Consider the following 187,654-nt stretch of genomic DNA (forward strand, 5'->3'; position numbering starts at 1 on the left):
TTCGCCCTTGACACCACACCCGTAAACCATTGTCGTGTTTGTCAAGAGCGATGGCGGTAAGATTTCCACCATCAAAAGTGTGGGTATTTTATTTTTATGGGCTTTTCATAGAACTTTTTACACTACCCATCATCTTCATTAAATCTGTTTCACTAATCCGTAATTTCTTGGCTTCTTCCTTCAATGGTAAAATGAAGTTCTCGTAAAATGTTTGCTTCCGCTTCTCAATCAAAATATCCTTCGCATTCTCTGTTACAAACATTCCTACACCCCTTCGTTTATATAAAATGTCCTCCGTAACAAGCTCATTTATTCCCTTAGCTGCAGTGGCTGGATTGATTTTATAGAAAGCCGCAAATTCATTAGTTGATGGTACTCGTTCGCCTGCTTTTATCGTGTCATTTATGATTGAATCTTCTAGTTGTTCCTTAATTTGAAGGAATATTGGCTTGTTATCATCCAAATGGTTCTTCATCTTTAGGCTCCTTCGTTAAGTGGTTAATTACTTATGTAACTAACCATATAACACAATATTTTATATGTCAACATAATTTGTAATTATTTTTAAAAAATAATAAAAAAGGCCAGTTTCTCGGCATGCTCATCTAAGCAAGTGAGAAACAGACCTCTTCTATTTTTAACTTTCTAAGAGCCCATGAAGTGGTGTCTTTTGTGGATAGATAAGATAGTGCTCGCCCTCTGTATGCACCACTAAATCTCCATAAACTGCTGTAGAAAATATATTTGTTTCTAAATCAAATAACTTCTTAATGACACGGTTAACTGGATGGCCATAATCATTGTATTTGCTATACGTAATAATTGCCACATCCGGGTCAACCATCTCTAGAAATTCTTCTGAGCTACTTGTTTTTGAACCATGGTGTGCAATTTTTATTATTTCTGCACGAACATCATATTTCTTCGCAACTTTTTCTTCTTGCTCATCTTCAATATCCCCTAAAAACAAGAAATCGATATCATTATAGCTAAGTTTTAAGGCAATTGATGACTGGTTATTGTTCTTCCTTTTGGCATATGCGTTTAAAATTCTAAAATCTAATAACGAGTCAATCGATATGTTTTCTCCTTCTCTTGCAACAACCAGTGGAATTTCCCGTTTTCGTACTTCATTCATGTAATTTGCATATGCCCTAGTAATATGAAGTTTACCTGAGTCCAAAATTTTTGTAACCTTGAATTCCTGCATGACCGCAGGTAACCCTCCTATATGATCTCTGTCTGGATGTGTAGCTATCAACAGATCAATCTTTTCAACTCCCAATTCTTTCAAATAAGAAACGACTTTATTACCAGCTTTTGGTGGACCACCATCAATTAAAATGGTTTTCCCGTTAGGAGTTTTCACAAATATACTGTCTCCTTGCCCAACGTTAATAAAATGCACTTCCATCTTTTTGACAGGTTGACTATGGGCAGGTGTACTGTCTAACGCCGCAAAAATCAGGAAAAATGCAATCAAAAAAGGAATAATTCTTCTGTATTGCAGCATGACGGATACATCCTTTATTAAAGAAACTTAGTGTTCCTTATTATCTTTTCACGTTCTGGTAGAAATATGATGTGAAACCTTTTTATTTTTAGTTCGTAAAAGTAAGTAAACTAAAAATAGGGGATGTTTTCATTGTTTAGGGGGCTCACATTAGTTGGAAAAGTAAGTTTTGGGATTGGGATTGTTGCTATAGTTTTAGGTATCATTCTTTTTGTCGAGAATAATGTACCAATAAAAGAGCAGTATTTATCATTTAGTTTTATATTTTTGGGTATTGCGTCTTTTTTAGCTTGTTATTTAAACAAAAAGGAGTAAGTTCCTCATTATTTAAAGGGATTTTTGTCCTACATGTCGAATTATATATTACCGTAGATTAAGGGGGAATTGATATGAGTACGAAACTTCATTCTTTAGAGGAATTAGCCAATTAGAATAGTAGTTAAAGGTGGAGATTTTAATTAACGTAGCAATGGTAGATATTACAGTATCTAAAGAAAATCATGATTTAACAGAACGTGAATTAAAAATTTTGGAAGTATTACTCTTAAATCTAGCAGCAAGTGCCAATATGTTAGTAACCAAAGAAAATATGATGTTTAATCCATTGGAGAAACAGGATAAAGATTTATTTTCTTTCCAGTTCGCTTGGCAAAAGTCTCTTCCAGAAGAATCGTATATCGAGTTCGCAGAGACTGTGGAGAAACGTTATCAAACGGCTCTTATGATGTCTGAAATTGATGATGTTTCGATTCGTCTTCAGGAGAATTCTTATCTAATAAAGAATTAGGTTTGATACTTACTGGAATATAAGAAAAAACGCATTGGATTCTTTGAACCAATGCGTTTTTACTATTTTCATGGCTATGCTCTAGTTACTACTACTTCACCATTCTTCACAGATACATGAACCTTATCCACATTTTCTTCTTCCAATAGAAGGTCTGTTAATGGATCTTCGATTTTATCTTGGATGACACGGCGAAGTGGACGTGCACCAAATTTAGGGTCATATCCAAGTTTTACAAGTGCTTTTTTCGCGTCATTTGTAATGGTAATTTCAATATTATTTTCTTTAATTGTGTCAGTAAGTTCAGCTAACATTAAATCAATAATGCTCATTAAGCTTTCTTCTGTTAATTCATTGAAGTTAATAATCGCGTCAAAACGGTTTAAGAACTCCGGTTTGAAGTAAGCACTTAAGTTCTCTAATACGGATACAGACTCATGTTTTTCTTTATTAAAACCGACAGTAATCGGTTTTAAACCAGTTCCAGCATTGCTTGTCATGATAATTACTGTATCCTTAAAGCTTACCCTTCTACCTTGTGAGTCTGTTAAATGGCCATCTTCCATGATTTGCAAGAACATATTTTGCACATCTGGATGTGCTTTTTCAATCTCGTCTAATAAAACAATGGAATATGGGTTACGACGAACACGTTCTGTTAATTGGCCAGCCTCGTCATGACCGATATATCCTGGAGGAGATCCGATAAGTTTAGACACGGAATGCTTCTCCATATATTCACTCATGTCAAGACGAATCATTGCTTCACGAGTACCAAATAATTCTTCAGCAAGTGCTTTCGTTAGCTCGGTTTTACCGACACCAGTTGGACCAACAAAAAGAAATGATCCTATTGGACGATGCTTCGATTTTAATCCTGCACGGCTACGGCGGATTGCTTTTGCTACCTTATCAACGGCTTCTCCTTGACCAATTACTTTTTTACGAAGATTATCACCGATGTTTTTCATTTTTTCTTGTTCATCTGCTTGTAGTTTTGTCACAGGAATACCTGTTTTTTCTTCTACAATTAGTTGAATATCTGACACATCTACATCGATAACTTGTTCTTCACCTATTGCTTTCTCCAGTTGTTTCTGCAGTTGAATCTCTTGGTAGCGTAAGTTAGCCGCTCTCTCGTAGTCTTCTTGTTCTGCAGCTGCTTCTTTTTCTTTTATTATCTCATCTAGTCTATTTTGGATAGAGTTTGAATCTTTTTGTGCGTTAGCTAAATTCAAACGAGAACCAACCTCATCCATTAGATCAATCGCTTTATCTGGTAAGAAACGATCTTGAATGTAACGATCTGATAATGTTACAAACGCTTGGATTGCTTCATCAGAATAGCGCACTTCATGGAATTTTTCGTATTTATCTTTAATACCATTTAATATTTGTACTGCTTCTTCAGTAGATGGTTCCTTAACAATTATTGGTTGGAAACGACGTTCAAGTGCCGCATCTTTTTCAATTTGACGATACTCTTTTAATGTGGTTGCACCAATAATTTGAAGCTCTCCACGAGCTAAAGCTGGTTTTAGAATATTACCTGCATCCATTTGCGAGCCTTCTGCAGTACCAGCCCCAACTAGTAAGTGCACCTCATCGATGAACAGAATTGTCTCTTGACGTTGTTGCAACTCTTTGATTAGTTGTTTCATTCTCTCTTCGAATTGACCACGTACCCCAGTATTTGCAACAAGGGATGCAACGTCTAATATATATACTTCCTTATTCATTAATTTTGCAGGAACTTGGCCTTCTGTTATTTTTAAAGCTAATCCTTCCGCAATAGCTGTTTTACCAACACCTGGTTCCCCAATTAGAACAGGATTATTTTTTGTTCTTCTATTTAAGGTTTCAATGACACGCTTCACTTCTTGGTCACGCCCAATTACTGGGTCGATATTACCAGAACGCGCAGCATCGGTTAAGTTTCTACCTAATTGATCTAATAGACCATTTCGTTTTGCTTGTTTTTGTTTCGTTTTTGTTGTTGTATGTGAATTCATTTGACCATTATTTTGGAAAAAGTTTGACGCAAAATCATTTTCATGACTATCTGAAAATGGATTCTGGAAAAGTCCATTTGCATTCATCATATTATCTTGGATTTCACGGAAACATGAATTGCATAGGTGCATTTGCATCTTCTCATGATTCATTTGCATAGCCATATTGATATTTGCTTCATTGACACCACATTGTTGACACTTCATATATCCATTCCTCCTAATTAAGTAAGTATAAAGATCAAATTTGACTTTGACTATCTTTGACCTTATGACTTTATTATACTCTGACCTTTTTTGACTTTCAAGTGTTTTGTTCAAAAAACATATTCTTCCATCTTATTTCATAACTATCTATGATGAGAATTAATCTATTTAATTAAAACCGAAAGTTGGTGTTAATAATGACTGTTAAGAATACAGTCTTTATTAGTTTGGTAATTATACTTTTTATAGCCGGTTGTTCAGGTATGAATACTACTACAAATCCAAAAGAATCTACTTTAACAGAGGATGAAAAATTGGAACAACGAATTCAGACGTTCTTGGATGAAGTTACTAAAGTAGTCATGGATAAAGACTTCGAGACTTTCTACCAGATGTGGATTCCGCCAGAAGCCCAATTCGATGTTGATAAGGAAGAAATACGTAAATTATTTGATAATTGGTTTATAAAATATGATGAATATAGTTTTGATTTTATTGAAATCTCAGAGATTCTGGAATCAGATGGTTATACAGTGATAATAGTTTTTGTAAACGCTAAAACGACCTTTAACGGAAAGGAAGAAAACGGAAAAGCTAGCGTAACCATTTTGGAAGTAGACAATGATTGGGGATATACTTTTGATTTTGACGGTGTTCGTTTTGTACGTGAAGACTGAAAACTGCTATTAAATTAGAATTGGAAGACTTTGAACCAACTGAATAAGAATATGAAATAAAACAAGCTCCCCTATCATCTTAGATAGAGGAGCTTTTCACATAATTATGCATCAATTAGTACCCATAAATAGGTTGTGGCATTTTTTTCTTTATTACAAAATCATCTAAACTCTTGAAAGTGTATCCTTCTTTTTTCAAATCTTGAATGATTTTCTCCAGTGCTTTTGCATTATCCTCCGATACTGCGTGAAGTAAGATAATGGCTCCTGGATGTACCTGCTTCATTACTTGATCATAAGCGTACTGCCAACCTTTTTGAGCATTTGTATTCCAATCAATGATTGCTATGGACCAGAATACGTGAATATATCCTAGTTCATTTGCCCACTCTAGTGTTTGTTGATTAAACATTCCTTTAGGTGGCCTCACATATTTAATATCTTTTTGATTAGAAGCCTTTGACACAGCCTGCTCTAATGTTTCTAATTCGCGCTTCATTACTTCTTTATTCACTGTTGTAAAATCTGGATGATGATAAGAATGGTTTCCTATTATATGACCTTCATCAACCATTCGTTTTATTAAATCGGTCGCAGAATTGACGTAGTGCCCTGTTACAAAGAAAGTTGCTGGAACCTTCTCTTTCTTTAATACATCTAATATCTCATCTGTATAGCCTTGTTCATAGCCATTATCAAATGTTAAGTATAGTGTTTTTTCACCGGAATCGTCTACATAATATGCACCGTGTTCCCGTAGGATTTCACTATATTTTCCAACATCCGGAATTTCGTTATTTGAATTCTTTTTATATCCCCAACCATAACCCCGAGCTTCTACCTCATTGAATTGAATACAAAAAAAGGCAAGAAAAAATATCAGGGTGGTTACCATAAGTTTACGCATAGATACCCCACCTATTTTTTTCTTACCTTTTGCAAAAACCTCGATATTTATTCTACAAAAATAGTGATGCTGCCCATCCAAAAATGAACAATGGAATATTAAAGTGGATAAACGTAGGAACACAAGTATCCCAAATGTGGTTGTGTTTGCCGTCTGCATTTAATCCTGATGTCGGTCCTAATGTACTGTCGGAAGCTGGAGAACCAGCATCCCCAAGGGCACCTGCTGTTCCAATTAATGCAGCAGTTGCTAGCGGTGAAAAACCAGCTGCTAAGCAAATCGGTACAAATAACGCCGCGATAATTGGAATCGTACCAAAGGACGAGCCAATTCCTATTGTAACCACTAATCCCACTAGTAAAAGTACAAAAGAGATTAATATCTTATTATCCCCTAAGAAACCTGATGACACCTCGACTAACGCATCAACTGCACCTGTTTCTTTTAGAATTGTCCCGTAACCAGATGCAACAAGCATCACAAATGCAATCGTACTCATCATACTGACACCATCAGCGACAATCTTGTCACTCTTAGAGAATGGAACAACGAAGAAGGCAACCATCAAGATAAGTCCGGTTAATGCCCCTAATACTAGGTTTCCTGTAATAATTTGTACGATAAGTGCACCTAAAATGGCAACTATCGTAAGTAAATGTTTTGTATTAAATGTCACTTTTTCTTCTATCGGCTTAACGATATTAGCCATACCTTCTACATCAGGCAGGGCCTCTTTATCTTTACGATATGTGAAGAATACACCAATTAATAATCCCACTATCATCCCTAAGCCAGGGATTATCATTGCAAGTGATACTTCACTTAACGTAATATCTGCACCGTTTTGTGTCATGCCATCTAGAATAATACCATGGAAAATGAGTCCAAACCCCGCAGGTATCATGATATATGGAGCCTTCAGTCCAAATGTTAGTGCAAGAGCAACTCCCCGTCGGTCAATACGCATCTGATCAAATAGCTTTAATAACGGTGGTATCAGAATAGGGATGAATGCAATATGAACTGGTACTACGTTTTGTGATAAGGAAGCTACACCTGCAATAGCAAGTAATAACATCGTCTTCTTTCCTGTTAAGATTCTGATTAAGAAATTTACTAATAAGGTTGTAATTCCTGTATAGCTAATGGCTACAGCAAAAGCACCTAACAACACATAACTTAATGCAGTGTTGGCTTGCCCTCCCATTCCACTAATTAGCATTTCAATAGATTCAATTATATTTAACCCAGACATTAATCCAGCTACAACTGCTGAAATGATAATGGCTACTATAACATTTACTCGGAACAAACTTAAAGTTGTCATTAATAATACCGAAATAACTACTACCCATTCCATTTTTCTTCCCCCTAAGAAACTATCACTTTATTACTTTATCATACTAAAGCAATAAAGCATAAAAATCAACCCCTATTATAGAAAAAATAAGTAGACTCCATTTTCCGAAAAGACAGTTTTCTTTTTTGATTTATAATTTGATTTATAAAGAGATCTTATGTATCATTTCAACACCATAACACCATCAATAAGATTCATCATAAAAAGAATGCATTGTAAAAAGCCCTGCATGTACAGAGCCTTTTAGAATTTCAGTAGTTACTTTATCTCAACCGAAAATGATACATGGTCTTGAATTGGAATCCATGCACCAATTCCTTGTTTTGTTACATTTTTAATAACCAATGATTTCTTGGTGCCTTTTAATTGAATATATACTTCTCCAAATGTTACCTTCCCTTTCTCGTTTACAGCTGGAGCAAATGCGTGTAGATATCCGTACTTTTGTGATGGAACACTATAAGAATTGCCTTTTTTTGTTCCTGCTCCAATTGTTGTTGCATAGGAAAGGGGTAATTTTGTTTCTTGTTTGGCTTTTATAATCATCATTTGTTTCACATCATCTGGGTTAGCGATTTTATTTGTTAAAGCACCTTTAATTTCCTTTTGTGCTTGCTGGTTATAACTTAATTTCTGAGCATCCTTACCACCAATATTATTCAGTTCATTAACATTTATGTTTTGATACTCCCAATTAATATTGGTATCATCAGATTCGTAGTTAAGTGGCCAACGTCCTAGAAATACCATTCCGCGGTAGCCAAAGCCAATTGGCGATGGATCAATTGAGGACTCATTTAGCATTTTAATTAAATTGGGGTTACTTATCGGAACCTCCGTACTATCCATTAATTCTTGTGTTAATTCACTTGGCTCAATTACTTCTTCATCTTCAGTAGAATTGGGAAATGTATTTTCTTTTGAAATATCCACGACATGACTTGGAATTTCGAATTGATTCTTTGTTTCTTCCTTTTTTTCCGCTGCAGAGATCAAAATTGGAGCTTGGAGCACTAGTAGAAATGTAATTAATGCTATGATATATTTATTCTTCATCTGTCCATTCCTCTCTTTTTTGCAGTATGGAAATTGTAATTTCCTGTTCTGCATAAGTAAGTGTATCTAAGGTATTCGCCCAATGCTATTACCTTAGATTTCTTACCTTAGTTTTTTCGAGGGTTTACATTTTATACATAGTTATCATCTTTAGGGGGAACAAAATGGTATTAAATCGATTTCGCTTTTGGATTCTTATTGCACTTGTTATGATATCTGGGTTATCTCAAGGGATGCTTTTACCACTTCTAGCAATTATTCTAGAGCAAGGTGGGGTATCTTCCTCCCTAAATGGATTACATGCGACCGGACTTTATATCGGTGTCCTATTAGCATCACCTTTTATGGAGAAACCCATGCAAAAATATGGATTTAAACCCATTATCATTGTCGGAGGATTACTCGTTATCATTTCTTTGGCATTATTTCCTGTTTGGCAATCTCTATGGTTCTGGTTTATCTTGCGGGTTGCGATTGGAATTGGTGATAATATGCTTCACTTCGGCACACAAACATGGATAACATCTACAGCAGATAAACAGACCCGTGGAAGAAGCATCTCACTTTATGGGATGTCATTTTCTTTTGGATTTGCGATTGGACCTTTATTAACGAGACTAATGGAAGTAAATGAAGCACTGCCATTTATTGCCTCTGCACTGCTAAGTACGATTGTTTGGGCACTCATGTTATTTGTAAGGAACAATTGGCCAAATGCAGATGAAGATACGGGTGTAACCGCTACAAAGGAAAGTTCACTTAAACGGTTTATTCAAACAACGAAAATAGCATGGATTGCCCTGCTTCCACCACTAGCATATGGGTTCTTAGAAGCGACATTACACGCAACATTTCCTATATATGGATTACGTATTGGACATGATGTACAGATACTCTCCCTGATCATTCCTTGTTTTGCAGCTGGGAGTTTGATTACCCAGTTACCACTTGGGATCTTAAGTGACCGTATTGGTAGACGAAAAATACTACTGATTATCTTAACACTTGGTCTTGCTTGCTTTATCGGAGCAGCATTCTTAGAGGATTCAGCTGTAGCGTTATTTACATTCTTTACACTAGCAGGAATGTTCGTAGGATCAACTTACTCGATGGGTATCTCCTATATGACAGACCTTCTTCCACCTAATTTATTACCTGCTGGGAACTTACTGTGTAGTATTGCTTTTAGTATTGGTAGTCTTGGGGGGCCATATTTTGGTGGATTATTTATTCAATTATTACCAGGGGTATCTTTCTTCTATATGATTGCCATTGTGTTGGGATTCATTATCGTAGCGATGGTGTTAAAAAGGAATAATGTTGTAGAAACGATAGTTGATGCTAGTTAAACACTTTCCATAAAAAACAGGAGGTCCAACTATTATTGGATCTCCTGTTTTATATATTTCCCATATCGAATCTCCAGGCGATTTTGTAGGAAGGATATTGCAATACCAATTGGCCAGTAGATTAATGCTACTAATATATACATGGTCATCGCATCAAAGGTACGTCCTGCAACTATTTGAGATTTTTGAAAAAGCTCTGGGACGGTGATGATAGCAGCTAATGATGTACCAAGCATAATACTTAAAAACACGTTGGCTAATGGAGGGATTGCAATTCGAATAGCTTGCGGTAAAATAATTACTCTCATTGCATTCCAATATCCAATATTTAATGCTTTCGCTGCTTCCCACTGTCCTTTATCAACACTGGATAAAGCAGCCCGATAAATCTCTGCGATATAAGCAGCACTATTTAAACCAAAAGCAATTGCCGCAGCAACAAATGCAGTTAGTTCAATTCCTATAATCGGAAGACCGTAATATATTAAAAATAAAAAAACAATTATAGGAGTACTTCTCATGAAAGATATGTAGATTCTAGAAGGCAACCTAAGAAAAATCGCATTTGAACTCCTACCTAACGAAATAAAGAAACCTAGGAGTAAACCGATCACCATTCCAAGAATAGCTAAGGAAATGGTCATTGGAACACCTTCTAGTAGAAAAGGTAGACTCTCCCAAGCTAATTGGAAATCAAACAAGTTCTTTAGTTGTACATGATCAATTTCGAACATGATATCACCTTATTCAATGCCTTCGATTTCAATAACTTCCTCTTCTGGTTCCTTAGAAACATCAAGTCCACCGAAAAACTCTGCTGAAATCTCGGTTAACGTGCCATCCTCTTTCATATCAGCAATAATTTCGTTTACTTTTTCCATTAACACCGTCGCTTCTTTTTGCATGACAACATTATTCGTTGTTGGGTGGAACTTCAAATCAGGATGTAACGTAATATTGAATTCTGGAAATGCTTGGATTGCAAGACTTTGCAAGTAATAATCATTAATTACTGTATCCGTTCTACCATTGTGTACATCTCGTAAATATGCATCATTTGTTACATTACCATATGTAACTACTTCAGCACCATATTTTTCGGCAATTGCACTATATACGGTTGTCGCAGCTCCTCCTGCTTTTTTCCCCTTTAAATCCTCTAGTGTATAAATACCAGATAAATCATCTTTCCGAACAATCATCGTAGCAAAAGAATACTTAACAGGTTCTGAGAATGCAAATTTCTCACGGCTTTCTTCCCTTGGTCCTGCTTGTATCATATCTACTCTGCCACTTTGTAATGCAGAAAGCATCGCATCAAATGCCATCGTTTCAAACTTAATCTCTACCCCTAATCGATCTGCAATTTCACGAAAAACTTCAACATTGTACCCCGTTAATTCATCCGAACCTTCTGGATAATAAGAAGCAGGATATAATGTACCGGCAGTACCTACGACAATCTCACCTGATTCTTCAATAGAAGCCCATATTTTATCCTCAACTTCTGCTTCCTTATCTTCATTACTTCCACATGCGCCTAAAATAAGAAGTGCAATAAATATTATCGAAAAAACACCAAGCTTTTTCATTTAAATATTCCTCCTCGGATAACTGTTATATTATTTCAACAATTTTGATTGTAACAGTGAAAATTAGTTAAATCAACTTCTAGGTTTATCGGAAAATTCTGTTCACTTTGTTTCTCTTTAACAATGAAACAACAGGATAACTCAAATACCATTTGACAATATCTACAATGGTGATATTATAGTAATTAATACTAAATAATAATAATTCTAATCTAGTTGAAAACGATTATTAATTTCATTTATGGAGGGGATAAGTTGGAAGCTAATAATAGTATGTCACCAGTACTTCACTCAAAACGGAATAATATAAATTTTATTAGTAAAATTCAGCCACATATAGAGCTAATTGCCGCACTATTTAGTGGGCTAATCATTCTATTAACTTGGATATCAGAAAAACATATGTCAGAAACTACCTTTGTATTGTTACATGTTCTTGCATTTGTGATTGGTGGTTATGCAAAAGCAAAAGAAGGAATAACAGAAACCATTCATAATAAAGAATTAAATGTGGAGTTGCTAATGATTTTTGCAGCAATTGGTTCTGCAATTATAGGGTATTGGACAGAGGGCGCTATTTTAATTTTTATTTTTGCATTATCAGGGGCTCTTGAAACCTATACGATGAACAAGAGTAAAAAAGAGATATCATCTCTACTGAAACTACAACCAGAAGAAGCAACTAAAATTTCAAATGGAAAAGAAGAGGTAGTCTCTGTCAACCAATTATCTATCGGGGATGTAATTTTGGTGCGTGCAGGAGAAAGAATTCCGGCAGATGGGATTATTACGAAAGGTTTAACCGCGATTGATGAGAGTGCGATCACCGGTGAATCCTTACCTGTAACCAAAAATATAGCGGATGAGGTCTTAGCTGGTACCGTTTCGCTTGATGGGACGATTACGGTAAAAATCACAAAAGATGCTCATGAAACCATGTTTCAAAAGATTATTAATATGGTTCAATCCGCGCAAGATGAAAAGTCCCCTTCCCAATTATTCATTGAACGTTTTGAAGGGACCTATGTAAAAGTTGTTCTAATTGCTTTTGGAGTCATGATGTTTTTACCCTATTTATTGTTTGATTGGACATTGGAAACTAGTATATATCGAGCTATCATTCTACTTGTTGTCGCTTCACCATGTGCACTTGTTGCATCAATTATGCCTGCGACTCTTTCCGCCATTTCAAATAGCGCGCGTAAAGGTGTTTTATTTAAGGGTGGCGTTCATCTAGAGAATCTAAGTCAAATTAAAGCGATCGGCTTTGATAAAACCGGTACATTAACCAATGGAAAATTAATTGTGACAAATGCTTATTTTTCTTCAGATCGTGATGTAGATAAGGTTATTGCAATTACTGGTGCCATCGAGAATGAATCAACCCATCCTCTTGCAAAAGCAATCACTGCTTATAGTCAGGAAAAGGTTAATATAAAAGAAATTCAGGTTAATCACATGAAAACGGTACATGGTAATGGCGTTGAGGCAGAGATTGATGGTAAGCTTTGGCAGATTGGTAAGCCTGATTATGTTGGTATAGAACTAGCTGAATCATTCCATGATGGAATCTTATCAAAATTAGCAACGGAAGGTAAAACCGTGGTATTTGTTAAAACAGATAATAAAATTGTTGGGGTCTTTGCATTGAAGGATACTATTCGGAGGGAAGCAAAGATAGCCATTAGAAACCTAAACAAACAAGGAATTAAAACCATCATGTTGACTGGGGATAATGATCTTACTGCTAAAGCAATTGCGGAAGAAGCTGGTATTGATGCGTATATTGCTAACTGTCTTCCAGAAGAAAAGGTAAACCATCTTAAACAGTTAAAAGACAGATACCATAATGTTGCCATGGTTGGTGATGGGATTAATGATGCACCTGCATTAGCAACTGCGAACTTAGGTGTTGCTATGGGTGAAGGTACAGATGTTGCGCTTGAAACTGCAGATGTTGTGTTAATGAAGAATGATTTGTCTAAAATTACAAATGCGTTTAGGCTTTCTGGTCGGATGAATAGGATTGTGAAACAGAATGTTGTTTTTTCAATTGGTGTTATTGCTATATTGATTCTATCTAATTATTTTGAGGTGTTGGATCTTCCTCTGGGGGTTATTGGTCATGAGGGGAGTACGATTTTGGTTATTTTGAATGGATTACGGTTGTTGAAATAAATTATTGTTAATTATAAAAAAAATACTAAAACAAAAACGGAGAATTGACTTGAGTCAGTCTCCGTTTTTGAATTTGCTTAGTGTTGCGTTGAGAATGCCGCCTACAATGACGATGAAGGCGGAGATGTAGAACCAGATCATGAGTGTGATGACTGCTCCTAGGCTGCCGTATGTTGCGGAGTAGTGACCTAGGTTCGAAACGTAATATGAGAAAGCGTAGGAAGTTAATTGCCAGGCTACTGTTGCAAACAGTGCGCCCCAAAATGCTTCTCGGAAAAGTACTTTAACGTTTGGTGCAATTTTATATAGAAATAGAAATACGATAAAGAATACAATTGATGTAAGTACCCAGCGTAACATTTCCCATACTGATAGAAAGTCATCTGATAATCCAAAAAAGGAAAATAAATAAATTCCAATCATCCTACCAAGCACTGGGAGTAAGATGGCAAGAACGAGCACACCAATCATTGCAAACGTTAGCCCAATTGCAATTAGTCGATTTACAATAAAAAAACGATCCTCTTCTACCTCATATGCACTATTCAGCACCCGCATAATCGCATTAATTCCATTAGATGCAGCCCATAGTGTCCCTATAATCCCTATTGATAATAGTTGTCCATTTTGTTGCGATACTAAATTCATCACATTTTCCTCAATTATTTGCATGGAGTCGGGAGGGGCAACAGATGAAAGCATACGAATTAGAATATTTGCATCAACTGGTAGATAACCGACTAAGGTAATGACAACTACTAGTAAGGGAAAAAGTGATAATAGAAAGAAATAAGCTAATTGTGCGGACAAACCAAAACTTTCTTCCTCTAATATTCGCCCAATTAGCTTTTTCATAAATGTAATGATTTGCTTCAAACTCCAACCTCCTATATAAGGTTCATGTTCAGCCTTCTAATCTTTTTGGTTTTGAAGTGACTCGAGCAATTGAGTTCTCTACTGTCTGTAGCGCATTAGCAGCGTTTTCTGTTTGATACACTAGGCTTTCACTAAACTCTTCCATTGCAATTCTTGCATTGTGGATTGATAATGCAGGATTCCTGATAATATCCGTAGATTTGTTCTTTGCTACTTGAAGTTTATGCTTGGTATATTTTCTTGTTTCCCAATCAAATAATGCTGCTGCACCACCTAAAGCTGCTCCTATAGCAATGCTTGAAATCAATCTTCTTTTACCCATGATGACCTCTCCTTTTTGTTATATGTTATGCTTTTCCCTAATATACGAAAGAAGTTTAGAGCATCCTTCCATCACTAGTTCATATGTGTAATCAAATTTCCCAGTATAGTATGGGTCGGGAACCTCACGCTCTTTAGCATCTTCCACAAAGTCCATTAATTTCGCTACCACAATATCGGTATTTTGCGAGTTAATATTCTGTAGGTCTTTTATATTTTGGTCATCCATCGCAATAATATAATTAAAATCGTCCCAATCTTTTTTAGAAACTTGTCTAGCTTTCATTCCTATGTAGGAAATATTTTGTTGATCTAATATATCCCTTGTGCCCTGGTGAGGTATTTTTCCAACATGCCACCCACCAATACCACCAGAATCTACCTCAATTAGTTTTGTTAAATTTGCTTTTACAAGCATATCTCGGAATACAGCTTCAGCCATTGGAGAACGGCAAATATTACCAAGACAAACAAATAATACACGAATCATTATTCATAACCACCCTTCAAACCTATTATAATCAAACTAGTTCACAGAATTAAGTGAAATGATTAAATAGTTTGTAATTTATATTGAATGTTCTAAATATTATATCTATAATAGGACAAAAGGGAGGGAGAAATATGCAAGAGATAATCAACAATATTAGTAGTTTTGTCTGGGGGCCACCAACATTAATCTTAATTGTTGGGACAGGGATTTACTTAACTCTTCGATTAGGCTTTTTGCAATTCCGTACACTTCCATATGCTTTACGACTCGCATTTAGCCCTAAAAGACAAGACAAAGCTTCAAAAGGAGACATAAGCCATTATGAAGCCTTAACAACCGCCATGGCGGCCACTATTGGGACAGGGAATATCGTCGGGGTAGCAACTGCGGTTGTACTCGGTGGACCTGGGGCAGTCTTCTGGATGTGGATTACCGCATTATTTGGGATGGCGACAAAGTATGCCGAAGCAATTCTAGCGGTAAAATACCGTGTGGAAAACAGTAAAGGAGAAATGTCTGGTGGACCGATGTACTACTTAGAAAAAGGATTAAACGCAAAATGGTTGGGCATACTTTTTGCTATTTTTGGTGCTATAGCTGCATTTGGTATTGGAAATATGGTTCAATCCAACTCAGTATCAGATGCTTTAGAGAGTTCCTTTAACATCCCAACTTGGGCGACTGGTGTTGCATTAACATTGTTTGCTGGTTTAGTTATTATTGGTGGTATTAAATCGATCGGAAAAGTAACCGCTTTCTTTGTTCCGATTATGGCTTTATTTTATGTTCTTGGTGGACTTGTCATTATTGTAATGAATTTTGATATTGTACCTGCAGCAATTGGCTTGATCTTTACAGATGCTTTTTCAGCTAGTGCGGTTGGAGGAGGTATCTTAGGTACCGTAATTCGCTACGGGGTTGCACGTGGTGTATTCTCCAACGAAGCAGGACTTGGTTCTGCACCAATTGCAGCTGCTGCAGCTAAAACGGACTATCCAGGACGTCAAGCGCTTGTATCTATGACTCAAGTATTTATAGATACGATTATTGTGTGTTCTATCACAGGAATTACAATTGTTATGGCGGGATTAGCTGGTGGTGGATTAGAAGGTGGACCACTTACACAAGCATCGTTTGCACATTTCTTAGGTGACTGGGGTGGCTACATCGTAACTATTGGTATTGTTCTATTCGCCTTCTCTACACTGGTTGGTTGGTCTTACTATGGTGAAAAATGTTTTGCGTACTTATTTAACGATAAAGTAGTTCCAATTTATCGTGTTGCATTTGTTATCGCCATTTTCTGGGGTGCCGTACAAACTCTAGATCTAGTATGGGGTATTTCAGATGTCATGAACGCTTTAATGGCAGTCCCTAACTTAATTGGTCTACTCGGACTTTCCGGTGTAGTTGTTTACGAAACTAAGAAATTCTTAGAAGTAGCTAAGCAGGAAAAAGAACAAGAAAGACTTGCTAAGGCTTCTGGGGAATAAGAACAAGATATTTTGAAGATAAATAAAGGGCAGTTTTTCTCTAATTGGGGGAGTGTAATATAAACTGTGTAAGTAAGAGAGCGTACGGCTCTTACTTCGCAGTTTATTTTTTTATTGTTACACTATAACTATAAATGATTGGGGAGTTGTTTATAATGGCGAAATCTAAGCGTGATCCAAAGGCAGTAGAGTTAGCTAATAGAATTATAGAACAATATCAACCAGAATCCGTACAAGACATGCAGAATGCACTAAAAGATATATTTGGCCCTATGTTTGAAACGATGTTAAAAGGAGAAATGAATCATCATTTGGGCTTCAACTCCAATGATAAAGGGGAAAAGAACACAGATAATAGAAGAAACGGTTATGGAAAGAAAACCCTAAATACTAGTGCTGGTGAAGTAAAAATAGAAGTGCCACGAGATCGTGATGGCTCTTTTGAGCCTAAAATTATTCCTAAGCGTAAAAAGGATGTTTCCGAAATAGAGGATAAGGTAATTGCCATGTATGCACGCGGAATGTCTCAAAGAGATATTTCTTCAACAATAGAAGACATTTATGGCTTTTCAGTCTCTCATGAGATGGTTTCTGATATCACTGATACCGTGCTGCCCGACTTAGAAGAATGGCAAACTCGTCCGTTAAATGACTGTTATCCATTTGTATTTGTGGACTGCATGTACACAACCATTCGCAATCAATATGAAACAAAGAAGTATGCCGTGTATACTATTTTAGGTTATACCATGGAAGGAAAAAAGGACATTCTTGGTCTATGGCTAAATGAAACGGAAAGCAAGCATAAATGGATGCAAATCTTCGATGAAATAAAGGCTAGAGGGGTCGAAGATATCTTCTTTATTTCTATGGATGGCGTATCTGGATTAGAGGAAGGTGCCCGCTCCATATTCCCTGATGTCATCGTTCAACGATGCATTGTACATTTAATTCGGAATTCCATTAGATACGTCCCAAGTAAAGATTACAAAGCATTTACCTCCTCTTTACGAAAGGTTTATGGAGCTCAGAGTCTAAAGGCTTGTCAAAGTACATTTGAAACCTTTAAACAACAATGGTCTGCTTACCCAGGAGCTATTGACGTCTGGGAACGTAATTTTGAGCACGTTGAACAACTATATGATTTTGGTAGTGCGGTCCGCAGAATTATGTATACCACTAATGCGGTGGAAAGTATCCACTCTAGCTTTAGAAAAGCAACCAAAAAAGGAGCATTCCCAAACGAGAATGCCCTACTAAAAGTTCTTTATTTACGAGTTAAAGAATTAGAAAATAAATGGGAAGGTGGTCATATCCAAAACTGGTCCATAGCCATGAACCAGCTATTAATGGATGACCGATTAAAGGATAGGGTTCTCAAATATATCTAGGTGTGTGATTAACACTTACACACTTTATTTGACAAACCCCTAATTGGGGAGAAAAAATGTCCTTTTTCTTCTTGATGAACATGATTATTCCTCCAACAAATAACCTGCTTGCCTCAATGCTTCACAAGCCTCATCCAATTGCGTCTCACTATCCGCTTCAATCGTATGTAAATGAACCCCTTCAGTTAAGTTGGATAATAGAGAAGCGCCTGTTTTTCTTAATTCTGCTAAGAAAACATCTACTTCCCGTCTGTTTTTTACCATTAAGGAACCCGTGATGTCCCCGTATATTGGATGTTCTACCATGACATTTCGAATAGTAACTCCATAATCAACTAATGTATATAACTCATCAGCAGTTTGTTCCGGTGTATGTTGAACCACAATTACTCTTGATATTTTCTGTTCATTGTTGTTCTCTTTTAAATACACATAACCTCTTGCAGTTGCAATAATCGGTTCTCCTGTCGCCTTAAGTAAAGAAATATCTTGCACAATCACTTGCCGACTAACATTCGTGCGAGTAGATAATTCCTTCCCTGTAATTGGATCGGCCTCTTCTTTTAACCAGGACAAGATTAATTTCCTTCGTTTTTCCCCAAGAATCTTATTGGTTTCTCTGCTCATCTTCAAAACCCCCGTATAATATTTAAACAATTATCGAATGAATAACATATCTACTATTATATCCTATCACTCTTTACCCGCAACAAACTATAAAACAAAATTAATGATTGATTTTTATCTCACGTTGTGTAAATATATGTGTAAAGACACATGTAAAATCAAATTGTATTTTACTATCAATCTACTAAAGGAGACAAACGAAATGAGTGGAAAACTTTCCAAGCGCTTATGGGGGTTTGTGATTATTGTAACAATCCTCCTAGCTTACATTATCCCATATACTGTTTTATCAGACGTGCATGCATGGTATGGGAGTTTTTTATTTTGGGGAATAGCTGGCCTTATCATCATATTGGCAAACATTGTGCTTACTAGGGATTGGAGAGAGTAAATTGAATACAAGCTTAATTATCTGGGGAATTATTGTTTACATTATTATTGCATCCGCTATTGCATTGTTATCCCGAAAAGGAAATCTTCCGGGAATGTCAGGTTACTTTATTGGTAACAGGAAAATGAACGGGATATTATCCGCTCTAAGCTATAGCGCAACAACCTATAGTGCTTTTATGATGGTTGGTCTAGCAGGGCTTACCTATCAAGGTGGTGTAGGTGCATTAGGCTTTGAAATAATTTATTTTATAGGGGTTTCATTAATATTAATCTTCGGACCAAGATTTTGGTTAGCTGGGAAAAAGAATGGTTATGTGACACCCTCTGAAATGCTTGGAGATCGTTACCAGAGTAAAACGGCCGCTGCTGTTATTGCACTAATGAGTTGTTTATTTTTGATTCCTTATAGCGCCGTACAATTAGCTGGAGTTGGTTATCTATTACAAGGAATGACCGATAATGCCATTCCATTTTCAGTTGGGGTCATTATTGCAGTTGTTCTTGCAGTATTCTTTTCATACACGGCAGGGATTCGTTCAGTTGTATGGACGGACTCCCTACAAGCAATATTCATGATCATTACGTCGACTATTGTTGTTGTCATCATTGTCAATTCACTCGGAGGCTTTGGTCAGTTTTTCGAAAATCTGCGAGTAGAACAACCAGAGTCACTAACTGTTCCAGGCAATGGATACTTTAGTTTCCTAACTTTTCTAGGATTAACGATTCCATGGTTCTTCTTTAGTATCTCGAATCCTCAAGTGAGTCAACGATTATTTATGCCGAATTCTTTTAAAGGATTACGACAAATGTTAATCGGATTTCTTGTTTTTGGATTTATCTATACGTTTGTTTCTGTTATGTGGGGATTCTCTGCATTACAGCTATTCCCAGATTTAGAAAAAGCAGATTTAGCAACACCTTCATTACTATCTTCTGATGTCGTTCCACCGCTATTAGGTGTTATAGTAATGGTTGGAATCTTGGCAGCCGCTGTATCTACAATTGATTCTATTATGCTGACTTTATCTTCCATGTTTGCACGAGATGTTTACGGAAACATAAAGAGTCGTCCAGATGATAAAAAGCAGTTGAAGGTAGGTAAGATTGTAATTCCTATCATTGCAATATTAGCTTATGCTTTTGCAGAATTGGAATTAAACCTAATAGCTGTACTATCAGTTGCTGCTTCTTCCGGTTTAATAGTAGGGGTACCAGCCATTGTAGGTACATTTTTCTGGAAACGTGGAACCGCTTCTGGTGTTATTGTCAGTGTAATTGTTAGTGCATTAATTGTATTAATTCTTGAAGCAACTGGAGCAAAGCCACTTGGATTAGGTTCAGGTATTTGGGGGCTAATACTATCAACAGTGTTATTTGTAGGCGTTAGTTTGGTGACTCAGGCACCTAAGGAGAAAGCTGAAGAATTCTTGAACTTAATGAAGGAACATCGTAACAAAACGGTTTAACTATAAAAAGTCCGTGATTATTAGGTATCACGGACTTTTTTCTATTTCTTGGGGTTAATATGTCGATGAGAGGCTCTATCAACTCTTTTTTCTTGATTGCCACTAAGAAATATACATGACCACCTCAAGCTATTCTGCTAATGGAACAATACATGATTCATCATTATTCTTTGCGGCATTGACATAGCTGGAAACATTATAAGCTGTTAGTTCTTCCGGTTCTACTTGAAATAAAAACTCTCTTGCTTCAACCGGTTCCAACCGTTCGGGTGTAATCCACTCATCTTCCATAGCCTTTGGTAAAATAATGGGCTCACGATGATGGATTTCTTTCATAAATAGATTAGAGTCACGTGTTAGAATCGTACAAGTAAATAAATCCTTATCATGCTGACTCCACTTATCCCATAAACCGGCAAAGGCAAATAATTTTCGATTCGCAACATGGATACGTTTTGGTTGCTTGCTGCCATCTTCATTTCTTTTCCATTCATAAAAACTATCCGCTATCACTAAGCAACGTTTGCGGGACATAAGATTTTTAAAGCTTGGCTTTTCGTGTGCGGATTCACTTCTAGCATTGATCATCTTGTAGCCAATTTTCTCATCCTTTGCCCATGAAGGTACAAGACCCCAGCGCAGATAACCCGCTCGTTTTCTTTTTCCGTCATGGATTATGGCAAGTACATTTTGTCCTGGTGCAACATTATAACTTGGATGATAGTCCCTTATTTCTTGTTCGAGTCCAAATTCCTCCAGAATCTCTAGTTCATCAGCTAGCATGGTATATCTTCCGCACATATAACAAATCCTCCAATCAAAAAATACTTAAATCCCATTGTGATGCGATATGCTTTAATAATTTCATTCCTGCAACACTATTACCTCTTTCCTCAAGTGCAGGGCCATAAACCCCAATCCCGCATCCTTCTATAAAAGGAAATTGTGCGTTTCTCACCCTTGGCGGCGCTAGGGCAACAATCCCACCTGACACACCACTTTTCGCTGGAATACCAACATAAGTTGCAAATTTTCCCGATGCATCATACATCCCACATGTTAGCATGATTGCTTTGGTAATTCGAGCGATTTGTCGGGGTATTATTTCCTCCTCACTATCTGGATCTTCTCCATCATTAGCTAGAATTAGCCCAATCTTAGCTAAATCGGTAACTGTCGTTTCGATGGAACACTGTTTAAAGTAGGTTTCTAATGTAACATCAAGTGGTGACTCAAGAGATTCTGTTTCTAATAAATAATAACCAATAGCACGATTCCTTGCAGATGTCTCATCTTCTGATGCAAAGACTTGTTGATTAATGATTGGTCGATATCCAATCATCTTTTCCAACAGTTCGAAGACAGGCTCTAATTTCTCTTGTGAATTTTTCCCCTCAAGAAGGGAAGTTACCGTAATTGCCCCAGCGTTTACGAACGGATTAAAGGGTTTATTTGGACTTTTCATCTCTAAATGCATAATGGAGTTAAATGCCTCACCAGTAGGTTCAACATCCACCCGGTCCAACACATAACTTACCCCTCTTTCCATACAGGCAACAATAAAGGTAAGGATTTTTGAGATACTTTGGATCGTAAATGTAACATCCGTATCACCGGAAGTGATGTTCATCCCGTTTTTCCCATAAATGGCAATCCCAAGATGATCTGGATTAGCTTCTGCCAGTACTGGAATATAGGATGCCACTTTTCCTTCTTCTGTTGTCTTCTGGTAAAAGGCCACCCAATCATCCACATAATTTTGCAACCATTCTTTATCTATTTGTGTATTTAAATTCATAGTTCCTTGAACCATAATACTCACCTCAACTTCTAAGCATTACAACATACTATCTCTAGTATGCATCGTTACGATATGGATAATGATTTTATTTGTACAAAAAAACAGTGGGAGAATCAACCTCCCCACTGTTTGTATATTCCCAGATGTATTTTATCGTGTAGTAATGGCGTAATCCTCTTTGATTTCTTCCTGATTAATTGTTTGAGGCAGACCTGACTGAACAATATCTTGAAGCTTATTAGCAAGCTCGGCGCTTTTTAGCGTTTGATAGGACTCAGGAAAAATCGGTTCATGAATGGTCATCTCTACCGTTGCACCTTTAACTCGCCCACCATTTTCCTCTAGCATTTTATAAGTTCCATTGATTGTCACCGGAACGATTGGAACATTTGCTTTTGTAGCTAAACGGAGACTGCCTGGTTTAAATTCACTAAGTGCAGCTCCTTTACTTCTCGTGCCTTCTGGAAAAATCACAAGGGAATATCCGTTTTTCAGATTTTCAATCCCTTGGTTAATCGCCTTCATGGACTGACGACGATCTGTACGGTCAATAAATACACAATTTAATAGTCCCATCCAAGTTCTAATAATGGGCAACTTATTAATTTCTTTCTTCGCAATAAAGCCGATTGGTTTACCAAGATGTCCTAAGAAGGATAGAATATCAAATAAACCTTGATGGTTTGCAACGTATAACACGGCACCTTCTGGTATTTTTTCTCTCCCTGTAACTTGAACATTCGTGCCAGTAGCTTTCATCACTTTTGCCGAGACATTTTTCGGTGTTTCGAATATTTCTTTTCTTATTTCATTTGAAGTCGGTTGTAGATACAATTTCTTTGCTCTTTGTAGTTTAAAAATACTTCCTATAACTAATAAAACTGCGTACGTATAAATCTTGAAAGTAAATAGCATAATGTTCCCCCCAAGACTCTATTATACTGCTTAGTCGATGATGTTCAAGGTACATTTGCTATCCGTTAATAATCCTCATTAATCCGTTGCTCTATTTTCTTAGTAATCTCATCACTAAGTTCTCTATCATGAAAGAGGTCGTACCAAGAGTTGTCTCTTCCAGCTAGCCCTTCCAGGTCCAATAATATAAACCATATTACTTCTAAACTTTTCTTTATAGATGATTCTTCCTCTTCTGTAATGGACCCCTTCTTCAACGCTTCATCTAGGATGAGTTGAACTTCTCTCAGCATATGTCCTATTTCATGAATATTGTTGGAATGAGTATAGAACCTCATTTGTTTTTCCCACAATTCTCTTTTATAGTTTGATAACAATTGTTTCCCGTGTTCCGTCTCGAGTGCCTCTTCAATATTCATCTCTTTCATATCTCTTATTAAATATCGTGTATCACTAACTAAATGATAATAGTCCATGCCAGCTTCATTTTTCATATTTCGTATGTCTTTATATAATGATGAACTTAAGAGCATTAGCAGAAAACAACTTAAACCTAATAACCCAATCACCAAATTCTTTTTCATTATATCCCCACCAATGTTCTAGTATCTCATTAATATTAACATAAAATTCTGAATAAAATAAGCAAGAAAAAGGACGATATACTCTTTATACCGTCCCATCACTACTTTCCAATAAATTGTTGGGTCCATACAATATCTTCTTTCACAAAACCCACGCCAATATGCGTATAATTGGCATTTAGAATATTCGCACGGTGGCCTTCACTATTCATCCAGGCTTGCACCACCTCTTCAGGTGTAAATTGACCTCTTGCTATATTTTCACCTGCAGAATAGTAGGTTACACCAAACTGGTCCATCATATCAAAGGGGGATCCGTATGTTGGACTTGTGTGATCGAAATAATCGTGTTCAGCCATATCAACTGACTTTGCACGGGCTGTTTCTGCGAGTTTTTCGTCCAACTTTAACGGTGCTAGACCTTGTTTTACTCGTTCAATATTCGTTAGTTCAATAACTTGTTTTTCAAATACCTCTTGGTTTACATCGTGATCCAGTCGTTTAATAAACTGCTGTGTCCAATGAAATCCATCATCGGAAAATCCAATCCCAATATGGGTGAATTCCGGATGCAGGATATTTTCCTTATGACCAACACTTGCCATCCAAGCCTGAACTACTTCTTGTGGTGAAGTTTGACCTCTTGCTATATTTTCACCTGCCGAGTAATACTTCACGCCAAAACTAGTCATCATATCAAATGGAGAACCATATGTTGGACTAACATGAGAAAAATAGTCATTGACTGCCATATCAACTGATTTTTCCCGTGCAACTTTTGCTAATTTCTTATCTAGTTTCAACGGCTTTAAATCCTGCTTTTTTCTCTCTACATTGGTAAGCCTAAGTACTTCTTGTTCAAACTCCTCTTGGTCAACAATGACTTTTTTGGGTGAGTTTTCTTTCTGTTGATTCTGTTTTTCTTTAATTTGTTTTTGCTTGGTTTTAGATTTTTTCTTTAAAATCTCTTGTGTCGCTTTTTCTTGAACTCTAACCTTATGTTCTGTTTCTTTTATGTCTTTTTCGTTCCTTATAGCTAGTACTTGTTTATTTAATCTCTTCCAATCGACCTGTGCTAATAGATTTTTATCCATATCTCCCGGTATGTGAAAATATTCATCTATAGTAGAAGCAATATATTTATAATAAGTACCATCCTTGAAAATATATCGTTCAAATCCTTTATTTTCTGCTGATACGAATCCTGGCATTACAAAAATTGTAATAAATATAAAGAGTAATCCTTCTCGTATGTATTTATACTCCATGTTGCTTACACCCCTTTACACCAATTCTCTACAAGGATTCGACAATTCTTATGTTCATTATCGCATGTTTTTTCAAGAATGAATTTTCCAGTTTTATTACAATTGAATAAAACTGTAAAGCAATTGAAACTTGAGTTCGCAGTAAATATGGCTTATTTTATATAGTAGCGTCACATTTTTAGACTTAACCCAATTATTGCTAATAATGTTAACTAGATTGCAGATAATAATAATATATTGTCTTTAACACCCATAAATTTTTTGTCGAACTAGAATGTTATATCGAAATACTATTCGTCATCATTGGAGGAACTCATTATGTTTTCTAATGCAGAAATCGGAATCGATTTAGGAACTGCAAATATACTAATTTATTCAAAGAATAAAGGAATCATCTTAAACGAACCATCGGTTGTAGCAATCGATATTAATACAAAGCAAGTTGTTGCTGTCGGACAAGAAGCAAAAGAAATGATTGGTAAAACACCAAGGAACATCGTACCTATTCGTCCATTACGAGATGGCGTTATTGCGGACTATGATATTACGGCACAAATGCTAAAAGCTTTCTTGAAAAAAGTAAGCAAAAAACTCGGCATGTCGATGCGTAAGCCAAATGTAGTTGTTTGTACACCTTCTGGTAGCACAACAGTTGAAAGAAGAGCAATTCATAATGCAGTAACTAGCTACGGTGCTAAGACCGTTCATTTAATTGAAGAACCTGTAGCTGCAGCAATTGGTGCTGATTTACCAGTTGATGAGCCAATTGCTAATGTAATTGTTGATATTGGTGGAGGTACTGCTGAGATTGGAATTATTTCCCTTGGTGGCGTCGTTTCTTCTAGCTCAGTTCGAGTTGGTGGAGACAAAATGGATGACGAAATTATCCAGTACATCCGCAAGAAATATAATATCTTAATCGGTGAACGCACTGCTGAAAATGTAAAAATGGAAATTGGCTATGCTCACCCAAACCACAAAGAAGAGTTTGTCGATATCCGTGGTCGTGATATGGTGACAGGGTTACCGAAAACCATCTCTATCTCTTCACATGAGGTGTATGAAGCAATCAAAGAATCTCTAGAGCGCATTTTACATGCAATCCGTGTCACACTAGAAAATTGTCCACCAGAACTAAGTGGTGACATCGTGGATCACGGAATCGTCATTACCGGTGGTGGCTCTTTATTAAAAGGTATGCAAGAGTGGCTTGCAAATGAACTATCTGTACCAGTTCATTTAGCACCAAATCCTTTAGAGTCCGTAGCAATCGGTACAGGTAAAGCAATTAAGATGATCTCTAAGCTTGAAAAAGCTGCAAAATAGTACTGTAACGGGGGTTTAGACTCCCGTTTTTTTGTTGCCTTTTGAGTTGGGGGCATGATTTATGGGATTGGGCGCATGGTACTGGGATTTGGGCGCATGCTTGAGGGGCGCGGGTACATGGTACTGGGATTTGGGCGCATACTTGAGGGGCGCGGGCGCATGGTATTGAGATTTGGGCACATGCTCGGGGGGCGCGGGCGCATCGTACTGAGATTTGGGCGCATGCTCGAGGATAGCGAGTATATGGTACTGAGATTTGGGCGCATGCTCGAGGAGCGCGGGCGCATCGTACTGAGATTTGGGCACATGCTCGAGGGGCGCGGGCGCATGGTGCTGAGATTTGGGCACATGCTCGAGGGGCGCGGGCTCATGGTGCTGAGATTTAGGCACATGCTCGAGGGGCGCGGGGACATGGTGCTGGGATTTGGGCGCATGCTCAAGGATAGCGGGTACATGGTACTGAGAATCGGGCGCATACTCAAGAAGTCCAGGTGCATGATTCATAAAATTGGGCACATATTCGAGGGACGCAGGCTCATGATTCTTGGGTTTGAGCTCAGGTCCGTAGGCTAAATCTTCACAACCTCCCTCCCTTACCAAAATAACCTCACAAATTAAACAATAACTGTTTACAAATTTTTCAGAATACATTAAACTATATTCAAGAGTCATGTTTAAAACGCTTATACCGTTCATCCACATGGCCTATCCTAAAAGTTATTTTATGTATAATTTACTGCCTAGCTTGTTCACAGCTCAGCAACCTGATCTGTTTCAACAAGCCTTAAGCCAGTTCATAATGATTGCAGCATTTAGCTGTGTTCATTTTGAATTGGCTTTTTTTATTGAAATTAGAAAGGAGTGAAGCCGTGTCAGGAGCTTTAGAGAAAATAAGAGTTCTTGATTTAACTCGGGTTCTTGCAGGTCCATATTGTACGATGATTCTAGGAGACTTAGGTGCTGAGGTAATTAAAGTAGAAGCACCTGGCGGAAGTGATGAGACGAGAAAATGGGGACCGCCATTTCAGAATGACGTTAGTGCCTATTATCTTTGTGCAAACCGTAATAAAAAAAGTATCACGCTCAACCTAAAAACAGAAGAAGGTATCCAAACGATTAAAGAACTTATAAAGGAATCCGATGTTATTATTCATAATTTCAAAACGGGTACCATGGATAGATTCGGAATTGATTATGAACAACTAGCGGAGATAAATCCGGGAATAGTTTATTGCTCAATCACTGGGTTTGGGGAAACCGGTCCATATAAGGACTTACCCGGCTATGATTTTATCATTCAAGGGATGAGTGGATTGATGTCTATAACAGGAGATGATCAATCTGGACCGCAAAAAGTAGGTGTAGCTATTACGGATATTCTAACTGGCTTATATGCAGCAATTGGCATTCAGGCTGCACTTTTAGAACGCGAAAAGTCTGGAAAAGGACAAAAGCTTGATCTCTCACTTTATGATACAGCTGTTAGTGCACTGATTAACATCGGAAGTAATTACCTCATGTCCGGAAAAATTCCATCTCGACTTGGAAACCATCATGCAAACATCGTGCCATACCAAACCTTTCAGACAATGGACGGTGAAATAGTAGTTGCGGTTGGAAATGATAATCAGTTCAAAGCTTTTTGTACTATTTTAGGAAAAGATCAATATAGTGAAGATGAGCGTTTTAAGACCAATCCAGCGCGTGTGGAGAACCGAGATATCATTGTTCCGTTAATCCAGGAAATCCTTGTGACAAAGCCTACTAGTTATTGGCTAGATAAATGCCATGAGAATAATATTCCATGTGGACCTATTCAAAACTTACAGGAGGTCACAGAAGACCCACAGTTACAAGCAAGGGACATGTTCCTGGAAACGGAACATCCTACTGCTGGTCTTATCAAAATGATTGGTAGCCCATTAAAACTATCACGGACACCTGTGTCACTGCGACATCACCCTCCAAATGCGGGTGAGCATAATAATGAAATTTTACATTCTATCAATAAATCTAATATTAACCAATAGGAGAGATGAAAAATGAATTTTAATTTTACAGAAGAACAAAATATGTTACGCGAAACAGTGAGAAGCTTTGTAGATAAGGAGATCATGCCTTATATTGCGGAATGGGATCGTGAAGGACAATTTGACCAAAATATATACAACAAATTAGCTGACCTTGGCTTAATGGGTGTATGTATACCAGAGGAATATGGTGGAAGTGGTATGGATTACAATGCACTAGCTATTGTGTGCGAGGAACTTGAGCGTGGTGATACGGCATTCCGTACAGCTGTTTCTGTTCATACAGGTCTTAACTCTATGACTCTATTACAATGGGGTAATGAAGAACAAAAACAAAAGTATTTAACACCTCAAGCGAAAGGTGATAAAATCGGTGCCTTTGGACTAACTGAGCCTGGTGCTGGATCTGATGTTGCTGCCCTCCAATCTACTGCAATAAGAGATGGTGATCATTACATCTTAAATGGACAAAAAACATGGATTTCTCTTTGTGATGTTGCAGATCATTTCTTAGTATTTGCTTACACAGATAAATCGAAGAAGCACCATGGTATTTCTGCTTTTATCGTAGAGCGTACTTGGGATGGGTTTTCTTCTAAAGCAATTAAAGGAAAACACGGAATTCGTTCTGGTAATACTGGTGAACTTTTCTTTGATAATGTGAAAGTCCCTGCAGAAAACTTGCTTGGTGAAGAAGGAGAAGGATTCAAAATTGCGATGTCTGCACTTGATAACGGACGCTTTACGGTTGCAGCTGGCGCGGTTGGTCAAATCATGGCATGTATAGAATCTAGTGTGAAATACTGTCATGAACGTGAGACATTTGGAAAGCCAATTGGTCGCCACCAATTAGTACAACAAATGATTGCAAAAATGGAAGCTGGTTTACAAATGAGTCGCCTCCTAGTATATCGTGCTGGAGAGCTGAAGAACGAAGGGAAGCGTAATACTCGAGAAACTTCTCTTGCAAAATGGCAAGCATGTGATTTTGCTAATAAAGCAGCAGACGATGCAATGCAAATTCATGGTGCTTATGGTTATTCTGATGAATATCCAGTTGAGCGTTACCTACGTAACTCGAAAGCTCCAGTTATTTACGAAGGAACACGCGAAATTCATACGGTTATGCAAGCAGAATATGTCCTTGGATACCGTACCGATAAGCCATTAAATCAAATGCTACCAGCTTGGAATCCAGATAAAGAATTAGTCTAATTAAACCTATAAAAATCGCACCTGCAAATTGATAGAATAATGCAGGTGCGTTATGCTTACTTATAGAATAAAAGAATAATTGGGGAGGATGGAATATGATTTCTACATTAACGAAAAGTATTTACATTAATGGAGAATGGCGTGAAGTTGACCAATCAAAAACACAAACCGTTTATAACCCAGCAACCCTTGAGCCCATTACAGATGTAGCTAACGGAGGACAAGAAGAAACGCGTGATGCTATTGAAGCAGCAACTAATGCTTTCCCAGCTTGGAGTGAAATGACTGGAAGACAGCGTTCCCGTATATTATATAAAGCGGCAGAACTCATGCGTAAAGATGCAAAACGCCTGGGCGAGATTTTGACTAGAGAGCAAGGAAAACCACTTAATGAGGGAATTGGTGAAGTAAAAGGTGCGGCAGGGTTTTTACTTTGGTATGCAGAGGAAGCTTCTCGTGGTTATGGTGAGTGGATTCCTTCATCAGTAAAATCGAAGCGTATGTTAGTAATTCCTAAACCAATTGGTGTAGTAGGAGCAATCACACCATGGAACTTCCCTTCTTCTATGATTACTAGAAAATTAGGCCCAGCACTTGCTGCGGGTTGTACAGTTGTATTAAAGCCATCACCAGAGACTCCTCTATCGGCGATTGAGATTGTTAAAATATTCGAAGAAGCAGGCATGCCTCCAGGTGTTGTTAACCTAGTTACAGGTGATGCACAGGCTATCGGAAAAGAAATGCTTACTAATAAAGATGTTAAGCTTATTACCTTCACTGGTTCCACTGCGGTTGGAAAGTATTTAATGCGTGAGGCTGCAGATCAAGTGAAGAAGGTATCCCTCGAACTTGGAGGACACGCACCCATTATAGCCTTTGAAGATGCAGACTTAGATAAAGCAACGACATTGTCTATTGCAAGTAAATTCCGTAACAATGGTCAAACATGTATTTGTGCAAATCGACTCTACGTACATGAATCTATTGCAGATGAGTTTACGTCTTTATTAAAAGAAAAGCTGGAGAAGATGAAAGTCGGTTATGGAATGGATGAAGGAGTAGAGCTTGGTCCACTAATTAGTGAACAAGCTCGTGAAAAGGTTGAAGCTCATCTTGCAGATGCCCTTGAGAAAGGCGCTGAGATTGTTTCTGGTGGTAACAAATGGGACGGTGAGTTGCAAGGATATTTCTGCCCTCCGACTATAGTTAAAAATGCTACCGATGATATGGTGGTCATGAATCAAGAAACATTTGGACCACTATTCCCAATTCAAACCTTTAAAGACGAAGCTGATGTCATTAAGAAGGCGAATAATACGGATTATGGATTAGCAGCCTATATTTTCACACAAAACACCGCCCGCACATTACGTGTTGCGGAGAGGTTAGATTATGGTATGGTTGGCGTTAATGATGTCTTCCCTTCCGTTCCAGAAGCACCATTTGGTGGTATTAAGCAATCCGGTAGTGGTAGCAAAGAAGGCGGCCATCATGGAATGGATGAATTTTTAGAGATGAAGTTAGTGTCGATTGCAATTGATTAATGTACAAATTAAAGGTGCTAGAGTTGCTCTAGCACCTATTTACGTATTATTCTGGTTAATATTATTCCACTTGTATCTCTGATTTTCCACTACTTTTATCTGAAAGTACATAATAGATATATACTTTTCCGTCCTTTTGATTCTGAAATAATACTGAAAATGCATTTAAATTTTCTTCTTTGTCCCAATAGAGAAGAACTTGGGCTTGCAATTCGCCATTCATTAACGCTTTAGTATCCCCTATTTCACCATCGTCATTTGGGTATTGATAATCTTTATTTCCAAAATCATACCTCCAATATTCACGACCATCCATGTTTGATATGCCCTCATGATAATTTTTTCCGAGGAGACTCTCGACTTGTTCCTTTCTTAAACCCAGAGTAACATTTTCCTGAACCATTGCTGCTATTTCATTTTCTTTCTTATGAATGGTTGTATTAATTGTTTCCTTTTTCTTATTGGATTCAATTGATATGTCAGGTTCTACACTTTGCAGATACACATTCGATTTAGGACTTCCATTTATTTCAAAGACATATTCCTTGTCTTCTGTAACAGTCAGAGTAATCATTTCCGAAGAAAATAAAGCCCTTCCTTTATTTGGTATAGGATCTATAATAACCGCTTCTAATGATGTAACTCCCGTGAGCTCTTCCTTTGTAAAAGTGAATTCAAAATAATCGCCTATTTCTACCGGAGAGCCGTCCGCGTTCATACTACCTTGTGTTGCTTTTAATTCCCCATTTTGATAGACATTTAATTCTAATTGAGGGATATCAACATCTGTATTGTTAATTATTTTTACAACTAGATATTCTTCCTTAGCATCTGACACTACTAAATTAGAATCTGAAGAACTATTAGATGGATTTTGGTCATTTATTCCAAGGAAGTCCTTGCCACTATTAGTTAATATCGGTATTACCGTAACCACCAATAACAATGTAACAGCTACCGATGCTAAAAGATATTTCCATTGAACAGTATTTTTAGTTGGTTTAGGAGGCATATCATTCATTCTTTTCTTTATCTCACCGAATACCTCATTCTTTTCTATTTCAGTAAGCTTTACCTTGTGATTAATCGAAACAAACGTTTGATTTAATTCATCTAATTGATCAAACTGTTTCATGTCGATAAGCCCCCTTCTCTAATTCTTTTCGTAATGCCTTGATTCCTCTGAACAAATTTACCTTCACTTTATTTTCTGTCCACCCCAAAATATCTGCAGTCTCGCTAATTGAAAACTCTTTAATCTTTCTCAGAATGATGACATCTCGATAAGCCCTCTTTAATTTACTAAGTCCCATATATAATTCCTGTTCCGCTTCATTAAGCATTGCAATTTGTTCTGGATTTGGTTCTGTTGCATGTATAATTGGAAACGAATCTACTAAAAATAAAAGTGGTTTTTTCTTCCGTATATAGTCAATTGTTAAATTTCTTGCAATACGAAATAGCCATCCTCTGACATTATCCCCTTGGAATGATTCAAAATTGCTATAGGCACGTAGAAAAGTATCTTGCAATACATCTTTTGCAAGCTCATGATCACCAATCAAAAAGTAAATATAATTATAAATATCATTGTTGTATGCATTGTACCATTCGCCAATCTGCTCTTTCCTGTAGTGTTGGTCCATGACCTCATTTCCTCTCAATCTATAATTTGCTTTTCACTATATCAACGGATGAACAACACAAAAGTTACACTAAATAAAAAATACGCTCTATGACGAGCGTATGAAGGTTGGAAAGACTCCTAGTCTATCTGTTACAGATTCTATTGAAAAGTCATTGTCTAATTTGTCTTCAAGGAGAAATATACTTCGACAGAGGTCTTTATATTTTCCAAGCATGTCCTCTTATTAATTTGCTGTTTGTCTAACAAATTCTAGAAATTCTTCTTCTTCCTCTGAAGCCGGATGGTGATTACTCTCCTCGAATATTGTCAAAGAAGCATTAGGAATTAATTCAGCAATCTCGACTCCAAACTTCATTGGACATTGTGCATCATATTTTCCTGTGTAAATATAACTTGGTACATTTACTCTTCTAAGTTCCTCTCGAATATCATACGTTGGATACTCTACTTTTCTAAAATAATCTAATCTTGGTCCCACTGTCTTACCACTATTAGGCTTCTTCATTGATTCTTGAAGTTTCTCCTCAGAATAATAAGACATTAATGCCCATTCATATCCTACTTCTCTCCGTTTTTCAAGCGGAGTAGTTGGGTCTTCTAATAGATTCATGATTTCTACGATTCTATTAAAGTTTGGATTTTTACTACAGTAGATGGAGTCAGGATCTGCCCCATATTCATAACTTGCAGCAGCCCCGCCAGCAATAATCTTTGTTAATGATTTAGGGCTTTGAATTGCATATTTTAATGCAAGCATACCTCCCGTTGAGTGGCCAGCAAATCCCCATGTTTCTAGACCTAATGCTTCTCGAATCGCTTCTAAATCTAAAACAGTATTATCCATGCTATATTCACTCTGATCATTTGCCCCGGCAGAATTCCCAGCACCTCTCAAATTAATAAGGTATACGTGATAATGTGCAGTAAATGGATTAGCAAATGAATTACCTTTTTCGTTGTATTCACTATAATGATGGGTTACAGCAAGAGGCTCTCCTTCACCCTTTTCAAATAGTTCAAATACCCCTCTTTTTGTTTCAATTAATCTTTGTTTCCACATAATACATCCCCCTTGTTTTTAATTACCCAAATAAAGTCCTATATAATTTTTTATGTATTCACGAATGATCGGCATATCAGGAGGACTTAAATTATTTGGAAGATTATTTATGCTAAAGAAATTCAACTCTTGCACTTCACTTTCTTCCTTTTTCAACTCACCCTCGAATTTTCTACATATATAAGTTGCAACTACATTATAAACCTGGTCACCGTGAGGGTATTTGTAATAGAATTCCTCACCAGAATACACATTAACTAGCGTCATACTTTTTGCAACAAGTCCTGTTTCTTCAAGTAATTCTCTTTGGGCAACTTCCTGCAAAGATTCTCCCAAATCCATGGAGCCACCGGGTAATCCCCAACAATTATTGTCTGTTCTCAATTGTAGTAAAAGCCTTTCATTCTGATCCACCACCAAAACACAAGCCCCCACCATGATTAGTGGACGAGTCCCAACTATTTTTCTCAATTTCTTTATGTATCCCATAAAACTCCCCTTTATATTTTCTCGAATATATCTGCTGCTTCTTCTGCAAATCTAAGTTGCAATAAAACTATTTGCGTGTATTTATCAATTTCATCACCATATCTAGCTGGAGAATTTTGAGCTATTATCTTTGTCAATTTAGGGACTTCCCATATACTTCGAAAAGCAACTGCTACGCAAAAGCCATACCGTACCAGGAGTGGATTACCATTCCACCCTACCTGTTTTAGTCCATTTAAATAGCTATTGAATAATTGCTCTTGGTATTCCCAAGCCTTTGTAATAGGAATATCATCCTGACTGATTGCTAGTCCAAATAATCTTCCTATGTCTTCCCCTAATCCAGATATACTTAGAAACTGCCAATCTATTAGGATTAACCTTTGACTTTTATTGCTTATGTACATATTTTGTTTACTTAAATCTTGATGTGAGAGAACTCGCGGTAGGTTATTTAATTTATTAAGATATTTCTTCTCGTTTTGTCTTAAGTCAAGATAAGTTTTCAAGATGGTATCAATTGTCTTGCTAGGTTCTGTGATTTTTGGATAATATTTACTTGGTCTTGGTGCGTAAAGGTCACATCCATCAATCCAAGATTTTAGCCAATTTCGAGAAATCCATTCTTCTTGCGGCAAAGGAAATTTCCCACTAGCAAAAGTTCCATGAAATAATCCCATTTGTTTTGCAATAAAAAAGAACTCCGCTAAGGAAAATTCTCTGCTATTGTTCTCCTTTATTTCTTCCATCCACAACCATATTTCCGTGTCTGATTTCACTTCTATCTTATAACAATCTGGTGTTTGAATAACTTTGGGTAATTCGTTTAATAAACCTGATTTAAAAACTAAGGCCTCACGCTTCCAATAGTTAAAATGATTTGGATTATTCTTTTCTTCTGCTTCCTGCTCAACAACCTTTATTATCAGCGACCACGTTGTATCAGCACCCTCTACTCTAGCTAATCCACACAAACGATAAATTCCAGAAGTCGTGAAATTTTGAGTTCTGCTTTTGATAGGATTAACTCGCCAATTCAAGATTAGAAAATCCTCTTTCTTCAGTATCTTCTTTACACACATATGAAGTATGTCTAAATCAATGGTTATTTCTGATGCTTTTACTGATTTCACGATAACTATCTCCTAGTTTTCTGAGAGGTATTAAGCTCCTGAATTTCTGTATTAATATAATTCTTATAAATATGAAGCTCCTCTGAATCGTACCTGCCTGTTTCTGTTTTACCAGAATAATCATCAACAACTTTTCGAATGGTAGTTTTCAATTCAATAGGCAATATTTCTAGTCCCCGTTTCCCTGCTTCCTGTTTAGAAGAAATTACTCCTTCCTTTAAATATAAGAGAACTCGAAGTAAATTCAACGAACAATAAATTGGGTCATTTACTATATTTTTCAAGCAGTCTTCATAGTCTTCCATAATAGAAGACACGTAGTCTTTTTTAGAAACTGAAGGAAACACTTCATCAATTGGTTCCCCATCTAGACATATTCCCCGATGATTCATAATCGTGATATGGGCCGCCAAATCTGGGTCCACATTAATTGCGTCATTAATAATTTCAGTCGTCCCTTTCCTTAGTTCGTCCACATACCTTTCTCTCCAATGCTCACTATAGTGGAAATCATATGGACATGGGTGTTGCCAATTATGTAATACACTCATATTTAAAAAGCTAATTTCAATGGGAAAAGGAGAGTTGGAACTGGCCAAAAAAAGTTGTGCTAATCTCCTTTTAGTTTTTTCAAATACTGGTTTCTTAATTACAACTAAAATATCTATATCACTTTTATTCGGATTAAAGCCTCCCATAGCCAGCGAACCATGAAGATAAATACCAATAATATTACGGTTACAAACCTCTTTAATCTCTGCCTGCAAAGTTAAAACAAATTCTTTAATTTCTGGAGTACAATTTTCCCATGAATAAGACATTTAGATTCCTCAATCTATTTAATATTTTGGTCCAACCAATCTTCCACAATCTGAAAGAAATTATCTTCCTTCCACAAAAGTAATGTATTGAGTTCGCCAATCTCTTTTTCAAAATCCCGAAACATACAATCCGCTACAAAATAACCTAGCCTTGTATAACCAAAATTTTCTCCTCCATTGATGGAAAACCACTCCTTAAAAATCTCTTTATTCGATCTACCACTACGTAAATCCTTCGTAAATTCATTTAAAATTACCTGCCTCTTACCTCTTGCAAATTCGAGCCACTCGTCTTCATTATCATTAAATGAAAAATAGATGGAATCGTTTAACCCCGTAACGATTTGCTTTGAAAAATGAGTTGCTGTTCCTTCCTGTAACAACCATGTATATGGATGGTCCCACTGAACTGATTTCCAGTTCATGTGATGGTTATTGGAAATGATATTATGGGCAGCATGGCCAAATTCGTGTGCAATCAATACTTTTAAGGGATCTTCTTTATAAGATAATCTTTCCATTGCCAATGTGATATCCGGTATTATTTGATGATTCGTGTAGCCGTTAGAACCATATGCACCCACAATTAGGTTAACCGTTATAGGAAAATCAAGTTGATAGTCTAATAGATATCGTTGAACAATGCCCTCTATCAGCTCACCAATACGCTCATGAACCTTTTCTATAGATTCCCAATCAGTTGGATATTTTTGAAGCGCTTGATTTAGCCTCCTATCAGTATTCTTACAATGAAATTGAAAATAGAACTTGAAAATATCAGAGTGTCTTTCATAGTACTGTCTTAAACTACTAATAGCAGGATTATCTGGAAAGGAACCAAATGTATCATTAATTTTCATTTTCATTACAGCCTTTCTACTTTTTTACTATAATGTAAGGCTAATTACATAGAACAACAGTGGAAATTAGAAAAAAACAAGATGTTTGTCCAATTGCACCCTCAAATTCAGAATAAACTATTACGTAAGAAAACTTATATAAGGAGGGATAGAAATGAAATTATACCTTGATCCCGGTCATGGTGGTTCTGACCCCGGTGCACAAGGAAATGGCTTAAAGGAAAAGGATATTAACCTTGATATCGCATTAAACATTCAAAGTCTCCTAACAACCCAGTATGAGAATGTATCCGTTAAGATGAGTAGAACTAGCGATATAACTAAAAGCCTAGTTCAGCGAACAAATGAAGCTAATTCATGGGGTGCGGATTATTATCTATCCATTCATTGCAATGCTTTTAATGGATCTGCACAGGGCTATGAAGATTATATTCATAACGCTCTACCTAACTCCTCCCAGACTGCTAAATACCGTGATATACTTCATGCTGAAATTACTAGTGTAAATCAGTTACAAAATCGTGGGAAGAAGAAGGCTAATTTTCATGTCCTACGAGAGTCTACTATGCCAGCTTTTTTATCTGAGAATGGGTTTATTGATAATAGTCATGATGCTGCTTTAATGCGAGATCCTTCATGGCGAATGAAAGTTGCCCAAGGACATGTAAATGGCATTGCTCGTGCATTCAATCTAAAACGAAAGATTCAAGATCCAGGACCTTCTGTTTTGTATCGTATTATTGCTGGTTCCTTCCAATCAAGAGACAATGCAGAAGAACGTATTGCAACTCTCAACCAAAACCAAATTGAAGCCTTTATTTCCTCTGTAACGGTTTCCGGAAAGCGCTGGTATCGAGTGCAAGCAGGCGCATTTACAAAAAGGACAAACGCAGAGGAACATCTAGCAACTGTAAAACGTATTGTTCCAGACGCTTATATTGTACAGGAGTAGCGGTAATAACAAAAAGTCTAGTCAACAATTGTCCACTTGAGATAACTAAGTAGTCTGTACTAGTTGAGATGACATTAGCCCGATTCATTATGAGATTGGGCTGTTTCTTTTTTCACTTCGCGGATAGCCTTACCACATTCAACCTTTCCTCTTGGCGGAATAACCCCTTTAAAACTATCTTGTTACCAATCTAGTAGTAGAACCTTATTTATTATGAGATTGAATCACGCTTCCCTTATCTGACAAATTTGTTTATTATCTTTATTCTAACAAAAATTCGGCGCTCAACCATTTGTTTTTAGAAATTTTTATCATGAATCATACGAACTTAATAATACTAATGAGTTTTCTATAATACATTGATATGAAGGTCTAGAACAATCAAGAAGTAAAAGGGGGAAAATCCATGTCAGAGAATCAAGATGTATTATTTGAAAAAGATGAGAAAGATAAAATTCAAAAAGTTGAAGGAGAACCTACCGCAGCATTTAAAGGTGCCTCATGGGCCGCTTTATTAATTGGTGTTTCGGCATACTTTATTGGATTATATAATGCAACAATGGAACTAAATGAAAAAGGGTATTATTTTGCTGTTTTAGTCTTTGGTTTATATGCTGCAGTATCCTTGCAAAAAGCTGTTAGGGACAAAGAAGAAGGAGTGCCAGTTACTAATATTTATTACGGTATTAGTTGGTTTGCATTAATCATAGCTATATCATTAATAGCTATTGGCTTGTATAACGCCGGCAGTATTACATCAAGTGAAAAAGGATTTTATGGAATGTCATTTGTTCTAAGTATATTTGCTGCCATTACCGTTCAGAAAAATATTCGAGATACACAAAAAGCTAGGGATAATAATAACTTATAGCTTACATACACATTGCCATTGGTATTAAAAAGAAACAGTAACAATCACTTGAGATAGATTGTTGCTGTTTCTTTTAACGATTTCCCTTATAAAGTTGAGGCACCCTTCTTCTTCTCCAAATATACCCCATACTGCTTATGCAGATCCTTCAGTGCAGAAACAATCGCATTACCAGCTTTTCCCATGTAATGTCTCTTAACCGATTTAACAGGATCCTCTATGCCATCTTGTAAACTATATCCTCTTAATAAATGCTGAACAAAGTCTCGACCGTGTTCGGTTGCTAAGGTGCAACTAGCAGCGACAATCACTCCGTATTTCTGATCAATTTCAGCTGTGATGGTCAAGGTTTCATACATATTCTGTGCTGCCATTCCAGATGGCAATCTAGCATGTCCTGCAATAAAAACTGTATTCATTAGTCTACCACTCCTTGAACAAAGCCACGAAATCCTAGTTTTCTAGAAATAACTTCAGCGGCTTCCTCTGACTTTGCCTTGATTGATCTCAGATTATCACCTTCGAAGTACGTAGACAAGCCACTAATGGTTAGGGCAGCGATAACACGATTACGATAATCATAGATTGGATACGATATTCCAGTTGTATTTTCATCTTGCTCGCTTATGCTATATGAATAGCCTTCGATACGAATCCGTTGAAGTTCTTCTTCAAATTTCAAGCGATTTATTTTCCCCTTCGTCTCAGCCTGACTGATGATTACTTCTTGCTTTTCTTTCGGGAGATTTGCCAATAAAAGCTTTGGTCCTGAACCGACATATAAGGGGGAGCTCTTACCAATCCTCGTGTATAAGCGTATAGCCTTTGAGCTTTCCACTTTTTCAATATAGATTGCTTCATTATGATTGATGACTACGAGATGGACTGCTTCTTGAATCTCATTTGCCAATGTCTCCATATAGGGAAATGCAATACGTCTAACTTCTAATTGATCGGAGACCAGTTTCCCTAACTCTAAAAGCTTTAGACCCAGACGATATCGACTGTCATGCTCATTCTCTTTTAACTTATAAACATAGTTCATCGATTCAAGTGTCGTGAGTAAACGATAAGCTGTTGGTTTAGGAAGTTTGGAGCGTTCGGATATTTCCTTAAGAGATAGCTCATAAGTTTTTTCATCGAATAAATTTAATAGACTGAGTGCTTTTTTTACACTTTGATTCATTTCAATTCTCCTTGCGTTCGCAATTAGAAAAAGGTCCCTCCGCTTACGCAGGAGGGATAATCTTTACAATTTTACTTTAGAATTAGAAGTCACTACAGACTCACTTATGTGAACTCCTCGTTTGGCCATCTCATTAATGTAGATATCACCAGGAACACTTTGTTCTGGTGGAAATACACCTTTCTTAGCAATGGTTCCATTACCAATCATTTGAGCCACAACGGAGATCGTATTTGCTGTTGCTCTAGCCATTGCCGTTACGTTATGCTCACGATCTTTGAATGTCGCCATTTCATATTGATACGTAGTTTCCTCTCCATCCTTCACTCCAGAAACAACTACACGTAGAAGTACCGCATCATCGCGATCTCCTAATTCAACTATTGGGTCAAGTACCTTCAAGAAAACTTCTCTAGGATTAATCTTTTGACCTCGTAATTCAATTTCATAATCATTGCGAGTAAGATTTAAATCAACTAGTAATTGAAACTTCTCCGCATGACCTGGGTAACGAATCGTCTTATACTCTAGCGTTTCAATGTCCGGATAAGAGATGGATAGTGTTGATGTTCCACCTGAAGTATGGAATGCCTCTAATGGACCAAACTTTTCAAAATGAAGACGCTCCACTTCGGATAATGATGGGACTTCCTGTTTTATACCGTTTCGAATAATTAATGATGGATCTGTGTAATGGTCAAATAGTCCTTCCATCGAAAACACATGAAAATACTCTAGTGGTGGTTCTGGTTTTACTGGAATTCCACCAACATATAGTTTAATAGATTTTAATTCATCTAGTTTACTTGCTCCATAGCCTGATAGAATGTTAATCATTCCTGGTGCTACTCCAAGGTCAGGAATCAGGGTTACGTTTGCAACTTCAGCATCTTCGTGCATAGCTAGAACTTTATCGGTTATATGTCCGATATGACCACCTAAGTCGACAGAACTTACTCCGACTTGAATGGCTGTTTTCGCTACAATTTCATTAAAGGAGTAGAATAGAGCGTTTATGATTACGTCATATTGACGCATGAAGTTTGCTAGTTCTTGTTCGTCTGATGCGTTTACCTGGAATGCTGTTAGTTTTGGTGAGTTTAGTTGGTCTACTACTTGTTGTGCGCGTTGTAGGTCGATGTCTGCTAGGCCTATTGCTGTTACTCCTTCGCTTTGTGTTAGGTCTCGTGCTGCTTCTTTTCCCATTAATCCTGATCCTAATACTCCGACTTTCATCGAATCACTCCTTTTGTGAATTATCATGATAATTGTTAATAACTTTCTTGCCAGGTCCGCGTCCCGAATACACTACGCTTTCCACGGGCGGCTGGTGAGCCTCCTCGCTCGTTCCGAGCTGCGGGGTCTCACCTATGCCTATCCTCCCGTAGGAGTCTCCGTGTATTCGGGCCGCTCAGTGTTATTATTATGAATTCTACTTCTTTTAAAAAATCCTCAAACCACTAAATTCTTTTACTTACTCCACGTCTATCTGTGCACGTTGTAGTTTGCCGCTGTAGTCTACGTAGACGGATTTCCATTCGGTGTAGACGTCTAGGGCTTGGATGCCGGAGTCGCGGTGGCCGTTTCCGGTGCCTTTTGTTCCTCCGAATGGTAGGTGGATTTCGGCTCCTGTTGTTCCGGCGTTTACATAGACAATTCCTGTGTCTAGGTCGCGTTGTGCTTTGAATACGCGGTTTACGTCTTTGGTGAAGATAGAGCTGGATAGACCGTAAGTTACGCTGTTGTTTACTTCGATTGCTTCTTCAAAGCTTTTTACTGGTACAAGTGAAACTACTGGTCCAAAGATTTCCTCTAGTGCGATGCGCATGGTGCTTGTAACATCTGTGAACAATGTCGGTGCAAAGTAATTTCCATTTGCATGGTCACCTTCTGTTAGCTCATATCCACCAGCAAGAAGTTTTGCTCCCTCTTCTTTTCCAATTTCAATATACTGCTTAATTTTCTCGATACCAGCTTTATTAATGATTGGACCTACTTTGTTATTAGAATCTAATCCATTTCCAATCGTTAGCTTTTCCATTTCAACTAGTAAGCGTTCTTCCAATGCTTCTTTTACATCTTCATGAACGATGACACGGCTACATGCTGTACAACGTTGTCCACTTGTTCCAAAGGCGCTCCAAAGAATTCCTTCTACTGCTAAATCAAGATCTGCATCATCCATTACGATAACAGCATTCTTTCCTCCCATTTCAAGCGATACCTTCTTCAACTGACGGCCACATTCCGCAGCAATATTACGACCAACATCATTAGAGCCTGTAAAGGAAATGACACGAATATCATCATGGTGAACCATCGCATCTCCAACTTCTGAGCCACTACCAAATACAACGTTTAAAACACCCTTCGGTAAGCCAGCTTCTTCAAATATTTTAGCAAGCTCATAAGCCATAATTGGAGTTTCTGTTGCTGGTTTCCATACCACGGCATTACCTGCAACAATTGCCGGGAAGGACTTCCAAGTCGCAATCGCAATTGGGAAGTTCCAAGGGGTTATAATCCCTACTACTCCAATTGGGGAACGAACACTCATAGCAAATTTATCCTTCAGTTCAGCAGGTGTTGTTTGACCGAATAGACGTCTACCTTCTCCTGCCATGTAGAATGCCATGTCGATTCCTTCCTGAACTTCTCCACGAGCTTCTTCAATCACTTTCCCATTTTCCATTGTTAGAAGCTGAGATAATTCTTCTTTTCTTTCCTTTAATAGATAACCAACACGATATAACACTTCTGCACGTTGTGGTGCAGGTACTAATGCCCATTCTTTTTGTGCTTTTTTAGCCGCTTCAACCGCAGCATTTACACTCGCTGCACCTGATAACGGAACATCTAGAATTGTTTCGCCAGTTGCAGGGTTTATGACAGGGTTTGTTTTTTCAACTTCAACCCATTCTCCATTAATAAAGTTTGCTAGTTTCTTAGTTTTTACTTCTACCATTTTGTAATAACCTCCTAATATTATTTGCTACATGTATAGTTATAGGGACTTTCCCCTCAATGATGATATGGTTGATGTGACTGATATATTCTCTACATCCGTCATGATTTCTATTACGGTAGGTAAGCCACTTATTAATGCTTGCTTTAGCGCATTTCGGAATTCTTCGATGGTAAATACCGTGAAGCCTTCTGCTCCAACTCCTTTTGCCAAAGCTTGGAAGGATACAATTCCTAAATCTGTTCCTATCACTCTTTCTGGATAGTGGATTTCCTGATGCATACGAATGGTTCCATAACTATTATTATTGAAAACTAGTGCAATAACTGGTGCACTCTCCCTTACCGCAGTCTCCAGTTCTTGGAAGGTCATCATAAACCCGCCATCACCGGAGAGAGAAACAACCGTTTGATTTGGTACAGCTAGCTTAGCGCCAATTGCGGCTGGTAAACCATAACCCATTGCACCAGAAGTTGGTCCGACATACGTATTCTTCTCTCTAAAAGGATAGAATCCATGTAACCATCCTGCAAAGTTCCCAGCATCATTCGTGATTAACGTATCTTGCGGCAACATATCTACAAGTGCTTTTATAATATGCTTGTTGATGACATCTTTTTCGGATGCTTCTACATTACTTACCCCTAGATAACGTAGTCGACTTTCCTCTGCCCATGATGGCCACGAGCTAGTAAAGTTTATATCAGTTAGTGCTATTAACGCCTGTTTCATATCTGCAATGACACCTAAGTCAGGAGGATACACTTTTCCGATAACATCCTGCTCAATATCAATATGGATAAGCTTCTGTTCTCTCGACAACAAGGAATAATCCTGAGTGGTTACTTCAGATAATCTAGTGCCAAAAGCTAATATCACATCTGCTTCTTTTACCGTCTCTATAATTGTCTTAGGGGTCCCCAGACCTAAATGCCCAGCATATAGTTCATGATTATTTGGAAATGCATCATGACGACGAAATGCTGCCATTACCGGAATTTGTAGTTTTTCAGCAAAATGGACTAGCTCTTCTTCAGCTTGTGAAAGCTTCACGCCACCTCCAGCAATAATAAGTGGTTTTTTTGCTTCACGTAGCATACCTTCTACTAAATTGATTTCTTCTTTAGATGGAGAAGGCTTGGGTATTGTTATTTCCGGACCGAAGTGCATTTCCGCTTCGACTGGCAGTACATCCTCAGGGAGTGAGACAACTACGGGCCCAGGTCTTCCTGAACGAGCAATCCGAAATGCTCTTCCAACAATCTCCGGCATTCTCTCCGGGTCCTTTACCTCCACAGCCCATTTTGAAATTGGTTTAAAAAATTGATCCAGGTCTACTTCTTGGAATCCTTCCCGGCCACGGAATTTGCTATGTACTTGCCCTAGGAAGACAACCATTGGGGTGGAATCCTGATATGCGGTATGAACTCCAATCGTTAAATTTGCAGCCCCAACCCCTCTTGTGGCAAGTACTACACCTGGTTTATGAGAAGCTTTAGCATATCCTTCCGCCATAAATGATGCTCCACCCTCATGCCTTGCAGATACTAAATCAATGGATGGCTCATCATAAAGTGCATCTAATAGGGGTAAGTAACTTTCCCCTGGCACACAGAATACCTTATCAATACTCTCTCTTTTCACACATTCTACAATCGCTTGAGCAGCGGTCATTTTCGTTTTTACTTGTGTACTCATGACGATTTCACGCCCTTACTTGTAAATTCCTTCAATCTTCTAATTACCTCATCAATGCGGTTAAGCTCAACAGATAAAGAAATACGAATATATCCTTCACCAGAAGGACCGAAAGCAGTGCCTGGTGTAACAATGACACCCGCTTCTTCTAAAAGTCTTTCTGCAAATTCAGCCGAAGTATATCCAGTAGGAATTCTTGACCAAATAAAGATGGAGCCACGTGGCTTTTCAACTTGAAAACCCACTTCCATTAAACCTTGATACATACGTTCCATTCGTTCTTTAAATATTTGATTATGTTTTCTCACATCTGACAAATCACTTCTTAAAGCAAGTGCTGCTGCCTGTTGAATTGCTAGGAATTGACTTGTATCAATATTACTTTTGTAAGTATGAAGTGCCTTAATCAACTCTTTATTCCCTACTACATACCCAATCCGCCATCCCGTCATATTAAAACTCTTGGAAAGCGAACCAAACTCAACAGCTACTTCCTTTGCATTTGGTGCTTGAAGAATACTTGGTGACGTATATCCATCAAATGTAACCAAGTCATAAGCTGCATCATGAATAACTGCGATATTATTCTCCTTACCAAATGTAATCGCTTCCAAAAAGGTGTTTAATTCGACAGTTGCTGCTGTTGGATTTCCTGGATAATTTAAAAACATAAGCTTCGCGTCCTGTTTATCCTGTTCAGAAATACGGTCATACATTGGTACATAGCCATTTTGCGAATCCAACGGAAGATACGTACTATTACCACCAGCTAAATGTACCGCCGTCTTGTAAACGGGATAACCTGGATCAGGAATAAGAACCGTGTCACCAGGATTAATAGCAGCTTGTATAAGATTGGCAATTCCCTCTTTAGAACCGATTAATGTTAGCACTTCTGTCTCTGGATCTAACTCTACCCCGTAGTGGCTTTGATAAAAATAGGCCACTGCTTCTCTAAATTCTTTACTGCCATCATAGGGAGAATATCGATGATTCGTAGGATTTTGTACTTCCTCACAAAGCTTATCAATAATAAACTTTGGAGTTGGTAGGTCTGGTGCACCGATTCCTAAATCAATCACATCTACACCAACAGCCTTCAGTTCCTCTTTCCTTTTTTGAAACTTTGAAAAAAGATACGGCGGTAAGTCCTTTACCTTATTTGACACGTACATGGTTCTACCCATCCTTCCGTTTCAATATACGAAATGCCATTTCATATATCTGACATCAGTATAAAGGTATTAATTAAAATTTTCAATTATTATTAAAAAACTAAATATTTTTGTTACAATGAATATAGAAAGCGCTTACTTATTTTAAACAGAGGTGACCATTATGAATACTAGTAGGGAATACGCTTGTAGCTTGGATAGAAATGATTCTTTGAAAGGGTTTCGAGAAGAATTTTATATTTCCAATGAAAAAATTTATTTAGATGGAAATTCTTTAGGACTTCTTTCGAAAAGATCGGAGAAGGCTGTATTAGATATCCTGAACTCATGGAAAACATTAGCAATCGATGGTTGGACAGATGGAGTTCACCCTTGGTTTTATTTATCTGAAAAAATTGGTGAGAATTTTGCTACCCTTGTCGGGGGAATTTCTAAGGAACTCATTGCAACAGGCTCTACTACCACTAATCTACATCAATTACTGGCAAGTTTTTATCAACCAGATGGTAAAAAAACTAAAATCCTTGCCGATGAATTAAACTTCCCATCCGATATTTACTCAATGAAGAGTCAACTTAAGCTAAAAGGCTATGACCCTCAAGAGCATCTAGTAAAAGTGAAAAGCAAAGATAGTCATTTGCTAGAAACGTCGGATATCGTGAATGCCATGACTGATGATATTGCATTAATAGTTCTTCCTAGTGTTCTGTACCGTAGTGGACAAATTCTGGATATGCAGGCTATTACCCATGCAGCACATGAACGAGGTATCCTAATTGGCTTTGACTTATGTCACTCAATTGGCTCCATTCCACATGAGTTATCCAAATGGGGTGTTGACTTCGCCTTTTGGTGTACATATAAGCATCTAAATGGAGGCCCAGGTAGTGTCGGTGGGATTTATGTGAATGAAAGGCATCTTGGTAAGGAGCCAGGACTATCTGGGTGGTTTAGTTCTGCTAAAGAAAAACAATTTGACTTAGAGCATGACTTAACTCCAGCATCCACGGCTGGTGCTTTTCAGATAGGGACACCACATGTATTAAGCCTTGCACCACTTATTGGCTCACTTTCGATATTTCAAGAAGCTGGTATCGAAGCTATTCGTAAAAAATCATTACAATTAACGGATTATCTTATCCATCTAATAGAAATTGAGTTAGAAGATTTCCAATTTGAGTTAGCCTCCCCTAGAGAACATCAGGCTCGTGGTGGACATATTTATTTAACACACCCACATGCAGCGAGTATTTGTAAGGCTCTAAAATATGAAGGGATAGTTCCGGACTATAGGATCCCTAACGGTATAAGACTGGCTCCTGTTGCCTTATATAATACGTTTGAAGAAGTCTGGCAAACGGTTCAAACTCTAAAAAGAATTATGTTAGAAGAACATTATCGAAAATTTGAAAATACAAGAGGAGTAATCGCCTAATGACAAAATGGATCGATATTACACAACCTTTAACAAATGACATGGCACACTGGCCTGGTGATAGACCTTTTACGTATGAGGTAGCTGCTACAAAAGAACAAACTGGTTCTGCTAATGTAGGAAAGATTACTACTAGTGTCCATATGGGAACCCATGTTGACGCTCCATTTCACTTTGATAATAACGGAGAAACAATGGAACAAATCCCTATTGATGTTTATATAGGAAAAGCACTTGTCATTGATGTTAGTGAAAATAAGACCATAACACCTGAGGTACTGGATAACTTTAATTTAGAAAGTGTGAAGCGACTATTAATTCGTACTTCGCTTCCTAACAATCCAAAATTCTTTCCTGAAGACTTACCTGTATTAGCCCCTACTATAGGGAACTATCTTGCAGAAAAGGGAGTTCGCCTATTAGGGGTAGATATGCCTTCTGTCGATCCCATAACTAGTAAAACACTAGACACTCATCATGCTCTTTATCGAAATGGGATCCATATTTTAGAGAACATCATGCTTGATGGTGTAGAGCCCGGAGAATATGAGTTAATCGCCCTTCCCTTAAAAATTGTTGGTGGAGATGGTAGCCCTGTCAGAGCAGTACTTAGACCCCTTAAGGAGGAAATTTAACATGCGAGATGATTACAATTGGGAGCTACATTCCGACGATATTGGTGCCCATACAGATTTTAAAGAAAAGATGACCTATGGTGACTATTTACAACTTGAGTTACTACTAGATAGCCAGAAACGGCTCTCTACCCATCATGATGAAATGTTATTTATCGTCATTCATCAAGTAAGTGAGCTATGGTTAAAGCTCATGATCCATGAAATTGAAGCAGCAACCGATGCGATCCAAAAAGAAGAATATCAATCGGCTTTCAAGATGCTTGCCCGTGTAACTAAGATCCAATCACAAATTATTCAGTCATGGGATGTACTATCTACCCTCACACCAGCTGAATACATGGAATTTCGTAACTTCTTAGGTAATGCATCTGGCTTTCAATCCTATCAATATCGATTGGTTGAATTTGTATTGGGATACAAAACACCTCATATTGTAAAAATCTATGAAAAAAACCAACTGTTACATAAACGGTTAAAAGCAGCATTTGAGGCACCCGGACTTTATGATGTTTCCATTCAAGCACTGAGTAAACAAGGATTCGATATTAACGATCACATTCTGAATCGGGATTTTTCTAATAAATATGAGCAAGATCCGACAGTAGCGAATGCATGGTTAGAGGTTTATCGTAATAAAGACACATACTGGGATCTATATCAATTAGCAGAAAAACTCGTTGATATTGAGGATTGGTTTCAGCAATGGAGATTCCGTCATATGAAAACAGTTGAACGGATTATTGGTCATAAAACTGGAACTGGTGGTACTTCAGGTGTTGGGTATCTAAAAAGTGTATTGGAGCATTACTTCTTTCCAGAATTATGGGAAATTCGAACAAAATTATAATAAAGCGCTTAGAGGATCTATAGACCTCTAAGCGCTTCTTTATTAATTAGTTATTACCGTTTCCTTTATTCCCATTTCCATTGCCATTATTACCATTACCATGATTGCCGTTGTTACCTTTGCCGTTACTTCCATTTCCATTATTTCCTTTGTTTGCTTTCTTCTCTGCTTTCTCTAATGCCTTTTCAGCTTTCTTTTCAGCCTTTTCTTGTGCTTTCTCTGCTTTCTTTTCGGCTTTTTCTAGAGCTTTTTCGGATTTCTTTTGGGCTTTTTCTAGTTCTTTTTCGGCTTTTTTATTGTCTGGTTTTGCAACTTCTACAACTTCTAGATTTTCTGACTCTTTTGAGATTGCCTTTTTCTTATCTGTTTCTGGTGCCTCTACAGTTAATGTTGATTTTTCCTTAGAGTCTTCCATTTTATTTGTTTCTTCTACTGTTTCTACTTCTTCATCTAATTCAACTTCATCTTTTGTCGCTACTTTACTAGCTCTCTTCTCGATTTTCTCAGCTAATTTAGCAAATGACTTTTCGATATTTTTCATAATTGCAGCTTGTGCTTTTGGATTATCAATTTTAGCAAGAACTGCCGATAGAGCATTGATATTGTTAGCAATTTTCACTTTAACTTGCGCAACTCCTTCATCCTCAACTACTACTTCTTCTCCGTCTGTTACTTCCTCTTCTTTGACTACTTCTTCATCTGTAGTTTTATCTACTTCTTCCGTTTCAGTTGAACCTTCACTATCTTCAGTAGATTTTTCTTCAACAGATTCTTCTGCAGTACCTTCTTCTACTGTTTCTTCTTTTGGCTCTTCTGTGTTATCTCCAAGAGTTAACTGTGCTTTTTCATTATTTTCTAGAGCTTTTTGAAGCAATTCACCAGCTTCTTCATACTTACCATCTTGGATAAGTGCATTTGCTTCAGCGATACGTTCAGAAGCAATCTCTGCTAATAATTGACTCTTTTTATAATCATTGAAAGTTAAGGCTAATTGAATTTTTTCTTGCATGACTTCAACAAAGTAGAAAAAGTCTCCAGGGATTAAGCCAGCATCCGCATCCTTTTCCGTTGTACCGTCTTCAACTGTCCCTTCTTCTGTAACTACTTCATCCGTCTTTGTTTCTTCTACTTTAGTATCTTCATTCGAAGTAGTATCTTGAGATTCCGTGAAAGTTATTATTCCCTGATCACTTTCTTCAGCTAGTACAGTAGTTGCTCCAGATGTTACAACTACAGATGCTAGCACCGTACTCGTTACTAAACTTGATAGTTTTCGTGAAAATTTCATGCACACATTTCCTCCCTAGAATTTTTCAGATAATTGCATTCAGAAGATTCGTCGTCTTGGACAAATATATGTCTTATTTTGATGAAACAAATTAAAATGTTACTATTTTCCTATTTACCTAAAATGGTAAAAATAAAAAAAAGCCCCCTAAATTGGGAGCTTCTAGATCAAAGATCTTCAAGGATACGGAAGACTACTTTGTATTTTTCTTCATCCATTAAGTCTGTAATGTGGACTTGTTTTCCATGGCCGAAAATCACTTCTGTGTCGGTCATTGCAATGACCATTGTTTTAGTGTTATTTTCCACGTCTAAGAAGACATCACCAACAACTGGTTTGACTATATCCTCATCACTATCAGTTAAGTAGGTAATAGACTCGTCTTGAATTTGTTGTTCTTCTGGGACAAGACTTTTATCGTAATAGGCGATTTCTTGACTTGCTTCTTGCCTTCCTGGAACCATTACGACATATTCATGATGTTTTACCCCATTATCTCTTGTTGTAACTACATTTCCATCTTCAATACTGGCTACTTTTTCAATCGAATTTAAAGAATAATGATCAAGAAAATCTGGTGCTGGCTTTGTGATTAATATGTAATCACCAGGATTCGGTTTCACATTCTCATTGATCGTATATCGTTTACCATAAAATATGAATGTATCATTATGTTTCGGCTTATAAAAGGAGATATCATTGGCACTTGTTAACACTTGTTTCATATCTTTCAATCGATATAGATGGACCGATTTTTTAAACATTGGCTTAACAGCATAAACTTTGTGTAACTCATTTTGATAAAAAACAAATTGACCTTTACGAACTTGAAATAACTTCACAGGAATTCCTCCTAGGAAAGAATTTGAATAACGAATAAAAAAAGACTAACCTTATCATTTGTAACAATTCCAGAATTAAACATACTATCTTCCATCATCGTACATTCTTATCCATATGTACAAACGGGAGATCGGTATTCACTGTTCCTAATATTTTCTTGAGCTGTATTTTCTCACCTGCTAGCCATTTTCTAAAATCAAGAACAATCGGTTCCCTGTCACCACCAAGTACAAACCATACTTTTAACTCTTTAGGAAAATAAGCAGAGGTGTGTATAGTACCAGCCCAATTTTTATACTGGTCAGAGAATATCCCTTTATCCGAATCATTCATCATTCGGAAAGCCTGGTATGCGTCTGTAACATGTTGCCTCTGTTTCTCGATTGCCTCCATTCGCCGATAAGAGTCATCTAAATGGTACCGGTTTTCATGAGTCAATTCCTCAAAATGATTCGTACAAACGTTTGATTGACGTACGTGAGTCCCTCGTGGAGTTGCTTCTACAATATAGGTCTCTCCAGTTTTATCTAACACAACATAGCTAAAGGAATGGCGATGTGGGACTTCTTTGAGCATCTGAACAGCTTCCGTGACATTAGCACAATTTTCTAATACCATTCTACCAATCATATTGCATATAAAACCATCCCCAGGCTTCTTCCGATGCATAAAGTTATACCCCATCGTCAGACCTTTCTCATTCATCCCATCCATTCTTCCAGTAATTCTTTGAGAAGGACCAATGACAGCATATCCTTGATCCGTCGGGGAAAAGAGAGTATACCGTCCCTCATATGTTTTTGGATGATAGTCATAATTTCGAACCATATAATCCGAATCAGTAAAAATAGAACAACCACTTCGCATATAGTGAAGACGATAGCCACCAAACTCACGAAGAACTTCCCCAATGTCCCATTTTAATGCATCTTGTAATCCTAAAAGTTCTTCCCAAATTCCAGGGGCAAACGGTAGTATTGCATTTTTCACTTCTTCCTCGTCAATAATGAAGTGTTGTTTTCTGATTTTCCATATTCGTTTTCTATTTTCAATTGTTAAGGAATCCTTTAACAATTCCCCTTGCATCAATCCAAATTCATAGTGAGACCCTCGAAATTGTATGACATCACTGTAGATTTGCTTCACATTGTCACCTCATACTTAAACAATAAGGATAGAACCCATGATTCTATCCTAATGTTGATTTTCTAGTTCTTCAATTAGTAAAGAAAGTTCTTCCCAGCGTTCCATTTTAGTATCTAACTCTTCTTGTACCCGTTGTTGTTCAGCAAATAACTTTTGAACTTTCTCCGAATCACTTCCAGCCTCCACAATTCCTGCTTCAAGCTCAACTATTTTTTCTTCTAAGGAAGCGATTTGGTCCTCAATTTCATTCCATTCCTTCTGTTCCATATAGGAAAGTTTCTTTTTTTGTTTAGGCTTTGGTTCCTCTTTTGTTATCTTAGGGACTTTCTTTTCTGCCGGTTGTTCCTGTTCTTGATACTCACTATAATTCCCATAAAACGGGCTTATTTTACCATTCCCCTGAAATACTAGTAACTTCTCCACCACACGGTCTAAGAAGTATCGATCATGGGAAACTGTAATAACTACGCCAGGGAAATGATCTAAGTATTCCTCTAAAACACCAAGTGTTTGAGTGTCCAGGTCATTAGTAGGCTCATCCAGAAATAGTACATTTGGTTCAGTCATTAGTATTTTTAAGAGATATAGCCGCCTACGTTCTCCACCGGACAATTTGCGAATATAATTATATTGCTCCGAACGCGGAAATAAGAACCGCTCTAACATTTGTTCTGCTGAAATGGCATCCCCGTCTTTCGTGTATACTACTTCCGCAATTTCCTTGATATAATCAATTACACGCATTTCACCATCTAGTTCTTCATCGCCTTGTGTGTAGTAACCTATTTTAACTGTTTCTCCAATGATTACTACTCCCTGATCTGGCTTAATACGTTGTGCCATAATATTTAATAAGGTTGTTTTTCCAGAACCATTTGGACCGATAATACCAACTCTATCTCCAGGAATAATTAACTGACTGAAGTCACTTATTAGCTTACGTCCTTCAAAAGACTTTTCAATTGATTCTAGTTCAATAACTTTTTTCCCAAGGCGGGTAGAGCCCACTTGAAATTCAACATGGTTATTATCTGTATGGAAAGTCTTTTCCTTCATGTCATGAACTCGTTCTATTCTAGCCTTCTGCTTTGTTCCTCTAGCTTTAACACCAGCTTTTAACCATGCAAGCTCTCTTCTTAATGTATTAGCATGCTTCTGTTGGTTACTACGTTCTAATTCTTCTCTTTCTGCCTTCTTCTCCAGGAATATCTCGTAATTTCCTTCGTACACATATAAATTCCCTCTATCCAGCTCAAATATCTTATTTGTTACTCGATTTAAGAAATACCTATCATGTGTAACTAGTAATAGTGCTCCCTTAAAATTTTGCAAATATTTCTCTAACCATTCTACAGTCTCATTATCTAAATGGTTTGTAGGCTCATCTAATATGAGTAGATCCGCAGGTTGAATTAGCGCTTTAGCGATAGCAATCCGTTTGCGCTGTCCACCAGAAAGCTGCGTTACACTTTTATTAAAATCTGTTATTCCAAGCTTTGTTAGAATTGTCTTTGCAGTAGTATTAGCTTCCCAAGCTTCGTGCTCATCCATCTTTTGTTGAGCTCTCATTAAAGCTTCTTGAACCTTCTCGTCATTTGGTGATTCTGCTAGCTTTTGCAGTGTCGATTCATATTCGCGCATGACTTTCATAATCATTGCATCACCATAGTAGATTTGCTCAATTACAGACAAGTTAGGATCTAATGATACTTCCTGTGGTAAATACTCAATCCGATAGTCTTTTGGAGCTTGGATGCTTCCTGATTCAGATGAATCTAGACCAGCAATAACTTTTAAAAAGCTCGATTTCCCTGTACCATTTACTCCAATTAAGCCAATACGATCCTGTTCTGTAATGGTACATGTTAAATCTTTAAATAATATCTTATCTCCATAAGACTTTTGTAGGTTTTCAATTGTTAGCATAGTAGCCCTTCCTTATAAGAATGCATAATGCCTAGTTCCAGACATGACCTGCATTCTCTCTTTAATTATTCATTAGAATTCTTTTTACTTCGAATGACTTCTTTCACCAATAGCACTATTAATAATAGTAGCCAAGACGAGACAATATAGAAAATCATTTTACTTAATTGATTCATTTCATCTAAGAAAAATAGCATGCCTATCCAAACAGCAGCCATGATTAAGATTTGATATAGTAGTGGTTTCATACTAATCCCCCCTTAGATTCTAAATAATAGTTTACATGACACATTCATATTTTACCATTTGTTAAAAAAAACCGGGGATAACAACTAATTGTTGCCATCCCCGTTTCGTAAAAATTGGTTTATTATATTTGCCATCTCGATAGCTGATATAGCGGATTCTGATCCTTTATTACCAGCTTTAGTCCCAGCACGCTCTACGGCTTGCTCAATCGTTTCGGTAGTAAGCACCCCAAAGATTACTGGCTTCTCAGTATCTAATGATACGCGGGAAACACCTTTTGCCACTTCACTACTTACAAAGTCAAAATGTGGTGTTGCCCCACGAATAATCGTTCCTAAGGTAATTACTGCATCATATTTATCATTTTGAGCCATCTTTTTAGCTACTAATGATATTTCAAATGCACCTGGAACCCAGGCAACATCAATGTTTTCCTCTTGTACATCATGTCTTTTCAATGTATCAATCGCACCATCTAATAACTTACTTGTAATAAATTCATTAAATCTTCCAACTACGATTCCAATTTTTAAATTACTACCGACTAACTTTCCTTCAAATGTTTTTCCCATTTTTGTTCTCTCCTTTTTTTATTTCTCTTATTGTTTCACCTGTTCTATTTGATTTTGTCGATATGCGACCAGATCTTCAATGGATATTAGTTTCAAATCGAGTTTCTCGGCCATTTCCAAAAGATCAGGTAATCGAGCCATTGTCCCATCTTCTTTAATAATTTCACAAATGACACCAGATGGCGATGCACCACTTAGAATCGCTAAGTCAATAGCTGCCTCTGTATGTCCTCGTCGAACAAGAACGCCACCTTCCTTCGCAATTAGCGGGAACATATGGCCAGGCTTTTTAAAATCCGTACTATTGGCATTAGGGTTTACAATTTCCTTAATTGTTTTTGAACGCTCTTCTGCACTAATTCCTGTTGTTGTACTTTTATGGTCAACACTAAGTGTAAAAGCTGTTCCTAATGGATCTGTGCTTTGTTCGACCATCATCGTAAAACCTAGCTTCTTTGCAAGCTCTTGTTGGATAGGGACACAAACTAGCCCTTTTCCATGTGTAATCATAAAGTTTATAACAGCCGGAGTTACCCTATCTGACAAGGCTATAAAGTCTCCTTCATTTTCTCGGTTTTCATCATCAACGACGATAATTGGTTTTCCTGCTTTTAAATCTTCCACTGCTTCTTCAATTTTATTAAACATACTTGTCATCCTTTACATAAAACCATTTTGTCTTAATAAATCTGTCGATATCCCCGATTTTTGTGATAGCTTATCTTGTTGATTAAATAATTGATGAACATATTTTGCGAGCATATCACATTCAATATTTACTACATCACCTTGCTTCTTTTCTCCTATAACCGTTTCTTGAACTGTAAGAGGAATCAATGAAATAGTAATGATATTCTTATTTACGTTAAAGATTGTTAGACTTGTCCCATCAACCGTTATCGACCCTTTAAGCATTAAATATTTTCCTAATTCTTCTGGAACTCTTATATCATAATAAATAGCATTTTCTTTTCTTTGTTTACGTGTAATTTCACCAGTTCCATCAACATGACCTGAGACAAAGTGACCACCAAATCGACCATTAGCTGCCATTGCTCTTTCTAAGTTTACCGATGACCCACTATTCAAATCCCTCAATGAGGTAGATTTAATTGTTTCAGGCATAACATCTACTTGAAATTCCTTCATTGTGAAATTCGTAACTGTAAGACAAACCCCATTAACGGATATACTATCTCCAAGCTTTACATCACCCAATATCTTCTGGGCTCCAATTGTCATTTCGATTGAGTTCTCGGATACTTTTTGAATGCTACTCACGATACCCTTTTCCTCAATGATTCCTGTAAACACTTCTATCACCCTTTCTCTGTAAAATAAAAAACCCCTGATTTCACTTCAGGGGCATAAGGGCAGAATTTTACGCAAACATAACAAGCTCAGGAATAAACAAATGCTAAAAGCATAAGAATTCCAAGCCTACTTGTTTCCTACAAAATTCCTTCTCCCATCCAGACTATACTGTCGGCTCTGGAATTGCACCAGATCCACCGTAAGAACTTAACAGTTCTCACGGGTCACGGACTTAGAAGTTTTAGCTTCATCACCGCCGGTTGGGACTTTCACCCTCCCCCGAAGGAATACATAAAAATATTCAATTTTGTTAAGTATAAATCCTTTTTTATTCAGATTCAACTTTATTTCATAGGTTACTCACCTATAGGTTTCCTATTTTTACGTAAAGGTGTCTAGTAACCACGTGATTATCCAGTCATTATCGTACATAATATAGATATAAAAATAATGCATGGGGGAATTTATATGGGATTAGATAAAGGCAAAAAGAATTGTATTACGGACGTCGAGGGTGTGCAAGTTGGCCATAAAACTTTATACGAAAAGTTAAATGAGGAAGAAACTATTTGCACAGGAGTAACAGCAATCCTTCCACATTCAGGTAATCTTTTCTATGACAAAGTAAGGGCAGCAAGCTATGTTATAAATGGGTATGGAAAAACTAGCGGACTCGTTCAAGTGGAAGAGTTAGGTTTAATTGAATCACCAATTATGCTGACAAACACCCTAAGTGTAGGTCCTGTCATGGAAGGAACTATCACCCATATGTTAGAACAAAATAAAGAACTAGGAAGCTCTGCAGGAACATTAAACGTAGTGGTTGGAGAATGCAATGATGGCTTCTTAAATTCAATGCGACGACAAGCAGTAAGACCGGAACATGCAATCGAAGCCATTCAAAACGCTAAAAGTAGCGCATCAGAACAAGGCGCAGTTGGTGCTGGAAAAGGCATGATTTGTTTTGGTTATAAAGGCGGAATCGGAACCGCTTCCCGAATCGTTACAGCAGCAGGGGGAAAATATACGGTTGGTTGTTTAGTACTTAGTAATTTCGGAGAAGGTGATGATGCATTATTTGCAGATTTCCCTAAAAAGAAAAATCCGAATAGTACAGATGGATCCATTATGATGATTGTTGCAACTGATGCTCCACTGTACGATAGACAACTAAAGCGACTGGCAAAACGCACTGCTGCAGGGCTTGGCCGAGTTGGGAGCCATATGAACAATGGCAGTGGTGATATTGCCATTGCATTCTCTACTAGTAATACATACCCACATAACGCTAATGAACATCTAGATTCTATTTCTTATCTGAGGGATGACCATAAAGCAATGAACCAATTATTCCAAGCAGTCACCGAGGCGACTGAAGAAGCAATTATTAATTCACTTAAATATGCAGAAACCACAGTTGGACAGCGCGGGAGAATAATTGAAAAGGCACCACTATAATGTGGTGCCTTTGATTTGGAAATATGAACTAGTCTCATGCTTCAGGGTCTTGGGTGGATGGTAAACGATTTCGGGTGCATGCTTTACAATACCGGGGCATCCTCCATACTCATGGGCACATGATTCGCAATGTGGGGACCATCCTACTCACTACCGGACGCATGTTTCGCGATAATGGGGACATGCTCTTCTCCATCGGGCGCATACTCCAGGATTTCGGGGACATGCTCTTCTCCATCAGGCACATACTCCGGGATTACGGGAGCATGTTACTCTCCATCGGGCACATACTCCGAGATTACGGGAACATGCTACTCTCCATCGGGCGCATACTCCGGGATTACGGGAACATGCTCCAAGATATCAGAGACATACTACCCACTCCCGGGACCACCCACTACCTACTCTTCGCCATAAACGACTTCGGCTCATCCGCTCTAAATAACATTAATTTATCTGTAACAGGATGATTGAATGATAGTACTTTTGCATGTAGACCTAATCTTCCAATTTCATTTGTTTTTGCACCATATTTTTTATCCCCTACAACAGGGTGACCCATGTCACTCATATGTACGCGGATTTGATTTTTACGTCCTGTTTCTAGTTTTGTCTCTAATAGAGTGAATTGTTTATTTCCTTGGATACGTCGGTAATGTGTGATGGCGAGTTGACCACCTTTATCTTGTGCCGAGTACATTTTATGAGTTTTACTTTCCTTTAACCATGATTTTATGGTTCCTTCTGGCTTCTTTACTTCCCCTTCAACCAATGCTAAGTAAGTGCGCTCTTTGACAATTTCTTTCCAATTATCTTGGAGCTTTCGTTTCACTTTTTCACTTTTGGCAAACATCATGACTCCAGAAGTTTCCTTATCCAGTCGGTGAACAACAAATACACGATTAGCAGGATTTTTTCTTCGTACATGTTCCATTAACTGATGTAAAACAGTCCTATTTTTCTCTTTCTCAGTTGCAATTGAAAGGATACCTGCATCTTTATTGATAACAATAATCGAATTATCTTCAAATAAGATTTCAAGTCCAATCAATGTACTTTCCTTAACTGCAACTTTGTTCTTTAACACACTAACTTGCTGGCCAGGCTTTAGTAAATAATTGTGCTTTGTCTCAATATGATCATCAATTTTCACCTGTCCACGAGTTAGTATGGATTTAACAGAGTTTCTACTTCGATTAGACATCTGTTCTAATAAAAATGGCAACAATTCTACCTGTTTCTTAACTTCAAAATTCATTGTCCCGTTTCTTTGTTGCTCTTGTTTTCGAAATGACATGTTTATAGTCTCCTAATCTTCATCTTTTACATCAATGTCTTCAGGAATTGGTTCATGTAAGTATTCCTGAATCATTAATTTGTACTTTTCTACTTGCTCAAAATGAGTGGTAAACTGTTCTTTATTGATAAGATACTGTTCCCCATCATGTATGGCTCTAATTTTCCCTTGCAATATTAGCGACTTCACTCTAATCTCATTCATGGATAAATAATCTGCTAGTTCTGGTATTGTTACGTACATTAAGAACACATCCTTTTCCCCTGAAATTATCATGAAAGTGAATAACCAATCCTAACTTTACTAAATTATTCAATAGTAAAATTGTCCTATATATACTATAATCACCTTATAAATAATTTACAGCAACTAACAGGAGAATTATACACGAATGCATTTAAAATTAGAAAACATAACTATTAATTATACTTTATATAATTCCCCAAAAAAGAATACGGATTATATTGTTTTGATTCATGGTCTGGGTTTAGACTCCTCAATGTGGGAACCGTTAATCCCTTGCTTACAAGACCATTATCATATTCTAACGTTTGATATGAGAGGTCACGGCGAAACAGTTGGACAAACCGATCATATCACTTGGGATCTATTAATAGAAGATTTCTATTCTTTAACATCTAAACTTCAGCTAAACGAATTTCATTTGGCAGGTTTAGGATTTGGTGGGAACCTTGCAGTTAAATTCAATGAGAAATATCCGGAAAAAGTCAAGAAGATCATTTTAACTTCTACTTACATGTATTTCCCTGAGAATATTACAAAAAAGGAATTACAAAAGCGACAGAAACTCGTCACCGATGGGAATATGTCGGAGCTTTCTAAGAATATGATACATCAGATTGTTCATAACCTTACACCGGAGATAGAACTGCTATTATGGAAGGCATATGGAAAGGTTGATCAAAAAACTTACTTCAACCTATTAAAAATGCTTGCAGAAACGGTTTCACTTGAAGACTTAAGAAATATTGATAAGGAAGTACTTCTTATCCAAGGTGATAAAGACCCCCTCTTCCCTATCCAGCAGACTAATCTTTATCAAAGTTATTTAAAGGACGCCGTTAGCTATACTGTACCGAATTCCTCTAATCTTGTTCCATTAGATAACCCTTCTAGTTTCTCCACATTAGTTGGTAATTTTATCAAAGAAGGAAATAACGGTAACTTTACTACGATTATGGAACAAGAGTTTACCAATAACATTGAAGACCTATTTTCCAATTCATTTGAGACCCTGGAAATCAACATCATTAATGGATTCTCTGTAAAGTACCAAGGTGTTGAAGTAGAGGGAAAGTGGAATCAACGTAAGGCAAAAAACTTATTAGCTTATCTTGCTTATCACAATCCTTCTACAAGAGAAGATCTGATAGAAGAGTTTTGGGGAGAGAATGACCTAAGTAGTGCACAAAATAATTTGCGAGTCTCTTTAAATCATCTTAAACGGATTTTACGCGAACAGCAGTTAGAATCCCATTTACAAATCGAACGCGATCATATTAGTTTATCTGGAGACATATCTTTCGACCTATCCAACTATATGCATCTTCTTCAAGTGTGTAGTGCAGAAATAAATCCATTAAGAAAGAAAGCATTATATGATGAACTTAAACACCTATATCAGGAAAGAATGTTTCTTGATATGTATGATGAGTGGCTACTATCCATCCAACAGGAAATTGATGCAAGAATATACGCACTTACTAGGTCTATAGAACCATAAAAGAATTTCAGTTTATACAAAGAAGCTTGGGGCTATTAGTACCCCAAGCCTTTTTAAACTGCAAGTTTGTTTCCTCTATAAGTCTAATTATTTACCTCACGTTGTCTATATTCTAAAAACTCGACCTTAGGTACATCTAACGCACTACAAAGGGAATCAATTGGATATTGGTTCTCCAAAGTTTCGATGGCCTTATACTTTTCCTCATCCCCTTGAAGAAGAATTTGCAAATATGATTTCAAGGCCTCTACTTCAATTTTTAATTCTTCTATCTGTTTTTCAACCGACTTGTTATTCATTACTTTTTCTATATGATGGATAGATCGCTCAAAGGCATTTGGACCTTCTTTTTTATATTTTTTGATCCATTCATAAACGTTGTCACGATGTCTAATGCCCAAGTCTTGGACGACTTCTTGAACAGGTTGTTCTTCGTCTAGTACACGTCGAATCGCTTCTAATTTTATCTGTTTACTGTATCGGCTGTATGGCTGTCTTTTATTTTTCAACCCCATCACCCCTATTACTAAAAGATAACCGTTTTTTCTTATTTAGATACTATTTATTATACTGAATTCACCATTACACATTCATTACATAATCGTAAAGGTGAGTTGTTATTAGTCCTTATGTCATGGTCGAAGGATGGAAGATTGGGTAAACTATTTCTATCAGGATGGTTAGCAATCCGGTCTACTGGTACAAATCAATAAATATCATCTTCACTGTCGATGGCGTAATACCATTCTTTTGTGATTCTAATAAAAAAAGCTTACAATGTGTTGGAGGAAAGGAGATACATCTATGAATATAAACTACCAATTACCCAATGAAATTACTGAAATTTTAAATCAAAAGAGAAACAATACCGATACATTTCAAGAGTTAATTCGACCTGGTGGTTATATGCCACCAACTACTGATTTACTAATGGATGCCATAACAGCTTTAAGCATGGGGAAAAATATTTTACTAAAAGGCCCCACAGGTGCTGGTAAAACAAAATTTGCTGAAACTCTATCCAACCTATTTAACCAACCTATGTTTAGTGTGAACTGCTCTGTCGATTTAGATGCAGAAAGCTTACTTGGTTTTAAAACATTGACCTATCAAGGGGAAAAACAAGTTATCGAATTTGTTCCTGGTCCCGTCATTAATGCTATGACACATGGTACATTTTTATATATTGATGAGGTAAATATGGCAAAGCCAGAGACCTTACCTTTAATAAATGGTGTACTTGATTACCGAAGAACCATTACAAATCCATTCACAAATGAAGTGATCACAGCAAACGATGGCTTCGGTGTTATTGCAGCAATAAACGAAGGCTATATTGGGACTGTCCCATTAAATGAAGCCTTGAAAAATCGCTTTATCGTATTGGAGATTCCGTATATTGAGGGAGAACAATTGAAACAACTAATTCAATCTAATACGAAGTTGGAAGATGAAACGATGGTTAACTTATTTGTGAAATTATCATCGGACTTAATCCAAGCGGTCATACAAGGAAAGCTTTCTGAGGATGCTGCATCCATTCGCGCTTTACTTGATGCTTGTGATTTGAGTGAACTGATTCCTCCAAAACGTGCCATCCTTCGTTCTATTGTGGACAAGCTGGACGAAGAACGCGAAAGGGAATTTGTGAAGAACTTAGCAGAAACTTATTTTTAGTTAGGAGAAATAGCATGCATGTCTTTAATGATGCGAGGGTCGATACCAATCTATTCTTACAGCTTCAAGACCTTTCCACCGTTTTATCTGGTGATGTAGATCTCAAATTTGATTACAATTATGGATCACTGATTGATCTAGTCGATTATAAACTCACAGCAAGCAGCTTTTGGGACAATACCAATCCATCCATTAAAGAGCCAGGTCTTAAAACTGATGTCTATTTACGTGCACTAGGTACACTGAGACATTCCACTATACCAGAGATGAAGAATTTTGTAGATTCCATCGCTGAATTTGATTTGCCTAAATTTGCTAATCAGTTATTTGCTCTCCTGGAAGACCTCCGTTTAGAGGAAATTATTAAACATGACCGACCTGGAACTGTACGAGCATTTTCTGTTAGAAGAAAAGCATACCAGCATTATTTTGGAACACAATTAGTCGTTAATGCAAATCGAAATTTCCCATTAGATGAACTCTTTTGTTTAATTTACTTACAACTTGCAGCAGACAATCCAGATCCATCTTTCCCAAAGGCAACAACAAGTCAAATTCAACAGCTGGATGAACTTAAACCTCTTCTTTTTCAAGTGTTTGAAGCAAGAAGCACTTTAGACACTACAAGAATTGCGGAACAAATTGTATTTCGTTTAACGGGATATAAGGATACATTAAATGAGTACTTTGTCTTCCCTGTCAGTCATATTGAGAGATACGAGAAAAATACATTATTTGATGAGTTGACTCGTACAGACCCTCTGACAAATTGTGATTTTGAGGAAGTAGACCAGGATGAAAGTGAATACTTTGATCAAGAGTTTTCCACTTGGCACCGTGAAAATAAAAATGAAAATCGCAAACAGAATTTCCTTCAATTTGAATTAGAGCAGGGTACAAAGACTAGTATCTTAGGTGGTGGTGCTCGCGAAACTGAAGACGGTGACCAAGCAATGGCCTCTATTCAAAGCGCATCCGGTCAAAGTAAGCAAAATGACTACTCTGAAATGGAAGCATTGGAAAAAGAAGAGACATCTCGTAACGGTGGCCAGTCTGATGAATTTGGCGAAGAAAATAAACATGCTGTAAAAATTGACAAACCGGCAACAGATCCTACTAAAGATGATATGGAGACTTATCAGAATTTCGTTTCAGAAATAGAACCATATAAACGAAAGCTAGCGAAAACGATTGAAAAGACGATTGAACATAAGAAAAATCAACCTAGGCAAGACCTTGTTTTCGGAAGGCTATCTAAGAAACTACTACCAATCGTATTAGATGAAAATCCTAGAGTCTTTTATAAAAAGAATGAGGATTCTAAGGAATTTGATGCGGTATTTACCTTACTAGTGGATTGTTCTGCCTCCATGCATAACAAAATGAATGAAACTAAGCGTGGAATTGTACTTTTCCATGAGGTTTTGAAGTACTTAAAAATCCCCCATTCTATTGTCGGATTCTGGGAGGACGCAAATGAGGTTAAGAAAGATTATCAACCTAATTACCTACATCGAATTCACTCATTTTCCGATTCATTCTATGAACAAAATGGACCAAAAATTATGCAATTGGAACCGGAAGAAGATAACCGCGACGGATTTAGCATAAGGGTTATGACAAAAGAACTCATAGAAAGAAGAGAAAAGAATAAGTTTTTACTCGTATTTTCTGATGGGGAGCCCGCTGCTGCTAATTACGATCAAAACGGTGTTGTAGATACTAACCTCGCAGTTACAGAAGCAAGAAAAAAAGGAATTAGTGTTATAGGTATGTTCCTAGCCAATGGAGAAATTCAAGAACGCGAAGACCTAACCATGCAAAACATATATGGAAAAGAACGCATTATGGTCCCAAGCGTCCAAGAACTCCCCGAACACTTTGCCCCCTTACTAAAGAAACTCTTACTGAAATTGGTATAGAGGAAGGAAAAGGTGCCAGTGGGCTGGAGGAGGTGCCTGTCACTTCCCGAAGTTTGTCGAAGCCCTTTTGTGGTGTAGTAGTTTTTTAGAGAGTGTTTTTCCATAGGGAACTCACCTATCTTAAGACTTTCACCTAACCCCCTATCCCCGAATAGCATATAACATATGTATGTTAATGGGGAGTGAAGAGAAAGGGGATATTTCAGGCACCATATTATTCAGCCTGGTGATAATTACTATGCTTTAGCACAGTTGTATCATACAAATGCCTATCGAATCATTGCAGCAAATCCACAGGTGAATCCATATTATTTACCGATTGGGCAACCAATTAGGATACCTGTAACAACACCAGTAGATCAGATGCAACAGCCAAGTCATTGTATTACCCAGGCAGAATTAGATTATAGAAACGATAACCGAAGTCTATGGGAAGAACATGTGGCTTGGACTAGAATGGCGATTATTAGCCTGATTTTTGATTTACCAGATATTGATGAGGTACTGGCTCGACTATTGAAAAACGCTACTGATATGGGCAATATGATCCGTAGACTTTATGGCGATACAGTTGCTTCTACGTATAGTAATTTAATTAAAGAACATCTATTAATTGCAGCTGATCTAGTCAAGGCGGCTTTAGCAGGGAATACGGCAGAAGCTGAAGAGGCAGAGAGAAAGTGGTATCAAAATGCTGATGAAATTGCCGTATTCTTAAATAGTGTAAACCCTTATTTAACCGAAAGCGCTGTTCGCGAAATGTTTTATGAACATCTGGATTTAACGAAGCAAGAGGCAGTTTACATGATGAACAAAGAATATGAGAAAGACATACAAGTCTATGATGAAATAGAAAAACTAGCTCGTGTTATGGCAGATGCTATTTCTGATGCAATGATTAAGCATTACCCAAACATGTTTTAAAGAAAAACCTGTCACTCCTTCGACAAATTTCGGGGAGTGACAGGCACCATGATATTCCAGCTTTTTAGTAGTGATGTTATTGCTTCTTCGAGTTTTGTTTCTGGTATTCCTGCGAATCCTAGGATGATGTTTGGTTGGGTGTTGTTTTGTTTGTCCATTGTGTAGGTGGATAGTGGGTATATTTTGATTCCTTCTTGTTTGGCCCTTTTAACTAATTCCTCTTCATCCATACCGTTATTTACTTCTAATACAACATGAAAACCTGATATATCTCCTGCTACTTTTATTTTATTATCATATGTTTTAAGTAATTCTACGGTAGTCTCCATTTTCCTCCGATAGACTTTCCGCATCCGGTTGAGGTGTTTTTCAAAATCTCCTTGTTTCATAAACTGTGCTAATATATGCTGATCAATTCTAGATACGGTGCATTGAAAGAATGATAATTCCTTTTGATAGCGCTCCATTAGTCCTTTTGGAAGTACCATATAACTGATCCGAATCGATGGAATCAATGATTTGGAAAAAGTCCCTAAGTAAATCACTTTTCCAGCTTGGTCCATACTTTGTAAGGACGGAATCGATTTTCCGCTATAACGAAATTCACTGTCATAATCGTCTTCAATAACAAAGCGATTACTCCGATCAGCTGCCCAGTTCAACAATTTTATTCTTCTATTTGCCGAAAGCACAGAACCATATGGAAAATGGTGGGACGGTGTTACATATAGAACATCTATCTTTAAGTGCTCAAGAGAATCTACTTGTACCCCACTTTCATCAACTTTAAGTGAACATACTTCATTGGGATAGTTTTTAAGAATACTAGATATTACATGATAGCCAGGGTCCTCAACACCGTAAGCCACCTTAGGCCCTAATAATAAAATCAATTGCTGTAGTAATGTCTCCACCCCAGCACCTAGAATAATATCGTCTGGTGAGCAATGAACCCCTCTAGCTTGATAGAGATAGTTTGCAATCTCCTCTCTTAGTACATATTCCCCTTGCCTATCTCCCATTAAAAGCAGGGATTGATGCTCTTGGTTCATTATGTTTTTGGTGTACTTTCTCCATTTTGCAAAGGGAAAGTTCTCTGTATCGATCTTACTTGGATGGAAATCATAGCGAATTTCTTGTTCCTCTTCCTTGGGAGTTTTTTGCTCTCTATTAGCCGTTTGGACATACTCCAAATCTTCGTAGGTCAAAACGAAAAAACCCTTCCTCGCTATTCCCTCCACATACCCTTCCGCCACTAGTTGCTCATAGGTTGTTTCCACTGTATTTTGACTAACTTTTAGAAATTCAGCGAGCTTCCGCTTCGACGGTAACTTTGTCCCATATGGGATTCTCCCTTCCAAAATTTCCGTTTTTATAAACCCATACAACTGTTCATAAAGTGGTATCTCGTTTTCACGGTTCAAATCACACGATAACATTTCCATTTTTACTAATCTCCTTCACTGGCATCATTAAAATCTATTAATCTGACACTTTTAACAATGCCAACTACCTACTATAATAAGATAAAATTTTAAATTTAATCAACTAAATGAATTGACTGGAGTGTTTGAATTGGAAAGACAACTAGGAACTGAGATTGTAAAAAGAGGTATGGCTCAAATGCAAAAAGGTGGCGTTATTATGGACGTTGTCAATGCAGAGCAAGCAAGGATAGCTGAAGCAAGTGGCGCTGTTGCTGTAATGGCATTGGAACGAGTACCTTCTGATATTCGTGCAGCTGGTGGAGTTGCTAGAATGGCAGATCCCCGTATAGTCGAAGAAGTAATGAACGCTGTAACTATTCCAGTAATGGCAAAAGCCCGTATCGGACATATTGTAGAGGCACGTGTGCTGGAAGCAATGGGTGTAGATTATATTGATGAAAGTGAAGTATTAACACCTGCCGATGAGGAATTTCACCTTCTAAAGAGTGATTTTACCGTACCATTTGTTTGTGGTTGTCGTGATTTAGGTGAGGCAGCTAGACGTATTGGTGAAGGTGCCTCTATGCTTCGTACAAAAGGGGAACCTGGAACAGGAAACATTGTAGAGGCAGTACGACATATGCGCAAAGTTCAAGCACAAGTGCGTAAAGTTACCTTGATGAGCGATGATGAATTAATGACAGAAGCTAAAAATTTAGGTGCACCATATGAAATCTTAAAGCAAATTAAAGCGGCCGGAAAATTACCAGTAGTAAACTTCGCTGCAGGCGGTGTTGCAACACCGGCAGATGCCGCACTAATGATGGAGTTAGGCGCGGATGGGGTCTTCGTTGGCTCAGGTATTTTCAAATCCGAAAGCCCAGAAAAATTCGCAAGTGCCATTGTTCAAGCAACTACATACTACAACGACTACGAACTAATCGGAAAACTATCCAAAGAACTCGGCACACCAATGAAAGGCATCGAAATATCCAAACTAAATCAAGAAGAAAGAATGCAAGAACGCGGCTGGTAGGAGAAAGGTGCCTGTCACTCCCCGAAATTTGTCGAACAAATGGATACTGGTCACTAGTTGACTTTTTCCAGAAAGGCTGTGAGTATGTGAAGAAGATTAAGATTGGTGTTCTCGGACTACAAGGAGCCATTCAAGAACATATTAATCAAATTGAGATGCTAGGCTGTTTTGGAGTTATAATTAAAAATCCAGAGCAACTAGAGGAAGTAGACGGATTGATCCTACCTGGTGGGGAGAGTACTGCAATTAGGAAGCTTATCGATCGATATGGATTCTTTGACCCATTAAAACAGTTCAGTTCCAATCATAAACCTATCTTCGGAACCTGTGCTGGTATGGTATTGGTCGCCAAGGAATTATCCGAATCACAAGATAGTCATCTCGGTTTAATAGATATTTGCGTCAAGCGCAATGCCTTTGGTAGACAGAAAGAAAGCTTTGAAGCAGAGCTTACTGTAAAAGGTATAAAAACATCATATCCGGCAGTCTTTATCCGCGCACCGTATATAGAGAGAGCGAATGAAAATATAGAGATACTAGCAACTTACGACAATCAAATTGTTGCCGCTAAACAGAATCATATTTTAGTAAGTTCATTCCATCCCGAACTTACTGGTGATACTAGATTTCTTCAGTTATTTGTTGATATGGTTAAAGAATCTCTAAAGACAACGGTAAATTAAAAGCCAAACAAACCAAAAGGAATAATCCTATTGGTTTGTTTTTTTATCCTGATTATATTTTTTATGTGTACATAAAACTAACATATAATATAAAATTAGGTCATTACCATGATACTTATCTAAAGGAGAATGATTCCATGCCCGTATCACCTGATATGATAATAATTGGAAATAATGTCTTTACAGGAACCGATGACCACCCAATATCAGCTGCTATTTTAATAAAAGAAAACAAAATAACAAACATCATAGATAAAGCAAAGATAAACGATTATATCTCAGAAGACACCCAGTTACTTGATTTTGGCAACAATCTAATCATGCCTGGATTTCATGACTTCCATATTCACCTATTACTAGGCAGCATGCTGACCAATAGTGTTCAGCTACAAGATGCTACATCTGCAATGGAAGCAGCCAATTTAGTGAAACAATTTGCACTCGAAAATCCTGACCTTCCCATCATCATTGGTAGTGGTTGGGATAACAATGCCTGGGTAGATAGCAAGGTAGTAGACAAGCGCTATTTAGATGAAGCTGTGTCTGACCGTCCAGTTATACTATATCAAGCGGAATTCCATAGTGTTTGGGTAAACTCTATCATGCTAGAGGTGGCAGGGATTAACAACCAAACGCCTAATCCTGAATTTGGAGAGGTAGTTAAAAACGAGAACGGCGAGCCAACAGGGCTATTATTAGAACATGCTGTCGGATTAGTCACGAAAGCCATGCCCATGGATCTAAATCGTAAAGAACAGCTGTTAGAACAGTTTTTACAAGAAGCTGCACAATATGGTGTAACTGCCGTTCATGATCTGCTTAGGCTACCCGAAATGAGCACAGAAGAAGCTACTATTTATGCAGACTTTGAGAAAAAGGGAAAACTAACTGCCCGGATCCATTTTGTAGCTCCTTTGAATGGCGATATATCCGAGGCAAAAAGGCTTCGAGACGAACATCATACCGATATGGTGCAGTTTACTGGTTTTAAGCAATTCATTGATGGTGTAATCACTAGCTATACTGCATACTTAGATGAGCCATATACTAATAGACCAGAAACGTCAGGTGGAACTGTTTTTCCAGAGGACTTGATTAAAAAATGGACAATTGAAGCAGACATGGAGAATTTTTGTGTTCGTTTCCATTGCGTTGGCGATAAAGCAGTAAAATTAGCATTAGATACTTTTGAAGAAGCACAACAACAAAATGGGACACGAGACAGTAGACATGCGATTGAACATATCGAAATGATTCAACAAGATGATATTCCGAGGTTTGGGGAATTAGGAGTATTAGCTTCTATCCAACCAGAACATATAAATGGCTCCTCCTATGAAGTCTTCCAAGATTTAATTGGTGAGGAACGGATGAAACTATATATGCTCCAGAAAACATTACAGGATGCTGGTGCTACATTAGTTTATGGCAGTGATTATCCGGTTGTTGGACTTAATCCATTATCAGCTATTTATCGTGCCGTAACTCGACTTGATGATGCTGATGTTTGTTGGAATGGTGCTGAAAAGGTAACACTAGCAAATGCCTTAAGAGCTTATACTCTTGGATCAGCTTATGGAGCATTCCGAGAACAAGAACTAGGAACATTAGAGGTTGGCAAGCTCGCTGATTTGATTGTTTTAGACCGTGATCTGTTCAATGTTCCCCCTGAAGAGATTAAGACTGCTAAAGTTATTTTTACTATGGTAGATGGACAAGTAGTTTATGAAAATTCAATAGTTTAACTTCTTAGAGCCAGTTCATTCCTGAGCTGGCTTTACAAAACATTCTCCACAAACACTTGCAAAATAATCGCAATGGTAACAATCCTTAATATTGGCTTTACATATGCGGGTTTTAACCTTTCTGCCAGACGCACCCCTATTTGCGCACCTATAACTGAACCACATAGTAATGATAATGTTACTCCCCAAATAATTACTCCTGAAGAAATGTACATTACGGCAGCACCGATACAACTCGAAAAAGTAGCTAGCCTTGCATAGCCAACTGCTCGTATATAATCTACTTTTAAATATGCGAATAGATAAAGCATCAAAGTCCCCTGTCCCGGTCCGAATATGCCATCATAAATTCCAATACCATAAAGTCCGGGAACACTTAACCTAGTTGGCTTCAGGATATTTCCTCCAGTAAAATTCCGCTTCCCAACCATGGAGGTAATGAAAGCAAAAACCAAAAGAATAATAGCGATAATATATAGGTGTTCAGCAGAAATTAAGCTAGCAACCCAACCACCACTAATCCCACCTAATACACTAATTGGAATTATCCAATAGCACTCCTTCATTGCAATTTTCTTTTGCCTAAACAAATGAAAAAAGCTAGAAAAAGCACTAACCGTGTTGGAGACTTTATTCGCACCAATGCTGGAATGAATAGGGATACCTAATAATAGCATCATTGGTAAACTAATCAGTCCCCCACCACCAGCAATTGTACCTAATGTAGTGGAAACAATACCGGTAAAAAAGATAATCAAATACTCCATTTTCCCACCCCCTGTATTAAGTATAATCCCCTTAACGTATAAGTAAAAATACTATATTCAAATCAATATGTATAACAAATACTTATGGAAACAAAAAAATAAAAATACGCTTAGCTATTGGTAAAGCTTGATAGCCAAACGTATTTTTTACTTCTATTATATTTTCACAGTTTCATTCTCTCTATAATCTATTCCAATGACGATGCATTGCCACCGCTTCCACAAATCGTTTTGCAAAATCGCCACCATCTGAAATAACACCTGGTTGGTTAGTAAACTTATTTACCTGTAACCATTGCACTCCCTCACCAGTAGCCCCAATCGTCTTTTTATGACGAAAAGCCTCATCTAGGAAATGTGCAACCTTCTGATTATACCTCATATCGCTACTGCTTCCACGGACCATATAAACAGCATCATATAATACTGAATCAGCAGTATAAACATTTTGTGTTGCTTCCAGGTTTACACCATTCGTTCCCATTACCATTCCTTGATCTTCACTGATTATGTCTAGCACTAATCCTTCCGCTTTCCAAAACTCCAGTACCGAATTTACTAAAGGACCATTAAAACCATTTGATAGTATCACTGCAACTTTTCTTGTTTTAGCTGACATCGGCGTATTTAATTGACTAAGGGCTGGCGACGACTTTGTAACGCTGGATCCCCCACTATTTGGTGGTGTAACCCCAACATTTCGTGCTACTGTTTGTGCTAACTCAAGGTCTACATTAGCAAATAAATCCACGTTTTGTTGTCGAACTGATTTGTTTTTAACCTTACCGAGTTCAAAGCTAAAAGCATCAATGATATGTTTTTTCTCTGGTTCACTCATACTATTCCAAAATAATGTAGCCTGGGAAAAGAAATCGGTAAAGCTCTTACTTCTTGCACGAACTTTCCGGCCATCTACCTTTTCTTCATAATGTTTATAACCACCTTCCTCAGGTGGTGCCGGAGTAGGTGTGTTTCCAGCCAAGGAATTTCGATGATAGTTTACTCTACCAACATTGATTGTTTGTCTATGGTAACCATCACGCTGATTATTGTGAAATGGACATATCGGGCGATTTATCGGTATTTCATGAAAATTAGGACCGCCTAAACGTATTAATTGTGTATCAACATAAGAAAACAGCCTCGCTTGTAATAATGGATCATTTGTAAAATCTATACCTGGTACAACATTTGCAGGGTGAAATGCCACCTGTTCCGTTTCAGCAAAGAAGTTATCAACATTTCTAGTTAACGTCATCTTCCCAATGATCTTCACTGGAACTTCTTCCTCTGGTATTAGCTTCGTTGCATCCAATAGGTCAAAATCAAATTTAAATTCATCTTCTTGTCTAACAATTTGGACACCTAATTCATATTCCGGGTAATCCCCTCTTTCAATCGCCTCCCATAAATCATTGCGATGAAAATCTGGATCAACTCCCATCAACTTTTGTGCTTCCTCCCAAACGAGTGAATGTGCACCTAGTTTTGGCTTCCAGTGAAATTTTACAAAGAATGCCTCCCCATTAGCATTTACAAAGCGAAAACTATTCACACCAAAGCCCTCCATCATTCGAAAGCTTCTTGGTATGGCACGGTCAGACATAATCCACATGACCATATGTGCATTTTCCGGATTATTAGCAACAAAATCCCAAAAATTATCATGTGCGGTGGACGCTTGAGGAATATCATTGTGTGGTTCAGGTTTAAAGGAATGGACAACATCTGGGAATTTAATGCCATCCTGTATAAAAAAGACTGGTATGTTATTCGCAACGAGGTCATAATTACCTTCGTCTGTGTAGAACTTAGTTGCAAATCCACGGGCATCCCTTGCCGTATCTGCAGAGCCCCTTGCACCATTTACAGTAGAGAATCGAACAAATACTGGTGTTTTTTTGGAAGTATCCGTGAAAATCTTTGCCTTCGTATACCGTTCCATGTTTTCATATAATTGAAATTCACCATGTGCTGCGAACCCTCTAGCATGTACTACCCTCTCCGGAATTCTCTCATGATCAAAATGCGTCATTTTTTCCCGGAAATGAAAATCCTCCATGATGGTTGGACCACGGACTCCAGCTGTTAAGGAAAGCTCATCCTCAGAAACCTTCAACCCTTGGTTCGTCGTCATAAACTTATCCTTATCGTTCACACGAAAAATCTCCAGTTGCTCATCTTTAGGATCATTTTTCCGCTTATCTGCCATTGAATCTACCTCCTCATTCAAAGATATGATTCAGAAGGCAATTTTATCCATGTGAATTGAACAAGACAAGTATGAGAAATACTAAGTCATATAACTTGTAGAGGAGAATGGTCAAAATGGGTGCAATAGAACGTAGTGGTTATCGATTTGAACCGGAATTTAGTGTGATTGAACAGAATGGGGCAATTCATGTATATCGAGATGGTGAATTTCTGGAGGAGATTACCTTTACGTTTTCAGGAAAATATCCACTTGTTGATAAGATTGAGGAACTAGTGGATGAGTATTGTTTGGAGCGAGGATTGTAAAAAGCGGATAGGGTAAAGGGGACAGAGTTTTTAATCTTGGGCATATGCTTGGATATTTACGGTAGAAGGTCGTCTTTAAGAGTACAAGCTTTTAAACTATTGGAGCATATTTACGATTTAAGAGAGCATGATTATCCCAAAAGGGAACATATTTTGGTATTTTAATCCTAACGTTTTCACTTTCTCAACATAAAAAGCCCACTTCATGAGGTGGGCTTTTCATTCCGAACTATACTAAATTATAATTCTTATGGTTAATCACAGTCTTTATTGGTTCGTCGCGTACCTTATTATGACCGATTTCTACTATCACAGAATTATCTCTGACTATCAGAACTTTACCTTTTTTACCTTTATGATCTCCAGTCTTAATTTCAATCATATCGCCTTCATTAGCTTTAACTTGTTCTGTCATGACATTACTCCTTCATTACTTCATTTACATTGTTACTAGTATGACTCATGACATCCGTTCAGATTCACAAAAAGTTATAATAAATACATTCCTGTATACCACATAGTATTCCTACAACAATCACAACTTAAGCAACAAATAATAGTACCTTTACTAGTATAATTATATCATTTTATTACCCTTCGATTATAGAATAAGGCTCGACTAGATAAACAAATCCAAAATCGCTTCAATCGTATCACTTTCTAGCAACACCTTTATTCCAATCCCAATGAAAACAAGTGGAATAATAAACCGTTGAAATCGTTTTACAAATTGATAGATATTTTTCCTAGACCCTACCATATGGCAAATTGCGCACCAGATAGGAACCATGATGATAAAAGTTATGATTGCAAGGGTGACTTCATCCCAAGTTAGCGAAGAAAAATAGGGAACATAAATTGCCAGTTCCTCTGCACCACCTACAATAGCTATAATCGCTACCCTTATGGAAAGGTTGCTGAACATCGATATTTTATTCAGAATTCCAGCACTTTCATCATCATCATCATCATCATCATCTTCCACGAGTTCCATAATCCCTATAAGGATTGGAAGTAGTCCAAGTAAGCCTGTCCATTTTCCAGCAAATGAAATTATACCAGAAGCTACGATAATCACTAACAGGAGAATGAAGGTCATACCAATCTGTTGACCAATATATACTTGCCGTATTTGCTTTTGGTTCTTTGCATGGGCAAATAAGAGAATTAATACAAGCATCTCATCAATACCAGTAGCAATAAATGTTATGATGATGGTTATGATTGTTGCCATTAAACGTTCCCCCTCGAATACAAGCTTGTACTAGAATTATAAGCTTGATTGTGGAGTAATAGACCATGAGTTAGAGCATATGGTTTTTATTCTATAAAAAAGTGCTTATCCATATGGATAAGCACCCCAATAATTTATTGAACAAATTCATTTGTTAATCGAATAAACTCTTCTGTATCTTTTACCATTAATTGAATTCCAGCTGCCCAGAAATCTTCTTTTTTGATATCTACTCCAAGATGTTTCTCTGCAAGGTCTTCCACTTTCATGGAACCTGTATCTTGTAATAACGAAATATACTTATCCTCAAAGCCCTCAGGATTCTTCAGATACTCTGCATAAATTCCTAAGCTAAATAAGAAGCCAAACGTGTACGGGAAGTTATAGAATGGCACACTATCAATAAAGAAGTGTAACTTGCTACACCAGAAGTGTGGGTGGTAACTAGCTAAGCTATCCACATAAGCTTCTTTTTGTGCTTCAACCATTAATTCATTTAATCTTTTCTCAGATACTATTCCTTTAGCACGTTCCTTATAGAAGGCATCTTCAAATAAGAATCGAGCATGTATATTCATAAACATAGCTGTTGCATTTTCTAATTTAGAGTTTAATAATGCAATCTTTTCTTCATTTGTTTTTGCATTCGCAACAGTGGCATTGCCAATGATCGTTTCTGCAAAAGTTGAAGCAGTTTCTGCAACATTCATCGCATAGCGACGGTTCAATGTTGGTAAGTCCTTCATGACATGGCTATGGAAAGCATGACCTAGCTCATGTGCTAATGTACTTGTGTCAGATGGTGAACCTGTGAAAGTCATAAAGATTCTTGATTCACCGAACTCCGGTAGACCAGTGCAATACCCACCTGGGCGTTTATTTGGTCTATCTTCAGCTTCTACCCAACGATTTTCCAATGCATGTTTAGAAAATCCTGCAAGTTTATCACCAAATGATGCAAAGTTTTCAATAACAAAATCACAAGCTTCATCATAAGTGAAACGAGTTGGTTTTGTATTGCCGATTGCTATAGGTGCATCCACATCTTGCCAACCCAATTTTTCCATACCTAATAATTTTGCCTTCTGGCCTAAGAAATCTAGGAAAGGTTGTTTATTATTTGATACCGCAGACCACATCGCATGGAGTGTCTCCTCAGACATACGATTATATTCCAAAGGCTCTTCCAAATGATTCTTATAATCGTGACTCTTTTGAAGAGTAATTCGATAACCATCTAGATGATTAATCGTATCAGCAAAGATAGGACCAAACTTCGTCCAAGCTGCTTCCCAGTTTTCAAAAAGTTGTTTACGAACTTCAGGATCTGGGTCTGCGTACATTCTGTTCATTGCTTGCCCAACAGAAAGTTCCGTCGTTTTGCCTTCTTTATCTGTAAATGGGATAGTCATAATGGAAACAGTCGTATCATAAAGACTGCTCCAAGCTGATAATCCGTCTTTATTTAACTCGGCAATGAGCTTCTCTTCTTCTTCTGATAATAAACGCTTACCATCATTACGGATTTCATTTAATGAGAAGGAAACTTCCTGTAGATCCTTGTCTTCTAATAGTGAGTTCCAATCTTCATCTGAGATTGCAACTAATCTCTTAGTAAATGTATTGGACAGTTTCTGAACTTCACTATATAAGTTCATAATCTGACCCATTACTACACTCGCATTCTCATCATTTGTATAAGCATCATGCCACATTTGGACAAAAGTTCTGGACTGGCCAAGACCCTTGCCAATCTTTTCCTGGCTCTGCAAAATAGCTTTAAAAGCATCAACAGAACTAGTATCCCAATCCTTTAATAACTTACCATATACCTCAATATCTTCCTGAACCGACTTCAATTTAACCTGCAATTCCTCAGACTTAGTTCCCCCAGGAAATATAGTATCCAAATCCCAAGTATCAACGTATCTCATCTTACCCTCTCCCTTTTTTTCGGTGCCTGTCACTCCCCGAATATTGTCATAATTTGCCGACATGTCACTCCAGCTTTATTACTTGGCTAATTCATAAATAGCTTGTGCATAAATTGCTGAAGCTTTAAATAGGTCTTCGACGATTGCATATTCATCCTTCTGATGCATAACATCTTCACGACCTGGGAACATCGCTCCGAATGCAACCCCTTTGTCCAAGGCACGTGAATATGTTCCGCCCCCGATTGCAAGAAGATCTGCTTTTTCACCAGTTTGTTCTTCATACACCTTTTGTAGTGTCTTAATCAGCGGATCGTCCTTTTTTACATATGTAGGCTTAGAATCCGTAAAGTTTTCCAATTGAAGCCCTTTTTCATCTAATACTGCTTCAATCTTCTTCTTTCCTTCTTCTATACCAAATGTAACAGGATAACGCATATTAAGTCCAATACGGCCACCATCTTCCTTACTAAAACTCATCACACCGACATTTATAGTTAATTCTCCTGATTCTTCATCCGCATATTCAATTCCAAATACTTCCCCACGAGACTTCTCATGCAATTCCGATACTGTATTCACATATTTTCCACCAGCATCATCTAATTCCAATGTTTTTAAGTATTCTGCCATGAAGGTTCCAGCGTTTTTCCCATTTCGTGGTTCAGCGCCATGAGCACTTTTTCCAGCTAATGTTAATACTAGTTCACTATCTATAAAATTGGCATCACCTTCTAATTTCATTTCACTTAGATATGCTAAGTATTTCTGAATTTCTGCAGTATCTGCTTCCTCCACTTTAAGATGAACCTCTGCATAATCAGGTACCATGTTATAGCGACGTCCGGATTGGAATGACACCAGTTCATATTTCGCTTTTGCTTGTCCTTCTGAAGGAGGCTGGACCAAGTCATAATCGGAAATTCCTTTTTCTGCAAAAATGATAGGAAAATCTGCATCCGGAACGAAACCTGTAGTTGGCATCTCCTCATGTTCAAAATAATGTTCAACACAACGCCAGTCACTTTCCTCATCAGTACCAATAATGAGACGTACTCGCTTGCTAAGAGGTAAACCTAGTTCTTTCACAATCTTCATACCGTAATAAGCTGCTATCGTTGGTCCTTTGTCGTCACTAGAACCACGAGCATATATTTTCCCGTCTTTTACTTCGCCACCATATGGTTCAACGCTCCAGCCGTCTCCCTCAGGTACAACATCTACATGACCAAGAATACCAACTAACTCATTACCTTCTCCCATTTCAACATGTCCTGCAAGATTTCCAACGTTTTTACTTGTAAAACCGTCCTTTTCACCTAAGTCAAGCATATATTGAAGTGCATCTTTTATTCCTTGTCCAAGTGGGGCATCCTCTTTCGCATTTTCTTCATCTAGTACACTTTTAATTCTTAATAGACCTTGTAAATCATTAATGAAATCATCTTTTCTTTTTAATACCTCTTCTAGCCAATTAACTGAACTCATGATGTGTACGCTCCTTTTCCGTTTCAAACAAACGTTTGATTAATGACTTTTACCTCTTTACCTTATCTATTTTACCCCTTTCATTTTTATTTACATAATGCAATGTATTGTTGCATTGTACCAGCCCAAATTCTTAGCATTAAAGCCTCGGATCGACCGGATCTGATTCCATGGCAAGTGTACCTAGAACACATTCATGGATTCTTTCTATTGATTCACCATGAACAAACCGCTCAATACCTTCTACTCCAAGCGCAAATTCTTTAAGTGCCAATTTTTGTTTCTTTGAAGTGTTTCTCTCCTTCAATCTTGTTAGGTTCTCAGGCCTTAGATAATCCATCCCATAAATGATGTTTAAATACTTTCTTCCTCTTACTTTAATAGCAGGTTGGATTATCTTTCCTTTATGTTTTGATATAAAGAACTCAGGTTTTATCACAATACCTTCATGACCATCCTTCGTGATTGTTTCCCACCACCTAATAACTTCTTCCTCACTTGATTGATCATCTATCAGTCGATACTCTGTTTCTACAAAAATATCAACCATCTTGGCAAACTCCACATTCATCTCCATATGCCATGTATGGGCTTTATGGAAAAAGGTTTCCTTACTATGAGCTAACACATGGAAAGGTGCGATTTGAATCCGATCTACCCCTTCAACATCCCAGCAATATTTCTGAAAGACCTCATGAAAGACTCGTGCATTATCTAGTTTGCCTTCATATTCATGTAGCCAATTTCCTACATCAGGATTTAGCCTTGCAGCCTCTTTCAACTTATCAGTTAATAATGTTCTGTCTAAGATAGCATTCTCTGCTACATGTGCATATTGGTTACTTATTAGTTCTTTCGCTTTTAAATTCCAAGGCATAATCTCGGCATCCAATAATACATACTCGGTATCATACTTGGTAAAATAATCATTTGAGCACAGGCCTTCATTAATTCTAAGTAGAACTTCCTCTTCTATTTCTTCCTTAAAAAATCTTCTACCTGTTCTCGTATAAATGACACCCAATGTTTCTCTTCCAATATATTTCATTCCTGCTTTTTTATCTCTAAATAGTAAGAGTACACCCCTACTACCCATATGCTTCTTTTCTGCCACCATACGTTCAATGCCCATGCTACGAATATAATCTATTGCCTCTTTAGGATGCTCGAGATAATCTTCTAAAACAGATGGGTTTGGTGTTGGACTCATGGTTGGCGGAATATAAACAAGCTCCTCCAAAGGAACTGTGTAATGAGATACGGTATCAATTGCCGGTACAACCTGATTTTTAGGAATACGGACCTCTCCCAAGGTATCCGTTAAAACAGAATACCCATTTACAAACTTAGCAATGTTAGGTGGATTCAACCGATTCTTTTCCAACTCTAATAATGGGTTATTACTTACACCTGAGTAATCTCTTAATGCTTTTACCGCGATAAATTCCTTCTCCGGATACCGGTATGCAGTAAGTTCCCCACCAAAAACAACCCCTTGATCAATATTAATTGTATTATTAATAATAAGTGGCTTAAGATTTGGAACATGACCCCAAATTATTAAACTGCTAGACTTATGATGTATAGTCCAATCTTTTCTTATTGGCTTACCACTTTCATCAAAACCATCCGTATCCCCATACCGACAGAAATCACTAATCTCATAAGATTGCTTCCCAATAAATTCATCCCTTATTCCTGCATGGGCACATACCGCTGTAGGAACTGAGTTCTTGGTTAGAATATAGTGAGATGGAGCCTTTAGAAGTAATTGTTTTAATTGTTGTTTTAATTCCATTGTCCGTTCTTCACCATATTGTTCCAAGTAATACTCGAATTCCTCTTCAACAAGTTCATCACCATGATTCAAGTTGACATTTCTACCATCTAACCATCTAGCAATTTTCCAACCATGATTACTATCAATCATGTAAGCGAACCCCGCATTTACATGTTTCAAGAAGAATTCCATCGTAGCCAGTGATTTTGGCCCTCGACTCATAATATCTCCGAGTGATAAAAACCTTCTACCCTCAGGATGAACATAATATTCCTCACTATTTTTCTCATAGCCTAGTTTTTGTAAAAGTTGAATCATTTCATCGTAGCAGCCATGTATATCACCGATAATATCTATACCTTTATCTACATCTATTTCAATAGGATTAGTAATTTTTCTGACCAATGTAATGTCTTCCATGCCAGAGAGAAAGTAAGTAGCGAGATAACCTTCTTTTTTGATAAACCGCTTCTCTCTTTTAAATGTTTGATATTGTTGTTTAATCCTTCGTTTCCCACGAGGATTATCCCGCATTTCATCTCTAGCAAGTAGCGTATTCTGATCAATATCTAATACAAGAGCCGTAATTGGAACATGCAATCTTCTCGCTATCTCAATATATCGTTTACGATCATCACTGTGTAAGTGGGTTGCATCGACAAAAGTCAATTTGTTTAACCGACACCTCTTCTCAATCAGAGAGTCCATCAAGGAAAAGGCTTCTTTCGAAATAGATTGGTACTGATCGAAGATTCCATCTGCCTCATCCTTGGGGCGGTTTTTCCAATCCACAAATTCTATATCACTTACAAGTACCCGGAAATCATCTGAACTAATAACCTCGGAAGGAAGAATCTGCTTGTTATTTATTAAACTCTGTAGGAACGTAGATTTACCACTATTTGAAGGTCCTACTAGTAATACAATTCCGGAATATGGCAATCTGATCTCCATCAATGACTCTCCTTTCGTGTGAACACAACCATTTGGGTTGGATGTCCATATAACGGGTGTTCTTCCCCAATACCATCGAATGTTAACTCATAATTACCAGGGTTCACTATCTTACACCAATCCTGAAATTCAACTCTTGTCCATTCAAATCGATGATCGGTATGCCTATATTCTTTGCCCATATCATAAACACAGTTATATTCCTGATTCGGTGTTGTAATGATTAACGTCTTTGGCCTATAATTCTTTAACATATTATCCATAATGCGAGGTAAACGATATTCATCAATATGTTCAATCACTTCACATAACACCATCACATCTTTGGAACGCAATCTATCATCATAGTAAAAGAGAGATCCCATTACAGTAGTTGGCGGGAGAAAGTTCTCTTTATCCCTTACTTCTTCAAAGCGTTTTAAAGCTTTCAGAGTAGCAACCTCTGATGGCTCCACAGCCAATATCTCTTTTACTCCATTCAAAAATCCTAAACGCACGGAAAGTTTTCCTTCTCCAGAGCCAAAATCTACAATACTCTCTTTATTAGATAGGTTTTGGATGTGTTCAATTATTTTCTCATACCTAAGATCATTCAACCGTACCTTTCTCTCCGCCACTTCTTTTCCAACAGGTTCATTTTTAGCATCTATTTCTACTGTATCTATTAACTCTTTAAAACGAAGTGCACGTCTTAAGATAAACTCCCTTTGTGGATGAGTGTCTAGCCACCCTTCACCATATCTGTCTATCTTTTCTATCTCTTTTTCGTCAATGTAGTAGTGCTTATAATTATCTAATACAGGAATTAGTACAAAAAGTTGCCTTAATCCGTTCTGTAAAGTGGTTAGTCCGTTTAAGGTAATATATCTAGCAGTACTTTTACTTTTTATATCAACTTGGTAATCTACTTTCCCATACGTAATATCCACTTCGAATCCTAGAGGTTCAAACAAACTTATAATCTGTTTATCTGACAAATCCGACGCCAATGGACCAAAACCAAAACGAAATTCGAAATCATGATTCACCCATGATGCAAATTCTTCTTTAGGTTTTCCGTTTAGAGCAGTACCAAGAGCAGACCTTAAGAAAGAGCAAAAGATACTGCTAACAACAAACTCTCTATCATTTATGTAAGAAGTAATGTCATAGTTTTCCGAACTTTTTCTTGATAAGTTGATTGGGTCAGGTGTTACAAAGAATGTCGCTTCTACTTCATTTCTAAGAAACTTACTGTAAAACATTCTAACTAAATGGCCATTCGTGCTTCTTTCATATAAATTATTAGGGTTTTTAGAAAGTAAATAGGAGATTACTTCCGCGTTACTGCCCTTTGCATGAATCGTTAACTGCATCGTAACACCTCATTTTTTGTTCCAATTTTATACAAATATACCATAATTAATAGAAGGGTACATCTCCCAATTTGGTATATGAATATTTCTATAATAATTAAAGGACTGAGACACATTTCACGTGTCTCAATCCTCTATTTCACCATTTCTACGTGCAGCCATCTCTTGTTCCATTTCCTGTTCCATGGCGGCAATAGACTGTTTTCTTCTCTCGTTTTTATTTTTTATAAACTCTTGTTCCTCAGGACTTGCAAATTCCAAACTAGTTTCCGCATCTTTTAATTTTGCCTGTGTGTTTTCAATCATGTCATGCAGGCGTTCCACATTATTTTTTCTATTATCAGGATTGGTTTGTTTATGATTAGACAATTTTGTACCTCCAATTATTTCAAGGGCTTTTTTATAGTTTGGTTCTTTTTAATCTTTGTATACAAGTAACTTCATCATCGTCGTTGTCTTGTAAAAATTAAATTCAAACAGTATAATTAGCTAAAATAGCTATTTTAGCTAATTGGGAGGTATCGCCCTTGATTATTAATTCAACAGAATTACAAAATAACTTTGGCAAATACCTAATGCTTGCAGCACAAGAAGATATTATTATTACAAGAAATGGAACAGAAATTGCTAAGCTAACTGCCGTTAAGGAAGCCACTGCCGATCAATCACTCCTATTAGAGAATGTCAGAGAGAAAGTTCCGGAATATAGCACCCATGGCAAAAAGGCAACATATAAGGAGTTCCTCCAATTAAGCAAAGTATCTGAGGAACGATATGAATATATCGATGGAGAGATTTATTGGATTGCTTCACCTAAAACAGCACACCAACGTGCTATTACTGAATTATTTGGAACCTTTTATAATTCCTTCCAGGGAACTCGATGTACACCAATGGTTGCGCCATATGATATTGAACTGAGACGAACTGAAGAAAACATTAATGTAGTTCAACCAGACCTGATGGTTATTTGTGATCTGGAAGAAAATATAAATGAACAGGATTACTATAAAGGTGTGCCATCCCTTGTTGTGGAAGTACTTTCAAAAAGCACACAAAGAAAAGACCTCATTCAAAAGCTAGATTTATATATGTCCACTGGTGTTCATGAATATTGGATTGTTAATCCAGAGAACAAAGAAGTCACGGTTTATCTATTTGAGGATAAGAACATTGGTAGGATTTCAACTTATAAAAAGGATGAGACTGTATATTCGTTTAAGTTTGATAATTTGAATGTAGAATTAAAAAAAATCTTTAAAATATAATCTCAACATAATTTAGGATTAAAAAACAACAGGGTGGTATCAATTCCTAATAGATACCACCCTGTTGTATTATGGATTAGACCATATTATTATATTTGCTCATTCGTTTTTAAAGTTAGTAATGCCACACACTCTACATGAACCGTATGCGGGAATAAGTCAACTGGTTGAACTTCAATCAGTTCATACCCAAAAGGTTCAAGCTCCTTAATATCTTCAGCAAAGGTATCCGGATTACAAGAAACATACACTACACGTTCCGGTTGTGCTCGACCAATACGGCGCATTACCTTACCACCTGCACCAGAGCGAGGTGGATCAAGAAGTAACAACTCTGGTATTCCAAAACTTTCTAATACTTCATCAATCCCACGTCTTGCATCTTTTGCTAAGAAATACGTATTATCAATTCCATTATCTTTCGCATTTCGCTTGGCAGATTCAATAGAAGTTTCCACAATTTCAATTCCAGCAAGCTTACCAACTTGGCTAGCGAATGGAAGGGAGAACGTACCTACCCCACAGAATAAATCAATCATTTTCTCAGTTTCTTTAGGTTTACCCATTTCAAGAGCCAATTCTACTAGCTTCTGTGCTTGAATAGGATTTGTTTGAAAGAACGTATCGAACCAAATTCGATAACGATAGCCTAGCATCTCATCGTAAATGAAATCCCGTCCTGCTAGTGTATGAGTCTCTTCCGCTTGCGTACGGTCAGCCCAATCTGTATTTTTAAACCACATTAGACTTTTTACTTTTGGAAATTTCTTGGATATTCTTTCTTCTAAATCTTTAACTGCAGATTCCAGTTCACCATTAGGAGATTCTGTTGCAAAAAGACCTAGCATAATTTCTCCCGTTGCAAATGACTGACGTACCATTAGGTGGCGCAATAGCCCTTCATGCGCATCCTTATCATATCCTGAAAGTTCATGGTCCTTAGCCCAATCGGCAACTTCCATTGTAGCCTCTACCATTTCCTTACCAGCGATTAAGCAAGTCTCTAAAGATATTATTTTTCTCCAATTTCCAAGTTCATGAAGTCCTAAAGAACCATCTTTAGCAAAGGTAAATTCCATCTTATTCCGATAATGCCACGGGTTATCCATTCCAATTGTGTCATGTACTAAATTGGAATCAAAGCCTTGCTCTTCCAAAACCCTCTTTACATGGTCCGTTTTGTGGTTTAATTGTCCAGTATATGCCCAGTGTTGCCATACACAACCACCACATCGATCAAAATGCGGACAAGGAGCTTCTACTCGTTCTGCATGAGCTTCCACTATTTCTTCTGGTATGACTCTTGTTCTCTTTTTCTCAGGTTGTCCAACTGTAACTTGAACCTTTTCCCCAGGTAATGTTTGCGGGATGGTGAGCTTTAACTTTCTAGGATTAACCTCACCAATATCACGCCAAACAACGGCACGGCCAGAACCTTTTTTATCTAAATCATTAATTTCTGTGATATATGTTTCACTTTTTGTAGTTGTCAAGATTTGCTCCTCCTCTCAACTCTTCCTTATCTATGAAATGTCTCTAGCATTCAATCTTAACATATTAGCATTTTTGCATACTAACCTATTATAGCGGAACAAGACTTAATTGAAAATGACAATCCATACATAAACGGCAATTCTAGTAGGATATTAGAAATAGTAAACTTAAAGGAGGTTCTCACAATGTTCCGGGTACTTACAATAAGCCTTGTGATATTACTGCTGTTCCCTATGGTTACTTTTGCGAATACTGATAACATAAAAGCCGCTTTTATTCGAGATTGGAACCTTTGGACGCTTATTGGCGATAAAGAAACACAAATTACTAAAGAAAATAAGAAAGTATTTAGCCCTAAGTGGTCATCAGATGGAGAATGGATTCTATATCAAGTTGCATCTACTACTGAATTTGGGGAAGAAAATGAAGTTTGGGCATATAACCTTGAGACTAAGGAATTTAAGCGAATTGCTAGAAATGGGAATTCACCCGCCTGGGCTCCAAATAAAAACGTAATTGCCTATAATGACAGTGGAATTTTAGATATATCTGATTTAGATCAGTTTTATAATATTGCTACGGGTGTTAGTGATTTCACTTGGCTTCCGGATGGAAATGGGTTCCTTCTCTCCTCCTCCGGTGTTCTTAGGCCGGATGGGTGGACTAGTGCAATCTTGTATACAAAAGAGGTTACGGATAATTATGAAGATGTACCATTATTTGGAGGAGCGGATCACTTTTTTACATTACCCAAGGAAATAGAACATGACAACGAAAGAATCATTGCTGTGAATGCAGGTGATTTTGCCTATTCACCGAGTAGCGTATGGATTTCCTTCATCGTATCTCCAACCGCTTCTTGGGCGATGGATAGTAATATGCTTTGTGTAATAGACAGGAACGGAGAGAACTTTGAAGTAATAGATGAGATTACGACCTTTAGTGTGGGAAGTCCAAAATGGGCACCATCTACTGATACGATTGCCTTTATTGCTGGGGGTGGAAGGCTTACATTTGGTTTTAAAAATAAGAAATTGAAGATACATGAAATGCCTACATCCATTCAGTACACACCGGATAACTATGTAGATATAGACTTTGATTGGGTCTCTAATGAATTTATTATTACATCTAGGACGACAGAGGGAGAATGGTCCGAACAACCATTACCGATATTGTATTCCATTCATATAAAACATAACAAGCAAGTAGCAATAACAAATCCCCCCAATGGGTATGGAGATTATAATCCACAGTATATTGAATCACTTGAAAAGATTATTTGGTTGCGTGGAAAATCAATTACGGATGAAGAACCTACGCTTTGGAAAGCAAACTCTGATGGTACCGAGGCAGAAGCTTGGATTACGAATGTTGATTCTATTGAATTTTACGGAAAGTAAAAACTCTGATATTGGTTTAATATCAGAGTTTCTCAGACAGAATTAGTATTTAGTACTTATTTAGATACTTACATCTCTTTTCTTAAAGAACAAGAAAGAGAGGAATAAGAATAGAATCAGATAAACAATTAACACCACAATGGAAAAACCAAGTGTCATGCCTTCAATCATTGGTCCATCTGTAAAGTATAATTCTAAATTGGTATTGGCAAACACGGAATACTTAGCCCAATCTGTAAACATTGCCAAGATACCTGTTGCAGTACTTCCAATAAATAACAGCATAACAGATAGTGCAATTGCAATTGTTTCACTTCTAAATATAGTGGAAATCATAAACGCCATTGCAGTTAACATTAGAATGGAAACAGAACTTGCCAAATAACTCAAACCTAAGAATAGGATTCTAGAACGCTCTGTAACTTCACCATCAATGGCAGATAAGTGTACGGATGATCCATCAAATCCGAATAAAATACTACCAATAATAAACGATAGTATAAAAGTTACCACTAAAAGAAAAATCCCAAACAATAACGTCGTAATAAACTTAGACGCAAGTATTTGATTTCTTGATGCTGAACGTACCAATAGCAATTTAATGGTACCCTTGTTAAATTCGTGCGCAACTATTGAAGATCCAACAATAATGACAAATACCCCTATTAATTGCACTAATAAAATATTAGTATCCATATAGCTCCAAACATTAGTTTCTTCGTACGGGGAAATATCATTTTCAATACGGTAATTATTGATTGCTTGCTGATTGATGGCATAGGTTTCGGTAAAGTAATTAAAAGCTTCTTCCTCTTGTTGTTTATACGATTCATTTTCTACTGCTAAATTTTGCTTCCAATCCCCTTTGCCAGGCAAGTCACTACTATCCGTTTGGTTAAAAAAGATGATTACAGCTGTAAGTACAATACCTAATAGTAAAATGCCAAGCATCACATATGTACTAACACGATTAAATAACTTCATCCATTCATTTTGTACTAATCTAAATAATAGCATTAGGAGACCTCCCCATTTGTAGCCTGTAAGAATCTATCTTCTAGTGTTTGCTTTTCTTTAATTACTTGGTAGACAATAATTTCATTGCTTGTTAAGTATGTAATAATACTTCCAATTTGTTCTTTTGTAGCCTTAACTCTGATAATACTATCCTGAATTTCAATCGTTAAATCTGGATATTCGTTCTGCAAGAGGTTTTTTGCTTTCTCTACATCATTAACCTCTATCATATGAGGGTTAGCTAGATCAACTTGATCCTCATTCGATACGTCCTCTACCTGAACAAGTTCTCCTTTTTGAATGATTGCAAACCGATCACACATTAATTCCATCTCAGAAAGAACATGACTAGAGACAAGAATAGCAATTCCCTCTTCTTTGGCAACTTTACGTAAATAATCACGCATTTGTCTAATGCCTGCTGGATCCAATCCATTGGTTGGTTCATCCAAAATAAGAATTTTAGGATTATGAAGCATGGCTTGAGCAATTCCTAAACGTTGTTTCATCCCAAGCGAAAAGCGAGATACCTTTTCATCCTTGACATGCTCTAAATTCACTAATTCTAGTCGATGTTGAATATCCTCCTTGGTCACATTGTTACTCATACGGGCAAAGTGGATTAAGTTCTTCCTTGCTGACAAATAAGGGTATAACTCTGGGTTCTCAACGATTGCACCAATATTCTCAATTGCTTTCTTATAGTTTTTACTGATGCTATTACCATTAACTAATATTTCACCAGATGTAATATTAGTTAGACCAACAATCATACGAATAGTCGTTGTCTTACCTGCACCATTAGGTCCTAGAAATCCAAATACTTCCCCCGGATACACATCAAATGAAAGGTCCTTGATAATATGCTTTTTTCCAATTTTCTTATTTACTTTTTTAAGTGATAAAATAGGTTCACTCAATATTAGCACTCCTTCTTAACAATTAATCATCCTGAAATAAAATAATCCCCCTGCAATCTTTCAACCATTACATTCACACTATAAAAATAGATATTTTTTTGTGGCATCTTTCTATACGATTATCTCCTACATTTGGTTTCATAGAGATTTATTTTATTTATGCCAGTCCTGTAACCTATTACAGAACTGGCACGTCAATTAGCTTATTAATCTAGTAATACTAATTTATTATTTTCAAATGCAAATACCATATCCGCTACATGACTTATAAAAGTCTGGTCGTGAGACACCAATAGTACAGTCCCTTCATAGCCCTTGATAAATTGTTCTAACGCTTCCAAACAAAATACATCTAAGAAATTAGTTGGTTCATCTAGAACTAAGACATTATACCGTCCCAAAAATAGACTACATAAAACTAATCGTATTGCCTCACCTCCACTTAAATCTCGAACATTCTTATTAATATCATTTCCAGTAAAACTCATAGAATGTAGGACAGCACGGATCTTACTATCATTATAGTCACTTCTCTCCTTCATATAGGCCATAACAGTTTGATCTTGATTAAATTGATAATTCATTTGTTCATACGTTCCAAATACTACTTTTGGTGATATTGTTATCCCATCACCTTGTTGTAAGATATGATGGATTAATGTTGATTTACCTGCACCATTTTTCCCAGTGATCGCAATAGTTTTCCCTAATGGAAACTGGAAACTTGCTTCCTCGAGAAGTAGCTTATCGCCTACTTTTAAAGAAAGGCGATCTGCCATAATCGGAAACTTATTGTGTAATGTTAGGGCGTCTGATTGATGGAACCGAATGAGCTGCTCATTCTTAGGGGCATCGACTGCCTCCAGTTGTTCTACTCTTTGTTCTATTGCTTTTGCAGCACGTTGTACTGACTTTTGGCTAGTTCCTTTTGATTTTGTCATGAACGTCTTATTGGGTATATCTTTCACTTCTCTTTTGGACATTTGTCTATTTGCTTGCGTAATTTTATCCGCCTTTTTCATCTTTTCCTCAGCAGCCTTCATAAGACGAGATTTTTCTTTCATATATTTTTCATGCATCTCAAGTTGTTGTTTTTTTTGTAATTCCTTTTGTGCTGCATAATCGGAATAATTCCCTGTATATTCGGTTACCTTACCATTCTCCACTTCCCATATCTTTGTAACGAGTTGATCTAATACATATCGATCATGGCTAACAAGTACAAGTGCACCATAATAATACCTTAATTCTTCAATGAAAAATTTAATTGCTTCCTGATCTAAGTGTGTTGTTGGTTCATCAATTAATAATCCCTCATGATAGGTTGAGAAGAGTTGGGCTAACTTTAATCTCGTTTTTTCCCCACCACTGAACTTGTCAATATTTGTCTTTGGAATAGATAACTTACCTAATAAATCATGCTCTACCTCACCTTCTTCAGGTGAAGATAATTGGTCAAAGTAAGCAAAATCCGCGAATTGTTTTATGTGACCTTTTTCCGGACGGATTTGACCATTCATTAACTTTAATAACGTACTTTTACCTGCGCCATTTTTTCCAACAATGCCAATACGATCAAACTGATGTACTGCAAGTCTCGGAATACGTAACACTATTTCATCTAAAAATGATAGCTCTAAATTTTCAATTTCTAAACATACTTTTTCCATTTTTACTACCTCCAAATAAAAAAATCACAAGCATCTGCTTGTGATTTAGAGTAAAGGGAAATAGTCCCATCCTTATGTTGGATAGGGCAGATAAGCTTGCCGCAAATTACCCTCCTTCTTTGAATAGAGGAGAAAATTTATAAGAAAAATTCGCATTCCCTTATCCTTAGAGAATGTGATAGTTTATCTATACATGCAGAAAGCGTTTATACTTTCTTACCTAATAAAAAAAGAAAGGCAGAATAATCCTACCTTTCTTAACATGCCATATAGTATATGAAATGAAGATTATTAAAAAAGGACAGACTAATCCCGTTTACTCTGTATGCACAAACAGAGCCTTTGAACGTATTTAATTACGAGTTCAAAGTTGGGATTCGTAGTCTCATAGCGTGTGTCACCTTTCAATAATCCTCCTTAACGTTTATCATTTACAGTGCTCATTATAAAAAGTATTACTTAATAAGTCAACACCATATTATACAAATTGTCGAAGTAACATGTCTGTTTCTGAAATTAGGTCTTGAAGAAGCACTACTACTTCCCTCATTCCTTTGTCAGTAGAAATCCTCTATTACTTTTCATTTAGTTCCATTGCTGCTTGAATAAGAGAAGTAAATAATTCTGGCTTAATATCTTCCTTCTTGGTTAGTCGAATATGTCTCATTGTTTTTCCTGAACCTTTTAACAAATTATGAGTATCTTTGTCTTCCAGTTCATTTCCTTTTTGAAAACCAAGATTCACATGCTTCTTACTAGCTTGCAGATAACAAGCTAAACCTTTGTAAGAATAATTTGGCATAGACCATTTATACTCCTCTTTAAGTTCTGGCGAAGTATTAAGAATTATTTCCCTTAAAGAATTTGTAATCTCTTGAAATTCCTCTGGCAAATTTGATATGTACTGATTAACCTCTTCTATTTTTCTTCCTTCAATACTCATAATATAACTCCTTTCATTTTGAAACAGTCACTTGGATTTCCGGTTAGCTTTAGTTTAACAGTTTTTCCACCCTGTCTTTTACTTCAAGTGGTAAGGGTTGTGTTAGTGCTTTTTCTAAAATGCTAGAATGTTTTACACCGTTCATTTTGAAAAAATCTTCAATAAGAATTGCCTTTTCTTGCTTGCCCGGAATTAACCAATAAAGAATATACCAATCTTCCAGTGAACACAAAGGTATATCTATCTCATTTATTTTTTTATAGGATACAATTGATTTTTTGTTTAAAGATAATTTATAGATCCCTTCACTATGTTGTATGGCGAACCCACCCATAATATCGATATCGGTTGCATTAATAAGATATTTAGTGAAATATTCTGTACGAAAAGGGTCAGAATGAATTACCTTTTTTAACTCTCCCATTGGAGCAATAATTTCATTTAGTTGATTAGTATGATTCTCATCCACTAATATGTCTATATCATTGGGATCATCAATGATTTGATAAAAGCTCAGAAGAAGTGAACCTCCTACTCCCCAGGTAATACCTTTATTATTTAATTGTTCACCGATAATAGTTAATGATTCTAACACTTTAACTCTCCTAATATTTACTTTTCAATAAAGTATGTAGTCGTTCCAGAACCATTATACAATACTGCAAAAAAAATCCACTAACACCCTTGACATAAACACATATAACTATTATGGTTATATACATAACTATATAACCATATTGGACTTATAACAATATAGGATAGCGGGTGACATAGTGAGTAAGTTATTTGAAGAAGACAAACCAATATACATCCAAATAAGAGAAAAGATTGAGGATCAAATCATCAATAAACAATTGAAGGAAGGACACCAGGCTCCTTCCACAAATCAGTTAGTGAATTTCTATAAGATTAACCATGTTACTGTATCAAAAGGAGTTAATCAGTTAGTTGATGAAGGGATTCTATATAAGAAAAGAGGTATTGGTATGTTTGTGGCTGAAGGAGCAAGAGAATTACTTATTCAGAAACGAAAAGAATCTTTTATAGAAGATTACGTCCTCAAGCTAATACAAGAAGCAAATAAGCTAGACATTTCAGAGAATGAAATCATTGGTTATATTAAAAAGATTAAAGGAAGTGATACCATATGAATCTTATAGTTAACGAGTTAAGCCTGAACTACGGAAATTATACAGCGCTAAGTGATGTACAATTTGAAATAAATCGTCCTAGAATTTATGGACTTTTAGGTAGAAACGGGGCAGGCAAAACTTCACTATTATCAATTCTAGCTTCATTCCGAAAAGCGACTTCTGGCTCAGTCAAAATAAATGGCGAATCACCATTTGAAAATGCGGATATCATGCAACAGGTTGCCTTTCTGTATAACAAAGACTATAAAGATGAATCAAATAATTTAAAAAGTATATTGCAAGATACCGAACGATACCGACCAAATTTTGATATGGAATATGCAAACTACCTAGTGAATCGATTTAAGTTAGATCAGAAAAAACCAGTTAAAAAGTTTTCTAAAGGAATGCAATCCGCTCTAAATGTCATCATAGGTTTAGCTGGTAGAGCACCAATAACAATCTTTGATGAGGTCTACTTAGGCATGGATGCACCATCACGTGATATTTTTTATCAGGAACTTCTGGAGGAACAACAAAAACATCCTAGAATCTTCATATTATCAACCCACCTGGTTTCAGAAATGGATTATTTATTTGATGAGGTGATCATGTTAGATGAGGGAAAAATAATTCTTCATGAAGACTATGATTCCTTGATGACTAAAGGGGCAAAGATTACCGGAAATGTTGAGTTAGTGGATGAGTTTGTACAAACAAAAAAACAAATCCATGTAGAACAATTAGGTAGTACAAAAGCAGTTACAATTTATGGAGAGCTTACTAAAATAGATAAGACGACAGCTCGAGAGCTCGGGCTAGAAATAGGACCAATTACACTTCATGAACTATTTGTTCACTTAACAAAGGAGGAGGACTAATGAAAAAGAGCACCATCTATCTTAAAGTAACAGGTGATATGTTCATGGTACAGTCATTATGGATCCTTGGGTTCTTAGGCGTAATGATCGTTGTTCATATTTTTAGAATCATCACAGCTATGTTTGGGGACTATGGAGTAGATTCATATTTTGATAGTGTGTTTATTGCTGCCAATATAGCTATGTTTGTCATTGGAATATTGTGTATTTATTTCCTCCCTCACTTTGTAGGAAATGGTGTGACAAGAAAGGATTACTTTAGAGGAGCAATGTTAGCAGCAATTGGATTATCAATTGCTCTACCAATTATTACAATGGTGGTTTCTACTCTAGGACAATTTATTATCAATCAAATTGACCAAATAACGTATAATAATCCGGATATTAATTCTGCAGTTCAAGAAATCGATACCAACGGAAACATTATTGGGAATATTATCAGTAGTACTGTACAATCTATCATTATCCCACCTTATGTTAATCCAACTAGTAATTGGATATTAGCCATTGCTATCACTAGTATAAATACTTTTATTTATTATTTAATTGGTTGGATGATTAGTTCAGGATTTTATAGATTAGGTACAATACCAGGGTTAGGTTTCATTATTATTGGGATGATTACTTTAATTGCTAAAGATTCACTCTTACGAATAACCCTAAATCTTCCATTAGCAGAACAGCTAACATTTCTAGATTTTCTACCTAGATCTATTGCAGCAAGCACCATTTTATTAATGGTAATTATGGTTATAGGTGTAATTCGCCTACTAACTAAACAGGTAACTGTAAAACTTTAATATGAAACATATTGAGGCTATAGCCATATCTAACAGAAACAAATCTATTTTAACCTTTTTAAGATGATTTGGCGTATTAGATAGGCAATAGCCTTTACTTTTAGCATGAAAATGGAGGGACTGTTTGATGAGAAAAATTCGTTTTTCTGAAAAAGTACTACTAATCGGTTACTGCTTTATATTACTTTTTATGATCGTCCAAGACTGGGTTCCACTAGGATCACTTAATGATATCGATGCAATAAAGCAAGTGAAAACAACGAACGAGTTACTCCTTGTTACTTTAATTGGGGTATTACAAGTAACCTTCCTCATCTTTCTAATTCTACTTTTTATAGGAAAAAGATACCCATTATTTTTAAAGCTATGGCTTATCATTCATCCATCATGTATTTTTGCAGGGGTATTGATGAGTTGGTGGATTCCTTATCTTACAGGTATAGGTGCAGCTGAGAAAGTTGCAAGCTATACATCCATGTTTGGTAATACCCATACTTTCCTACCAGTAATGAACGGAATTGTACCAAATACATTACATACCCTATTTCACGCTAGTTTATTTTGCTGTATTCTTGTCTCGATTTATATTTTTGTTACTGATTCCTATCAGACTACTCCACAATCAAATGGTAAAGTAGGATAATATTTCTTTCCTAGCCCGTCCAATCATATTTTTGAAAGAAATCAACTTGCACCTGAAATCAACACAAAATGAGGCTGGGACAAAAGAGTTTTAGTTGATTAAAATCCGAACGAACATGAAAAGCGCATAGACCCGCTCCGGAAATATACTACGCTTTCCACGGGCGGCTGGTGAGCCTCCTCAGAGCTAAAGCTCTTCCGGGGTCTGTTCGAGAGTACCTCACAGTGTCTACCTTGCCACGGGCGGCTGGTGAGCCTCCTCAGAGCTAAAGCTCTTCCGGGGTCTCACCGATGCCTATCCTCCCGTAGGAGTCTCCGTATATTTCCGGAGCTGATGTGGTGTATCGTTCAGGTTCTCAACTTATACTTTTATTTATGTCCCAGCCTCTTTTGTATATCAATATATATGCAATTTATAGGACAACTATTCAGTTAGTTTTGTTAGCGGGTGCCCTGGTAGAAAATCACACATGACGTTGCACTACTCGAATCCACTCTTTTCCATTTTAATTACAGGATTCCCTACTCATCGTCAACATAATAATTTTTCTCCCCTAGTTGAATATCTGTAACGTCACCATCATGAAGAAAAAATAATCGATTCTCAACCGTGCCATTATTACTAGTCAGTACAATCGTATTCTTCTCCACCTTATATGTGCCAAAAACAGTATCCTCCGTAAAACTACCTGATGTTGAAGTTCCACTTGAACCGCCAACACTTCCAATTGACACTCCATCAATTTCAAATGTACCATCTGCATTAAGCGATAAATATCGAGTTTTAGAAGATGCTGCTCCTGTAACTCCAATGAGTCCAGAGTAGGATATATTTTTATATTGGTTATTAAATACCGTTCCATCTGGTACTGGTTCAACCCGAGATAATTTTACATGATTAATACTCAAGGTTTCATTGACTATTTCTATTGGCAGAGCATCTACCCCACTAATTGTTAGTTGTCCATTGTTAATCGTGTACTCCTGACACTGATCGATTAGACAATCAATCATCTCCGGTCCACCATTTGCAGGTGGGCCGATAACTACTTTATTTCCATCGAGAAATGTATAGATATCCCAACAGATTCCACCACATTCATCCCCACCAAAATCATCTCGAAAACCATAGAACATACCGCTTAAATTTTCTAGACTTAACGGTGCATTTATATCTACCTGATCTTCCACAACGGTTTCGGTATCTTCTTCAGAACATCCTATCAGAATAAGAACTCCCATAAGCATAATGATGAAACATACTATTCGATTCCCCATAACTGTCTCCTTTTCTTATCGTTGCAAAATACCTGATGTCATTCTATGCAGTTAGGAAATCTTTAGTACTTTTTAATCAACTATTCTGTACTCTAAATTAACTATTACAACTAATCTCCCGGGTGTTCATTCAGGACCCAAGGGATTCGTGCTTCAAAATCTAATTGTAAAACGGGTCTTGGGTAATCATCTTGTACAAACATTAACTCTTTATTAAAACCTAAAGTAAAATTACCTATTTTAGCTGTATTCGTTTCATTCCAATCAGAATCCGTACAGTACTCCCCTTCTATTAACACTCCAACTATATGATAACACCCCATATATAAATGAACTTTCTCTTCAACCTCTCCAAACTCTGATAAATGGATCGGCTTTAATGGATTAATTCCAAGCGAGGTAATAAATTCCAATATGGAAGAATCCATAACTTTACATGCTTCCATATAATTTTCACAGTAGGAACAATGACACAACTCAATATCCTTGTTATAGTATTCCTTTGTTTTATTTATATCCACTTCTAAATCCCAATTCATAAGCCTTATTCGCTTCACTTAAATTGCTCCCTATTTTTTCATCAGTATTTTGTTAATTTTATCTAATACGTATTAATCAAAAAAGGTTTTCAATTAATATACTAGGACAATTTATACTGAATAAGATTAGCATTAAAAAGACCCGGGATTCGAGAATATATTTTTTCACGAAACCCGGGACCAAAATTAAAATGATATTATTCTTTTTAAAAGATTGTCTTCTACCACACAGTATCTATCTACGATTTGTTAGAATAAACATCGGTATAGCACCAATCAATAATAAAACTGCCCATTGTCATGAAACAACTTCATTAACCATTATTTTTCACTTTCAAAGTCATCAAGCATTGCACGTACCTCATCTGTTGAATCGGTGCTCATTAATTGATTTCTTAATTCACTCGCACCACGAAATCCCTTTACATATATCTTAAAAAAGCGACGAAGTGGTCCAAATGGACGCGGTTCTATATTAGAATACTTGTCAAAAAGGTCTAGATGCACTCTTAAGAGATTAAGCAATTCCTCACTACTATGATCTTTTGATTCTTTTTCAAATGCAAATGGATTCTTAAATATCCCACGACCAATCATCACCCCATCAACACCATATTGTTGAACAAGTTCTAAGCCGGTCTGACGATCCGGAATATCTCCGTTTATGGTTAAGAGCGTATCTGGTGCTACTTCATCACGAAGTTTTTTAATTTCCGGAATCAATTCCCAATGGGCATCGACCATGCTCATTTCCTTTCTTGTACGTAGATGAATAGAAAGATTGGCGATATCTTGTTTCAATATATGCGTCAACCAGTCACGCCATTCTTCTACATCCGTGTAACCAAGTCTAGTCTTCACACTGACAGGTAATCCACCAGCTTTTGCAGCTTGTATCAGTTCAGATGCAACATCCGGGTGTCGGATAAGCCCCGCCCCTTTACCCTTTGCTGCAACATTTGGTACAGGGCAACCCATATTTATATCGATGCCTCGAAACCCTTGTTCAGCCATACCGATACTCATTTGTCGAAAGTATTCTGGCTTATCTCCCCAAATATGAGCAACAATTGGCTGTTCATCTTCTGTAAAGGTTAATCGCCCGCGAACACTGGCTCTTCCCTCAGGGTGACAATAACTCTCTGTATTCGTAAACTCTGTAAAAAACACATCCGGTCTGGCAGCTGTGCTCACTACATGGCGAAACACAACATCCGTCACATCTTCCATTGGTGCTAGTATAAAAAATGGCTTTGGTAAATCGAGCCAAAAATTATTTTCCATAATATAAATTCATTCCTTTCATTAGAAGGGTGGCGCACTTCGCTAAAATTCTTAAAGTGAGATTCACCTCAACCAAAAAAGTCAAGATTGTGCTCGATTATTATAACAGAAATTCACCTGTTTACAAGGGTTTGAAATACTTCTAATGGTTTTCCACTATCTCTCTTCAGTAGAACTATCCCCTTTACCAAGGGCAACATACATAAAAAATTAATCCCTCGAACAAACTAGTTTTAAAAAAGGAGGATTCACGTGCAAAATCAACAAATGAATCAACAAAACCAGCAACCTGCCATGCAACAACCACCCCATGTCATAACAACAAAGGATTTTTCCTATATTAATGACATGCTGGCATGGAATCTACTAGCGATGAAAAAGGCGCATCATGCTGCATCTCATTGCCAGGATCAACAAATTTTATCTATGCTTGAAGCATGCGGACAAATGCATCAGAGACACTATAGTAAGCTATTAGCACACTTAGAAGAAAAGCAAACCAATAATTCGATAACACAATAGAGAAAGGAGAGAAAAATCATGCAAAATACTAATACACAAAACCAAAATCAAACTAAAATTCAAAATCCAAGTACCCAAGTTCCTAAATCACCACAAATGAATGAACGCGATTTTGTTAATGACATTCTTTCGACGGAAAAATACATGACTAATTCGTATTCAACTGCTTTAAATGAAGCGAGTCATCAACACCTGTATGATGATTTACTTACTATCTTTACCGAGACACAAAATATGCAGCATGATTTATTTAACCTTATGTTCCAAAAAGGTTGGTACAAGCTTGAAGCTGAAGATACACAAAAAATTCAACAATCCTTTCAACAACACCAGGGCTATATGAATCAATTTCCATACCAGGGAACTATACAATAATAGTGTATTGTCGAACATAAACAACAAAAAACTGGACCTAGTGTGGTCCAGTTTTTAATTTGGTTAAATTAAAACAACATTATCTACGAAGTACAATAAGTAGAACTTCCGACCCTTATCCGGTACTAATATCCATCTAGTACATCCCTTTTAATATTCTTTTTTGAAACTCCATTATTTTTTAAGAACCCTGAAACAGATTCTACCATTGACTTAGGTCCAGCAATTAAAAATGTTCCATTAGTAGTATGAATAGTAGTAAATTTATTGATTTCCTCAAATAAATGTTCTCTGGAATCCAGATAAGTCACAGTTACTGAAGTATTGTTAGCCATCTCATCCAGTTCATCTTTATATACAAATAAATTTTCACTATCCATATAAAGTAGTTTAATTTGTTTAGCCTCTGTACTACGGTCAGCTTCCAGTTGCTTTAACATGGACCTAAATGGAGTAATTCCAATACCACCCGCGATCAATAGTGAAGGACTGTTATCGCTTATTTGGAACGATCCAACGGGTCCGCTCATTGTCATATTCATCCCTTTTTCTAGCTCTAACAACGCTTTTTTGAAATCACTTGGCTGATCACTTATTTTTGTTGTGATTCTAATGACGTCCTCTGTAGGTGCGGATGAAATACTAAATGGCTTTGTAGAAGGTTTCACTTTCTTATGAGTGATCGTAAATAAGCCATGTTGTCCAGCTTTCCAGGTCAAATCCTTTTCTTTTTCAAATAGAAAACTATATACACCTTCTGTTTCTTTAAAGCTTTCTAAGAACACTAACTCTTTCTTAACAAATACCGACTTCATATCTTGAAAAAATCCCATATCACTAACTCCTTTTAGTTTCCCTTAGACTTATGCATTTTCTACTACGTATAGTAAACTTTCTTTAATTTCTTCTATAATACTTTCTTAAGAACTTCAATTTTATCCGCCCAACCATGTTTCGCACCTTTGAATGCGTAATCTTCCTGATTAAATCCTGTATGGTCAAGATGTAAGTGAGTTGTATCTCCCACTTGTTTAAGCGTCCATGTAACTACCGTATCAATTGGTCCACCAACCCATGTGTAAGACAACGTATGAGGTTCGTCTACAACCAACACTTCACTATTAACAATTAAATCAATGTCATTGTTCCGGAATTGACATTTATACCCAACAATTGGTTTAAAGTTATTTTCCATTACCCATTGTGCTAGTGTATCTGAATTTGTTAATGCTTCCCATACTTTATGGATGGGACTCTTAAATTGAAAATCTAATGAAATGTCTGCCATATCTATTCCTCCAATATATTCTTTAGTAATATTGCTCTTTCATTCCAAAACTTCTCGTAAAAGGCTAACCAATCTTTAATTTCTTGTAAGGGCGCTGGATTAAGACGAAATCTTGTTTCTCTGCCAATCTTCCGGTTCGTTACTAATTCTGCTTCTTTTAAGATAGTTAAATGTTTAGAAACCGCAGTACGCCCCATTTGAAATTGATTAGTTAATTCGTGAAGAGGTAATTCCTCTCCCTCTGCCAACAAGCGTATTAATTTGCGCCTAGTTGGATCGGCAATAGCTACAAAAACATCTCGCTTTTGGTCAGTGCTATTCAAATCCCTACCTCCCTTAAATCGGACACTAAATGGTGTCATTATTATACGACACCTTTTAGTGTCCAGTCAATATAAATTTACCCTTGGATATAACGGAATATTACCACTTACTATCAATTTCTTTATCAAACAATATACATCTATCCCCTTACAAGTTTTAAGTACACAGAATGTAAAAGAATAGAAATCGAAAAAAAGACTGAACCACCAATGGATTCAGCCTGAATAAAATTATTGTAATCCTTTTTATCCTATATTTTTTAATCCCTCTTATTCCAGTCGATTAAAGTTATATGAATTAAAATATCGTTCCTAATCCCTCTCCTCATTCAATAACTCATAAATATTTTGTGTATATTTAGAAATGGCTTTATCATAATCCGGGTATGTACATCCAATGCTCTCTGCAACATATTTAGAGTATTTTCTAAATAACTCATAACAAGTGAATAAAGACCGCCATATATTTTGGTAACTACTTTCTTCATAAGTAGTAAGTAAAGAATCCCAATCTTCATTAGGTAGATAATGATGAATAAATTTATAATTCTTCCCGAGGCTAAAGTTAAAGCCTTTTTTTAATCCTATATGCCATGACATCATTCTTAACAAATTATTCCTAACAATCTCATGTAAATGGTCCACTGCAAAAAGGAATTCCCTTCTTGCCAATCCCTTTACTACATATGTAGAAACCCACCAAAATTCATTACAACAATCATCAAACTCTCCTGCAGTGGGCTTTTTAATCCAATACCTTTGATCGTTTGCAACCACTTCACTTTTTACAAGCTCATCCTTATCAAGTAAGACTTTAACTAAACCATCACTTTTATTAAAGTATTCCTTCACTTCATTAATCGGTATCAGTGTCAAATCTAATCGATTCCCATCTTCGAACAGCATAAGATAAGAAAACCAATTCCCTAACTCTGGAGGAAAAAGCTCCATATCTTCAGGTTTTTGCATAATCAATCGTTCCCCAAAGACATCCAGCCAATGATCATTTTCTTTGAAAGAATCAATGTCTGTTACAAAATAAGAAATATCATAATCTTGGAAGGAATCACGAGGAATGTTTTTATTAGTTCGAGAGCCTTCCAGCGTTACAAGTTTGATTCTTGCATCATGTTTAGCGTAATCCAAAATCATATTCATCATCTGTTGTTCGGTTCTCATTTGAGTAACTCCTCCAATTTTAAACAAATCCAGATGCGTATTCAGGCTTCTGATCATATTATTACTATAATGAAGGAGAAGAAGATATTGCAATGAATAAACAAGACAAAAAAACGGATTCTCATCGAAGAAAATCCGAGTAATTAGTGGGCATAGTTGCCACCGACATTCACTACATCAGCCGGTAACTGATGTCCAATATTTGGTATCGACTCTATCTCTCTACATCTTGCAATAGGTTCTTTGCACGGGCGGCGGCTCGTTTGGAATTATGCATAGGACTTTTTTCACCTAAAAGGAGGAGTGTTGGTATCTTTACCAATTGAAGTTCTTCATCACTAACATATAGTGGTGGAATGCGTTGCATCGTATAATCACGCATCGCTGCTATTACTACGTGAATCTGGCCACTGTTTCATAGCTTCATCATTTTTTTCCAAAGAATTCCTTCTCTGATTTGCTGTTAATAAACAAGTCCTACTCGTTGTATTTCCCTAATAGCTTTCATTCAATATTATACTCCCTTCATACCCCTCTCTACTTGAAACCTTTGATTAGCTATAAAAAACGAATTATCGCCATCTCTATTTACCACTGCTAGATGAACTGGATGTTTTCATAGAATAAAGAATTAAAATTCCGCCAATAGCAATCAGTAATATGTCTATGATAATTTCCCAACCTTGAAATACATCAATATAATTCACTAAAAACCAACTTTTCGCTCCATTTGTCAAATGATTGATCAAACCTCCAACTCCTTGTATTAGTAAAAGTAAACTAAGTCCACTTATTATTTCTTTCATATCTAAACACCTCATTCATATTTTTATTATTAAATTCCTCAAAATAGACTGCACCTACTAACAGTAAAGAAATAAGTGCTTTTTTAGTTTTGACCTATTAAATCTGTACTAAAAAAAATCGAATAGATTTACATCTATTGATGAAGTAGGCAACACTAGTTCCATAATCTCGAACAAATAATTAGTCCCCCCTTTAAATAGTGTGATATTATTAAAATAACACGACGTGTTAAAAAGATAATAACACACTGTATTATAAAAAGGAAGTGTTTTTCTGTGCCCAAAATAGTTAATCATGAGCAAAAACGCAAAATAATCGCTGAGGCTGCATGGAAGATAATTAAGAATGACGGATTTGAAAAAGCATCTATACGAAGAGTTGCTGCTGAGGCAGGGATGTCTTCTGGAGCTTTAAGGCATTACTTTTCTACTCAAGATGAAATGCTCCTGTTTATTATGGACTACTTCTTTGATGCAGGAAAAGAACGTTCTAATCATAAAGAATGGTCAAAAGATCCCTTAAAGGCAGTTGAGGAGGTTTTGTTAGAGCTTGTACCAATTGACGAAGAAAAGAAAATTGAAACGAATGTTTGGTGGATTTTTGCACTCCGTTCCCTCACAAGTGAGGCATTAATAGAAAAGAAAGTCGAATTGACTAATGGTACATTTGAATTAGCAAATTCAATGATTGAGATACTAACTCTAAAAGGAATATTAATGGATTCGATTAATGTAGATTTAGAAAAGTATCGATTATCTGCATTGATTGAGGGGCTGTCACTTCATGCTTTGTTAAGACCTGATGAGTATACTCCCGAAAAGGTGCAGGAAATAATTGGTTATCATTTAGAATTACTTACTAAATAATAGATATCATGTATTTTACGCAATTCTACTACCTTTGATTACAGCTACTGAATTGATCATTTAAATACAGTAGCTGTAATATTATTTATTGTATTCTTCTCTGTAGTAAAAGCAATATAACTATCAGTATGCTTAGATAGTTATATTCATTTGTTGATAATTTCATCAAACCCATCTTGTGATGTTAACTTCTCCAAGTTATTAAAAATCTTTTCTTCGTCCCAGTTCCACCACTGAATCTTTAATAAAGACTCAATCTTTTCATCACTAAATCTTTTCTTGATAAATACGGCGGGATTCCCACCGTATATTGTATATGGTTCGACGTTTTTAACTACTGTTGAGTTAGCAGCAATAATCGCACCATCACCAATTTTTACACCTGGCATAATTGTTACATACTCACCTATCCATACATCATTGCCAATCACGGTATCTCCCTTAAATGGTAGTTGGTCTACTGTTGGTGTAACCTTTTCCCAACCAGAACCAAAAATATTAAAGGGATAGGTTGTTATGCCATCCATTCTATGATTTGCTCCGTTCATAATAAACTTAACACCCTCAGCAATCGCACAAAACTTACCAATCACAAGTCTATCTCCTAGAAATTCATAATGATGCTCTATATTCTCATAAAATTTCTCTGGGGACTTTTTATTATCACTATAATAAGTGTATTCACCAATATCTACATTGGGTCTATTGGGGAGATTACTTATATAACAAACCGTTCTGATATTTTCATTTGGATAGAGCCTATTCTTGTCTGGTCCTTTCATGATAATTCCTCTCCTTTCAACTGACAAAAAATCTATTCGTTAAATTCCCAAGCTGGATTCCAAACTACCTCCCATAAATGCCCGTCAGGATCTTGGAAGTAACCAGCGTATCCTCCCCAAAAGGTATCGTGTGCTGGAACTGTTATAACTGCACCAGCTTTATCTGCCTGTTCCATCACCATATCCACCTCTTCTTTACTCCAAACATTATGACCGATTGTAAATTCAGTAGGGCTTTTTGGTGTCTGATTTATGCCTGCGTCATGAGCAATATCCTTACGGTTCCAAATGGCAAGTTTTAATCCTGACTGTAAATCAAAAAACGCAACTGCACCATGCTCATATTCTTTACCTACAATTCCTTCTGTCGATAATCCGAGTCCTTCCTGGTAGAACTTCAATGATCTTTCCAAATCATCTACACCCAATGTTATAACTGATATTCGTGGTTTCATCTAATGCCTCCTAACCGCATACTATACGTTATATAATGTAATATAGTTCAATTATTAATAGAATACACCTGTTTCATTAGCACAACAAATTCCATAGTTGAATTTAAAAAGTGTTTAGGAATAAAAAGACCCCGAATTCGCTAAAGTATTTTTAACGAAATCAGGGTCTGAATATCAAATATTTATTTAAATTAGTAAGAGAACCTTTTAGTTATTCACTTTCTTCTCCAACCAAGTAACACTCTCTATATGCATACTCTGAGGAAACATATCAACAGGCTGCACTTCCTTTGTCTCATACCCACCATCTTCTAGAATTCGTAAATCACGAGCTAGTGTTGATGGATTACAGGACACATATACAATCCGCTTCGGCCCCATCTCAAGCATTGCATTTAAGAGCCCTTCATCACAGCCTTTACGGGGTGGATCGACCACGATAACGTCTGGTCTTAACCCATCTTCCTTCCACCTTGGCATGACTTCTTCAGCAGTACCTACTTCAAATTCCACATTAGTCATCCCATTTAATTTCGCATTCACTCGTGCATCTTCTATCGCCTCTGGAACCACTTCCACTCCATAAACTTTCTTCGCCTTCTGAGCTAAGAAAAGAGAGATCGTTCCAATTCCACAATAAGCATCAATAACGATGTCACTCTCATCAATAGCAGCATATTCCAACGCTTTGTCATAGAGCCGTTTTGTTTGTGTAGGATTGACTTGATAAAACGATTTAGCAGAGATGGCAAAACGAATAGAACCAATGGAATCATAAATATATTCCTGACCCCAAAGTACCTTGGTACTATCTCCAAGAATAACATTGGTTTTAGCTGGGTTTATATTTTGGATAATGGATTTGACATTCGGGTAAGTCTCCGTTAACTCACGGATAAATTCTTTTACACGCGGTAGTTCTTTCGTCCGTGTGATGAGCACTATCATGGTTTCTTTCGTTTCTCTCCCAGTCCGAACCATAATATGACGCAGGACACCGGAATGACTCTTTTCATCATAAGCTTCTATCCCTAGTCGGCTAGCAATCCGGCGAACTGCTTCTACCATCCGGTCATTTAAATCCTCTTGTACCACACAAGTATCCATGTCTTCAATAATGTTATGACTACGCATTTGATAAAACCCTGTAATGAGTTCCCCGTCTTTTTCACTGACTGGTATAGCTACCTTATTACGGTATCTCCAAGGGTCTTCCATTCCAATTGTTGGATGAACAGGTACATGTTCAAGATGAGCAACTTTTCGCATGACATTCTTCACTTGTTGTTGCTTCATTGATAACTGTAGATTGTAGCTCATATGTTGAATTTGACATCCACCGCATTTATAAAATACATCACACGGAGGTTCTACACGTTCTGGGCTTGGATTTTTTACTTCCAATAGTTTTCCAAAGCCAAAGTTTTTATTTACCTTTACTACTTTAACCATTGCTTCCTCACCCGGTAAGCCATAGGGCACAAATAGCGGATAGCCATTTATCTTACCTACACCATTTCCTTCATGAGTAAGGTCCTCAAATCGTATTGTTACGGTTTCATTCTTTTTTACTGGGGCAGATTGTTTTGCCATTTATGTATCTTCCTTTACGTACTATTTGCTATTCTTTATCTTATCATGAACAAAGGAGACTACCAATTATTCAGTAGTCTCCCTATTTAGATAGGATTCTGGAACAAAAATATCAATATGTTGTTGTAGATTACGGAATTCTCCCGGTAATAGTCCACCATATTCCCCATCTATATTTAATTGCATCTTTTCATCTGGTGTCACTTTAATATGTTTCGCCTTCGAATAGATGACGTGTTTATCTTCTAAATGTGCTCCCCTTAATGCCAAACTAGCAATTCGGATGAATTCTGCTAAGTTCGTTTTACGCAAGATCAATAGATCAAAGTAACCATCATCAAGACAAGCATCTGGAGCGAGCTTTTCAAAACCACCAACTGAGTTTGTATTGGAAATTAAAAAAAGCATGATATCCTCTTCGATAACATTTCCATCATATTCAATTTTTACACGCGCTGGTTTTAACGATGGCAACATTTCAATACCTTTGAAATAATAAGCCATTTGACCAATCATTGTTTTCAATTTGCTTGGTACTTCATACGTTAGTTCGGTAAGCTTCCCGCCACCCGCTATATTTATAAAGTATTGGTCATTTACTTTACCAATATCTAAAAGCATAGACTGATCCTCAATAATGACATCGACAGCTTTTTGAATACTATCTCGTGGAATTGTTAGTGCTCTAGCGAAATCATTTGTTGTTCCTACTGGAATAACCCCTAACTTAGGGCGATATTCCTGTTCTGCAAGACCATTGACTACTTCATTAATCGTACCGTCACCACCTGCAGCAATAACGATATCATACTTTCGTTCCACCGCTATCCGAGCTGCCTTGACCGCGTCACCTTCACCAGTTGTGGCATGTGCAGACGCCTCATAGCCAGCTTTTTCTAGTTTTTCTAGTACCGCTGGTAGTTCCTTTTTAAATGCCTCACGACCAGAAGTTGGATTATATATAATACGGGCTCTTTTCATCTTACATGTCCCCTCTCCAATGCTACATTATGCTTTACTAATGTATTATATTATCTCTTTCATTAATTGGATATTTTTACATGCATATCTATTCTAGCCATAATTTAAGAGTTTGAAAAGTTTTTGGACTAAATCAATAAGATTTTATTAAAGTGGATTGATAGATTAGATATGAGGAGTTGGTGAGAGTTGGGGCTTGTGCCCGGTTTTGCTTTACTTGTGACCGTTCATTTTCAGCTTGTGTCCGATTTCGTGTTCCTTGTGACCAATCAGTTTCACCTTGTGCCTGATTTCGTGTTCCTTGTGACCAATCAGTTTCACCTTGTGCCTGGTTTCACGTTCCTTGTGACCAATCTGTTTCACCTTGTGCCCGGGTTCATGTTCCTTGTGACCAATCTGCTTCACCTTGTGCCCGGGTTCACGTACCTTGTGACCAATCTGCTTCACCTTGTGCCCGGGTTCGCGTTTCTTGTGACCAATCTGCTTCACCTTGCGCCCGCTTTCGCATTCCTTGTGACCAATCACCTTCAGCTTGTGCCCGGTTTCGTGTTCCTTGTGACCAATCACCTTCAGCTTGCACCCAGTTTCGCATTCCTTGTGACCTTCAGGAATCACCTTGTGCCCGTTAAGAAGGAACTTATATATCCCCCACAGCTTTTATTATAGTTATCCTCAAAAAAAGCCTCTACGGGGGAGAATCCCCCATAGAAGGCAACCTTATCTTTTATTCATTTCCTCAATCAAAATCTTGTTCACCATTGGTGGGTTTGCTTGACCTTTGGTAGCTTTCATCACTTGTCCTACTAAGAAGCCTAATGCTCGGTCTTTACCATTCTTAAAGTCGATAATAGACTGTTCATTTTCATTTAGTATACCTGTGATAATCTCACGTAGCTGGCCTTCATCGGAGATTTGAACCATGCCTTTATCTTTTACGATTTTTTCAGGGTCTCCGCCTTTTTCAACTAATTCAGCAAATACTTTCTTTGCAATTTTAGATGAAATCGTACCGTCCTCAATCAATTTAATCATTTTCCCTAATGATTCCGGTGTTAATGCCAGGTCATGAAGTTCTTTATAATGCTTATTCATATATCCTGTAACTTCACCCATTAACCAGTTAGAGGCTTGTTTAATGTCTGCTCCATGGTTCACTGTCTCTTCAAAGAAATCTGCCATTTCTTTAGAGCTAGTTATATTCGCAGCATCATATTCAGATAGGCCAAATTCATCGATATAGCGTTGTTTACGCGCATCTGGAAGTTCTGGAATCTCACTACGAACTCGTTCTTTCCAAGCATCATCAATATAAAGTGGTACTAGATCTGGCTCTGGGAAGTAACGATAATCATCAGAACCTTCCTTAACACGCATTAAAATAGTTTCTTTTGTTTTCTCATCATAACGACGTGTTTCTTGAAGGATTTCTCCACCTGACAATAACACTTTTTCTTGACGTTTCTCTTCAAATTCTAGTCCTTTTTGAACAAACGTAAATGAGTTTAAGTTTTTAAGCTCTGCTTTAGTTCCAAACTTCTCTTGTCCATATGGACGAAGTGAGATGTTTGCATCACATCGCAGGGAGCCTTCTTGCATTTTAACATCAGAAACACCTGTATACTGGATGATTGTTTTTAGCTTCTCTAAGTATGCATAAGCTTCCTCTGGAGTACGCATATCAGGCTCAGAAACAATTTCAATTAATGGTGTACCTTGACGGTTAAAGTCAACATAGGAATATCCATCATCACCATGGGTTAATTTACCAGCATCTTCTTCTAGATGAACACGAGTAATTCCGATTTTCTTTTTCTTACCAGCAACTTCAATTTCAATCCAACCATGCTCACCAATCGGTTGATCAAATTGAGAGATTTGATATGCCTTAGGATTATCTGGGTAAAAATAATTCTTACGGTCGAATTTAGTGTTTGTTGCAATTTCACAATTAAGTGCCATAGCAGCTTTCATGGCAAAGTTAACCGCTTCTTCATTTAATACCGGAAGTACTCCCGGATATCCTAAATCAATTGGGTTAACATTTGTATTTGGTTCAGAACCAAATGCATTTGGGCTAGGACTAAAGATTTTAGATTTTGTTTTTAATTCTACGTGTACTTCAAGACCAATGATTGTTTCGAAATTCATTAGTTAGCACCTCCGATTTGAGGTCGTTTCGTATGATGGTCAGTAGCTTGTTCATAAGCATGTGCCGCACGATAAACAGTACTTTCATCAAAATGCTTCCCGATAATTTGCAATCCAATTGGAAGACCTTCAGGAGAGAATCCACATGGGATTGAGATTCCCGGTACTCCAGCTAGGTTTACAGGTATGGTTAAAATATCATTTGCATACATGGTTAGTGGATCAGCCATTTTTTCGCCAACTTTAAATGCTGGAGTTGGTGTAGTAGGGCCGATTACAACATCATAGTCCTCAAATATTTTATCAAAGTCATTCTTAATTAACTTACGTACTTTTTGTGCTTTTTTATAATAAGCATCATAGTAACCAGAACTTAATGCAAAAGTTCCGAGCATGATACGTCGCTTAACCTCTTCACCGAATCCTTCACTACGAGATTTCTTGAACATATCAATCATGTTCTCTGCATTTTCAGAGCGAACTCCGTAGCGTACACCATCAAAACGGGCAAGGTTAGCAGATGCTTCAGAAGAAGAAAGTAAGTAATATGTCGCAACTGCATATTTGGAATGCGGTAAGGAAACCTCTTCCCAAGTAGCACCTAGTGATTCATATACTTTCAATGCCTCTAATATGGCTTCTTTTACCTCTGGGTTAACCCCTTCAGCTAAGTATTCCTTTGGCACGGCAATCTTAAGACCTTTAACATCGCCAGTTAATGCTTCGGTATAAGACGGAATCTCCACATTTGCACTTGTTGAATCCATTTTGTCATGTCCAGCAATTACTTCTAATACACGGGCATTATCTTCTACTGAACGTGTTAATGGACCAATTTGGTCAAGAGAAGAAGCAAATGCTACTAATCCAAAACGAGAAACAAGTCCATATGTAGGCTTTAATCCCACTACACCACAGAATGCGGCTGGTTGACGAATCGAACCACCAGTATCCGAACCTAGAGAGAACAGAACTTCCCCCGCAGCAACTGCAGCTGCAGAGCCACCACTAGATCCACCTGGAACATGATTCGTATTCCATGGATTTCGGGTTGGAGTGAAGCTTGAGTTTTCATTCGATGAACCCATGGCAAACTCGTCCATATTTAACTTCCCGATATTCACGATTTTTTCTGCATATAACTTTTCTACCACTGTTGCATCATATAGTGGATCATCGAAGTTTCTTAGGAACTGACTTGCACAAGTGGTACGCAGACCTTTCGTGACAATATTATCTTTAATCCCAGCAGGAATACCAAACAACTTCGCTTCTGTATCTTCAGTAGCATCAAGTTCTTTCGCTTTTCTCCGTGCATTTTCTTCATCTAGTGTTAAAAATGCATGGACCTCATCTTCAACTTCATGAATACGTTTATAAGATTCATCAACGAGGTCACTTACTGTAATTTCTTTATTATGTAATTTTGCTTCAATCTCTTTTATACTATGGTCAAATAGTGACATATAATGTTCCCTCCTTATTCAAGTATTGATGGTACACGGAATTGCCCATCTTTATGATCAGGAGCATTCTTTAATGCTTCTTCTCTTGTAGTCCACTGCCTAGGCTCGTCCTTGCGCATTACATTTTTCAAATCTAATACATGGGTAGTCGGCTCAATACCCTCCGTATCTATCTCATTAAGCTGTTCCGCAAATTTAATAATAGAACTTAATTGATTCGTGAACATTTCCGCCTCTTCATCTGATACCTCAAGACGAGCTAAATTCGCAACATGCTTCACTTGTTCTTTTGTAATTTCTGCCATTTTTCGCACCTCCACCAATCTATAAATTATTATCCATTTTTTCGGGTTAAAAAAGCTTTAACAATACTATTGATAATAGCAGAAATCATTAGTACTAGGCAACTTATCCAGTATAATGAAGATTTATTTTAATAACAATTAGTCCCTGAATTATCTCAGAGAAAAATTTTTAACTACTCAAAACAAAAAAAGACCTGAAGTAGTTTCCACACTACCTCAGGCAAAAGTCTATCATATAGTAATAGGGTAAAAAACATAGATTACTGACAAGCTTAAGTAAATTGATGCAATTAGTACAGACTTACTCCGGTAATACTAGCCTTAAAGATGCTTGGCTCTAACTCACCAGTAGTAGCTAAATCTGTTGGCTGATTGTCCTGAGCGAAAAGAAAACCGCCCATTAAAAGTGTGCCAAGTGCTAAAGAAGCGATAACTTTCTTCATGAATACTCCCCCCCTTTACAAATTAACTACTTCCTCATAAGCGAGGTTAGCGAGTTTATAATATTTCACAGAATCCTTATACCTACCTACTGTTTCAAAATGCTTTGCAACCATATTGGAATAAACAATTAGGTTAGCATAGTCTTTTTGCTTTCTGAGATAAGGTATAAATTCTTCTGTTACTAATAAAGTAAATTTATCATGCTGATCATTGATTGCATAAGTGTAAGTATGGATTATGTAGTAGTATAATTTATAGTAAACATCATTTTTAGCTAATTCTAAGACCCTTTCGGCTTCGATAATCATTTCCTGAGCCTTTTCATAATTCTGGATTCTATAATACTCTTTAATCAAATTTGTAAGGGCCATTAATCTACCACTGACCTGAACCTCTTCATCTTTAATAACTTCAATGAAGAACTTAATAGCTTCCTTTGTGTCACCGATAGTTGAATACAAATATCCCAGATTTTGATTAGTTAATTGAATTACTTGCTTACTCTTATTCAATTCTCCTAAATGTTTAGCTAAATTATAATGTTTAATCGCTTTTTCATACATCTTAATTCTACGATATGAAATTCCGAGAACAATATGACACTGTGCACATCTTACAAAGTTATATTCTTTTTGGAATATATCAATTGCTTTCTCTGCATATTCTATTGTCTCCAAGGTGTTTCTAAGCTTACTATGCGTAATTGCCATTGTATATTGAAGATCAGCTTGCTGCACATCTGGCAAGTCAACATGCTTGAATTTCTCTTCTGCAAGTTTGTACATTCGCATCGCCTGAACAAACTCACCCTTATAGGAATTATAATTGCCTTTATACTTAAACCAGTAAAATGAATGCAAGCTATCAAAGTTTCCTGACACTTCATTTAAACTATTAATCTGTTCTAAAGCATTATCTGCTTCTCCCATAATTAGATAGTACCGTATCTTATGAATCTCAAATAGCATCAAACTATCAGAACGAACTAATGTCATCAGTTCATTCAGTTCATTAAATCTTTCGATGATTTCCTCTTTGTCATTCACTTCAAAGAGCATATCGAACCATTGTTCACACTTTTCCTTGATCGTAATGTTTGTCTCGCTGTCTAGTTCAATACCTAAACGTGTGCATAGCATGCTAATTACTTCAGGACTTGCTTCTGTACGAAGGTTTTCAATCTTGGACAAATAGCTCATAGAAACAATTCCTTCTGCTAGTTCTTCTTGAGTCATTCCTTTTTTGACACGTTGCAATTTTATAAAGGAGCCTATTTCCATGCTACTTTCCTCCTATAATTTGCTTCTACTTCTATTTGTTAACTATATGATAGCATAATTTTTATACTTGTATATTGGGAAAGTTGGGGGCAAAAAGGACTAATAAAGCCCAAAAAACTTTCCTACTTTCCTAAAATGAGGAAAGTAGGAAAGTTTTGATAGAAAATTAACCTAGACTTTGTAAAAAGCTGTCGAATTATGACGAAATTATATCGCTTTTTGGTCGGATTTTTCCTATCTTTCATAAAGATGTAAAAAGCCTCTTTCCAATAATTGAAAAGAGGCATAAAATTTATTTTATAGCATTTCAGATGTTGTTTTACCTTGCATATGTTGGACTAGATAATCAGGTCCACCAGCTTTAGAGTCTGTACCTGACATATTGAATCCACCAAATGGTTGGTATCCAACGATTGCAGCAGTACATCCACGGTTGAAGTATAAGTTTCCAACATGGAAGTCTCTACGTGCTTGTTCTAAGTGCTCACGATTATTTGTGATTACTGCACCAGTTAAACCATATTCAGTGTTGTTCGCGATTTCAATCGCTTCATTGAAATCTTTTGCTTTTGTTAAACCAACAACTGGTCCAAAGATTTCCTCTTGCATGATACGAGCTTTTGGATCAAGGTCTGCGATTACTGTTGGATTAACGAACCAACCTTTAGAGTCATCACCTGTACCACCAACTAGAAGATTACCTTCTTCTTTACCAATTTCGATATACTTCATAATCTTATCATAAGAACCTTGGTCAATAACTGGTCCCATGTATAAGTTCTCAGAAGGATCCCCAACTGTTAATTCTTTTGTTAATTCAACAATACGATCTTTAACTTGATCATACACATCCTCATGGATTACTGCTCTTGAACAAGCAGAACATTTTTGTCCTGAGAAACCAAATGCAGAATGAACGATTGATTGTGCCGCTAATTCAAGATCTGCATCTTTATCGACAACAATAGTATCTTTACCACCCATTTCTAAGATGGTACGTTTCAACCAGATTTGACCAGGTTGAATTTTTGCCGCACGTTCAAAGATGTTTAATCCAACTTCACGTGAACCAGTAAAGCTGATGAATCGAGTACGTGGGTGGTTAACTAGATAATCTCCAACCTCTGCACCAGGACCAGGAATGTAGTTAATAATACCAGCTGGCATTCCTGCTTCTTCAAGTACTTCCATGAATTTATAAGCAACAACCGGTGTTACACTTGCAGGCTTTAATAATACGGTATTACCAGTTACCATAGCCGCAACTGCTGTTCCTGCCATAATTGCAAAAGAGAAGTTCCATGGAGAAATTACAAGACCTACTCCTAATGGAATATAATCAAATCGATTATCTTCAATTGGACGACTATTAATTTCCATACCATCTTTCAATTTAAGCATTTGGCGACCATAAAACTCTAGGAAATCAATCGCTTCAGCAGTCTCCCCATCTGCTTCCTTCCATGGTTTACCTGCTTCTTTTACAAGATGTGCATTAAATTCGTGCTTACGGCGGCGTACTATCGCAGCTGCACGGAATAAGATACCTGCACGGAATTTAGGATCAGACATTCTCCAATAGTTTTGGAACTTTTCATCTGCTACTTTCATTGCTTTTTCTGCTAATTCTTTGTTAGCTTTAGAAACATATCCGATTACCTCTTCTTTGTTTGAAGGATTTACGGATACTATTTTATCTTCTGTAAAGATGCGTTCACCATTGATGATTAGTGGATATTCTTTTCCAAGGTCTGCTTCAACCTTCTTTAGTGCATCAAGTATCTGCTGTTTGTTTTCCTCTACTGTAAAATCAGTAAAAGGCTCATGTGTGTACGGTACTACCATAAAATAAAACCTCCTTATTTAATATGCAATATATTACATATGGCTCCGCTTACATAAAGTTCTAAAAATTAAGTCAAACTACAATGAAGTATACAATTTTAAAAAAACGGAGTGGAATATATCCACTCCTTATTCTAACGTAAGATAGAAAACTCTTCAAACATTCTACAATGTTTAATCAAAAAGATGAACTACCGGGTTTTCTTTCCCAGCTTCCCGATAGATATAAGCCTCTAGCTTTTCACTAGAAGTGATTTGAATTTCAATATCATAATTATTAGGGAATTTGTCTTTTACCAAACCATACGTATACTGGGCAAAACCAACAATTTCAGCCTTTCCATTAAACTCTATTGGTACTTCAATAGTTAGTTTTTGAAGTTGTTCATTCACATAGAAACCTTCCCCAATGAATCCCACATAATTTGGGAAAAATTCAGCAACTTCTACCCCAAAGGTATTGACGATTTGAGCATCATCAAAATACTTTTCTTCTGCTTCATTCGAAGGAAATAGAATATAATCTTCTTCAATTCCTTCCCAATCATCAATACTCATTTCACCTTGTTCGATAAATGTTTTCGCAACAAAGTTACCAGGAACAGCCGATCCACGCTCTTCCTCTCGATATATCGCAATCATGATTGGAATATTTTGTAGGCCTTCCATTTGTCGAACTCTTTCTAGTACTGTTTGAGCTACTTCTCTTCCTTTTTCTAGCATATCTGCTTTGGGAATATTTTTATAATAATATGTTCCACCAATTTCAGTCTGAAAACGATATTGTGATTTTAAAGCTAAACCAATAGAAAGCCCAACTAACTCAACTGAATCTTCATTTCGTTTAATGAAGTTCTGTTCTAAGATATGTGATAGGTATCTCGGGTTATCCTCATATACTTCCTTCTCAGAACCTTCTTCTACTTTTGGGTTTAATTCATTAATCCACGAATATACTGTATCCAGATCTAAGTATTGTCCTTCTTCAAAATACACTTCATTAGGATCAAAGTACTCCTTGGAATGACGCATTAGCCCTTGCTCCACCTCATCGATATCGAGACGGTTAGCTATCTGGTTCGTAGTGGCACCTCTTGCCTTACTTGTACGATAGGGCAAAACGACACGATAGTCATCTTCCGATAGTTTATATGTTGGAACAATGGAAGGTTGGCCAGTTGGTTCTTCTTCTTTTTGTACTACTTTATCCTCATCATCTTGTACACTAGGTGTGCAGCTGGCAAGTAAGAAGAGTGTACAAAGTAATGCAATATTAAATTTCTTCAAATGCAACCTCTCCTTTAACCTTCAAGCATTTTCAAGAATTGTTCTTCGTCCCAAATGGTGATTCCAAGTTCTACAGCTTTATCATACTTAGAACCAGCATCAGCCCCTGCAACTAGAAGATCTGTTTTCTTGCTAACACTTCCTGTTACTTTACCGCCTAAAGCTTCAATACGTTCTTTTGCTTCCGGACGGGACATTTGTTCCATTTTACCGGTTAATACTACCGTCTTCCCTACGAATGGATTATCATCATTACTTACCTCAACACGCTTTGGACCTTTATATTTCATATTTAGATTTAGGTCTCTTAATTCGTTTAGTAAATCTGAGACCTTTTCCTCAGCAAAATATTGCACAACGGAATCCGCCATCTTATCACCAATTTCATCAATAGCGATTAAATCTTCGTAAGTTGCCTTTTGCAGGTTATCCATTGTTTCAAATTCCGTTGCAAGTGTTTTCGCTGCTTTTGCTCCAATAAAGCGAATACCTAGACCAAATAATAATCGCTCTAAGGAATTTTCCCTTGAAACTTCAATTGCTTGAAGCAAGTTATCGACTGACTTTTCACCCATACGTTCTAATTGCAATAGTTCATCTCGTTCTAAACGGTAAATATCAGCGATGGTATGAATTAATCCCTCATTAAATAACTGATTAATAACCTTTTCTCCAAGACCATCAATATTCATAGCATTTCTAGATACAAAGTGAATAAGTCCTTCTTGGAGCTGTGCAGGACAATTTGGATTGATGCAGCGTAATGCCACTTCCTCTTCTAATCGGACTAGCTCACTACCACACGCCGGACAATGATCAGGCATATGGTATGGTTCTTCTACCCCAGTACGCTGCTCAGTAATTACTCGTACAACCTCTGGAATGATATCTCCAGCTTTTTTAATGACAACTGTATCGCCAATTCGAATATCCTTTGCACGGATTAGATCTTCATTATGAAGTGATGCACGTTGAACGGTTGTACCGGCTACTCTCACCGGGTCAAGAATGGCTGTAGGTGTAATAACACCGGTACGGCCAACACTTAATTCGATATCTTTAAGTTTCGTCACCACTTCTTCTGCTGGGAATTTATAGGCGATTGCCCAACGAGGACTTTTCACCGTAAAACCTAATTCCTCCTGTTGAGCTAAATCATCCACTTTTATTACAATTCCATCAATCTCATAAGGTAGATTAGGACGCTCTTTTGTCCAGTACTCGACATACTCTAGAATTTCTTCAATAGAATCACATTTTTTCCACTCTGGATTCGTTTTAAATCCAAGTTCTTTCAACTGATTAAGACGATCACTATGTGATTCAACCGTATCTGCTTCCCATTCTCCAATAGCATACAAGAAGACATCTAAGTTACGGGATGCTGCAATTTTTGGATCTAATTGTCTTAATGAACCTGCAGCTGCATTTCTTGGGTTAGCAAATAGCTCTTCTCCATTTTCTTCTCTTTGCTTATTCAGAGCAAGGAAGGATTTATGTGGCATATAGCACTCCCCACGAACTTCAATCTTCCTTTTTTCTTTTATCGAAAGTGGGATACTCTTGATTGTCCGTAAGTTACTAGTAATATCCTCACCTGTTGTTCCATCACCACGTGTTGCTCCCCGGACAAATTGACCATTTTCATAAGTAAGTGAGATGGCAAGCCCATCTATTTTTAGTTCACAGACATAGGACAAGGCTTTATCTGTCCCTTGGCTTGCCCGTCGAGCAAAATCTCGAAGGTCTTGTTCATTAAATGCATTACCGAGACTTAACATGGGAATGGTATGCTGTACTTTCTGAAATCCTTCAAGTGGTTGACCACCAATACGTTGGGTCGGTGAATCACTCGTAATGAGTTCCGGGTATTCTTCTTCTAATCTTCTTAGTTCCTCGAGTTTTTGGTCATATTCTGAATCAGGAACCGATGGATTATCTAACACATAATACTCATGGGCATACCGATTCAATAACTCTTTTAAGGATGCTACTTTTTCCTGTGCTTGGGCTATCTCCATGCATCAAGCACCTCCCTATCATTGTTTCGTAATTGGTGCAAATTTTGCTAATAGACGTTTAATACCAGTTGGCGCTGGAAAGGCGACATCAAGTTCCATTTTATCTCCTTCACCTTGAACCTTCACCACTGTACCGACTCCCCATTTCTTATGCTCCGCCTTATCACCTGGTTTCCATGTTTCATTTTCAGCACCAGTTGTTGGTTGTACTCGCTCGGCACTGCGTCTTGGCGGTTGAGCAGGTTGAGGCGTTGTTGGTTGTGTTCTAGGACTACCAAATGGACTTCGTTGCCTTTCACCACCAAAATCTTTTCTAAATGGAGAAGAGCCGAACATAGTTGCTTTCGCTTGTTCGATTCCTTCCACTAATTCTTCAGGAATTTCATTAATGAATCGACTCATCGGATTCATATTAGTTCTTCCATATAGAGTACGCATTTTGGCATTTGTTAAATAGAGTTGTTTTTCAGCACGTGTAATTCCTACATATGCAAGACGACGTTCCTCTTCCATTTCCTCCTCATCAAACATAGCACGACTATGAGGAAATACATTCTCTTCCATCCCAATTAAAAATACAATCGGGAACTCTAGTCCTTTTGCAGCATGTAACGTCATTAATGTAACTTTTTCCTCGTTATCTGGATCTTCTTCATCTACACGATCTATATCAGCAACTAATGCTAAATCTGTTAAGAAAGCTATCAGTGTTTTATCCTCACTTGTTTCCTCAAAATCCTGTGTTACGGTCATGAATTCTTCCAAGTTTTCCAGACGACTTTGCGATTCAATTGAGCGTTCGTTTTTCAGCATCTCTTCATAACCTGAACGTTCTAGTACCTGTTCCACCATATCGGTAGCAGTTAAGTAATCTTGTTGCTGGTTAAGTGTTTTTATTAAGTTTCCAAATTCAGCTAATGCATTTGCTGCCTTTTTGGGAACTCCAGTAAAGTCTACTACTTCTACTGCCTGGTAAAATGACATGTCATTATCTGCTGCATATGCTCTTAAGCGTTCAATGGATGTTTTCCCAATACCACGTTTTGGTTCATTAACCACGCGTTCAAAACTCAAGTCATCATCAGGATTTGTAATTAAGCGTAGGTAGGCAATCATATCTTTAATTTCTTTACGGTCGTAGAATCGCATCCCACCAACCATTTGATATGAAACTCCAGATTTCATTAACGTATCCTCGACAGCACGAGACTGGGCATTGGTACGATACAGAATCGCAATATCACTTGGCGTATATCCTTCTTCTCGAACTAGTTCTCGTATTTTATCCGTAATATATAAAGCCTCATCTTGTTCTGTTGCACCTTGATAGTACATAATCTTCTGACCATCAGGATTTTCTGTCCAAAGGTTTTTCGGCTTTCGTCCAGGATTATTTGCAATTACCTTGTTTGCAGCTTCTAGTATCGATTTTGTTGAACGGTAGTTTTGCTCTAAGAAAACTGTTTTCGCTTGTGGATAATCTTTTTCAAAGGAAAGGATATTCGCAATATCCGCTCCACGCCAACGATAAATCGACTGATCAGAGTCCCCTACCACACAAAGGTTCTGAAATCGATTGGCTAATTGTTTGACTAATGTATATTGCGCATGGTTCGTATCCTGATACTCATCGACATGGATATATTGGAACCTGCGTTGATAATATTCCAACACTTCTGGTACTCGCTTAAACAAATGGATTGTTTGCATAATTAAATCATCAAAATCAAGCGATTGATTTTTACGAAGTACTTTTTCATACCCTTCAAAGACACGGGCAACTTGACGGTCATAGAAATTACCAGCTTTATTACTGTACTCTTCGGCAGTGACTAATTCATTTTTCGCACTACTAATTTGATTTTGCATCGCACGTGGTTCAAATTGCTTGTTATCAATATTTAATTCCTTGATAACTTGTTTGATAACAGATAATTGATCCCCACTGTCTAATATAGTGAAGTTACGACTATAACCAATACGATCAATATCTCTACGTAAAATGCGGACACACATCGAGTGAAAAGTGGAGACCCACATATCTGTTGCTTCCGGTCCAACTAGCTTACTAACACGATCCTTCATTTCTCTAGCGGCTTTGTTCGTGAAAGTAATGGCTAGTATATTACGAGGAGAAACATCTTTCTCCCCCATTAAGTATGCTATACGGTGTGTTAGTACACGAGTCTTACCACTTCCAGCACCAGCCATAATTAATAATGGTCCATCTGTATGTTTAACAGCTTCTTGTTGCTGTTTGTTCAATCCTTTTATCAACTCATCGATTGTACGACTCATGTCAAAACACCTTCCTAAAAAATCAATTATCTTTTATTGCTTGTACGGTCTTTAATGCTTCCTTCAGATTAGTATAAATGCTATTCCCAACTACAATAACATCTGCATATTGTTTCATTTCTTTTGCCTGTTCAGCGGTTTCTATTCCACCGCCATAGAAAAGAAGTGTATCACGCAGCTCGGCTTTTGCCTTCTTTACTAATTCAGGATTACCATATTTACCACTGTATTCAACATAAAAAATTGGTAAATGAAAAATATTTTCAGCCATGTAAGCATATGCAACCACATCTTCGTCTGTCGGCAACTTACATTTTGTGTGCTGGAAAGCCTTTGCTTCTTCATTTAAGATGCAGTAGCCCTCAACAAAAATTTCATCCCAATTCATAATATCTTTATATTCTTTTATTGCTTCGTGATGAATATCCATCATCCATTCTTTCTCGGTACTATTCATGACCATGGGGATATGATAGTAATCAAATCCTGGTGTGATTGCTTCCATGGTGGAGATTTCTAGGACTACTGGTACGGTATATCGACGGATGCTTGAAAGTAGATCTAATACACCATCTAAAGTTATGTTATCTGTTCCGCCAACTATTATTGCATCAGTTCCGGATTCACAGACTAACTCTAAGTCTTCGTCTGAGATTTCTTTTGCTGGGTCAAGCTTAAATACATGGTTCCATTCTTTCATATTGGTATACAACGGTCTAGTCCTCCATTATTGTTTTCCATCTGTATATTATAGCAAAAATATTGGGTGGGATTTAGTGATATGTATAAAATTAAAAGGAAAATAAATGGTTAACGTATAGTTTGTTACTGTTGATAGAAACTGTGCGGTAAATAAGCATTTTGGATAGAGCATCATACCCGCTACGGAAAAACACTACGCTTTCCGCGGGCACGGCCTCAGCCTCCTCGAGGAAAGTTCACCTCTGCGGGGTCTTCGGACACGTGCTATTCCCGCAGGAGTCTTCGTGTTTTTCCTTCGCTAGCATGTGTGTCAATTTATTACCCCGAATATTTAATATAGATAATCAACTAATAGCAGACATCTCTCAATAGAAGAATTCACTAGCGTAGGCAGAATACGGAGACTCCTGCGGGAGGATAGGCATAGGTGAGACCCCGCAGTGCGATAGCACGAGGAGGCTCACCAGCCGCCCGCGGAAAGCGGAGTATTCTGCCGGAGCGGTAATCGTTCCACTATCCCCTTTTAATTATGAGGGTTAATAGTACGTTACCGCCCAGTTTCTATCTACTATTCGTTCGGTTAAACAACCTTTTTTACAAATACTACTTTCAAATAATTCCCTTCAGGGTATTCTTTGACGGTTCTAAAGTCGTTTGGTAGGGTGAATTGCTCTAGTATTTGGTATTTATGTCCGGTTTCTTGGAAGGCTTTTTGGATGAAGCCTTTGAATTTGGACATTCCGAATGCGCTTGAGTTTGTTGATGCTACAATCACTCCGTTGTCTTCGGTGATTGCAATTGTTTCTTTTAATAGTTTGGTGTAGTCTTTTTCTGCACTGAATACTACTTTTTTAGATCTTGCGAAGCTTGGTGGGTCTAAGACTACTAAATCAAACTTTAGATTTTTTCTTACTGCATATTTATAATATTTAAATACATCTTCTACGATAATGTCTTGAGCTTCATAATCTATTCCGTTGAGGCTAAGTTGTTCGATTGTCTTTGGCTTACTCCGATTAGCAAGGTCTACACTGGTTGTTTTGGTTGCTCCGCCTAATGCAGCAAATACGGAAAATGCCCCGGTGTAGGAAAATGTATTAAGCATATTGGTCCCTTTAGCATACTTGTCTCGTATGGTTTTTCGTACTTCTCGTTGGTCCAAAAACACCCCAACCATGGCACCCTCATTTAAATACACGGCAAATTGAACACCATTCTCTTTAACAATAAGTGGAAATTCACCACGTTCACCTGCTACAAAATCATCATCTTCAAGGTACTGACCCTTCGCATCAAATCGCTTCTTTTGATATATTCCTTTATATTCAACTGATTCTTGAAGTGCATCAAGAATCGCTTTTCGGAAGGAATAAATTCCTTTGCTGTACCAATTGATTAAATAATATCCATCAAAATAATCAATCGTAATACCACCTACACCGTCTCCTTCACCATTGAAGACACGAAAGGCATTTGTATCTTCATCTGCAAAAAAATCTTCTCTTCTATTAAGAGCAGCAATGATTTTATTTTTGAAGAAGTTCTTATCGAATTTTTCATGTTCATTCTTGCTGAGGACCCAGCCATAGCCTTTGTTTTGTCTGCCATAATAACCTTTTGCAATAAACTTATTTTTCTCATCAACGAGGTTGACGACCGTTCCTTCTTCTTTTAGGTCTTTTTGATTTAAGATGGCATCAGTCAAAATAAGTGGGAAGCCACTTCTATATTTATTAACAAATTTCGAATTAACTTTTAAACGTATGTCCTGCATGTATTTCAAATCCAATCTTATGTTTTTCTTGATTGTAACACAGGAGTTCTGGAAGTTCTAAATTATAGGGTAAGACATTTAAGAAGTAAAAAAAGACATGTATTCCAATTCGAATACATGTCTTCAACCATGAATTATTCTTTTTCTAGTGTCCGTTCCAAAACGAGCTTATAACCATCACTACCATAATCAATACAACGTCTTACCCTTGAAATGGTTGCAGTCGATGCTTTTGTTTCTTTTTCTATTGTTTTATAGGTAAATCCCTCTGTAAGCATTTTAGCTACTTGGAGTCTTTGGGAAAGGGATTGTATCTCCCCCATTGTTGCAATGTCATCAAAGAATCGATAGCATTCCTCGCGATCTTTCAATGATAATATAGCATCAAATAAATGGTCTAGTTCTTCCCCACGTAATTTATCAATTTGCATGATGAAACCTCCTACTCCCTACTCTCCAGTAATCGTAACAGAATTATCCATTCCTGGGTTAGTTGGAACTACATTAATCCAAGTCTTTCCAGGAACAAAGCCAATTACTTTTCCGTCCTTCACAGCTACTAGCTGTCCATCCTGGTTTTCCCACTCGACCTTCTGTACTTTCCCTTTTTGAATGAGATATGCATTTCCACCATCATAGAAGTCTATAGCGCGACGTCCCGCGTCATCAATTACTTCATGGTATGTCTCGATAATAAATATATTATCAACCTGAATTGGTTCGTTCGTATTTAATTCAACTGTCATTTCCCCATCATTATAGCGATTATACTTTTCGGTAGTAGGGTCATATTCATATTCCACGATATTCATAGGTTTATTGGAATAAACTATCTCTACATGATTGGCTATATCTCCATTAATTGTCTCTATTTCCGCATCCGTTAGAAACGGCAAGGGCTTGTGTTCTGCAGAGACTTCATAACCAATATCACTTGCTACCTTGTGTGCATTTCCAAATAACAAATAAGAGTTATGTGGTGCTACACGGAATGATTCTCGTTTAAATAGATTACCATCATTGTCATAAATGGCCCCGTCGAGATGATCAATACCTCGATTATCAAGCATTTCATTAACAAATCCAGCTGCTCCATGGTAGATATAAAGTGCATTATAACGATTAGCAAGGTCAAAGTAGTACTCTCTAGCACTACGAACCGGCCCTACAACTTCTGGTTGTTCACTATGGAATACAGCCAGAAATCTAGTAATCATACCTTCAGCTAATATCTCGAATACAATGTCTGCTTGTGACAATCCAGTCTGCGGGCGAGCCTTCGTATGATTATTAACCATAACTCCTACCGCGCGATTGCTTACATCTTCATTTGTCTGAATACCTGTAAACGGATATATATTTGAATACTGTGGCTCTTCAGCCTCTTCATCTTGTTCTGGTTCCGTTACTTCCTCAACTTCTTCTTCTGGGTCAGAATCTTTATCTGTTTTATCACTACATGCACCCAAAAGGAATAGCATACTTACTGCTACTAGTAGCAAAATCCATTTTCTCATATTCCCAACACCTTTAATCTAATAATTTGAGTCCTAAGTCCTACTACTATTATATGTTAACGCATGGTTGCTGGGAAGAGCACTTCTCGTTTTTTAATATCCATGATTCCTTCTTGTGTAATTCGAATATATGGCAAGTGTGTTGATGACAAGAATAAAATACTATAGATTGGATCATTAAATTGATAGCCAAATTCCATAAACTTTTTCTTTAGTTCCTGTTCTTTTTCAATCAATTCCTCCATATTGCCGGCAAACATTTTTCCTGCGAGCCTTAATGGAAGTTCAGCAATTATCTCACCTTCATGCACAAGAACTATTCCACCACCTAACTCCTTTAATCGCTTCCAAGCTAGGAGTATATCTTGTTTGTTTTTTCCGATGAATACAAAATCACCTGTTTGTGAAAAAGAACTAACTAACCCACCAAGATTCTTAGTAAAGCCACGAATAGTCGTGTTTACACGCCATTCTCCCTGTTTATCCAATAATAATAAAAATGCATCATCACGATTTTCTGGCAGTTTTTCCACTGTAATATCCGTTTGAATCGCATATGGCTTAATAATGACATCATTAACCATATCTAACCCAATCGGTGTAGAGAATTGCAAATCACTAATCTCCAATTCCCAATCAAATTCCAGTGGCTTGATATGATACTTTTCCCAGTCAATATAAGTAGGAAGTTCTTGCTCAACACCATCTTTAACAATCCATTTCCCTTTCGCTAAGACACTTTCCGGATGTGGATTGTCCTTCCGTTGTAATATGTTAATATTGGCAATTCGACCAGGTGCTATACACCCTAATTGTTCTTCTAAATGGAAATGCTTTGCCACATTAAACGTTGCCATTCGATATGCGTCCTCTAAAGGTACCCCTTTTTGAATTGCAATATCAATACATACATTCATTAATCCATTCTTATAAAATCCTGGTGTGCCACCATCTGTTGTCATGGTAAGCTGGTCAAAGTTAGTTAACCCTGCTTCAATAACTTCCTCTAATAGCTGTGGAAGATCTGGTCGAATGGAAGAATAACGTAGCCCAACTTGATAGCCAAGTCGTAATCTCTTTAATACATCTTCACCACTTATCGATTCATGATCAGCCGATATCCCTAGAAGTTTCAGTTTGGTGAGGGTATTTTCTGACGCACCAGGCAAATGTCCTTCAATTGGCTTCCCTTTTCGCTTCGCCTCCTGAATCCAATAGAGTAATCGATCATCCCCATTTAGTAGACTCGGCCAGCCTGTTAATTCTCCACCTTGAATAACACTCGGATGTGAAACCCAATCCATCATATCCTCTGTATTAAAAAGCCCTTCCTCATTATGAAGTGCCGTTTGCGGGTCAAATCGACTCCACCAAAACATCGAGATTGGTAGTTTATTAAACTCATCAATAATAGAAAACGCTTTCTTTTTATCTAATAAAAAAAGCCACGATAAATTATCATTAACTAAAGTCGTTGTTCCAAATTTTGCGGCATGTGTCGCTAATATCTCTGGGTTATATAATTGAAATGGGTGTGCATGTGGCTCCATATAACCAGGCACAACATACTTCCCTTCACAGTCTATTATTTCATTCGATTGTTCTGGAAGTTTTTCACCGACATAAACTATCCGCTCATTATAAATCCAAATATTTGCCGTTAACCATTGATTTACATACATATTTAAATAGGTTGCATTCTTAAGTACAAGAGTTGGTGTCATTTCCCCCTCTACTACCTTCACATGCTTTCTCAGCTCATAATTTCTCCAATATCCATTCTCTAACATAGGGCAACTCTCCAAATTTGTTCTTTTTATAATTGTAACACAATTCACGCTTTATTACTGTAAAGTTTTTGTTAACTAGAGTGAAAAATTTGTGACAATGTCTATTTAGATTCAGCTTTGGAATGATGAATGAGAGTGCTCTATGATTCATTTTGAATTTGATTTGTGGATGATAAGAAGAATGGGAGTCTTCTATTCTTCATTTCGAGCTTAATTTATGGTTGAAAAGAAAAATGAGCGTCTTCTATACTTTATTTTGAGCTTGATTTATGGTTGAAAAGAAGAATGAGAGACTTCTATACTTCATTTCGAGCTTATTTTGTGGTTGAAAAGAAAAATGAGCGTCTTTTATACATCATTTTGAGCTTGAATTATGGTTGAAAAGAAGAATGAGAGACTTCTATACTTCATTTCGAGCTTATTTGTGGTTGAAAAGAAGAATGAGAGACTTCTATTCTTCATTTCGAGCTTAATTTATGGTTGAAAAGAAAAATGAGAGGCTTCTATACTTCATTTTGAGCTTGATTTATGGTTGAAAAGAAGAATGAGAGACTTCTATACTTCATTTCGAGCTTATTTTGTGGTTGAAAAGAAAAATGAGCGTCTTCTATACTTCATTTCGAACTCAGTTTTTGATTGAAAAGAAAAATGAGAGTCCTCTATACTTCATTTCGATATCAAAGAAAGGTTGGATTGAGGAATAGGATCAGATATACAAAGTAAAAAAAACGCTCTTACCCAAGAGCGCCTTCCTTAATTTTACCAATATCAGTTCTGTAGAAAAACCCGTCTAGCATTTCATTTGGCGGGAGACTTTCATACACTACTCTGCCAGTTGCCTCTAAAGAACTACCCTTTGCCCCAACCAAAAGTACACGGCCACCATCAGAGACATAGCCAATTTCCGTATTTTTAACACCTGCATAAATTACAAATGAATCACCAGTTATGTTGGGTAATACTACCCCTTTTTGGTAGTCCGCGGGATAGCCAACCGATGCCATTACTACACCGATACAGAAATCATCTTCCCATTCTAACTTAGGATCTTCGCCATCAAGCACATCTAACATTACTTGTAATAGATCATTTTTTAATAGTGGTAATACTACTTGGGTTTCGGGGTCCCCAAATCTAGCATTAAATTCAATTACCTTTGGCCCTTCCTCGGTCATGATTAAACCTGCATATAAAATACCTGTGAATGAACGATTTTCTGCAACCATACCACTCGCAGCTTTTTGCAATATTTCACTAGTAGCAAAATCTACTGTTTCTGCGGCAATATCTGGAACAGGTGCATAAGCACCCATTCCACCCGTATTCGGTCCCTCATCATAGTCAAATGCTCGCTTATGATCTCTTGCCGGAATCATCGGATAGACCTTCTCACCATTTACAAAAGCCATTAAGGAGAACTCTTTACCGACTAGGAAATCCTCTACCACAACAGTCGCGCCTGCTTCTGAGAAAGATTTAGAAACTAACATATCATCAATCGCTTCATATGCCATTTCCTTCGTTTCAGCAACCACAACACCTTTTCCAGCAGCCAGTCCATCCGCTTTGATTACAATTGGTACACCTTTTTTGTCCACATAATGTTTCGCCATAACCGGATCCGAAAACGATTCATAGCCTGCTGTCGAAATCTGATACTTTTCCATAAATTCTTTGGCAAAGCTTTTACTCCCTTCGATTAATGCCGCTTCCTTACTAGGTGCAAATACTCGAAGTCCTTCCGCTATAAAATCATTTGCAATTCCTTCCATAAGAGGATTTTCTGGTCCTATAATAGTAAGTTCAATTTGATTTGACTTTGCAAACTCTATTAGACTATTACTATCTGTTTCCTCGATAGGTACCACAGTCGCTAGACTTTCCATCCCTACATTTCCAGGTGCTACATATAACTCACCAACCGTTGTACTCTCTGAAAGTTTCATTATAATACTATGTTCACGACCACCGCGTCCAACTACCAGTACGTTCATCATTGGCCCCCTTATCAATGTTTGAAATGGCGCATTCCTGAGAACACCATCGCAATCCCATGTTGATTACATACATCAATTGAATCCTGATCTCGTTTCGAACCACCAGGTTGTATGATGGCTGTTACCCCGGCCTTGATTGCCTCTTCCACAGTATCTGGCATTGGGAAAAATGCATCGGATGCCATAACAGATCCAATCGCTTTTTCACCAGCTTGCTCTATTGCTATTCTAGCTGCACCAACACGATTCATTTGTCCTGCACCAACACCGATTGTTTGCTTATCCTTGGCTAAAACGATTGCATTAGATTTCACATGTTTGACTGCCTTCCATGCAAATAATAGATTTTCAATCTCTTCTTTGGAAGGGGTCCTTTCTGTGGCCACTTCAAGATTACTATCCTCTATAACGCCATTGTCCCTACTCTGTATAAGAACACCGCCATCAATCGTTGTTAACTTATGAGTTGTCGAATCTTTCTTTGACATCTCCATTCGTAATAGGCGAATATTTTTCTTTCTTGAAAGGATCTCAAATGCTTTTTCCGAGAAACTAGGTGCAATAATGATTTCAAGAAAGATTTCACTAAGTTGTTCAGCAGTTTGTGAATCAATTACACGATTCAAGGCAATAATCCCACCAAAGATTGAAACCGGATCCGCTTCAAAGGCTACACGGAATGCATCTGCAATTGACTCACCCATACCAATACCACAAGGATTCATATGCTTCACCGCAACCGCTGTTGGCTCGTCATACTCTGCTAATATCTCAATTGCAGCATTTGCATCTTGAATATTATTGTAAGAAAGCTCTTTACCATGTAATTGTTTCGCCGTAGCAAGACTCAACCCATTTTGAATTGGATTTTTGTAAAATGCAGCCTCTTGATGAGGGTTTTCCCCATATCGTAGAGATTGAACTTTTTCATATGTAGCCGTATAGGTTTCTGGAAATTTTTCTCCTGTTTGGGTAAGAAAATAGTTTGCAATCATGGCATCATAATTGGCGGTATGGCGAAATACCTTTGCAGCAAGTCTTTGATGTAATTCTAGATTTATAGAATTATTTCTTAATCCCTCAAGAATCGAATTGTAATCTTTAGGGTCAACTACAACCATAACATCCACAAAATTCTTCGCAGCAGAACGCAGCATAGTTGGACCACCAATATCTATGTTTTCAATAATGTCTTCCTTAGATACCCCATTTCGTTCAAGCGTTTGTTTGAATGGGTAAAGGTTCACCACAACCATATCAATTGGATTAATTTGGTTTTCTTCTAATTGCTTAAGGTGGTCCGGATTTGAACGTTTTGCTAACAAGCCACCATGTACCATGGGATGTAGTGTTTTCACACGACCATCTAAAATTTCAGGGAATCCCGTAACTTGATCCACAGGAATTGCTGGTACACCAGCATCTTGAAGCACGCTTAACGTTCCACCTGTTGAGATAATCTCAAAGCCTAGATCTACTAAGCCACTAGCAAATTCTACGATGTTTTGTTTATCAGAAACACTAATTAATGCACGCTTTTTCATATTTTCACTCCTTGGTTTCGCTTTTCTATGGTTGGTTGGGTTAATTGTTTAGTAGGTTTAATTAACTTGGATTTGGTTTGAAGGTCTCTTGTTTTGGGTGCATGGTATGATTTGCCGGGCTCATACTCTAATTCATTGTGACCATGCTCCGCAGAGTTGGGTACAAGATTCTCATTCTTGGGTGCATGGTTTACATTATCAGGCTCATACTCCAAATCATCGGGAGCATAGTTCTCATTCTCGGGCACATGATCCACTCAGTTAGGCACAAGATTCTCATTCTTGGGTTCATGGTTTACATTATCAGGCTCATACTCCAAACAATCGGGAGCATAGTTCTCATTCTCGGGCACATGCTCCACTCAGTTAGGTACAAGGTTCTCATTCTTGGGTACATGGTTTACATTATCAGGTGCATACTCCTCCCCACCAGGCTCATGCCCCTCTCATGCCTCTCAACCCTACAACAAATCATTACTCCACCGGCCAAAGTCTCTTCATCCTAACCACCTGATTAATAACCTCTGGATACAACTCATGTTCGACTTTTTGAATACGGTATTTTAACGTTTCTTCCGTGTCTTCTGGTAAAACCTCAACCTGCTTCTGAGCAATGATTGGGCCTGTGTCCATCCCTTCATCAATATAGTGTACCGTTACTCCAGTAACCTCAACGCCCGCTCTATACGCCTGGCCTATTGCATCCTTTCCAGGAAATGCTGGAAGTAGTGAAGGATGGATATTCAATATTTTTCCTTGATAAGCATTTAACAGTGTAGGGCCGACTAAGCGCATAAATCCTGCTAGAAATATCCATTCAACCTCTGATTCCCTAACAACTTGAAGGACTTCTGTTTCATATACATGTTTGTCTTTAAACGCTTTTGGGTTTAAAACAAACGTTTGTACACCAAAATCTGTTGCCTTCTCTATTACGCTAGCACCAGGGTTATCACAAACTAGTAAAACAATCTCACAAGCTAGTTCTTTACAGTTCATCATCGCTTCAAAATTGCTACCAGTTCCGGAGGCAAATACGGCTGCTTTTACTTTATTCATACCGAAAATGTACTCCTTTTTCTGTTACAACTTTCCCAATAACAACCGCATCTTCTCCTACTTCCGATAAGGAGGATATAGTCGAAACAACGTCTTCTTCTGAAACGACAATTGCCATACCGATTCCCATATTGAAAATACCAAACATATCATCAAGAGAGAGGTCGCCCCTCGTTTGTAAAAACGGGAAAATCTCTGGGATATTCCAGCTACCTACCGAAATCTCTACACCTAGTTCTTCTGGTAACATTCTTGGAATATTTTCATAGAATCCGCCACCGGTTATATGTGAGATTCCTTTAACAGAAACCTTATCCATTAATTGATTTATAGGTCTCGAATAAATACGGGTTGGCTCTAGTAAACGCTCACCAAGAGACTTTGATAACCCAGGATAAACTTCTTCAAATTCGAGTCCAGCAACAAGCTTCCGTACCAAAGAATAACCATTCGAATGAATGCCACTTGATGGCAGCCCAACTACGATATCGCCAGCTTGAATAGATTCACCAGTTACTAACTTCGATTTCTCTGCAATTCCAACTATGAAACCAGCTAAATCGTATTCATTTTCCTCATACATACCAGGCATTTCTGCTGTTTCTCCGCCAATTAATGCTGCATTAGCTTGAGTGCATCCTTCAGCAACTCCCGAAACAATTTGTTCAATACGTGCTGGGTCATTTTTTCCGCAAGCAATATAATCAAGGAAAAATAGGGGTTGTGCTCCTTGGGCAACGATATCATTAACACACATGGCAACTAAGTCGATCCCTACCGAATCATGTTTATCCATCTCAAACGCTAGCTTAAGTTTGGTTCCTACTCCATCTGTACCAGACACTAGTACCGGCTCTTGATATGAAAGAGATGTTAATTCAAATAATCCAGCAAATGCACCTATTCCACCGAGTACTTCTGGTCTAGTTGTTTTGGCAATATGCTTTTTCATTCGTTCAACCGCTTCATAGCCAGCCTCTACATCGACCCCTGCCGCCTTATATATATTCGACACTTTGCACACTCCTTAGCATTTTGTATAGGTAACTTCTAATTGCCCTTGTTCTGTAACGGGATAAATTCCTGTCATACATGCCATACAAACACCTTGATCAATCGTGTCATCTGAAACAATGGCTGTTTCTAATCCTTCGCTTGATAAATATGCCAAGCTATCCGCACCAATCAGTTCACAAATCTCATCTAATGAATAATTTGCAGCAATCAATTCTTCTTTGGTAGACATGTCGATTCCGTAATAACACGGATTAGTGATGGCTGGTGAGGCAATTCTTACATGTACCTCCTTGGCACCTGCTTCTTTTAACATACGAACGATTCTCCTACATGTTGTCCCACGAACAATAGAATCGTCGATCATGATTACTCGTTTTCCTTCTACAATCCCACGTACAGGTGATAACTTCATCTTTACTCCTTGTTCACGAAGTTCTTGGGACGGTTGAATAAACGTTCTTCCAATATAGCGATTCTTAATTAACCCTATCTCATAGGGAATTCCACTTTGTTCCGCATAACCAATTGCAGCAGATATACTTGAATCCGGAACACCTGTTACCACATCCGCTTCTACCGGTGCTTCTTTAGCAAGTTCTATTCCCATTCGCTTTCTTGATGCGTGAACATTTACATGGTTCAAGTTACTATCAGGACGGGAAAAATACACATACTCCATTGCACATAATGCACGTTTTTCCTGCATAGCAAAACGAGTAGATTCTATTCCAGAATCTGTAATGGTAATTAGCTCACCAGGTAGAACTTCCCGTTCGAATTTAGCTCCGATAATATCAAAGGCTGAAGTCTCGGAAGCTACAACATACGATTCTCCTAGTCTACCAATTGACAGCGGTCTTAATCCCCTCGGGTCAAGTGCGATGTGCATGCTATTTTCCATTAACAACACAAAAGCATATGCACCTATTAATTTACTTAGAGCATCCTTTAAGCCTGAAATCACATCCATTTTTCCATTTCTTTTTAATAAATGTGCGAGGACTTCGGTATCTGAGGACGTCTGCAATATACTACCAGCCGCTTCGAGTTCACCACGTAATTCATAAGCATTCATGATATTACCGTTATGAGCTAACGCCATACCACCTGTTTGAGAGCGAAATAATAATGGTTGCACATTGTCGATTGTTCTCTCACCTTGTGTAGCATATCGGACATGCCCTATTGCCGCATGCCCACTGAGCTTCTGAAAATCAAACCGTTTAAAAACATCATTTACAAGTCCCTGCCCTTTATGCAGCTTTAGTTCATGACCATCAGATGTTACGACACCAGCACCTTCTTGACCACGATGTTGTAGGGCATGTAGGCCATAATATGTCAGCTCTGCTGCTTTCTCATGACCCCAAATTCCAAAGACACCACACTCTTCATTCAAGCCTCTTATTTCAGCAAGCATGGGATTGCCCCTTTCCAAAGGTTCACTAACTCCTCAACTTCTTCTGACAAAATGATAGTTTCTTGGTTTCGAATGGTTAATTTACCGTCTGCTGTCACGACACCAATTGCAAATGCATCTTCCATAACTTGTTCAAAAGCTTCCTGATGTTTTGCTTTTACACTGACTAGGAAACGTGATTGTGTTTCACTATATAAAGCAACTGTTGCATCCCCCGCCAACAATACATCGGCACCCAAGGAGGAATCAGCAAATAAACTTTCTGCTAATGCAACACCTAATCCACCTTCCGCTAAATCATGAGCTGAAGTAACTAACCCTTGTTGAATAGCATGAAGTAATTGCTTCTGTCGCTTTTTCTCCACCTCTAAATCAATTGATGGCGCTTTACCTTGGTAACTTCCTTCTAATAGATTCTGAAGTTCACTTCCACCAAATTCTGCTTTAGTCTCTCCAATCAGATAAATTAAGTCTCCAACCTCTTGGAAGAAGCTCGTAGTAATATGGTCTAATGACTCATGTAAACCAACCATTCCGACAATCGGCGTTGGGAAAATAGCTTTACCTTTTGATTGGTTATATAACGACACATTCCCACTAATCACCGGAGTACCCAACGCCTGGCATGCAGCACTCATACCTTCCACACTTTTCTCCATCTGCCAGAAAACTTCAGGATTAGTTGGATTTCCAAAGTTCAAGCCATCCGTTAATCCAAGTGGCCTTGCACCAGAACAAATAATATTTCTTGCTGCCTCTGCTACCGCAATCTTTCCACCAGTTTCTGGATCTAAATAAATATAACGAGAATTACAATCTGTTGTAATAGCAAGAGCCTTATTCGTACCTTTTATTCGTACTACAGCAGCATCTGACCCAGGTCCTAATACCGTATTTGTTTGGACCATGGAATCATATTGGTCATAGACCCATTCTTTACTAGCGATAGTTGGTTGTTGTAATAATTGCTTGAGTACTACGCCATAATTAGCTACCGTTAGTCCTTTATTCCCAATCTTCTGAAACTCCTGGTAATACTTCGCCACTTGTGATGGTAAATGATAGACCGGTGCTTCCTCTGCAAGAGCATCAACTGGAATCTCTGCCTTCACTTCGCCATGTTGTGAGATACGGAATACTTTTTCCTCTATGACATGCCCAACAGCCACTGCTGAAAGGCCGTACCGTTCAAATACATCAATAATTTCTTGTTCTCTACCCTTTTTTACTACTAAAAGCATACGTTCTTGAGATTCAGAAAGCATTAGCTCATAGGCAGTCATATTCTGTTCACGTTGTGGAACTAGATCTAGATTCATATGCATACCTGTTCCAGCTTTACTCGCCATTTCACTGGCAGAAGAAGTTAAGCCTGCCGCTCCCATATCTTGCATACCAACAAGCGCATCAGAATGAATAACTTCTAAACAAGCCTCAATTAGTAACTTTTCCATGAATGGATCACCAACCTGAACGGCTGGACGGTCCTTGGCTGCATCTTCAGCCAAATCGTCAGATGCAAAGGTTGCACCATGAATACCATCACGACCAGTTGGTGCACCAGCATAAATAACGGTATTCCCAATCCCAGCTGCTACACCCTTTTGAATATCATCATGATGAATAAGGCCAATACACATCGCATTGACTAATGGATTATCTTCATAGGAATCATCGAACTGTACCTCACCACCAACGGTTGGGATTCCAACACAATTCCCATACCCTGCAATTCCATTTACTACTTCTGAAAATAAATATTTCACACGATCTGTTGTTAAATTACCGAAACGAAGCGAGTTCATTAAAGCAATTGGACGAGCCCCCATAGAAAACACATCACGAATAATTCCGCCAACACCTGTTGCAGCACCTTGATAAGGTTCTACCGCAGATGGATGGTTATGACTTTCTATTTTAAATACGACCGCTTGGTTATCACCGATATCAATAATACCAGCCCCTTCACCAGGACCCTGAAGTACATGGGGTGCTTTTGTGGGGAATTTCTTTAGTAACGGTTTTGATGTCTTATAGCTACAATGCTCCGACCACATAACCGAGAAAATACCTGTCTCTGTAAAATTTGGGAGGCGTCCTAAGATTTCTTTCACCATTTCAAATTCTGAATCACTTAGCCCCATCCCTTGATAAAGCTTATCTGTTTCGATTTGTTCTGGGCTAATCTCATGCGTTTGTAACATAATAGGACTCCCTCCAATTTTTCACGATTGATTGGAATAGTATTAGCCCATCATCACTTCCAAGAACCTTCTCTACAGCACGCTCTGGATGTGGCATCATCCCTAATACATTTCCTTCTTTATTTATAATTCCAGCAATATTTTCTACTGATCCATTTGGGTTATTCTGATACGTAAACACGATTTGATTATTCGCCTTCAATTCTTTCAAGGTTTCTTGGTCACAATAGTAATTTCCTTCTCCATGAGCAATTGGATAACGCACAACTTCCCCTTTTTTATAGCCAGTCGTAAACATCGTTTCATTATTTTCAACGATTAATTCTTCTTGATGGCACATGAAGGATAGCTTTTTATTCCGCATTAATGCACCTGGAAGCAATCCGGATTCTGTTAATATTTGAAAGCCATTGCATACTCCAAGAACAGGTTTCCCTTCCCGCGCATGTACCTTCACTTGTTCCATCACATCAGACGTAGCAGCAATTGCACCCGAACGTAGGTAGTCCCCATAGGAAAATCCACCAGGTAACAAGATCCCATCATAGTTTTCTAGATTGCTATTTTGATACCATACTAAATCTGCTTCTTCCCCAAGTACTTCTTTGGCTGCGTGATACATGTCACGATCACAATTGGAACCTGGAAAAACAATTACAGCAAATCTCACGAGTGAACAACCTCCTCCACATCGAAGTGATAATCCTCGATTACTGGATTAGCAAGCAACTTATCACACATTTCTCGTACTCGTTCCTCAAGATTTGGACCATCTTCTACTTGTAGTTCCATGTATTTTCCAACCCTAGCCTGTTGAACCTCGTTAAACCCAAGAACATTCAATGATTCTTGGATTTGCTTTCCTTGAGGATCAAGTACACCCTGTTTTAATGTAATAAAAACGGTCACTTTTCTCATACCCTTGCCTCCAGTCGGTTTAATAGTTGTTCATAAACTGTTACTAAGTCACCAGTACCCTGGCGAAATACATCCTTATCCATCTTGGCATTTGTCTCCGAGTCCCATAAACGGCAAGTATCAGGAGAAATCTCATCAGATAAAACAATCCTGCCATTCGGCAATCGACCAAATTCAAGTTTAAAATCTACTAATAAAAGATTGCTAGTATAAAAGAATTCACGTAAAACAGTGTTAATTTCTAGTGCCATCACTTTTACTTCACGTAATTCCTTTAAGGAAATATCGGTTAAAAGGAGAGCATGATCATCATTAATTAACGGGTCATCTAATTCATCATTTTTATAAAATAGTTCAATAAGTGCTGGGTTAAAGGGTGTCTTTTCTTTAAACCCTAGGCGCTTTGTGATACTACCTGTAGCTATGTTTCGAACAACAACCTCTAAGGGGATAATTTTAGTTTCAAGAACCAGTTGTTCTGTTTCACTTAGCCTTTTAATAAAATGACTACGAATTCCACGCTCATGTAAATAAGGGAATATCAGGGAAGAGATTTCATTATTTAATCTTCCTTTACCTGGGAAACTTTCTTTTTTCTTTCCGTTAAAAGCGGTTGCGTCATTTTTATAAGATAAAACTAACTTCTCTGAATCTGTTGATGAACGATAAACCTTCTTCGCCTTTCCCTCATACAATAGCTCTGCCTTCACGATAATCACCTCAGTTTAAGCCGATGCGTTCAAATATCACATCAACATTTTTTAAATGGTAGGTATAATCAAAGCAATCTTCAATTTCTTCCACTGATAATAATGTAGTGATTCGTTCTTCTCTTTTCACTAGTTCACTAAAGTGTGTTTCTGTCTCCCATGCTTCCATTGCCCTAGGCTGCACGAGATCATATGCTTCTTCACGACTCATCCCTTTATCAACTAACGCTAGAAGTACACGTTGCGAAAAAATAACACCATGTGTTTTATCAATATTTCGCTTCATGTTCTCTGGGAATACAGTTAAATTCTTTATGATATTCCCAAAACGATTCAACATGTAATTAATCGCAATAGTTGCATCCGGCAATATCACTCGCTCTGCTGAGGAATGGGAGATATCACGTTCATGCCAGAGTGATACATTCTCATAAGCTGTCACCATATAGCCGCGGATTACTCTTGCCATCCCAGTCATATTTTCCGAACCAATTGGATTCCGTTTATGCGGCATAGCAGATGAACCTTTTTGACCTTTAGCAAAATACTCTTCCACTTCACGGGTTTCTGTTTTTTGTAAGCCGCGAATTTCTGTTGCAAATTTCTCAATGGATGATGCGATTAATGCTAACGTAGATACATATGCTGCATGGCGATCACGCTGTAACGTTTGTGTTGACACAGGTGCAGGTGTCAGGCCAAGTCGTTCACAAACAAATTGTTCTACAAATGGATCAATATTGGCATACGTACCCACTGCACCAGAAAGCTTTCCGAATTCGATTGTTTTAGCAGCTAATTCAAACCGTTCTAAGTTTCGCTTCATTTCCTCATACCATAATGCAAGTTTTAGTCCAAATGTTGTTGGTTCTGCATGAACACCATGGGTCCTCCCCATCATCACGGTATGTTTATGTTCCATTGCTTTATTTTTCAATATTTCAATGAAGGTATGTAAATCTTTTCGAATAATGTTGTTAGCCTGTTTGATCAGATAAGAAAGAGCAGTATCCACGACATCTGTTGATGTTAATCCGTAATGAACCCATTTACGTTCCTCACCAAGGGTTTCGGAAACGGCACGAGTGAAAGCTACCACATCATGTCTCGTTTCTTCTTCAATTTCATAAATTCGATTAATATCAAACGTTGCTTTCTTCCTTAGTTCTTTACTATCCTCTTTTGGGATAACACCGAGTTCACTCCATGCCTCACAAGCAAGAAGCTCCACCTCAAGCCATGCTTTAAATTTACTTTCTTCCGTCCAAATACTTCCCATTTCTTCTCGTGTATAGCGTTCAATCACTGTTTTGCCTCCTCAAACTTCTCTATCTGCTCCTGCAGATTCTCTCCAATAAATGTAATATGCCCCATTTTTCGCTTGGTTTTTACTTCATCTTTTCCATATAAGTGGACATAGCCTTTATTTACTTGTTTCATTGCTTGTAAAGTGGATGTTACGTCTTCGCCTAGAATATTGATCATGGCTGCTGGTTGCAATAGTTCAACTGGAATTAATGGAAGACCACAAATTGCCCTAATATGTTGAGCAAATTGTGAAATATTACATGCCTCAATTGTGTAATGACCTGAGTTATGAGGACGAGGTGCCATTTCGTTTATATAGATTCCTTCACCAGTGACAAACATTTCAATGGCGAACGTTCCAACAATATTCATCTTATCTGCCAGTAATCTAGCTGCCTTATAAGCCTTTTCTTGAACTTCTAGTGATACTCTTGCAGGAACTGTTGTGCGAGATAAAATATGATCTTTATGTTCATTTTCTGCAACCGGGAAAAATTCAATATCGCCAGTTTGAGTTCGAGTAAATAGCACCGATATTTCTTTATCAAAGGTCAACCAAGACTCGATAATGCAGTGCTTGTTTTTTTCCACAAATTGTATAGCTTCTTGAATATCTAATTCTGATTCTAATTTAAGTTGTCCTTTACCGTCATAGCCACCACGACATGTCTTTATGACAACGGGAAAGGTTACTTCTTTCAGTACTTCTTCACATTCTTTACCATTATGAACAATGGCAAAATCGGGAACTGGTAAATCTAGCTCTTTCATAAGCTGTTTCTCCTTTTCTCGATTCTGCGTAATTTCTAATGCATAGGCACCTTGTGGAAGCTTTCCGAGATTCTCGATGTAACTAGCAGCTTCTAAATCAACATTCTCAAATTCATATGTGATAACATCTGAAACTCTGGATAATTCTTGAATAGCATTCAAGTCATCATAGGCTGCTATAATCTGCCCATCTGCTACCTGTGCTGTCGGACAATTGGGTGTTGGATCTAGAACATGAACATGATATCCCATGTACTTTGCAGCTATTGCCATCATTCGCCCTAGCTGTCCACCGCCGATAATGCCTAATGTTTGTGTTGGTAGAACTATATTATTGTTTTGCAAGTTCTTCCCTCATTTCTCCAACTCTCGCTTTCATTTCCAATCGATAGTTTTCTAGTTTTTGAGCAACTGTATCGTCATGTACTCCAATAATTTGCGCCGCAAGTATTCCTGCATTTGTTGCCCCAGCTTTCCCAATTGCAACGGTTGCAGTTGGTACTCCACCAGGCATTTGCACTATAGAAAGGAGTGAATCTAATCCATTTAAAGTTTTACTCTCAACAGGTACACCTATAACAGGAAGTGTTGTTTGCGAAGCAACCATGCCAGGCAAATGTGCTGCTCCCCCTGCCCCAGCAATGATTACTTTTAAGCCTTGTTCCCTTGCTGTCTTTGCATAGGAGAACATCTCATCTGGTGTTCGGTGTGCTGAGATTACATCTTTCTCATAGGTGATGTTTAATTCATCTAGCACCTTGCATGTATGTCGCATTGTATCCCAATCAGAGATACTCCCCATAATTACACCAACTAAAGCCATTACCTTAACTCCCCTCATATCCAGTAAATTCTCAATTAAAAATTACCTCAAAAAAGGTCTATTCTCCCTCTCTCATTCCTCTGAGAGAAGATGAATAGACCTAATAAATTGGTCACCAAAAAAATCATGATTTAATCAATGATTCATCTTCCCTCATAGTCCAGCATTTACGGTGCCGGGTAGAGACTTCAAGGCCATATCCCAAGAAATATATGAGGGTCCGTATTCATTTGTTGGTTTTAGCATAACAAAGAATAATTAAGTGGTCAATAAAAATCGAACATTTTATATAACTTCAAATTAATCGTTCGGTTTTATGCATGTTAATATAAGAAAACGGACATTTAACAATGGTTTATTCTGTTTTTGAACCAGAATTGATGTTTTGCTCCACTTTTTCATTAGTACTACCATCAATTTTTTTCTTCGGATGAAATAAGCGTCCTTTTTTCACTTGTTTCACCCAGAATCCTCCATGAATTTGTTTTGGTTCATATGAAATGATAAAGGCCTTAGGGTCTATTGTTTTTATATCTTCATATAATTTCAACTCATATTTTCTCGGTGTCAGAATTTGAATCGCAAGCCTGTCTCCATCCATTCCATAAGCTGACCAACTGGTTACCCCATAACCCTTATCACGCAATTGACGTGTAAAACTCAAGTCAGGATTCCCAGATATCACATTAACTGTTATGTAACCAAGTGCTAGCTTTTCCTCAATCATGGAGCCAACGACAACCCCTATTCCATAACCAAGTGCATAGGCAATCACGTTTTGTATTTCATTCAAGTTGTCTAGTACAAGCCCTAAACCAAAGATATACACGACTATCTCAAACATACTTACAAAGGCTGCAACATATCTTCGGCCCTTAAGCGTTAATATCATACGAATCGTAAACATCGACACGTAAACAACATTGACAAGAAGAATAATAACAACCATGACGAGTGCATTTTCTAACATCAATAAACCTCCTTTATAGGGCATACACCCATTAATAGAATTCGCATATAGTATGACTATGATACTTATAAAATTGAGGTGTTAAAATGGATCCATTTCAACAAATGTCCGATTGGAAGCGAAATATGGACCACTTCTTTGGTGAACAGTTTTGGGATCAATTTGAAGGCATCCTTAAGCCAACCATTCCCCAAATTAATCTCTATCAAACGGATAATGAAATTTTGTGTATTGCAAATATACCAGGTTTAACGGATTTAGAAAAGATTGATATTTATGTAGATTATGCAACATTGGAACTACGTGGTGCAATTGACATTGGTCAAAGTCGTGGTACTGTGGTAAAAGAGGAAATCTTGCAAGGGGTATTTGAGCGCACGATATCTCTTCCATTCCCCGTTCGGTCGGATAGAATTAAGGCAACATATAATCATGGTTTGTTATATATTCAATTACACCGGTTTATTTCAAGTTCCGGTGGAAAAAGCAAGGTATCTGTGGAGCTATTAGAAGAATAAAGATTGCCACCTTTTTACCTTTATAATCGATTATATTGGTAAGAAGGTGGCATATTTTTGAGACTCATACTATTCAAATTTTTTTTATCTATACCTGAGTAGCTTTTCTACCTTTCAAAGGTGCAGGTTGTTTCCAAAATAATGACAATACTATTCCTAGAGCTAATACAATGGTAGCAAAGTAATACGGGTAATCAATATCGATATCAAATAATACTCCACCTACTATTGGACCAAAGATATTACCTAAACTAGTAAACATGGAGTTCATTCCCCCAATAAATCCTTGTTCGTTTCCAGCGATATTGGATAGAAATGATGTTACAGCCGGTCGGAACAAATCAAATCCAACAAAAACAACAAATGTGACTAATAATATGGATAAATAGGATTGAACAACTGTCATCATAAAGACAAGTATTCCTGATACTAGTATACTGTACTGGATTAACTTAACTTCTCCTAACATTCTGGTTAACCTGTCGAATAATACCACTTGTGCAACTGCACCAACAATGGCACCACCAGTGATAACTATTGCTATATCTCCTGGTGTAAATTGGAACTTATGGTCCACAAATAAACCAAAGAACGAATCAAATGCCGCTAAACCAAATGAGGTAATAAATATTAATATAAGTGGAATGAAATATAATGGAGCAAAAATACGCTTTATTCCAACTGGACGTTTTATTAATTCTTCTACCACTTCTTCTTCTACTCGTTTAGGTTCAGTTAGTAATATAATGGAAAGGATAGCAGCAACTCCACCAAGACCCGCGGCAAAGAAAAATGGGACACGCGTTCCCAACTCTGCTAAAAATCCGCCAATTCCTGGACCAATAATAAATCCTGTACTAATAGCAGCAGACATAAAACCTAATGCTTTAGGACGAGTCTCCTTTGTCGTAATATCGACAATAAACGCGGTGACAGCTGGCATAATGAATGCAGCACTGACTCCACCTAAGATTCTAGAAATAAATAATACTTCGATTTCCTTACCGATTCCAAATAAGAATTCCGAAAAGCCAAAAATGAATAAACCAATAACTATCATGATCTTTCTTCCAAATTTATCTACGGCTTTCCCTGCAAATGGAGAAGATATTAATTGAGCAATTGCAAAAGCTGCGGTTAGATTCCCCACTGTTTTTCCGGTAATACCCAGTTCGTTCATTAATGTTGGCATTACTGGAATAATTAATCCAATACCTAAAAAGGCAATAAATAAATTCATAAGTAATAACCATAGGGTAACATTATATATTTTCATTTTTCATTTCTCCTTAAACCCGACTGTAAACATGAAACTAGGATGCCCCTGAGAAGGTATATTTAAGAAAAGCAACTTGTATATTTCAAGGCAAAATTTATATATTTACAAATAACTATCCTAATGTATATAGTAACTATATAGTCAAGGGCGGTGATCTAAAATTGGGCGAGAAAAAAGAGAAATATTTGAGTACTGGGGAATTTGCAAAGCTTTGTAAAGTCAACAAACAGACACTAATTTTTTATGATCAAATCGGCCTGTTATCACCCGTTGTTAAAAATGATAAGGGTTATCGATTTTATTCCATTCACCAATTGGAACTATTTAATGTAATTGATGTTCTCAAAGATCTTGATATGTCCCTAAAAGATATTAAACAATACACGCAAAACAAGTCACCAGAAGGCTTTTTAAAGTTGATGTATAAAAAGAAAGAAGAGATTGCGAAAAAGCGACAAGAAATAGAAATGAAAGAAAGAATTATTGAGGCAAAAATCGACATAATGGAAGAGGCTTTAAGCACTGATTTCAATCAAATTAGAATAGAGGAATTACCAGAGGCAACTCTTTATTTAAGCAGAAACATAGAAAACATTTCAAATGAGGAGTTTGTAGAGGTCGTTTCAGATTTCATTGACCAATTGTATAAGTTTAATCTTGATTCTGGGTATCCTATTGGTGTTATAACGAAGAGAGAGCAAGTATTAAAAGGTGAGTTTACTAATTATAGCTATTTATATATCGAGCAACCTAGCCCTAAGGATGGGTATCCGTATTTTCAAGCTGTGAAGGGTGAGTTCCTTATTGGTTATCATGTTGGGGATGATAAAACGATCCACCAAACCTATGAACGACTTTTTTTGGAAATGGATCGTTTAAACTTAGTTTTAGGAGATTATGTTTTTGAGGAATATATTTACGATACGATTGTACGAAATGCTGAAGAGGAATTTGTAACTAAAATTATGATATCTGTTTCCCATCAATCTAAATAACCACAGTACTGCATCTTCTATCAGAATGACCATACATAGAAAACTCGCACAAGAGATTTACTGTACGAGTTTTTTTGTATATCATAGGGTTTTTTCCACAGTTTGTTGCTATTTGATAGAAACTGTGGGCAACTAAGTATTATGGATAGAGCAACATACCCGCTACGGAAATACACTCCGCTTTCCGCGGGCGGCTGGTGAGCCTCCTCGTGCTATCGCACTGCGGGGTCTCACCTATGCCTATCCTCCCGCAGGAGTCTCCGTGTATTTCCTACGCTAGTGTTGAGTGAAATAAATTAAAGCAATCAAAACCAACACAAAAATCATTTGCTACCTTAAATTAGAAAGCTTAAACTAGCGTAGGCAGAATACGGAGACTCCTACGGGAATAGCACGTGTCCGAAGACCCCGCAGAGGCGAACTTTCCTCGAGGAGGCTGAGGCCGTGCCCGTGGAAAGCGGAGAATTCTGCCGGAGCGGTAGCATTAAGCCTTACCAGATCTAATAAAGTTACCGCACAATTTCTAATCTACTATTTGTTAGATTAACCTAACCAAAAATACAATCTGTTAGAATTCAACTAATTGCCATAAGTACTTAACTTACTAATTGATTGAATAATATCGGTCTATTAATTCTACTCTTCACAAACTATTACTCTCTTCTGTGGTGGAATATATCCTTCGTAAGGTTGCTTTGTCTATTTTTCCAACGTGAGTTTTCGGTAGTACTGGCAAGATAAAAAATTTCTTTGGAACCTTATAGCGGGTAAGTTTTTTATTGCAATATACTTTTAGTTCTTCTTCGGATAGTTCACCCTTTAATGAAACAAATCCGGTAACAATCTCGCCCCATTTCTCATCTGGCAAACCAACGACAGCGGCTTCATCGATTAAATCATGCGCTTCTAACCAATGCTCGATTTCTAATGGGTACACATTTTCTCCACCAGTAATAATCATGTCTTTCTTTCGTCCTACAATATAGACGTATCCATCTTCATCTTGTTTCACAAGATCTCCTGTATAAACCCAGCCATCTTTTATGACTTCAGCGGTCTCTTTTGGTTTATTCCAATAGTATTCAAATGCGTGATAGCCACGGAGGACAAGTTCTCCAACTTCATTTTCATTAGCAGTAGTCCCGTCTTCCTTCATGATTTTAATATCATTAAAAATCATTGGTTTACCTACGGATCCGATTTTTCGAGTCGTATCTGCCGGATCAATGTAAAAATTATTTGGCCCTGCTTCAGTTAATCCATATCCTTCTTTAAATGCAATACCTTTTTCTCTAAAGGCATCATATATTTTGTGTGGGCACGGGGCTCCACCAGAGACGAAAACACGAATATCTGGGAAGGTAGCCTCTTGAAACTCTTTTGTTTGGATAATCATGTGATACATGGTTGGAACAAATAATACAACCGTACATTTATACTTTATTAGATCCTTTACAGCCTTTTCCGGGCTAAAATCAGGCGATAGAACAACTTTCCCACCTGCTAAGAGAAGTGGCAATGTGTATACATTCAATCCGCCAGTATGAAACATCGGAGTAGAAATTAACGTTACATCAGCCGCACCTAAATCCCAGCTTACAACTGTATTCAATGCATTCCACAAAATGGACCTGTGGGACAAAACTACTCCCTTCGGACGACCTGTGGTTCCGCCAGTATAAATCATCGTAAGTGGATCTGCTTCATCAAGCTCCGTTAGTATGTGGTGTCGTTCATAATCTAGGAAGCTATCATAATCATTCCGATCGATAGTAACAATCACAGCACCCAATTCTTTTTTATTGACTCTATCTAAAAAAGAGGGAGCCACCCCAATTATTTTCGGTTCACAGTCTTGTAACACATAGGTTAATTCATCCTCACCCAAGCGCCAATTTAAGGGGATGAATATCGCACCAATTCGCATACAAGCAAAAAAGAAATCCAGATACCCGATATGGTTCGGGGCTAGTATTGCTACACGATCTCCCTTCTCCACACCGTTTGTTAAAAAGAAATTTGCTAATCTATTTGCTCGTTCATGAAGTTCTTTATAAGTCCAACATTCATCTGTTACAGCATCAACAACCGCTATTTCTTCTGGAGATATATTGACCCTACTCTGTAACCAGTCTAAATTTGCATGCATCGCTATCCCTCCACTTTCTAGAAATAGTTTAAGACTAGAGAGTTACATCTGGGTTACAGAGATTCACCTTCTATCCTAATAACAATTCACTACTATTAATTATCAGAATTTTATAGTAAAATTATTTCAGAACCTAAAAGGCCATACCTATAAAAAATAAAAGGTAGGATAGTAATGAAAAAGTATCTTGTTATCATAATCCCTCTTCTCCTCATCACGATCCCCATCATCTGGTGGAATACTCAATCATCAATACCTAGTGGTGTACATCTTGAAAAAGAAGCTGGTTCCATTGTCATACAGGTTGAAGAAGATGAGTTAATCGCACCTTTTCATATCCCTGTAACTTGGGTGAAAGCACACCCCTGGGAGAAACCTCCTGTATTAGAAGATTTGGTGCTACTGGGTGAAACCGGTGAAAAAATAGCGAATATAAAGGGGAAGTTAATTTTAGATGAACCTAATTTTCCTCCTAGTAACTGGTATCATCGAGAGGTTCATGGTGAGATTATCTTTGAACTAAATGCCGATAAAGAATTACGAAAGAACGGATTTGTTATTTACCCCTTTCCTGATAACGACTTACAAGAATTATACATACCGTCAGAGCTACAACTAACGTATGAAGGTGAGATCCTCTCCTTATCTTTAGATAAGGAACTAAGACTATATCCGATTAAGCAAAACAGTGACATCATCAAACCATCTTGGCAGACAAATAGTCAATTCAATGCAGTAAATAGTAGGGGAAATAATATAGATTTTAAAGGCTTCTTTTTAAATATAAAAGGTAAAACAGGTTCACGAATTGAAGAGATCCTGTTTTGGTTACCGGGTATGCCTGAGGATTATTATGAGAGCTATGTCCAATATACATTTGATAGAGAAGCTATGCACGAAGCTGATACTACCGGGGAATTTATAGGGGAATCATTGTCCCTCCCCCTTGAGATGAGCACAAGTAATATTCTACTTTATTTTCCTTTCACAGATGAAATGAAAGAATCCATTGGAGATCATGTAATATATTTAATGCCCTATTTAAAGACAGTCGATGAATCAGGAAATGTATATTTCCATGGTGGTTCTGGTTCTATTGGTGCTTATTCACCTGATGAGGATAGAGAACTCCATTCAATTTTAATTAAGTAGTCAAATAAAGCGCTAGAAAGGAATTTAGTTCCCTTCTAGCGCTTTATTCTGTATTACATCATAATTCCGCCATCGACATGCAACACATGCCCATTCACATAATCCGATTCATTAGAAGATAAGAATAAATAGGCATTCGCAATATCCTCGGGTGACCCAAGTCTCTGCATAGGAACCATGGCCTCCATTTTTTCAATCACTTTATCTGGCATAGCAGATACCATCGCTGTTCTAGTAAATCCAGGTGCAACCGCATTGACATTAATTCCTTTGCGGCCTAATTCTTTCGCCCATGTTTTTGTCATTCCGATTAATCCTGCTTTAGCTGCAGCATAGTTGGTTTGGCCTACATTCCCATATGTTCCTGTTACGGATGAGGTGTTTACAATTTTTCCTTTTCCTTGTTCTATTAGGTATGGTAATACCGCTTGTGTACAATTAAATACTCCAGATAAATTAACATCTAGCACTTGTTGGAACTGCTCTAACGTCATTTTCGCTAGCATTGCATCCCTAGTAATTCCAGCATTGTTAATTAAGATATCTATTTTTCCATATTCCGCTAATGCCTTTTCAACCATCACATTCACACTATCGCGATCAGCTACATTCACCTGCACAAACGTTACCGATAACCCTTCTTCTTGTAATGCTTTTTCACTTTCTAATCCTTTTGCTTCATCAAAATCAGCAAGGATAACTTTTGCTCCTTCATTACCGAACTTTCTGGCCGCTTCAAAGCCAATTCCATTCGCAGCCCCAGTAATGATAGCTACCTTATCTTGTAATCTATTCATCTATTAAACTCCTCTTTTGTCAAATTAACGTTAGCAAAGAAATCCTCCATAACAGTAAGTAACTGTTCTAAATCATCAATTAACGGGGAATGACCACAGCCTTTTAATTCCTTATACTCCGCCTTGTCGCCAAAGTCTTCTCGTATCTCTTCTGTCATATTCTTGGTAACAACTAGATCATTTTCACCCCAAGTAATCATGGTAGGAATATTGATATCCTTTACACGATCCTCACCTTCTGTTAGACCATTATGAACGGTACTAATATTAAATATATTCAGGGCCTGATAAACCTCAGCTAAGTTTCGCTGTGTTGTCATATCTTCTAAGTACTTCTGGTAACGCTCTTCATCTGGTTGATTATCTGTATAAATGACCATATTCCACGTTTGACGTAATAACTCATAATTCTTTGTATCGTAAGCTCCTTGAACCGCCAATCGCTTAGTATCTTGATACATATCCTCTAAACTTTGTATTCTATTTTTGAAATCAGGCTTACCATCGACACCCAGTCGATAATATGGATACCCACGAGTCGAACCGGAAGATTGAAGAAATAGAGCCTTACAATAACCTGGATAATCTGCACAGAACTGCATGGAAACACAACCACCAGTTGACCAACCAACTAAAGTAAAATCCTTGATACCGATCTTATCTACCCAAAGTTTCAAATCATCAGAGAAGTCTTTGATAGCGGTTACCTTTTGGTTATAGCTAGATTCACCAAAGCCGCGCATATCAATTGCATAAACCTTATAACGCTCAGAGAGATTTTCCATTACCAGATCCCAATGAACAGATGAAGTCATATTCCCATGTACAAGAACAATAATATCTTCTCCACCTTCACGCTCCCGATAAGCAATCTCTTCCCCGTTAGATAAAGCAACCTTTTTCAACACGATATTAGCCACGATAACCCCTCCTCATTATCCCCATTTAATAATATTAGCTCCCCATGCATAACCAATGCCTGCAGAGACTAGAACAACAATATCACCTTTTTTCAATTTCCCCTGTTGTTCTGCTAGTTCTAAAGATATGATTTGATCCATCTGCCCAATATGTCCATAGTTTTCAAGATAAATAGATTTGTCATGGCTTACACCAAGCTGATCTAACACATATAAATGAGCAGACTTTTTCATATGCAGCATTGCAACATACCCAATATCTTCTTTTTTGTACCCACTTTTTTCTAATGCTTTTTCTATACATGTGATGAAGTTATCCATTGATTTCTGCTCTAAACGTTCCTTCATACCAGGAGGATCAAGAACATCTAATTGATATAGCCCTGCTTCTAATGTAGCCTTCGTGATGGGGTTCTTTGTTCCACCAGTCGTCACATAAACATCCTCAGAAAAAGATCCATCCGTAATCAAATGCGATTCTAGAACCTCGTTTTCATGGTGGCCCTTCTTTAAAATAATGGCACCACCACCCGCACCAAGATTAAACATAAAACGAGTTCGAGGATTCTGGTAATTAATAAAATCAACGTTACGATACCCACCTGCTAGAAGTACAGTGTTTATCGAAGGATCGGATTTCATCATATCTTTTGCTACTTTTATTCCCATAATGGTCGTACCACATCGGAGCGCTGTGTCAAATGCCCATGCATTCACTGCTCCCACCTCATGTTGGAGCTTGATTCCTGCAGTCCATAATGGATACTCTTTATGTTCTTCTCCTATATAAATAACTAAGTCAATTTCTTTTGGGTCAATGCCTGCCTTTTCAATGGCCTGTTTAGCAGCCCGTATGCCCATTTCTGCCGTATGATCATCTTCACCTGGAATAGGTTTTTCTTTTATTCCCATCTTTTGTTCGACAACTTCAAGTGGAATTCCTGCTTGGTCCGCTATTTCTTTTGAAGTCATTCTGTTTTCTGGAATATATATACCTGTGCTAACTACTCCAATTTTGTCCATATCTAATCCCTCCCCCATCATCCGGCTTTTTTACTTGGTATTTTTTGTTTAGAGCCATTTGAGAGTTTAGAACGAATAGTACCAACTAGACCCAACGGGAAGAATATAACCACAAGGATGTAAACTGTACCATACAGAATAATCCAACGTTCAAATATCCAATGAACATTCGCTAGCCCTGAAATCCAGTGGTGTGCAAGTTCAATTAAAGCTGCCCCTAAGATTGGACCTACTAAGGTTCCAACTCCTCCAATAATGGTCATTAACAACACATCAATGGTGACATCCGTAGCAAAGACACTAGTATTTACAAAGCGAAGGGATAACATATATAGAACACCTGCGAAACTCGCAACAATCCCTGAAACAACACTTACTAATACTTTATAATGTAGTACCTTAAAACCAAGTGAAATGGTACGTTCCTCATTCTCACGTATTGCTACTAGTACCCTACCAAATGGAGACTGTGTCATTCTTCTTAGACCAAAAAAGATTAATACTAGGCAAACAAGACTGACAATATATATGGTGGTCGAATCCCTTAAAAACTCTGGAACTTTAAACGTAAATCCATCATTCCCTTGTGTTAAGGAACGCCACTTTTCTGCTGCCACTAAAAATAAGCCAGCAAAAGCAAGTGTGAGCATCGCGTAAAAGTGACTTTTTAACCTGAGCGTCAATACACCGACAATAAAACTCACTATAGCAGCAAAAAGAACGGCAACTAAAATTGCAACTAGCAATGCACCGAAACTTGCATCATAACGATCCATAAAAATAGCCGTCGTGTAGGCACCTATACCAAAGAACATTGCGTGACCAAATGAAATTATTCCTGTATAACCTAATAAAAGATCATAACTCATCGCAAAAATAGCAAAAATAAAGATTTGGGTGATCATAAACTGAACACTACGTCCAGTTAAGATAAACGGCAGAATTAGCAATATTACTGCGACACCAAGATAGATAAGATTACTTTTCGACATACTTTTTAATATCATGCCAATCACCCCTTCACCTTAAATAATCCTTGAGGTCTAAATATCAACACAACCGTCATAATGAGCATATTTACAGCTAGTGAAAGTGCTGGAACGTAATACGCCATAAATGCTTGTGCTAAACCAACAAGTATTGCTGCAAACAAGGAACCTGTAAAACTTCCCATTCCACCAATGACAACAACGATAAAGGCAAGTATAGAGAATTCCAGTCCCATTTCAGCATAAATAACCCCTGAATATGGTGCATGTAAGACCCCGCTAAGCGCAGCAAGTGCAGCTCCTACCATAAATACCGCCATAAATACAAAGCGGATATTGATTCCTAGTGTTTGCACCATTTCTCTGTCCATTACTCCCGCTCGAACAATTAAACCTATTCTTGTTTTCTTCAGGATTAGATAAATGGTTAAAAACAGCAGCAACCCAATAGCAATAATAAATAAACGGTATTTAATCAAAATAACATCGCCCATTTGAAAGCTTCCTTCCAACCATGCTGGTGGATGTACCGCCTTCTGATCCGGTCCGAAGACAACCTTAATCAATTCTTGAAGAACAAGCATAAATCCTAACGTAATTAAAATTTGTTGGATATGATTTCCGTATACCGGTCTAATAATCAATCTTTCCGTAATTAATCCCAGTACCAAACCAGTAATAATGGCTACTATGATAGCTAGCAGGAAACTATTTGTTATATAGTAAATCCAAACACCAGCATATGCACCCCAGATAAATAATCCCCCGTGTGCAAAATTTAACACGCTCATTAAACCAAATATTAAGGTTAATCCAGCTGCAAGGAGGAAAATCAGCATACCTGTTGCAAGTCCGTTAACAGTTAAACTAGCAATTAAATCCATGTTTTCTCCCCCTTAAGATACACCAAGATATTTTTTCATTAATGCCTTATCTTGTTTTAGTTCTCCCATTAATCCGTTGTGGACAGTCTGACCATCATCGATAATGTAAAATCTGTCACCAATTTTACTTGCCATTAGGAAATTCTGTTCTACTAATAGAATCGTAGTTTTTTCCTTCATTTGAAGAATCGTTTCCATAACCTTTTCTACAACTATTGGTGCAAGACCTTTGCTGGGTTCGTCAATAAGAAGCAAATCATTTTCATTCACATAAGCACGGGAAATGGCTAGCATTTGCTTTTGTCCACCACTTAGTTGACCACCAGGCTTTTTCCAGAACTTTTTCAGATCGGGAAACAAGTCTAAAATCCATTCTAAACGTTCGGTTGTCTCCTGATCTTCACGCTTCATAGCTACACGCAAATTTTCTCCAACCGTTAGGTCCCCAAATATCCCTTGGTCCTCTGGTACATAGCCAATACCTTTATTGGCAATTAAATGGGGTTTCTGATTAGAAATCTCCTCATCTTTAAAGACAATAGAGCCTTTAGATACCGGATTTAACCCCATGATCGTTCGTAAAGTGGTTGTTTTTCCTGCGCCATTTCTTCCTAGAAGGACGGTAACTTCACCTTTTGGCACCTCAAAGTTGATATCATGTAAGATATGAAATTGCTGAATATAGGCTTCCACCTGGGAAAGTTTAAGCAAGCTGCTCATCGTACATTCCTCCTAGATATGCTGATTGGACGGTTTCATTTTCGACTATTTCATCTGGCGTTCCTTTGGCAATTAATTCTCCGTGGAATAGTACAAGGACTTCATCCGATAAGTCCATAATCATATCCATCTTGTGTTCAATTAACACGATCGTTCTATCTTCTTCTGCTTTTATCTGCTTAATAACATCTATGATCGCCGGTACTTCCTCCAAGGACATCCCTGCTGTCGGTTCGTCTAATAATAATATTTCTGTTTCCAGCGCTAACAACATAGCAATCTCTAACTTTCTTTTCTCACCATGTGCTAAGTTAGCAGCAATATGGTTCGCTTTATCATCTAAAAGCACTCTTTCTAAAATGGTGAATGCTTTTTCTTCAAATTTCTTGTAATGCAAGAAGTGTTTAATCATTTGATACCGCACATTTGCTTGGGATTGAACAGCTAATCGTACATTCTCTAAAACAGTTAAGTTTGGAAACACATTGGTTATTTGAAAGGATCTACCGATACCAAGTCTTGTTCTATCTGTTGCAGATTTCTTGGTGATTTCGTTCCCTTTAAAATAGATGGAGCCCTCTGTAGGAGAAAGTTGGCCGCTTAGTAGATTGAAAAAAGTGGTTTTACCAGCGCCATTGGGGCCAATGATTGATGTGAATTTTTTATCAGGTATTTGTACGGTGACATGATCTACTGCTGTGTGACCACCAAATTTTATTGTAAGGTCTTTTGTTTCTAGTACGTAATTCATGTTGCTCCTCCTTTATGTTTTATTCTATGTATTAGGAAGGGAAGAACCCTCGCCAGGTGGCAAGGGTGTCCCAATTATAATTCCTAGTTCATGATCGGCGGTGCTGTTTCTTCTGGTGTTAGTACACGTTTTAAAACGGGAACAGGGTAGTCAAATTCATCGCTTTCTTCCAATGTAACCGAATACATTTCTTGTAATGCTTGATGATCCTCTTCACGGAACGTCATGGTTCCTTTTGGCGTTTCAAAACTCATACCTTCCATTGTTTCGATTAATTTAGCTGCATCAGTATCTCCGTCTGTCTTTTTAATCGCTTCAACGATTGCTAATGCTGCACTCATTCCGCCTGCGGTGAACAAATCAGGAACTTCATCAAATTTATTTTTATGTTCTTCTACTAACCAATCATTTACCTCGTTATCAGGTAAGGTGTGATAATAAAGTGTAAAACCTTCCATACCGATTAATGGTTTCATAGTTGGTAGTGTTGCAATATCAGCTACCCCCGTTGTAACCTTAATCCCTTGCTCTTCTACTTTCATATCAACAATTTGCGTCCATGGTGTATTTGCACCTGCCCAAACTACATATAAGTAATCAGGTTTTGCCTCGATAATTTTTTGGATATTTGCAGTGAAATCTGTAGCATCCGGAGCTGCATATTCCTCATGAACAAGTTCAGCTCCTAGCTCTTCAGCTGCAGCAATAAATGCTTTTGCACCATCATGCCCAAATGAATAGTCTGGAGCAAGTGTTGCAATTGTTACACCTTCACCGGCAACAGCAGCTGCGGCTGCGGCTGCATCTTGTGAGGAATTTCTCGCAGTCCTGAAAACATAATCATTATATTCTGATCCAGTTATACTATCTGCTGCTGCCGGCTCGACAACCATAATCGTTTCATATTCTTCCGCCAGTGGCGTTACAGCCAATGTATCACCAGAGCTTGAAGACCCAACTAAGAAATCTGCTCCATCGTCTTCTAATAGTTTAAGAGCTTTTTGACGGGCTACTTCTGGGTCTGTTTCAGTATCTTCAATAATGTATTTAATTTTCTTACCAGCAACCTCCATTGTTCCATCTGTTGCATACTCAAGACCTAATTCAAATCCACGTACTGTCTGTTTACCGTATGATTCCAGTGCACCAGTCTGGGAAGCAAGTACTCCAATAGTAATGGTATCGTCAGAATCACCAGAAGTACTATCTCCACAGGCTGCTAAAATCCCTACAACTAGGAGAGTAAATAAAATGCCCATTATTCGTTTCAATTTCATCTTTAGGTTCCCCCTTATTTTTTAAAATCAGAACTTAGTCAAATCATAACGACAACTAGTTACAAGATAGTTACAAACTCCTCTACTGCCAACGTATCGCAGTGGCAGCCCAGGTATAGCCTGTTCCGGCTGATACAACTACAGCAATATCGCCCTTTTGAAGTAATCCTCTTTGCTCTGCAAAATATAAACCATAACAAGGATCTAGTGCTGACATATGGCCATGATGAGTTAAATAGATTGCTTGTTCTTCCTTTAAGCCCACTTTCTGGGTAATTTCTGTAAACATGGATTTTTTCGTATGTAGTGGTAGAAGTACTTTTAAATCTGAAAGAGAGGCTCCACTTTTTTCTAGTGATTGTTCGATGACGGTAACAAAGTTGCGGACGGACACTGGATCGAGACGTTCCTTCATTCCTTTGGGATTAGGAACATCAATATAATGCATTTCTTTTTCAACAACTTCAGAGCTTACTGGATGTACTGACCCCCCTCCTGGAATTAACACGTCCTTACTAAAAGATCCATCTGTGATAATCTTTGAGGCTAGTATTTCACTTTTTGTTGCATTTCTTGTTACTAGAGCAGCTGCTCCTCCATCAGCAAAGTTAAACATAAATCTTGAGCGCGGGTTGTCGTAATTTACAATTTGCGATTCTTTTGAGCCACCAACTAGTAAAATATTATGAATGCTATTATCGGAAACTAGCATGTCCTTACTCACTTTTACAGCCAAAGGAAAACAAGAGCTAACATTCATCATTTCAAAGGAATATGCATTCACTGTACCTAGTTCATATTGTATTTTGGAAGAAGCTGTCCATACTTGGTAATCCTTAAACGGGCTACCAAAATAAATCACAACATCAATGGATTTCGGATCAACATCCTGTAATATCTTTTTTCCAGCAGCAATTGCTAAATCCGATGCATGCATGGTATCAGGTGCAATTCTTTTCTCAAAGAGTCCAAATTTATCCCGAATAACGTGCTCGGGTATTTCTGTTTTTACTGCAAGTCTTTCTGCAGTTTCTATTATCTCCGGTTCGTAGATACTTACCCTTTCAATTCCAATCATCCTCTAAACTCCTTCTTTGGTAGTTTCATAACACCTTCACCATCCAGGACTATCTCCCCGTTTTGATTAAAACATGTTGTCCTAACGGTTATTAATCGTTTACCCTTGTCTAATGCTAGAACCTCACCACAAGTTGTAATCGTATCTCCGATGTATACCGGCTTTGTAAAAAGTAAGGTTTGAGAGACATAGACGGACCCTGGTCCAGGAAGATGCATTCCTAGTAATCTAGAAAAAAAGCTTGCCGTTAATAGTCCATGGCTAATTCGTTCCTGAAAGTATGTATTTGTAGCGTATTCCTTATCCATATGAATTGGATTGTAATCACCACTTAATCCTGCAAATAGAATAAAATCCGTTTCCGTTACGGTCCGAGAAAATTGTGCTTTCTGTCCTATAGTAAAATTCATCAGGCTTTCACCTCTCTAGTTTGGTTGTTTTTCTAATGCCTTTTTATCTATCTTGCCAGTAGCATTCTTTGGCAAATCATCTAAAGTGATGAATTGTTTAGGCACCTTATACTTTGCTAACTTTTCCATACAATAGTTTTGAATCTTCTCTACGGACAGCTCTCTTCCATTGTTAAGAGAAATAAAAGCTATTGGTATCTCTCCCCATTTCTCATGTGTGACTCCAATTACAGCTGCTTCATTTATTTCAGGAAGTTCCTTCAATACCTGCTCAATTTCCAGCGGATAAATATTTTCACCACCAGAGATAATCATGTCTTTCTTTCGACCTGCAACATAAATAAAACCTTCTTCATCCTGTCTCATGAGATCTCCTGAATGAAACCAACCATTACGTAATGCTTCACTTGTTTTATCTGGTAATCCCCAATATTCCTTCATGACATGTGGACCTCTAATCAACAATTCTCCAATTTCTCCTGTAGGAACCTGATTGCCATCATCATCAACTAAAGCTATGTCACAGAACATGACTGGTTTTCCAATAGAACCAACCTTCCTTCTATAATCTTCTTTCGATAACATAAAGATGGTTGGGGATGTTTCTGTCATACCCATTCCTTGTCCAAATGGCAGCCCCCTATCTAAAAATGCTTCAATTAATTCCTTTGGACAAGGTGCTCCACCACTGTAGAACCATCGCACAGATTTAAACTCTGCCTCTTCAAATAAGACATGCTTACGAATTGCATCATGAATAGTTGGGACTCCCATAACAATTGTGACAGATTTTTCCTCAATTAATTGAATGGTATTTCCAGGATCAAATCTATTTGGAACAATAATAGTTCCACCAGCAAGCAAAGTAGGGAAAGCAAATAGTCCAGTACCCCCGATATGAAATAAAGGTAATAAGACGAGGGTGCGATCATACGACGTAATATCAATTGCATATTGATTATTTAGCGCATTCCAAAATACATTTGCTTGTGTTAGTACCGCACCTTTTGGGCGACCAGTTGTCCCAGATGTGTAGCAAATAATAAATGGGTCATTTTCAATATCAATACAAGGTTCTATTAATTCTTTAGTGGACTTTTCGAACCTCTCCCCGAAACAGTAAGCGTTTTCAAAATTAACGTGACTACTTAGCTGTTTGTGTTGTTCAGCAGTTGCATTCTCATATAAAATAGTTCGGGCTCCACTATCCTGTATTTGAAATGTTAGTTCCGTAATAGACAACCGAACATTTAACGGTACGGCTACTAATCCTAGTTGGGCAATTGCAAAATATGAAATCATATACTCGGAACGATTTTGCGATAGGATAACAACCCTTTCTCCTTTTTCCATTCGGAAGTTTTTTTGAAGATGAGTAGCCATTTTCAAAACTTCCCTTGATAGTTCTCTGTACGTGTATTCACGCTCTTCATTTATCAACGCTATTCTATCAGGTGTAATAAATGCCCTTTTATGAATCCAATGAGATATAGGCTCCATGTTTTAACCCTCCAATGTATGATTTAATCCTTTAAAGATTAATTCCATTGCTTCATCAAAAACAGTATCTGGAACAGATTTATCATCCCAATAAATCCATCTCATTCCGATAAACTGACCAATCCCCATTAAGCAATAAGCAACTGTTTCTGAATTTAGAGGCTTACACTCCTTATTATCTATTGCTAATTCAATAGACTTGATGAAGCCTGTTGCAATTTTGTCGTAGTACCATCGATAAAGAGCTTGATCTACTAGAACGGATTGTTGGATAATACTATAAAGATTTCGATGGCTAATTAACCACTCAAAAAATGCTTGGTATCCTGCGCGTTGTTTTGCTTCAAAGGATTGTTCCTTTTCCATAGCAACTTTAATTTCATAACGAAAGTTCGAGCTTAGCTGTTTGATTAACTCCTCAAAAACAGCTTTTTTGGTTGGAAAATAATTATAAAATGTTCCTTGGGCTACTCCTGCTGTTAACGTAATTTCAGCTACGGAAGTTTCAAAATATCCTTTTTCACCAAAGATTTGTTCCGCGGTATCTAATATCTTTTGTCTTGTTCTTTTTCCTTTTGTTGTTAATTCTGCAATTTTATTTTCTGACAACTGACTCACCTCTCACTTTTATATTATAATGAGTATTCTGAAAAGTATCAAGTGTATTTTAAAATAATGTTATTTTGATAATGAATCGTAAGTCACAGCTTGAAAATACAGACTATAAACACAAAGAAAAAACCCTCTATATCATCATAGAAGGTTTTAATAACGATTCAATTCTTCCGAGCCAATAATCATGTGGTACATCTCTTTTGTCGGCGCCATTGGCTCGACACCTAATTCATCGTCTAAGACATCACAGCATTTTTCGTACCATTTAATAGCCTGAGGGCGATTGTTTTGTTGATAATAACTATACATGAGTAGTCGATATGCTTCTTCCCATGTGCGATCAATACTAATTATATTTTCACATAGCTCGATACAAGCGTTGAAATCTTGTAATCTTACATTTATTTGGGCTAATTTCTCTGCCCCTCGTAAGTAGAGTGTTTGGATTCGTTCTCTTTCTGATTGACACCATGATGCAAAGCGAAGATCTTCCAAATAACTGCCCCGATATAGCTTGATACCCTTTTTTAATAATTCTTTGGAGCGACTATCATCTTTCTCCTCAATCCCTCTAGTGATCCAATTCTCAAAGTCATGTACATCGAGCTCATAAATTGATTCAGGATTTAAGCCATAATAACTTCCTTTACGAATAATAAAATAAGAGTCTTCTCGAGCTTTTCTTTTCGGTTCGAGTGCCTTTAGTAGTGCATTAAATGATACTTTAAAATTCTTATTTGCATTATCTTGGTCTTGGTCTGGCCATAGCTTTGTAAAAATCTCTTCTTTGGATAATAGTTTCTTTCGGTGGGTGACAAATAATTCAAAGAGTTCCTTTGCCTTCCCTCGTTGCCAGTCACGGTCCTCCAACTGTTTGGATCCAATGGTTACCCGTAAATAACCTAATGCTTCAATGGTTAATGTATAGCCCGGATGATTGTTTATATCCTCGTTAAGTTGTAATTCTGTCATGTATTTAGAGACTAACTGTGTTTCTACTCCAAGCTTTTTCGCTTTTAACAATAGCGGAGCAATATTCTGTAAATCAGTCGGACCGAATACGGTTTGTTTCTTCAGGAAAAAGTCATACCCTTCTGTATGGATCTCCTGTAGGAAACGTTCTATCGCTTCTTTAAATGCTTGATCATTTTCTTCCTTATGCGCAACATACGCGATCCAGAAAGCGGTTACCATAATCCCATAACCATCACCACAACTAATGAAATCATCATGAACTTCAGAAAGAATAACTTTTGCTTTTTCATAGTTTTGATGATAGATTTCGATTAATAATAGACTTACTTTGATTAAAGCACTTAGCCACTTATCTTTTACCTTCTCCGTCTCGGCAAGCCCTCTTCTCGCTGCTTCAATAGCATGCTCATACTCTAGGTTTCTACCAAATAAAATGGAGAGTCCCATATATGGCTCTGCTTTTCCTCTGGAAATATTTATTTTTTCCATCATTTCAAGTGAAGTTTCATAGCACTCTTTCGCTAGCTTTGAGTCATAACGATCCGATAACTGTACAGCATGTCCCATTCGCATCCAACCACATGCCTCTACAAATGGAGACTGTGTTGTGAGTCCTAATTGAATGGCGTCGGAAGCAAGTTTTTTACTTTCTTCAGCATTTCCCATAAAAGCCTCAATCAAAGATAAGATTAAATCAGTCTCTCGATGAGATTGTGGTAAATGCTTGGACAATGAGGTGGCAGATTGTTCCTTCCGTTTGCTTAAGACTTCTTTTGCCTTTGCAAGTCTTCCTGTCCGTAATAGAATTCTTCCTTCTAAATTCCCATCATCAATGGGTATATTCAATGACTTTGCCCTGTCAAACCACGTTTCTGCCTTGTTAGCCTGTCCTAGATTTAGTAGATTTTCAGCGAGCAATTGATATAACTGTGCCATCTCTTCTTTTGGCGCGTTAGCTTTTTCCCTCATATTGATCGCTTGTTTTACAAAGCGCTCCGCTTGATCTGGTTGTATCGTATCTAAATATATTCTTGCCTTCCCCTCAAATGCTAGACCAATTAAATTATAATGCTCCTGATCATAGCCAGGAATAATACTAATGATCCGGTCAAAGTTCCTTTCCGCTTTATCATATTGGGAACGATATCGTTCAATCTCCCCTTGGTAAAAGTAAAGTACCGGATATACTTCTTTATATTCATCAGGAATACATGTTAATAGGTCATATAAATTTTGCAGTCTTCCTGAACGTAGCATGATCAGTCCATAGTCATGTAATAGTGCTGCCATTTGTGGGAATTTCTCTATTTTACGATAGTGATATAGAGCGCCTTCCACTTCACCTTGACGCTCAAAATATTGTGCAGCTCTTACATGTAAATTCGTGTATTCAGATTGATAGTTTTTTTGTAATCGATTTTCCAAAAAGGCTTTGAACAACGCATGGTATCGAAAGTAGTTTTCTTCCCCTTCGACAATAAATAGATTCTGCTCCAGTAGGCCATTTAAAATATCCTCTGAACCTTTGATTTGCAAAACATGGTCACAAGCCCGTGGTACCAAAACATCCATAATACTAGACTGTAGTAGAAACTGTTGAATTATTAATGATTGTTTACTCAGCACTTCAGATGCCAGATATTCAAAGAGGTCTTCTAAGGATGTTTGGCGATTTAGAAAAATGGATTCAATGGAAGTTTCGTCCACCAATTGCTGGGTTAACATATTAAACGCAATAGCCCAGCCTTCTGTTAATTCATAGATTTTTTCTACCTTTTCATCTGTTAATTCAATATTTAGTAGATCCTCTAAAACAAAGTACATCTCATTTGCCGAAAGTATCAAATCGTCTTGGGTGATTTCTAGTAAATCTCCCCTCACCTTCAACTTTGGAAGAATAGCCCATTTTGGCTTATTCCGGCTTGAAATAACAATATGCACATTCGATGGTGCATGTTCCAGTAGAAATAATGTCCACTTTTCTATTTCATAAGAAGCATTCACATGATGATAGTCATCCAGAATGATGGTTATATTTTCTTTTAAATCCATTAGCTCATTAATAAAAGTCGATGCCAATGAATATATTTGCTCGGTATCTACATAATGCCCCATCTCGTTAAACTTTTGATTAATATTTTTTCCAAAGGTTGGATAAAGCAATTTGACAGATTCCACTATCTTTGTAAAGAAAGGCAAAATATCATCATCTGTAGCTGAAATGGAGTACCAACACGCCTTCACATTTGTATCATGCATATATAAAGCAAGTGCTGTACTCTTTCCATATCCTGCTCCAGCATAAAGTAGTGTTAACGTGTGATTCGAAATAGCCGAAAGTTTGCGATTTAAATTCCCACGCCGTATAAACCGATCCCGAATCGGCGGTGGTGCATACTGGCTTTGGACAATCGGAATACTTCGCATCACATTCACTCCTTCCTCAATCTATCGTACAAAAGTCTTAATCTTCTATCATTTTAACACAAATAATAGTATCGTGAATATTTCCTTGTGTCAGTTGTTACAAAATGTGATATAGTTTTTTAATACTATATTCTATTTTCATACAATTTATGATGCAGCTCGTCTGCAGTTGGTTATGGAGGAGATAAAATGACAACTCAAAGAAAAGCAACTTTTGCTGGTGGATGCTTCTGGTGTATGGTAAAGCCTTTCGATCAATGGGATGGTGTTCATGCAGTAGTATCCGGCTACACTGGTGGACATGTGGAGAACCCCACTTACGAAGAGGTTAAAACTGGAACAACCGGACATTATGAAGCAGTCGAAATCACTTTTGACCCAAGCATTATTTCCTATAATGAAATACTAGAAGTATTCTGGAGACAAATTGACCCTACCGATGCAGGTGGTCAATTCCAAGACCGCGGCGATCAATATCGCGCTGCCATCTTCTATCATGATGAAGAACAACAAAAGTCTGCTGAAAGCTCTAAGCAAGCACTAGCAGAGAGTGGAAGATTTTCAAAACCAATTGTTACTGAGATATTGGAAGCTGTGACTTTTTATCCAGCTGAAGAATATCATCAGGATTTTTATAAGAAGAGTGAAAAAGAGTATAAAGAAGACCGCGCCAAATCTGGGCGTGATGAATTTATAACGGAGAATTGGCAGTAGTTGAGTGAGCATCCTAGAGGTTAGGATGCTTTTTTATGGGGAAAGGGGCGAATTCTCTTGCAGGACGGGAACATGATTTCCGGGTTTGGGCACATGCTCGTGCGTTGCGGGTTCATGCTTGCCAAGTTCGGGCGCATCCTTGTGCGGGGCGGGAACATGCTCATCGGGTTTGGGCACATGCTCGTGCAGGGCGGGGACATGCTCACCGGGGTTGGGCGCATCCTCGTGCAGGACGGGGATATGCTCCCCAAGGTTGGGCGCATCCTCGTGGGGCAGGGACATGCTCACCGGGGTTGGGCGCATCCTCGTGCGGGGCGGGTTCATGCTTGCCAAGTTTCGGCGCATGCTCTCGCAGGGCGAGACATTCTCACCGGGTTTGGGCGCATACTCAAGGGTAGCGGGCTCATGCTTCTTAAGTTTAGGTACATTATCAAAGTTTATAGAAAGTTTTCTATTCCTGTTATTCTTCTATTTCCCTATCTCCCACAAAGTAGTATAATTACCTATTGAACTTGCACTACAGAAGGAGCTGTCATCTTGGCAAAACAAGGATCTTTAGTCCCGTTAAAAATGCTATTATTTAGTTTTCATGCTACAAATACCATTATCTTAAGTTTTTTACCGTTGTACTTAGCATATAAAGGGTTGAATGGAACTGAAATTGGTTGGGTTCTAGCAATTGGCCCTTTGGCATCTATCTTTGCTCAACCGTTTTGGGGATATATAAGTGATAAATATAAAACTGTCAAAAAAGTACTGCTCATCTGTGTGATGGGTCTTCTAATTTTTAGTACGGTTTTCTTTCAAATGAATAGCCTTATTTCTATTATGTTTATGGGTGCTGTATTCTACTTTTTCACGACTCCAATTGGTGGTTTAGGGGATAGCCTTGCACAACGTAGAGCAGATGAATTGAGTATATCCTTTGGATCTATTCGTACTTGGGGTTCTGTTGGTTTTGCAACATCTTCTCTTATTATTGGAGAAATTTTATCAAGATATGGTGTCCAATATATGATTTGGCCGTATCTATTCTTTGGTTTTATAGCCTTACTCGTGGTCACTCAAGTTAAGGATGTAAAAGTGGAATCGGAACCAGTTAAACTAAAAGATATAAATATTTTAGTCCAAAATAAAGCATTTCTATTTTTCCTTCTCGCAATTCTGTTTCTGTCTATCGCACATCGAACAAACGATAGTTTCATCGGTTTATACATTACGGAACTTGGCGGAAGTGAAGCATTAGTAGGTTGGGGATGGTTTGCCGGGGTTATAACGGAGGCGTTAGTATTCGCAACAGCCGGTTTTTGGTATAAAAAATATCATCCACTTGTTTTTGTTATGGTTGCCGGTATTCTGTATAGTATCCGTTGGTTTATCTATGGAACAGCAGATAGTCCGATGTTTGTTATTGGATTACAATTCCTACACGGTATTACATTTGGAGTATTCTATTTAGCTGCTCTCGATTATGTAACAAGACTAATTCCAAAACTGTTACAATCAACAGGACACCTTGTCTACTATGCCGTCTTTTTTGGGATTAGTGGTATTATTGGTTCCTTAACAGGAGGAGCTATAATGGACCATTATAATGGTTCAACATTATATTATACCATGGGCTTTATTTCCCTTATTGGAACCATAGCCATGTTTATCTATCATGTGATGTTTTCTAGAATTCGTTCTGTTAATAATTAAGTAAAATAAAGGAGAGAATCTCTATCAAGATTCTCTCCTTTTTATTAGAAGAATATAAGAAGTAATAATCCAACAATGAAACAGTAGTATGTAAAGTATATTAGTTTTCCATTTTTCATAATTCCCATAAACCACTTCATTGCAAAATATGTCATGATTAGCGTGGCAATAAACGCTGCTAAATATGGGATGGCTAAGTCTGATTTATTAGGCTCATTTACAAAGTCTGATAAACCGAGAACTACCCCCCCAAGGCTAACTGGAATATACAACATAAATGAAAACCTTAGTGCTGTATCTTGTTTCATCCCGACAGCAACTGCAGAAATGATTGTTGCACCTGATCGGCTAATTCCCGGGGTTAATGCGGCTGCTTGTCCTAAACCAACTAGGAAGGCATCTTTAGCAGAAATCTCTCCTTCCCCTTTAGTACCCTGCATATTTCGAATTAACCATATGGCTATTCCTGTTATGAACAGCATAATCGCTATGGTTGTCATACTGACATTGTCTGAGATATAGTCATTTAATAAAACTCCAAGAACACCCGCTGGAATGGTACCAATAACGATAAAGCAAACAAATCGAAATTCACTTTTATACCGTGAATCTTTAGTTTTAATAAAGTTTATGGAATTACTTAGAAGCCTAACAATATCTTGCCTGTAGATAAAAAGTATTGCTAGGAGAGAAGCAGTATTAGTAAGTATTGCAAACGTAAATCCTTGTTCACCTAGGCCTAGAATTTCACTAACTATCATGACATGTCCACTAGATGACACCGGGATAGGTTCTGTAAAACCTTGTACTAACCCAATAATAACCATTTTTATTACTTCTAAAATATCAAGATCCCCCATTATTTCCCTCCTATGTATCCCACTTAATCTTAATAGAGTCCTTTTGAAAATATACCTTAATCAGGGCTGTAATTCTACTAAAATGAAGTTACCAAAACAAAAAAAACGGAACCACCTGAGATGGTTCCGCACAACTCTAATCTTTATAAGAAAATGAAATACAAGATAAAGATGACAAACAATCCGTACATGACTGGGTGAATCTCTTTCGCTCTACCTTTTACAAGCATGGTGATTGGGTAGAAAATGAACCCAATGGCAATACCTGTTGCAATACTATACGTTAATGGCATCATTAATACAGTTAAGAATGCCGGCACAGCAACTGCAAAATCACTCCACTCAATATCTTTTAATACAGAAGCCATTAATACACCAACAATAATTAATGCCGGTGCAGTTACTGCTGACGTAACAACACTTAGTAAAGGTGAGAAGAATAGCGCTAATATAAAGAATCCTGCTGTAACCACCGATGCAAACCCTGTACGAGCTCCTACTCCAACACCTGAAGTGGATTCAACATAGGAAGTAGTTGTTGATGTTCCCACTACTGCTCCAACTACAGTTGCAGCTGAATCTGCAAATAATGCTTTACCTGCACGAGGTAACTTGTTATCTTTTACTAAGCCCGCTTGTGATGCAACAGCAACTAATGTACCTGCCGTATCAAAGAAGTCTACAAATAAGAAGGTAAGAATAACAACTAACATTTCCAGTGTAAAAATATCACCAAAGTGTGAAATAGCTGCACCAAATGTTGGCGTTACATCTGGAACACTTCCTACTATTCCGTTAAATTCTGATAAACCAAAGATTAAGCTTGCGATTGCAGTAATAACCATTCCATAAAAGATTCCCGCTTTGATACCTAATGCTATTAATATAACCGACACCACAAGACCGAAAACAGCAAGCAGTACAGTAGGTGAAGTTAAATCACCAATCCCTACTAACGTTGCTTCATTACCTACTACGATACCAGCGCTTTGAAGCCCAACGAAAGCAATAAATAGACCAATACCTGCTCCTACTGCCTTTTTCAGCTCAGCAGGAATTGCATTAATAATTTTCTCACGAAGACCTGTTAAAGTTAATACGATAAAAATAAGACCAGAAGCTAATACACCAGATAGTGCAGTTTGCCATGGAATACCCATTCCAATAACAACAGAGAAAGCGAAAAACGCGTTTAGTCCCATTCCTGGTGCAAGTGCGATTGGATACTTTGCAATAAGTCCCATAAATAAAGTACCTACTGCTGCAGCTAATGCCGTTGCAGTAAAGACTGCTCCTTGATCCATACCTGTTGCACTAAGAATATCTGGATTAACAAATAAAATATAAGCCATTGCTAAGAAAGTTGTTAAACCACCCATAAATTCAGTACGATAATTTGTACCTAGTTTTTCAAACTCAAAATACTTCTTCATTACTTTTCCCCCTAAAATAATAGATAAGTGCAATAAAAAAAGCATGTATCTCCCTAAATTTAGAGAGGACACATGCTTCTGCGACCAGCAAGAAAAGTAAACAGATCATAGTTTACTAACAAAATAGCAACTATCATCATCTATATTACTAATCTGCGTAGTCAGACCATTTACGGCGGTCTGGTAGAAACTCTGGGCCATATTCCCTAAATTATACGCAAAGGATATTAAAATATTAACTTACAGATGATATATTACTATTTTACTAGAACAATGTCAACTATTCCCGAACATTATTTTGTAAACTTTTTTTAACGTTCGCTTTCCTCTTTTTTAATATATTAAGTCTAGTATCCATATAGCAATTCATTTCCTTATTAGTCAAAAGGGATTTATATAAGATTTATGTAAATATTTGGACAGAAACATGTTAAAAAATTTATAATAAACACGCAGTAACGGGGAAGGGAGTAATAATATAAAAAATAATTAATCGACGTACTATAACAGAAGATTATTAAATACGAGTAAAAAATAGCTAAAAAGATAAGTAATAAAGGAGAAAAATAGTGAGCGAATTTTTAAAAGATCATGGAATAGCTATTATTTCACTATCTGTTGCAATTGTAGCTTTACTTTTAAACAAAAAAAATTCTAAGTTAAACAGTTATAATCAACAAGGAAATTACATTGTTTTTTTTCAAAAGGAGGGAAAAATAAGAAGGTGGCTCTACGGCCCCCAATTTTCTGTTAAAATTAATAATTCCATTATGTCTGAAGTGATACTTTTTGATTATAGTCTTAAAATAAAACCATTGTTAGGGGGAATATATAGAGCCCATTTATTTGATGATATTAATAATGAACATTATATAGGAACCATTAAAACTTTTCCTGTTATTCGACCATACAAAAATAGAAGTAAATTTAGTAATAAATATGCACACCAAGATATGATTTCCTTTTCAACTTCACCCATATATTCATACTTTTCTGTTAATGGTAAATTCATTAATGACGAGCACTATTACGAAAAAAGATTATGTCGATATCACAGATATATACAAATTACCGATTACTGCGGAAATACAGAAGTTTGGTTTGCTTCATTTTCCTTATTTCTTTCTAATGTAAAAGAAGATGGAGATTGGAAAAAGTGTAAAGAAAACATTAGATTTAAATATTATAGATTTGACGATTTTAATATAGTTTCACCACGGGAAATTCCCCCAAATTTAAATGCAACTTTACAATTTAACAAAGATTTATCAACTATTTCAGGTATAGAAAACGAAATGGGAGAGTCAGAGAGATTCATTGAGCAAGGATATGATAAAACAAACTCTGAATTGCAACTCTACGAAATGAAAAAATATAAATCATTCTTGGACAATTTACATGATTACATTTGATATCATTACTTTTTCAAGCTAATATCATATCGTAAAAATAAAACCTTAGAAATCTCAATCTAAGGTTCTTTACTTATCTCCACTCTATTAAACAAATACTTTTAAAAAGCTTTCTATGAGTAGTTTTCAGTAACGATATACTTTTCACTATATTTGTTATTCTAATAGTAATATTACCAAATATCCCTTGTGGTTCTAATGTAAAAATGCAGGTTTTCCGGCTACTATTGAAAATTCCCTAATAATCTTTAGTTCCTCGTTATCTTTATGAAGCTTGTACTTGCCACTATCTGCTTGCGGGAATCTAATCAACGTTTTCTTATCCTTGCTAACCATTACTTGATAGAGGCTATTCGATTCTGTCATAAAACTATATAGGCCTTCTATGGCAGAAAAGGTATCTATTCGATGAATCAATGACATATATATTAGCCCTTTCCTCACATAGCTACTTCTTTAGTGACTGATTCCCATTAAATACTATTTTCTTTTTTGTTGCTGTTTCTATTCTAACATTTCCTTCCATTTCATCTTAAATTACAGTATTCGCACCGTTCCACATATGTGAATAATGTTTCAATGTGATTTCTGGACTAGAACGCCCCATACGCTATATCCTCTAGGATAGTTGGAAACCTCCGATAAATATTTCCCTAGTAACAAATAAAGAATGGTAAAAGGAAAAAAGCTATGACAGTTTCAAGAATAAATTTGTTTACCACTTTGATTGTATTTTTCATTTTCTCCTCCAAACTTTTGTGAAAGAGAGTAACTAGTTAAGCTACCCTTTATTAGTTACCGATACTCGATAAGATAGTTGTTAAAAATAATTTTCTTATTTGAAATAATATCGTCTAGCATAGACGCACCTGTCTTATAATGATAATGGTTCATAGCATAAATTTTCGCTATTAGTAACTCCTTAGCCCATTTCGTATGCACTCGGCCAGGAATAATTTGCTCTAACTCTTTTTTCACACTAACTACTGCACTTCTGTGAGGAATGTTAATAGTTCCATGATGCATCTTTCTCCATTGTGCATGAATTTTCTTCAAATCTCTCACAGATAAACCTAACTTTTTTATCATATTTTTTTCCTTCTTTCCAATTCATAATTAGCTTTCAATAAAAAATTCATCATTTCTACCAATGTGAAAAATCACCATTTCCAGTTGCAATAGATTTAAAGTATTTATCTAAGTATTCATTGACTTCACAGTGTTCTATCTGACAAACTTTCAAATTCTTCTTTAAAAAAATAACATCACCCCCTGTTTAATTACTTAAAATAACATAAATATAATTTATAAAATTATATTCAGTTATAATTAAGTACGTAAAGTGTAAAGGTATAGTAACACATGAATTTAGATTTATCAATTATAAACCTTACTAAAATAATATTATTTTTTGCTTCATTAAATATTTTACTTATTGTATAATTATATTTATATATAAGGTTAATAGTGATCGAATTGAAAGGGGAGATATTATGAAAGAAACACGTCAGGAGAAATTCCGAAGAATTGCAGAAACTAGAATGACTCGAATATTTGTTAATATGAATTTAATAGCCAATCTATCAAATAAAAACCAATACGAATACTCTGAAGAAGACGTTAACAAACTTTTCCAAGCTTATGAAGATAAGGGAGCTGAGATACGTCTTTTCTTTGAACCAAACTATATTTCCAACGAACCATTAAAAGAAACATTTAGTTTTTCCGATGCTTTAGAAAAATCTAATGGAAATGAATCTAAACATAAAAAGTTTCTAAGAATTGCAGAAAATAGAATGAATAGAATTTTCGCTGACATGAATTTAATAGCAAATTTATCTAATAAAAGGAATTATACGTACACTATTCAGGAGGTTGATGAACTTTTTCAAGCTTACGATGATAAAGGAAATGAAATACGAGCTTTTTTTGATCCATTGAAAGAGGAGTTTACTTTTTCTAATTAAAAAACCCCACCATAATGAGGAGGGGAAAAGACTATTTATTTTCAATTTTCATTAGAATAGATGGTCTCTTAAACAATGCTGAAACTTCCTTAAAGCTCAGTGAATTATGATTAATTATCGACTCTATTACTTCCAATCCTATTTTCTCCGAAAATTGTTTTTTTTCTTTATCTAAAAATTGCTTTGACGCATTATTGTATAAAGATTTTAGCTTAGGTATTAAATAGCTGTATAAGTAGATAATGATAAAAATATTGTTATTTTCAGCCTCGAGAAGTTTCAATTTTGTTGATTGGTTGACAAAAATCTGTGTATTAGACATGTCATCTATTGTAAATACAATATCTATGTCTTCGTTTCTCAACCTAGCAGTAATTGTTCTTAATGTCTCCCCGTTACTTATAAAAGCTTTTGTTATTATAAGTTCTGAAGTCTGATCAGAAGTTCCTCTAAAAATATTATGCTCATCACCTGTATTACCAATAAAGCCACTTATATTCATTAAATTAATTCGACTATCTAAAATGCCTTCATTTTGAGTGTACTTAAAGAAAAGCCAATTAAATAAATCAGGAGGCATTTCATAACCTTCGTCAAGTTTATCTATGTAATCTTTTCCAACCAATTTTTTCACTCTACCGACATGAATGTCATTTGATGAGCAAATAATTAAATGGAAAGAGTTATTCATACAAAAAAAGTATGTCATTATTGGAGCATTGTTCACTCTTTCTGCTTTAGGCAGAAAATTTCCATTTGAGTCTTTCTTTTTTCTTTTTGTATATTCAATATTAGCAGTAGCAAAAAAGTAAGCTACACTTTCCTCCTGTTTATCTACAATTGATTCCTCTAATCTAATCTCGTTTTGTTCAGATACATCTCCCCAAGTAAAATAAAAATTCTTTTCTTCCTCAGACAATGTGCCTGCAATCTTTTTATCACGTAATGAAACTTTAAGAGGGTCAGAATATCTTCTTATAAGAATATTTTTTTTCACGTCGTCTAAACTAGTTACTTTTTTGAGTTTATACAACCGACACGTTATTTTTGATTTAACCATTTTTATTCCCCCTTACAAGTTACTTTCAAAGAATCAAATTCTGTTGTTAAAAAATATTTATCTATTAATCTACCAATTCTATGAGATCTTTTCGATGTAATAAATAAATCCAAAGTAGTTTCAGCATTTTTCACTCTTATTGGTTTAATTTCAAACTGCTCTTTTAATTTATGGGTTGTGCCTTTAAAGTTCCTTCCTCTAATTTCCATTTTTTCTAATAAGTTAATTGATATTTTACGATCAGATAATCTAAATATCCCATCAGTGTCTGTATCCCATTTATCAAGGAAATAAATATCTAATAACTCGGGATTAAAATAAACATCAAGTGAAATACCAAGTTTTTTAATCAATAAATTTGAAATCCATCCTCCTGGCTCAAGACTTATCTCTATTTCAATTTCTTCTTGGGAATACTCATAATCCTTAGGTTCGAACTTTATTGTAGCTCTTTTGCTTCCGTTAAGCTTGGTATTAAAAGTAATTTTCATCTTCTTAAAATTAGATTTAATTTTTGACCATAAATATGAAATCAAAATTGACAACAAACCAATGAATAGTGCTATCAAAGCACTCAAGACTGTTTTTTTTAATATTTCATTTTCATATCCCAACTTATCAAAGAAATTATAAACATAATTGTCTTGATTAGTGGCTATGAACGCAACAAAAAGTGTGATTACAAATGTTTTTAATAATTGAGAAATTTTATTTTTCATACAGGTAACACCGGACCAAAACTAATAAAATCTATTAATTTTTTAATATCGATTCGTTCTTCCTCTGACAAACCACTATCAATTCCTAATACACCATTTGATTTTAAAGTTACCATGTGGTGGTTTTTGGTTCTAAAATAAAGCTTCATAATTCGATACTCTTGATCTTCTATTAATTTTATTATTGAGTCTGAATTAAACTTTTCTCCTTCTAATAAATCATCAGTATCTATATTTTTAAAATCGCAGTCAACTAAAGTTAAATTTAACTTATCTTGGATATATATTAGGTGTAAGAATTTATAATTATTTATTATAAGTTGTTTCACTGTACGTAAGCGTCAAATAGTACCCACATTTCCAGCATAGCTTATTCATGAGATAATCTCCCTAGAAAATAATTCGGGAGGTTTTGCGATGACTAAAGCTGACAAAAGAATAGAATGGAAAGCCAGATTTGAAGTTAGATCAGCTTTTGCCTTGGTCACAGACTATTCCAAAGGAATGTCGTGTTCCAAATAAATCTAAATAAATCATAACATTAGTCCACATCTTAGAAATAGGTGTGGACTATTTGACGCTTACCTTCTAATAAATCATCAGTATCTATATTTTTAAAATCGCAGTCAACTAAAGTTAAATTTAACTTATCTTGGATATATATTAGGTGTAAGAATTTATAATTATTTATTATAAGTTGTTTCACTGTACTATCCACAAAAACTCTAAAGATCTTTTCATCACTTAACCAGCTATTATATGATTGAGGAGAATACTGTATTGCATATGAATAACCATTCTCACCTACAATATAATTTTTTAAAAAGACCTGTTTATAAAAAGGGGGGGTCTTATCATTTGACTGATATAGAATTTTTAAATATTTCACTACTGATTCCTCCCCTCAAAAACTTCCATATTTCATACGGTTAATTAGTTATGGTAATATTATACCAAATCAACTAAAAATTGGTATAAAAAGTATACGCATATATCTATTCTATTATTCTAAATACAATATATAAATAAGAAGTAAATCCCACCATAGACAGTCTCTTTGGTGGGATTTTTGGTGGGTAACAACTTATATTCTAATTTTTTTCAATCAATTCTATTTAGCTACATCATTGTTAATATAGTCAAATCAGTTTAAACATTTTTATCTTTTTATTCCCATTCAATCGTTGCTGGTGGCTTGCTTGTAATATCATACACAACCCTATTTATATGTGCTACTTCGTTAACTATTCGTGTAGAAACTTTCTCTAAAACATCAAATGGAATACGTGCCCAATCAGAAGTCATCCCATCGATGGATGTCACGGCACGAATACCAATGGTGTAATCGTACGTACGAGTGTCCCCCATAACACCTACACTACGGATATTAGGAAGAACAGTGAAATATTGCCAAATATCACGTTCTAATCCTGCATTTGCAATTTCTTCACGTAAAATGGCATCTGACTCACGAACAATCTCTAACTTCTCTTCTGTCACTTCCCCCAATACACGGATTGCTAAACCTGGTCCAGGGAATGGTTGACGCCAAACAATTCGATCTGGTAACCCTAATTGGGTACCAAGCTCACGAACTTCATCTTTAAATAAAGTATTTAGTGGCTCAATCAATTCAAATTGCATATCCTCAGGAAGACCACCTACATTATGATGTGATTTAATGGTCTGAGCTGTTTCCGTTCCACTCTCAATAATATCCGTATAAAGCGTTCCTTGTGCTAGGAAATCAATGTCCTTAAGTTTTGCCGCTTCATCATCAAACACATAAATAAATTCATTACCGATAATTTTTCGTTTCTTCTCTGGGTCATCTACTCCTTTTAATTTCCCTAAGAAACGTTCAGATGCATCCACTTTAATGATATTCATATCAAAGTCTTCACCAAAGACCTTCATCACATCATCCGCTTCATTTTTACGAAGTAAGCCATGATCAACAAAGATACAAGTAAGCTGATTGCCGATAGCTTTATGAATCAACGCTGCAACTACGGAAGAGTCCACCCCTCCACTAAGTGCACAAAGTACGTTTCGGTCTCCAACTTTTTCTCGTATTACGTCAATTTCTTGTTCAATGAAATTTTCAATTGTCCAATCACCTGTTGCATGACAAACATCAAAAACGAAATTACGAAGTAGCTGATTTCCATATTCAGAATGGCGTACTTCTGGGTGGAATTGAACTCCATACATGTTCTTTTCTTGGTTACTAAAAGCCGCAACTGGTGTTGACGAGCTTGTTGCATCTACTGTAAATTCTGCTGGGGCTTCTACTACTTTATCTCCGTGACTCATCCATACCGTTTGGTTATCTGGTGTTTCTGTAAATAATGTTGGATTATTTTGTAGAGAAATAGTTGCTTTTCCATACTCACGGTTCTTCGATTTATCAACTTTACCATTGTAATGAAGCGCCATTAGTTGCATACCATAGCAAATTCCCAGTACAGGGATACCTAAATCAAAGATACGCTCGTCTGGACGGAAACTATTTTCATCGTATACAGAATGAGGACCACCGGAAAGAATGATTCCCTTTGGGTTCATGGCTTTAATTTGTTCGACTGTTAGTTTATGAGAATGCAGCTCACTGTAGACACCAAATTCACGAATTCTTCTGGTGATTAGTTGGTTGTATTGACTTCCGAAGTCTAGTACTAGAATCATTTCATTATCCATATTCATTCTCCCTATCTATGTTAATTAAAATTAGTAATCTGTTTTACACACTAACACTGTAAACCTTTGATGCTGTCTTTTTGAATTGATCTATTAGACAAAGTAGGCGGAATACCCATGTAACTGTCCTTTAGAATCGTTCTATTAGACAAAGTTAGCGGAATATCCATGAAACTGTCCTTTAGAATCGTTCTATTAGACAAAGTTTGCAGAATATCCATGAACCTGTCCTTTAGAACCGTTCTATTAGACAAAGTTAGCGGAAAATCACTAAAACTGTCCTTTAGAATCATTCTATTGCCTATTAAGCCCTATGAAATAAAAAAAGATATAAAAAAATCTGGATTCCAACCTTAATTTATACAATACAAAATAGCATTGTATAAAGATAAAAAGGCAGAATTCCAGATTTTTTGGGTCTAGATATTCCGCCTTCATAGTCAGGGTATTTACGGTACCCCGGTAGAAACTTTCGAACCGTATTATCGAGGATATACGAAAGCGATTGTGTTTATTAAAAAGTTAAACCTATTTTACTCATGCATGTGTGCTTACGTCAACCCAATATCTTTTTTATTAAATTTTTCCATAAGTTAGACAGTTCATCATCCACGATGTTGGTACTGCCATTTTGATAAATAAGTCTTTCATATCTAGATGTTAGTCGTCCCATTTCATCTGTGCTATAAAAATTGTCAACTCGTATTGCATATTCTCTTAGAGTTTGGTCTGGTTCTTTTTGGAACCCTTTATGTCTTAACAACCTTAAAACGTAATGATAGGCATCCTGGTATGCTGCAGCATCTTTTTGTTTTTTCATTTTTCTTTCTAAGAAATAGACTCGTAACTGGTGTCTCTTCCAAACCATTAAACCAATTAGTACAAGTAACGTTACCGCTAGAATGATTCCGTGTGTCTTGGTGAATTCAAACTTACTATCCTTTTCACCTGTACTTGGGTTAAATACATCTTGGGCATCTTGTTCTGGCTTCTCTAAATCTTGTTCTGGCAATTCTGGTGCTTCTGGAGCATCTAGTACGTCATCTGCATTTGATGTATCAACTGCATAATTGTTAGGTGCATCGAACCCTTGAGTTGGTTCAAATGGCACCCAACCTACACCTTCAAAATACACTTCAACCCAGGAGTGCGCATTGGCATTTGTAACTTGGTAGACATCCTCGCCTAATTCGTTAACATCTTCTGCTATCTTCTCTCCACTTGTAAAACCCTTTACCCATCTTGCAGGGATATCTAAAGTGCGTAGCATAACAACCATAGAAGTGGAGAAGTTATCACAATAACCTGCTTTTGTATCAAATAAAAATTGATCCACATAATCCTGGTCATCTGTTGGGACTGGAACATTCTCTATTTGATAGACGAAACCATTACCACTAAAATAACGTTCGATGGCACGTACCTTATCATACTGGCTTTCGTGATTAACCGTAATTTCTTTTGCTAATTCTCCAACCCTACTTGGGAGATTATTCGGTAATCGTGTGTTCTTCCTTACTAGTTCCTCATCCTCAGGTGTACCACTTTTACGCATCAATTCAATTGGGTAGGATGGACTATCGTAATTAATCGAATATCCGCTTAAATTAACTGCATCATTATCTATTTCTGTTCTTATTTCACCTGTTTCTTCATTTAACATCAAAGTGACATCTTCGTTTTGAGCAACAACATGTCTTGCCCCGTAAGGATATATCAGTTTCGGAATGTTCGCCCGTTCATCGAAACTTAATACTAATTCAGATGGTTCTGATTCAACAATAGGGGAGAAAGTCTCAAAGGTAATATCTAAATCTACCTGTTCCACATAATCTCCATCATTCGAATTGACCCAACCTTTACCAGTATAGTAATCTTTTGACTCCACTCGGAAATAGTTCTCTTCCTTCATAAATGCTTCAAAAACCGGTGTATAATCTTGGACAAAAGAACCACCTAGTGTGGAATCATTCTCACCATAGCCCACTTTCTGAATAACTCCTCCGGTTCCAATTCCACTACCATTTACTGCACTCTGCAAAAATGGAACGGGGTCAGGCCACTGTGGGTCTAATTTTGGTGCAGCATATCCAACAACGGAAGAGAATAATACAATCGCTACTAATGGAAGAATCCACAATGGTCTAGTACTTAAGCGATACGTTTGGAGACTTTCACTTTGAATTTCTTTTAACACGTTTACAATTCCCAATGCTAAGAACGCAATAACAAACGTCCGGAAGATGGACCAGTCAGCATTGTAAACTGTAAAGGTGTCTAGCAGTGTAATATAGATGAAGGTTAACACACTAAAAATCATGACTCGCTTTACTTGAACGAACCAATAATAAATCAAATAACTCATTAACCAAATAATGATCAAAAACAATAGTGTTCGAAACATATTGGATAAATCAAACCATTGCCTTGCGATTAATACCTCTATATTAAAGACAAAGTCAGCAAACATCTCGGAAAACCAATGCTTACTCCAAAAACCATAATTAGAATAAACGCCATTAAGTATAAAGAAAATACCGAAGCCTTTTAACAAGAATGAAAGCCACCATCTGACTTGAAGTATACTAATAAAAAAGCAAAAAATCGTATAAATAACAAAAATGCCAAGGAAGGTAGTATCTGTCACTTCATCTACAGGATATAACCATTCCAAAAACAATAGGAGTCCGGCAATATATAAAATGGAGGTGTAAATAAACGGTATATTCGTTAGTTTTTTATGACTCATATTGTATTCACCTCGAGTACATCCATTACTAGTTCCTTTTCTGTTAAGATACAAATTCCAATTCCTTCATTACGAAGTCCATGAATAATTCTGTGCTCTTCAACTGAAATTCGATTATCTGCTTGGATAAAAATAATGAGTAGCTTCTTCTCTCGTAACCTTACATGCTGAAGTGTGTCCTTCAGTTCTTCATCAAGATGTGTCGTTACCAGAACAACATAATAGCTGTTGGTTACTTTAAAAATCTCTTCTTTTAGTTTTCTGGAGAATTTATATTTTCCACTTGGTTGAATTTGAGTTAAATGCTTTCGTATCCATTCCATTTTCGTTGGGTCATGTTTAACTGGAAAGAAAACAGTCTCTTCCCCAATCGATAAAAAGCCAACTTGTGAAGCTTGCTTACGGATTGTCTCCATTAGAGAAATCCCCATCTCAATAGCAGCTTCATAGGCTAATAGGTTTAACCCATCATAATAACAGCTATCCAAGATAATCAGGGTATCTGTACTTTTTTCTTGTTCAAATTCTTTTGTCATCACGTCATTTTTCTTTGCTGTCTGCTTCCAATCAATCCAGGAAAACTTATCACCAGGCATATATTCACGGACCCCAGTAGCAACATTCGTATTCTTCAAATTCATAGCAAATGATGAAATAGAGCCTTGTTCATAGCTGTTCATCTTTTCTATTAAATGAATGGATCTTTCCACTGGATATACAATCAATTCATTCGCAGCTGGGTAAACATGTTCTTTTTTGATTAATCCGAAGATATCCCCAGTCTTCAATCGAATGGCGGGGATAACATGCTTCCCTCTTGGAAGTTGGCTAAGTTCATAGGTAACTTCAAATCTTCGCTTAAACCATGGAAAGAACATTTTTTTAACTTGTCTACTTTTATAGAGCTTGTTTGGTTGATCTAGGTATTGGTATTTAGCGTGTCTTAGATCTACTCGATTTAATGTCTCCGGGAAAACCTCTTCTACAATACAATAGAATATCGGAAAAGGAATTTTACGATTTACCTGAATAGAAACCTTGACTCGATCACCTGTTGCTACAACATGTTTTTGTAACTTTCTCTCTACCGTCCACCTGGAGATCGGATAAAAAGATAACCCAATTAGGTACAGGAAAATTGGGAGGAAGCTGTAAAATAGAAACCAGCTAGTAAATCCTCCTTGGAACATGGCATACGCAAATAAGACAACAAATATGAATACGATAGAAACAACTTTGCGTACAAAGTGAAACGTCTTCATAGACCCTAAAATTCCTTTCGAATTGGTACAAATGTTTGTTTAACTACCTGCTCCACTATTTGTCTTGCGGATCTACCATCATATTTTGCTTCAGCAGTTAAAATAATACGATGTGTTAATACAAATGGAGCAAGGTATTTCACATCATCAGGAAGTACAAAGTCGCGTCCCTTAATAAAAGCATAGGCCTTTGCAGCTTTCATTAAAGCAATGGAACCACGAGGGCTTACGCCTAGGAAGATAGATTCATGGTTTCGTGTTTCTCGGACAAGATTAATGATATATTGTTGGACATTCTTTTCTATATATACATTTCGGACTTCTTTTTGGATTAAGACTAATTCTTCTTTGGACATGACAGGTGATAGGCTTTCAATGGGGTGCTCTTTAGATGTTCTCTCTAACATTTCCAACTCGTCTTCTAAGGATGGATAACCCATCGTTAGTTTTAAAATAAATCGGTCAAGTTGAGCCTCAGGTAGTGGGTATGTTCCTTCATATTCAATCGGATTCTGAGTTGCCATTACAAAAAATGGTTTTTGAAGTGGTATTGTTACTCCATCAACTGTTACGCTTTTTTCTTCCATTCCCTCTAGTAAGGCAGACTGTGTTTTTGGGGAGGTACGATTGATTTCATCCGCTAACACAACATTCCCAAGAATTGGTCCACCTCGGAACTCAAATTCCATTTCCTTTGGATTATAAATAGAGATACCCGTTACATCTGAAGGTAAAAGATCTGGGGTAAATTGGATTCTCTTAAAATCACAATCTAGTGATTTAGCAAGAGTACGTACAAGCATCGTCTTTCCGACTCCAGGTACATCCTCTAATAGTACGTGCCCTTCTGCAAGTAAAGCTACTAAACTTAATATTGCTACATCTTCTTTTCCAATCATTACCTTATTGATATTATCAATTACTTTTGAGATTTTCTCATTGTACACCATTGTCTCCTGCATCTACTAACGCCCCTCCATATAAATTACTATTACCCTTTTACTATACTAAAAATGTCCCATTTAGTAAAAGGTTACTTAATATACATTATTTTCTTATAATTTATCTTTTAAACTGAAAAACTTGAATTATATAGTGATGTTTTTACTATATTCACGTTTTTATGGACGTCCTAAACTTAATTTGGTAGATGTAATGTGATTGTAATTATGAAGGAAAAATGAACTGAAAATATTTGGATCTTTCACAAACTTGTAGAGGTTTTTGAAAGAAACAGCATGGTAACTAGTTTAAATACAAAACAATTAGTTAATGGGTATAGCTGAACGACACCGCTCCGGCAGAATACTCCGCTTTCCGCGGGCACGGCCTCAGCCTCCTCGAGGATAGATCGCCTCTGCGGGGTCTTCGGACACGTGCTATTCCCGCAGGAGTCTCCGTATTCTGCCTGCGCTAGTTTAGTTTTCTAATTAATGTTATAGGTTAAATTGTGTACTTTATAATTAGATGCCATTAAATTTATTCACTTACTTCTTACTAGCGAAGGAAATACACGGAGACTCCTGCGGGAGGATAGGCATAGGTGAGACCCCGCAGTGCGATAGCACGAGGAGGCTCACCAGCCGCCCGCGGAAAGCGGAGTGTATTTCCGAAGCGGGTATGTTGCGCTATCCATAATACTTTGTTACAAAACTGCTTCTATCTTAGATTAAACTAAACGAAATAAACAATCTTTTCAAAAACAGCCAAACACCAAAAAAGGACAGCCCTACTAAAACTATACGATGGCTGTCCTTTAACAATCTATATACGAGGAGTTTGTTCCTCTGTTATGAATTCTTTCAAATAAGGATTGTTCATGATATCAATCCAAAGTGAAGTCTGTTCAAGTTGATAAGATAATTGTAATAAGCGATGTTCTTCTCCTTTAGATGCCATTACTTGTACCCCTAATGGGAGACCTTGTTCTGATAAGTAAACTGGTAACGATATGGCTGGTTGCCCAGTTAAGTTGGCAAGTTGGGTGAACGGTGTGTACGTTAAACTTGGTAGGAACATTTCATAAATTAATTCTTGTTGTCCGTGTTTATCTAACGTCTCTACTCGCTCGCGAAGCTCTAATTGTGACTCTTCCGAATGTGTTAACTCACCGACTTTTGGAGCTGTATGAGCTGTAGCCGGTGTAATATAGAAATCATACTCACGATGCAGCATAGCCATTTGTGCTGCTGCAGTATCCCAAGAGGAAAGACTTGCTGTAAATTCTGCAGCTGTCACCGATCGACCCGCTACATTTAATAACCAAGACTCAATCTCCATATCCTCTGCGGTCATCTGTCTTCCAAATGCTGATTCCAGTCCTACTACTAAAGAAGACATTTCCCCACTGTTCATCAGATAATAATTACGCATTAATTGAAGGCCATCAACACCATTATCTTTTTCCTCTAAATGGTGTCCCTCTGCCTCTAACCAAGCCACTACTCTCATAACTGCTTTTTTAGCGTCTTCTGAAACTGGTGTTCCAACTGGTGATTTAGTAGTAAAAGCAATTTTCAATGGTTTAGCAAATGGTTTTTTCATTTCTTCCGAGAAGCTTCCATGGAAAAGTGGAACCTGAAAGGCTGCTTCTGGTTGTACAACTTGTAATACATCTAACAATGCCGCACTATCACGAACTGTTCTAGATAAAGCAAAATCAATTGATGCACCTTGCCATTGCCTCCCAGCACCTGGGCCAACAGGTGTACGCCCTCTGGTTGGCTTCAATCCGAATAATCCAGAGAATGATGCAGGGATACGAATCGACCCTCCCCCATCACTTGCACCTGCCATTGGTACAACTCCTGCTGCTATAGCTGCTGCAGTACCACCGCTTGAGCCACCTGGAGAATAATCTGTATTCCACGGGTTTCTAGAAGGGCCATACAGAACCGGTTCGGAAATATTTTTCAGTCCAAATTCTGGTGTATTGGTATGGCCAAGAAACAGAAACCCTGCCTGTTCTAGCTTGTCCACTAAATTAGAATTTCGTTCTGCAAAGTTGGAACGTAACAGTCTGGATCCTGATGTAATAGGTTCACCTTTTAATGCCTGTGATATGTTTTTTAGTAAAAACGGAACCCCAGAAAATCCAGTTTCTCCTACTTCAATTGTCTCCGCTTCTTGCAAAGCCTTTTCTTTCCTATCATGAATGACTGCGTTTAAGGTTGGATTAACCTTTTCTAATTGATCATAACTTAAGGAAACAAGTTCTTTCGGAGCAACCTCCCTTTTCTTAAGTAAATCTGCCATTTCCGTTGCATCTAACGTTACATAAGTACGAAGATCCATCCTAACACCCCATTTACCTATAATCTCCAACATTAATTCCACACTCAGTTTATCATGTTACAAATAAATGTCCATTTACATGCCGTTTTTTATCCTATTAAAGTGACTTACAGTTAGGGAAAAAGTCCTTGAGCAAAGCTGGTTAATAAGGGATAGTTCAACCATTCAAACTAGTATCTTTCGTCTACCCAAGCCATTTGATAGGGGTAATACTACCCGTTAACTTGTAATAAATAGGAATAATGTAAAACGACCTATCATACTATGATACGAATATAGGAACCTTCCTGTAATCAATAGGGAAAGGAGTGGCTCTCATGACAAAAAATCCGCTTCTATCTGTCAATCAATTAAAGACATACTTTTATTTAGATAGAAACAGAGTAGCTAAAGCTGTTGATGATGTTTCCTTTTCTGTATCTCCCGGTGAGACAGTAGCAATCGTAGGGGAATCCGGAAGTGGAAAAAGTATTACCGCCTTATCTATCATGCAATTAATTGATAAGCCAGGGAAAGTTATTGATGGAACCATTCATTTACAAGACACTGAGATTTCAAAACTATCATCTAAAGAGATGACAAAGCTTAGGGGTAACGAGATTGCAATGATCTTCCAGGAGCCCATGACAGCATTAAACCCCGTCTTTACTATTGGAAATCAGATTACAGAGATGCTCAAGAAGCATAAAAAGATGGAAAAGAAACCAGCACAAATAGAAGCTATTAACCTATTAAAAACAGTTGGAATATCTAGGGCAGAAGAAGTAATACATGAATACCCACATCAATTATCCGGGGGAATGCGCCAGCGCGTGATGATTGCTATGGCAATCTCATGTAATCCTAAGCTGCTTATTGCAGATGAACCAACGACTGCATTGGATGTTACGATTCAAGCGCAAATACTCGATCTCATGGTCGAGATGAAGGAAAAATTCAATATGGCCTTACTACTCATTACACATGATTTAGGGATTGTTTCGGAATACGCAGATCGAATTATTGTCATGTATGGGGGGCAAATAGTCGAAGAAGCACCTACAAAAGAATTACTTCGTACAACCGAGCATCCTTACACAAAAGGTCTGCTTGAGAGCTTGCCAAATATCAAGGAAGATGTTGACCGTCTAGGAACAATTAGAGGAACAGTTCCTCCTGCATACAACCTTCCAAATGGATGCCGTTTCTATGACCGTTGCCCATTTGCAATGGAAAAATGCGAGCATACCAATCCACCTCTCTATCAACTTACTAATAATCATGCCGTACGATGTCATCTTCATGAAAAGGAGGGTACTGAATGACAAATCTCGTCCAAAACAAAGGAACAGAAGATAAACTCCTAGACGTTCACCATATAAAAAAATACTTTCCAATAAAAGGAGGGATTTTAAAACGAACTGTAGCTCATTTAAAAGCCGTGGATGATGTATCTTTCTCTGTTTTCAAGGGAGAAACATTAGGTATTGTTGGTGAATCAGGTTCAGGAAAGTCCACATTGGGTCGAGTGATTTTACGATTGCTTGATCCAACGGAGGGTGAAATCTACTTTAATGGAGATGAAATCTCTAAATTAAAGCAAAGGCAAGTTAGATCTTATAGACGTGATATGCAAATGGTGTTTCAGGATCCTTTCGGTTCACTTAATTCCAAGATGAGTGTAGCTGAATTAATTGAGGAGCCCCTACTAGTGCAAACCAATCTTTCGAGACAAGAACGGAAAGAAAGGGCAATTAAAATAATGGAAAAGGTAGGGCTTCGGGCAGATGATCGATTGAAATATCCACATGAATTTTCCGGGGGTCAAAGGCAGCGGATTAGTATTGCAAGAGCATTGATCATCAACCCGCAGTTAGTTATCTGTGATGAACCTGTTTCTGCTTTAGATGTGTCTATTCAGGCACAGGTACTGAATTTAATGAAGGATTTACAAGATGAGTTTTCCTTAACTTACCTATTCATCGCGCATGATTTAAGTGTTGTTAAACATATCAGTGACCGTATTGCAGTTATGTATCTCGGGCGAATTGTAGAGATTGCTCCAAAGAGAGCCCTATACGATAATGCACTACATCCCTATACACAAGGGTTACTTGCTTCTATTCCAATCATTGATACTGATGACACAAAGCAAGAAAGGAAGAAAACTCGTATCACAGGTGATCTACCTAGCCCAGTAAATCCACCGACTGGATGTCCATTTCGAACTAGATGTCCGTTAGCACATGAAAGATGTTCTGTTGAAAGGCCTGAACTTAAAAGTCCTGAAAATGATGAGCATCTAGTAGCTTGTCATTTATATACTTAGTTTCATGTAGTTCAAGAATACAGTTTGTTTGTAATGATTGATATTGCCATCTGGCTAATATCAGTTTAAAGGAGGTGATGTGAATCGATTAACAGGAGTATGTCGACATATCACTACAACGAATAAAAAAGGGGGAAATAGTTTTGTTTAAACACAGATTACGTTTGTTGCTCATTTCGTTATTACTCTTGTTGGGACTTGTATTAGCAGCTTGTGGTAACGAGGATGATACTACTGAACCACAAGATGATCCAGGCGAAACGGAAGACGCAAACAAAGATGGCGAGGGGCAAGAAGAAGAGGGAGAAAAAGAAGAAGCATCTGGTCCAACATCCGGTGGTACGTTAACCGGTGCGATGTACTCAGCTCCTGCTGGGATGTTTAACCCAATTTTCTATGAAGAGGCCTATGAAGCAAATATTCTTTCATTCACACATGAAAGCCTAGTGGGGCAGAATGAAAGTCTAGAATTCATCCCTGGTTTAGCTAAGGACTGGGAGACGAATGACGATCAAACAGAGTTAACCATGTATCTAGAAGAAGGGGTAAAATGGCATGACGGTGAAGAGTTCACAGCAGATGATGTGGTATTCACCTATAAATCTATTGCAGACCCTGACTATGTAGCTGCTGGTGGAATTCGAACTGCTTACGTAACACCATTACTAGGTTACGAAGAATATGTCAATGGTGACACAGATGAATTCCAAGGTGTGGAAGCAGTGGATGATTACACAGTTAAATTCAAATTTGCAGAACCCAATATAAATCCACTGTATTATGCTAGCTTCACTATTATTCCAGAGCATGTATTTGGTGATATTCCAGTATCTGAAATGCCAGAGGCACCTGAATCTAGACAGCCTGGTCAAGTAATCGGTACAGGACCATTCAAATTCTCAGAAATGGTGGAGCGTGAACAGTATGTTCTTGAGCGCCATGATGATTACTGGCAAGGTGCAGCATATCTAGACAAGATTGTATGGAAAGTCGTTGCTCAGTCTGTTATGTCCGGGTTACTAGAATCTGGGGAGATTGATTTTGTAGCAGATCCGAACGGAATCCAACCAGCCGATTTTGAATTGGTGCAAGGTCTTGGAAATATTACTATTATCGAGCAACCTGACTTTGGTTATCAGATCATGGGCTTCAAGCATAACCACCGGACTGCAGATGATGTAGAAAGTGGTACATTGAATCCTGACAATTGGGTTCCAAATGAAAAGTTATCTAATCCAGAAGTACGCCAAGCTATTGCCTATGCCATTAACCGTGAGGGCCTAATTGACGGTCTGTTATATGGCCGGGGAGCAATACTAAACTCACCGATTGCCAAGCAATTCTGGGCGTATGATGAAAGCGAAACAACAAACTACACTTATGATCCGGATAAAGCCGCATCTATGTTAGATGAATTAGGATATGTAGATACAAATGATGATGGCTTCCGCGAAGACCCTGATGGAAATGAATGGGTACTTAACTTCGATTACCCAACCGGTAATGAATTACGTGAAAAATCAGCACCATTAATTGAGCAAATGCTAGAAGAAGTTGGCATCAATGTGAACTTACGACAACCAAAAGAGATGTCTGCTTATGTGGAAGACTTAACCAATGACAATAGTGATTGGGATCTATATCTAATTGGTTGGAGTCTTGGAAGTGCTGACCCAGATCCGACTGGACTATGGGGAACAATGGCAGCTTATAACTTCTCCCGTTGGAACAACCCTGATTCTGAGGATCTGTTAAAGCAGGCTCTTAAAGCACCAGACGCTTTTGAACAAGATTATCGTAAAGAAGTTTATAAAGATTGGCAAAAGCTATACTCTGAGGACTTACCAGCAGTAATACTCTACGCTCAAAATAGCCTTTGGGCGTATAATGACAGACTGCAAGGTGTAGAACCACTACCATTCACCATGTATAATGACCCTCACCTGTGGTGGGTTAATGACGCAGAATAATACAGTAAATGTGGGAGCGGCTAAAATATAAAGAGGATGTCTATCAGGATTTGGCTCTGATAGACATCCTCCTCCTTCATAAGGGGGGGTTTCATGTACAAATATATTATTAGAAGAATATTAGTTTTTATACCGATGCTTATCGTGCTTTCCATAATTATATTTGGCCTTGCAAAAGCAGCACCAGGTGATCCTTTTACGGGTAGAATGTTAGACCCCACCATTGATCCTAAAGTTTATGAACAACAACGTGAAGCGTTAGGCCTTAATGATCCGGTCCCAGTTCAATATGTAAACTGGGCAGCTAGAATGATTACAGGAGACTTCGGAGAATCGATGTATTATAAAGGCAGATCTGTCGCAAGCCTTATTTGGGAAAGAATGCCCAACACTCTTTACTTAGGTTTATTTGCACTAGCCATTACATTAATTGTATCTATCCCTATAGGTATCTATTCAGCACGAAACCCTTATTCCATTTTCGATTATGGGGCAACGACATTTGGTTTTTTTGGTCTAGCTGTTCCAAACTTCTTTTTTGGGCTTATAGCGATATACCTTTTTGCTATTAAGCTGGGCTGGTTTCCTTCACAAGGAACGATAACCGGTACAGATGTTGCAGGGCTTCAAGAATTTTTTGACAGAATACATCATATGGTCCTACCAGGCATCACGTTAGGACTTGCAGGAACAGCTTCCTATATGCGTTACATGCGTTCAGAGGTATTAGATGTTCTTAGCAGTGATTATATTCGCACAGCAAAAGCTAAAGGTATGAGTGATCGTAATGTACTCTATAAACATACCCTACGTAATGCGATGATTCCGATTATCACTTTAATGGGGTTTGAATTTGGGGCGTTATTAAGCGGTGCTATCATTACCGAACAAGTCTTTAGTTATCCTGGCCTTGGCACCTTATTTATCAACTCGATAACCAATCGAGACTATCCAATTATAATGGCAATTGCTTTATTACTTGGAGTAACCATCCTCATCGGAAATTTGTTAGCCGATATTTTCTACAGTATTGTCGACCCGAGGATACGGTATGACTAGGGGTGAGAACATTGAAATCTCATAAAAAAAGTAAACAAGCCCAAAGCCCATTTCGACTAGCCATAAGACGTTTTATCAAGAACAAATTAGCTTTAGCCGGTATTATTGTTCTTGCCTTGATCACACTTGGGGCAATATTTGCTCCACTCTTAACAGAACATGATCCAACTTATGGAGACCTGTTAAAAATAGAAAAGGCACCAACGGATGAACACTTGTTAGGTACAGATGGATCTGGTCGTGATAACTTTGCGAGATTATTGTATGGTGCGAGAATTTCTTTAATCGTTGGATTTAGCGCGATGCTTTTTACACTAGTAATTGGAGTAGTACTAGGTGCTCTGGCTGGTTATTACGGGGGTAAAGTTGATAATCTCATTATGCGGTTGGCTGACCTAATATTAGCAATTCCATTTCTAGTACTAGCCTTAACGATTATTGCTTTATTAGAGAAAGTTACCATTACTATTTTTGTTACCGTAATTGCTGTAACCACCTGGCCGTCGCTAACGAGAATTGTACGAGGCACCTTTCTTTCCTTGCGAGAGCAAGAATTTGTACTCGGTGCACGAGCAATCGGTGCAAGTGATTTACGGATTATTTTCAAACACTTCATTCCAAATGCAATTGGCCCCATCATCGTTAATGCGACACTTATGATGGCTTCGATGATTATTATTGAATCCGCATTAAGTTTTATCGGAATGGGAATTCCTCAACCTACTCCTACATGGGGAAATATGATATCTGAGGCACAGAATATTAGGATTTTACGGAACCATCCAGAGGCATGGATTCCACCTGGATTAGGAATATTGCTAACAGTTCTTGCTATAAACTTTATTGGTGATGGATTACGGGATGCTTTTGATCCGAAAAGTAATAGAAGATAGAATATGCGGTTATCTTAGCTTATGCTGGGATGACCGTCTTCTAATATGTAGGAACATCAAAATATCTCTTTCCATGTGGAAATTTAATGGAATATTTGCCAATCCAAAGGTCACAATATTACCAGGAGGTGCATATATGAGCAAGGAAAAAGATAATACACCTGAAAAGTTTAAAACTGAACTTGGTGGTATGGGTTATATGGAACAACTTCTAACACAGAAATAGCTGGTTACGTAGCATCAGGTGATATTGAGAATGCTGGTCAGCTAGATAAGGGATTTAAGAAACTTAATGAGGATTCAGGTGCTACGGCTTCACTAGATGATTCTAGCCCTGGGGATGATTAACGTCTAATTATGATGACTTAAAATGTCCTGACCATATAAATGAGAAAATAAAAGTAGAGGCTGGGACATAACTAAAAGTATAAGTTGAGAACCTGAACGAAATACCACATCATCTCCGGAAATATACGGAGACTCCTACGGGAGGATAGGCATCGGTGAGACCCCGGAAGAGCTTTAGCTCTGAGGAGGCTCACCAGCCGCCCGTGGCAAGGTAGACACTGTGAGGTACTCTCGAACAGA

173 protein-coding genes, 4 pseudogenes and 4 riboswitches are annotated in these 187,654 nt (G+C 37.2%); of the genes and pseudogenes, 48 read left to right on the forward strand and 129 right to left on the reverse strand.

Features of this window, described 5'->3' with window-relative positions; translation table 11 throughout:
• Positions 1-94 precede the first annotated feature (94 nt).
• Positions 95-475 (reverse strand): GntR family transcriptional regulator, encoded by a 381-nt coding sequence (locus BN999_RS11135; protein ID WP_096271438.1) that lies wholly within the window; start codon positions 473-475, stop codon positions 95-97.
• 162 nt (positions 476-637) lie between these two features.
• A complete protein-coding gene (locus BN999_RS11140) occupies positions 638-1,513 on the reverse strand; it encodes a ComEC/Rec2 family competence protein (protein WP_096271439.1) in 876 nt (291 codons plus the stop codon).
• A 132-nt stretch (positions 1,514-1,645) separates the two neighbouring features.
• Between BN999_RS11140 and BN999_RS11145 the strand changes: the two genes are divergently transcribed.
• The gene (locus BN999_RS11145; protein WP_096271440.1) at positions 1,646-1,828 is read left to right on the forward strand and encodes a hypothetical protein; all 183 of its coding nucleotides are present in this window, start codon (positions 1,646-1,648) and stop codon (positions 1,826-1,828) included.
• Between the two features lie 130 nt (positions 1,829-1,958).
• Entirely contained in the window at positions 1,959-2,300 is a 342-nt protein-coding gene (locus BN999_RS11150) for a hypothetical protein (RefSeq protein ID WP_141249057.1), read from the forward strand.
• A gap of 74 nt (positions 2,301-2,374) precedes the next feature.
• Here the strand turns inward: BN999_RS11150 and BN999_RS11155 are convergent, their stop codons facing one another.
• Positions 2,375-4,519: an ATP-dependent Clp protease ATP-binding subunit gene (locus BN999_RS11155; RefSeq protein WP_096271442.1), complete on the reverse strand. Its 2,145-nt coding sequence runs from the start codon at positions 4,517-4,519 to the stop codon at positions 2,375-2,377.
• Positions 4,520-4,746: 227 nt separating this feature from the next.
• On the opposite strand from BN999_RS11155, the gene BN999_RS11160 reads away from it, so the two are divergent.
• The gene (locus tag BN999_RS11160) at positions 4,747-5,196 is read left to right on the forward strand and encodes a hypothetical protein (protein WP_217988476.1); all 450 of its coding nucleotides are present in this window, start codon (positions 4,747-4,749) and stop codon (positions 5,194-5,196) included.
• 115 nt (positions 5,197-5,311) lie between these two features.
• On the opposite strand, the gene pdaA is transcribed toward BN999_RS11160, so the two are convergent.
• From pdaA to BN999_RS11175, 3 genes are all read right to left on the reverse strand, one after another.
• A complete protein-coding gene (gene pdaA / locus BN999_RS11165) occupies positions 5,312-6,103 on the reverse strand; it encodes a delta-lactam-biosynthetic de-N-acetylase (RefSeq protein WP_096271444.1) in 792 nt (263 codons plus the stop codon).
• Between the two features lie 52 nt (positions 6,104-6,155).
• Positions 6,156-7,463 carry a Na+/H+ antiporter family protein gene (locus BN999_RS11170; RefSeq protein WP_096271445.1) on the reverse strand — a complete coding sequence of 436 codons (1,308 nt, stop codon included), beginning with the start codon at positions 7,461-7,463 and terminating at the stop codon, positions 6,156-6,158.
• Positions 7,464-7,721: 258 nt separating this feature from the next.
• A complete protein-coding gene (locus tag BN999_RS11175) occupies positions 7,722-8,519 on the reverse strand; it encodes a YfkD famly protein (RefSeq protein WP_096271446.1) in 798 nt (265 codons plus the stop codon).
• A 164-nt stretch (positions 8,520-8,683) separates the two neighbouring features.
• Here BN999_RS11175 and BN999_RS11180 point away from each other — a divergent pair, with 164 nt between their 5' ends.
• Positions 8,684-9,868: an MFS transporter gene (locus tag BN999_RS11180; protein WP_096271447.1), complete on the forward strand. Its 1,185-nt coding sequence runs from the start codon at positions 8,684-8,686 to the stop codon at positions 9,866-9,868.
• 32 nt (positions 9,869-9,900) lie between these two features.
• On the opposite strand, the gene BN999_RS11185 is transcribed toward BN999_RS11180, so the two are convergent.
• Both BN999_RS11185 and BN999_RS11190 read right to left on the reverse strand, forming a co-directional pair.
• Positions 9,901-10,602: an amino acid ABC transporter permease gene (locus BN999_RS11185; RefSeq protein WP_096271448.1), complete on the reverse strand. Its 702-nt coding sequence runs from the start codon at positions 10,600-10,602 to the stop codon at positions 9,901-9,903.
• 9 nt (positions 10,603-10,611) lie between these two features.
• Complete coding sequence (locus tag BN999_RS11190) at positions 10,612-11,460, reverse strand: transporter substrate-binding domain-containing protein (protein WP_096271449.1); 849 nt, start codon at positions 11,458-11,460, stop codon at positions 10,612-10,614.
• Between the two features lie 273 nt (positions 11,461-11,733).
• Between BN999_RS11190 and BN999_RS11195 the strand changes: the two genes are divergently transcribed.
• Entirely contained in the window at positions 11,734-13,638 is a 1,905-nt protein-coding gene (locus BN999_RS11195) for a heavy metal translocating P-type ATPase (protein WP_096271795.1), read from the forward strand.
• Between the two features lie 54 nt (positions 13,639-13,692).
• Here the strand turns inward: BN999_RS11195 and BN999_RS11200 are convergent, their stop codons facing one another.
• From BN999_RS11200 to BN999_RS11210, 3 genes are read right to left on the reverse strand one after another with little or no spacing between them, the layout of a single operon-like run.
• The gene (locus BN999_RS11200; protein WP_096271450.1) at positions 13,693-14,514 is read right to left on the reverse strand and encodes a YihY/virulence factor BrkB family protein; all 822 of its coding nucleotides are present in this window, start codon (positions 14,512-14,514) and stop codon (positions 13,693-13,695) included.
• Between the two features lie 28 nt (positions 14,515-14,542).
• Positions 14,543-14,836, reverse strand: a complete 294-nt coding sequence (locus BN999_RS11205) for a hypothetical protein (RefSeq protein WP_096271451.1) — start codon at positions 14,834-14,836, stop codon at positions 14,543-14,545.
• Between the two features lie 18 nt (positions 14,837-14,854).
• Positions 14,855-15,325 (reverse strand): low molecular weight protein-tyrosine-phosphatase, encoded by a 471-nt coding sequence (locus BN999_RS11210; RefSeq protein ID WP_096271452.1) that lies wholly within the window; start codon positions 15,323-15,325, stop codon positions 14,855-14,857.
• A gap of 134 nt (positions 15,326-15,459) precedes the next feature.
• Between BN999_RS11210 and BN999_RS11215 the strand changes: the two genes are divergently transcribed.
• Positions 15,460-16,821 (forward strand): alanine/glycine:cation symporter family protein, encoded by a 1,362-nt coding sequence (locus BN999_RS11215; RefSeq protein WP_096271453.1) that lies wholly within the window; start codon positions 15,460-15,462, stop codon positions 16,819-16,821.
• Between the two features lie 155 nt (positions 16,822-16,976).
• Positions 16,977-18,212: an IS256 family transposase gene (locus BN999_RS11220; protein WP_096271454.1), complete on the forward strand. Its 1,236-nt coding sequence runs from the start codon at positions 16,977-16,979 to the stop codon at positions 18,210-18,212.
• Positions 18,213-18,296: 84 nt separating this feature from the next.
• Here BN999_RS11220 and BN999_RS11225 read toward each other — a convergent pair whose 3' ends face one another.
• Positions 18,297-18,839, reverse strand: a complete 543-nt coding sequence (locus tag BN999_RS11225; RefSeq protein ID WP_096271455.1) for a transcription repressor NadR — start codon at positions 18,837-18,839, stop codon at positions 18,297-18,299.
• 202 nt (positions 18,840-19,041) lie between these two features.
• Here BN999_RS11225 and BN999_RS11230 point away from each other — a divergent pair, with 202 nt between their 5' ends.
• Positions 19,042-19,230: a hypothetical protein gene (locus tag BN999_RS11230; protein ID WP_096271456.1), complete on the forward strand. Its 189-nt coding sequence runs from the start codon at positions 19,042-19,044 to the stop codon at positions 19,228-19,230.
• A gap of 1 nt (position 19,231) precedes the next feature.
• Positions 19,232-20,701, forward strand: coding sequence for a sodium:solute symporter family protein (locus BN999_RS11235; protein ID WP_096271457.1), 1,470 nt, complete (start codon positions 19,232-19,234; stop codon positions 20,699-20,701).
• Between the two features lie 129 nt (positions 20,702-20,830).
• Here the strand turns inward: BN999_RS11235 and BN999_RS11240 are convergent, their stop codons facing one another.
• From BN999_RS11240 to BN999_RS21215, 6 genes and pseudogenes are all read right to left on the reverse strand, one after another.
• A complete protein-coding gene (locus tag BN999_RS11240) occupies positions 20,831-21,502 on the reverse strand; it encodes an SOS response-associated peptidase (RefSeq protein ID WP_096271458.1) in 672 nt (223 codons plus the stop codon).
• A 16-nt stretch (positions 21,503-21,518) separates the two neighbouring features.
• Positions 21,519-22,514, reverse strand: a complete 996-nt coding sequence (locus BN999_RS11245; RefSeq protein WP_096271459.1) for a glutaminase — start codon at positions 22,512-22,514, stop codon at positions 21,519-21,521.
• 138 nt (positions 22,515-22,652) lie between these two features.
• The gene (locus BN999_RS11250) at positions 22,653-23,417 is read right to left on the reverse strand and encodes a lysophospholipid acyltransferase family protein (RefSeq protein WP_096271460.1); all 765 of its coding nucleotides are present in this window, start codon (positions 23,415-23,417) and stop codon (positions 22,653-22,655) included.
• Positions 23,418-23,482: 65 nt separating this feature from the next.
• Positions 23,483-24,001 carry a hypothetical protein gene (locus BN999_RS11255; RefSeq protein ID WP_096271461.1) on the reverse strand — a complete coding sequence of 173 codons (519 nt, stop codon included), beginning with the start codon at positions 23,999-24,001 and terminating at the stop codon, positions 23,483-23,485.
• A gap of 101 nt (positions 24,002-24,102) precedes the next feature.
• Positions 24,103-24,471 (reverse strand): annotated as a pseudogene (locus BN999_RS21030) (CAP domain-containing protein); the annotation flags it as partial.
• Between the two features lie 48 nt (positions 24,472-24,519).
• Positions 24,520-25,269 (reverse strand): annotated as a pseudogene (locus BN999_RS21215) (CAP domain-containing protein); the annotation flags it as partial.
• A 318-nt stretch (positions 25,270-25,587) separates the two neighbouring features.
• Between BN999_RS21215 and mreBH the strand changes: the two are divergent.
• The 4 genes from mreBH to BN999_RS11285 all read left to right on the forward strand — a co-directional run bounded on the left by mreBH (position 25,588) and on the right by BN999_RS11285 (position 31,384).
• On the forward strand, positions 25,588-26,595 hold the full coding sequence (gene mreBH / locus BN999_RS11265; RefSeq protein WP_096271462.1) for a rod-share determining protein MreBH: 1,008 nt from the start codon (positions 25,588-25,590) through the stop codon (positions 26,593-26,595).
• Between the two features lie 869 nt (positions 26,596-27,464).
• Positions 27,465-28,625, forward strand: a complete 1,161-nt coding sequence (locus BN999_RS11275; RefSeq protein WP_096271464.1) for a CaiB/BaiF CoA transferase family protein — start codon at positions 27,465-27,467, stop codon at positions 28,623-28,625.
• Between the two features lie 12 nt (positions 28,626-28,637).
• Positions 28,638-29,840 (forward strand): acyl-CoA dehydrogenase family protein, encoded by a 1,203-nt coding sequence (locus BN999_RS11280; protein WP_096271465.1) that lies wholly within the window; start codon positions 28,638-28,640, stop codon positions 29,838-29,840.
• A gap of 95 nt (positions 29,841-29,935) precedes the next feature.
• The gene (locus BN999_RS11285; RefSeq protein ID WP_096271466.1) at positions 29,936-31,384 is read left to right on the forward strand and encodes an NAD-dependent succinate-semialdehyde dehydrogenase; all 1,449 of its coding nucleotides are present in this window, start codon (positions 29,936-29,938) and stop codon (positions 31,382-31,384) included.
• Positions 31,385-31,445: 61 nt separating this feature from the next.
• Here BN999_RS11285 and BN999_RS11290 read toward each other — a convergent pair whose 3' ends face one another.
• The 7 genes from BN999_RS11290 to BN999_RS11320 form a co-directional block, all read right to left on the reverse strand.
• Entirely contained in the window at positions 31,446-32,519 is a 1,074-nt protein-coding gene (locus BN999_RS11290) for a hypothetical protein (protein WP_096271467.1), read from the reverse strand.
• Positions 32,506-33,030, reverse strand: coding sequence for an RNA polymerase sigma factor (locus tag BN999_RS11295; RefSeq protein ID WP_176481951.1), 525 nt, complete (start codon positions 33,028-33,030; stop codon positions 32,506-32,508). The genes BN999_RS11290 and BN999_RS11295 overlap by 14 nt, the downstream gene beginning before the upstream one ends.
• Before the next feature lie 225 nt (positions 33,031-33,255).
• Positions 33,256-34,092 (reverse strand): alpha/beta hydrolase, encoded by an 837-nt coding sequence (locus BN999_RS11300; RefSeq protein WP_096271468.1) that lies wholly within the window; start codon positions 34,090-34,092, stop codon positions 33,256-33,258.
• 18 nt (positions 34,093-34,110) lie between these two features.
• Positions 34,111-34,581, reverse strand: a complete 471-nt coding sequence (locus BN999_RS11305) for an NUDIX hydrolase (protein ID WP_096271469.1) — start codon at positions 34,579-34,581, stop codon at positions 34,111-34,113.
• An 11-nt stretch (positions 34,582-34,592) separates the two neighbouring features.
• Complete coding sequence (locus BN999_RS11310; RefSeq protein ID WP_096271470.1) at positions 34,593-35,714, reverse strand: oxidoreductase family protein; 1,122 nt, start codon at positions 35,712-35,714, stop codon at positions 34,593-34,595.
• Between the two features lie 5 nt (positions 35,715-35,719).
• Entirely contained in the window at positions 35,720-36,535 is an 816-nt protein-coding gene (locus tag BN999_RS11315; protein ID WP_096271471.1) for an aminoglycoside adenylyltransferase domain-containing protein, read from the reverse strand.
• A gap of 14 nt (positions 36,536-36,549) precedes the next feature.
• Positions 36,550-37,401 (reverse strand): DUF5700 domain-containing putative Zn-dependent protease, encoded by an 852-nt coding sequence (locus tag BN999_RS11320; protein ID WP_096271472.1) that lies wholly within the window; start codon positions 37,399-37,401, stop codon positions 36,550-36,552.
• Positions 37,402-37,549: 148 nt separating this feature from the next.
• On the opposite strand from BN999_RS11320, the gene BN999_RS11325 reads away from it, so the two are divergent.
• Positions 37,550-38,347, forward strand: a complete 798-nt coding sequence (locus BN999_RS11325) for an N-acetylmuramoyl-L-alanine amidase (protein ID WP_096271473.1) — start codon at positions 37,550-37,552, stop codon at positions 38,345-38,347.
• 406 nt (positions 38,348-38,753) lie between these two features.
• The gene (yiaA, locus tag BN999_RS11330; RefSeq protein ID WP_096271474.1) at positions 38,754-39,218 is read left to right on the forward strand and encodes an inner membrane protein YiaA; all 465 of its coding nucleotides are present in this window, start codon (positions 38,754-38,756) and stop codon (positions 39,216-39,218) included.
• A gap of 86 nt (positions 39,219-39,304) precedes the next feature.
• Here the strand turns inward: yiaA and BN999_RS11335 are convergent, their stop codons facing one another.
• The 6 genes from BN999_RS11335 to BN999_RS11360 all read right to left on the reverse strand — a co-directional run bounded on the left by BN999_RS11335 (position 39,305) and on the right by BN999_RS11360 (position 46,242).
• Positions 39,305-39,637: a DUF3870 domain-containing protein gene (locus BN999_RS11335; protein WP_096271475.1), complete on the reverse strand. Its 333-nt coding sequence runs from the start codon at positions 39,635-39,637 to the stop codon at positions 39,305-39,307.
• Positions 39,637-40,404: an IclR family transcriptional regulator gene (locus BN999_RS11340; RefSeq protein ID WP_096271476.1), complete on the reverse strand. Its 768-nt coding sequence runs from the start codon at positions 40,402-40,404 to the stop codon at positions 39,637-39,639. The genes BN999_RS11335 and BN999_RS11340 overlap by 1 nt, the downstream gene beginning before the upstream one ends.
• 63 nt (positions 40,405-40,467) lie before the next feature.
• Positions 40,468-41,667: a saccharopine dehydrogenase family protein gene (locus tag BN999_RS11345; RefSeq protein ID WP_255247451.1), complete on the reverse strand. Its 1,200-nt coding sequence runs from the start codon at positions 41,665-41,667 to the stop codon at positions 40,468-40,470.
• A gap of 211 nt (positions 41,668-41,878) precedes the next feature.
• A complete protein-coding gene (locus tag BN999_RS11350) occupies positions 41,879-43,369 on the reverse strand; it encodes an aldehyde dehydrogenase family protein (protein WP_096271478.1) in 1,491 nt (496 codons plus the stop codon).
• Positions 43,370-43,408: 39 nt separating this feature from the next.
• Complete coding sequence (locus BN999_RS11355; RefSeq protein WP_096271479.1) at positions 43,409-45,067, reverse strand: thiamine pyrophosphate-dependent enzyme; 1,659 nt, start codon at positions 45,065-45,067, stop codon at positions 43,409-43,411.
• Positions 45,064-46,242, reverse strand: a complete 1,179-nt coding sequence (locus tag BN999_RS11360) for an LL-diaminopimelate aminotransferase (RefSeq protein WP_096271480.1) — start codon at positions 46,240-46,242, stop codon at positions 45,064-45,066. Before BN999_RS11360 ends, BN999_RS11355 begins: the two co-directional genes overlap by 4 nt.
• Positions 46,243-46,405: 163 nt before the next feature.
• Between BN999_RS11360 and kynU the strand changes: the two genes are divergently transcribed.
• The 3 genes from kynU to kynA are packed head-to-tail and all read left to right on the forward strand — an operon-like array spanning position 46,406 to position 49,162.
• Positions 46,406-47,677, forward strand: a complete 1,272-nt coding sequence (kynU, locus tag BN999_RS11365; protein ID WP_096271481.1) for a kynureninase — start codon at positions 46,406-46,408, stop codon at positions 47,675-47,677.
• A complete protein-coding gene (kynB, locus tag BN999_RS11370) occupies positions 47,677-48,312 on the forward strand; it encodes an arylformamidase (protein WP_096271482.1) in 636 nt (211 codons plus the stop codon). Before kynU ends, kynB begins: the two co-directional genes overlap by 1 nt.
• A 1-nt stretch (position 48,313) precedes the next feature.
• Positions 48,314-49,162 carry a tryptophan 2,3-dioxygenase gene (gene kynA / locus BN999_RS11375; RefSeq protein WP_096271483.1) on the forward strand — a complete coding sequence of 283 codons (849 nt, stop codon included), beginning with the start codon at positions 48,314-48,316 and terminating at the stop codon, positions 49,160-49,162.
• Between the two features lie 46 nt (positions 49,163-49,208).
• Here kynA and BN999_RS11380 read toward each other — a convergent pair whose 3' ends face one another.
• The 8 genes and pseudogenes from BN999_RS11380 to ribE form a co-directional block, all read right to left on the reverse strand.
• Complete coding sequence (locus tag BN999_RS11380; protein WP_096271484.1) at positions 49,209-50,450, reverse strand: DUF5667 domain-containing protein; 1,242 nt, start codon at positions 50,448-50,450, stop codon at positions 49,209-49,211.
• A 167-nt stretch (positions 50,451-50,617) separates the two neighbouring features.
• Entirely contained in the window at positions 50,618-51,292 is a 675-nt protein-coding gene (locus tag BN999_RS11385) for a hypothetical protein (RefSeq protein WP_096271485.1), read from the reverse strand.
• Between the two features lie 94 nt (positions 51,293-51,386).
• Positions 51,387-52,439 (reverse strand): C45 family autoproteolytic acyltransferase/hydolase, encoded by a 1,053-nt coding sequence (locus tag BN999_RS11390; protein WP_096271486.1) that lies wholly within the window; start codon positions 52,437-52,439, stop codon positions 51,387-51,389.
• A 48-nt stretch (positions 52,440-52,487) separates the two neighbouring features.
• Positions 52,488-54,365 carry an ABC-F family ATP-binding cassette domain-containing protein gene (locus BN999_RS11395; protein WP_096271487.1) on the reverse strand — a complete coding sequence of 626 codons (1,878 nt, stop codon included), beginning with the start codon at positions 54,363-54,365 and terminating at the stop codon, positions 52,488-52,490.
• A gap of 65 nt (positions 54,366-54,430) precedes the next feature.
• Positions 54,431-54,613 carry a hypothetical protein gene (locus BN999_RS11400; protein ID WP_096271488.1) on the reverse strand — a complete coding sequence of 61 codons (183 nt, stop codon included), beginning with the start codon at positions 54,611-54,613 and terminating at the stop codon, positions 54,431-54,433.
• An 84-nt stretch (positions 54,614-54,697) separates the two neighbouring features.
• Positions 54,698-55,186: a 6,7-dimethyl-8-ribityllumazine synthase gene (gene ribH, locus BN999_RS11405; RefSeq protein WP_096271489.1), complete on the reverse strand. Its 489-nt coding sequence runs from the start codon at positions 55,184-55,186 to the stop codon at positions 54,698-54,700.
• A gap of 30 nt (positions 55,187-55,216) precedes the next feature.
• Positions 55,217-55,834 (reverse strand): annotated as a pseudogene (ribB, locus tag BN999_RS11410) (3,4-dihydroxy-2-butanone-4-phosphate synthase); the annotation flags it as partial.
• Positions 55,835-55,846: 12 nt separating this feature from the next.
• Entirely contained in the window at positions 55,847-56,500 is a 654-nt protein-coding gene (ribE, locus tag BN999_RS11415; RefSeq protein ID WP_096271491.1) for a riboflavin synthase, read from the reverse strand.
• A 142-nt stretch (positions 56,501-56,642) separates the two neighbouring features.
• Positions 56,643-56,791: riboswitch (FMN riboswitch) on the reverse strand.
• Positions 56,792-56,968: 177 nt separating this feature from the next.
• Here ribE and BN999_RS11420 point away from each other — a divergent pair.
• Positions 56,969-57,958 carry a DmpA family aminopeptidase gene (locus BN999_RS11420; protein WP_176481952.1) on the forward strand — a complete coding sequence of 330 codons (990 nt, stop codon included), beginning with the start codon at positions 56,969-56,971 and terminating at the stop codon, positions 57,956-57,958.
• Between the two features lie 397 nt (positions 57,959-58,355).
• Here the strand turns inward: BN999_RS11420 and BN999_RS11425 are convergent, their stop codons facing one another.
• Both BN999_RS11425 and BN999_RS11430 read right to left on the reverse strand, forming a co-directional pair.
• On the reverse strand, positions 58,356-59,255 hold the full coding sequence (locus tag BN999_RS11425; RefSeq protein ID WP_096271493.1) for an RluA family pseudouridine synthase: 900 nt from the start codon (positions 59,253-59,255) through the stop codon (positions 58,356-58,358).
• A 12-nt stretch (positions 59,256-59,267) separates the two neighbouring features.
• A complete protein-coding gene (locus BN999_RS11430) occupies positions 59,268-59,498 on the reverse strand; it encodes an excisionase family DNA-binding protein (RefSeq protein ID WP_096271799.1) in 231 nt (76 codons plus the stop codon).
• Between the two features lie 148 nt (positions 59,499-59,646).
• Here BN999_RS11430 and BN999_RS11435 point away from each other — a divergent pair, with 148 nt between their 5' ends.
• Positions 59,647-60,999, forward strand: a complete 1,353-nt coding sequence (locus tag BN999_RS11435; protein WP_096271494.1) for an alpha/beta hydrolase — start codon at positions 59,647-59,649, stop codon at positions 60,997-60,999.
• Between the two features lie 83 nt (positions 61,000-61,082).
• On the opposite strand, the gene BN999_RS11440 is transcribed toward BN999_RS11435, so the two are convergent.
• Complete coding sequence (locus tag BN999_RS11440; protein WP_176481953.1) at positions 61,083-61,508, reverse strand: transposase; 426 nt, start codon at positions 61,506-61,508, stop codon at positions 61,083-61,085.
• Between the two features lie 295 nt (positions 61,509-61,803).
• Between BN999_RS11440 and BN999_RS11445 the strand changes: the two genes are divergently transcribed.
• From BN999_RS11445 to BN999_RS11455, 3 genes are all read left to right on the forward strand, one after another.
• Positions 61,804-62,676: an AAA family ATPase gene (locus BN999_RS11445; RefSeq protein WP_096271496.1), complete on the forward strand. Its 873-nt coding sequence runs from the start codon at positions 61,804-61,806 to the stop codon at positions 62,674-62,676.
• A gap of 14 nt (positions 62,677-62,690) precedes the next feature.
• Entirely contained in the window at positions 62,691-64,598 is a 1,908-nt protein-coding gene (locus BN999_RS11450) for a vWA domain-containing protein (protein ID WP_096271497.1), read from the forward strand.
• Between the two features lie 252 nt (positions 64,599-64,850).
• A complete protein-coding gene (locus BN999_RS11455) occupies positions 64,851-65,522 on the forward strand; it encodes a hypothetical protein (protein ID WP_441339067.1) in 672 nt (223 codons plus the stop codon).
• Between the two features lie 11 nt (positions 65,523-65,533).
• Here the strand turns inward: BN999_RS11455 and pdxR are convergent, their stop codons facing one another.
• On the reverse strand, positions 65,534-66,967 hold the full coding sequence (pdxR, locus tag BN999_RS11460) for a MocR-like pyridoxine biosynthesis transcription factor PdxR (protein ID WP_096271499.1): 1,434 nt from the start codon (positions 66,965-66,967) through the stop codon (positions 65,534-65,536).
• 130 nt (positions 66,968-67,097) lie between these two features.
• Here pdxR and pdxS point away from each other — a divergent pair, with 130 nt between their 5' ends.
• The 3 genes from pdxS to BN999_RS11475 all read left to right on the forward strand — a co-directional run bounded on the left by pdxS (position 67,098) and on the right by BN999_RS11475 (position 70,413).
• Complete coding sequence (gene pdxS / locus BN999_RS11465) at positions 67,098-67,985, forward strand: pyridoxal 5'-phosphate synthase lyase subunit PdxS (protein ID WP_096271500.1); 888 nt, start codon at positions 67,098-67,100, stop codon at positions 67,983-67,985.
• Between the two features lie 95 nt (positions 67,986-68,080).
• The gene (gene pdxT, locus BN999_RS11470) at positions 68,081-68,668 is read left to right on the forward strand and encodes a pyridoxal 5'-phosphate synthase glutaminase subunit PdxT (RefSeq protein ID WP_096271801.1); all 588 of its coding nucleotides are present in this window, start codon (positions 68,081-68,083) and stop codon (positions 68,666-68,668) included.
• A 137-nt stretch (positions 68,669-68,805) separates the two neighbouring features.
• Entirely contained in the window at positions 68,806-70,413 is a 1,608-nt protein-coding gene (locus tag BN999_RS11475; protein WP_096271501.1) for an amidohydrolase, read from the forward strand.
• A gap of 32 nt (positions 70,414-70,445) precedes the next feature.
• Here BN999_RS11475 and BN999_RS11480 read toward each other — a convergent pair whose 3' ends face one another.
• Both BN999_RS11480 and BN999_RS11485 read right to left on the reverse strand, forming a co-directional pair.
• Positions 70,446-71,180, reverse strand: coding sequence for a sulfite exporter TauE/SafE family protein (locus BN999_RS11480; RefSeq protein ID WP_096271502.1), 735 nt, complete (start codon positions 71,178-71,180; stop codon positions 70,446-70,448).
• Between the two features lie 181 nt (positions 71,181-71,361).
• A complete protein-coding gene (locus BN999_RS11485; protein ID WP_096271503.1) occupies positions 71,362-73,392 on the reverse strand; it encodes a catalase in 2,031 nt (676 codons plus the stop codon).
• A gap of 116 nt (positions 73,393-73,508) precedes the next feature.
• Between BN999_RS11485 and BN999_RS11490 the strand changes: the two genes are divergently transcribed.
• On the forward strand, positions 73,509-73,700 hold the full coding sequence (locus BN999_RS11490; protein ID WP_096271504.1) for a YbxH family protein: 192 nt from the start codon (positions 73,509-73,511) through the stop codon (positions 73,698-73,700).
• Positions 73,701-73,929: 229 nt separating this feature from the next.
• Here BN999_RS11490 and BN999_RS11495 read toward each other — a convergent pair whose 3' ends face one another.
• The 7 genes from BN999_RS11495 to BN999_RS11525 form a co-directional block, all read right to left on the reverse strand.
• Positions 73,930-74,115 (reverse strand): DUF2187 family protein, encoded by a 186-nt coding sequence (locus tag BN999_RS11495; RefSeq protein ID WP_096271505.1) that lies wholly within the window; start codon positions 74,113-74,115, stop codon positions 73,930-73,932.
• A gap of 204 nt (positions 74,116-74,319) precedes the next feature.
• On the reverse strand, positions 74,320-74,934 hold the full coding sequence (locus BN999_RS11500; protein WP_096271506.1) for a cadmium resistance transporter: 615 nt from the start codon (positions 74,932-74,934) through the stop codon (positions 74,320-74,322).
• 134 nt (positions 74,935-75,068) lie between these two features.
• Complete coding sequence (locus BN999_RS11505; protein ID WP_096271507.1) at positions 75,069-76,868, reverse strand: M3 family oligoendopeptidase; 1,800 nt, start codon at positions 76,866-76,868, stop codon at positions 75,069-75,071.
• Between the two features lie 78 nt (positions 76,869-76,946).
• The gene (gene pepV / locus BN999_RS11510; protein WP_096271508.1) at positions 76,947-78,356 is read right to left on the reverse strand and encodes a dipeptidase PepV; all 1,410 of its coding nucleotides are present in this window, start codon (positions 78,354-78,356) and stop codon (positions 76,947-76,949) included.
• 139 nt (positions 78,357-78,495) lie between these two features.
• A complete protein-coding gene (locus tag BN999_RS11515) occupies positions 78,496-81,090 on the reverse strand; it encodes a polynucleotide kinase-phosphatase (RefSeq protein WP_096271509.1) in 2,595 nt (864 codons plus the stop codon).
• Positions 81,090-82,445, reverse strand: coding sequence for a methyltransferase domain-containing protein (locus BN999_RS11520; RefSeq protein ID WP_096271510.1), 1,356 nt, complete (start codon positions 82,443-82,445; stop codon positions 81,090-81,092). The genes BN999_RS11515 and BN999_RS11520 overlap by 1 nt, the downstream gene beginning before the upstream one ends.
• A 126-nt stretch (positions 82,446-82,571) precedes the next feature.
• Positions 82,572-82,814 carry a small acid-soluble spore protein Tlp gene (locus BN999_RS11525; RefSeq protein ID WP_096271511.1) on the reverse strand — a complete coding sequence of 81 codons (243 nt, stop codon included), beginning with the start codon at positions 82,812-82,814 and terminating at the stop codon, positions 82,572-82,574.
• Between the two features lie 158 nt (positions 82,815-82,972).
• Between BN999_RS11525 and BN999_RS11530 the strand changes: the two genes are divergently transcribed.
• The gene (locus tag BN999_RS11530; protein WP_096271512.1) at positions 82,973-83,713 is read left to right on the forward strand and encodes a type II toxin-antitoxin system prevent-host-death family antitoxin; all 741 of its coding nucleotides are present in this window, start codon (positions 82,973-82,975) and stop codon (positions 83,711-83,713) included.
• A gap of 89 nt (positions 83,714-83,802) precedes the next feature.
• Here BN999_RS11530 and rlmD (BN999_RS11535) read toward each other — a convergent pair whose 3' ends face one another.
• Entirely contained in the window at positions 83,803-85,206 is a 1,404-nt protein-coding gene (gene rlmD / locus BN999_RS11535) for a 23S rRNA (uracil(1939)-C(5))-methyltransferase RlmD (protein ID WP_096271513.1), read from the reverse strand.
• Positions 85,207-85,392: 186 nt separating this feature from the next.
• Here rlmD (BN999_RS11535) and BN999_RS11540 point away from each other — a divergent pair, with 186 nt between their 5' ends.
• On the forward strand, positions 85,393-86,610 hold the full coding sequence (locus BN999_RS11540) for a TolB family protein (protein WP_096271514.1): 1,218 nt from the start codon (positions 85,393-85,395) through the stop codon (positions 86,608-86,610).
• Positions 86,611-86,670: 60 nt separating this feature from the next.
• On the opposite strand, the gene BN999_RS11545 is transcribed toward BN999_RS11540, so the two are convergent.
• The 6 genes from BN999_RS11545 to BN999_RS11565 all read right to left on the reverse strand — a co-directional run bounded on the left by BN999_RS11545 (position 86,671) and on the right by BN999_RS11565 (position 91,755).
• Positions 86,671-87,627 (reverse strand): ABC transporter permease subunit, encoded by a 957-nt coding sequence (locus BN999_RS11545; protein WP_096271515.1) that lies wholly within the window; start codon positions 87,625-87,627, stop codon positions 86,671-86,673.
• The gene (locus BN999_RS11550) at positions 87,627-88,547 is read right to left on the reverse strand and encodes an ABC transporter ATP-binding protein (protein WP_096271516.1); all 921 of its coding nucleotides are present in this window, start codon (positions 88,545-88,547) and stop codon (positions 87,627-87,629) included. The genes BN999_RS11545 and BN999_RS11550 overlap by 1 nt, the downstream gene beginning before the upstream one ends.
• Before the next feature lie 206 nt (positions 88,548-88,753).
• Positions 88,754-90,217 carry an Msr family ABC-F type ribosomal protection protein gene (locus tag BN999_RS11555; RefSeq protein WP_096271517.1) on the reverse strand — a complete coding sequence of 488 codons (1,464 nt, stop codon included), beginning with the start codon at positions 90,215-90,217 and terminating at the stop codon, positions 88,754-88,756.
• Positions 90,218-90,573: 356 nt separating this feature from the next.
• The gene (locus BN999_RS21220; RefSeq protein ID WP_373453631.1) at positions 90,574-90,618 is read right to left on the reverse strand and encodes an erythromycin resistance leader peptide; all 45 of its coding nucleotides are present in this window, start codon (positions 90,616-90,618) and stop codon (positions 90,574-90,576) included.
• A gap of 173 nt (positions 90,619-90,791) precedes the next feature.
• Complete coding sequence (locus tag BN999_RS11560) at positions 90,792-91,160, reverse strand: DUF1801 domain-containing protein (RefSeq protein WP_096271518.1); 369 nt, start codon at positions 91,158-91,160, stop codon at positions 90,792-90,794.
• Positions 91,161-91,209: 49 nt separating this feature from the next.
• Entirely contained in the window at positions 91,210-91,755 is a 546-nt protein-coding gene (locus tag BN999_RS11565; protein WP_096271520.1) for a hypothetical protein, read from the reverse strand.
• A 178-nt stretch (positions 91,756-91,933) separates the two neighbouring features.
• On the opposite strand from BN999_RS11565, the gene BN999_RS11570 reads away from it, so the two are divergent.
• From BN999_RS11570 to BN999_RS11585, 4 genes are all read left to right on the forward strand, one after another.
• Positions 91,934-92,311: a GntR family transcriptional regulator gene (locus tag BN999_RS11570; RefSeq protein WP_096271521.1), complete on the forward strand. Its 378-nt coding sequence runs from the start codon at positions 91,934-91,936 to the stop codon at positions 92,309-92,311.
• The gene (locus BN999_RS11575; protein WP_096271523.1) at positions 92,308-93,174 is read left to right on the forward strand and encodes an ATP-binding cassette domain-containing protein; all 867 of its coding nucleotides are present in this window, start codon (positions 92,308-92,310) and stop codon (positions 93,172-93,174) included. The genes BN999_RS11570 and BN999_RS11575 overlap by 4 nt, the downstream gene beginning before the upstream one ends.
• On the forward strand, positions 93,174-93,974 hold the full coding sequence (locus BN999_RS11580; protein WP_096271525.1) for a hypothetical protein: 801 nt from the start codon (positions 93,174-93,176) through the stop codon (positions 93,972-93,974). The genes BN999_RS11575 and BN999_RS11580 overlap by 1 nt, the downstream gene beginning before the upstream one ends.
• Before the next feature lie 127 nt (positions 93,975-94,101).
• Positions 94,102-94,617 carry a hypothetical protein gene (locus BN999_RS11585; protein ID WP_096271527.1) on the forward strand — a complete coding sequence of 172 codons (516 nt, stop codon included), beginning with the start codon at positions 94,102-94,104 and terminating at the stop codon, positions 94,615-94,617.
• 521 nt (positions 94,618-95,138) lie between these two features.
• On the opposite strand, the gene BN999_RS11590 is transcribed toward BN999_RS11585, so the two are convergent.
• The 3 genes from BN999_RS11590 to BN999_RS11600 form a co-directional block, all read right to left on the reverse strand.
• Positions 95,139-95,894: a hypothetical protein gene (locus BN999_RS11590; RefSeq protein ID WP_096271529.1), complete on the reverse strand. Its 756-nt coding sequence runs from the start codon at positions 95,892-95,894 to the stop codon at positions 95,139-95,141.
• 110 nt (positions 95,895-96,004) lie between these two features.
• A complete protein-coding gene (locus BN999_RS11595) occupies positions 96,005-96,451 on the reverse strand; it encodes a hypothetical protein (protein ID WP_096271531.1) in 447 nt (148 codons plus the stop codon).
• 303 nt (positions 96,452-96,754) lie between these two features.
• On the reverse strand, positions 96,755-97,717 hold the full coding sequence (locus BN999_RS11600; RefSeq protein ID WP_096271533.1) for a tRNA dihydrouridine synthase: 963 nt from the start codon (positions 97,715-97,717) through the stop codon (positions 96,755-96,757).
• A gap of 252 nt (positions 97,718-97,969) precedes the next feature.
• On the opposite strand from BN999_RS11600, the gene BN999_RS11605 reads away from it, so the two are divergent.
• Together BN999_RS11605 and BN999_RS11610 are read left to right on the forward strand one after the other, a co-directional pair.
• Positions 97,970-98,239: a hypothetical protein gene (locus BN999_RS11605; protein ID WP_096271535.1), complete on the forward strand. Its 270-nt coding sequence runs from the start codon at positions 97,970-97,972 to the stop codon at positions 98,237-98,239.
• An 18-nt stretch (positions 98,240-98,257) separates the two neighbouring features.
• Complete coding sequence (locus tag BN999_RS11610; RefSeq protein ID WP_096271537.1) at positions 98,258-98,614, forward strand: spore coat protein; 357 nt, start codon at positions 98,258-98,260, stop codon at positions 98,612-98,614.
• 125 nt (positions 98,615-98,739) lie between these two features.
• Here the strand turns inward: BN999_RS11610 and BN999_RS11615 are convergent, their stop codons facing one another.
• From BN999_RS11615 to BN999_RS11635, 5 genes are all read right to left on the reverse strand, one after another.
• Positions 98,740-99,447 (reverse strand): FAD-dependent oxidoreductase, encoded by a 708-nt coding sequence (locus BN999_RS11615; protein WP_096271539.1) that lies wholly within the window; start codon positions 99,445-99,447, stop codon positions 98,740-98,742.
• Positions 99,448-99,521: 74 nt separating this feature from the next.
• A complete protein-coding gene (locus BN999_RS11620) occupies positions 99,522-99,902 on the reverse strand; it encodes an SRPBCC family protein (RefSeq protein ID WP_096271541.1) in 381 nt (126 codons plus the stop codon).
• A 2-nt stretch (positions 99,903-99,904) separates the two neighbouring features.
• Positions 99,905-100,225 carry an ArsR/SmtB family transcription factor gene (locus BN999_RS11625; RefSeq protein ID WP_176481955.1) on the reverse strand — a complete coding sequence of 107 codons (321 nt, stop codon included), beginning with the start codon at positions 100,223-100,225 and terminating at the stop codon, positions 99,905-99,907.
• 312 nt (positions 100,226-100,537) lie between these two features.
• Positions 100,538-101,404, reverse strand: a complete 867-nt coding sequence (gene ant(6) / locus BN999_RS11630) for an aminoglycoside 6-adenylyltransferase (RefSeq protein ID WP_096271545.1) — start codon at positions 101,402-101,404, stop codon at positions 100,538-100,540.
• Between the two features lie 584 nt (positions 101,405-101,988).
• Complete coding sequence (locus BN999_RS11635) at positions 101,989-102,210, reverse strand: hypothetical protein (protein WP_096271547.1); 222 nt, start codon at positions 102,208-102,210, stop codon at positions 101,989-101,991.
• Positions 102,211-102,486: 276 nt separating this feature from the next.
• On the opposite strand from BN999_RS11635, the gene BN999_RS11640 reads away from it, so the two are divergent.
• The gene (locus BN999_RS11640) at positions 102,487-103,077 is read left to right on the forward strand and encodes a TetR/AcrR family transcriptional regulator (RefSeq protein ID WP_096271549.1); all 591 of its coding nucleotides are present in this window, start codon (positions 102,487-102,489) and stop codon (positions 103,075-103,077) included.
• 146 nt (positions 103,078-103,223) lie between these two features.
• Here the strand turns inward: BN999_RS11640 and BN999_RS11645 are convergent, their stop codons facing one another.
• From BN999_RS11645 to BN999_RS11800, 33 genes are all read right to left on the reverse strand, one after another.
• Positions 103,224-103,859 carry a Vat family streptogramin A O-acetyltransferase gene (locus BN999_RS11645; RefSeq protein ID WP_096271551.1) on the reverse strand — a complete coding sequence of 212 codons (636 nt, stop codon included), beginning with the start codon at positions 103,857-103,859 and terminating at the stop codon, positions 103,224-103,226.
• 32 nt (positions 103,860-103,891) lie between these two features.
• Positions 103,892-104,314, reverse strand: a complete 423-nt coding sequence (locus BN999_RS11650; protein WP_096271553.1) for a VOC family protein — start codon at positions 104,312-104,314, stop codon at positions 103,892-103,894.
• Positions 104,315-104,521: 207 nt separating this feature from the next.
• Entirely contained in the window at positions 104,522-105,907 is a 1,386-nt protein-coding gene (rlmD, locus tag BN999_RS11655) for a 23S rRNA (uracil(1939)-C(5))-methyltransferase RlmD (RefSeq protein WP_096271555.1), read from the reverse strand.
• Between the two features lie 66 nt (positions 105,908-105,973).
• A complete protein-coding gene (locus BN999_RS11660; RefSeq protein ID WP_096271557.1) occupies positions 105,974-106,888 on the reverse strand; it encodes a diacylglycerol kinase in 915 nt (304 codons plus the stop codon).
• A 213-nt stretch (positions 106,889-107,101) separates the two neighbouring features.
• Positions 107,102-107,503, reverse strand: coding sequence for a hypothetical protein (locus BN999_RS11665; protein WP_096271558.1), 402 nt, complete (start codon positions 107,501-107,503; stop codon positions 107,102-107,104).
• 102 nt (positions 107,504-107,605) lie between these two features.
• Positions 107,606-109,036: an Asp-tRNA(Asn)/Glu-tRNA(Gln) amidotransferase subunit GatB gene (gatB, locus tag BN999_RS11670; protein WP_096271559.1), complete on the reverse strand. Its 1,431-nt coding sequence runs from the start codon at positions 109,034-109,036 to the stop codon at positions 107,606-107,608.
• Positions 109,036-110,502: an Asp-tRNA(Asn)/Glu-tRNA(Gln) amidotransferase subunit GatA gene (gene gatA / locus BN999_RS11675; RefSeq protein ID WP_096271560.1), complete on the reverse strand. Its 1,467-nt coding sequence runs from the start codon at positions 110,500-110,502 to the stop codon at positions 109,036-109,038. The genes gatB and gatA overlap by 1 nt, the downstream gene beginning before the upstream one ends.
• A gap of 14 nt (positions 110,503-110,516) precedes the next feature.
• Complete coding sequence (gatC, locus tag BN999_RS11680) at positions 110,517-110,807, reverse strand: Asp-tRNA(Asn)/Glu-tRNA(Gln) amidotransferase subunit GatC (RefSeq protein ID WP_096271562.1); 291 nt, start codon at positions 110,805-110,807, stop codon at positions 110,517-110,519.
• A 290-nt stretch (positions 110,808-111,097) separates the two neighbouring features.
• Entirely contained in the window at positions 111,098-111,250 is a 153-nt protein-coding gene (locus BN999_RS20635) for a hypothetical protein (RefSeq protein WP_176481956.1), read from the reverse strand.
• A gap of 15 nt (positions 111,251-111,265) precedes the next feature.
• Positions 111,266-112,531 carry a helix-turn-helix domain-containing protein gene (locus BN999_RS11685; protein WP_096271564.1) on the reverse strand — a complete coding sequence of 422 codons (1,266 nt, stop codon included), beginning with the start codon at positions 112,529-112,531 and terminating at the stop codon, positions 111,266-111,268.
• Between the two features lie 297 nt (positions 112,532-112,828).
• On the reverse strand, positions 112,829-114,376 hold the full coding sequence (gene pruA / locus BN999_RS11690; RefSeq protein WP_096271566.1) for an L-glutamate gamma-semialdehyde dehydrogenase: 1,548 nt from the start codon (positions 114,374-114,376) through the stop codon (positions 112,829-112,831).
• Positions 114,377-114,550: 174 nt separating this feature from the next.
• Positions 114,551-115,663, reverse strand: coding sequence for a CamS family sex pheromone protein (locus BN999_RS11695; protein ID WP_096271567.1), 1,113 nt, complete (start codon positions 115,661-115,663; stop codon positions 114,551-114,553).
• Between the two features lie 14 nt (positions 115,664-115,677).
• Positions 115,678-117,684 (reverse strand): NAD-dependent DNA ligase LigA, encoded by a 2,007-nt coding sequence (ligA, locus tag BN999_RS11700; protein ID WP_096271569.1) that lies wholly within the window; start codon positions 117,682-117,684, stop codon positions 115,678-115,680.
• Between the two features lie 18 nt (positions 117,685-117,702).
• Complete coding sequence (gene pcrA, locus BN999_RS11705; protein ID WP_096271571.1) at positions 117,703-119,982, reverse strand: DNA helicase PcrA; 2,280 nt, start codon at positions 119,980-119,982, stop codon at positions 117,703-117,705.
• 22 nt (positions 119,983-120,004) lie between these two features.
• Positions 120,005-120,682: a heptaprenylglyceryl phosphate synthase gene (locus BN999_RS11710; protein ID WP_373453630.1), complete on the reverse strand. Its 678-nt coding sequence runs from the start codon at positions 120,680-120,682 to the stop codon at positions 120,005-120,007.
• 582 nt (positions 120,683-121,264) lie between these two features.
• Entirely contained in the window at positions 121,265-122,458 is a 1,194-nt protein-coding gene (locus tag BN999_RS11715; protein WP_096271575.1) for a class I SAM-dependent rRNA methyltransferase, read from the reverse strand.
• Between the two features lie 134 nt (positions 122,459-122,592).
• The gene (locus BN999_RS11720) at positions 122,593-122,889 is read right to left on the reverse strand and encodes a YerC/YecD family TrpR-related protein (protein ID WP_096271577.1); all 297 of its coding nucleotides are present in this window, start codon (positions 122,887-122,889) and stop codon (positions 122,593-122,595) included.
• 18 nt (positions 122,890-122,907) lie between these two features.
• Positions 122,908-123,975 (reverse strand): DUF3048 domain-containing protein, encoded by a 1,068-nt coding sequence (locus BN999_RS11725; protein ID WP_096271579.1) that lies wholly within the window; start codon positions 123,973-123,975, stop codon positions 122,908-122,910.
• Between the two features lie 56 nt (positions 123,976-124,031).
• Positions 124,032-125,765: an adenine deaminase C-terminal domain-containing protein gene (locus tag BN999_RS11730; protein ID WP_096271581.1), complete on the reverse strand. Its 1,734-nt coding sequence runs from the start codon at positions 125,763-125,765 to the stop codon at positions 124,032-124,034.
• Between the two features lie 734 nt (positions 125,766-126,499).
• Positions 126,500-127,759: a phosphoribosylamine--glycine ligase gene (gene purD / locus BN999_RS11735; protein WP_096271583.1), complete on the reverse strand. Its 1,260-nt coding sequence runs from the start codon at positions 127,757-127,759 to the stop codon at positions 126,500-126,502.
• A gap of 14 nt (positions 127,760-127,773) precedes the next feature.
• A complete protein-coding gene (purH, locus tag BN999_RS11740) occupies positions 127,774-129,306 on the reverse strand; it encodes a bifunctional phosphoribosylaminoimidazolecarboxamide formyltransferase/IMP cyclohydrolase (protein ID WP_096271585.1) in 1,533 nt (510 codons plus the stop codon).
• The gene (locus BN999_RS11745; protein ID WP_141249058.1) at positions 129,303-129,563 is read right to left on the reverse strand and encodes a hypothetical protein; all 261 of its coding nucleotides are present in this window, start codon (positions 129,561-129,563) and stop codon (positions 129,303-129,305) included. Before BN999_RS11745 ends, purH begins: the two co-directional genes overlap by 4 nt.
• A 217-nt stretch (positions 129,564-129,780) precedes the next feature.
• On the reverse strand, positions 129,781-130,365 hold the full coding sequence (gene purN, locus BN999_RS11750; RefSeq protein ID WP_096271589.1) for a phosphoribosylglycinamide formyltransferase: 585 nt from the start codon (positions 130,363-130,365) through the stop codon (positions 129,781-129,783).
• On the reverse strand, positions 130,358-131,380 hold the full coding sequence (gene purM, locus BN999_RS11755; protein WP_096271591.1) for a phosphoribosylformylglycinamidine cyclo-ligase: 1,023 nt from the start codon (positions 131,378-131,380) through the stop codon (positions 130,358-130,360). The genes purN and purM overlap by 8 nt, the downstream gene beginning before the upstream one ends.
• A gap of 12 nt (positions 131,381-131,392) precedes the next feature.
• Entirely contained in the window at positions 131,393-132,802 is a 1,410-nt protein-coding gene (gene purF / locus BN999_RS11760; RefSeq protein WP_096271593.1) for an amidophosphoribosyltransferase, read from the reverse strand.
• Complete coding sequence (gene purL / locus BN999_RS11765; RefSeq protein ID WP_096271595.1) at positions 132,787-135,006, reverse strand: phosphoribosylformylglycinamidine synthase subunit PurL; 2,220 nt, start codon at positions 135,004-135,006, stop codon at positions 132,787-132,789. Before purL ends, purF begins: the two co-directional genes overlap by 16 nt.
• Positions 134,990-135,676, reverse strand: coding sequence for a phosphoribosylformylglycinamidine synthase subunit PurQ (gene purQ / locus BN999_RS11770; protein WP_096271597.1), 687 nt, complete (start codon positions 135,674-135,676; stop codon positions 134,990-134,992). Before purQ ends, purL begins: the two co-directional genes overlap by 17 nt.
• Positions 135,673-135,924, reverse strand: a complete 252-nt coding sequence (purS, locus tag BN999_RS11775) for a phosphoribosylformylglycinamidine synthase subunit PurS (RefSeq protein WP_096271599.1) — start codon at positions 135,922-135,924, stop codon at positions 135,673-135,675. The genes purQ and purS overlap by 4 nt, the downstream gene beginning before the upstream one ends.
• Complete coding sequence (purC, locus tag BN999_RS11780) at positions 135,921-136,634, reverse strand: phosphoribosylaminoimidazolesuccinocarboxamide synthase (protein WP_096271600.1); 714 nt, start codon at positions 136,632-136,634, stop codon at positions 135,921-135,923. Before purC ends, purS begins: the two co-directional genes overlap by 4 nt.
• Positions 136,635-136,644: 10 nt before the next feature.
• Positions 136,645-137,940 carry an adenylosuccinate lyase gene (gene purB / locus BN999_RS11785; protein WP_096271602.1) on the reverse strand — a complete coding sequence of 432 codons (1,296 nt, stop codon included), beginning with the start codon at positions 137,938-137,940 and terminating at the stop codon, positions 136,645-136,647.
• Positions 137,937-139,058, reverse strand: coding sequence for a 5-(carboxyamino)imidazole ribonucleotide synthase (purK, locus tag BN999_RS11790; RefSeq protein WP_096271604.1), 1,122 nt, complete (start codon positions 139,056-139,058; stop codon positions 137,937-137,939). The genes purB and purK overlap by 4 nt, the downstream gene beginning before the upstream one ends.
• Entirely contained in the window at positions 139,045-139,536 is a 492-nt protein-coding gene (gene purE / locus BN999_RS11795; protein ID WP_096271606.1) for a 5-(carboxyamino)imidazole ribonucleotide mutase, read from the reverse strand. Before purE ends, purK begins: the two co-directional genes overlap by 14 nt.
• Before the next feature lie 136 nt (positions 139,537-139,672).
• Positions 139,673-139,772, reverse strand: a riboswitch (purine riboswitch).
• A 119-nt stretch (positions 139,773-139,891) separates the two neighbouring features.
• A complete protein-coding gene (locus BN999_RS11800; protein WP_096271608.1) occupies positions 139,892-140,506 on the reverse strand; it encodes a DUF2179 domain-containing protein in 615 nt (204 codons plus the stop codon).
• A gap of 86 nt (positions 140,507-140,592) precedes the next feature.
• Here BN999_RS11800 and BN999_RS11805 point away from each other — a divergent pair, with 86 nt between their 5' ends.
• On the forward strand, positions 140,593-141,024 hold the full coding sequence (locus BN999_RS11805; RefSeq protein ID WP_096271610.1) for an Hsp20/alpha crystallin family protein: 432 nt from the start codon (positions 140,593-140,595) through the stop codon (positions 141,022-141,024).
• An 88-nt stretch (positions 141,025-141,112) separates the two neighbouring features.
• Here BN999_RS11805 and norA read toward each other — a convergent pair whose 3' ends face one another.
• Positions 141,113-142,300, reverse strand: a complete 1,188-nt coding sequence (gene norA, locus BN999_RS11810; RefSeq protein WP_096271612.1) for a multidrug efflux MFS transporter NorA — start codon at positions 142,298-142,300, stop codon at positions 141,113-141,115.
• Positions 142,301-142,464: 164 nt separating this feature from the next.
• On the opposite strand from norA, the gene BN999_RS11815 reads away from it, so the two are divergent.
• Positions 142,465-143,298, forward strand: a complete 834-nt coding sequence (locus BN999_RS11815) for a MerR family transcriptional regulator (RefSeq protein ID WP_096271614.1) — start codon at positions 142,465-142,467, stop codon at positions 143,296-143,298.
• Between the two features lie 643 nt (positions 143,299-143,941).
• On the opposite strand, the gene BN999_RS11820 is transcribed toward BN999_RS11815, so the two are convergent.
• Entirely contained in the window at positions 143,942-145,447 is a 1,506-nt protein-coding gene (locus BN999_RS11820) for a class I adenylate-forming enzyme family protein (RefSeq protein WP_096271616.1), read from the reverse strand.
• 174 nt (positions 145,448-145,621) lie between these two features.
• On the opposite strand from BN999_RS11820, the gene BN999_RS11825 reads away from it, so the two are divergent.
• Positions 145,622-146,599: a hypothetical protein gene (locus BN999_RS11825; RefSeq protein ID WP_096271618.1), complete on the forward strand. Its 978-nt coding sequence runs from the start codon at positions 145,622-145,624 to the stop codon at positions 146,597-146,599.
• A gap of 53 nt (positions 146,600-146,652) precedes the next feature.
• Here BN999_RS11825 and fabG read toward each other — a convergent pair whose 3' ends face one another.
• The 13 genes from fabG to BN999_RS11890 all read right to left on the reverse strand — a co-directional run bounded on the left by fabG (position 146,653) and on the right by BN999_RS11890 (position 160,965).
• On the reverse strand, positions 146,653-147,396 hold the full coding sequence (gene fabG, locus BN999_RS11830; protein WP_096271620.1) for a 3-oxoacyl-ACP reductase FabG: 744 nt from the start codon (positions 147,394-147,396) through the stop codon (positions 146,653-146,655).
• A complete protein-coding gene (gene phaZ / locus BN999_RS11835; protein ID WP_096271622.1) occupies positions 147,393-148,316 on the reverse strand; it encodes an intracellular short-chain-length polyhydroxyalkanoate depolymerase in 924 nt (307 codons plus the stop codon). The genes fabG and phaZ overlap by 4 nt, the downstream gene beginning before the upstream one ends.
• A gap of 15 nt (positions 148,317-148,331) precedes the next feature.
• Positions 148,332-149,339: a 3-oxoacyl-ACP synthase gene (locus tag BN999_RS11840; RefSeq protein WP_096271624.1), complete on the reverse strand. Its 1,008-nt coding sequence runs from the start codon at positions 149,337-149,339 to the stop codon at positions 148,332-148,334.
• A 17-nt stretch (positions 149,340-149,356) separates the two neighbouring features.
• Positions 149,357-150,331, reverse strand: a complete 975-nt coding sequence (locus tag BN999_RS11845) for a branched-chain amino acid ABC transporter permease (RefSeq protein WP_255247452.1) — start codon at positions 150,329-150,331, stop codon at positions 149,357-149,359.
• A gap of 20 nt (positions 150,332-150,351) precedes the next feature.
• Positions 150,352-151,212: a branched-chain amino acid ABC transporter permease gene (locus BN999_RS11850; RefSeq protein ID WP_096271626.1), complete on the reverse strand. Its 861-nt coding sequence runs from the start codon at positions 151,210-151,212 to the stop codon at positions 150,352-150,354.
• 12 nt (positions 151,213-151,224) lie between these two features.
• Positions 151,225-151,932, reverse strand: coding sequence for an ABC transporter ATP-binding protein (locus tag BN999_RS11855; RefSeq protein ID WP_096271628.1), 708 nt, complete (start codon positions 151,930-151,932; stop codon positions 151,225-151,227).
• Positions 151,916-152,683: an ABC transporter ATP-binding protein gene (locus tag BN999_RS11860; protein ID WP_096271630.1), complete on the reverse strand. Its 768-nt coding sequence runs from the start codon at positions 152,681-152,683 to the stop codon at positions 151,916-151,918. Before BN999_RS11860 ends, BN999_RS11855 begins: the two co-directional genes overlap by 17 nt.
• Before the next feature lie 83 nt (positions 152,684-152,766).
• Positions 152,767-153,960, reverse strand: coding sequence for a substrate-binding domain-containing protein (locus BN999_RS11865; RefSeq protein ID WP_176481958.1), 1,194 nt, complete (start codon positions 153,958-153,960; stop codon positions 152,767-152,769).
• A gap of 82 nt (positions 153,961-154,042) precedes the next feature.
• Positions 154,043-155,038: a 3-oxoacyl-ACP synthase gene (locus tag BN999_RS11870; RefSeq protein WP_096271631.1), complete on the reverse strand. Its 996-nt coding sequence runs from the start codon at positions 155,036-155,038 to the stop codon at positions 154,043-154,045.
• On the reverse strand, positions 155,035-155,451 hold the full coding sequence (locus BN999_RS11875) for a MaoC family dehydratase (protein WP_176481971.1): 417 nt from the start codon (positions 155,449-155,451) through the stop codon (positions 155,035-155,037). The genes BN999_RS11870 and BN999_RS11875 overlap by 4 nt, the downstream gene beginning before the upstream one ends.
• Before the next feature lie 12 nt (positions 155,452-155,463).
• Positions 155,464-156,948, reverse strand: a complete 1,485-nt coding sequence (menE, locus tag BN999_RS11880; RefSeq protein ID WP_096271633.1) for an o-succinylbenzoate--CoA ligase — start codon at positions 156,946-156,948, stop codon at positions 155,464-155,466.
• A gap of 3 nt (positions 156,949-156,951) precedes the next feature.
• Positions 156,952-157,566 carry a TetR/AcrR family transcriptional regulator gene (locus tag BN999_RS11885; protein ID WP_096271635.1) on the reverse strand — a complete coding sequence of 205 codons (615 nt, stop codon included), beginning with the start codon at positions 157,564-157,566 and terminating at the stop codon, positions 156,952-156,954.
• Positions 157,567-157,713: 147 nt separating this feature from the next.
• Positions 157,714-160,965: a BTAD domain-containing putative transcriptional regulator gene (locus BN999_RS11890; RefSeq protein WP_096271637.1), complete on the reverse strand. Its 3,252-nt coding sequence runs from the start codon at positions 160,963-160,965 to the stop codon at positions 157,714-157,716.
• Positions 160,966-161,154: 189 nt separating this feature from the next.
• On the opposite strand from BN999_RS11890, the gene msrA reads away from it, so the two are divergent.
• Together msrA and BN999_RS11905 are read left to right on the forward strand one after the other, a co-directional pair.
• Positions 161,155-161,679: a peptide-methionine (S)-S-oxide reductase MsrA gene (gene msrA / locus BN999_RS11895; protein WP_096271639.1), complete on the forward strand. Its 525-nt coding sequence runs from the start codon at positions 161,155-161,157 to the stop codon at positions 161,677-161,679.
• 537 nt (positions 161,680-162,216) lie between these two features.
• On the forward strand, positions 162,217-163,380 hold the full coding sequence (locus BN999_RS11905) for an MFS transporter (RefSeq protein ID WP_096271643.1): 1,164 nt from the start codon (positions 162,217-162,219) through the stop codon (positions 163,378-163,380).
• Positions 163,381-163,424: 44 nt separating this feature from the next.
• Here the strand turns inward: BN999_RS11905 and BN999_RS11910 are convergent, their stop codons facing one another.
• Together BN999_RS11910 and BN999_RS11915 are read right to left on the reverse strand one after the other, a co-directional pair.
• On the reverse strand, positions 163,425-164,240 hold the full coding sequence (locus tag BN999_RS11910) for an undecaprenyl-diphosphate phosphatase (RefSeq protein WP_096271645.1): 816 nt from the start codon (positions 164,238-164,240) through the stop codon (positions 163,425-163,427).
• A gap of 143 nt (positions 164,241-164,383) precedes the next feature.
• Positions 164,384-165,673: an NCS2 family permease gene (locus tag BN999_RS11915; RefSeq protein WP_096271647.1), complete on the reverse strand. Its 1,290-nt coding sequence runs from the start codon at positions 165,671-165,673 to the stop codon at positions 164,384-164,386.
• 138 nt (positions 165,674-165,811) lie between these two features.
• A riboswitch (purine riboswitch) is annotated at positions 165,812-165,912 on the reverse strand.
• A gap of 330 nt (positions 165,913-166,242) precedes the next feature.
• Between BN999_RS11915 and BN999_RS11920 the strand changes: the two genes are divergently transcribed.
• On the forward strand, positions 166,243-167,085 hold the full coding sequence (locus BN999_RS11920; RefSeq protein ID WP_096271649.1) for a hypothetical protein: 843 nt from the start codon (positions 166,243-166,245) through the stop codon (positions 167,083-167,085).
• A gap of 195 nt (positions 167,086-167,280) precedes the next feature.
• On the opposite strand, the gene BN999_RS11925 is transcribed toward BN999_RS11920, so the two are convergent.
• The 3 genes and pseudogenes from BN999_RS11925 to BN999_RS11935 form a co-directional block, all read right to left on the reverse strand.
• The gene (locus BN999_RS11925; protein ID WP_141249059.1) at positions 167,281-167,508 is read right to left on the reverse strand and encodes a hypothetical protein; all 228 of its coding nucleotides are present in this window, start codon (positions 167,506-167,508) and stop codon (positions 167,281-167,283) included.
• A 25-nt stretch (positions 167,509-167,533) separates the two neighbouring features.
• Positions 167,534-167,695, reverse strand: a pseudogene (locus tag BN999_RS21040) (tyrosine-type recombinase/integrase); the annotation flags it as partial.
• 185 nt (positions 167,696-167,880) lie between these two features.
• Positions 167,881-168,174 carry a hypothetical protein gene (locus BN999_RS11935; protein WP_096271653.1) on the reverse strand — a complete coding sequence of 98 codons (294 nt, stop codon included), beginning with the start codon at positions 168,172-168,174 and terminating at the stop codon, positions 167,881-167,883.
• A gap of 404 nt (positions 168,175-168,578) precedes the next feature.
• Between BN999_RS11935 and BN999_RS11940 the strand changes: the two genes are divergently transcribed.
• The gene (locus tag BN999_RS11940) at positions 168,579-169,052 is read left to right on the forward strand and encodes a hypothetical protein (RefSeq protein WP_255247453.1); all 474 of its coding nucleotides are present in this window, start codon (positions 168,579-168,581) and stop codon (positions 169,050-169,052) included.
• A gap of 31 nt (positions 169,053-169,083) precedes the next feature.
• Here BN999_RS11940 and BN999_RS11945 read toward each other — a convergent pair whose 3' ends face one another.
• The 9 genes from BN999_RS11945 to BN999_RS11985 all read right to left on the reverse strand — a co-directional run bounded on the left by BN999_RS11945 (position 169,084) and on the right by BN999_RS11985 (position 180,836).
• Entirely contained in the window at positions 169,084-170,112 is a 1,029-nt protein-coding gene (locus BN999_RS11945) for a hypothetical protein (RefSeq protein ID WP_096271657.1), read from the reverse strand.
• Positions 170,113-170,114: 2 nt separating this feature from the next.
• The gene (locus BN999_RS11950; RefSeq protein ID WP_096271659.1) at positions 170,115-170,831 is read right to left on the reverse strand and encodes a hypothetical protein; all 717 of its coding nucleotides are present in this window, start codon (positions 170,829-170,831) and stop codon (positions 170,115-170,117) included.
• A complete protein-coding gene (locus tag BN999_RS11955) occupies positions 170,828-171,160 on the reverse strand; it encodes a TetR family transcriptional regulator (protein ID WP_096271661.1) in 333 nt (110 codons plus the stop codon). The genes BN999_RS11950 and BN999_RS11955 overlap by 4 nt, the downstream gene beginning before the upstream one ends.
• 224 nt (positions 171,161-171,384) lie before the next feature.
• Positions 171,385-171,720, reverse strand: a complete 336-nt coding sequence (locus tag BN999_RS11960) for a hypothetical protein (protein ID WP_096271663.1) — start codon at positions 171,718-171,720, stop codon at positions 171,385-171,387.
• A 278-nt stretch (positions 171,721-171,998) separates the two neighbouring features.
• Complete coding sequence (gene guaA, locus BN999_RS11965; RefSeq protein ID WP_096271665.1) at positions 171,999-173,537, reverse strand: glutamine-hydrolyzing GMP synthase; 1,539 nt, start codon at positions 173,535-173,537, stop codon at positions 171,999-172,001.
• 411 nt (positions 173,538-173,948) lie between these two features.
• Positions 173,949-174,050, reverse strand: a riboswitch (purine riboswitch).
• A 37-nt stretch (positions 174,051-174,087) separates the two neighbouring features.
• Complete coding sequence (locus BN999_RS11970) at positions 174,088-176,280, reverse strand: transglutaminase domain-containing protein (protein WP_096271666.1); 2,193 nt, start codon at positions 176,278-176,280, stop codon at positions 174,088-174,090.
• Entirely contained in the window at positions 176,277-177,542 is a 1,266-nt protein-coding gene (locus BN999_RS11975; RefSeq protein WP_096271667.1) for a DUF58 domain-containing protein, read from the reverse strand. Before BN999_RS11975 ends, BN999_RS11970 begins: the two co-directional genes overlap by 4 nt.
• 5 nt (positions 177,543-177,547) lie before the next feature.
• Positions 177,548-178,504, reverse strand: a complete 957-nt coding sequence (locus BN999_RS11980; RefSeq protein WP_096271668.1) for an AAA family ATPase — start codon at positions 178,502-178,504, stop codon at positions 177,548-177,550.
• Positions 178,505-179,306: 802 nt separating this feature from the next.
• Complete coding sequence (locus tag BN999_RS11985) at positions 179,307-180,836, reverse strand: amidase (protein WP_096271670.1); 1,530 nt, start codon at positions 180,834-180,836, stop codon at positions 179,307-179,309.
• A gap of 317 nt (positions 180,837-181,153) precedes the next feature.
• Between BN999_RS11985 and BN999_RS11990 the strand changes: the two genes are divergently transcribed.
• From BN999_RS11990 to opp4C, 5 genes are all read left to right on the forward strand, one after another.
• A complete protein-coding gene (locus BN999_RS11990) occupies positions 181,154-182,140 on the forward strand; it encodes an ABC transporter ATP-binding protein (RefSeq protein WP_096271672.1) in 987 nt (328 codons plus the stop codon).
• On the forward strand, positions 182,137-183,144 hold the full coding sequence (locus BN999_RS11995; protein ID WP_096271673.1) for an ABC transporter ATP-binding protein: 1,008 nt from the start codon (positions 182,137-182,139) through the stop codon (positions 183,142-183,144). The genes BN999_RS11990 and BN999_RS11995 overlap by 4 nt, the downstream gene beginning before the upstream one ends.
• Before the next feature lie 143 nt (positions 183,145-183,287).
• On the forward strand, positions 183,288-185,114 hold the full coding sequence (locus BN999_RS12000) for a peptide-binding protein (RefSeq protein ID WP_096271675.1): 1,827 nt from the start codon (positions 183,288-183,290) through the stop codon (positions 185,112-185,114).
• Between the two features lie 93 nt (positions 185,115-185,207).
• Positions 185,208-186,173: an ABC transporter permease gene (locus tag BN999_RS12005; RefSeq protein WP_096271677.1), complete on the forward strand. Its 966-nt coding sequence runs from the start codon at positions 185,208-185,210 to the stop codon at positions 186,171-186,173.
• A gap of 11 nt (positions 186,174-186,184) precedes the next feature.
• Complete coding sequence (gene opp4C, locus BN999_RS12010; RefSeq protein ID WP_255247454.1) at positions 186,185-187,066, forward strand: oligopeptide ABC transporter permease; 882 nt, start codon at positions 186,185-186,187, stop codon at positions 187,064-187,066.
• The last annotated feature ends 588 nt before the right edge of the window (positions 187,067-187,654 follow it).

It is taken from the genome of Paucisalibacillus globulus (assembly GCF_900184735.1).
Taxonomy (GTDB): Bacteria; Bacillota; Bacilli; order Bacillales; family Amphibacillaceae; genus Ornithinibacillus; species Ornithinibacillus globulus_B.

What these genes read in the sequence shown, in the direction of transcription:
- BN999_RS11135 (WP_096271438.1), bottom strand. Translation starts at nt 475, where the DNA reads ATGAAGAACCATTTGGATGATAACAAGCCAATATTCCTTCAAATTAAG.
- BN999_RS11140 (WP_096271439.1), bottom strand. Translation starts at nt 1,513, where the DNA reads ATGCTGCAATACAGAAGAATTATTCCTTTTTTGATTGCATTTTTCCTG.
- BN999_RS11155 (WP_096271442.1), bottom strand. Translation starts at nt 4,519, where the DNA reads ATGAAGTGTCAACAATGTGGTGTCAATGAAGCAAATATCAATATGGCT.
- pdaA (WP_096271444.1), bottom strand. Translation starts at nt 6,103, where the DNA reads ATGCGTAAACTTATGGTAACCACCCTGATATTTTTTCTTGCCTTTTTT.
- BN999_RS11170 (WP_096271445.1), bottom strand. Translation starts at nt 7,463, where the DNA reads ATGGAATGGGTAGTAGTTATTTCGGTATTATTAATGACAACTTTAAGT.
- BN999_RS11175 (WP_096271446.1), bottom strand. Translation starts at nt 8,519, where the DNA reads ATGAAGAATAAATATATCATAGCATTAATTACATTTCTACTAGTGCTC.
- BN999_RS11180 (WP_096271447.1), top strand. Translation starts at nt 8,684, where the DNA reads ATGGTATTAAATCGATTTCGCTTTTGGATTCTTATTGCACTTGTTATG.
- BN999_RS11185 (WP_096271448.1), bottom strand. Translation starts at nt 10,602, where the DNA reads ATGTTCGAAATTGATCATGTACAACTAAAGAACTTGTTTGATTTCCAA.
- BN999_RS11190 (WP_096271449.1), bottom strand. Translation starts at nt 11,460, where the DNA reads ATGAAAAAGCTTGGTGTTTTTTCGATAATATTTATTGCACTTCTTATT.
- BN999_RS11195 (WP_096271795.1), top strand. Translation starts at nt 11,734, where the DNA reads ATGTCACCAGTACTTCACTCAAAACGGAATAATATAAATTTTATTAGT.
- BN999_RS11205 (WP_096271451.1), bottom strand. Translation starts at nt 14,836, where the DNA reads ATGGGTAAAAGAAGATTGATTTCAAGCATTGCTATAGGAGCAGCTTTA.
- BN999_RS11210 (WP_096271452.1), bottom strand. Translation starts at nt 15,325, where the DNA reads ATGATTCGTGTATTATTTGTTTGTCTTGGTAATATTTGCCGTTCTCCA.
- BN999_RS11215 (WP_096271453.1), top strand. Translation starts at nt 15,460, where the DNA reads ATGCAAGAGATAATCAACAATATTAGTAGTTTTGTCTGGGGGCCACCA.
- BN999_RS11220 (WP_096271454.1), top strand. Translation starts at nt 16,977, where the DNA reads ATGGCGAAATCTAAGCGTGATCCAAAGGCAGTAGAGTTAGCTAATAGA.
- BN999_RS11225 (WP_096271455.1), bottom strand. Translation starts at nt 18,839, where the DNA reads ATGAGCAGAGAAACCAATAAGATTCTTGGGGAAAAACGAAGGAAATTA.
- BN999_RS11230 (WP_096271456.1), top strand. Translation starts at nt 19,042, where the DNA reads ATGAGTGGAAAACTTTCCAAGCGCTTATGGGGGTTTGTGATTATTGTA.
- BN999_RS11240 (WP_096271458.1), bottom strand. Translation starts at nt 21,502, where the DNA reads ATGTGCGGAAGATATACCATGCTAGCTGATGAACTAGAGATTCTGGAG.
- BN999_RS11245 (WP_096271459.1), bottom strand. Translation starts at nt 22,514, where the DNA reads ATGGTTCAAGGAACTATGAATTTAAATACACAAATAGATAAAGAATGG.
- BN999_RS11250 (WP_096271460.1), bottom strand. Translation starts at nt 23,417, where the DNA reads ATGCTATTTACTTTCAAGATTTATACGTACGCAGTTTTATTAGTTATA.
- BN999_RS11255 (WP_096271461.1), bottom strand. Translation starts at nt 24,001, where the DNA reads ATGAAAAAGAATTTGGTGATTGGGTTATTAGGTTTAAGTTGTTTTCTG.
- mreBH (WP_096271462.1), top strand. Translation starts at nt 25,588, where the DNA reads ATGTTTTCTAATGCAGAAATCGGAATCGATTTAGGAACTGCAAATATA.
- BN999_RS11280 (WP_096271465.1), top strand. Translation starts at nt 28,638, where the DNA reads ATGAATTTTAATTTTACAGAAGAACAAAATATGTTACGCGAAACAGTG.
- BN999_RS11285 (WP_096271466.1), top strand. Translation starts at nt 29,936, where the DNA reads ATGATTTCTACATTAACGAAAAGTATTTACATTAATGGAGAATGGCGT.
- BN999_RS11290 (WP_096271467.1), bottom strand. Translation starts at nt 32,519, where the DNA reads ATGAAACAGTTTGATCAATTAGATGAATTAAATCAAACGTTTGTTTCG.
- BN999_RS11295 (WP_176481951.1), bottom strand. Translation starts at nt 33,030, where the DNA reads ATGGACCAACACTACAGGAAAGAGCAGATTGGCGAATGGTACAATGCA.
- BN999_RS11300 (WP_096271468.1), bottom strand. Translation starts at nt 34,092, where the DNA reads ATGTGGAAACAAAGATTAATTGAAACAAAAAGAGGGGTATTTGAACTA.
- BN999_RS11305 (WP_096271469.1), bottom strand. Translation starts at nt 34,581, where the DNA reads ATGGGATACATAAAGAAATTGAGAAAAATAGTTGGGACTCGTCCACTA.
- BN999_RS11315 (WP_096271471.1), bottom strand. Translation starts at nt 36,535, where the DNA reads ATGTCTTATTCATGGGAAAATTGTACTCCAGAAATTAAAGAATTTGTT.
- BN999_RS11320 (WP_096271472.1), bottom strand. Translation starts at nt 37,401, where the DNA reads ATGAAAATGAAAATTAATGATACATTTGGTTCCTTTCCAGATAATCCT.
- BN999_RS11325 (WP_096271473.1), top strand. Translation starts at nt 37,550, where the DNA reads ATGAAATTATACCTTGATCCCGGTCATGGTGGTTCTGACCCCGGTGCA.
- yiaA (WP_096271474.1), top strand. Translation starts at nt 38,754, where the DNA reads ATGTCAGAGAATCAAGATGTATTATTTGAAAAAGATGAGAAAGATAAA.
- BN999_RS11335 (WP_096271475.1), bottom strand. Translation starts at nt 39,637, where the DNA reads ATGAATACAGTTTTTATTGCAGGACATGCTAGATTGCCATCTGGAATG.
- BN999_RS11340 (WP_096271476.1), bottom strand. Translation starts at nt 40,404, where the DNA reads ATGAATCAAAGTGTAAAAAAAGCACTCAGTCTATTAAATTTATTCGAT.
- BN999_RS11345 (WP_255247451.1), bottom strand. Translation starts at nt 41,667, where the DNA reads ATGATAATTCACAAAAGGAGTGATTCGATGAAAGTCGGAGTATTAGGA.
- BN999_RS11350 (WP_096271478.1), bottom strand. Translation starts at nt 43,369, where the DNA reads ATGGTAGAAGTAAAAACTAAGAAACTAGCAAACTTTATTAATGGAGAA.
- BN999_RS11355 (WP_096271479.1), bottom strand. Translation starts at nt 45,067, where the DNA reads ATGAGTACACAAGTAAAAACGAAAATGACCGCTGCTCAAGCGATTGTA.
- BN999_RS11360 (WP_096271480.1), bottom strand. Translation starts at nt 46,242, where the DNA reads ATGTACGTGTCAAATAAGGTAAAGGACTTACCGCCGTATCTTTTTTCA.
- kynU (WP_096271481.1), top strand. Translation starts at nt 46,406, where the DNA reads ATGAATACTAGTAGGGAATACGCTTGTAGCTTGGATAGAAATGATTCT.
- kynB (WP_096271482.1), top strand. Translation starts at nt 47,677, where the DNA reads ATGACAAAATGGATCGATATTACACAACCTTTAACAAATGACATGGCA.
- kynA (WP_096271483.1), top strand. Translation starts at nt 48,314, where the DNA reads ATGCGAGATGATTACAATTGGGAGCTACATTCCGACGATATTGGTGCC.
- BN999_RS11380 (WP_096271484.1), bottom strand. Translation starts at nt 50,450, where the DNA reads ATGAAATTTTCACGAAAACTATCAAGTTTAGTAACGAGTACGGTGCTA.
- BN999_RS11395 (WP_096271487.1), bottom strand. Translation starts at nt 54,365, where the DNA reads ATGCTAACAATTGAAAACCTACAAAAGTCTTATGGAGATAAGATATTA.
- BN999_RS11400 (WP_096271488.1), bottom strand. Translation starts at nt 54,613, where the DNA reads ATGAAACCACTACTATATCAAATCTTAATCATGGCTGCTGTTTGGATA.
- ribH (WP_096271489.1), bottom strand. Translation starts at nt 55,186, where the DNA reads ATGGGAAAAACATTTGAAGGAAAGTTAGTCGGTAGTAATTTAAAAATT.
- BN999_RS11420 (WP_176481952.1), top strand. Translation starts at nt 56,969, where the DNA reads ATGGGATTAGATAAAGGCAAAAAGAATTGTATTACGGACGTCGAGGGT.
- BN999_RS11425 (WP_096271493.1), bottom strand. Translation starts at nt 59,255, where the DNA reads ATGTCATTTCGAAAACAAGAGCAACAAAGAAACGGGACAATGAATTTT.
- BN999_RS11430 (WP_096271799.1), bottom strand. Translation starts at nt 59,498, where the DNA reads ATGTACGTAACAATACCAGAACTAGCAGATTATTTATCCATGAATGAG.
- BN999_RS11435 (WP_096271494.1), top strand. Translation starts at nt 59,647, where the DNA reads ATGCATTTAAAATTAGAAAACATAACTATTAATTATACTTTATATAAT.
- BN999_RS11445 (WP_096271496.1), top strand. Translation starts at nt 61,804, where the DNA reads ATGAATATAAACTACCAATTACCCAATGAAATTACTGAAATTTTAAAT.
- BN999_RS11450 (WP_096271497.1), top strand. Translation starts at nt 62,691, where the DNA reads ATGCATGTCTTTAATGATGCGAGGGTCGATACCAATCTATTCTTACAG.
- pdxR (WP_096271499.1), bottom strand. Translation starts at nt 66,967, where the DNA reads ATGGAAATGTTATCGTGTGATTTGAACCGTGAAAACGAGATACCACTT.
- BN999_RS11475 (WP_096271501.1), top strand. Translation starts at nt 68,806, where the DNA reads ATGCCCGTATCACCTGATATGATAATAATTGGAAATAATGTCTTTACA.
- BN999_RS11480 (WP_096271502.1), bottom strand. Translation starts at nt 71,180, where the DNA reads ATGGAGTATTTGATTATCTTTTTTACCGGTATTGTTTCCACTACATTA.
- BN999_RS11485 (WP_096271503.1), bottom strand. Translation starts at nt 73,392, where the DNA reads ATGGCAGATAAGCGGAAAAATGATCCTAAAGATGAGCAACTGGAGATT.
- BN999_RS11490 (WP_096271504.1), top strand. Translation starts at nt 73,509, where the DNA reads ATGGGTGCAATAGAACGTAGTGGTTATCGATTTGAACCGGAATTTAGT.
- BN999_RS11495 (WP_096271505.1), bottom strand. Translation starts at nt 74,115, where the DNA reads ATGACAGAACAAGTTAAAGCTAATGAAGGCGATATGATTGAAATTAAG.
- BN999_RS11500 (WP_096271506.1), bottom strand. Translation starts at nt 74,934, where the DNA reads ATGGCAACAATCATAACCATCATCATAACATTTATTGCTACTGGTATT.
- BN999_RS11505 (WP_096271507.1), bottom strand. Translation starts at nt 76,868, where the DNA reads ATGAGATACGTTGATACTTGGGATTTGGATACTATATTTCCTGGGGGA.
- pepV (WP_096271508.1), bottom strand. Translation starts at nt 78,356, where the DNA reads ATGAGTTCAGTTAATTGGCTAGAAGAGGTATTAAAAAGAAAAGATGAT.
- BN999_RS11515 (WP_096271509.1), bottom strand. Translation starts at nt 81,090, where the DNA reads ATGGAGATCAGATTGCCATATTCCGGAATTGTATTACTAGTAGGACCT.
- BN999_RS11520 (WP_096271510.1), bottom strand. Translation starts at nt 82,445, where the DNA reads ATGCAGTTAACGATTCATGCAAAGGGCAGTAACGCGGAAGTAATCTCC.
- BN999_RS11540 (WP_096271514.1), top strand. Translation starts at nt 85,393, where the DNA reads ATGTTCCGGGTACTTACAATAAGCCTTGTGATATTACTGCTGTTCCCT.
- BN999_RS11545 (WP_096271515.1), bottom strand. Translation starts at nt 87,627, where the DNA reads ATGCTATTATTTAGATTAGTACAAAATGAATGGATGAAGTTATTTAAT.
- BN999_RS11555 (WP_096271517.1), bottom strand. Translation starts at nt 90,217, where the DNA reads ATGGAAAAAGTATGTTTAGAAATTGAAAATTTAGAGCTATCATTTTTA.
- BN999_RS11560 (WP_096271518.1), bottom strand. Translation starts at nt 91,160, where the DNA reads ATGAGTATTGAAGGAAGAAAAATAGAAGAGGTTAATCAGTACATATCA.
- BN999_RS11575 (WP_096271523.1), top strand. Translation starts at nt 92,308, where the DNA reads ATGAATCTTATAGTTAACGAGTTAAGCCTGAACTACGGAAATTATACA.
- BN999_RS11580 (WP_096271525.1), top strand. Translation starts at nt 93,174, where the DNA reads ATGAAAAAGAGCACCATCTATCTTAAAGTAACAGGTGATATGTTCATG.
- BN999_RS11585 (WP_096271527.1), top strand. Translation starts at nt 94,102, where the DNA reads ATGAGAAAAATTCGTTTTTCTGAAAAAGTACTACTAATCGGTTACTGC.
- BN999_RS11590 (WP_096271529.1), bottom strand. Translation starts at nt 95,894, where the DNA reads ATGGGGAATCGAATAGTATGTTTCATCATTATGCTTATGGGAGTTCTT.
- BN999_RS11600 (WP_096271533.1), bottom strand. Translation starts at nt 97,717, where the DNA reads ATGGAAAATAATTTTTGGCTCGATTTACCAAAGCCATTTTTTATACTA.
- BN999_RS11610 (WP_096271537.1), top strand. Translation starts at nt 98,258, where the DNA reads ATGCAAAATACTAATACACAAAACCAAAATCAAACTAAAATTCAAAAT.
- BN999_RS11615 (WP_096271539.1), bottom strand. Translation starts at nt 99,447, where the DNA reads ATGGGATTTTTTCAAGATATGAAGTCGGTATTTGTTAAGAAAGAGTTA.
- BN999_RS11620 (WP_096271541.1), bottom strand. Translation starts at nt 99,902, where the DNA reads ATGGCAGACATTTCATTAGATTTTCAATTTAAGAGTCCCATCCATAAA.
- BN999_RS11635 (WP_096271547.1), bottom strand. Translation starts at nt 102,210, where the DNA reads ATGAAAGAAATAATAAGTGGACTTAGTTTACTTTTACTAATACAAGGA.
- BN999_RS11645 (WP_096271551.1), bottom strand. Translation starts at nt 103,859, where the DNA reads ATGAAAGGACCAGACAAGAATAGGCTCTATCCAAATGAAAATATCAGA.
- BN999_RS11650 (WP_096271553.1), bottom strand. Translation starts at nt 104,314, where the DNA reads ATGAAACCACGAATATCAGTTATAACATTGGGTGTAGATGATTTGGAA.
- rlmD (WP_096271555.1), bottom strand. Translation starts at nt 105,907, where the DNA reads ATGGCAAAACAATCTGCCCCAGTAAAAAAGAATGAAACCGTAACAATA.
- BN999_RS11660 (WP_096271557.1), bottom strand. Translation starts at nt 106,888, where the DNA reads ATGAAAAGAGCCCGTATTATATATAATCCAACTTCTGGTCGTGAGGCA.
- gatB (WP_096271559.1), bottom strand. Translation starts at nt 109,036, where the DNA reads ATGAATTTCGAAACAATCATTGGTCTTGAAGTACACGTAGAATTAAAA.
- gatA (WP_096271560.1), bottom strand. Translation starts at nt 110,502, where the DNA reads ATGTCACTATTTGACCATAGTATAAAAGAGATTGAAGCAAAATTACAT.
- gatC (WP_096271562.1), bottom strand. Translation starts at nt 110,807, where the DNA reads ATGGCAGAAATTACAAAAGAACAAGTGAAGCATGTTGCGAATTTAGCT.
- BN999_RS20635 (WP_176481956.1), bottom strand. Translation starts at nt 111,250, where the DNA reads ATGAAGAAAGTTATCGCTTCTTTAGCACTTGGCACACTTTTAATGGGC.
- BN999_RS11685 (WP_096271564.1), bottom strand. Translation starts at nt 112,531, where the DNA reads ATGGAAATAGGCTCCTTTATAAAATTGCAACGTGTCAAAAAAGGAATG.
- pruA (WP_096271566.1), bottom strand. Translation starts at nt 114,376, where the DNA reads ATGGTAGTACCGTACACACATGAGCCTTTTACTGATTTTACAGTAGAG.
- ligA (WP_096271569.1), bottom strand. Translation starts at nt 117,684, where the DNA reads ATGGAGATAGCCCAAGCACAGGAAAAAGTAGCATCCTTAAAAGAGTTA.
- pcrA (WP_096271571.1), bottom strand. Translation starts at nt 119,982, where the DNA reads ATGAGTCGTACAATCGATGAGTTGATAAAAGGATTGAACAAACAGCAA.
- BN999_RS11710 (WP_373453630.1), bottom strand. Translation starts at nt 120,682, where the DNA reads ATGAAAGAATGGAACCATGTATTTAAGCTTGACCCAGCAAAAGAAATC.
- BN999_RS11715 (WP_096271575.1), bottom strand. Translation starts at nt 122,458, where the DNA reads ATGCAGGACATACGTTTAAAAGTTAATTCGAAATTTGTTAATAAATAT.
- BN999_RS11720 (WP_096271577.1), bottom strand. Translation starts at nt 122,889, where the DNA reads ATGCAAATTGATAAATTACGTGGGGAAGAACTAGACCATTTATTTGAT.
- BN999_RS11725 (WP_096271579.1), bottom strand. Translation starts at nt 123,975, where the DNA reads ATGAGAAAATGGATTTTGCTACTAGTAGCAGTAAGTATGCTATTCCTT.
- BN999_RS11730 (WP_096271581.1), bottom strand. Translation starts at nt 125,765, where the DNA reads ATGTTAGAGAATGGATATTGGAGAAATTATGAGCTGAGAAAGCATGTG.
- purD (WP_096271583.1), bottom strand. Translation starts at nt 127,759, where the DNA reads ATGAACGTACTGGTAGTTGGACGCGGTGGTCGTGAACATAGTATTATA.
- purH (WP_096271585.1), bottom strand. Translation starts at nt 129,306, where the DNA reads ATGAAAAAGCGTGCATTAATTAGTGTTTCTGATAAACAAAACATCGTA.
- purN (WP_096271589.1), bottom strand. Translation starts at nt 130,365, where the DNA reads ATGAATAAAGTAAAAGCAGCCGTATTTGCCTCCGGAACTGGTAGCAAT.
- purF (WP_096271593.1), bottom strand. Translation starts at nt 132,802, where the DNA reads ATGCTTGCTGAAATAAGAGGCTTGAATGAAGAGTGTGGTGTCTTTGGA.
- purL (WP_096271595.1), bottom strand. Translation starts at nt 135,006, where the DNA reads ATGTTACAAACGCATGAGATTAGCCCAGAACAAATCGAAACAGATAAG.
- purS (WP_096271599.1), bottom strand. Translation starts at nt 135,924, where the DNA reads ATGAGAAAAGTGACCGTTTTTATTACATTAAAACAGGGTGTACTTGAT.
- purE (WP_096271606.1), bottom strand. Translation starts at nt 139,536, where the DNA reads ATGGCTTTAGTTGGTGTAATTATGGGGAGTATCTCTGATTGGGATACA.
- BN999_RS11800 (WP_096271608.1), bottom strand. Translation starts at nt 140,506, where the DNA reads ATGTTAGAAAATGCACTCGTCATGGTTGTTATTATTCTTCTTGTCAAT.
- BN999_RS11805 (WP_096271610.1), top strand. Translation starts at nt 140,593, where the DNA reads ATGGATCCATTTCAACAAATGTCCGATTGGAAGCGAAATATGGACCAC.
- norA (WP_096271612.1), bottom strand. Translation starts at nt 142,300, where the DNA reads ATGAAAATATATAATGTTACCCTATGGTTATTACTTATGAATTTATTT.
- BN999_RS11820 (WP_096271616.1), bottom strand. Translation starts at nt 145,447, where the DNA reads ATGCATGCAAATTTAGACTGGTTACAGAGTAGGGTCAATATATCTCCA.
- BN999_RS11825 (WP_096271618.1), top strand. Translation starts at nt 145,622, where the DNA reads ATGAAAAAGTATCTTGTTATCATAATCCCTCTTCTCCTCATCACGATC.
- fabG (WP_096271620.1), bottom strand. Translation starts at nt 147,396, where the DNA reads ATGAATAGATTACAAGATAAGGTAGCTATCATTACTGGGGCTGCGAAT.
- BN999_RS11840 (WP_096271624.1), bottom strand. Translation starts at nt 149,339, where the DNA reads ATGGACAAAATTGGAGTAGTTAGCACAGGTATATATATTCCAGAAAAC.
- BN999_RS11845 (WP_255247452.1), bottom strand. Translation starts at nt 150,331, where the DNA reads ATGTCGAAAAGTAATCTTATCTATCTTGGTGTCGCAGTAATATTGCTA.
- BN999_RS11850 (WP_096271626.1), bottom strand. Translation starts at nt 151,212, where the DNA reads ATGGATTTAATTGCTAGTTTAACTGTTAACGGACTTGCAACAGGTATG.
- BN999_RS11855 (WP_096271628.1), bottom strand. Translation starts at nt 151,932, where the DNA reads ATGAGCAGCTTGCTTAAACTTTCCCAGGTGGAAGCCTATATTCAGCAA.
- BN999_RS11860 (WP_096271630.1), bottom strand. Translation starts at nt 152,683, where the DNA reads ATGAATTACGTACTAGAAACAAAAGACCTTACAATAAAATTTGGTGGT.
- BN999_RS11865 (WP_176481958.1), bottom strand. Translation starts at nt 153,960, where the DNA reads ATGAAATTGAAACGAATAATGGGCATTTTATTTACTCTCCTAGTTGTA.
- BN999_RS11870 (WP_096271631.1), bottom strand. Translation starts at nt 155,038, where the DNA reads ATGATTGGAATTGAAAGGGTAAGTATCTACGAACCGGAGATAATAGAA.
- menE (WP_096271633.1), bottom strand. Translation starts at nt 156,948, where the DNA reads ATGGAGCCTATATCTCATTGGATTCATAAAAGGGCATTTATTACACCT.
- BN999_RS11890 (WP_096271637.1), bottom strand. Translation starts at nt 160,965, where the DNA reads ATGCGAAGTATTCCGATTGTCCAAAGCCAGTATGCACCACCGCCGATT.
- msrA (WP_096271639.1), top strand. Translation starts at nt 161,155, where the DNA reads ATGACAACTCAAAGAAAAGCAACTTTTGCTGGTGGATGCTTCTGGTGT.
- BN999_RS11910 (WP_096271645.1), bottom strand. Translation starts at nt 164,240, where the DNA reads ATGGGGGATCTTGATATTTTAGAAGTAATAAAAATGGTTATTATTGGG.
- BN999_RS11915 (WP_096271647.1), bottom strand. Translation starts at nt 165,673, where the DNA reads ATGAAGAAGTATTTTGAGTTTGAAAAACTAGGTACAAATTATCGTACT.
- BN999_RS11925 (WP_141249059.1), bottom strand. Translation starts at nt 167,508, where the DNA reads ATGTCATTGATTCATCGAATAGATACCTTTTCTGCCATAGAAGGCCTA.
- BN999_RS11935 (WP_096271653.1), bottom strand. Translation starts at nt 168,174, where the DNA reads ATGATAAAAAAGTTAGGTTTATCTGTGAGAGATTTGAAGAAAATTCAT.
- BN999_RS11940 (WP_255247453.1), top strand. Translation starts at nt 168,579, where the DNA reads ATGAAAGAAACACGTCAGGAGAAATTCCGAAGAATTGCAGAAACTAGA.
- BN999_RS11945 (WP_096271657.1), bottom strand. Translation starts at nt 170,112, where the DNA reads ATGGTTAAATCAAAAATAACGTGTCGGTTGTATAAACTCAAAAAAGTA.
- BN999_RS11950 (WP_096271659.1), bottom strand. Translation starts at nt 170,831, where the DNA reads ATGAAAAATAAAATTTCTCAATTATTAAAAACATTTGTAATCACACTT.
- guaA (WP_096271665.1), bottom strand. Translation starts at nt 173,537, where the DNA reads ATGAATATGGATAATGAAATGATTCTAGTACTAGACTTCGGAAGTCAA.
- BN999_RS11970 (WP_096271666.1), bottom strand. Translation starts at nt 176,280, where the DNA reads ATGAGTCATAAAAAACTAACGAATATACCGTTTATTTACACCTCCATT.
- BN999_RS11975 (WP_096271667.1), bottom strand. Translation starts at nt 177,542, where the DNA reads ATGAAGACGTTTCACTTTGTACGCAAAGTTGTTTCTATCGTATTCATA.
- BN999_RS11980 (WP_096271668.1), bottom strand. Translation starts at nt 178,504, where the DNA reads ATGCAGGAGACAATGGTGTACAATGAGAAAATCTCAAAAGTAATTGAT.
- BN999_RS11985 (WP_096271670.1), bottom strand. Translation starts at nt 180,836, where the DNA reads ATGGATCTTCGTACTTATGTAACGTTAGATGCAACGGAAATGGCAGAT.
- BN999_RS11990 (WP_096271672.1), top strand. Translation starts at nt 181,154, where the DNA reads ATGACAAAAAATCCGCTTCTATCTGTCAATCAATTAAAGACATACTTT.
- BN999_RS11995 (WP_096271673.1), top strand. Translation starts at nt 182,137, where the DNA reads ATGACAAATCTCGTCCAAAACAAAGGAACAGAAGATAAACTCCTAGAC.
- BN999_RS12005 (WP_096271677.1), top strand. Translation starts at nt 185,208, where the DNA reads ATGTACAAATATATTATTAGAAGAATATTAGTTTTTATACCGATGCTT.